The organism is Noviherbaspirillum pedocola, from assembly GCF_016632335.1.
GTDB lineage: Bacteria > Pseudomonadota > Gammaproteobacteria > Burkholderiales > Burkholderiaceae_D > Noviherbaspirillum_A > Noviherbaspirillum_A pedocola.
In genome coordinates this window covers 341,568-572,253 of sequence record NZ_JAEPBG010000003.1, presented here as the reverse complement: position 1 = coordinate 572,253, position 230,686 = coordinate 341,568, and the positions used below count along the sequence as shown (strand labels likewise).

Sequence of the window (230,686 nt, the reverse complement as noted above, 5' to 3'; positions counted from 1 at the left end):
CGGGAGAGTACGACGGTGCGGGCACGCGCCGCATACCAGTAATTCATCACTTATCCGTTCGGTTACAAGAAAAAAAGCCATGCCGGGTGCCGACATGGCCCTTTAATTGTAAGCAGGAAAGTTTCCTTGACGCAATGCTTGGCGTTCGTAGATCGTTCTCGAATTCACTTTTTTATTTTTCTGTCATCTCAAGAACGCAACGTTTCTCCCGCTTTCTTTTCAAAGGGAAAAGGCGCTTTTCTGTCAGCGGCCCGGTTCTCCGAACCTTCCACATCGCGGCAAGGTATTAACGACCCTGATCAGATCCGCATTACCTCTCGATTGGTCACGACCAGCGTTCCGATTTCTCCACTTCTCATTTCCCTCTTGGACAAACGGGCTTACACCTGCTTCGGTACGGTCCCAACCAGCCCCTCCGCTGGCTCGCCGAAGCCTAACGCCGCCCACACAGCCGGGTTTCCCGCAACGCGCAGCGCCCTCGATCTACCCCCGGGGAACGATTCCCAGCCAGCCAAACAGCAGCCCTTTCCGAGGCATGCTGAGCGGCGTCCTTCTCGGACTCGGGTCAGGTTCCATCCTCTCGTCGGGTCATGCTCAGCAGCCTGTGAGCCATGCAGCGGAAATACAGGAGGCAGTCAGGCAGGAGGTCGCCAGACAGGAAATGGAAAAGCAGGAATCACAGGCTCAGGCGGCAACAGGCGACGAAGCGGCAAGCAGGGAGGCCACCAATGACAGTGCGGGCGAAAGCGCTGTCGGAACCACCGCCTCCGGTTCCGGCAAGGCCGACGAGAACGCATTGCCGGCATCTAGCAACTAGTAAGGATGGATATGCTTCGCAGCCGAATCGGCAAACGTGCAGCCCTACCCGAAACTCGGGCCAGGATTAAAGCCGTCCTGAAAATGCATTGCAACGTGCAAGCCGCGCAATGCCGAATCTGCTCGGCGTTTTCCTATCGCCGCTGAATGCCGAAATCGTTCGCCGTTCTTTAATCCGCCATGCTCGCCTCAAGTCATGCAACAGGCATTTCTAATTTGAAGCCGGGATTAGGCCATGGGTATGCCCAACGCCCGCTCGAATTGTTTTCTCACAGCCGAGTAGCATTCGCAGGAAGCCTCTTCCATGCCCTCCCTGTCTGCAATGGTAATCACGCCTCGGGTATATTTTATGAGCCCTAATCGCTGAAAATCTCTCGCAATCAGGCTAACGGTGGGGCGATGTACGCCTAGCATCGTGGCCAGATATTCCTGGGTAATTCGAATTTCGTCGCCGGGGACGCGATCATGACTCATCAGCATCCATTTCGCGAATCGTTCTTCAGTGGTATGCAGCCGATTGCAGGCAACGGACTGGGAAACCTGCGCGAGGTATGCTCGAAGATAACAATACGCGAGGCGACCCAGCACCGTTTCCGTTTGCATCGCTTCCCTGAAGACCGAAAGCGGCAATCTCAGACTTGCTCCAGCGATTTGACAAACTACGGTTTCCAGGGACCGGTTACTCCCGGTAAGGACATCGATCGTGGAAAAGCCCTCACTGCCTATCGTACCCACCTCGACAGAAGAGCCATCTTCCATAACCGCGAGAACCGAATGCTCGCCGCTCAGCGGGAAATACACATAGTCGATTCGTTCGTCGCGCCTGTAAAAATTAAAATGAATTGGTGTAGGGATAAATTCCAGATGAGGCTTTAATGCGCGATATTCATTTTCCGGTAAATGAGCGAGTAGAAAGTTCGTGCAATCAACTGGGGACGCTGGAATTTGCATCACATATTCCTCGATAGGATTGCGGCTCTGTTATAGATGACAGGGAAATAAGAACGATATTCTCGCAATAGCGAATTGCGGTCCGTCATGCAATTTCGTCAGCGTAATCCGTATTATAAAAACAATAATGCATCTGCACCACCTTCCCTTATTAGAGGCGCATCAAGAACGTAACGTAATGAACTGTACGGACATGTATGCGTGCAGACACTACACTTTCGCCTCCTGAAAAATTGCGGCGCGCCACATGAAACAGGTCGGCTCACGCGTTAAAACGAGGAAGGCGCGGAGGATGTTGTGAGATTGTCAATTTATATTGAAGAAAACCTTGAACCGATCCTGCAGGCGTGGGAAGACTTCGCGCGCTCGATCCAGCCTCCGCACCGAACGATGGACGTCGCAGAGCTTCGGGACCATGCGGAAGAAATGCTTCGCGAAATCGCAGAAGATCTGGACCGCCCACGCTCCGACCGTGAGAGGTTGGCGAGATCGATGGGGGAGAGCCCTTCGCGCCACGGCGAATCGGCAGCCGAAGTGCATGCAGCCCTGCGTTTGAAATCGGGGTTCACCATCGAACAACTGGTGGCGGAATATCGTGCGCTTCGAACGAGCGTTCTTTACTCCTGGTCGAAGCGGAACAAAACCGCCACCGCATTCGAAGTGGAAGACATTACCCGGTTTAACGAGGCGCTCGATCAGGCTCTCGCCGAATCCGTGGTCCAGTATTCAAAGATGGAGCGGCAGGCGCAGGACATCTTCATAGGCATCCTTGGACACGATATCCGGACGCCGCTAAATGCCATCAGCATAGGCGCCGAGACGTTGATGCGGACAGAATCGCTGGACGGCAAGTACATTAAACTCGCCTCCCGGATATTCAACAGTAGTGCCCGGATCAACAGAATGGTCAGCGATCTGCTCGACTTCACCAAAGCCCGCTTCGGCATGCAGATCTCCGCGCACCCGATCAACATGGGGCACCTCACGGAGCAGCTGACCGAGGAGATCCGCTCGGGTTACCCGGACAGAACGATTGCTCTTGCCGTGTCCGGAGAGCTCGACGGCGCCTGGGATGGCGGGCGCATCAGTCAGGCCATCTGTAACGTCATCAATAACGCGCTGCAGCACGGCTCGCAGGAAGAACCGGTATCAGTTTCATTGAACGGCACATCCGATGAAGTGGTAATCGCTGTGCACAATTTCGGCATGCCGATTCCTGAAGACGAGATCGAGCATATTTTCGACCCGATGCTTCGCTATGCGCGAACGCCCAATGCCAGCCAGAACAAATACGCCAATCTGGGTTTGGGTTTGTACATTGCACGGGAGGTAGTCGCTGCCCACGGCGGCGCTATCCATGTCGTTTCCTCGAACTGCTCGGATGGAACAACGTTCGCCATCCATCTTCCAAAACGCAAACCATAGAACGACGCATGGGCAGGGTGTGCAGCGGCATGCGCGACGGATGAACCAGGCAGCGTTGATGCTCGATGTGGACAAGTCGCGGTAGCCCGGCCGGTTTGCCGCAGGCACGCCGAAAGCGCTGGCGCCACCGCCAGATCAGGACGAGGCGGCTGCCTTGCCATCGCTGGCGCTTCCATCCCGCGCCAGCGCCCGCTCGCGGGATTCCACGAAGTCCGGCGGCGTCGGATAGCGTCGATCCGACTTGCCGGCCTTGAGCACTTGGCCCGGCACATCGTGGCCAATCAGCTGCGGCAATTGCGCCGCGCAGGCCAGCAGCGCCTCGAGGTCCACGCCGGTATCGCAGCCCATCGCCGCAAGCATGTGTACCAGGTCTTCGGTGCAGACATTGCCGGTGGCGCCCGGCGCATAAGGGCAGCCGCCGAGGCCGCCGAGCGACGCGTCGTAGCGATTGATCCCCGCATTCAGGCCGGCAAGTGCATTGGCCAGCCCCATCCCGCGGGTGTTATGGAAATGCAGCGTCAACTCCAGCCCCTTCCACCGCTCGGCCAACCCATCGCACAGCGCCTCCACCTGCAGCGGATTGGCCATGCCGGTGGTGTCGCACAGCGTGATGCCGGTGGCTCCCTGCTGCGCGAACCAGTCGCCCAGCTCCAGCACTTCACGCGCGGCGACCGCGCCTTCCATCGGGCAGCCGAAGGCAGTCGAAATCGAGATGTTGATCGCCGCCGCGCCGCACGCGGCCTGGATGATGTCGGTCAGCATCCGGCGCGACTGCGCGCGGGTCATGCGCACGTTGGCCAGGTTATGCGTCTCGCTGGCCGACATCACCATGTTGATCTCGTCCACCCGGCATTCCAGCGCGCGCTCGGCGCCGCGCAGGTTCGGCACCAGCGCGACATAACTCACGCCCTCCATGCGGTCGATCTGCTTCATCACCGCTTCCGCGTCGCGCAGCGCGGGAATCGCCTTCGGCGACGTGAACGAGGTCACCTCGATCTTGGCCAGGCCGGTGCGCGACAGCGCATTCACCATGCGGATCTTGTCTTCGGTCGGCACGAATTCCGGCTCGATCTGCAGGCCGTCGCGCATCGCGACATCGTTGATATAGACCCGCCGTCCGACGAAGGCATGGAAGGGCAGCGTCGAGTTCGCCATCAGATCACTCCTTTTTCTTTCAATTCAGAGAGCCGCGCGGCATCGAGGCCCAGGCTCTTCAGCACGGCTTCGGTATGCTGACCGAGATCCGGCCCGCCGCCTTCGAAGCGGCCCGGCGTGGCCGACAGCTTCGGCACTACGCCCGGCACCTTCAGCTGGCTGCCGTCGTTCAGCGTCACCTCGCGCAGCATGTCGCGCGCCTGGTAGTGCGGGTCTTCGACGATGTCCTTCACCGTATAGATCTTCCCGGCCGGCACGCGCGCTTCGCCAAGTTGCGCCAGGCATTCCTCCAGCGAGCGCACCGAGCTCCAGGCCCCAATCGCCGCGTCGATGCGGCCCATCTGCGCGACCCGGCCCGGATTGCGCGCCAGCTCCGGGTCTTCGCCGAGGTCGTCGCGGCCGATGAGCTTCATCAGCCGGCGGAAGATGCCGTCGCCATTGCCGGCGATCAGCACATAGCGGCCGTCCGCGGTCGGATACGCATTGGTCGGCGCGATGCCCTGCAGGGCGCTGCCGGCCGGCTCCCGGATCACGCCGTGGCGGTCGTATTCCGGCACTGCGCCTTCCATCATGTTGAACACCGACTCATACAGCGCGACATCGATCATCTGGCCCTGGCCGCCATGGGCGTCACGATGGTACAGCGCCAGCAGGATGCCGATCACGCCATGCAGCGCCGACAGCGAATCGCCGATGCTGATGCCGGGCCGCACCGGGGCTTCGCCGGGCACGCCGGTAATGTGGCGCAAGCCGCCCATCGCCTCGGCCACCACGCCGAAGCCGGCCAGGTCGCGCAGCGGGCCGGTCTGGCCATAGCCCGATACCCGCAGCATGATCAGCTTGGGGTTTTCGCGCGACAGGGTGTCATAGTCCAGGCCCCATTGCTCCAGCGTGCCGGGCCGGAAGTTCTCGATCACCACGTCGGCTTCGGCCGCGAGCCTTCGCACCAGATCCTGGCCTTCCGGCTGGCGCAGATCGATCGCCACCGACTTCTTGTTGCGCGCCTGCACATGCCACCACACCGAGGTCACCCCTTCCTCGGTGCGCCAGCTGCGCAGCGGATCGCCGCTGCCCGGCGGCTCGATCTTGATGATTTCCGCGCCGAACTCGCCCAGCGTCTTGGCGGCGAACGGGCCGGCGATCAGGCTGCCCATCTCGATGACGCGCAGGCCAGCCAGCGGCAGCTGTGGTGTTGTGCTCATGGTTTTCCTCTGCATGCGAAGTCGGTCTTTCTGCCCGGGATGCGCCGGATTACAGGCTTTCCGGGTTGAAGTTGGTTTCCTTGTAGATCGATTGCAGAAGATCCTTCCCGACCAGGCCTTCCATCTGCTTGTGGGTCTTGATCATCGCCTTCTTCCACGCGTTGCGCTCGTCCTTCGTCAGCGTGATGATCTGGGTCTTGCCCGACTGGCGGATCTTCTCCAGCGCGTCATCGTTTTCTTTTTTCGCGATCTCGTCGAAGTAGGCGGTGGTGTCCTTGATCGCGCCGTCCAGCGTGGTCTTCACGTCAGGCGGCAGGCCATCGACGAAGCGCTTGTTCATGATGACGACGTAGCCGTGGTAGCCATGGTCCGACATCGTCAGGTACTTCTGCACCTCGTGCATCTTCTGCGTGTAGATGTTGGAAGTCGGGTTTTCCTGGCCGTCGACCACGCCGGTCTGCAGCCCCTGGTACAGCTCGGAGAAGGCCATCACCTGCGGATTGGCGCCGACCGAGCGCATCTGTGCATCGAGCACCTTGGAAGACTGGATGCGGAATTTCAGGCCGCGGAAGTCCTCGGGCTTCCGCAACGGCTTGTTCGCGGTCATTTCCTTGAAGCCGTTGTTCCAGAAGGCCATGCCGATGATGCCCTTGGAATCCAGCTTCTTCAGCATGCCCTGGCCGATCGGGCCATCGGTGACCTTGTGCGCTTCGGCGACGTTATCGAACAGGAAGGGCAGGTCCAGCACCTCGAATTCACGCACGCCCATCGGGCCAAACTTGCCCGGCGCGGGCGCCAGCATCTGTACCGCTCCCAGCTGCAGCGCCTCGATCTCTTCCTTGTCCTTGTACAGCGTGCTGTTCGGGTAGAGCTCCACCTTCACATTGCCATGGCTGCGCTCTTCCATGATCTTCTTGAAGTATTCGCCGGCCTTGCCCTTGGGCGAGTCGGTGGAAGTGACGTGGCTGAACTTGATGACGATGGGTTGCTGCGCCCAGGCGGCGCCCGCGGTGGCTGCGGCGAATGCGGCGATGATGAGGATGCGCGTCTTCATGTCTGGTCTCCTTGCTTGTTATGGTGGGACTGCGAGGAAGATCCTAGCGTCGCCGCCAGTTGCCGAAAACCAGTATTTGGCGAAGCCGCCTTCGCGAAATGCGAAGGCAAGATCGCTCAGCCGGTCTGGCGCAGGTGCTCCACCAGCAGCCGCGCCGCGACCGGCAAGGCCGACAGCGAGCGCACGCAGATCTTCAGCTGGCGCTTTGCCCATGGTTCCTGCAGGCTGACGACCGCAATGCCCAGCGTGCGCCGGTAGGGCTGCGCGACGGCGCGCGGCATGATGCCGATGCCCAGCCCGGTTTCGACCATGAAGCACAGCGCGTCATAGCTGGTGACATGGATGGTGGTGCGCACCGTCTTGCCGAGTTCGTTGGCGGCGCGGATCAGTTGCAGGTTGATCGCGCTGTCGGCATGCAGGCCGACATACGGGAATTCCAGCGTCTCGGCGAAGGACACGGCGCGCCGCTTCGCCAGCGCATGGCCGCGCGGCGTGATCAGCACCAGCTCATCGTCGCGATACGGAAAGACCTCCAGCGGATGGCCATGCGAAATCATCGTGAAGATGCCGATGTCGGCCGCGTTCTCCGCTACGGCGCGGGTGATGCCGGTGCTGATGTCTTCCTGCAGGCGTATCTGCACTTCCGGATGATCGGCCAGGAAGCTTTGCAGCGCATGCGGCAGAAATTGCGTGATGGCCGAGATATTGGCGCGGATGCGCACATGGCCGCGCACGCCGGCGGCGTATTCGCTCATTTGCGCCTCGATGTCGGCGAGCTCATGCAGCACGCTGCGCGCCATGTTGGCCAGCGCAATGCCGGCCGGCGTCGCTTCCACGCCCTTGTTGGTGCGTACCAGCAGCTGGGTCTTCAACGCGGTCTCGAGGTCGGTGATGCGCTTGGACACCGCGGATGCGGCGGTATGGGCGCTGTCGGCTGCGCCGGTGATGGAGCCTTTTTCGACGATGTCCACGAAGAGGCGAAGAGAGACGGGGTCGAGGTTCACTGGTGGATGGGAGTGGTGAGTGGTGCGGAATTATAAGGAGGAGGAAGCGCGCCTTGTCGCGGGCCGGGAAGGAAGCGTTCCACCGGGCCTGGCGTCCCCAATGAACGCATCGGGATTTGACGGTCATCCATGGATCGCGGCGGCATTCCGGCTCGAGCTTCCTGAGAGAAATGCGCACGGCAGCGATGGCCTTACCGATAAAAACCCGCTGCGATGTTTGCAATCAATGTCAGCCCCGAACTTTTGCGTCGGTACCTCATCCATCGAAAGCCGTGGCGACGCGTTGTCTCATTCTGCGGCGCGCAGGAACGACGCCACATGACGCTACCTACCCAACTTGCAAGGAGAATACCCATGAGTGCCACCCCGAACGCATCCTCGTCCAAACGCATCGCCATCCTGGTCACCGAAGGCTTCGAACAGGTCGAATTCACCGGCCCGAAAGAGGCGTTGGAAAAAGCCGGCTTCAAGACCGAGATCGTTTCCCAGCAGCGCGGCAAGGTGCAGGGCTTCAAGCATCACGACAAGGCCGACGAGTTCAACGTCGACCTCACTTTCGACGAAGCCGTCGCCGACAATTACGACGCCGTGCTGCTGCCCGGCGGCGTGATCAATGGCGACCAGATGCGGGTGATACCGAAGGCCCAGCAATTCGTGCGGCAGATCGACGGCGCCGGCAAGCCGCTGTTCGTGATCTGCCACGGCGGTTGGGTGCTGGTATCCGCAGGGCTGGTGAAGGGACGCACGATGACGTCCTGGCCGACGCTGCAGGACGATATCCGCAATGCCGGCGGCAACTGGCTCGACCAGGAAGCGGTCGTTGACGGCAACTGGGTCAGCAGCCGCAAGCCGGATGACATCCCGGCCTTCAACGCGAAGATGCTCGAGCTGCTGCAGCGGCGCGCGGTGCCGGCGTCGCAGGTCGGCGCGCAGCAGGGCATCGGGATCGCGGGTTAAGCACGAGATGCAGCGCGACCGCGTCCCCTCAGAACAGGGAGATCTGCGCGCCGCGCTGCAGAAAATCCAGCACCGACTGCCCGCCCGGCGCGTCGTCGCCCACCACATGCTGCCGCGCCAGAATGCCGACCGCGACGAATGCCGCCATTTCCATCGCCGTCAGCTTTTCGGCCACGCCTGACAGCGCCGATGCGTACATGTCTCCGATCGCGGTCCAGTCCTTGTCGGACTGCAGCATGGGCGCGTTCCTGATGTGCTCCAGTATTTGTTCTTTTTTCATTATGTTCGGTGACAGGAAAGCAAGGATTAAAGGTTATTACTGAGAAACATTGCTGTAAAGCCTTTAATTAATGCTTTGGCAGGGGTTTGCTAAATGTTGCAAATTTGTCACACATATGGGCGAACGGAAGAGGCTGACAATCGGGTTCTTCGCTTGCGGATAGATAGGTGCGCCCGGTTCACCATTTCGTGTCTCGTATACCCAAGCGGTAAGACAGTTGATTCACGGCGATGTCGCCGATGAAGCTGAAAGCCAGGATGCCGGCGATATCCCAGGCGCCGAGCCGCACCCAAGGCAAAAGCGCCAGCAAACCGCCGACGATGAAATCAAGCTGATCTGCAGGTATCCAGCGCTGGCCGGGCGCAATACGCAGGCGGCGCTTGACCAGGCTCTTGATGCTATCGCCGGCCATTGCGCCGAAGCCGGCGGCGAGTCCCGTGGCGAACCAGTCAGGGCCGCGGATCAGCGCGTCGCGCCAGTCGACGAGATGCTGCAGCCAGGCCACCAGCAGTGCCACGACAATGCCAGCGAGAAAACCGAGGACAGTCTTGTGGCTGCCCAGATAACGCAGGCTGATCGGCGGATTGGGGCCGCGCCAGTAACGGGTAAATGGCGGCGCCATGTTGGCCGCGTAGATCGGCAGCATCAGGTACAGCAGCTGCGCAGCGCGATGAATCATGGCATCGGCAAGCGGAGTCGGAAGGTCCATGGCTGCGGTTCGAGGGAGTGCGGCGGCCGCGGCTAAATGCGGCCCTTGACCAGGAGACTGTGCATGCAACGGCGGCGATGGTCATTGTCAGCGCCCAAGCTGGCGCACCGCATGGCCAATATATCGATGCCGCATGGCGCAGCTGGAGTTTGTGGAAATTCGTTACAACTATTACAAGCATTTCCGGAGTGCTCGCACGCCGCTTGCGCATGTCACCGTGCTCGGCTGGGAACGTGCGATGGCGCGGGACACCGGCAAGGCTTACGAGTCCGAATGGGTGCATGTCTTCACCGCGAAGGGTGGCAAGATCACTCGCTGGCGCGGCTTCATGGATACGGCGGCGCGCTTCGGTGTGTGAACGCTGAAGGCCTGTTTTCAACGCCATCATCGGCCACGATGCGGCACAGGCCAGATGTGTCGCTCAAATCCCATGCACGCTCAGTGCGCGCACTGCATTGCGCAGCTGCGCATGCAGCCAGTCACGCTCGTCCTCGGGCATGTCCGGAAACATCTGTTGTTCCACCTGCAGCACCACCGCATCGCAGCGCTGCAACAGCTCGAGTCCGGCCTCGGTCAGGCCGATCTGGATGATGCGGCCATGCGAAGGATCGGGCTGGCGCTCGATCCAGCCGCGCGCTTCCATCGCCTTCACCATTTCATTGGCCGACTGCGGCGAAACCATCGTGCGCTCGGCCAGCTGCGCATTCGACAGCGTGCCCAGCGCGCGAAACACTGACAACGCGGTGTAATGCGGCACCGTCATGCCCATCGGCGCCAGGCCATCGCGCAGGCGCTTGCTCAATACATGGTCGAGGCGGCCCACCAGGTAGGCGATGCCGGAAGGCCGGGTTTTATCGTTGGCAACGTCAGCTGAATTTTTTTTCGATGGCATGAAGAGGGGTCTTGTCAAAGCGCGGGGACGCGGCTAGTATAAGTCGCATATCAGGCTACCTGATACTACACTCACATTCGAGGAGACATTGTATGTCCAAATACGAAGGCCGCTGGGATACGGTCAAGGTTGATGTCGACGGCGGCATAGGCTGGATCACGCTGAACCGTCCCGAGAAGCGCAATGCGATGAGCCCGACGCTGAACCGCGAAATGATCGATGTGCTGGAAACCCTGGAGCTGGACGATGAGGCCGAGGTCATCGTGCTCACCGGCGCAGGCGACGCCTGGACCGCGGGCATGGACCTGAAGGAATACTTCCGCGAAACCGACGGCAAGCCCGAGATCATGCAGGAACGCATACGCCGCGACTGCTCGCAATGGCAATGGAAACTTCTGCGCATGTACAGCAAGGCGACGATTGCGATGGTCAATGGCTGGTGCTTCGGCGGCGCGTTCTCGCCGCTGGTGGCTTGCGATCTGGCGATCGCGGCGGACGACGCGGTGTTCGGCCTGTCCGAAGTGAACTGGGGCATCCCGCCGGGCAACCTGGTGTCCAAGGCCGTGGCCGACACCATGGGCCATCGCCAGGCGCTGTACTACATCATGACCGGCGAAACCTTCACCGGAAAGCAGGCAGCCGAGATGGGCCTGGTCAACCGCAGCGTCCCGAAGGAGCAGCTGCGCGAGGAAACGATCAGGCTGGCGCAGAACCTGCTGCAGAAGAACCCGGTGGTGCTGCGCTATGCGAAGCAGGGCTTCAAGCGCTGCCGCGAGCTGACCTGGGACCAGAACGAAGACTACCTGTACGCCAAGACCGACCAGTCGAATCAGCGCGATCCGGAGAAGGGCCGCAAGGAAGGCTTGAAGCAGTTCCTGGACGAGAAGAGCATCAAGCCCGGACTGCAGTCGTACAAGCGCGCATAAGACGCGTCGACGAGAATCATGGAAGCGGCGCGGCGCAAGCGGCCCGCTGCTTACCACCCATCAACGAGGAGACATTCGATGTTTCAGACCGACCTTCTGATCGGCGGGCAGAGCCTCGCCGCATCCAGCCTAGCCGTGTTCGAGCGGCGCAATCCGACCACCGGCGAAGTCGCGACCCGCGCCGCCGCGGCCACGAGCGAGGATGCAGACCGCGCCATCGCTGCGGCGCAGGCCGCGTTTCCGGAATGGGCTGCGATGGCGCCGGGCGCACGCCGCGCGCTGCTGCTCAGGGCCGCCGAGGCGATGGAGGCGCGCCGCAATCAGTTCATCGAATGCGGCGTGACTGAGGCCGGCGGCAGCCCGGTCTGGTATGGCTTCAATGTGATGCTCGCTGCGAACATGCTGCGCGAAGCGGCATCGATGACGACCCAGATTGCCGGCGAAGTCATTCCTTCCGACGTGCCCGGCTCGCTCGCGCTCGGCGTGCGCCAGCCCTGCGGCGTGGTGTTGGGCATTGCGCCATGGAATGCGCCGGTGATTCTCGGCACGCGCGCGGTCGCCATGCCGCTGGCCTGCGGCAATACCGTGGTGCTGAAGGCGTCCGAGATGTGCCCGGCGCTGCATCGGCTGATCGGCACGGTATTCGAAGACGCGGGCTTTCCGGCGGGCGTGGTCAACGTCATCACCAATGCGCCGCAGGATGCGCCGCAACTGGTCGAGCGCTTGATCGCGCACCCGGCGGTCAAGCGCGTCAACTTCACCGGTTCGACCCATGTCGGCCGCATCATCGCGCAACTCGCGGCCAGGCATCTCAAGCCGGTGCTGCTGGAGCTGGGCGGCAAGAACCCGATCGTGGTGCTGGACGATGCCGATCTCGATGCCGCCGTGGAAGGTTGCGCCTTCAGCGCCTTCTTCAACCAGGGCCAGATCTGCATGTCGGCCGACCGCATCATCGTCGATCGCAAGATCGCGCCGGCCTTCCTGGAAAAGTTCGCTGCGAAGACCGCGAGCCTGAAAGCCGCCGCAAGCGATGCGCCGCTGGCCGGCATGGTCGATCCTGCCGCCGCTGCACGCGTGGCGAAGATGGTTGACGATGCCATCGAAAAGGGCGCATCGGTGCTGCCTGCCAAGCCCGCGGTGGACGGCAACATCATGCAGCCGGCGCTGATCGACAACGTCACGCCCGAGATGCTGGCTTACCAGGAAGAGTCCTTCAGGCCCATCGTCTCCATCCTGCGCTTCGACACCGATGAGGAAGCGATACGCCTGGCCAACGACAGCGAATACGGCCTGTCGTCGGCGGTGTTCTCGCGCGACATCGGCCGCGCGATGGCGGTGGCGCAGCGTATTGAATCGGGCATCTGCCATATCAACGGGCCGACGGTGCACGATGAAGCGCAGATGCCGTTCGGCGGCGTCAAGGGCAGCGGCTATGGTCGCTTCGGCGGCCGCGCAGCGATCGCGGAATTCACCGACCTGCGCTGGATCACGATCCAGACCGGTCCGCGCCATTACCCGATCTGACACGGAGGCAGGGATGACAGATTCGCTGCGAGCATCAGGCCCGGCGCGGCAGCGCCCGGTCGCGCTCGGCAATCCCGAGATCGGCGCTCATCGTAGAAACGGCGTGTGGCATGTGGATGCGCTTACGCCGCTTGAGGATGCGCCGGCGCGCTTCACCGACCGGCTGGTCTCGGGCGCGCAGCGTCATCCCGAGCGCACCCTCGTGGCGCGACGCGGCGCCGATGGTGCATGGATACGCATCTCGTACAGGGAGATGTTCGAACGCGCACGGCGCATCGGCCAGGCTCTGCTGGATCGCGGACTCTCGGCCGAGCGGCCGCTGGCGATCCTGTCGGGCAACGATCTCGAGCATTTCCAGATGGCGCTGGGCGCGATGCATGCGGGCATTCCGTATGCGCCACTTTCAGCCGCGTATTCGCTGATCGCGACCGACTACGGCAAGCTGCGCGAACTCATCGAGCAGCTCACGCCAGGACTGGTGTATGCGTCGGATGGCCGTGCGTATGGCCGCGCGATCGAAGCGGCGCTTCCGAGGGATGCGGAACTGGTGCTGGGGCAGGGCGATATCGCCGGGCGCGATGCCACGCGCTTCGAAGCTCTGCTCGCCGCCGAGCCGGCGGGCATCGATGCCGCCAATCGCGACGTTGGTCCGGACACGATTGCGAAATTCCTGTTCACCTCGGGTTCGACGAAGAAGCCGAAAGCGGTGATCACCACGCACCGCATGCTGTGCAGCAATCAGCAGATGCTGCTGCAGACCTTTCCCTTTCTTGCCGAAGAACCGCCGGTGCTGGTGGACTGGCTGCCATGGAATCACTGCTTTGGCGGCAGCCACAATGTCGGCATCGTGCTCTACAACGGCGGCACGCTGTACATCGACGACGGCAAGCCGACCCCCAAGGATTTCACGACGACGCTGGCCAACCTGCGCGAGATCGCGCCGACGGTCTACTTCAACATCCCCAAGGGCTTCGAAATGCTGACCGAGGCCCTGGAGCAGGACGCTGCGCTGCGCGAGACCTTCTTCTCGCACGTCAAGCTGTTCTACTGCGCCGGAGCGGGCTTGTCGCAGGCCGCCTGGGACCGGCTCGACGCGGTGGCGATAGCCCATTGCGGCGAGAAGATCCGCATCATGACCGGCCTGGGCATGACCGAGACTTCGCCTTCCTGCACCTTCGGCACCGGCGACATCGTGCAGGCCGGCTATGTCGGCGTCCCTGCGCCGGGCTGCCGCGTGAAGCTGGTGCCGCATGGTGACAAACTCGAAGCCCGCTTCGCGGGCCCGCATGTGACGCCCGGCTACTGGCGCGCGCCGCATCTGACGCGTGAAGCCTTCGACGCGGAAGGCTATTACTGCACCGGCGACGCGCTGCGCTTCTACGACCCCGCGAGGCCCGAGCTCGGTTTCCTGTTCGACGGCCGCATCGCCGAAGACTTCAAGCTGTCTTCCGGCACCTTCGTCTCGGTCGGCCCGCTGCGCGCGCGCATCATCAGCGCCGGCGCGCCGTATGTGCTCGACGCGGTGGTGACCGGCCTCGATCGCGATGCGATCGGGCTGATGATCTTTCCGCGCATCGAGAACTGCCTGACCTTGTCCGGCCTCGCTGCCGACGCCAGCGCCGAAGCGATCCTTTCCAGCGCCCCAGTGCGTGATTTTTTCACGCGGCTGCTCAATGAAATCAACGCATCTGCCAGCGGCTCCTCGAACCGCGTCGAACGCCTGCTGCTGCTTGCCGAGCCGCCATCGATCGACCAGCGCGAATTGACCGACAAGGGCTCGATCAACCAGGCCGCGGTGCTGTCGCGCAGGGCCAGCTTGATTGAGGCGATGTACCGCGGCGAGGGCGGCACGATCGTCGCCGCATGACACCACAACGATAACAACCAGGAGACAACATGAAACGCATTACGATTGCGGCCCTCATCGCTGCATGCCTTCCGCTTGCCGCCGGCGCGGCTGACAGCGGCGACACCATCCGCATCGGCGTCATCGCCGCGCTGACCGGGCCTTTCGCCAACACCGGCAAGCCCTTCGAGGATGGCATCAAGACCTATCTGCAGCAGTACGGCGACAAGGTGGCAGGCAAGAAGCTGGAGATCATCTACCGCGATGACGGCGGCACCAATGCCGAGATGTCCAAGCGCGCCGCGCAGGAATTGATCTCGCGTGACAAGGTCAGCTTCCTGATCGGCTTCTCCTTGACGCCGAGCGCGCTCGCGGTCGCGCCGATCGCCACGCAGGGCAAGACGCCGATGATCGTGATGAACGCGGTCACCACCGGCATCACCGCGAAGTCACCGTACATGCTGCGCACCGGCATGACGATGCAGCAGATGACCGAGCCCTTCGGCACCTGGACCGCGCAGAACAAGGTCGGCAAGGTCTATACCCTGGTCAGCGATTACAGCACCGGCGTCGATGCCGAGGCGCGATTCATCAAGGGCTTCACGAGCGCTGGCGGCAAGGTGCTCGGTTCGGCGCGCGTGCCGCTGGCCAATCCGGATTATTCGCCTTTCGTGCAGCGGGTGAAGGATGAAAAACCCGACGCGGTGTTCTTCTTCGCGCCGGGCGCCGAAGACGGCATCGGCATCCTGAAGGCTTTTAGCGACAAGGGCCTGGACAAGGCCGGCGTGAAATTCCTCGGCGTGGGCGACATGACCAGCGAAGTGCCGACGCTGGAATCGCTCGGCGAGCGCGCGCTCGGCGCGGTCACGGTGCTGAACTATGCGATCACGCTGGACAACGATGAAAACCGCGCCTTCCTGAAGGCTTATGCCACGGCCAATCCGAATCGTCCGCCCGCCACCTTCGTCACCGTGGCAGCCTACGACACGATGGGCATGATCGCCGAGACGGTCAAGCGCCTCAACGGCGATGTCACCGGCGACAAGGCGGTGAAGACCCTGGCTGGCATGAAATGGAAGAGTCCTCGCGGCCCGATCAGCATCGATGCCGAGAGCCGCGACATCGTGCAGAACATGTACATCCGCGAAGTGAAGAAGGTCGACGGCAAGCTGGTCAATGCGCCGATCGGCGTGCTCAAGGATGTAAAGCCGCTCTGATGACCCGGTATTCAGGGTGTCTGCAGCGCCTGCGCATTCCGGCTCGCATGCAAGAGCCCACGTTCGCCCTGAGTAGCCGCATGGCGGCGTATCGAAGGGCAGCGCTGTACGGCGAGTTACCGTTGCCATATGTTTCAAGCTTTCTCGCGACAGGCTTCGATGCGCCGCATCAGGACGAAGCAATGGAAACCGTGGTGCAGCGCGCGGCATCACGCATATAAAGACAAACCAACAAGGAGACCTTCATGACCATGCAACTGTGCAGCCGGCAACGTACGCTGGCCCTGTCCATCATCGCCGCTGCAGTCCTGTCCGCATGCGGCGGCAGCGACGACAACTCTGCCTCCAACGCGAACAACACCAGCAATAGCGGCACGCTGCCGCAGCTCGCCGCGGCGACGGGCGCTGCGCTCACCTCCTGCACCGACCTCGTCAGCAGGATCAACTATCCGAACACCACGATCACTGCGGCCAATGCGATCGCCGCCGGCGGTCAGACCATCGCCGGCAAGGCAGTGCCGGCGCATTGCCAGATCACCGGCAAGATGCTCCAGCGCGTGAGCCCGGTCGATGGCCAGAGCTATGCGATCGGCTTCGAGATGCGCCTGCCGAATGCATGGAACGGCCGCTTCTTCTACCAGGCCAATGGCGGCACCGACGGCAGCGTCGTGCCCGCGACCGGCCCGGTCGGCGGCGGCGGGCCGCTGGACAATGCCTTGAACCAGGGTTTCGCCGTGATCAGCTCGGACGCCGGCCACGCCGGCCAAACTGCCGCCTTCGGCATCGATCCGCAGGCGCGGCTGGACTATGGCTACCAGGCGGTCGGCAAGTTGACCCCCATGGCCAAGGCAGTGATACAGACCGCCTATGGCAAGGGACCGGATCGTTCCTATATCGGCGGCTGCTCCAATGGCGGGCGCCACACGATGGTGGCTGCGTCGCGTTATGCCGATCAGTACGACGGCTACCTCGTCGGCGACCCGGGTTTCCGACTGCCGCTCGCGGCCACCGCAAACCTGGCCGGCGGCCGCACCTATGCCGCGCTTGCCACCAATGCCAGCGACATTTCCACCGGGTTCACGCAAGCCGAGCGCGCGCTGGTGTCGAACGCAGTGCTGGACAAATGCGATGCGCTCGACGGCGCGAAGGATGGACTGGTACAAAACATCGGCGCCTGCCAGACCGCGTTCGATCTGAACCGCGACGTGCCGACCTGCAGCGGCGCGCGAGACGGCACCTGCCTGTCATCGGCGCAGAAGAGCGCGATTGCGCAGCTCTTCGCCGGCGCCGTCACCGAAAGCGGCAAGAAGATCTACACCAGCTTTCCGTATGACGCGGGTTTGGCCACCTCCGGCTGGGCATCGTGGAAGTTCACCAGCCCGGCGCAGCGTGATGCCGGCGCAGTGGCGCTGATCTGGAAGGTGCCGCCGCTGTCGCCGAACTTCGATGCCAACAACTTCATGCTGACCTACAGCCTCGACAGCCTGCTGGCCGAGATCAATGCAACGAACCCGACCTATACCGAAAGCGCGATGTCGTTCATGACGCCGCCGAATCCGACCAACCTTTCCACGCTGAAGAACCGCGGCGCGAAGATGCTGGTCTACCACGGCACCAGCGACCCGATCTTCTCCAGCGACGACACCACCTCCTGGTACGACGGCCTGCGCAGCGCCAACGGCGGCGACGCATCGAACTTCGCGCGCTTCTATCGCGTGGCGGGCATGAACCATTGCAGCGGCGGACCGGCGACGGACCAGTTCGACATGCTCACGCCGCTGGTGAACTGGGTCGAGAAGGGCCAGGCGCCGGACAGCGTGCCGGCCAGCGCGCGCGGCGTGGGCAACGCGGGCGGCGCCAATGCCGATGTGCCTTCGGGCTGGGCGGCCAATCGCAGCCGGCCGCTGTGCGCGTATCCGAAGATCGCTGTGTACAAGGGCAGCGGCAGCATTGACGATGCCGCCAGCTTCTCCTGCCAGAATCCAGGCTGAAGCGGGTGTGGCCCGGTCAGGCAAGGACAGCCTTAACCGAGACAGGCGCATCTCGCGGTTTATCCGGTTTTCGAATAAAATCGTTTTACTCTTTTTTCGAATAAAACGGTTTTATTCGTTTTCAGGATAAATCATGGGACAGACCATTCTCACTGAAACGCAGCTCGGTCATCTGCTGCAGGGCTACCGCAAGACGCGCCGGCTGAACCAGACGCAGCTGGCGCAGCGCGCCGGCATGAGCCAGGCGCGCTTATCCACCCTGGAGCTGCACCCGGGCCGCATCACGGTGGCGCAGCTGTTGCGCATGACTGCGGCGCTCGGGCTGGAAATCACGATAGTCGAAAGGCCGGCAGACTATCCGCTAGCCCAAACTGAAAGCGACGCGCCGCGCGTAGCCGAGAATCCACCGCTGGAGTGGTAATGGGCCGCCCCAGCAAGACCCAGGCGCTGGCGGTCTGGCAGAACGGCGTGCGCGTCGGCGAATGGCGCCTGCCGCCGCAGGGCGAGCCGGTCTTCGCTTACGACGCCGATTGGTTTGCATCGAGCGCATGCCGCTCGCTGTCGCTGTCGCTGCCTGCCATCGAGGCCCACCCAATCGTGCGCAGCGAGGCGGTGAACTTCTTCTTCGACAATCTGCTGCCCGACAGCGAAGCGATACGGCGCCGGGTACAGCAGCGCTTTCGCGCCGACGACGCCAGCGCCTTTTCGCTGCTGGGGGCCATCGGCCGCGACTGCGCCGGCGCGATCCAGTTGCTGCCGCCAGATGAAGAACCACGCAACTGGCGATCGATCGAGGCGGAGCCGCTCGGTGAAGACGATGTCGAGCGCCTGCTGCGCAACACCGTCAATCCGGCGCATGCGCTCGCCCCGGGCGGCGAAGAGGATTTGCGGCTGTCGATTGCCGGCGCCCAGGAAAAGACCGCATTGCTCTGGAACGAAGGGAACTGGTGCCTGCCACGCAACAGCACGCCCACCACGCATATCTTCAAGCTGCCCCTTGGCCTGGTGGGCAATCGCCGCGCCGACATGTCGACCTCGGTGGAAAACGAGTGGCTGTGCGCACGCATCCTGGAAGCCTTCGGCTTGCCGGTGCCGCGCTCGGCGATCCTGGTGTTCGGCGCGACCCGGGCACTGGTCGTCGAGCGCTTCGACCGACGCCTGTCGCGCGATGGCTATTGGCTGCGCCTGCCGCAGGAAGACTTTTGCCAGGCGCACGGCGTGCCGGCCAGCCGACGCTATGAAGCCGATGGCGGCGTCGGCATGCACGCCATTGCGACGCTGCTTGCCAACTCGGCTGCGCGCGACGAGGACCTGAAGGTGTTCCTCAAGGCCCAGGTCGTGTTCTGGCTGCTGCGCGCCACTGACGGTCATGCAAAGAACTTCAGCCTCTTTCTCGAAGCGGGCGACCGCTATCGCCTCACGCCCTTGTACGACGTGATTTCAACCTGGCCCATCATCGGCACCGGGGCCAATCAGCTCGCGCCGCAGGAAGTGAAGATGGCCATGGCATGGATAGGCAGGAACCGGCATTACCGCGCCGCCGAGGTGCAGCGGCGGCACATGGTGGAAACCGCGCGTCGATGTGGCTACGGCGGAGCGCCCGATGCGCTGATCGACGAAGCGATCGACGCCGCGCCCGGCGTTGCGACCACCGTGTGGCAAGCGCTGCCACCGGGTTTTCCCGAAGCGCTGGCACAGCGCATACTCGACGGCATGCTTGCGGCCGCGGCGCAACTGCGCAGCTGATGCCGCTCTGCCGCGCGCGATATGCGGTATGAGGCCGGCGCGTATCGATGCTATCGTGCCGGCTTGCCCATTCCGCCATGCCATCATGCCGCATACGATTGCCGAGTCTTCCCAGGACGCGCCGCTGTTTCCGCCTATCGAGCCCTACCGCAGCGGCATGCTGGCTGTGGACGCCATCCATACGCTGTACTGGGAGGAATGCGGCAATCCGCAGGGCGAGCCGGTGCTGTTTCTGCATGGCGGGCCCGGCGGCGGCATCAGCCCGAAGCACCGGCGCTTCTTCGATCCCAGTCATTACCGTATCGTGCTGTTCGACCAGCGTGGCGCGGGCCGCTCCACGCCGCTGGGCGAAGTGCGTGACAACACCACGCCCTTGCTGGTGGAAGACATCGAGCGGCTGCGCGTCATGCTCGGCATCGAACGCTGGCTGATCTTCGGCGGCTCCTGGGGCTCGACGCTGGCGCTGGCCTACGGGCAGGCGCATCCGCAGCGTTGCAGCGGCTTTATCCTGCGCGGCATCTTCCTGTGCAGCGCCGCCGAGATCGATTGGTTCATGCACGGCATGGGCCTGTTCTTCCCCGAAGCGCACGCGGCCTTCATCGGCGCGGTGCCCGAAGAGGAACGCGACGACCTGCTCGGCGCTTATGCGCGCCGCCTGTTTTCCGAAGACATCGCGCAATCGCGCGCCGCCGCGCGGGCCTGGAGCATCTATGAAGGCAGTTGCGCGCGGCTGCTGCCGGATGCAGAAACCATCGCCGACTTCGGCTCGGATGCGGTTGCCATCGGCATCGGCCGGCTGGAAGCGCATTACTTTCTGCATGGGGGCTTTCTTGCGTCGGGCGCGCTGCTGCAGGGCGTGGACCGGATTCGCCACCTGCCGGCAATCATCGTGCAGGGCCGCTATGACGTCGTCTGCCCGCCGGCTACCGCTTACAAGTTGGCGCGCTCCTGGCCGCAGGCGCGTCTGCGCGTCATCGCCGACGCCGGCCATTCCGCCAGCGAGCCGGGCATCATGGCCGCGCTGGTTGAGGCGACCGAGGCGTTTCGGATGCGACGCGGCTTTGACTAATACCCTGTTTCAGGGAAATTAAGGGGTAGTGCCGACTCCATTGGCGGTAAATGCAGAGGCCTCTTCTGATAGGTCCCAGGGCTCATGACAGCCTCCATGAGCCCAAGCGCTAAAGGCGTCGCTGCCATCCTTTCTGCCGCGCAGCTTCCCGGGTCGGGTGACGCCTGACACGGCGCCACGCTCTTAGCAGCGTGAAATGGCATGCATCGGCTTTCACTGCGCAGCATTACCAATCCGGGATCTTTTGCGGCCCTGCAGGCTTGCATGGAGAAATTGGCCCTGGAGATCCGCGTACTGTCAATTGGTAAGTTTCCTACTACCATTAGTATTTAACTCGTTGTCGCTAGGAAACCGGCTTAAATTTCCACGTGGAAAAAGTGAAATGATAGCGCCCTATGAAACGGAGAAGTTGAACGTCCTTTGCCGCAGCAAATCGCTTCGTGGAGCGACGTTGCAATGCCTTCCGGATTCATCTGTTGGTCAGGACTTATGAACGCTTGCCTGGTCGCGCTTTTTCCATCCCCAGAAACGCCATGAATAACACCTACTACTTCGCGTGCGGAATCGGTCTCAAGATGTTCGTTGCTGCGTCCGAACTCAGACTCGTGTGGGACAAGGGCGGCCTGGATCGATCGGGCGCATAGCAGGAAAACAAAATACAACCTCTTTCGTCAGCGAATGCGACACGAATGTGCCGCCAGGGATGCTTTTGCCTTGCGCCGGTCATTCGCTAACTCCCGCGCTCGCCTGACGTGATTCTTGCGGTGCCGTTGACGTCGGGTACGGCCCTCCATCTGAAACTCTGGAAAGACTCCAAATTCATGAACCATACCTACCGACTCATCTGGAATGAGTGCAGCAAGATGTTCGTCGCCGTTTCGGAGCTTGCCCGCGCCCGCGGCAAATCGCGCTCGTCCAAGGCACTGATCGCGCCGGAAAGCAGCCCTAGCAAGCGATATTCTCATCGCGGCAATTTCGCATTGCGTGCGTTGCTTGGCGCTCTGGCACTGATGCAGATGAACTTCGCGGCAGCCCATACCGATTCCCTGGGTTGGATCATCACCCCGGATTCGAATGGCACGAGCACCGTCAACATCATCTACGGCAGCTGGCACTCGGGCAACGTCGGGCCGGAAGGCTCCATCGTCCTGACTGGCCCCAACGGCTACAGCGCCACCAGCGCTTTTGCCCTTGTTCCGAACTTTGTCAATGTCTCAAACGGCGTGCTGCCCGGTGGATTGACGCTCGGCCAGAACTATTTCTTTCCCAATACGGCCACATCGGCGGTTGACTTCACCAGCAGCAGCAGTGGCCACAACATCTATGCATTTCAGCAAACGACATTCGCCGGCCTCGGTTCGGGTCTCTACAACTTCGGTTATGCCGCAGGACCGCTGACCGCAGTCTGGACGCCGTCCGATGCGGCCATCAACGCCGGAACCTTCACCATCAACTCCGATGGTTCCATCACGGTCATCGGCGCTCCGAGCACGGCTCCCGTCAACCATTACATCGATACGACGAATGGCAACCTGGCGCCTACGCTGCATGACACGTCGAGCACCGCTTATTCCCAGACCACGCTTACCTTTGACGGCGGCACGTTGCAATACGGCGCCGACACGGTGACCAGCAAGAACGCGACGATCAACGCCACTGGCGGCACTGTCGACACCAATGGGCATGGGGTCGCAATGACGGGCACGATTTCTGGCAATGGCGGGCTGAGCAAAACCGGAACGGGCACCCTGGTGCTTTCCGGCGCCAATACCTTTCAGGGCGGCGTGACCATCGGAGCCGGCACTGTGCAAGTCAGCGCTGATGCAAACCTGGGCGATAGTGCCGGCGCAATCGCCATCAATGGCGCGACACTTCAAACCACGGCTTCCTTCGCCACCGCGCGCAACATCGCGCTGACCGGCACAGGCACGATCAGCACCGATTCCGGCACCACGCTGACCGACAGCGGCAATGTTTCCGGCAGCGGTGGGCTGGTCAAGGATGGCGCGGGCACCCTGGTACTCAATGGCGGGCTGTCACACGCGGGCGGCAACAGCGTCAACAACGGCACGCTGGTCCTGGGCGGCAACAACAGCTACACCGGCGGCAACGTCGTGAACGCTGGTGGCACGCTGCAGGTTGCAACGAACGCCGCACTGGGCAATGCAGCCAATGGTGTAGCGCTCAACGGCGGCACGCTGCATGCCACCGGCAGCTTCGATACTGCGCGCGGCCTTGGTCTCAGCGGCAATGCGCACGTGAACGTTGACGCGGACGATACCCTCGCATCGACCGGTACGGTTTCGGGCAGCGGCGCGTTGGTCAAGGATGGCGCGGGCACCCTGGTACTCAATGGCGGGCTGTCACACGCGGGCGGCAACACCGTCAACAACGGCACGCTGGTCCTGGGCGGCAACAACAGCTACACCGGCGGAAACGTCGTGAACGCTGGCGGCACGCTGCAGGTTGCAACGAACGCCGCATTGGGCAATGCAGCCAATGGCGTGGCGCTCAACGGCGGCACGCTGCATGCCACCGGCAGTTTCAATACCGCGCGCAGCCTTACGCTGGGCGGCAATGCGCACGTGAACGTCGACGCCAACGATACCCTCGCATCGACCGGTACGGTTTCCGGCAGCGGCGCGTTGGTCAAGGATGGCGCGGGCACCCTGGCGCTCAATGGCGTCGTGTCGCATGCGGGCGGCAACACCGTCAACAACGGCACGCTGGTCCTGGGCGGCAACAACAGCTACACCGGCGGCAACGTCGTCAATGCTGGCGGTACGCTGCAGGTTGCGACGGACGCCGCACTCGGCAATGCAGCCAATGGTGTGGCGCTCAACGGCGGCACGCTGCATGCCACCGGCAGCTTCGATACTGCGCGCGGCCTTGGTCTCAGCGGCAATGCGCACGTGAACGTTGACGCGGACGATACCCTCGCATCGACCGGTACGGTTTCGGGCAGCGGTGCGCTGGTCAAGGATGGCGCGGGCACCCTGGCGCTCAATGGCGTCGTGTCTCATGCGGGCGGCAATACCGTCAACAACGGCACGCTGGTGCTGGGCGGCACCAACAGCTACACCGGCGGCAACGTGGTGAACGCAGGCGCGACACTGCAGGTGGGCACGGACGCAGCACTGGGCGACGCATCGAATGGCGTAGCGCTCAATGGCGGCACGCTGCGTGCCACCGACAGCTTCAATACCGCGCGCAGCCTTGCGCTGGGCGGCAATGCGAGCGTGAACGTCGACGCGAGCAATACCGTCGCATCGACCGGTACGGTTTCCGGCAACGGCGGGCTGGTGAAGGATGGCGCGGGCACGCTCGTGCTCAACGGCGCGCTCTCGCATGGCGGCGGTAACACCGTCAACAACGGCACGCTGGTTTTGGGCGGCAACAACAGCTACACCGGCGGCAACGTCATCAATGCCGGCGGCACGCTGCAGGTTGCGACGGACGCAGCACTGGGCGACGCATCGAATGGCGTAGCGCTCAATGACGGCACGCTGCAAGCCACCGGCAGTTTCGATACCGCCCGCAACCTTACGCTCGGCGGCAATGCGAGCGTGAATGTCGACGCGAACAATACCGTCGGATCGACCGGCGCGGTTTCCGGCAATGGCGCGTTGATCAAGGATGGCGCAGGCACGCTCGTGCTCAATGGCGCGCTCTCTCATGGCGGCGGCAACACTGTCAACAATGGAACGCTGGTCCTGGGCGGCAACAACAGCTACACCGGCGGCAACGTTGTGAACGCAGGCGCGACGCTGCAGGTAGGCACGGACGCCGCACTGGGCGACGCATCGAATGGTGTAGCGCTCAACGGCGGCACGCTGCGTGCCACCGGCAGCTTCAATACTGCTCGCAGCCTTGCAATCGATAGCAATGCGCAGGTGAGCGTCGATGGCAACAACACCGTTGCATCGACTGGCGCAGTTTCCGGCAATGGCGCGTTGATCAAGGATGGCGCAGGCACGCTGAACATCGCGGGCAACGCTTCCCATGGTGGCGGCACCATCGTCAACAACGGCACGCTGGTCCTCGGCGGCAACAACAGCTACACCGGCGGCAACGTCGTCAATGCCGGCGGCACGCTGCAGGTGGCGAAGGATGCATCGCTGGGCGCCGCCTCGAACGTCGTCGTGCTCAACGGCGGCACGCTGGCCACTACCGCAACCTTCGACACTGCGCGTAATGTCACGCTGGCGTCGAACTCGAGCATCAATGTCGCGGACGGCACCACGCTGACCGAGAAGGGACAATTCTCGGGCAGCGGCCGTCTGTACAAGGATGGCTCGGGCACGCTGGTGCTGACCGGCGACAACATTGCCTGGACCGGCGGCACTACCATCGACGCAGGCCTGGTCAAGGTGACCTCGCCCACCGGCATCGGCACCGGCGACGTGATCCTCAATGGCGGCATCATCCAGACCACCGTGACGTTGACCACCGGCCAGAAGATCAATGTCGCGGCCAACACTACCATTTACACCGACGCCAACACGACGACCACGCTGACCGGCACGATGAGCAACACCGAACTCGGTGAATCGTCTGACGGCTGCTTCATCAAGTCCGGCGCGGGCACGCTGAACATGGCCGGCACCGCTACGCTGAAGAACGGCACCTGTGTGCAGCAGGGCATGCTGCGCGCCAACGGCGTGCTCAACAGCATCGTCACGGTAGACCAGGGCGCCTATCTGCGCGGCAGCGGCCTCGTCACTGGCCCGATCACGGTCAGTGGCACGCTGGCGCCGGGCAACTCGCCGGGCACGCTGACCGTGTCGTCCACGGTCACGATGAATCCGGGCAGCGCCTTCCAGGCCGACATCAACGGTCTGGGCACGGCCAGCGGTCCGGGCAACTACTCGCGTCTGTTGATCACCGGCGCCGGCAACCAGTACATCGCCAATGGCGCCACGCTGCTGCCGAACCTGGTGAACATTACCGGCGCCAACACTTACACGCCGTATGTGCCGCAAGTGGGTGACACCTTCCGCATCGTCACCGCCGAAGGCGGCATCAACGGTCGCTTCGCGCCGCTGACCCAGCCGCAAGGCATGGCCGACGGCACGCGCATGGCGGTGTTCTACAACGTCGCCAACAGCAACAGCATCGATTTGCGCGTGGTGCCGGTGTCGTATGCGTCCTATTTCGCTCCTGGCTTGAACACCAATGCGACTTCGGCGGCGCGTGCGCTGGACAAGGCGATGGCCTTGAACGACGCGGGTACGGCCACCGATACGCAGACCGTTCTGACGTATGGCATTGCCGGCGTGTCGGCCAGCCAGCTGCCGAACCTGGTCCGTACGCTCGCTGGCGAGGTGCATGGAGCGATCGCAGCGGTAGCGCCGCTGGCAGGGCAGTCGCTGCAGAACACCGTGGCGCGGCAACTATCCGGCGCGACGCCTTCGAACGTGTCGGCGCAGGAAGCCCTGTGGGCTGATCTGTCCGGCAATCATGGCCGCTGGACCAGCGACACGCAGTCTTCCGGCTTCACCGCGAACCGCACCCAGCTGACCGTGGGCGCGGACATGGTAAAGAACGGCGACACCCGCTTCGGCGCCGGCTTGTCGCATGCGCAATCCAACGTGTCGGCCTCGGCCGGCTCGGGCTCGGTCGAACAGAACCTGGCCTTCGTGTATGGCGAGCAGGCGGTGGGCGGCGTGAAGGTCGATGCGCTGGCCGGCATCGGCCGCAGCACCTGGGACAGCCGCCGCGGCGACCCGTTCCAGATCGCCGGTGTGCTGGAAAACAATGCGAAGGGCAGCGATGCGCTGGTCTCGCTGGGTGTGCGTGCGCCGTGGCAGTTGCATGGCTTCGCGCTGGAACCGTTCGCCCGCGTGATGTGGCAACGTTCACGCCGTGACGGCTTCCAGGAAAACACCGCAACCCCGGCGGCGCTGCAATTGTCCGACTACTCGGCCAATGGCACCCGCATGCTGGTCGGCGTGGCTGGTGGCTCGCAGGTGCGCGATCCGCTGGCGGCGAAAGCGACGGTGCGTTACAGCGTCGGCGTGGGCCGTGATAGCGGCAACCTGGCGCAGGCAGCGGTATCGGCATCGCTGGCAGGCATGGGGACGAGCATCGTGTCGCCGGACGTGGGCCGCAGCTTCGTGCAGGCCAGCGTGGAAGGCACCGCGAAACTGGGCAAGGGCGCCTATGCCTACTACGGCCTGAATGGCGAAGCGCGCAGCGGCAAGAACGATGTCGGCGTGACGGGTGGGGTGCGCATCAGCTTCTGACCGATGTTGGTGGGTCGGGCTGCTTGGTTGGGCTGCGTAGGTTGGGCTGACAAGCCCAACATGAAGCTCAATCCCGTGCGGACTCCCGTTGGGCTTCCTTCGTCAGCCCAACCTACGCGTCTGTACAAAAGACCGGCCGGTATTCCCGGCCGGTTTTTTATGAGCCCCGGCTCACGCGGCCTGCACCGCCTGATCCGCCGATCGGAACCGCTGACGGTATTCCTGCGGCGTGATGTTGAGCCGGCGCACGAAGATCCTGCGCAGCGCGTCGGCGCTTTCCATGCCGCAGCGCTGCGCAATTTCCCGATAGCTCAGATCGGTGGATTCAAGATAACGCCGCGCGACATCGATGCGCGCATCGTTGACATAGCTCATTGGCGACATGCCGCATTCCCTCTTGAACACCCGGGTAAGATTCCTCGGGCTCATGTCGAGCCGCTCGGCAAGCGACTCCAGGCTGTGCCTGGCTTCGAGATTGGCCATCACGTAATCCTGCAGCGTGGCTACCACCGAGTCTCCGGAAGCCTGGATTTCCAGCAGCGGGCTGAACTGGCTCTGTCCTCCAGTGCGCCGCAGATAGACCACCAGGTACTTCGCCACGTCCAGCGCCATCTTCTTGCCGAAATCCTCTTCGATGAATACCAGGGACAGGTCGATGCCGGCGGTGACGCCCGCGGTCGTGTAAATGTGGCCGTCCTTGACGAAGATGCGGTCCGGCTCGATGCTTGCCCGCTTGAACATGCTGCCCAGGCGCGGCACATCCATCCAGTGCGTGGTCACTGTTCTGCCGTTGATCATGCCGGCCGCGCCCAGCGCAAACACGCCGTTGCAGATGGCGCTGACGCGGCGGCATTCCTCGCCCTGTTTCGCGATCCAGTCGACGATGGTCGTGTCTTCCAGGATGTTGAAGACACCGAGGCCTCCCGGAATGATCAGCGTGTCGAAGTGCGGGCAGGGATCGAAGATGGTGCGGTCGGGCATCACGGTCAAACCGCTCGAGGACTGCACCGGGCCGCGCGTGGTGCCGACGATGAAGAGTTCATATTCGCATTCGCCGCGGCTCAGCACTTTGACTTCGCCGAAAGCGTCGCTGGGGCCGGCAATGTCCAGCAATTGAAAGCGCGGGAATACGAGCATGCCGATGGTGATCTTGCGCATGGTTCTACGGATATGAAACGGGTGATATCGGGCTGTCGTTCAGATGTTGTTATCGCTTTTGAAGCGATCGCTCCATCGCGAAACGATCCAGCTCAGCAGAAAAACGCCAATGATAATGTAGCCAAGCGTCAGCATGTTTTGCTGGGCCACATGCACGGCGTCCCATATTCCGCCTTCCAGCTGCCAATGCTCGCCGATGAGGCCGGTGATGCCGAGCGCCGCGATGACGAACGCGAGCAGCATCGAAAGAAAGGTCAGCGCCATGTTGTAGTACAGCTTGCGCGCGGGATGCGCCAGCGCCCAGCCATACAGCCGCAGCATCAGGATGCCGTCGGCCGCATCGAGGGTCAGCATGCCGACGGTGAACAATGCCGGAAACAGCAGGACCGTGGCAATGCTCGCTCCCTGCGCCGCATGCAGTGCCGAAGTGCTCAGCAGCGTCACCTCGGTCGCTGTTTCAAATCCCAGTCCGAACAGGAAGCCGAGCGGAATCATTTGCCAGCTGTGGCGGATGCGGGCGAACAATGGGATGCACAGGCGCGCCAGGAGATTGCCCCGGATAGCCGCCGGCTCTTCGTTCACCCGCATGCCGCGACGAATGCGCCGGTGCATGCGATACAGGCTGGCCAGGACGAAAACATTGAACAGTCCGATCAGCATCAGGAACGAGGTGGAGATGCAGGCGCTGAGCAGGCCGCCATATTCCTGCAGGCGCGGCAGCCAGGAACCGAAAGACCTGGCGGCATAAGCCACCAGGACCGCTGCGAGCACCACCACCATCGAATGCCCGAGCGCAAAGAAGAAGCCGACGGCGGCCGGGCGCTGGCCATCCTGCATCAGCTTCCGGGTGACGTTGTCGATCGCGGCGATATGGTCCGCATCCAGCGCATGACGCAGGCCGAAGCCGTAAGCCAGGGCCGCGGTGCCGAGCAGCGCGCCTTCTTCGCGCAGCGCGAACCATGCCCACGCCCATACCAGGATGTTGGCGGCGCCGAGGAACATCGCCATTCTTCTGAGCTTGGCGTCGATCCCCATGTCGGCGCGCAAGTGGGCCGATGCAGGCAGCCCGATTGCGCTCATGACGTGCCTGACGCGCCTGAAGCGAGCAGTTCGCCGGGCTTGATGACGCCGTACTGTTCTAGAACCTGGATCAGCGCCGTGGTGTAGCGCTCGTAATAATCCCAGGTGGTCTCGCCGCCGCAGGCATTCTTCTCCCATGCGGCAATGGCATCGATGAGTTTCTGGCGAAAGTCTTCCCATTCGAAATGGCCGTCCTTGGACAGCGCCATCGCCATGCCGAATACCGTGCGCTGCCAATCTTCGCTGAAGACCAGTCTTCCATCGCTGCGCGGCGGCGAATCGGGCTGCCCCAGCATCTGGGTCGCGGCATATTCTTCGAAGCTGGTGAACATGTCGGTCTCCTATGCGGGTGCGCACACCAGGGCCACGCCCATCATCGCTTCCGGCGTGACCAGCGCGGCCAGCTGTTCTTCGCTCAGGTGAGCGGTATTGGCGGGCCGTTCGGGAATGACGAACCAGCGGATCTGGGCGCTGCTGTCCCAGACCCTGACTTCCTTGTCGGCCGGCACGGCAACGCCGAACTCGCTCAGCACCGCGCGCGGCTCGCGCACGCCGCGGGAGCGGAACACCGGGTCCTTGTACCAATAGGGCGGCAAGCCCAGGACCGGCCAGGGATAACAGGAGCACAGCGTGCAGATCACCAGGTTATGGACTGTTTCGCTGTTTGCCACGGCCTTCATGTGCTCGCCTTCGGCGCCATCCATCCCGACCGGGAAGTTCAGTTCCCTGATGGCCTTCGGCGTGTCTTCCAGCAGCCTCTGCTTGTACTGCGCATCCATCCAGGCGCGGGCCACGATGCGGGCGCCGTTGAATGGCCCGGCGACGGTTTCGAAGTGGTTCAGCACCGCATCGACGGAATCGCTGCCCAGCACGCCTTTTTTGATCAGCAGCGCCTCGAGAGCGCGGACTTTTGCCGCGCGCTCTGTTTCGCGGTCGGGGTCGTATTGAAAGAGTTCGTTCATGTCCTGTTCCGATTATTCAGTTGTTCGTGGCTTGCGCAGCGGGCTCGATATAGGCGTCGAAAAGGTCCGCATAGATCACCGTGTTCGGTTCGCTTTTGCCTTCGCCCCAGATGTCGGCGGCCTGGAAGGCGACGCAATACACATGCTGCGGCCCATTGAGGCCGTCCGGCCCGGTGGAGACGAAATACTCGAAGGCGCCCGGATAGACCTCCCTGACCACGCCCTCGCGATTGCGCAGAAAGCCGGGCAGGCGCGTATGGTCGGCCGCGGCGGGATCGGCTACGCGCACCGTGTCGCCCACGCTGAAGCGCGGCGGCTTGTTCAGCGGCCGCAGGCCGGAATCCCCATGCTGCAGATAGCGCACCACCTGTTCCTTCAACTGAGGATTGGCCTTGTCGGGTAAGGGCTCCGCGGGATGGGCGCGGTAGTGCCGCGTCAGCTTGTCCAGTTCTTCGGCGGCGACATAACCGCGGTCGATGAAGAACTGGCTGATGCCCATCAGCCATTTCTCGTAATAGCGGTATTTGAAATACTCGAAGGGCTGCATGCCTTCCGCGCCGGTGCGCAAGGACGCCCAGGTCCAGTTGTCCCGGAAGGACGTCGGCAGATCATGGATGCGGTATCCCGGCAACGCGCCGTCCAGATGCGCGCTCTCGGCCATCATGACCGTGTGTATGCCGAAGATGCGCTTTTCCCAGTCGGCGAAAAACACGCGCTTGTCGAGGTTGACCGGCCCGAGGTTTTCCAGGCCGCCCAGGTAATGCTGTAGTTTCATGGTCGATTCCGTTGATGGGGTTCAGGCGATGGCGGGCGCGGCGACTTGCTGTGCGCAGGCGAGGAATCCCTGCTGCAGCGCCTGCGCATCGAGATGCCTGCCGATGAAGACGAAACGGCTCTTGCGAACGGTGTCGGCGGGCCAGCGCTTTCCCGGCCGGCTTTCCATCAGCATGTGCACGCTATGAAACTGGAATTGGCGCGCTTCCTTGCCGAACTGGAGAATGCCCTTCATGCGCAGCAGATCTTCTCCCTGGCGCTGCACCAGTTGATGGATCCAGCGGTTGAAGAGCGCGGCATCGAGGGGCTGCTCGGTTTCGACGGCGCACGAACTGACTGACTGATCATGCTCATGGTCATGCTCGTCCTCGAGCAGTCCCGGCTCGATCTCCAGCAGGCTGGCCAGCGAGAAGCGCGGCGTGCCGATCAACAGGTCGGCCGGGACGCGGGAATACGTCGAATGGACGGTGCGGGCGCCAGGGTTGATTCTGCGCAGATCGCGTTCGAGCGATGCGATGGCCGATGGATCGAGCAGGTCCATCTTGTTGATGACAAGCAGGTCGGCGAAGGCGATCTGCTCACGCGCGGTATCGTCGTCGATATGGCGCGCGAGATTGACGGCATCGGCCACGCAGATCACCGATTCGAGTTCGACCTGCGTCAGAAGCTCGGCATCGGCAAGAAAGGTTTGCAGCACCGGGGCGGGATCGGCAAGGCCCGAGGTCTCGATGAGCAGACGGTCGAGCGCGATATCCGTGCGGGCCAGCAGCGCCTTGACCCCGTGGATGAGGTCGGTGCGCACGGTGCAGCAGATGCAGCCATTTCGGATTTCGATGATGGCGTTCTCGTCGGCGACGATCAGTTCTCCATCGATGCCGACCTCGCCGTACTCGTTGACGATGACGCCGATGGCGCAATCACGCCGCTCGGATAACAGATGGTTGACTAGCGTGGTTTTCCCGGCGCCGAGGAAGCCGGTAATCACCGTGACGGGCAATCGTTTTCTCATCATGAATCGGCCTTTGAAAGCGTGATGCGTTTGCAAAATGAAACGGTCGGAGGATTCTGCAATGCGCCGGTGACTCGCGCCACAGCCGGGTTTCCGGTTGTCCTTTCATTGGCCATCGCCGGCATTTTCGTTATGAAATTTGTCCCGATTTGAAGATGTGGGCAGAAAAGGACGGGCAGCGTCGGGGACGCATGTGCTGCGGCGGAGAAGCGCGGCAGTAGCGCGCGCTTTCAGGGGAAGAGAAGGCATTGCGCGCAGCCGGCGCAAGGGGAAGGGTGAGCGTCTGTCGGTTCAGGCCTTTGTTGCGGCCGGGGCGGCATGATCGTCACCCGAAGCGCCATCATCAGACTGGCCGGCATCAACGAACCGGTACAGCGCATTCGGCGCATCGTTAAGCACGATGCGGCGCGCGGCGGCATCGGGCAGCAGCGTCTCGAGCAGCGCCAGGCTGGCGGCAACGCTTGTGTCGTCCTCGAAACGGGTATGCGGCCAGTCGCTGCCCCATAGCAGGCGCTCTGGGCCGAAGGCGCGGCGTAGCAACGGCATGGCGTCCCGCGCGATGCGCTCGCCCACACCGTTCGCGCCGTTGCGATAGACAGCGGACAACTTGACCCACACCCGCCGGCTCGCTCCCGCTTCCAGCAGCGCCCGAAAACCCGAATCGTCCACGCCCTTGGCCGGATCGGGCCGTCCGAAGTGGTCCACGACCACGTTCACTCCCGCCTCCAGTAAGGGCGCAAGCAGCAGTGGCAGATCGCGCGCTTCGCGGTGCACTTCGACATGCCAGCCCAGATCCACCGCCGAGCGCAGCAACGCGCGCCATGGCGGCGAACGCAGATCGGGCAGCGCCGCGCCGCCGACCAGGTTCAGGCGCAGGCCGACCACGCCGGCGGCGTCAAGCCGCACGAGCTCTCCCGCATCGACATCGGGTGCGACCACTGCGATGCCGCGCAGTCGCGCGGGCGCGGCGGCCAGGCCGGCAAGCAGGTAACTGTTGTCGATGCCGAGAAAGCTCGGCTGGACCAGCACGCCGCGCGCGATGCCATGGGCGTCGAGCATGCCGAGGTAATCGACGAGGAGGGCATCGTAGTCAGGCGCGTAGCGGCGCACGCTTGCGAGCGGCAGGCCGCGCTGGAAGATGTGGGCATGGGTATCGACGATCGCCACGTGGGATTCCTTCTTCAATGCCGCGCCGGGATGGCGTCGCGTTCGGACCTTTCCGAGCCGCCAGTCTGCGCGGCTGTTTCATCGAGATGCTTGCCGCGTGTCTCGGGCAGCGCCAGCACAGCGGCAACCACCAGCGCATAAGCCAGCGCCGCGTCGATACCGATGGCTGCGCCGAGCGACATCTTCGCGCTCATGTGGCCGACCAGCACCGGAAAGCCGGCCGAGACGATGCGACCAAAGTTGTAGCAGAAGCCCACGCCGGTGCCGCGCATGCCGCCCGGGTACAGCTCGTTGAACAGCGCGCCCAGGCTGGCCGGAATGCCGGCGGCAAAGAAGCCGAGCGGAAAGCCGAGCACCAGCATGGCGGCGTCGCTGAAGGGAATGAAGACATAGGCCAGCACGGTGACGACGCAGCAGGCGGCAAACAGCACCAGGTTCAGGCGCCGGCCGATGCGGTCGAGCAGCGCTGCGCTGGCGATGCAGCCGCACCAGAACGCGAAGATGATCACCGCGAGATAGCCGCTGGTGCCCAGCACCGACAGGTGGCGCTCGGTCTTGAGATAGGTCGGCAGCCAGGTCATCAGCGCGTAATAGCCGCCATGCGCGCCCACGCCGATCAAAGCGCCGATGACGGTCATGCGCAGCATGTCGGGCCGGAAGATGCCCATCAGCGTTGCCATGCCCGATCCCGGCACGGCCGCGGCGTGCGCGCCCGGACGCGGCTCGCGCAGGTTGCGACGCACGTAGACGATCAGGAATGCCGGCAGGATGCCGATGCCGAACATCACGCGCCAGGCCAGCTCGGGGCGCAGCAGCAGGAACAGCGCGGAATACAGCAGCACCGACGCGCCCCAGCCGACTGCCCACGCGCTTTGCACCGTGCCCATGGCCTTGCCGCGATGCTGGGGTCGGATGACTTCGGCCATGAGCACCGCGCCGACGGCCCACTCGCCGCCGAAGCCGAAGCCCTGCAGCGCCTTGCACACCAGCAGTTGCGTGAAGCTCTGCGCGAATGCGGACACGAGCGTGAACAGCGAGAACCAGATGATGGTCAGCTGCAGCGCGCGTACCCGGCCGAGGCGGTCCGACACGGCGCCCATGATCCAGCCGCCGAGCGCGGAGGCAACGAGCGTGACGCCGCCGATCAGGCCGGCTTCGGTTTTGTCCAGGCCGAAGGCGGCGATCAGCGCCGGGATGGCCAGGCTGAACATCTGCACATCGAGCGCGTCGAGCGCCCAGCCGGAAAAGCAGGCCCAGAAGGTTTTGCGCTCGGTGGCGCTGATGTCGCGATACCAGTGAAACATGATGGTCTCCGTTGTTCTATTAGTGAGTTGTGTGAATGTGCGCGCTTCAGCGCTTCTTCTGCACCAGCCACAGCGTCAGGCAGCCGGCCGCCGAGATCAGCGCGATCGGCAGCAGCGCCAGTGCAAAGCTGCCGGTGGCTTCACGGATCGCGCCGAGCATGGCCGAGCCGACGAAGCCGGCCAGGTTGCCGATGGCGTTGACTTGCGCCAGTCCGGCCGCGGCGGCAGCGCCGGGCATCCAGTCGGCGGCGAGCGCCCAGAACGGTCCCTTGAAGATGTAGGTGCAGGCCACGGCGATGACCAGCAGCGCGATCGTGAACGGCAGCGACAGCTGCGCCAGCGGCACCAGCGCCAGACTTGCGGCCACCAGGGCCAGTGGCATGCCGGTGTGCCAGACCCGCTCATTGCGCGCATCCGAGCGCTTGCCCCACCACAGCATGGCGATCGATGCGACACCGAACGGCACCGCATTCAAGAGGCCGGTCTGCGTGGTCGTCAGGCCGAAGGACTTGATGATCTGCGGCTGCCACAGCGACAGGCATTGGCTCGCGCCGGAAGCGCCGGCATACACCAGCGCAGCGGCCAGCACGCGGCGGTCGAGCAGCACGTCGGCAAGCTTGGCATGCGAAGCGCGCGGACCAGCCTGGCGGCGCTCGTTCTCCAGGCGACCGACCAGCCAGGCGCGTTCTTCAGTATCGAGCCAGCGTGCGTCCTGCGGCCGGTTCGTCAGCAGCCAGGGCGAAGCCAGGCCGAGCAGGATCGCCGGCGCGGCTTCGAGGATGAACATGGCCTGCCAGCCCTGCAAGCCGAACAGGCCGTCGAGCTGCAGCAAGGCAGCCGACAGCGGCGAGCCGATGAAACTCGACAGCGGCACCGCCACCATGAACACCGCGATGATGCGGCCGCGATAGGCGGCAGGAAACCACTGCGTGAGATACAGGATCACGCCGGGAAAGAAGCCGGCCTCGGCCGCGCCGAGCAAGAGGCGCATCGCATAAAAGGAGTTCGGGCCGACGATGAAGGCGGTTCCCGCCGACACCAGGCCCCAGCTGACCATGATGCGGGCGATCCACAGCCGCGTGCCGACGCGCTGCATCGCCAGGTTGCTCGGAATCTCGAACAGCACGTAGGTCAGGTAGAACAGGCCGCCGCCGAGGCCGAAGGCGGCGGCGTTCAGGCCGATCGCATGGTTCATCTGCAGCGCGGCGAAGCCGACGTTGACGCGGTCGACGAAGGCGATGAAGTAGCCGAGCATCAGCACCGGCAGCAGGCGCCAGGCGATCTTGCGCATCGTGCGGCGTTCCAGCGGCGTGATGGCCGGCGCCGCAGGTGCATTGGGCGCAGTGGGCGCCTTGGGCGCGGCGGGAGAGTGGGTGGTGGATGGCATGTTGTCTCCGGATGGGAAATGCGGGATGAGCGAAGCCGGCGCGCATGCCATGGGCATGCGGCGTGAGTCAGGGCGATGAATGCTTGTCTGGGGTTCTGTTCAGCGGATCTCGACGTGATAGCGGAACCGGTCCGCCGGCCCGCGCGAGCGCCGCCATTCCAGCGGCTGGCGGTCGTAGCCGAGTGCGGTGCGTTCCACCACGATCACCGGCGCGCCCTTCGGTATCTGCAGCAAGCGCGCATGGACATCGTCCACCGCTTCGGCCGTCAGATCTTCCTCGGCCGAGGCCACCACCTGGCCGCAGCGCTCTTCGTAGAGCGGATACAGCAGGTCGCCGAATTCTGAGGCGTCGATGTCGAGCAGGGCGGCGAAGCGTTCGCGCGGCAGCCAGATCGATTCGGCCAGCAGCGGCTTGCCGTCGAGCATGCGCAGGCGCGACAGGTGGATCACTTCGGCGTGTGCAGGCAGGCGCAGCGCGGAAGCCACCGCCGAGGGCGCGACCAGCGTTTCGCGCAGCAGGATGCGGCCTTCCGGCACCTGGCGCTCGCCGCTTTCCTTTTGCAGGCGGAAGAAGCGGAACAGCGAGGAATCGAAACGGGCGCGGCGCACGAAGGTGCCACGACCCTGGAAGCGTTCCAGCACGCCTTCGGCGACCAGCATGTCGATGGCCTTGCGCACCGTGCCGACCGAGGCCGAGAACTGCTTGACCAGTTCGGCTTCGGTGGGAATCGCTTCGCCGGGGCGCCATTGCTGCGCGGCGATGCGCTCGCTGATTTCGTCGTGCAGCCGCTGGTATAGCGGCAGCCTGTCATCGTGTCTCCGGGTGTAATTCATTTGTTTATCTAGTCATATAGATGAATTTCGGGGCACTGTACACGCGCTGTTTTGTGCTGTCAACGATGCAAAGTGCTAATATCGCCCGCCATGTTTTACTCCGGAAACGGGGTGCCGACATGTTTCGCTCCGCCGGCGCTGTGCACTGATGCGATTCGGAGCCCGGTCTGCCGCTGCGATAAGTGGAGTCTGACTGCACAGGATTTGCTCATGCACATGCCCAGCGTATTTACAAAGAACTAACACTGGTCGGTTTGGTCTGCTCAGGAAGGCCCGCGTAACCGGGGCCGTCTTCCGCGCGTTTGGCGCGGTCGGCGCCGGGCACCGGCATTTCCATCCATACCGATCGCAGTCCGATGAAAGCTTTACGCCTCCTGTTTTTCTGCGCCGTCTCGCTGCTTGCGGCCTGCACTTCCAAGCCTCCTTCCTGTAACGATCATTTTCTTGAAGGACAGGCGCCGCAGATCACCAGTCCGAACCTGGCCAAGGACACGCGCATGCTGTGCTATTCGGCCTACGCGGTGGAGTTCAGCGGCGTATCGCGAACCCCGCTGTGGTCGGCCGAGCATTTGACGGCGAAGGAAGTGGAACAGGCCAAGGGTTTGCAGCGCAAGAACACCTTTCATGCCGAAGAGCGCCTGCCGGCTGGCATGCGTTCCGAGCTGGCCGACTATGCCCGGTCCGGCTACGACCGCGGCCACATGAGCCCGTCCGGCGATATGCCGAACGAGACCGCGCAGAACGAGAGCTTCTCGCTGGCGAACATGATTCCGCAGAGCCCGAAGAACAACCAGATCCTGTGGGAAGGCATCGAGGAAGCCACGCGCAGCCTGGCGCGGCGCGACGGCGAAATCTACATCGTCACCGGGCCGCTGTTCGAGGGCGACAATCTCGAGCGCCTCAATGGCCGCGTGCTGGTGCCGACCTCGGTGTTCAAGGCAATCTATGATCCCGCAACGAAGAGCGCCGCGGCCTATGTGACCCCGAACGCGCCGGGCATGAACTACCAGACACTGTCGATCGCCGAGCTCGAGGGCAGGGCGCGCATCAATGTCTTTCCAAAGCTCGCGCCGGAAATCAAGGCGTCGAAAATGGCGCTGCCCGTGCCCACGCCGCATGGCGGTCGCGGCAATGCGCGGCCGGTGGAAGTTACCTCCAATGAAGGAACCCGATAAATGGCATCGATCTCACCGTATCAAAACGAAGCGGAGTCGCTCACGCTGGGCGAGCTGACCGTGGAAAACCGCGTCGACCGCGTCTCGCTCTACGGCGCGCTGGAGCTGCCACGCGACAAGGCGGGCCTGGCGCAGGCGCGGGCATTGAAGGACATCGTCGATGCAGTCGTGGCCGCGCTGGAAAAGGAGCGCGATCTGCCTGACCGGGTGCAGCAACAGCCCACGCAAAAGGTGAAGAACCCGTTCGGCTGATGGCATTGGATCTCATGGCCACCGCCGCATGCTGAACTCGATTGCCAAGTACCTGCGCCAGCTCGGCCCCGGCTTCATCACCGGCGTCTCCGACGATGACCCGAGCGGCATTGCCACCTATTCGCAGGCCGGCGCGCAGTTCGGCACTTCGATGCTGTGGGTGGCGATGTTTTCCTTTCCGCTGATGGCGGCGGTGCAGGAAATCAGCGCGCGCATTGGCCGCGTCACCGGGCGCGGACTGGCCGGCAATCTGCGCCGGCACTATCCGCCCTGGGTGCTGTATGCGGTGGTTTTCCTGATGGCCGTCTCCAACATCATCAACATCGGCGCCGACATCGGCGCGATGGCCGCGGCGCTGGAACTGGTGGTCGGCCGCGACCGCTGGCATCTGTTCCCGGTGGCCATCGGCGCCGGCTCGGCCGCGGCGCTGATCCTGCTGCCTTATGGGACGTATGCGTCGCTGCTGAAATGGCTGGGCATCAGCGTGTTTTCCTATTTCGGCATCGCGCTGTTCGTGCAGGTGCCGTGGGCGCAGGTCGGGCATGATTTGTTCATTCCGAAGCTCAGCTTCAGCGATGACTACCTGACGATGCTGGTGGCGGTGCTGGGCACGACGATCAGCCCGTATCTGTTCATCTGGCAGTCGTCGGTGGAAGTGGAGGAGCAGCGCGCCGACCCGGAGGAAGAGCCGGTGCGCCGTGCGCCGGAACAGGCGCGCAGCCAGTTCATCAAGATCCGCGTCGATACCTACAGCGGCATGGCGATTTCCAACCTGGTGATGTTCTTCATCATCCTGACTACTGCGGTGACCTTGCATGCGCATGGCGTGACCCAGATCGATTCGGCCGAGCAGGCGGCCAAGGCGCTGGAGCCGATCGCGGGCCGCTTCGCCTTCCTGCTGTTTGCCACCGGCATCATCGGCACCGGCCTGCTCGCCGTGCCCTCATTGGCCGGCTCGCTGGGTTATGCGATGGGCGAAACCTTCAAATGGCCGACCGGCCTGGACCACAAGCCGTATCAAGCCACGCGCTTTTATGCGGTGATTGCCGCTGCCACGCTGATCGGCACGGTGCTCAACTTCATCGGCGTGGATCCGATCAAGGCCCTGATCATTTCGGCCATCATCAATGGCATCGTCAGCGTGCCGCTGTTATGGATACTGCTGCTGATCGCGCGCAACCACGACATCATGGGCAAGTTCGTGATACCGCGCGGACTGCGCATCGCGGGGTGGGTGACTTTCGCGGTGATGACGCTGGCGGCGCTGGTGACAGTGTGGAATCTGGCGCTGGCGCGGTGAGGGCGCTCCGATGGTTCAGTGGCTGTGCCTGGCTTCGCGCTGGGAACGTAATCCGAGGACGGCAACCAAGTCTGCTTCCTCGAAATATCGATACAAGGCGACGTAGCCATTGCCACTAGCTCCAATGATGAGCTCGCGCTTGCCGCCAGGGACCGGGCGCCCGATGCGGGGATTGTGTGCGAGAACGTCCAGGGCTTCCATGATCATTGCAAGTTCTTCCAAGCCCCGAGGGCTTTGGTGAGAGCGAAGATGATCCAGTATGCGGTCGAAGTCGTTTGCCACTCCCGCAGCCAATTCGATGCGAGCCATCAGTCGCGCAGCTTCCGTGGCTTTGGCGCAATGGCTGCTTGCCCGTCCATGCGTTTTTGCAGATAGGCGCGCATTTCGCTCCAGGGGATCGATTCTCCGGTGGCGAGCATGTTCGCAAGTCGTACATCCGCCTGCTCCATGAACGCCTGTCGGGATTCCTCGAACTCGGTCTTTTCGGCAATGGCCTCGAGCATGAAGGTATGCGGACTCTTGCCTGCCTTTTCGGCTACCTTGGCAATGCGGCTCTTGAGTTCTTCCGGGATGCGCAGCGTGGTAGTGGGGGACATGAGGGCTCCTTTTGAAAACGTCGCGCGAGTGTAGCACGCTTGTGCCACATGATCTTTTCGAGAGGATGGGCGGATGGATCCGGCATGCATACCCTTGAGAAAACTTGTACCCGCCCCGCGTTGTCCAAGCCATGCGGCGCCGCGAACCGGCAAGGGCGCCAGGCGGAATCCATGCGGCACTACATCTCTTTCTTCATGAACGGCAGCAAGTCGATACAGGCCCGCTGCGCTGCCGGGGTCGCATGATGCGCATCCCCGGCCTGCGCGGCATCGGCCCCGGCGAAATCGCGCGGCGCTGCATCCAGCAATGCGTGCTGCACGACACGCTGACTCATGCCAGGGCGATCAGCTACCAGGTCCTGTTCTCCTTCTTTCCCTTCCTGATCTTTTTCTTCGCACTGCTCGGCTTTCTCGACCTTGCCAATCTGTTCGACTGGCTGCGGCGCCACTCCGAAGTCTTTTTCCTGCGTCAGACCGCGCCGCAGATCAATGCCTTGATCGACCAGCTCGAACAGCGCCACCACGGCATGCTGTCGCTTGGCGTGGCGGTGGCGCTATGGGCAGCGTCCTCGGCGATGCGCGCGATGATGCGCGCGATGAACGCGGTATATGAGGTGCGCGAAACGCGGGCCTTGTGGAAGCGCTATGCCTGGTCGATCGCGGCCACGCTGGCCATCGGTCCGATGCTGGCGCTGGCCTTGACTCTGCTGCTGGTGCGTCCGGATGCGATGGAGGCACTGGTGCGCGTTTTCGGCGTCGATGTGTCGCTGGCAGTGCTATGGGCCTGGTGGCTGCGCTGGCCGGTGATCCTGCTGCTGCTGACGGCGACGGTCACCGTAATCTACTGGGTCGGGCCCGACGTGCAGCAGCGCTTCGTTTTCGTCACGCCAGGCGCCTTCCTCGCCGTGCTCGCCTGGTTCTTTGCGTCGCTGGGCTTTGATGTGTATGTGCGCGACATCGCCACCATCGGCGATGTCTACGGCAGTATCGGCACGATCGTGGTGCTGTTGCTGTACTGCCTGTTTTCGTCCCTGATCCTGCTCTTCGGCGCGGAACTCAATGCGGCGGTGGAATACTGCTCGCCGCTGGGCAAGAATCCCGGCGAGCGTGCGCCGGGCCTGCATGAAACCGCATCGGAACATCACCCCGCCTGAACCATGACGCGGCGTGGCTTCAGACGTCGCGATCGCGCGTGACGGCAAAGGTGCCGCGCTCCAGCGTCACGGTTGCATTGCCGGTAACGCCATCCTGGCGGCTGTAGAGCCATAGCGCATATTCCTTCAGCGCCGCGGCCTGCTCATCCACATTCATCTCCGCCCAGGGCTTGCCCGCACGCGGATGGGCCATCGCTTCCTCGAGCGAAAACTCCACCGAACCCTTGATGCCATCGCCTTCGATGCGCGCCTTGATGCCTTCCATTTCCGCTCCTTGTATTTGCGTTGGATCCGGCTCTGTAGCGAAAGGTGTGCCTGCGCCTAGAGCAGGGTGCGTCGGCGCAGCAAGAGCGCGCTGTGTAAAAGATGCCGGCGTCGCATGGCGGATCGGCATGCCGGGACAAGGCCAACTATTTTTTTCGCTGATGGAACTTTTCTGCGTGCAACTTTACTTAGCTCCCGGTCAACTTTTTGAACCAATGTTCTTTCATAGAACAACACCGAACAAGAAGCATGGTGTTCTGCCCCTGCGGTGACGCGCAGCGCAAAGGGCAGGAACAACGGAGCAAGCATGGGAGCGACATGAATCACTTCTTCTGCCTCATCTGGAGCGAAGCGCAGCAGTCCTGGATAGCGGTTGATGAACATGCGAGAACACGTGGCAAAGCCGCGGCACGTCGGCGGCGAATTGGCGGCACGGCATTGGTTGCGGCGCTCCTCGCGTCAGTTGGCCATGCGGGTCCGACAGGCGGCGTCATCGCCGGCGGCACGGGCGCGATCAATCAGGCCGGCTCGGTCACCACGATCAACCAGAGCAGTTCGCGCATGGCGATCAACTGGAACAGCTTTTCCACCGCGGCAGGCGAATCGATCGTCTTCCGGCAGCCGGACGCGAACGCGATCGCGCTGAACCGCATTGTTGGCGCCGAGCCGAGCAGGCTCTTCGGCAGCCTGAGCGCCAACGGGCAGGTATTCATCGTCAACCCGAACGGCGTGCTGTTCGGCCCTGGCGCGCAGGTGAATGTGCAGGGGCTGCTCGCATCGTCGCTGGACCTGGCGCCGGACCGGTTCATGGCCGGCCTGCTGCAGCTCGAAGGCGGCGGCGTTGGCGGTGTGTTGAACCAGGGCGCGCTCAATGCTGCCAGCGGCGGCTACGTCGCGCTGCTCGGGCCCAACGTCAGGAATGAAGGCACGATATCGGCCCCGCGCGGTGCGGCGGTCATGGCAGCCGGCGATCGCATCACCGTCAATATCGACAAGGGCAGCCTGCTTGGCTACAGCGTCGATGCCGGCTCGCTCAATGCGCTGGCCGACAACAGCGGCCGCATCAGCGCCGACGGCGGTCGGGTCATGCTCGAAGCGAAGGCCGCCGGAGGCATAGGCCGCGCGGTGGTGAACCACAGCGGCATCATCGAGGCGAAAACGCTGGAAGGGCAGGCCGGCGAGGTGCGGCTGATCGGCGACATGCAGGCCGGCCAGCTCGTCATGAGCGGCAGCATCGATGCCTCCGCGCCCGCAGGCGGCGATGGCGGCCACGTCGAGACCAGTGCAGCCAAGGTGCGCATCGATGATAGCGCGCGGGTAACGACGCTGGCGCCGAACGGCAGGACGGGGAGCTGGCTGATTGATCCAGGCGATGTCGTCATTGACGCTAACCAGACCGATCCGAATCGCGGCTTCCTGAGCACAGCGTCCCTGACCGAGTCGCTCAAAGGCACCACTGTTACGGTGGATACGCAAATCCTTGGCAATGGTGGCAACGGCGACATCTTCGTCAATGCCGGGGTGTCCTGGACCAGCGGAAATACGCTCGTACTCACCGCTGCGCGGGATATCCAAATCAATGCACCGATTGCATGGAGCGGTTCGCCTAACATCGTCTTGTCACTCATCGCCGGGCGCAACATTCAGATCGGCGCCAATCTCTCCGGGGCGAATGGCAAGCTGGCGCTGACTACCGGCACGAATTCCGCTGGGTCAGACTATGTTCTGACCAACGGCGCGAAGATCACTCTGTCGGCCGGGCCTAATCTGCTGATCAGCAAGGACAAGGTTTCCGACTCCACCTATGAGGTCATCACCGACTTGGCGGGTTTGCAGAGCATGCCCGGGTCCGGCGGCAAGGGGTATGCCCTCGGCCAGGATATCGATGCCGGCGCAACGGCGTTCACACCCATCACCAGTCTTGGCGGCATATTTGACGGCTTGGGGCATGTGATCAGCAATCTCACGATCAACGATCCGGTCCCGGGCGAAGTCGGCCTTTTCCGCGCCACGCTGGGCAGGTCGGTCATCCAGAATCTCCGTCTCGAGGCCGGCAGCGTCACTGGCATAGGCCGCGTCGGCGCCCTCGCCGGGCGCCTGGACGGCAAGGTCAACAACGTGGTCTCGACCGTCGATGTCGATGGAGCCAGCAGCAATGTTGGCGGCCTGGTGGGCCTGGTGACGGATACCGGCGCGATCGTCAACAGCCACGCCAGCGGCGCCGTGCGCGGCCAGGGCTTGACGGGCGGATTGGTCGGCATCAACTTCGGCACCATTTCCGGCAGCGACGCGACAGGCAATGTGCAGGGCGGCAGCCGGGTCGGCGGCCTGGTCGGAGCCAATGTCAACAATGGCCGGATCACGGGAAGCTATGCCGGCGGCAGCGTGGACGGCACGTCTTCGGTTGGCGGCCTCGCGGGCAGCAACGAGAATGCGGCAAGAATCACGGACAGCTATGCCAATGCGGGCGTGACTGGCCAGAACCTCGTCGGCGGGCTGGTGGGTAGCCTTAGCGGCGGCGCGGTGACGAATGCCTATGCCACCGGCGCCGTCCGCGGCACCGACGCCGCGACCACCGGCGGACTCGTCGGAAACATGAACCGCGGTGTGGTGAGCGCCAGCTACTGGAATAAGGATGCGCCCGACCAGGGCGGCACCGGGCAAAGTGCCAGCGCCGCGGGCATAGGCGTCACCGGCGATCAGATGAAATCACTGGCGCTGTTCAGGAACGCCGGGTGGTCCATCGACGACCAGGGAGGCACTAACTCGACCTGGCGCATCTACGACGGCTATTCGATGCCGCTACTGCGCAGCATGCTCAAGCCGATTACGCTCAAGAACACCAGCGTTGTCTACAACGCCGCTACGCGGACCGGCGATAACGGCGGCATCACCGATGCCACCCTGCTGCAGGCGGCTTCCGGCCGCAATGCCGGCACCTACAGCGCCCGTTCCACCAGCCAGACCGGCTATGACATCAGCGGCGGCGGGTTGACGATTACGCCAGCCGCTCTGAACATCAGCGGCCTCAACGGGCAGAACAAGGTCTATGACGGCACGACGGCTGCGACGGTGAATTTCCAATACACGCCGCTGGGCGCGGACCAGGTCGGGATTTCCTATACGGCGAACTTCGCTGACAAAAACGTCGGCACGCATGACATCACGGTCGGGAACCTCGGCCTGACCGGCAGCGACGCCGGCAATTATCGCATCGCCAATGCCGCATCCCTGGGCGGGACCTCGGCCGCCATCACGCCGCTGCCGCTGTCTGTCATCGTGAATCGCCAGGACAAGGTGTATGACGGCACTACCGCCGCCCAACTGGCGTTTCAATACGCTCCCGGCGAAGCGCCTGTTGGCAATGAACAGGTGACCTACAGCTACAACGCGGTGTTCGTCGACAAGAATGCCGGCACGGACAAGCCGGTCATCGTGCAATCCCTCGCGCTGGACAGTGCCTCTGCCGTGAACCGGAATTACGTGCTTGCGGGTTTCGCCCAACCGAAGCTGACCGCCACCATCAGGCCGTTGGCCCTCAGCCCGGATCAGTTGCAGCTGACGGCGAACAGCAAGACCTACGATGGAAACGCCAACGCCGTGGGGGCAACGGCAAGTGTCAGCGGCATCCTCAGCGGCGACCTTGCCATCGCCGTGTTCGACGCCGCCAGCTTCAGCGACAGGAATGCCGGCAACAACAAGACCGTGAATTTCTCCGGCCTGCGGCTTTTCGGCAGCGACGCCGGCAACTACCTGTTGCCGAACAAGACCACGGCCAGCGCCGACATCCTGCCAAGGCTGCTTGCAGTCAGTGCGCAAGGTGTCAACAAGGTCTATGACGGCACGGTTGCCGCGAGCGTGACCTTACTGGACGATCGCATCGCCGGCGACCAGCTCGCCACCGGCTATGACGCGAGCCGCACCGCGTTCGTCGACAAGAATGTCGGCACGGGCAAACGCATCGACGTCAACGGCATTGCCATTACCGGCGGCGCCGATGCCGGCAATTACCGCGTGGGGCAGAACGCCGGCAGCGCCACGGCCGATATCACGCCCGCGTCGCTGCAGTTTTCAGCCGTCGCGAAGAACAAGGTCTACGACGGCACCAATGCCGCCAGCGCCGAGGCGAGCTTCAAGGCTATCGGCGACGACCGCGTAGTGGCCATCTATGGCAATGCCAGCTTCGGCGACAAGAACGTCGGCACTGGGAAGGAAGTCGCCATTCCCGTCCTTTCTCTGTCCGGTCCGGACGCCGGCAACTATGTGATCAACGGACCGGCCAAGGGCGCGGCCGACATCACGCCGCGCACACTGAACGTCAACGCCACGGGCGTGAACAAGGTCTATGACGGCATGCTTGCCGCCAGCGTGATCCTCGGCGACGACCGCATCGCGGGCGACGACGTGAAGACGCTCTACGGCACGGCCGGTTTCGCCGACAGGAACGCCGGTTCCGGCAAGGCCGTGAGCGTGGCCAACATCGCGCTCGGCGTAGGCACAGATGCGCGCAACTACGTCCTTGGCAATCGCAGCGCAACGACGGTTGCCGACATCACGCCGCGCGCCTTGAATGTGACAGCCAGCATCAACAGCAAGACCTATGACGGCAGCGTTGCCGCAAGCGCCGTGCTCGCGGATGACCGCATCGCCGGCGACGATGTGAAGCTGGGCTATTCCGCGGCCGCCTTCGCCGACGCCAACGCCGGAGCCGGCAAGGCGGCCAGCGTGGCCGGCATCGCGCTGGCCGGTGGCGCGGATGCGGCGAACTACCGCGTGGCCAATAGCGTCGCGGCCGGCGCGGGCACGATACTGAAGAAGCCGCTCGCCATCGTCGCCAATGCGGATGGCAAGGACTTCGATGGCAAACCCTACGCCGGCGGCAATGGCGTGGCCATCAGCGGCCTGGTGGCCGGCGACGATGCCTCGGTGCTGGCCGGCACGCTGCGCTATGGCGGCGATGCGCAGGGCGCCATCGCGCCCGGCGCTTACCGCATCACGCCATCGGGCCTGGACGCGGCGAACTATGCGCCGAATTTTGGCGATGGCCTGCTGACGATCCGCTATGCATCGGTGCCTACGGTAGCGCTGGGCAGGAGCGGCCAGGATGACATCTATACCGCGCTCCAGCAGCAGATGCCGAACCTGTTGGCGGATGCCGATCGGGAAGAGCGGCGCCTGGCGCTGTCGCCTGTCGGGGGCGACGGTCGACTGACGGTCGCCGGCTGCGGCCTGCGCATGCCGGAAGCGGAGCTGATGTCTTCCTCCTGTGCTCCAGCCCTCGATACCAGCCGCCGCGCGGTGCAGCCGTGAGTCGCCTTGTCCGCAATGGCGCGCTGGCTGCCTGCGCGCTGGCGCTGACCGAAAGCGCCTGGGCACAAGTAGCTGCGCCGAATCTGCAGAATTTCCCGAATGCCGGGCAAATATTGCGCGAGCTGCAGCAGAGTCCGCCGGAAAGCCAGACGCCGACGCTGCCCCAGCAGCCGCCGGAGACCGCCGCGCCACCGGTACGCCGGACCCGCGACATTCAGATCGTCATCACCGAGTTCAGAATCAGCGGCAATGCGGTGATTCCGACCGATGAACTTCAGGCGCTGCTGTTTGATCTGCGCGGCAAGCGCGTCGGCATCGGGGAACTGAACGAAGCTGCCGAGCGTGTGACCCGCTACTACCATGAGCGCGGCTATACCGTGGCGCAGGCTTATCTGCCGGCTCAGGATGTGAAGGAAGGCAAGATCACGCTGATCGTGCTGGAAGGGAAGATCGGCAAGCGCGAGATCCGCAACAGCTCGCGCCTGTCGGATGAGCGCGCCGCGGCCTACATCGCGTCGCGCGCGCCGGCCGGCGAAGTCATCCGCGGCCGCGAAGTGGACCGTGGCCTCCTGCTGCTGCAGGACACGCCGGGTGTGGGCGCAGCACGGGCTACCCTGGCGCCAGGCGCTGACGTTGGCAGCTCGGATCTGCTGGTCGAAGTCGAGCCCGGCGCGGCCTATGCCGGCAGTGCCAGCGTCGACAATTTCGGCAACCGCTATACCGGCCAATATCGCGCCACCGGTGCGTTGCAGATCAACAGCCCGCTGCGCCTGGGCGATGCGCTTGCGGCCACGGTGCTGACGAGCGGCCGCGATCTCGGTTACGGGCGCTTGTCCTATCAGGCGCCGATCGGCGCGGACGGCTTGCGCGTGGGCGCGGCCTATGCTGCTACCCGTTACCGTCTCGGGCGCGAATATGCGCCGCTGGATGCGCATGGCACTGCCAACAGCGTCAGCGTCTTCGGCTCGTATCCGCTCATCAGAAGCCAGGCTGCGAATCTGTATGCCTCGGCCGGGCTGGAGCAGCGTCGGCTGGAAGATGTGGTCGACGCGACATCGACCTCCACGCGCAAGCGGCTGCGCGTCACAACGCTAGGCTTGGCAGGGAGTGCCCAGGACAGCCTGGGCGGCGGCGGCATCAGTAACGTCGATGCCTCGCTCGCCTCGGGCCAGCTGGACATCGAGTCGCCGGTGGCCCTGGCCATCGATGCGGTATCGACACGCGCGCAAGGCACCTATGCGCGACTCAGCTTCAACGCGTCCCGGGTGCAGCGTCTGGCCGATCGCGACTTTCTATGGCTGACGTTTGCCAGTCAGTGGGCCAGCAAGAACCTGGATTCCTCGGAAAAATTCACCCTCGGTGGCCCGACCGGCGTGCGCGCCTATCCGGTGGGTGAAGGCATCGGCGACACCGGTTATCTGGCCTCGATCGAGTGGCGGCGCAGGCTGAACGATACGCTGCAAAGCGCGTTGTTCTATGACCTCGGCTCAGTGCGCATCAACCGCGAACCCTTCGATGCCAATGCCAACAACAGCCGTAAGCTCGGCGGCATCGGCTTCGGCTTTTACGGAATGGCAGCCACCGCGGACTGGCGCGCTTCGCTGGCCTGGCGTACCAGCGGCGGCGCGCCGACTTCGGTGCCGGCGTCAGGCGGACGCACGCCCCAGCTGTGGCTGCGGGCCAACCTGCCGTTCTGACCCTGAACGCGGTGCGCCGAATGAAAGCGGCGCGGATGCAAAAAGAGCCGGGGAACCGGCTCTCTTCGCAATCACCTCAGCGGGATACGCTTACGCAAACATCATCCGCACCGTATCCCACATGCGGGCGAAGAAGCCCGCCTGCGGCACATCTTCCAGCGCCACCACCGGCACCTCGGTCAGCGGCTTGCCGTCGAAGCTGATCTTGGCCACACCGATCTTCGCGCCCTTGGCAATCGGCGCCACCAGCTTGTTCTGCAGCACGACCTCGGTCTTGACCTTGTCGGCGCTGCCCTTGGTGACAGTCTCATAGCGGTCCTGCAGATAGCCGGCCTTGACCGTGTTCTGCATGCCTTTCCACACCGCCGGCGTGGCCACGACCTGGTTCTTCGACGCCAGCTTCGCATCTTCAAAGTTGGCATAGCCCCAGCTCAGCAGCTTCTGGGCCGCGTCGGCGCGGTCGCGCGCGCTTGCCGCGCCATCCACCACCGCGATCAGGCGGTACTCGCCGCTGCTGCTTGGGCGCTTGGCCGAAGCGATCAGGTTGTAGCCGGAGGCGCTGACGTGGCCGGTCTTCATGCCGTCGACGGTCGGGTCCGAGTACAGCAGCAGATTGCGGTTGCCTTGCTTGATGTGGTTGTAGGTGTAATCCCGGATCGAATAGATCTTGTATTCCTCCGGGTAATCATTGATCACGCGCGTGGCCAAAAGGGCCAGGTCCGCCGCGGTGGAGTAGTGCTGCGGGCCGGGCAGGCCGGAGGCGTTTTCGAAGTGGGTGTTCTTCATGCCGATTTCGGCGGCCTTCTTGTTCATCAGTCCGGCGAAGGCTTCCTCGGTGCCGGACACCGCTTCGGCCAGCTGCACCGCCGCGTCGTTGCCGCTCTGGATAATCAGGCCGTACAGCAGATCCTTGATGGATACCGGCACCTTCGGGTCGATGAACATCTTCGACGAGGACTTGTCGACGCGATACGCATTCAACGACACGTTGACCATCTGGTCCGGAGACAGCCGCTTGTCATGCAGCGCCTCGCACACCAGGTAGGCGGTCATGATCTTGGTCAGCGAAGCCGGCGCGATGCGCTCGTCCGGGCCGCTTGCGCCCAGCATGCGATTCGTGGCGGGGTCGTACAGCGCCCAGGACTTGGCCTGGATCGTCGGCGCCGGTAGCGTCTGCGCCGCGGCCGGCAGGGAGGCGAGAAGAGTAGCGCCGGAAAACAGTGCGCCAAGGAGCGAAGCGCCCAATTTTTGGGAAATGCGGTGAATGTGCATGATGAACTGGGTGAACTGAATGGACTGAATGAACTGAAGCGGAGTGCTGAGGCAGCGATGGCGTGATTGCCGGAAAAAAATGGATTCTAGCAAGCGATGTGAGGCATAGCACAGTTTCATGCCAGATTTATCGCTCTTCGTACCACGATGATGCAGAGGGGAAATTCAGTAACAGAGGATTGCGCGATTACCGGTCAAAGGTTTATTCTGCCTGACAAGGCAGTTAATTAATATTGCTGCCAATAAGAATTTACCGGGATTGGATTCATGTCGCAGTTACGCTTGCAATTGGCGATGGTCATCGGGACCGTGCTGATTTTTCTTACCGCCAATGGCATCAACGAGTGGTTGTTTTCCCGGCTGGAATTCGCCAACGGCATGAATTGGGTGTTTCTGCCGGCCGGCATCCGGCTGCTGTCCACGCTGGTTTGCGGCAGCGCCGGCGCACTTGGCTTGCTGATTTCCGGATTTCTGCTGAATTTCTTTCACTTTCATTTCAGCGACCCGCTGCGCTCGATCGCCGGTGCCTTCAGCGGCTCGGCCGGGCCGTACCTGGTGTATCTGTTCGCAGCGCGCCGCTACGGATTTGCCTCCTCGCTTGCCAAGCTGACGCCGAAGCGACTGCTTGTGCTGATCCTGCTGTGCTCGGCCGCAAGCCCGGCTTTCCACAACCTGTTCTTCGCCCTTCACGGCGGCAGCGACAACATCCTGCGCAGCTATGCCGTGATGTTCATCGGCGACCTGACCGGCACGCTGATCATCATCTACACCATCAAGGCGGCGCTGGCCATGCTGCCCGATCCGCGCAATCAACCGGGCAGGCCGAGAAACACGATGTTCCGAATCTGGCAGCGCCTGGTGTTTCACGGTCCGGCGCGGGACGGCGCCGCGCTCAGAAACGATATGTCGCCTTGATGCCGAAGCCGGAGCGCACATGTTCCGGCTGCGCCACTGAACCGGCGACTACGCCGTTTCTGCGCAGCGGTGCGTCGTCGCTGCGCGCAACACGCAGCCATTCATAGTTCGCTTCCACATCCAGCCCGGATCCGGCAATGCGCGACAGGCCCAGTGCCAGGCGCGCGCCGACGCCGTTCGATGTGTCGAGCGTGGCCGTGTCAAAGACATCCTGCTCGAAGCGCACCTGCATGCGTTCGGGCGCCGACAACACCAGCAACCCGCGCAAGCTGGCGCTGCCCAAGGGCCACTGCCCGAGCCGCACCTGCGCGCCGCCCAGCAGCCGCCATGCGTCGTATCGCTCCCGCAGTCCCAGGACTGCGCCGCGTCCTTCGATGTCCCGGCGCCAGTGGTCCCATTCAAGCGCGCCGACCAGTGAAAGCGCATCGCTCAGCCGACGCGCGACTTCGATGCTGATGCGCGATTGCGTGGTGCCGGTGTCGGTGGCGAATGCGGCGCCGGCCTGGGTGCGGCCGTCATAGTCGAGCCTGCCGCCATAGATTTCACCGGAGGCGCCAAGCTTCCAGTCGCCAAACACCCGGGCTGCGCCGACTTCGATGCCGGGCAGGCTGCCGCGCTCGTGTACGAGACGGTCGCCGTTGCGATTCAATTCACGCGTTTCGGCTTGCCGCATGCCGGCGGCGGCGTGGAATTCCCATTGCGCATGGGCTGGCGCGCAGACCAGCGCGCCGCCGAGCGCGAGGGCGGAAAGAACGAGAGATTTCATGAGGAAGACAAAAGGGCGGCTTTGATGAAGAAAAGGGCGCATGCGCCCTTTTCGTTCCGATGACTCGGGTTGCCGGGTTCAGATACGGCTGCGGAAGGTGGCCCAAGTGCTGTTGGTGGTGCTGTCGATCACGCCATCGCCATTGCTGTCGACATCGATGCGCACATTGCTGCTGTCAAGAGCGGTGTAGCTGGTGCTGCTGCCATCGGCCGCGGTAACGGTTGCCGACCCGGTGTACGGGTTCATCGCGCCTGCCGCCGTCTTGAACGGGGCAGTCGTTTTGACGGTGAACCCGACATTGCCGAGCGTAGGCGAATTGCCGCTCAGGCCAAAATCGCCGCTGAAGGACGTTGCGCCATTCTGTGCCGAGGCAACGAGCCGGTAGTTCGTCAGCGTGCGCTGGATTTGCGTGGAATCGCTCTTGGTCAGATTGGCGGCGAACGAGGTGCCGGACATCTGCGCGTTGAAGGTGTTGGCATTGGTCTGGGAATAGCTGACGGTCATGTCGCCATTGGCGCTGATCGACGCGCCGCCCGTCAGCACCGAAAAACTGCTGTAGGTCATGGTCATGCTGGCCGACCATGCGCCCATATCGGAAATCGTGCCGCTGACGTTGCTGAAGACAATGCTCACGCCGCCATTGACCAGGCCGCTGCTTTCGACGCAGTTGTGGGCTGACATCGACACGCTGTCGCCGCTCTGCACCTGGTTCGGGTTGGCGACATTGATGGACAAAGTCATCGATCCGCCGCCGGAGCAGGCCACGGTGTTGGTGGTGCTTACGCCGCTTGCGAGCTGGGTATTCGCGCTGGCGCCAAGGCCGAGATACAACTGCTGCAGCGCACGCTGCAGCACGCCCGTGGACATGGTATCGACCGACACGCCGGTAGCGAAGGCTGCGGAAGAACCATATCCGCTCGCGGAATTGACATCTTCCATCGCCGCATAGGAATACGCGCTGACATCCGTGGCGTTGCTGGAATTGATCTTGATGCTGGTTGACGCGGCAGCCGTCGAAGTGCTGCCCGAACTGGTGTTCGCCGCAGCGCCCGAGCTGCTGCCCGAGTCACCGCCACCACCGCAGGCCGACAGGAATGCCACTGCAAAAATCGGTACAAATTTTATTGCTTTCATTCGCGCTCCCTATGTTCTTAAGCTTATATACGAGGCATTGATGTAATGCTCCCGTGTTTTCGTTATAAAAAACGGAACGGAATATACCGGCATGATTGCAGTATGGCAATGACTTTTTGCTTGCTGTGTATCCTGCCAGGTTGCCCGCTCAAAGCAGGCGCACCAGGCGCGCCAGCAAGGGCAAAAGTACCGAGGCGATCAGCACCTGCAAGCCGAGCGCAATGCCGGCATAGGCGCCGGCATCGGGATGCACCTGTATCGCGCGTGCGGCGCCGATGCCATGCGATGCGGTGCCCAGCGCGAAGCCGCGCACCGACAGGTCAGTGATGCCAAGTAGATCGAACAGGTACTTTCCCGACAGCGCGCCGATCATTCCGGTCAGCACGGCGAAGACCGCCGACAGCGCCGGAATGCCGCCGATGCGCTCGGCAATGCCCATGGCCACCGGCGTGGTGGTGGACTTTGGCGCCAGCGACGCCAGCATGTCGGCCGGCAGCTTCAGCATCCAGCCGAGCGCCACCGCGCTGCCTGCAGCGGCCAGGCCGCCGATGGTGGCCGCGATCACCAGCGCGACACCGCGCGTGCGCAGCTCATGCCGCCGCTGCCACAGCGGCCAGCCGAGCGCCACCACTGCGGGCCCGAGCAACACATGAACGAATTGCGCGCCGGCGAAATAGCTGGGATACGGCGTGCCGGTCGCCACCAGAATCGCGCCCAACGCCAGCACGCTCCACAGCACCGGATTGGCCCAGGGCGCGTGGTCCAGCCTCGCGTAGACGGCTTGCGCGATGACATAGGTGACGATGGTCGCGGTGAGCCCGAACAGCGGCGCGGACGACAGGTAGACCCATAGATGGACGAACTCAGCCATGGCGCTGCCCGCCATCCCGGCCGCGCGCAAGAAGCGCATTGAGCAGCAGCGCCGTGGTCGCCAGGCCGATCCAGGTCGACAGCAGTACGACGGCGAGCAGGCGCAGGCCATAGGTCGACATCACGCCGAGGTAAGAAATGACGCCGACGCCAGCCGGCACGAAGAACAGCGACAGATTCGCCAGCAGCACATTGGCGGCGGTGGCCACGCTGTTGCGCAACGGCAGCCAGTGCACCAGCGGCAGCAGCAGGATCAAGCCGAGCACCGGGCCTGGCACCGGTATGCGCAACAGGTGCGCCAAACCTTCGCCGCAAGCCTGCAGCAACAGCAGCAGCGCGAATCCTCGCAACGCTTCCATGACGATGCCTTTCCGTGGTCTATGGCATCGGAAATCCTAGAGCGATTTGGAGATGGGCGGCTTGACGATACCGATCGTATCGCGCGGCCGGGCGAAGGGATGCGATGCAATTGCGTCGCGCAATGGCGGCAGGCAGATCGGGTCCAGACTTTTGAGGAAGGACGCTGGTGGGTAGGGCCCGCTATCTGATCGGTCTAGCCCATCGACCTATTCATCTCCTCGAACCAGCGGTCAAGTTCATCGCGCGATGCGCGGCTGCGTTGCGCTGCGGTGCCGAAGCTGGCTTCCTGCGCGCCCGCTTCGAGCTGAGCCATGATCGCGTCGGTGAATTCCTCGAGTTCTGCGCCGAAGTCATGCGCGCCGCCGAGCATGGTCTTCACCGCCGGCGGAATGATTTCCGACACGCGCACGCTGGTGTCGCGCAGTTGATAACGCAGCGACAGCGTGAACGAATGCATTGCCGCCTTGGTCGCGCAGTACACCGGCGCATAGGCCAGCGGCGTGAAGGCCAGGCCCGAGCTCACATTGATGATTTGCGCATCAGGCTGTCGCAGCAGGTGCGGCAACAGCAGCATGGTCAGATGGATCGGTCCGCCGAGGTTGATGTCGATTTCCGACGCGGTCGCAGACCAGGGTTCGGGGTCGAGAAGATTCAGCCGGCGCTGAATGCCGGCATTGTTAATGAGCACATTGAGCGCCGGGAAATGCGCGCTCACCCAGCGCGCCAGCGCTTCACGCTCCTGCGGCTTGCCGATATCGCTGACGATGCATTGCAAGCCGGGAAGGCGTGCTTCGACCGTCTTCAGCGCTTCGCCGCTGCGGCCGCAGACGATCACGGTGTTGCCGCGCGTCAGAAAGCGCTCGGCCAGCGCCATGCCTATGCCGGACGAGCCTCCGGTAATGAGGATGGTGTTGCCGCTCATGCGCATGGCGCTTGTGCCGCTGGGGCGAACCGGTTACGCAGCGTTTGCCGTGTTGGCAGCCGCGCCGGTGGTCGATTTGCTTTCCTTGTCCGCGGCGCGGGTCGTCGTCGTAGCGGTCTTGCCGGGCGAGACGCGCTTGGTATTGCGGAATTCCGAATACTTGGTGCCGGCCTTGTCCGCCGGGTACTTGTTTTTCGTGTTGCCTGCCATGTTTCTCTCCAGTCAATGTCAGCGTTATAAGGGCCCGGTTAGGCAGCGTTGAGTGCGCTAAGTTTCCATGCCGTTTGCCGAGCAGCGCAAATGTACGAATAACTCTGTGGAATGGCTGTGCATCGTGCGAACGAATTAGCTGTGTATCGCCTGTGGGAAATCCCTGTGCAAGACCCGGCGATGGTGAAATTTGAGCAGAGGAAAATCTTTCTTCAAAAACAAGGTTCTAGTTCACTATTTCGGATCTTGTCCACAGGTTTGCCCACGGATTTTGTGCGTAACTTTTGCCTCTTTTGAAAGCAGCTGGTTGGCCGCCCTCAACGAATAGGCTCGATACAGCCTTAGTGCTCCCTGCGGTCTGACACCCGGCTTGGGGCGATATCGAAGCAGCGGTGCAAGCGCGCTTGCCGCCAGAAACTAAACCGGTATGGCGCGATGCCACACTGCCCTGTGTTCGCGGCAGAGGTATCGAGCAAAAGCGGCTTGCAGCTATGTATGCGCAAGCCGCTTCGTGTTGATGCACCGCTGCCATTAAGAACATTGCTCATGCCCCCATCCAACGATGTATTTGCTTACATCAAGTTAAAACCTTTGATAAAAAGCAAACATTCGGGTTACGATCCGGCATCACAATGACGAAAAGAAACGGTATGTGACTACCCGCATGCCGACAATCACATTCCAGGGGGCAGCAATGGAATTCGCGCGACTGGCGCCAGGCCGCTCGTTCAAGCCTGTTCACAGCCTGCTGTATTACGCCCAACGGATGGTCACGCCGCAACGCCTGCGGCATGCACTGGCCGATGGACTTTCCCGTTATATCGATGCCCGTCACGGCATGTTGCCGGCGCAGGCGCATGCGCTGCATCGGCGCGGTATCGGCCGCTTGCGGCGTGATGGCTACGCGCCGCTCGGCAGGATGCTCGATAACGGCCAGATCGGGCAAATCCTGGACTACCTGCGCGACAAGCCGCTCCTTGCGCGCGGCAAGTCTCTGCCGCCGTTTTCCATCGACCGCGCCGCGCCGGGCGTGAGGATGGCGGAATATGCGCTGGCCGATGTCATCGGCTGCCCGCACCTGCTCGAATTCGCGAATCATCCCGGCCTGCTGCGGCTGGCCGCGGATTACATCGGTTGCAAGCCGACGATTTCCGCGATCGGCCTGCGCTGGTCGTTTCCCGATGCGGGTACCGGCACCGGCCTGCAAGCGTTCCATCGCGATGCCGACGACTGGCGTTTCATCAAGGTCTTCGTGTACCTGACCGATGTGGATGAAGAATGCGGTCCGCATGTCTACGTGCGCGGCACCCATCTCGAAGTCTGCGGCATGCGGCTGAAGGATTACAGCGATGAAGAGATCCTGAAGACCTACGGCAGGGAGCGCATCGTCAGTGTGACCGGCCCGGCCGGCACTGCCTTCACCGTCAACACCCATGGCATCCACAAAGGGATGCTTCCCAGCGGCCGGCCACGGCTGCTGCTGCAAGTGCAGTATTCATTGCTGCCGGTGTATCTGTATCGGTATCGGCCGGTGGCGAGCGCGCGGGGCGAAGGAGTGGATCCGTATATCAACCGGCTGTTTGTAAAGGGGCGGTAGGCCTCGGCACCGTTTTTTCGCGACGCCGGTCGCATCGTGATGTGCAACCAGCGGTCGCGGTAACGAGCGCGGCTTCGCCGCGCCTTTTTTACCTTCTTTCTTCCCCTTACTTGTGCGCCATGCTCCACGCGCCGCGGCCGCCATTCGCGCTCCATTCGACGCTACCGTCCACGGGCGTCAATTTCCCAGAGATGGTGACGCCGTCCGACGAGCTGGCCTTGAGTACGCCATCTGCGTCTACCGCGCCTTCGACTGCGACGTACCAGCCATCCACGAATCGACATGTTCCGGTCAACTCGCCTTTGGTATCGATGGTCAGCGATGAGCAGTTCTCCGTGTTTGCCTCTGTGAGGCCTGCGTTCCAGCCGCCGGCAAATCGTGCCGGGTTCCTGATGCTGCCTGGGAAGCGCGAAGCGTCATAGGCGATGAGTTCAATGGTCGCGCTGCCGCTTTTACTTTTCAGGCTCGTATCGCGTGGCGTTGCGACCGCAGTTTGCGTGCATTTAACAGCTACACCCATGACTGTGTCGATCCAGCACTGTTCGACCTGTTCCAGTTTCGCCGTGCTGCGGCTCGCGTCCAGAATTTCTGTCCAGGTGTTTTCCTCCTTGATGGTTTGGAAGGTGCCGGCTGCGACGGTGATGGTCTCCAATGCGGTCGCGGAACCGGTGTTGCGCACCATGTCCACGGTCTTGCCAGTTCCGGTGGTGCAGGTACGTGTCCAGGAGTTGTCCCATCGCTGCCCAGGCGTCAGGGTGCTTGGAACTGCCGCGACAGACGGCTCCGAAACACAACTTGGCTGTTCGCTGGCATCCGCATCCTTGGTGATGCCATCCGCTGTGAAGTAATAGCGGCGCCGGATAAACATCGGATCGGAATTGGTTTGGACGAACAGGCCCGAGTGATCGGCGTTCACTGTCTGGTAATAGTTGGTGAAGTAAGACGTCAAGGGTTTGGAATTCGAGTCGGAGAAGGAGTACGTCTCCTTCCGCGTGAATGAGTCTCCCTGCACAGCCTTTTCATTTGTGTACCGCTGCACAACGGTCGCATTCCCCTCCTGCTGACCCGCCGGCGTCGCGGCCGCCAATCCATCACCGTTGCTGCTCCCGCCTCCGCATGCACCCAGCGCCACTACCATGCATATGCTTGCCCAGCTTGCCTTGCCCATGCTGCTCTCCCTTGTAGCGATCCTGCGTTGATGCTTTTTTCTCCAGGTGGCTCTGGCGGCGGGAACTATAGGCAGCGCGGCAGCAGGACGGCATGAAAATTAGTATGGGCGACGTTAGCCAAACAGGGTGGGCTTGTACCGCGCAGGGGGAATCCTCGATTCGCTTCATGTTCGCCGACGCGCTCACCGGCACTGGTCCGCAAACCTTTCATGTAAATGCAAAAAAGCCTGTTGCGGCACCAACTGCGCCGCAACAGGCTTTTCCGGGATTACTTGTGCCATCCCGAATCAACAACAGTGATTCATTCACGCGGAACGAGCAAATCCGATTTACCGCGCGTAACCCCTTTCCGCCGCATCGTTTTCAATGCCGATCAATGCCGATCCGGTGCTGAAACCCGCGTTGCCGGCGAAAAGCAGGCGTCCCTGGCCCTTGTAATACAGGTAGGTCTCGTACTTGCCCGAACCGAAATAGAACGGTATCCACGCCTTGCCCGTTACATGCGCCTGCTGATCATTCGGCGTGCCGACGAGATCCATGACTTCCTTCTGTCCCATGCCGATCTGCAGCTTGCCGAATTTGCTGCCGGGAGCCGGCGTGCCTTCGATATAGCCGGACCAATCGTTGACGCCCTTGACTTCACGGCGGGCAGCGCCTGCCTGTGCGGCTGCGGCCGTCGCCTTGTCCGCGGGGGCTGCCGCCGGCTTCTCTGCAACCGTTGCCGCCTTGTCCTGACCCGGCGCCACGGCGCTCGCGCCCGATGGGCAGCCGGCGTCAGCTTGATCCTTGGGCGTGGTTTTGGCCTTGCCATTCTTGCCCTTGGCCGGGACTTTGCCCATGGGCATCTTGGTGGCATCGGTGTGGCAGGGTGCGCCACCGTTCACCTGTTGAGCAGAGGCAACTGGGGCGGGCGAAGGTGTGGCGGGTGTCTCGGCAACTTTCGGCGTCTCGCTGCTCGCTTGGGGTGCGTCATCCTTTTTCGCCAGGTCGGTGGTGAGGCAGCCAGTCAGTATCAGTGCGGCGCTCAATGCGGTGAATGCAGTCTTCATTGAATTTCCTCTCTTTTCTTTTTCATTTGGCAGTCGCGTAAATGCTGATTGCCCGGGCCTGAATCTTTTTGCCCAATTCCCAAGCGTGTGGCGATGGATTTCTCATGCCGGATTTAGTCGCCGGATTTATGATTTCGAGCGTCTTTTCTCAAAGGAAAAAATGGCGTAAAGCATGCCATTTCAGATTCTATTAAGAAAGTGGCAATGTTATCGATTTTGTATATTCATGTCGATAATTTTGGGAAATATTGGAATCCGATGCAAAAGCCTTAGCGAAATCCAAAGCCGTAGCGTCTGAGAAATGCAATCATCGCCACAACAACAAAGGAGACACGCATGACCACATCCAAGCCGCAAGACACCGACCCGCCATCCGCATCCGGCCTGAAAAAAGGCGTTACCAGCTACGGCGACAGCGAGTTCTCGCTGTTTCTGCGCCGCGCCTTCATCAAGGGCGCGGGTTATTCCGACGATGCGCTCGACCGGCCCATCGTCGGCATCGTCGACACCGGCAGCGATTACAACGCCTGCCATGGCAACGCGCCGCAGCTCATCGAAGCGGTCAAGCGCGGCATCCTGCTCGAGGGCGCGCTGCCCATGGTGTTTCCGACGATTTCGCTGCATGAGAGCTTCGTCAATCCAACCGCGATGTACCTGCGCAACCTGATGGCCATCGATACCGAGGAAGCGATACGCGCGCAGCCCATGGATGCGGTTGTGCTCATCGGCGGCTGCGACAAGACCGTGCCGGCGCAATTGATGGGCGCAGCCTCGGCCGATGTACCGGCGATCCAGCTCGTCACCGGGCCCATGCTCGTGGGCGCGTATGAAGGCGAGCGTGTCGGCGCCTGCACCGACTGCCGCCGCTACTGGGCGCGCTTTCGCGCCGGCGACATCGGCGCTGAGGCCATCAATGAAGTCAACAGCCGCCTGGTGCCCAGCGTGGGCACCTGCTCGGTGATGGGCACCGCCAGCACCATGGCCTGCGTGGTCGAGGCACTGGGCATGATGGCGCCGGGCGGCGCGACGCCGCCGGCGGTCAGCGCAGACCGCGTGCGCATCGCCGAAACCAGCGGCCGCCTCGCGGTGGCGCTGGCGAAGAACGGGGTCAAGCCGAGCGCGATCATGACCGGCCCGGCTTTCGAGAATGCGTTGCGGGTGCTGCTGGCCATCGGCGGCTCGACCAACGCGATCATCCATCTCACCGCAATGGCCGGCCGGCTCGGCATCGACATCGATCTCGATGCGCTCGATGCGATGGGCCGCGAAACCCCGGTGCTGGTGGACCTGAAGCCGTCAGGCCGGCATTACATGGAAGACTTCCATCGCGCCGGCGGCATGCCGGTACTGCTGCGCGAGCTGGCGCCGCTGCTGCACCTGGATGTGATGACAGTGACCGGCCGCAGCCTCGGTGAAGAGCTCGAGCGCGCGGCGCGGCCCTTCGCGCAGGACATCGTGCGGCCGCTGGGCGATCCGATCTATGCCAGCGGCGGCCTGGCGGTAGTGCGCGGCAATCTCGCGCCGGGCGGCGCGATCGTCAAGCAATCCGCGGCGAGCCCGGCGCTGCTGGAATTCGAAGGCCGCGCGGTGGTGTTCGAGAATCTGGAAGACCTGGCGGCGCGCATCGACGATCCGGCGCTTGATGTCGAGGCTGACGATGCGCTGGTGCTGAAGAACATCGGCCCGAAGAGCGGGGCCGGCATGCCCGAGGCCGGCTATCTGCCGATACCGAGGAAGCTGGCGCAGGCCGGCGTGAAGGACATGGTGCGCATCTCCGACGGCCGCATGAGCGGCACCGCCTTCGGCACCATCGTGCTGCATGTGACGCCGGAAGCGGCGGTCGGCGGGCCGCTGGCGCAGGTGAGGAATGGCGACCGCATCCGCCTGTCCGCGAGCCGGCGCGAGCTGACGCTATTGATATCAGACGAGGAGCTCGCACGGCGCATGCGCGAGAACCCGGCCGCGCCACCGAGCGCTGAGCGCGGTTATCAGAAGCTGTTCCTCGATACGGTGACGCAGGCCGATCGCGGCGTGGATTTCGATTTTCTGCGCGCGACCCAGATGCGGGAGAAGGTGCCGAAGCGAGGGTAATTGGTGTGCGATCGCGCAAGAGAAGGATCGCGTAGGGTGGGCGCAGCCCACGCGGTTGTTCGATCAACGCGTGGGCTGCGCCCACCCTACGAACTGCTGCATTTCCTTCCCCCGCTCAGCGCCCGGCCAGCGTCATCGCCGCGGTGGCCAGCAGCACCGCGCAGAACAGCAGCCGCAGGCTGTGCGGGCGAAATCGGTGCGCCAGTTTCACGCCGCGCGACACGCTGACGACGCCGCCAGCGGCCAGCGCAATGCCGGTGGACCAGTCGACATGGCCGGCATGCGCATAGGTCGCCAGCGCGATCAACGCGCCCGGCACCACCAGCGCCAGCGCCATGCCCTGCGCGCGGGTCTGCGGCATGCGAAACAGCGCCACTAGCGCCGGCACCACCACCAGCCCGCCGCCGACGGTGAAGATGCCGGACATCGCGCCGCTGGCAATGCCGATCAGCGGCAGCGCGCGCGCAGACGTCGGTCGCGCTGCGGCCACCCCATCCGCGCCCGCGGTGACTTCATGCGCCGACTCGGCCTTCAGGCGCCATGCGAACCAGAGCGCCAGCACCGTAAGAAAAGCCGCGAAAGCCAGTTGCAGATGCGCCGATGCCATGCCGGTGGCGAAGCGCGCGGCAATCCAGGTCGACAGCATCGAAAACAGGCTCATTACCGCCACCGAGCGCAAATCGATGCGGTGCTTCTGGTGATAGCGCCAGAAGCCGATCAGCACGTTGGGCACGATCATTACCAGCGCCGTGCCCTGGGCCAGGTGCTGATCCATGCCGTACAGCCAGGAAATGATGGGAATGGCGATCAGGCCGCCGCCGATGCCGAGCAGGCCGCCGGCAACGCCGAGACCGGCGCCGAGCGCGAAATTGGCAAGGAAGGCGAGGGGAGCGAGAAGCGGAGAAGACATTCAGAGGAAGCGGGGGCGAGGCGCGGCCGTGGAGCAAAGCCGCGCATTCTCCCGGAAAAGCGGCGCGCGTGCCAGCCGCATGCAGCGCGGCACACGACCGGACCGCACGATGGCATCGTTTCAGCGCCGATGCCGCGTCAATGCAGACTTACTTGAGGAAAGGATCTTCAGCGTCGGAAGCGCTGGAGACACCCGATCCGCCCGCACCGGCGCTGGAAGCGCCGCTGACCGCGCCGACCCGGTCATGCGCGGCGACGACCATGCGGCCATTCGCCGTCTTCACGCCATTGCGGAATTCCCCTTCCCAGACATCGCCATTGGCCCAGGTATAACGGCCCTGGCCATCGCTCTGGCCCATGCGCCAGGTGCCGGTATAGGTGTCGCCATTGGCGAAGCGGTTGGTGCCGCGCCCGTTCGGCAAGCCATCGCGCACTTCGCCGGTATAGCGGTTGCCATTGGCGAAATGGATGCTGCCGACGCCGTTCGGCGCGCCGTTGCGCATGTCGCCTTCATAGCGGTTGCCATTCGGGAACTGGACGCTGCCGCGGCCGTTCGGCAACCCGCCGGCAAAGTCGCCGCGATAGCGCTGGCCGTTGGCCCAGACGAATTCGCCGCGGCCTTCCTTGACGCCGCGAACCAGCGTGCCTTCGAAGCGGTCGCCGTTGTCCCAGACGATGCGGCCGCGGCCGGACACGGCGCCGGTGGCCGGGTCCGGCGTGAAGTCGCCGGTCATGGTCTGGCCGCGCAGCCGTATCGTTTTCCCATCCACCGTCGCGGTTTCAGCCGGCTGCTGCGCCGGCGCTACCGTCACTGGCGCAGCTTCGGGCGGCCGGGCCAGTGCGATCCGGTCCGGGACCCGCGAGGCCTGCGCGGAGCGGGTCGGCGCGGCTTCGCGCACCGGTGGGGCCTCGCGTGACTCGCGTGTCTCCGCGGCCTGCGTCTGCGGCGCGCGCGTCGCGCTTTCTGACCGGGGCGCTCCCTGCGCGGTTCGGGCGGCTTCGGCCTGGCGCTGCTCCCAGCGCAGCCGCGCCAGAATCACGCGCGCGGTCGGCGCATGGCTGCTGTCGGGATAGGCGGCGAGGAAGGAGTCATAGGCGCCGGGCGTGTCGATGCTCTGCGCCGACAGCCAGGCGGTTTCTTCGCGTTGCTGCTCGGCGCGCTGCGCGGCGTTTGCGGCGGCTGATGCGCGCGTTTGCGGCGCTGCGGCCGGCTGTGTCCGGATTTCGGCCGGCAGACCAAGCGCCAGCCGCGGCGTGCCAGACTCGGACGGTGCGGTCGCGGTGCTCGCTGTACTCGGCGCACCGGATGCACTTTGTGCACTTTGTGCACTTGGTGCACTTGGTGCACCAAGTGCGGTTGCGGATGCGGTCGCAGTGGCGGACGGCGCGACGGGGGCGGAAGCCGTAGCTGCTGCAGAAGGTGTCGCTGGTGAAGAAGGCGCTGCTGCAGAAGAGGGTGCGGCTGCGGAAGCCGCCGGTGCCGTGCTGGCGCTGGCGCCGCCAGCAGCGTTCGCGTTCTGCGCGCTCTGCCCGGCGGAGGGCGTGTCCGCATGACTGACGACGACTGCCGGGGTGGACCTGGTGGCGCCACCGTCGCCGGACGGCAGGCTGCGGAAGCCCGCATACAGCGCCGCGGCGATCAGCACCACGAATGCCGTCTCGGGTATGCGCCGCCTCGATTTGCGCGACGCCACAGCGCGCCCGCTCGGTGCGCGCGCCTCGCCGATGACAGTGGCGCCGCCGGCACTGTGGGCCAGCGGCGTATCGGCTGCAATCGTGGTGCTCGCTTGACCGGCGAACATGCCGCCCGCAGCTGCGGCGGCCGTGACGGGTGCTTCCGGCATTTGCGGCGCCTGCAGCGTTTGCGGGCCGAAGGCTGTCGTTGCATCGACGCGGCGCTCGGTGTGCGGCGCGGTCGGCGCGGTCGGCGTGTGAGGCATCGGCGCATGCCCGACAGCGCGCGCTGTGACGCCGATAATGCCGAAAGCGCTGCGCAGCGCACCCGCCGTTGCGGTGCGTTCCTGCGGCATCAGCGCCAGCGCTGCGTCCAGCGCAGCAAGAAAAGGCTCGCTGTAGCGGCCAGCGCCGATCTCGCGCAAGGGCAGCATCGCATCGCGCTCGCTGCGGGTTTCGGCGTCCGGCGGCGGCATGCCGTAGATCAGGTTGTAGGCGACGGCAGCCGTGGCGTACACATCGGTCCAGGGCCCCGGCTTCAAACCGGGAATGACTTCGTATTGCTCCAGCGCCGCGAAGCCGGGTTGCAGCATCGCCGTCGGCGTGAGCGCCAGGTCGGCCAGGGTTTTGCTCGCCGCACCGAGATCGAGCAGCACGCCGCGTCCGTCGGGACGCAGCAGGATCGTCGCCGGCGCGACGCCTCCATGCACGCGGCCTTCGCTGTGCAGCAGCTCCAGCGCGTCGAGTGGATCGGCCAGCAGTCGCGTGATGTCCGCTTCCTCCCGGCCGACGCGTCCCATGTCCAGCGCCGCGCGCAGCGTCGAGCCCTCATGAAACGGCATGGCCATGTACGCGGTGCCATTCGCTTCCCAGAAGCGGTACACCTTCATCAGGGCCGGATGCTCCAGGCGCGCAAGCAGGCGCGCTTCATCGATGAAGCCGCGCAGGCCGATGGCAAACAATTCCTCGTCGCGCTCGGAGGCGAGCGACACGCTGCCATCGGCATCGCGCAACGCGAAGCTGGCGGGAAAGTATTCCCGCAACATGACGTCGCGGTCGAGGATATGGTCGCGCGAGCGGTACAGGATGCCGAAGTCGCCTTCGGCGAGGATGTCGAGGATTTCAAATTCCGCCAGCCGCGCGCGCGTCGGCAGCGGTTCCAGCTTGGCTTGCCGCATGGGCTTCTCTTGGGGTCAGGGCCGGGCGGATCGGAAAGCGTGGCGCTGATGCGCGGATGGGCCCGGCGTTTCCATGTTGTCGAATAGATGGCGCGAGGATACCGCGCGCTGTGTCGCCATGCAGGAAAAACAAAACAAAGCTTGCGCCGAGCCTAATTCGGCGACGAAAAAGCTTCCACAGGGAAATCACCAGGCCCGGTGCATACCCGACAAGCAAGCCGTTTAACAAGGCGCGCATGGGGGCGAATGCGGCATGCAGCGCGCCGCACCGGGCCGTGGTTTTACATTTGCAGGCGCGTGATCTTCGTGCCTTCCAGCGACAGATCGGCCATCAGGCCGGTATTGGTCATCACGAAGGCAGCGACCGGGCCCCTGGCGGTGGTGGCATCGATCATGCCGTTGGCGCCGACTTTGATCACCGCCACCGAGGCATCCGCACCCACCGACCAGCCATTCGAAGCGCGGAATTTTTCCAGCGAGTCCGGCGTGAGGAACAGGAAAATGATGGCTTTCGACTGCGCGCCGACCTGCAGGCCCACCGAGATCGAGGCGATGTTGTAATAGCCGCTCGAGGCGCCGCGCACCCGCAGCGCGCCTTCGCCGTACTGGCCGCCGACTACCAGCCCGGCGTTGATCACCGACGGGAACACCAGGATGCCGTTGGCCTTGGCCGCGACTTCGCGCGCGCCCGGCACTTCGCGATACAGCCGTTCGAGCGTATCCGAGACCCGGTTATCGAGCTCGCGCCGACGGCGCTGCGGATCACTGTTTTTGTCGGTGTTGGTCGTGGTCGTGCTGGCGGTGGTCGAGCAGGCGCCAACCAGCAGCGAGGCAGCTGCCACGCCAACGGTTTGCAGGATGAAATCGCGTCTTTGCATAGTGTTCCTCCGCAAAGTGAAAGAAGAGGGCCAGCGCATGGCCGCGCCGGTACGTTCCCATACACACTTTGGACAGCACTAAATTTTTTAGCTCCGCATTTCGCGCTGCAAATCCGTCGCGCCTTTGATCATGCGCATCGATTGCTCATCCATGCAGATGCCGGGCTTCATTCGAGCGGCGCGCCGCGCCAGCGGCCGGCATCGTCGGGCGTGACGATGCCGCCATGATTGCCCCAGCTATTGCGGATGTAGCTGACCACTGCGGCCACGTCTTCGTCGCTGAACGCGGCGGAAAAAGGCGGCATGCCGTAGGGGCGCGGATTGCCGGCGGTCGATGGCGCGAAGCCGCCATTCAATACCATGCGAATCGCATTTACCGGCGAACCCGGCGCCAGCGAGAGGCTGCCGGCCAGCGGCGGATAGGCAAACGCCGCGCCGCGGCCATCGGCGCCGTGGCAGGCCACGCAATGGTTTTCATACAGTTTCGCGCCGGCCTTGAGCACCGTATCGGCGCCTGCAGGCAGCGAACCGGGCGTCGGCGCCGCATCGGCGTCGCCGGGCAGCGACTTCAGGTACACCACCATCGCTTCGATATCGTTCTGCGGCAAATGCTGCAGGCTCGATGCCACCACTTCGGCCATCGGCCCGAATACCGCGCCGCGCGCGGACACACCGGTTTTCAGCTGCGCGGTCAAATCCTGCGTGGACCAGTTGCCCAGGCCAGTTGCATCGCCGGTCAGCGCGGGCGCATACCAGTTCAGCATCGGAATCATGCCGCCGGCCAGGTCGCCGTGTTCGGCCGTGCCGCCGAGGAAGCTGCGCCCGGTATGGCAGGCGCCGCAATGGCCGATGCCCTGCACCAGATAGGCGCCGCGGTTCCATTGCGCATCCCTGCCGGGCTGCTGCTGATAGACGCCGGGCCGGAAGTACAGCGCGCGCCAGTAGGCGAGCAGCCAGCGCTGGCTGTACGGAAAACGCAGCGCATGCTCGCGGTTGGCCTGATGCGCCGCCGGTACGCTCTTCAGATAGGCATACAGCGCATCGGCGTCCTCACGGCTGAGCTTGGTGAAGTTCGGATAGGGAAATGCCGGATACAGGAAGCTGCCATCCTTCGATTTGCCGTTGTGCAGCGCCCGCCAGAAATCTTCCGCGCTCCAGCGGCCGATGCCGGTGGCTTCGTCCGGCGTGATGTTGGATGCATAGATGTCACCGAAGGGCGTCGGTATCGCCCTGCCGCCGGCATAGGCAGCGCCGCCGCGCGCGGTGTGGCAGGCCGCGCAATTGCCAGCGCGCGCGAGCCGGGCGCCACGCGCGAGCTGCGTGTCACGGTCCATCGGCGCGGCGGCGCGTGCGTCGCGCCCAGGTTCATGCCAGCTCTGCAAGGCGAGTACCGCCGCAAGGAACAGGACGAGGAGCAGGAGGGCTGCGAGAACGACGCGGAACGAGCGCTTCATCGCTTCACCGCTCTGCAAGGGCTGCGCTACCGCAGCGCAGTGGCAGCGGCGTAGCGGACGGCGGCTCCGGGCGCATGTCCTGCGGAACCGGCTGCACCGCAAGCCAGGCCGACACCGCGGCCACATCGCGCGCATCCAGACGCTGGCTGATCTGCGCCATGCAGTCCGGCGCGGCGGCATGGCGCGCGCCATTGCGCCAGGCGCCGAACTGCGCGTTCAGGTAGTCGCGCGGCAATCCGACCAGGCTGGGTATCGCCGGCAACCTGCCGGTGAGCGACTGGCCATGGCAGGCAACGCAGGCCGGGATATCGCGCGCGGCATCGCCGTTCACCACCAGCGAGCGGCCGCGCGCCAGCGCTTCAGGCGTGGCATCCGCGGCGGCGGCGGGAGGATACGGCAAATGCAGGCCGGCGAAGTATTCGGCCAGTTCGCGCAGATAGGCATCCGACAGGTGGGCGACCATGTAAGTCATCATCGGATACTGCCTGCGGCCTTCGCGGAAGTTGACGAGCTGGTTGTACAGATAGCCGGCGGGCTTGCCGGCGATACGCGGAAAGAAGCCTTCGCGGGTCGCGCGCCCCTCCTTGCCATGGCAGGCGGCGCAGGCCAGCGCGCGCTGGGCGATGGTGTCGGGCACCTCGCCGGCGTGCGCGGCCGGCAAGGCGCCCGCAAGCGCGGCGAGCGCCACGAACCCTGGCGCCAGCCAGGCAAGGACATCGCGAGAGCGCTTCATGGTCATGGATGCTCGACAGAATCGTTATGAAAAATGGAAGGTTACCGGCAGAGCACCGCGACGGCAACCGAGGCGCATGACGCGCCCTTCGATAACGGTTCTACCATAAGACATGAGGCCATAAGGCGCTGGTGCATGCCTGCATCATGCTCATGAGGCCGGGTGGTGATAGCGATATTCCTGGGTATATCCGCCGTAGCCATAGGACGCGGCCCGCACGTCCTGGACATGGATATAGCTTTCCTCGTGCAGGTTGCCGAGGATGCGGCCGAAGCCGTCAAAGGCTTCCCTGATATAGCGGGCCTTCTCATCCTTGGTATTGGTTTCGTCCGTGATCTTGATATCGAAGTAGAAGCTGCTCTTCTGCTGTTCGCTGAGAGACAGGCCGCCGACGATCCAATCGTCCGGGTCGACGTAATCGATGGCAATCGACGTCACCTCCCGCTTCTTCTTCAGTATCCGCGTGGTCAGATCGAGCAACAGCTCGGCGATTTGCGACGTCAGCTCGGCGGACTTGTTCGCGCTTACCTTCACGTTCAGGATGGGCATTTCGGACTCCTTTTAGTTAGTGATGCAACTACTTGTGTAAAAAAATTCACTCCAGCGAGGATCGAATATTTTTCATTCGGGAGACAGCGTCGTCGAACTGGGCCTGTCCCAGTTCTTTCTTCAGGCGTTTCGTGACCGCCGCGCTGGCGGCATTGAGACTGTCTTTCATGTTCTGCGCCGATGCGGTCGGATGGATCGCGTATTCCCTGCCATCGGATTCGGTGGAACGGCGCTCGACCAATCCCAGTCTCTGCAAGCCATCCAGCGTGCGCGTGGCGGTCGGGCGCGAAATGGTGAGTTCCCGCGCCAGTTCGTTTTGCAGCAGCGCGGGCTTCGCGAGCACGACGCGCAGCATGAAAGCCTGGGAAGGCGTCAGGCCGAGCGGCTTGAATGCCCTGGTCCATTCGCGTTCAACCAGGCGGGCAAGGGCAGTGGTGTTGAAGTAAAGGCAGTGATCAAACATGCGCTCACCTTAGCTGAATCCAGTTAGCAATGCAACTATATTGGGAGTGCTCCCATGGCGCGAGCGTGCGTTCGACGTCTCGCCTGACAACATTTTGCCTGTTTCCGCCCACCGGAGCGCCATAAAAAAAGCCCGCCATGCTCGGCGGGCTTAATCCATCCTCATGGGAGGTTGAGGAGGAGGAGACGGTTCTGATGCTAAACGCGATCCGGCCTGCAGCCTATCGGCGTAACTCCGAAAACCGCGTCGGTGCATGTCTGGCACGGTGTCGGAATCCGAGCGACGCAGGCGACTCCGCTCGGCAGCGAATCAGCCGAAGTAGAGGCTGTTGACCGGCGACTGGCTGCGCTGCTGCTTGGTAGCCTTGGCCTGCTCGATCTTCACGTCGCCGCGTGCTTTCTCGCTCTTCGCATAGACCGCGTCCTGGCCATCATGCTGGCGCATCGCCGTCACGCCTTCGCGCTGTGCCTGCACCAGATCCTGGCGCACTTCGGCGCGGGTCAGGTTGGAATGAAAGCCGGCGTCCGGAGCGACGAACTCGGTTTGCTGGGCAAAAGCGCCGGTCGAAGCGGCAAGCATGGCGGCGGCGGCAAGAATGGTTTTGATGTTCATGGTGTTCTCCAAGTTGGGTATCAGTGTGTTTTCGGGCTCGGCGGTCTGACTTGTCCGTCGGGTCCTGCCTCGCTGAATCGCACTGCGTTCTTGTGTGTTCATCGATGAAGCACAGTCTACTCACCGCCACCATGACAATAAACGGCGTCAGAGCGAATGGTCCGTTGCGTCGTCAGGAACAATCTTCGGACGCGTCGTCCATGCCTTTGTACAGAGGCCGTAGTCGGGATGACCTCGCATGCTCGCCGGGTCATGTGCTGCATGCCTGGACGTTTGTTCGCGGCGACGAGCGCAGTCGGCGTCAGCATTACTGAGGGCCGTGCGTTTGCTCGACGAGACAGAGCCATCCGCAACGATCCGCCAAATTTTCAGGAGATGGCCGTAATGCATTGATGATTGCCGCTGCTCAAGGCCACGTGACTGCAGTGCGCAAGTCCCGAAGCTGCTCCACCCTACAGCAGCTGGCCGAGATGCGAGGGTATGGGTTCAGGCCAAAAAGATGCGCGAAGCCAGCGGCGCGACCATCCCGGCTCCCCGCCGCCGTTGCAACCGTCCCGCATCAATATTTTCCTCGTAGAAATTACTTGCGCACGGGAAATTATTTCCCTACACTAACTTCGCAACACTGAAACAGGGCAAATCCCGCGAAAGCGGGAGACGCAAAGTCATCGGTCTACCGGGTCAGGCAATGCCTGACCCCACGACGGCAGGACTGCCAGATGTCGCATCGCCGCGTATGCCGTACGCGCGGAAAGGGAAAGAAGGTCCGCCGAAAACAGAGTGCGGCGGTCCGCTTCCTGCGCGTCTTGAAGCAGTTCTGTTTAAAACCACTTTTAAACAGAACCCAAAATGAAAAAGCAAAATCGTTCCTTCGCCGCCAAGGCTTCGCTGCTGAACAAGCTTGCCATCCCCGCCATGATCGGCATGCTGGGTGGCGTTTATCTGGCGCCTGCTCAAGCCGCGCAGCCGTCCTCCAATGACTTTGCCCGTGGTCGCATCCTGGTGATGCCGCGCGCCGGCCTGCCGGCACAGGCGCTGGCCAACATCCTGTCCGGCGTGCACGGCAAGGGCCGCAAGGTCGGTCAGAGCGACCTGCATGTGGTCGATCTCCCGGCAGGCCTGTCCGAAGCCGACGCCGTGGCGCAGCTGAAGCAGAACCCGCATATCCAGTTCGCCGAACTCGATCGCAAGATCCGGGTGAACTTCACGCCGAACGACCCGTATCTGGGCAGCGAATGGCATCTGGCCAAGGTCAATGCCGCTGCCGCATGGGATGGCAGCAAGGGCGCGGGCGTGACCATCGCGATTCTCGATTCCGGCGTTGACGGCAGCCATCCGGACCTGGTGCCGAACCTGGTCGCCGGCTACAACAGCTACGACAACAACACCAATACCGCCGACGCCTGCGGCCACGGCACCGCCGTGGCAGGCACGGCAGCCGCAGCGATGAACAATGGCGCGGGCGTGGCTGGCATTGCCGGCGCGGCCAAGATCATGCCGGTGCGCGTGGCGTATTTCGATACCAGTTACAACGAGTGCTATGCGTACTACAGCACCGTGGCCAATGGCCTGACCTGGGCTGCCGACCATGGCGCGAAGATTGCCAACATCAGCTATGGCGGCGTGGCCAGCAGCTCGGCGATCACCAGCGCCGCGCAATACATGAAGAGCAAGGGCGGCCTGGTGTTCGTCTCGGCCGGCAACAATGGCACCCAGGACAGCACGGCGCCGAATGCGTCGATGATCGTGGTTTCCGCCAGCGACCAGAACGACAACCTGTACAGCTGGTCGACCTACGGCAGCTTCGTCACGCTGGCAGCGCCCGGCGACGTGTGGACCACTTCCAACGGCGGCGGCTACCAGGAATGGATGGGCACTTCCTTCTCCAGCCCGCTGGCGGCAGGCGTTGGCGCGCTGGTGATGGCGGCCAATCCGTCGCTGACCCCGGACTCGATCCAGAACATCCTGCAGTCGACCGCACTTGACCTCGGCGCAGCGGGCAAGGACATCTACTTCGGCTATGGCCGCGTCGATGCCGCCGGCGCGGTGCAGGCAGCGCTGTCGTCGAAGACGACCGTGGACAGCACTGCGCCGACCGCATCGATCACGGCGCCGACCGCAGGCAGCACCGTTTCCGGCGTTGCGCCGGTGAGCGTGAGCGCGCTGGACAACGTCGGCGTGGCCAGCGTGCAGCTGTCGGTGAACGGCACTGTGGTAGCGACGTCGACGACCGCGCCGTTCTCGTTCAGCTGGGACACGACCGGTGTGACCAACGGCTCGGCCACGCTGGTGGCAACCGCGTATGACGCAGCGGGCAATGCCGGCGCATCGGCCGCGGTGACGGTGAACGTGGCCAATGCCAGCACGCTGGTGGTCAAGGACACCACGCCGCCGGCGGTCGCGATCGTCAACCCGGTGCCGGGACAGGTCAGCGGTACGGTGTCCATCAACACCAATGCCAGCGACAACAATGGCTCGGCCGGCATCACGCAGCAGATCTATGTCGATGGCGCGCTGAAGGCCAAGGGCACTGGCGCCACGCTGTCCTACAGCCTGAACACGCGCAAGCTGGCCATCGGTACGCATACGATCCAGGCAGTGGCGAAGGACGCAGCAGGCAATACGTCGTCGAATACGATCCAGATCACGCGCTGATCCGGGAGGGTTGACAGGCGACGGCCCGCGCAATGCGCGGGCCGTTTTCGTTTGCGTGATGGCGCGGGCTGAAAGTCGTCGCGCATCAGTGAAAGACGTCTGTTCCAGCACCGGAACCGGACGACGGCTGTGCGTGAAGACTGGCGGCGATCGCCATCGGAGATAGGTTTGCGGCGGCTTGCGACAGCTTCAGAACAGGGCTTGGTCCACTTTTGAAATGAGCGGAGCTACCCGCATGGCTTCCGCCGCCTGACGCGCGACGACGTCCTGAACGCGCAACAACATGCCGCGTTCCGCGCCCTCGCTCTCAAGCTCCCGCACCAGCCCGGGGAGCGCATCCAGACAAGCTTTTCCCATCCGACGTAGTTCGCTGGCCACCAGTCGCGGCACAAGAGCGTTTTCGTGCGCCATCTGGGCCCAGTCGTAGGCGCTGATCTTGAGTGGATCAAAATTGTCACCAACTGCCATGGCCAGCGTGGTCTGGAGCTGATCGCCGGCATGGGCCAACGCGCAAACCAGATCGTAGGCTGGCGCGATGCTCAGCCCGCCGCCCTCGCAAAAAAAGCTCATGTTCTTGGCGTGCGCATCGGTGTTGCCGATCAGTATCTGGAAGATGGTCCAACGCAGGAACTGCAGCTTCGAAACACCGGGCGCCAGCGTTATCGTCTTGTCGTCAAGCAGGGTGAGGAATCGCTTGAGCGACGCCCCGTCGCGTACATTCTGCACCTCGACGCCGTCACCATACGGACGTTCATATTTGAAGTCGACCGGCAAGCCCAGGGCCTGGCAGCCATCGATGCAGTGGATCCGCCGGACGAAGATGGCGCCGTCCGCCGTCGGCATCAACTTGCGGTCGAACCGCTCGATAAGCAACACCGGCTCCGGAACCTGCTTGAGGTAGACCTTCGCAACAGGCAGCCTGAGCGACGCAGCCAGGCGCATGCACAGGAATTCATTCGTGGTCATGCCAGCCATGAAATCTGCAATGGGCTCGGGTTTGAGGATCAGGGTGGACGCCAGGCGAGGGTCTTCGACCAGGAACCACTGGCCATCTTTCTCATAGACTGCCAGTTTGTCCTGGTAGCCGGCAATGGACAGGCGAACCTTGCCATCCCAGACAGAAAACGGCATCTGCGGCCGCGCTCGAATCCGCTGGGAGAGCTCGCCATCGGTGAGTGGGCGTGACGGCTGTCCCAACTGGTGAGGATCTTCGTCGGGCAGCGTAAACATCAATGCGCCGGCAGTCTCCCGACCCAGCACATGCAAAAGGCCCATCACGCTGGTCCTGGAGACCTTGTTGGCGCCGGCCGCATCGTCCAGCGCCTTCCCCTCCGGTAGAAGGTTCTGGAAAAACTGCCGCACTACCGCACTATGCTGGTCGGCGTTTTGATTCGGGTCGGACGTGAGCGGCAGTGTCGGCCCCAGCGCAAAGGCGCCGCGTCGGCCGATCCAGTCCGGTTCGTAATCGAACGCGAACCGACTCAGGGCACCGTCGTACGACAGCAAGCCTACACGCTGTCCTTGAACCCACACGACGAGTTTCATTCCCCGCTCCCGCTGGAGGTGGCACCCCGGATCTGACTGCGCACGACCTCACGCTGGGCTGCCGGCGCGACAAACAGGCTGACACCGAGCGCATCGGCGATTTGCAGGATCTTGCCGATGCTGACGCCGGGGCGGCCAGCTTCGACGTCGACCAGGGTTTGTATTGACACATGGGCCACCAGGGCCGCGTCCGACACGGTTACCCGCGCTTGGGTACGCGCGGCGCGTACCGCCTTTGCAATGACTTCGACTGAGCTTACGAAGGGATCTGCAGGGAAAGCAGTAGGTTGAACCGTTTTCATGCGGCACTCATAGATTCTGCAATAGCAGAATCATGCTCTGGTATATCAACTAATGCAAATAAAATTCTGCTATAGAAGAATGATATGCCTGAGGGACTTTGAAGCAGCTAAAAATTCTACCTTGGTAGAAGTTTTCCGACATGTCCAGCGTCTCACCGCCGGCAAGTTTTACCGTTATCGAGGGCATGCATACCAAGCGCGCCGGAAGTCGTTACGAAAGTGCGAGTGACATTAGCGGGCGATCCCGACCATTGCATGCACTCCATGGGCCCTTGGCCAGGTAAGCCGGGCCCGACAGCACGCTTGCTTATGCCACCAGATATCCGCCATCGACAGGAACGACCGCGCCGGTCATGAATGACGCAGCCGGTGTGCACAGGAATGCCGCCACCTGCGCGACATCTTCCGGCTGCCCCCATCGTCCCAGGGGCGTGCGCTCGAGCAGGCTGCGGGAACGCTGCTCATCATCCTGCAGCGCCTGCGTCAGGGGCGTGGCGATCCAGCCCGGAGCGACGGCGTTGACCCGTATGCCTTCCGCCGCATAGGCGAGCGCGAGTGACTTCGTCAATTGCGCAATGCCTCCTTTGCTGGCGCTATAGCCGGGCACTAACCCGCCGCCGAAGAAGCTCAGCATGGACGCAAGATTGACGATGCAGCCGCCGCGCTGCGCCAGCAATGGCCGCGCCGCGGCGCAAACGCGCATCGTGCCGGTCAGGTTCACGGCAAGCACCTGCTCGAACACCTCCACCTCGTGCTCGGCGCCGCGCCGGATGATGCCTGCCGCATTGATGACGATATCCAGGGTCTCGATATCTCCGAACAGCGTCTCCACGCTGTCCGGCCGGCTGACGTCAAGCTGCTTCATCACCACCTTGCCGTCATCGGTGGCTTCCGGCATGCCCGACTCGCCTGCCGGCAACAGGCCGGCGGCGATCACGCTTGCTCCCATGGCGGCAAGCTGGCGCGCGATCGCGGCGCCTATGCCTTGCGTTCCTCCTGTAACGAGCGCCGATTTTCCATCAAGGATATTTGCTGCGAATGTCATGGCGGATTCTCAAGTGACTACACGAATCGGTGTGTGATGCCGCGCCGGCGCGGCCGGCACGGCTTTCCCTGGGTGCACAGGCATCAGGCGATGGCCGCCGAGCCGACGGTCGACGGCTTGCTCTCGACCGGAGCCTTGACCACGAACATGTAGACCAGCGCCGCGACAAAGGCCACGCCCGCGCTGATCAGCAAGGCATTCACGAAGGAATGCGTCTGGTCGACCACGACACCGGTGATCACCGGCGCGAGCGAGCCGCCGAGATAGCCGCCGAAGTTCTGCATGCTGCCAAGAGAGGCAACCATGTGCCGGGGTATCGCCACGCTGACCAGCGCCCAGGCGCCGCCGCTGGCCATGTTCACGAATGCCATCGCGGCCGAGATATAGACCACCGCCATCACGGTGCTCGGGGTGTACGCGGCCGGGATGGTAAATGCTGCGGCGCCGAGCAGGCCGACGCAGATCGGCCACTTGCGGCTCTTCATCGGTTCCATGCCGCGCCGCATCAGCCAGTCCGCGATATAGCCGCTGCTGAGCATGCCGAGCGTGCCGAAGATGTAGGGAATCGATACCACCCAGCCGGTGCGGGCGATGCTCAGGTGCCGCTCATGCTCGAGGTAGGCAGGCAGCCAGGTGAGATAGAGCCACACCATGTAGATCACGCCCATGAAGCCGAACAGCATGCCCCAGGTGGTACGGTGCCGGAACAGGCCTTTCCATTCATTGAAGCTCATCTTCGATGCGCCGGCCTCGGCATTGTCGCCATCCGCAAGATAGAGCAGTTCGGAAGGCGTGAGCTCGACTTCATTGCGGTTGCGGTAGAACGCATACCAGCCGAGCGCCACGGCGATGCCGCACACACCCATGATGATGAACATCATGCGCCATCCAAAGGACAGCATCAGCACCGTCAGGATCGGCGGGGCGAGGGCAGGGCCGATGGTGGAAGAGGCGACGAAGATGCCGGTGGGCCCGCCGCGTTCGCGCAGCGCAAACCATTCGCTGACCACCTTGGCCCCCGCGGGAAACTGCGGCGCTTCGCCCAGGCCGAGGAACACCCGCGCCACCAGGAACTGCTGCAGCGAGTTCACCAGGCCCCCTGCGAGCTGCGCGACCGACCAGGCCAGCATGCCCAGCCCCAGCATGGCGCGCGCGCCGAACTTGTCGAGCAAGGCGCCGATCGGCAACTGGGAAAACGCGTAGGCGAGCGAGAACGCCGAGAGCAGCATGCCCATCTGCGCCGCATTCAGGCCAAGCTCCTGGCTGATGGAATGGTTGGCGATGGAAAGCGTGCTGCGATCGAGATAGTTGATGATCCCGGCGAGCATCAGAAACACCAATGCCAACCACTGTATCTTCCTGAGCTTTGCGCTCTTCTGCTGTGTCATTCCTGTCTCCTGATTATCGTGTGCTGTCATGCAACTGTCTGGCTGTGAGCCGCAGCCAGACAGTTGCAACAGGGGGCGCGCCTGGCGCATGGTCCTGCACGGGTGCGGGTGCCGCATGTGCGGGAACCGGGGCGCAGCCACATGCGGATTTCGCGACGTCATCGGCTTGACCAAGCCTTCTCATGAGGCTCTTGCGCAAGGCCTTGTGTGCGCGACGTGATGCCAGCCATGCTGACATCAGCGCATAGCCAGCTGCCGTGTCTTGCTACCGGATGAACTGTGTGATGAAGTCCGCACCGAGTCCGACCTGCTCGTAGTGCTTGCGGCACATCTCGATCTTGGTGAACACATCTTCATATCCCTGCCCGTTGCCGTAAGGGTCGACGTAGTACATCACGCCGGTGACGGTGAAGTAGGTGATCATTTCCTCGACGTCTTCGGGGACATACAGCGTATGGGTCTCGCCCGGCGGCTCGTAGACGTAGCTGCCCTCCTGCGCGGTCCAATCGTGTTCGAGATAGCGCCAGCGTCCCTTCAGCACGAAGCCATGCACCGGGGCGGGATGGCGATGGCGGCTCAGCACGCCGGCCTTGCGCACGCGCAGCAAATTGGTCCAGTAGCCCTGGGACGCATTCAGGCACAGTGGCCGGAACCACACGTTCTCGGCCTGCGGCACCCACAGACGCTCGTCGGTGGGGATCGCTGATTCGACGACGATTTCCTTCTGCGCTTCAGCGGGGAAGGGCAGCTGATAAGGCATCATCCTCGGGTCCGCGGTTTTTTCAGATGACATGCTTGTCTCCGTTTCGGGTGTCGTTCGCGACGCTTTGCAAAGCCTGGGCCGCGCTCACTTCCAGAGCGCGCACTTCGACTCGGCCTTGGTCATGTAGGCCTGCTCGCCGGGAATGGTCTCCACCAGCTTGTAATAGTCCCAGGGACGCTTCGACTCGGAAGGGGACTTCACCTGCATCAGATACATGTCATGCACCATGCGGCCATCCGGACGCACGACGCCGTTCTTGGTGAAGAAGTCGTTGATCCTGTTGGACCGCAGATGGCTCATGATCTTGTCGCTATCGGTACCGCCGGTTGCCTTCACCGCATTCAGATACTGCGTGGTCGCCGAGGCATCCGCCGCCTGGAACATGGACGGCATCTTCTTCATCTTTTCGAAATACCGGTTTGCCCACTTGCGCGAATCATCGTTCAGGTCCCAGTACCAACCATCGGTCAGGTACATGCCCTGGGTCATCGGCAGGCCGAGTGAATGGATGTCGTTGATGAACACCAGCAGGGCGGCGAGCTTCATCGATTTGTCGATGCCGAACTCATGCGCGGCCTTGATCGCGTTGACGACATCGCTGCCTGCATCTGCCAGTCCCAGAACCTGCGCCTTGGAAGCCTGGGCCTGCAGCAGGAAGGACGAGAAGTCGGAAGCCGACAGCGGGTGCTTGACGCTGCCCAGCACCTTGCCGCCGTTCGCGATGACGACATCGGTCGTGTCCTTTTCCAGCGAAGTGCCGAAGGCGTAATCAACGGTAAGGAAATACCAGGTCTTGCCGCCGCTCTTGGTCAGGGCCGCGCCGGTGCCGCGTGCAAGCGCGGCCGTGTCATAGGCGTACTGGACGGTATAGGGATTGCACTCTTCGTTGGTCAGGCGCGTGGTGCCGGAGCCGGTGGAGATGAATACCTTCTTCTTGTCGGCTGCCACCTTGGCCATGGCCAGGTTCGCCGCGGAATTCGAGCCGCCGATCAGCATGTCGACGCCTTCCTTGTCGAACCACTCACGCGCCCGGCTGGCGGCGATATCGGCCTTGTTCTGATGGTCCACCGTGACGAGCTCGATGCGCTTGCCGTTGACCGTGCCGCCAAAATCCGCGATCGCCATCCTGATCGCTTCGACGCCGCCGGGGCCGTCGAAGTCCGCATACGGGCCGGACATGTCGGTGATGAATCCTATCTTTACGACATCTCCGGCTGCGCTGGCAGGACCGCAAGCCAGCATTGCGGCAGCAAATGCGCCGGCCAGCGCAGTGGATCGTGCAATGGTTTTCAAAATCTTGTCTCCTTTGGCAAAGCCAATATTGTTGTTGTCCCGGCTGCGCAGCATGCGTGGCCGGGCAGATCATGGGCGACGTGGGTCTTCCCGCATCAGGATGAAGGGATCACATCGACTGCTCGAGCATGCGCAGGTAATCCTGCTCGGAGGCGATGCGCGGATTGGTCTGATGGCTGTGGTCGGCCAGCGCGCCCTGGATGATCTTCGGGAACATGTCGGCAGTCACGCCTATCTCTCCGAGCCCGGTTGGCAGGCCCAGGCGCTGCGTCATGTCCCTGATCGCCGGTCCGATTTGCGCCGGATCGTTCAAACCCATGACCTGGGCGATGCGCGGCAGCTTTCCTTCGTTCCGCATCGTTTCGGCATCCGTGTTGAACGCGATCACTGCCGGCAGGAAGATGGCATTCAGCGTGCCGTGATGCAGGCGCGGGTTATAACCGCCCAGGGAATGGCTGAGGCTGTGGACGCATCCGAGGCCCTTCTGGAAAGCCAGGGCGCCCTGCATGGAAGCGCTCATCATGTTCAGCCTGGCTTCGCGGTTGCCGGGCTCCGTGGTGGCTCTCTCGATCCATGACCATGCCCGCCACAGGCCGTCCAGCGCGATGCCGTCAGCCGGCGGATTGAAGGCTGGAGACATGAAGGTTTCCAGGCAGTGGGCAATCGCGTCCATGCCGGTGGCCGCCGTCATCAGCGCGGGCAGGCCCATGGTCAGTTCAGGGTCGCATATGGCTGCCTTGGGCACGACATGCGGCGACAGGATGCCGACCTTGCGGCCGTCATCGAGGATCAGTATCGCCCCGCGTCCGACTTCGCTGCCGGTCCCGGCGGTGGTCGGGACCGCGATCACCGGCGCGGTGGCCGAAGTGATGCGGGCGACGCCGCCCTCGATCGCAGCAAAGGTCTTCAGCGCTCCGGTGTGCGTGGCATATACCGCAACGCCTTTGGCCAGGTCGATTGACGAGCCGCCGCCCACGGCGATGATGCCGTCGTAGGCGCCTTCGCGGTACATGTCCGCTGCCGCGCGCACTGCGGCTTCATTCGGGTTGGAGGGTGTGCGGTCAAATACGGCAACGGCCGAAGCGTCATTCAGGCATGCCGTGATGCGGTCGATGATGCCGGCAGCGCGCACCCCCGCATCGGTCACGATCATGGGCCGGCGTATGCCGACGCGATCGCATTCCTGCTGCAACTGCTGGATGACGCCGAAGCCGAACTGGATTTGGGTAATGTAATTAATGATGGCCATGGGGATGACTGACAGTTATAGATGCCCCCACCGGTCTCCACGACATGCCGATTCCGATAGGCTTACACCCGTTATTCATCGATGCTGTTTGTAGTCTCGTGCGACAGGGGCACTTTAATTCAAAGCGCTATGCATTAAACTGACAACATTTCATACGGCTATAACTGCCTTTCATACCCATGCTTCCACCGCTGAGTTCCATGCTTTCCCGCCTGCGCCTGAAGCAGCTGCGGCTCCTGGTGGCGCTCGCCGACCACGGCTCGCTGCTGAGGGCTGCGGAACATGTCGGCCTGACGCAGCCGGGCGCCAGCAAATCCCTGCAGGAGATCGAATCGGCGCTTGGCACCGAACTGTTCCTGCGCACCAACCGCGGCCTGGAGCCGAACGACATCGGCCACTGCGTCATCCGCTATGCCCGCCTGATCGAAACCGATCTTGCGCATCTGCGCGAAGACATGCTGGGCATCCTGCAGGGCCATGGAGGTCGGCTGTCGGTGGGCGTCATCATGGGCGCTGTGCCCTTGCTCACGGAGGCGCTGTCACGGCTGCTGGAGAAGCGGCCGGCGCTGTCGGTGGAGATTGTCGAAGATACGAGCGGCCACTTGCTGACTCTGCTCGATGAAGGTCGGCTGGACCTGGCGATCTGCCGCACCAGCATCAGCCAGCGTCCCCATCTTTACGACAGCATCGATATCCATGACGAGCAGCTCGCCGTGGTCGCCAACGTCAAGCATCCGCTCGCTGGCAGGAAGCGGATCGCCTTGCCGGATCTGGCGAATTTTCGATGGGTGGTGTACTCGGCCAACATGCCGATGCGGCTGCTGCTGGAGCGTGAATTCCACGAGTCCGGCCTGCGCTTTCCGCTCTACCTGTTGGAGACGACGTCTGCCTTTACGACCTTGTCGCTGCTGCAGCGAAATCCTTCGATGGTGGCCTTGCTGTCGGTCGATGTCGCCCGCTTCTGCACCCGCTTCGGCATGACGACCATTCTTCCGCTGCAGCTGCAATCACGCAGCGAGCCTTACCAGCTGGTCAGCCGCAGCAACAGCGTGCTGTCGCCGGTGGCCAAGCTGTTTGTCGAGGAATTCCGGGCAGCGCCGGATGCGCGCTGATGATGGGGTGTGACCAGTAAACTCCATGCTTCTTCGATCACCACAGATGGACAACTGAAGGCCGCGCGGGTGACCGCCGTTCCACCACCGTAGTTCACGTCGTCGCTCGACGAAAAAAAGCCGGGACGAATCCCGGCAGAACTGGAAGCATGAAAGGAGGGCAGGCTGGCGCAACGCGAGCGCTGCGCGAGCCGGAATTACGCAGCCTGCAGCATCGGCGCCGATGCGCGGATCAGGTAATCGAAGGCTGACAGCGCCGCCTTCGAGCCTTCGCCCATGGCGATGATGATCTGCTTGTATGGCACGGTGGTGCAGTCGCCGGCGGCGAACACACCGGGCACCGACGTCGCGCCATGCGCATCCACGATGATTTCGCCGAAGCGGTTGCGCTCCACGCCGGAGCCGGCCAGCCAGTCGGTATTGGGCAACAGGCCGATCTGCACGAACACGCCTTCGAGCGGCACGCTCACGTCACGGCCGGCAGCCATGTCTTCATATACCAGGCCACTAACCTTGCCATCGGCGCCGGTGATTTCTTTCGTCTTTGCCCCGGTGACGACCGTGACATTGGGCAGTGAACGCAGCTTGGCCTGCAGCACCGCGTCGGCCTTGAGCTCGCGGCCGAACTCGATGAGGGTCACATGCGCCACGATGCCGGCCAGATCGATCGCCGCTTCCACGCCGGAATTGCCGCCGCCAACCACCGCCACGCGCTTGCCCTTGAACAGCGGACCATCGCAGTGCGGGCAATAGGCCACGCCCTTGTTCTTGTATTCCTGCTCGCCCGGCACATTCAATTCCCTCCAGCGCGCGCCGGTGGACAGGATCACGGTCCTGGCGCGCAGCGTGGCGCCGGATTCGAGCTCGATCTCGTGCAGCGGCTGCACGGCGGACGCGGGCGTGAGGCGCTTCGCGCGCTGCAGCTTCATCACGTCGACCGGGTAATCGGCGATATGGTTTTCCAGCGCAGCGGCAAGCTTCGGCCCTTCGGTTTCCTTCACCGAGATGAAGTTCTCGATGCCGAGCGTATCCATCACCTGGCCGCCAATGCGCTCGGCGACGATGCCGGTCGGAATACCCTTGCGCGCGGCATAGATCGATGCCGCCGAACCGGCCGGGCCGGCGCCGACGACCAGCACGTCGAAGGCATCCTTGGCCGAAATGGCCGCGGCATCGCGCTCGGCGGCGCCGGTGTCGACCTTGGCCAGGATTTCTTCCAGCGTCATGCGGCCGGAGCCGAAGAATTCGCCGTTCAGGAACACTTGCGGCACCGCCATGATTTGGCGCGTCGTCACTTCCTCCTGGAACATCGCGCCTTCGATCATCACGTGCTTCACCGCCGGATTGGTCGCGGCGATCAGGTTCAGCGCCTGCACCACGTCCGGGCAGTTGTGGCAGGACAGCGAGACAAAGGACTCGAACACCAGCGGACCGGTGAGGCCGCGGATCTGCTCGATGACCGCGGCTTCGACCTTGGCCGGGTAGCCGGAAGTCTGCAGCAGCGCCAGCACCAGCGAGGTGAATTCATGGCCCAGCGGCAGGCCGGCGAAGCGGATGCCGGTGTCGGCGCCGACCTGGCTGATCTGGAACGAGGGCACGCGCTCGCCGGCGGCGGGACCGGCATTGACGATGCGGATCTTCCCGCTCACCGAGGCAATGTCCTCGAGCAGCGAGCGCATCTTCCGGGCGTTCTCGGAATCGTCCAGGAACGCGCGCAGCTCGATCGGCTGCACCAGGCGTTCCATGTAGGTTTTCAGTTGGGCTTTGATGGCGGCTTCCAGCATGGTGTTCGCTCCTTGTTTGCGTTCGGTCTTCCGTGGCTTCATCGCCGAGGCCTGCGGAAGGCAGAGTAGGCTTGGCGCATCCCTGCATTTTCACTTAGTAAAAACGAATCACTTGGTGAATTTGCATTGACGTTCGCTATGGATTGCAGAATACCGATAGAAATTTACGAAGGCAATGCGTTTAGCCATCGTATTTTTCTATGATCTTCTTAGGAAGCGTACCTATTGCAATAAGGCACATTCAGCAGCAGGCCTTGATGCGTCACCGTGCGGCGGGCCGAGCCGCGCACGAGTTGCCGCCACTCGCAGACGGCGCAGCTCAGCCGACGACGCACAGCGGCGTGCGAACGGCCTTGGCCGCGGCGTCCTGCATCATGAGCGCAGCACAGTCGGCGGCTTCCATCGGCCGCGCGATCAGGTAGCCCTGGATCGCGTCGCAGTCCCATTGCGTGAGCACGTCGCGCTGTTCCTGCGTTTCCACGCCTTCGGCCACGACTGCCATGCCCAGGCTGTGGGCCAGCGCGATGATGGAGGAGGCGATCGCGGCGCTGTCATGGTCGGCCGGGATATCGCGTACGAAAGACTGGTCGATCTTGAGCACATCGACATCGAAACGCTTCAGATAACCGAGGCTTGAATAGCCGGTGCCAAAGTCGTCGATGCTGACCGATATGCCGAGCCGCTTGAGTTCACGCAGCTGCTCCACCACGTCTTCGGCGTCGCGCATGATGTCGGTCTCCGTGATTTCGATGCTGATCCACTCGGGCCGGCAGCGGGTCTGATCGAGGACGTCGGCGATGGTGTGCGCAAGGCGTTTCTCATGGAACTGCCGCGCCGACAGATTGACCGCGATATTCACCCCTTCGATGCCGGCATCGAACCATGCCCGCGCTTGCTGGCAAGCCTGGCGCAACACCCATTCGCTGATGGGAATGATCAGGCCGGTGGCTTCGGCGACCGGAATGAAGCGCGCCGGCGAAATGTCGCCATGTACCGGATGCTTCCAGCGCAGCAGCGCTTCCACGCCATGGATGCGGCTTGCGCGCAAATCGAGTTTGGGCTGGTACACCAGCCGCAGCTCCTCGTGCGCGACCGCGGTGCGCAGCCCATGCTCGAGCACCAGGCGGTCCTGCGTGAGCGCATTGAGTTCGCGGGTGAAGAAGCGATAGCCGCCAGCGGCTTTCTGTTCCTTTGCCTGGTACATCGCCGCATCGGCGGCGCGCAACAGATCATCCGGAGTGACGGCGTCGTCCGGATACATCGCAATGCCGATCGCCCCTGAAAGATAGAACTCTTTCTCCAGCATGCGGAACGGCGCCTTCAGCGCGGCCTGAATCTTTTCCGCTACTGCCGCCGCGGTGCCGGCGTTTTCGGCGTTTTCGATCAGCAGAATGTATTCATCGCCGCCCTGGCGCGACAGCAGATCCTTTTTGCGCAGGCAGGCGCTGATGCGCTCGGCCACGGCCTTGAGCAGTTCGTCGCCGACGTGATGGCCGAGACTATCGTTGATCACCTTGAAGCGGTTCAGATCGATGAACATCAGCGCCAGCTTTTCCCTGTGCCTGGAGGCGCGTTCGATGGCGCGTGCCAGCCTGTCGCTCATCATTGCCCGGTTTGGCAAGCCGGTCAGCACGTCGTGATGCGCGAGAAAGGCAAGGTCGTTTTCGCCCTGAACCCGGTCCAGCGCCGCGGCAAGGATGTTCGCCATGCCTTGCAGGAAGGATTCCTCGCCCGGGCCGAACTGCCGCGCCGTTCGGGAAAATGCCGCCAGGCTACCGTGACGGCAGCCGTTACTGCGCATGACCGCGCCCAGCGCCGAGCGCAAGCCCCGGCCCTCGAGCAGCGTTTCGAGTTCCAGTGCGGCATGCTCATTCAGATCGCCGATGTTCAGCGGCTGCGCCGTGTCGAACATCAGGCGCACGCAGGAAAGCCGTTCAGCCGCGATGACCTTCTCGTGCGGTGCAAGCAGGGTCCAGCCGCGCTGGGCCGCGACATGAAAAGCCCGCTCGCCATTGACCGCTTTATAGATCAGCGCATGCTCGATGCCCAGCGTATCGACAACGCAGCGCAGCGCTTCTTCGTAGATTTCGACCACGCTTCTGCCGGAAAGCGCATACAGTCCGAAGCCGGCCAGCGTGGTCTGCTGCCGCGCTTGCGCCGCTACGCTTTGCTCGGCCAGCACCAGCGAAGTGATGTCCTGCTGAATGCCAACGTAATGCGAAATGCCTTCCCTCTGATCGAAGACGGGCGCAATCTGCAAGCGGTTCCAGAAGGCGCTGCCGTCCTTGCGGTAGTTGCGCATCGTCACCTGGGTTGCGCGCCGCGACCGGATTGCCGCGCGCAACTCCGCCATGGTTGCCGGATCGGTATCCGGGCCCTGCAGCATCCGGCAGTTTCTGCCGATGATCTCGGCTTCGGCATAGCCGGTCATGCGCTCGAATTCCGGGTTCGCATAAATCACCGGATGATTTTTGTCCGATGCATCGGTGATGACGACGCCGGCGTTCACCGATTCGATGGCGCGCTTGTACAGTGCAAGCTGGCGCGTGGCGTGTACGGTCGCGGTGACTTCACGTACAAAGCCGGCCATGTAGGCCGGCTTGCCCCCTTCGTTCAAATGACATTGCCCCTGCGCATGCAGCCAGTGCGTCGAGCCATCGGGCCAGATTGCGCGGAATTGCAGATCATAAGTACTTCCGCGCTGTTTCGCGCGGTCGAGCTGCGTTGCCACGCGGCTGCGGTCGCGCGGATGCACATGATTGAGAAACAGCGCATAGGTCCAGTCGGACCTGCCATTCGGGTATCCAAAACAGCGGTCATGCCACAGCGAATGCTGTTGCACGCCGCTTGTGAAATCGAGGTGCCATTCGCCCATTTGCGCCGAGTCCAGCGCGGCGCGCAGGCGTTCGCGGTTGTTGCGCGCGACTTCCTCGGCTGCCTGCTTGCCGCGCAGCGCCTTTTCCCGTTCGGTTACGTCCACGGCCACCACCAGCCTGGCACTGGCATTGTTCAAGGCAATTGGCTTGACATCGATTTCCACGACGATGGGCGTCCCGTCCTTGCGCAGCAGTACCCGGTTGACGAAATGCTGGTGTGCGTCGACGGCATTCGCGTGCCGTGTGCGCTCCGCGACTTCTTCCGCCGGCCACAACTGGTGCAGCCTCATTTCCAGCAATTCCGCCCGGCTGTAGCCCAGGGCCCGGATCGCCGCAGCATTGGCTTCGAGTATGCGCAGCGATTGATGTTCGAATGCCCATATCGGCTCGGGATGCTCATCAAACAGTGAGCGATAGCGCGCTTCGCTGGCCGCGAGCGTCGCGGCCAGATCGCGCTTTTCGGCGGCGATGCGTTCCAGTTCCGCCTTGCGCATGCGCTGCCGCAACAGGTTGGCGGCCTGGCGCGCCAGCATGCGCAGCCCTTCCATCTGGCGCGGCGTGACGTCGCGCGGCTGCCGGTCAATGACGCAGACCGAGCCCATGACCATGCCGTTTTCGGCAATGAGCGGCGTGCCCGCATAGAAGCGCAGCCCATCGGCGCCGGCTACCAGCGGATTGCTCGCCAATACCGGATGCAGGCGGGTGTCGGGGACGATCACGTCGCCGCCGGAGCGCAGCACCAGGTCGCAAAAGGCCAGTTCGCGCGGCACTTCTCGCACCGCCATTCCGATCACTGCCTTGAACCACAGGCGGTCGCGATCGATCAGTGAGATCGCGCCGATCGGCGTGGCGCATGTCATGGCCGCCAGCTCGGCCAGATCATTGAATATCGCTTCCGAGGCGGAATCGAGGATGCCGTATCGGTGCAGCGTCGCAATTCGTGCGTCTTCGTCGGCCGGCGTGGCACTTGATGCAGCTGTAGCGATGGTCGTTGTCATGGCATGGGTAGTAGAGGATGCGCCGGCTGGGCGTGGGGCCGTCGCTATCCCGCGGCTGCCCTGTTACGCGCCGCGGTGAGCGCGTGGCGCTCCCGGTTTTAGTCGGACGATCGATATTTCGCATGCTACGCAAGATGCAATGATTGACTTACAGAAATTTACCCATTGACAGTCACCGGCAGATCTGCATCGTGCGGCGTTTCTGCATTCACCAATATATGTTGCTATATGACAAAGGTCGGCATGGCTGCAGTTTCCCTCTCGCCGAATGTCTTTGGCCCTGCGGCGCCACGCCTGCGATGCCTCTAGGAAAAACACCTATACGCCGTTGACGCACCGCTTCGTAAAATGGCGTCCACGCCGATTCCTCGCGTAGTGAGGGCAGTCTCAAGCAAAGGCATCTGCTGCGGCCCCGGCGTGCCGGCATCGATGGCCCTCTTTCCACCAACCAGACATGTCCAATATCGACTTCAAACCTGACGCGCTTGCGGCTACGGCCGAGACTGGCGACGCCATCTCGGCGCTGCAGCGGCTTGCCGAGCGCATGGCAAACACGAAGGGCGAGACGTCCTTGTTCGGGCAAAGACTCACGCAAGCGCTCAGGCGTGAGGACTGGGCGTTGGCCGAACGTACGCTGCTGGCCTACGTCGAAAGCGCCGAGGAAGTTGCAAACACGCGCATGGCGCCCCGCGCTGGCCCGGTAGAAGTCTTGTCCAAGGAAGAAAACGCATGGCGAAGCGTAGCGACGCGCCTGCTCGATGCCGGCGTTCCCGCGCTTCTGCCCGAAACGGATCCGCTGGCTGCAGCGCCTCGCCATGCCTTGCAGCAGGCGCGGCGTGCGCTTGGCCAGGGGAATACGGAAACGACGGCGAGCATCGATACGCTGGTTGCCCGCTGCGGCGCCTACGGCGTCTCCCAGTCGCGGCGACAATCGCTGATGGCCGAATTCCTGACCCATCTGCTCGGCAATGTCGCAGCGCTGACCGAGCATGAGTCCTGGGTGCAGGGACAGCTGGCGAGTGCGGAACTGCTGCTCAAAGGGGCATTGGCGGAAGAAGCGCTGGAATCGGCGATCGCCAATCTGAAAGACGTTGCCGCCAGGCAGGCCGAATTGAAAGCCGGCCGCGATGATGCGCGAGAAGCGTCGGAGCGCATGCTTGGGCGCTTCCTGTCCGATCTGGACGGCGCAGCCGCTTCGGCTCAGCAATACGACAACAGGATCGCGGGCTACGCCAGCCGGCTGAACGGCGCGATCACGCCGCAGCAGCTCGATACGCTGCTCGCCGAGCTACGCGGCGATACCGCTGCCTATGGCGAAACCACGCGGCATACGCGCGCGCAGATGGCCGAGGCGCAGGAGGCACTGCTGGAAGCCAAGCGCCGCATCAGCGCGCTCGAATCGAAGCTGGAGGAGATGAGCGAGCTGGCGCGCGAGGATCCGCTGACGCACAGCATGAACCGGCGCGGCATGATGGAAGCGCTGTGCCGGGAAATGGGCCGCGCGCGACGACATGAGACGCCGCTGTCGATTGCAATGATCGACATCGACAATTTCAAGCAGCTCAATGACAGCTTGGGCCACCGGGCCGGCGACGGCGCGCTGGTGCACTTGGTGGCCATCATCAAGAGCACGTTGCGCCAGATGGATGTGATCGCGCGTTTCGGCGGCGAGGAATTCCTGCTGCTGCTGCCGAATACGCGCCTCGAGGATGCGGTGAGCGCAGTCGCGCGCATCCAGCGCGAGCTCACGAAGTCCATCTTCATGTATGAACATCAGCGGGTGCTGGTGACCTTCAGCGCCGGCGCGGCGCTGGCGCAGGCCGGCGAGGGCGAGGAGAGCCTGATCCGCCGTGCCGATGCGGCGCTGTATGAAGCCAAGCGCCAGGGCAAGAATCGCGTGGTGGCGGCGGAATAAGCGTTCAGCCAAGGCGCCGAATGGGCGCGGCCCACTCAGCGCTGCAACAGGCTCTTAATGCGCGGCGCGCGTCGCCAGATACTTTCTGCGCATCGGCTTGAGCACCACGAAGGCCAGGGTCGCGGTCAGGATATCCATCGCGATGACGGCGCCGAACACCGGAATCCAGCTGCCGGTGGCTTCATGCAGCAGCGCGGCGAGCGGGCCGCCAAGCACCGAGCCCACGCCTTGTGCCATGTACAGGATGCCGTAGTTGGTGGTTGCGTGTTCGGTGCCAAAAGTGTCGGTCAGCGTGGACGGGAACAGAGAAAAGATTTCGCCCCAGCCGAAGAACACCACGCCGGACAGCAGCACGAACAGCACCGCGTTGTCGCGGGTCATCAGCCACAGCAGCATCGCGATGCCTTCCAGGCCGAAGGCGATGAACATCGTGTTCTCGCGCCCGATGCGGTCCGACACCCAGCCAAAGAACGGTCGGGTCAGGCCATTGGTGAAGCGGTCAATCGACAGCGCCAGCGGCAGCGCGGCCATGCCGAGCACCACGACGCCGGCAACGCCGAAGTCCTTGGCGAAGCTGCCCATCTGGGAAATCACCATCAGGCCCGAGGTCGACATCATCGTCATCATGGCGAACATCAGCCAGAACACCGGTGTCTTGAGCATGCGGCCAGGCGCCACGCCGCTGCCGGCGTCAACCGTGGTGCGCGCATGCGCCATCCAGCCAACCGGCGGGCGCTTCGTGAACTGCGCGGCGCAAACGCCGACGATGGCCATGATCACGCCGAAGGTCTGCAGCGTGGCATGGTAGCCATTGCTGGCGATGCTCGAGGAAATCGGGAAGGTCGTGATGATGGCGCCCATGCCATAGCCGGCGGCTACCATGCCGACCGCGAAGCCGCGCTTGTCCGGAAACCATTGCACCATCAGGCCAACGATGCCGACATAGATGATGCCGGTGCCGATGCCACCCAGCAGGCCGTAAGTCAGATAGATCATGGTGAGCGAATGCGCATGCGCGGCCAGCACCCAGCTCGCGCCGGTCAGCGCCGCGCCGACGGACAGCAACAGGCGCGGTCCGAAACGGTCGATCACGAAACCCTGAAACGGCGACAGAAAGGTCTGCACCACGATCAAGAGCGAAAACGTGATCTGCAATTGCGACAGCGTGCCGCCGAGTTCGCCGAGCATGGGCTTGGTAAACAGCGTCCATACATACTGCGGGCTTGAGACAGCCATCATGCAGACCAGGCCGGCAAGCAGCTGCACCCAGCGGTTGGCGACGGAACCGGAGCCGACTTCATCAATCGACAGCGGCAGGGAAGCGTTCTTCATCATCAATCTCCAGGAAAACCGCGCCGGGATCGGCGCTGACTTTCCTTTGGCAAGGAGCATGCCAAGATTTTTGTCGCGCAATACCGGCATGGCAGCGAATCGCGCACTGAAATGGATCAAGCTGCCCCAAATGAATTCATTTTAGAAATTGCATCGTTTCAGATTGGCGCTTCGGCCACCTGATTGATGCTTACAGGCTGCAGCGGAAGGGGATGAGAAGAGCGGAAGGAAAAGGAGCCAGTCGGAACATCGATATGACTTCGAGAACATTCTGCCAGCCAGGCAAAGCTGGCTCGGCAAACAAAAAAGCCCGGCATGCCGGGCTTCATTCCGATAACGCAGGGCGCATCGGGGCGCCTGTCATGTCACGGTTGGGATTCGGTACATCGTGCAGTCATGGGCCGGGTGGCCCTGTCGCCGCTGCTTATTGCTCCGGCCGGATGTTCGCCGCCTGCGCGCCCTTCGGCCCCTGCACCTTTTCAAAGGTGACCTTCTGGCCTTCCTTCAGCGACTTGAAGCCATTGCTCTGGATTGCCGAGAAATGCGCGAACAAATCTTCGCCGCCGCCATCCGGTGTAATGAAGCCGAAACCTTTAGCGTCGTTAAACCACTTTACGGTACCACTGCTCATCGTTGTCTCCTATTGATGTTGTGACGCCGGATGCGCTCCGACGTTGGCAGCATTTTAATGCCTCTTTTGCACCGCAGCGCAATGGATTTGAAGTTATTTTTTGTAGCGAACAGCGGTTTTGATATTGCGGCTGTCCTGCAGTTATCGAGCGATACAGATACGTCGCGACACACCGTAATCGCTGGATTATTCCAAATTCTGAAACACGGCATTGACCGTTGTCCCGTTTATTGCCGCGGCCTGCGTAAGTAGACTGTGCTTCATCGATGAACACACAAGAACGCAGTGCGATTCAGCGAGGCAGGACCCGACGGCGTAGTCAGACCGCCGAGCCCGAAAACCACTGATACCCAACTTGGAGAACACCATGAACATCAAAACCATTCTTGCCGCCGCCGCCATGCTTGCCGCTTCGACCGGCGCTTTTGCCCAGCAAACCGAATTCGTCGCTCCGGACGCCGGCTTTCATTCGAACCTGACCCGCGCAGAAGTGCGCCAGGATCTGGTGCAGGCACAGCGTGAAGGCGAGACGGCGATGCGCCAGCACGACGGCCAGGACGCCGTGTATGCGAAGAGCGAGAAGGCACGCGGCGACGCGAAGATCGAGCAGGCCAAGGCTACCAAGCAGCAGCGCAGCCAGTCCCCGGTCAACAGCCTTTACTTCGGCTGATCCGGCACAGGCATCTTCCCCTCGGGCCGGCGTAATGCCGGCTCAGCAGTATCTTCGGCAAGACTGGCCAACCGGGCCTTGCCAGCGGAAGCAGACAAGCTTCCAACAGTTCCATCCTCTCCAAGGTTGGCTTCCCGCTCGCAATGAGCGGGTTTTTTGCGTCACGGCCAACGAATCATCGCTGCTGATGCAGCGCTTCACAGCGTGGCCGCAAGCGGGCGCGCTCAGCCAATTCCCATCTTTCACGCACACGCTCGCGCAATCCGCCGCGCAACAATAAGGGCCTTGCGGGCAGCGTCAATGGCGGCATGTCGGAATAAGGCTCCTTGCCTGCTTTTCTGTGCATCGCCGGTTCCTCCTGTATCGATCCCGTACTGCATCCACATCCGATTCTGGCCGGCGCCGCTGAATATTCGCTGACGCGAAATCCGCTATGGCGCCCGCGCGGATCACAGTACAATACGCAGACATTTTGTTTCCTTGTGGAAACAACAACATTCTTCCATCATCCCTCGATACCTGCCGCCATGCGCCGTCATTTCCTTGCCTTTGGTTTTGCCGTGTTCACCGCGCTGCCTGTGTTCGCGGTCAATCTCGATGCCGCGCAGGCTGCCTATGACCGCGCCGATTTTCCCAGGGCGATGCTGCTGTTCCGGGGCGAGGCCGAGCGTGGCGATGCGCGGGCGCAGTATCTGCTCGGCGCGCTTTTCGAAAGCGGCAAGGCCATGCCGCGCAATGATGAGCAAGCCGCGTTCTGGTACGAGCGCTCAGCCGATCAGGATCAGCCCGAGGCCATGCTTGCCCTAGCGCGCATGCATGCGAGCGGCAGCGGCGTGCCGCGTGACGCTTCCCAGGCAGTGAGCTGGCTGAAGCAGGCCGCCGCGCTTGGCGATGCGAAAGGCGCCTATGAATTGAGCCGCTGCTACGCGGAAGGGCGCGGCGTGCCCCGGGACGATACCGAAGCATTCCGCTGGCTGCTGCAGGCCGCGCTCGCCGGCCTGGAAGAAGCGCAGCTAGGCGTGGGTCGCCTGCTCGAAGCCGGCATCGGCACGACGCGTGACGATGCTCAGGCCATGGCCTGGTACCGCAAGGCTTCACTGCAGGGCAGCGTACAGGCCCGCGCACGGATCGGCATGCTTTACCAGTACGGCCGCGGCGTGGAACAGGACAGCGAGCGCGCAATACGCTGGTATCGCCGCGCCGCGGCCGATGGCGACCTCATCGCGGCGCAGCAACTCGCCGGGCTGCTGCTGACTGGCTCGACCGAAGTGGGCGCGCGCCGCGAAGCGCTGGCCTGGTACCGCTTCGCCGCCGAGGCGGGCAGCGCCGCGGCAATGCGCGAACTTGGATTGGCGTACGAAAACGGCGCCACCGGCAAACCGGATCCGCTTGCCGCGCGCGCCTGGTATGAAAGCGCCGCAGCAGTGGGCGATCCGATTGCCTGCATCCGTCTCGCCGGCGTTTATCTCGAAGGCCGGGGCGTGGCCAGGAGTTATCACCGCGCCTTGCAGCTCTACCGGCAGGCCGCGCTGCAGGAAAACAGCGATGCCCTCAACGAGCTCGGTCGCATGTATGCGCAGGGGCAGGGCGTGACGCGCGATTATGCCAACGCCTATGTGCTCGCCGACATCGCCGCCACCCTGGGCAGCGCCGCTGCCGCTGCAGACCGCGACGGCTATGCCGAAAAACTGAGCGAAGAGCAGCTACGCCTGGCGCGCATGGCTGCCGGCGCCTGGAAACCGGGCGCACCGCTACCGGTGCTCGCGCCCGTCTGAATGCGAAAGCGGCCTGGCTTGCAAGCCAGGCCGTGGCAATTGAATTTCCGGCGGCAGCGCGGCCGGATCCTGATCCAGCCAGCACGGCATCCCCTGCCGTACGCCCGGCCTGCCTGCGCTGACGGCATGCGCTTGTTTCACCGCAACGGCGCGCGCCGAATTTACCACTGCAGCGAAACTCCGGCCGGATACTTCTGCTCCAAATGCAATCCCTTGCCCGCCGGCCCACCAACCGCGGGCGCATCGTCTGCCGTGCGCTGAATACGCATTGCCCCAGCTTTCAACGCAATGATCTCAACGCATGCCAGGCAACGCCATGGAGCCGCGATGACAAGCAACGAGCGCAAGCGAGGCCTGTATTCCTTTCCGCCCTGGACACGGCCGCACATCTCGCCCGCGGCGACATGCATGTGCGGCGCATTCGTGTCATGAAAGAAAACATTAACTCTCTTATAATTCGCGCCGCCGTGCATTTGCCCGGTGAATTTCAAGCTTTCAAACAGTGACAAACGGGGACCATCGTGTGGTTATTACTTCTTCTTCCCTTCATCGGCCTGCTCTGGGTGCCGTTCTACAACCATGAGCTGCCCAGCCTTTTCGGATTTCCCTTCTTCTACTGGTATCAATTCCTCTGGGTGCCGATTACCTCGCTCCTGGTGTGGATCGTCTACCGCCATGAAATGAAGAAGGGAGAGGAATGATGGACGGACACATCAACTGGACCGCGCTTGCGGTTTTCATCTTCTTCTTCGTGCTGGTGACGGTGATGGGCTTTGCCGCATCGCGCTGGCAGAGCGGTGGCGCCGAACACAAGGGCGCGCACCTCGATGAATGGGGCCTTGGCGGCCGCAACTTCGGCGCCTGGATCACCTGGTTCCTGGTTGGCGGCGACTTCTATACCGCCTACACCGTGATCGCGGTGCCGGCGCTGGTCTATGCGGTCGGCGCCTACGGCTTCTTCGCGCTGCCGTACACCATCATCGTGTATCCGATCGTGTTCGTGATCATGCCGCGCCTGTGGAAGGCGGCGCATCGCGCCGGCCATGTGACCGCGGCCGACGTGGTCTATGGCCGTTACCGCTCGCGCGGGCTGGAATTCGCCATCGCGCTGACCGGCGTGGTCGCGACCATGCCTTACATCGCGCTGCAGCTGGTCGGTATGGAAGTGGTGATCAAGGCGCTGGGCCTGACCGGCGAATTGCCGCTGGCCGCCGCCTTCGTCATCCTGGCGCTGTACACCTACTCGGCCGGCCTGCGCGCGCCGGCGCTGATTGCCTTCGTCAAGGACCTGATGATCTACATCGTGGTGCTGGTGGCGGTGGTGCTGGTGCCGATGAAGCTCGGCGGCTATGGCGCGGTGTTCTCGGCTGCCGGCGACGCCTTCGCGGCCAAGGGCGGCGCCACCGGCCTGACCCTGAAACCGGCGCAGATGCTGCCGTTCGCTTCGCTGGCCCTCGGCTCGGCGCTGGCGGCCTTCATGTATCCGCACACGCTGACCGGCATCTTCGCGGCCAAGAGCGCCAACACCATTCGCACCAACGCGGTGTTTCTGCCGGCCTACACCATCCTGCTCGGCCTGATTGCGCTGCTCGGCTTCATGGCCTATGCCGCGCACCTGAAGGTCGCCAGCAACAATGACGTGGTGCCGGCGCTGTTCAATGCGCTGTTCCCGTCATGGTTCACCGGTTTCGCGTTCTCGGCGATCGCCATCGGCGCGCTGGTGCCGGCGGCTGTGATGTCGATCGGCGCAGCGAACCTGTTCACCCGCAACTTCTGGAAAGCCTATGTGAATCCAAACGTCACCCATGCCGGCGAAGAGAAGGTCGCCAAGATGGTGTCGCTGGTGGTGAAGGTGGGCGCCCTGGCTTTCATCCTGTTCGCGCCGACCAAGTTCGCGCTCGATTTGCAGCTGCTCGGCGGCGTGTGGATCCTGCAGACCTTCCCTTCGGTGGTCTTCGGCGTGTTCAGCCGCTGGTTCCGCGCGCCGGCGCTGCTGCTGGGCTGGGCGGTCGGCATGATCATGGGCAGCTACCTGGCCTTCTCGGATGGCATCAAGCCGGTGCATACCTTCACCATCGGCGGCGACAGCTTCACGATGTACACGGGTCTCGCGGCGTTGATCGTCAACGTGGTCGTCGTGGTAGTGGCGAACCTGGTGCTGGGCGGCCGTGGTGAATTCCACGACGAAATGGCGCAGACCAAGGCGGCGACGCATCCGTCGACGCACTGAGCAAGGCATCACGCATCGCGCCATCCCGGCGCGATGCCGCAAAAAAAAGGCGCGGCCGGAAACGATTTCCGGCCGCGCCTTTTTGACAGGATCAGCGGCTCGCCTCGACGCTACGATCATTCAACGGCTGCACCGGACGCGCATTCATCGGGTACAGCTTTTTGAACGCCGCCAGCTGCGCACTTGACACCTCGACCGGCGTCTTCAGCACGCGCCAGGTCACTTCCTCGCTGCACGGCGGCGTAGTCAGCGAGCCGGTGTAGGCGTAATAGCCATGATTCACCGGCAGCAGCGCGGCAGCATCGAAGCCATTGCCCAGCGCTGCCTTCTCTCCTTCGGCGGTCGGCATGGCGGCAAACACCGGCTTCAGCGCCCGGTTCTCGCTGCCTTGCTTGAACAGCACGGCAACTACAGCCAGTTTGCCTTCCGCATTCTTGTGCACCATGTGGGCCACCAGCGGATAAGCCTTGCCATTGATCTTTTCTTCGCTAGGCGTATGGAAATGAAACTGCAGCAGCTGGTATGGCTGGCCATCGATGCCGACCTTGCCGCCTTCAGGCAGGTTCACCTGGATCGTATGGCCGTTATTGACGACTTCGGCAGCGCTCTGCGCGTAGGCAAAGTCGATCGGCTGCAGATCGGCGCGGCGTGCGCGCCGGGTCTCGATGTTGATCGGCGACTGGTGCTTGCCCAGTTTGCAGGTGGCATAGCCTTCATCCAGCTCTGACCAGTGAGCAGCGTCGGTCTTTCCCTGGTAAGACCAGTGCGCATGGGTTTCGGCGAGCGCGGCATGCGAGGCGAGTGCGGCGGACAGCGAGACGAGCAACAGCTTGAATTTCATTTGCGGCTTCCGTGATGTATTGGAGGAATAGTCTTTCGGATACGTCATGTCGGAACTGAAAGTTACCGATGGCCGAAGCGTTGCACACGGCTACCTCGCGGCGCCATAGGAAAAAGCCTCATGACACCGCGAAATTTCTTAGTCCCCTGGCATGGGAACCAAGTTCAGCGCTTCGGCGAAGCGCGACGATCGCAAGAATGCCTCCGCACCGTGTTGATTCGCACCAAAGGCGGGCGCGCATTTGCGTTGCCGCACCGTGACGGAATCTATTTCCCTGACCATCGTTGTCGCTTGGCGACAATGCCGCGCCTATTCCATCGCCGTGAGTGAAAACGCGGCAAAAGCGGCAAATCGTGGTCTGGCTGTTCAGGCTGCCTTCTGCAGCATCAGCCCCTTCAGGTACTCGCCTTCGGGAAAGTTGACCATCAGTGGATGATCCTGCCCCGCGCCCAGCCGTTGCAGCAGGCGGCATTCGGCGCCCGCATCGCTGGCCGCGCCGGCGATGATCTTGTGAAAGAGTTCCGGCGTGATGGCGCCGGAACAGGAATAGGTGAACAGCAGTCCGCCCTCGCGCAACAGCTGCAGCCCGAGCAGATTGATGTCCTTGTAGGCGCGCGCGGCGCGTTCGACCTGGTCCGGCGCGGCGGCGAATTTCGGCGGATCGAGAATGATCAGATCGAAGCTGCGCCCCGCAGTGCGCAGTGCACGCAAGGTCTTGAAGACATCGGCGTCGAGCCATTCGGCGCGCTCGGCATCGAAACCGTTGGCTTCCATATTGCGTCGCGCCGCTTCCAGCGCCGGTCCCGAGGAATCGATGGACAGCACGCTCTTGGCGCCGCCTTTCAGCGCCGCAAGTGAAAAGCCGCCGGTGTAGCAGAAGCAATTCAGCACCTCGCGCTCGGCGGCATGCGCCATCACCAGCGCGCGGTTGTCACGCTGGTCGATATAGAAGCCGGTCTTGTGGCCGTGCTTCGCATCGACGAGATAGCGCACGCCGTTCTCCGTTACCGGTATGCCTTCCGGCGGTTCGGCCCCGGCCAGCACGCCGGTCGTCTCGGGCAAGCCTTCGAGCTTGCGTACCGATGCATCCGAGCGCTCGTAGACGTTGGGGCAACCGGTTTCCGCGATCAGCGCCGCCACGATCGCGTCCTTCCAGGCTTCGACGCCGGCCGACATGAACTGGCATACCAGCCAGCCCGCGCGGCCTGCATACCAATCGACCACCAGCCCCGGGAAGCCGTCGGCTTCGCCGAAGATCAGCCGCAGCGCGTCGGTGTGCTTCACGGCGGCGGCGCGCCAGGCGAGCGCCTTGCGGATGCGGCGCTTGATCAATGCATGGTCGACCGCCTCGGCTTCATCAAGGCTCCACACCCGCGCGCGGATCTTCGAGCTCGGGCTGTGCGCGGCGCGCGCCACAAAGCTGCCGTCGGCGGCGCGCACGATCGCGGTGGCGCCGGGCTTGGCGCGCTCGTCGGCGCGTCCCTCGATGCGGTCTATCGATTGCGCGAAGATCCAGGGATGGCGGCGGCGCAAGCTCGCTTCGCGGCCCGGTTTCAGATGGATGGTGAGCATGTCGGTATCGTGTCGGTGGGGTGAATGACGCTGCTCGTGCGCGGCTTTGGCGGCACGGACAGCGTCATGAAGGTCCGGGATTCTGACAGAAAACAATTGCACCCGGCCGCGGCCCGGCGCAAACGGCACGGGCATGACGCAAGCCCGAGACCGATGACGGGGAAGGCCAGCGCTTTGCGCTGATCTTCAATCCCTACCGCATAAACGAAGTGCTGCGGCTGCTGGGTAAGCCAAATGAACACGTAGCCGCGGCCGCGCTTCGGTTGCTCTCTGCACGCCGCCTAGCGCCGCGCCTCCCGACCCAGGTCCGGCAAAAACACCGCCAGCAGGCCGAGCAGCGGCAGGAACGAGCACAGCCGGTACACCGTGGCGATGCCATGGCTGTCGGCAAGCTGGCCCAGCACCGCGGCGCCGATGCCGGCCAGCCCGAAGGCCAGGCCGAAAAACAGACCCGAGACGGCGCCGACCTTGCCCGGCAACAGTTCCTGCGCATAGACCACCATGGCCGGGAAGGCCGAGGCCAGCAGGAAGCCGATGATGGCCAGGAGCACCACCGACATCCCCAGGCTCGCATAAGGCAGCGCCAGCGCGAACGGCGCGATGCCGAGGATGGAGGCCCAAATCACCCGGCGCCGGCCGATGCGGTCGCCGATAGGCCCGCCCAGCAGCGTTCCGGCCGCGACCGCGAACAGGAAGTAGAACAGATGGTATTGCGCAGTCGCCTCGGACACGCCGTATTCATGCATCAGATAGAACATCAGATAGTTGTTGATGCCGGCCAGGTAGAAGTACTTGGAGAAGATCAGCGCGACCAGCACCGCGAGCGCGGCCATGACCTGGCGCTTCGGCAGCGCCGTCTCGCGCCGCGGCGCGGCGGCCTTCGGCTTGCGCTGCTGCCGTCGATACCAGGCGCCGACCGCCGCAAGCAGCAGCATGGCCGCCAGCGCCAGGCTGGAAAACGCCGCGATGCTGCGCTGGCCGTAGGGCAGCACGATCCAGGCGGCCAGAAGCGGGCCCGTGGCCGAGCCGGCATTGCCGCCGACCTGGAAGATCGACTGGGCCAGGCCATGGCGTCCGCCCGAAGCCATGCGCGCCACCCGCGAGGATTCGGGATGAAAGATCGACGAGCCGGTGCCGACCATGGCCGCGGCGACGAGCAGCATCGAGAAGCTGTGCGCGACTGAAAGCATCAAGAGACCCATCAGGGTGCAGCCCATGCCGGCGGCCAGCGAATAGGGCTGCGGACGGCGGTCGGTGACATGGCCGATCAGGGGCTGCAGCAGCGAAGCGGTGAATTGATAGGTCAAGGTCACCAGCCCGATCTGGCCGAAACTCAGATGGAACTGCGCCTTGAACAAGGGATAGACCGCCAGCAGCAGTGACTGCATCGTGTCGTTGAGGAAGTGGCAGAAGCTGATGGCGCCGAGCACGCGAAAGGCGGTGCGGTCGGATGCCGCGGACGCGGCAGGAACGGGTGTGACAGCCTGGTTCATGAAGGATGACGAAAAAATGTGGCAGCAGACGCTGCGCATTGAATGAAGCATGCAGGTGCGCAGCATAAACCATGCGGCGCGATCGAGGCCGCCACAGGGGAATTCGGGCATGGCAATTGAGCGATGTCGTACAATTGGCGCTCTTCACGGCTTGCCGCCGCAGTCCCGGCGCGCCGAGCGCATTCATCAAGGCTGATCCCATCATGCAAACCACACCACGGCGCCGCTCGCAGAGTCTTGCGCAGGAAGTCAGCGCTTTCCTGGCCGATCAGATACGCCAGGGCGCCATATCGCCGGGTTCCAAGCTGCCAACTGAATTTGAAATCATGTCGTCGCAAGGCGTGAGCCGCACCGTGGTGCGCGAGGCCATTTCCAGCCTGCAGGCCGCCGGCCTGGTCGAAACGCGGCATGGCATCGGCACCTTTGTGCTGAACAAACCCAGGCGACTGGGCATACAGCTCGACGCCAGCACCATCACCACGATGCGCGACCTGATGGCGCTGCTGGAATTGCGCATCAGCCTGGAAACCGAAGCCGCGGGCCTGGCAGCGGTGCGCCGCAGCGAGGAACAGCTGCAGGCCTTGCGTGAAGCGCTCGATGCGCTGCAGGCAAACCTGAAGAGCGGCGAGAACGCCATCGGCGCGGATTTCCACTTCCATCTGCAGATCGCCAGCGCCACCGGCAACCACTACTTCATCGACATCATGACCCACCTCGGCGAGCAGGTGATTCCGCGCAGCCGCCTCAACACCGCACAGATCGAGGGTGACGATCGCTCGATCTATCTCGACCGGGTGCAGCGCGAGCATGAAGCGATCTATGAGGCCATCGCCAATCGCGACACCGAGGCCGCGCGCGCCGCGATGCGCTATCACCTGACCAACAGCCGCGAGCGGCTGCGCAAGGCGCACGAGGCGGCGCAGACGCTGGCGAATGCGAAAGCGGCGGTGTAATAGCCCGTTAGCCCGTTTGGAAATCGCGTTTCGTCGTACAGGCGTTTTTACCCACCCGGATCAACGCCGTCCAGTAACTTCTCACACGGGCTTTCAGGATGCATGCAAGCGGCTGCCGCGGTTCTGCGCTGAAGAATCAGGCTGATTTCTATCCGGGCATGCTGAACACGACCTATCAGGGTTGTCGCTTATTACGCATGCGTAGCCAAGGCAGTATGCCGATGAGCATGAGCGACAGAACCGCCGGTTCAGGAACCTCTCTGACCGGCATGAGCAGGAAGCCGTGCAATGGCTCTCCGTGGATCTGTCCAATGCCAACGATATTTCCGTTATCGCTAATGGCATTGGCCTGCTGGAGAAAGTCCCAGCCGGCAGCTTCGACTGCAGGCAGCGTGTTCAGATCGGTATAGATTCCATCGCCATAGAGGAATGCGTGATTGTCACTGATTCCAACCACTTGCCCAGCGTTGTTGATGTCGGTCGCTCTGCTGCCGATCGTTGAACCGGCTATCAAGCCCAGGTCCGTCATGAGGCCATTGCTGTACAGGAAGGCATGTGAAGCACTGTTATTGCTGGTAAGGGAACTGCCGACAACCTGTCCGGCGTTGTTGAGCCCTTCCGCGGAACTCGACGTGCCACCAAGTGTGCCGAGATCCTGCAGAGCGCCACCGCTGTAAAGCAGGGCATGGTTGCTGCTGATGGCCACTTGCCCGAAATCGTTGATGTCCGCCCCGTACCCTGATATGCCAAGCGAACGGATTACACCATCGCTATACACATACGGCCCGCCAGCATCACCGGTTACCTGACCGAGATTATTGATTCCATAAGCCCAGCCGATTGCAATGCTGGTCCTGACGCCATTGTTGTAGAGAAAACTGCTCGTAGGACCGCCATTGGGTGTTGAGCCATAGCCGACGACTACACCCGCACTGTTGATGTCCGTTCCCGTGCTATACGGGCCACCGGGCGTTCCAAGGTCCTGAAACACACCGTTGTTATAGAGGAATGCATGCACCTCGCCAGAGGAAACGGTTCTGCCGCCTGTTACCTGTCCCGCATTGTTCACACCCAATGGCTGAGCCTCGCCGTGCGCACCCAAGGCCCCAAGGTCAGTGACGGTATAGGCGGGCAGCGCATGCGAAGCAGTGTAGGTGCCTGTCAATATCACCGTCTGCAATACCCGCAGGATTCCTTTCTTCGACGTTTTCATCTCTGCTTCCTCTGCCAGTTATTCGAATAGGTGGCGACTGAGTGCTTGAAAGAGGAAACAGTTTGTCAGGATGTCTGATACGGATTTTGAGCTAGGCCAGTCTACGGAAAACGCAGGGAAGGTTCGTGAAAGGTTTTTTGCCGCTTGCCACAGTTTCCGGAAAAATCCGGTTGCATTCCAGCGGACCTGCAAACTATACTGCGCACCAGACAAGTTGTACGACAACTGATGTGAACGCATGGCGGCCGTTGCGCCGCCAATGACAGACAGGAGACGCAGGAATGTCAGCCATAGAAGCAAGCCGCGCACAGGGCGCGCCCACCGTGACCGAAATGCGTGTCGTGCCGGTCGCCGGCCGCGACAGCATGCTGCTCAACCTGAGCGGCGCGCATGGGCCATATTTCACCCGCAACATCGTCATCCTCAAGGATTCCGCCGGCAATGTCGGCCTCGGCGAAGTACCGGGCGGCGAAGCGATAAGAAAAACGCTGGAAGATGCGCGCTCGCTCGTGGTGGGGCAGTCCACCGGCAACTACCGCAAGGTCTTGAACGATGTGCGCGCCGCCTTTGCCGACCGCGATGCCGGCGGACGCGGCCTGCAGACCTTCGATCTGCGCATCACGATTCACGCGGTCACCGCGCTGGAAGCGGCCATGCTGGATTTGCTTGGCAAGTTCCTCGAGCTGCCGGTGTGCGCCTTGCTCGGCGAAGGGCAGCAGCGCGACCGGGTCGAGATGCTGGGTTACCTGTTCTACGTCGGCGACCGCAAGGCCACCGATCTGCCGTATGCGAGCGAACCGGACGCCGAGGACGACTGGCTGCGCCTGCGCCATGAACAGGCAATGACGCCGGAAGCGATCGTGCGTCTGGCCGAAGCCGCGTATGCCCGTTACGGCTTCCGCGACTTCAAGCTCAAGGGCGGCGTGCTGCGCGGCGAGGAAGAAATTGCCGCCGTGACCGCGCTGGCCGAGCGCTTCCCCGAAGCGCGCATCACGCTCGATCCGAACGGCGCCTGGACTCTTACGGAAGCCATCCGCCTGTGCCGCGACCAGCATCATGTGCTGGCCTATGCGGAAGATCCGTGCGGCGCCGAGGATGGCTATTCCGGCCGCGAAGTGATGGCCGAATTCCGCCGCGCCACCGGCCTGCCGACGGCCACCAACATGATCGCCACCGACTGGCGCCAGATGGGGCATGCGATCGCCCTGCAATCGGTGGACATCCCGCTGGCCGATCCTCACTTCTGGACGATGCAGGGCTCGGTGCGCGTGGCGCAGATGTGCCACGAGTGGGGCCTGACCTGGGGTTCGCATTCGAACAACCACTTCGACATTTCGCTGGCGATGTTCACCCAGGTCGGCGCCGCCGCGCCGGGCAAGATCACCGCGCTCGATACCCACTGGATCTGGCAGGACGGCCAGCGCCTGACGAAGGAGCCGCTGAAGATCGTCGACGGCGCCATCGCGGTGCCAAACAAGCCGGGCCTGGGCGTGGACATCGACATGGAAGCGGTGGAAGCGGCGCATCAGGTGTACCTGGGCATGGGCCTGGGCGCGCGCGACGATGCGGTGGCGATGCAGTATTTTTTCCCGGGCTGGAAATTCGACAACAAGCGCCCGAGCTTCGTGCGCCCGTAGGTTGGGCTGACGAAGGAAGCGCAACATGTTCGCGGTCCGCGGGAGCCCGATTTCGGCTCGTAGGTTGGGCTGCAAGCCCAACATGCTCGCGCCCCGCGGGAGCCCGATGTTGGGCTTCACAGCCCAACCTACGAAGCTGGCACGCCGTTCGAAATGCCGCGACACCGTAGGGTGGGTGCAACCCACGCGTCTCGGCGATCAAGCGCAGACCACGTGGGTTGCACCCACCCTACGAGAAGCACAGGCCGAAGCGATGAGGCCGCCTAGAAAGTATTCACCCACGGCGACGCGATGCTTGTGACGCGTGCCGATGCAGGCTACACTGCATCACAAGTTGTCATACATCTGACGACTTGCAAAACAAGCCGAGCGCCGCGCAAGACCAGCATCGCCGAAAGGCATGCCAGCAGATGCAGCGCCAACCAAGACCTCAAGGAGACAGCATGAGCAAGCAGGGCAATCCATCGAACAGCGACGCGCGCGCCAGCCGTGTGCGCTGGGGCATACTCGCCATCCTCTTCATCATCACCACGATCAACTACGCCGACCGCGCCACGATCTCGATCGCCGGCCCCGAGCTGAAGAAGATCCTCAATCTGTCGCCGGTGCAGATGGGCTACATCTTCTCCGCCTTCGCCTGGTCCTACGTGGTCGCGCAGATTCCCGGCGGCTGGCTGCTCGACCGTTTCGGCTCGAAGATCACCTACTTCTTCTCGATCTTCTTCTGGTCGCTGTTCACGCTGATGATGGGCTGGGTCGGCTTTCTCACCGGCGCGACCGCGGTCACGGTGCTGTTCCTGCTGCGCCTGTTGATCGGCGCGGCCGAAGCGCCGTCCTTCCCCGGCAACAGCCGCATCACCTCGGCCTGGTTCCCGACCAATGAACGCGGCACCGCGGCGGCGATCTTCAATTCCGCCCAGTATTTCGCCACGGTGCTGTTCGCGCCGCTGATGGGCTGGCTGGTGCATTCCTTCGGCTGGCAGAGCGTGTTCTATGTGATGGGCGCGCTGGGCATCGTGATGGCCTTCGTCTGGCAGAAGACCATCTATGGCCCGCGCAACCATCCGCGCATTACCAGCGCCGAGTTCGCGCTCCTGCAGCAGGGTGGCGCGCTGGTCGACCTCGACAGCGGCGCCCAGGCTGCCGCGCCGAAGAAGGTCGCTACCGGCTCGGCCATCCGGCAACTGCTGGGCAATCGCATGCTGCTGGGCGTGTACATCGGCCAGTACTGCATCACCACGCTGACCTATTTCTTCCTGACCTGGTTCCCGGTGTATCTGGTGCAGGAGCGCCACATGACGATCCTGAAAGCCGGCTTCGTCGCCGCGCTGCCGGCAATCGCGGGTTTCCTGGGTGGCATCCTCGGCGGTTATGTGTCCGACGCGATGATCAAGCGCGGCTACTCGCTGTCGGCGGCGCGCAAGACGCCTATCGTGGCCGGCATGCTGATGTCGATGTCCATGATCGCCTGCAATTACATCAGCGCCGACATGCTGGTGGTCGCGGTGATGTCGCTGGCCTTCTTCGGCAAGGGCGTCGGCGCGCTCGGCTGGGCGGTGGTGTCCGACACGTCGCCGAAGGAAGCGGGCGGCCTCTCCGGCGGCCTGTTCAACACCTTCGGCAATACCGCCGGCATCACCACGCCGATCGCCATCGGCTACATCCTGCAGGCCACCGGCTCCTTTTCCGGTGCGCTGGTCTTCGTCGCGGCGAACGCGGCGCTGGCCATCGCCTGCTATCTGTTCATCGTTGGCGATATCAAGCGTTTCGAGTTCGCCAAGCCGGTGACGCTCAAGAGCGAAGAAGAAGCCGCACTGGCCGCGCCCGGCGCGCCGGCTGGCGGCAATTAAGCTCAACTGAGCCCGATCAAGAACCTTATGCACAACACGCCGGCGCAAGCCGTCCGGCGCATGTGAAACCTGAACAGCACTACCTCATCAACGCTTACTCCAACGAGACATCATCATGCGCATCGATCCTCAAGAACTGAAGCAAATCCTGTCCTCGGGCCTGTTGTCCTTTCCGCTGACCGACTTCGACGAGCAGGGCAATTTCCGCCGCAATACCTATGTCGAACGCCTCGAATGGCTCGCCCCTTACGGCGCCTCGGCGCTGTTCGCCGCCGGCGGCACCGGTGAATTCTTTTCGCTCGATGGCGAAGAGTATGCGGACATCATCAAGACCGCGGTCGACACCTGCCGCGGGAAGGTGCCCATCATCGCCGGCGCTGGCGGCTCGACCCGCGCATCGATCGCCTATGCGCAGCAAGCAGAGCGCCTCGGCGCGCACGGCATCCTCTTGATGCCGCATTACCTGACCGAAGCCAGCCAGGACGGCCTGGCCGCGCACGTGGAAGCGGTGTGCCGCTCGGTGAACTTCGGCGTGATCGTGTATAACCGCGGCATTTCGCGCTTTGCGCCGGAGACGCTGGCGCAGCTGGCTGACCGCTGCCCGAACCTGATCGGTTTCAAGGATGGCGTGGGCGAGATCGAATCGATGGTCGCCATCCGTCGCCGCATGGGCGATCGCTTCACCTACCTCGGCGGCCTGCCGACCGCGGAAGTCTATGCCGCGGCCTACAAGGCGCTGGGCGTGCCGGTGTATTCGTCGGCGGTGTTCAACTTCATCCCGAAGACCGCCATCGAGTTCTACAACGCGATTGCTGCCGACGACAATGCCACGGTGAACCGCCTGATCGATGAATTCTTCCTGCCCTACCTGGCGATCCGCAACCGCAAGGCCGGCTATGCGGTCAGCATCGTCAAGGCCGGCGCGCGCCTGGTCGGCCACGACGCCGGCCCGGTGCGCAGCCCGCTGGTGGACTGCACCGAAGCCGAGCATGAAGAGCTGCGCGTGCTGATCGAGCGCCTGGGCAAGCAGTAAGTTGCGTAGGTTGGGCTGTTAAGCCCAACATTACAGGCTCGCGGGCCGCGAACATGTTGGGCTTGTCAGCCCAACCTACGAGGACTGATCGAGCTGAGCGGTTCCTTAGGGCCTGCTCCGCCCACGCGGTGCATCGCATACCGCAGCGAGCAGCGGACAGCCGCGTGGGTTGCACCCACCCTGCGAGACATTGACGCCCGACCACCGGAGACCAACTGACATGACCAGCAACACCGCCACCACGCCGCGCTACATCACGATGCACGACAGCGACAACGTCGCCATCGTGGTCAACGACCGCGGCCTGCCGGCCGGCGCCGTCTTTCCCTGCGGCCTGACGCTGATCGAAGCCGTGCCGCAAGGCCACAAGGTCGCGCTGCGCGACATCGCCGAAGGCGAGCCCATCCTGCGTTACAACGTCATGATCGGCCGCGCGCGGCGCGACATTGCCCGCGGCGCCTGGGTCGAGGAGTCGCTGGTGGCGATGCCGCCGGCGCGCGAGCTGGAGAACCTGCCGATCGCCAACCGCGTGCCTGCGCCGCAGCCGGCGCTGGAAGGCTATACCTTCGAGGGTTATCGCAATGCCGACGGCTCGGTCGGCACCCGCAACATCCTGGCCATCAGCACCACGGTGCAATGCGTGTCCGGCGTGGTCGATTTCGCGGTGACGCGCATCAAGGCCGAGCTGCTGCCGAAGTATCCGCACGTCGATGACGTGGTCAGCCTCGAACACACCTATGGCTGTGGCGTGGCCATCGATGCGCCGAATGCCGACATCCCGATCCGCACGCTGCGCAATATTGCCAGCAACCCGAACTTCGGCGGCCGCGCGATGCTGGTCAGCCTGGGCTGTGAAAAGCTGCAGCCCACGCGCATGTTCCCCGCCGATACGATCCCGATCCGGCAGCATGGACAGGAGGGCGAGGGCATAGCCCTGGTCTGCCTGCAGGATGCCGAGCATGTCGGCTTCGAATCGATGATTGCGTCCATCATGGCCACCGCCGAGCGCCATCTGGAGGCATTGAACCAGCGCCGCCGCGAAACCTGCCCGGCCTCGGACCTCGTGGTCGGCGTGCAGTGCGGCGGCAGCGACGCCTTCTCCGGCGTGACCGCCAATCCGGCTGTCGGCTTTGCCTCCGACCTGCTGGTGCGCGCCGGCGCGACCGTGATGTTCTCGGAAAACACCGAAGTGCGCGACGGCATCGACCAGCTCACCGCGCGCGCCGCCAGCGAAGAGGTGGCGCAGGCGATGATCCGCGAGATGGCCTGGTACGACGATTACCTGAAGCAGGGCGGCGTCGATCGCAGCGCCAACACCACGCCGGGCAACAAGCGCGGCGGGCTGGCCAACATCGTCGAAAAGGCGATGGGCTCGATCATCAAGTCCGGCACCAGTCCGATCTCGGGCGTGGTGCGTCCGGGCGAGAAGGCGAAGGGCCGCGGCCTGCTGTACGCGGCCACGCCGGCTTCGGACTTCATCTGCGGCACGCTGCAGCTGGCCGCCGGCATGAACCTGCATGTCTTCACCACCGGCCGCGGCACACCGTACGGCCTGGCCGAAGTGCCGGTGATCAAGGTCGCCACGCGCGACGACCTGGCGCGGCGCTGGCATGACCTGATGGACATCAACGCCGGCAAGATCGCCACCGGCGAGGCCACCATCGAAGATACCGGCTGGGAATTGTTCCGCTTCATGCTTGATGTCGCCAGCGGCCGCAAGAAAACTTGGGCCGAGCGCTGGAAGCTGCACAACGCGCTGACGCTGTTCAATCCGGCGCCGGTGACCTGACAGTGTTGGTAGGTTGGGCTGACGAAGGATGCCCAACTTGCTGGCGGTCCGCGAGCGTTTGATATTGGGCTTGCAGCCCAACCCGCGAAGGATGCCCGCATGTTCGCGCTCCGCAAGCGCCTGATGTTGGGCTTGCCAGCCCAACCTACATACGTTCTCCAAGCTTTCTCACAACTTCATCCCCACGGAGCAAACCATGTTGACTGGTGAAATGTTCATCGGTGCCACCGCCGTTCGCGGCGAGCACGGCAGCGTGCACGGCATCAATCCCGCCACCGGCGAAACCCTGCAGCCCGCGTTCGGACTGGCCGGCGCCAATGAGGTCGAACGCGCCTGCGCGCTGGCCTGGGCCGCATTCGATGCCTATCGCGATACCGGGCTCGACGCGCGCGCCGCTTTCCTGGAGCGCATCGCGCAGCGCATCCTCGACCTAGGCGACGCGCTCATCGAGCGCGCGGTCGCCGAATCCGGCCTGCCACGCGCGCGCATCGAAGGCGAACGCGGCCGCACCGTCGGCCAGCTGCGCCTGTTCGCCGACGTGGTGCGCGAAGGCGGCTGGCTCGAAGCGCGCATCGACCCGGCGCTGCCCGAGCGCAAGCCGCTGCCGCGCGCGGACCTGCGCCAGCGCCATATCGGCGTCGGCCCGGTCGCGGTCTTCGGCGCGAGCAACTTCCCGCTGGCATTCTCGGTGGCCGGCGGCGATACCGCCTCGGCCCTGGGCGCCGGCTGCCCGGTGATCGTGAAAGCCCATTCCGCGCATCCGGGCACGTCCGAGCTCGTGGGCCGGGCCATACGCGATGCGGTCGCCGATTGCAGCCTGCCCGAAGGCGTGTTCTCGCTGCTATTCACCGAGCGCGAAGCGGCGGTGGCGCTGGTCACCGATGCGCGCATCAAGGCCGTCGGCTTCACCGGTTCGCGCGCCGGCGGCATGGCTCTGGTGCGTGCTGCCAACAACCGTCCCGAACCGATTCCGGTCTATGCCGAGATGAGCAGCATCAACCCGGTGTTCCTGATGCCGGGCGCTTTGGCCTTGCGCGCAGCCACCATCGGCGCCAGCTTCGTTGCTTCGCTGACGATGGGCGCCGGCCAGTTCTGCACCAATCCCGGACTGGTGCTGGCGCTGGAAGGCCCGGATCTGGATGGCTTCATTGCCGCCGCCAGCGAAGCGCTGGGGGCCAATGTCGGCGCAACCATGCTGACCCCCGGCATACACGCGGCCTATGAACGCGGCGTGGACCGGATCGCCGGCAATGCGCAGGTGCAAGCGCTGGCGCGCGGCAAGCGCGGCGTAGGCATGCATTCCTGCCAGGCCGGCCTGTTCGCCACCACGGCCGATGCCTTCCTGAAGGACACGGAGATGCAGGAAGAAATCTTTGGCGCGTCTTCGCTGGTGATCCGCTGCAAGAGTCTCGACGACATGCGCGCTGTGGCCGAGCGCCTCGAAGGCCAGTTGACCGCGACGATCCAGATGGAAGACGGCGACGCCGAGGCGGTGCGCGCGCTGCTGCCAACTTTGGAACGCCGTGCGGGCCGCATCCTGGTCAACGGGTATCCGACCGGCGTAGAGGTTTGTCATGCGATGGTGCACGGCGGCCCGTTCCCGGCGACTTCGGATCCGCGCAGCACCTCGGTGGGCAGCCTGGCGATCCGCCGTTTCCTCCGTCCGGTGTGCTACCAGGATCTGCCGGCGAACCTGCTGCCGCAGGCGCTGCGGGATGACAATCCGCTCGGCATCTGGCGCCGTGTGGATGGCAGTCTGGTGCCGGCGGCGCGCTGAATCGCGCCACGGCATTGCGCGGTGCCGGCGACCCCGGCTTTCAGCCGGGCTCGTCGTCGATGCCCAGGCCGCGCAAGCGGCGGTACAGCGTGCGTTCGCTCAGGCCGAGGTGGCGCGCCAGCTCGCGCCGCGTGCCCGCAAAGGCCCGCGCCTGCGTCGCCAGATCCGCGTCCGTCCATGTCCTCCTCGGAAACGTGGCCGGCGACAGCGGTGTGTGGTGCGCTACGCCGCAGAGCAACGGCGGCAACTGCGCCGTATCGATCACGCCATCGTCGGCAAACAGGCTGGCGCGTTCGAGCGCATTGCGCAGTTCGCGGATATTGCCCGGCCAGGCATAGGCGGCGAGCGCGGCCATCGCTTGCGGCGTGATGCGCAGCGGCCCGGAGGCGCCGGCCATGCGCTGCAGGAAGGAATCGACCAGGATGGGCAGGTCCTCGATGCGCTCGCGCAGCGCCGGCAGCTCGATTGGAAACGCGCTGATCCGGTAGAACAGGTCCTGGCGGAAGCTGCCGTCGGCGGCCATGTCGCGCAGCGGCTTGTGGGTTGCGGCCACCAGCCGGAAATCCGCATGCAGGGTTTCCACGCCACCGACGCGGCGAAACGCGCCGGTTTCGATCAACCGCAGCAGCTTGACCTGCATGCCGAGCGGCACGTCGCCTATCTCATCGAGAAACAGCGTGCCGCCGCGCGCGGTTTCCACCAGGCCGTGCTTGCGCGTGGCCGCGCCGGTGAAGGCGCCGCGCTCATAGCCGAAGAGTTCGCTCTCGAACAGGGTCTCGGTCAGTCCCGAACAGTCGACCACGACGAAAGGGCCGCGCGCGCGGTCGCTGGCTTCATGCAGGGCGCGGGCGAACAATTCCTTGCCGGTGCCCGATTCACCCAGCAGCAGCACCGGCAGCCGTGAAGGCGCGACCCGCTGCAGCGCTTCCAGTGCCGCCATGAAGCGTGGCGAGCGTCCGACCAGACCTTCGCTGCTCGCCCTTGCCGACGCCTGGCGCACCGTGACCAGGTGCTCGACATAAGCCACCACATTGCGTTCGTCGTCCAGGATCGGCCGCAGCTCCACGTTCACATGCTCGGGCCCGCGCGGCGTGTGATGAATATGCAGCACCCGGTCCGGTCCGCGCTTTTCCAGCGCCTTTTTCATCGGACAATGTTCGCCGGCCAGATCGCACGGCAATTCGTAGTGATGCGAGACGCGGAAGCACTTGTGCCCGACGACCGATGCGCCGGCCGTGCCGAATTGCCGCTGGTAGGCGGTGTTGGAAGCGAGAATGTTGTACTCGGTGTCGAGCACGATCGCGGGTTGCGCTTCCTGGTCTAGGTAAGAGATGAGCGCCTGCACTTGGGCGCCGAGCTTGTCGCTGTTCATGGCGGATCCGCGAAGTCCGACGATCACCGTTGCCGCGCAGCGCTCCCGGATGCTGCAGAAGACGGGGGCGAACGGCAGGGGATGGTCGTAGTTTGGAGCTAGATTGTATTCGCTGGCCACGAGACTCCGGGGCGATTCTTTTCCTGCTCAGGAAACTTGCGATGCCCTCACACCCGCCCGCTTTCTGCAACGCGCAATTCGGTACAGCACACGATGAATGGAAATGTAAGCGTCCAATAAATCGGCGATTTTGCGCATTTCGAGATTCGTAATTTCGCTCATCGTCGCCGCCGAAATGTGGAAGCGAGATTGGGAACGAAAAATATTGCGTGCTTTCCCAGTTTCGAGACAAGAAAGAAATAACAGGATTTGCATCGATTTGCCGTCTTGCCAGACCTGCCATTCAACAGCTTTTCCGCATTTCGATAGGTTCGGTAATCCTCGAACTGCATGAAGCGTGATATCCGGTCAAAATCCTCAAGCGAGGAAAGAAGCGTGGTAGGGGACCAGAACATATTGTTTTGTTGCAGCGATGATTTCCCGAATCTGGCGGCATAGTGATCACGAAGCCGGAGAGGAAGCCAATGACAAAACGGCAGTGCAGTATCGTGGTTGATAATTGGAAATAATTTATTGGGGGTGGTGATCACCAGGATGTCATTGGTTACACGGGCCAATTCCCTGATGTAATTCCGATTGACCCCGGTGTGTTCAATAACCTCGATGCAATAGACCGCATCGAATGCACGGTCCTCCAGCGGAAGTTCCGCGATGGATCCCTGCGTCCATTGAATTCTGTCTTCCACGCCAAGCACGGTGGCAATTTTTCTGGCTGCGCGCAATCTTGCGTTGTCCTGTTCCACTGCGACGACTCGGGCATTCGTTCTCAATGCGAAAGCGATAGCCAGCCAGCCGTATCCCGTTCCAATGTCGGCGACATGGGGAGCTTCATGCATCATCGCCATCAGCGGATCGACGAAATTGAGCACATAAAAATCAAGGAGTGCATTCACGTCTGCCGAGCGATATTCACTGTCCCTGAAATGCTCGATTTCGGCAATCTCTCTGGCTGCAGTCTGCGATATCCAGCGTCGCTCCTCCGCTGCCTCGTCCAGCTTAAGGAACGCGTCCTGATGCATCGCCTCCTTTCGACTGTTCTTTACATTTCCCGCATTTGCAGAGAACTGCTCATTCTGAAATTTTCTCATCAATTATCTGCGAGGATAGTTACCTGAATGAATTTCAGTTTCAGTTGAATATGCAATCTTTACAAACCGGTGCACGACAATATTGACGTACTACAAAGGATGCACATTATTGTTTTTCCGGCGTTCCATTTATCGAAAAATTGGGATGGCGTAGGTCGACGTTGCCGGGGCGGGAATGATGTTTCGTGTTTCCCATGTAATCTCCATCATCCTGCATGCATCGTTTCTGGCGGCTGCCCCTTTCCCCAATTTGCTTGCATCCACCATGACTTGCAGGATGGACGTTCACAGCGGCGCGGGCGAAACTGCCGAAAATTTGAAGTATTGCAATCGCTATTTTCCAGCGCGATCCGGCATTTCCAACGCGGTGGAAAATTCCCCGAGCAGTTTTATTCTGTCGAATAGCGGCAGGTTCATAGACCTCGCGGGCTCTCAGAGCGGATCAAGCCGGGGCGAGGTTTACTTTCGACCAATTCGATTTCGGCACCTTTCCGTCCGAATTCTTATTCCGATCGATGGCATCAGAATTTCAGTCCAAATTTTTATCTCAGGACCGGTTGCCGCAGGAAACGATAATCCGAGTTTCGCTTTCTGCGAAGATTCGCCGAAACCCGTGCCGGAAGCATCCGCGATCTCACTTCTGGCAATCGTGCTACTCGCAATGCTGACGGGCGCATGGAGCCGCTGATTCCGTCGGAATGAGAATGTCTGTCCTCCGTGGCCTTGTTCTCAACCAGGCATGGGTAAATTGCTGTCCGCTACAGATATCGACCTGGCCTGCGCTGATGTGACATTCCGTTCTGGCACTGCCATTTCCGGTGCCAATGACTGCCAAATACTGCCATGGCATGCCGGCGAAACGATGAGCAGTACGCTTCTAGCGCGGCTAACCAATTAAATTTGGTCGTTGAATCAACCACTTGCATTGAATTTCCGCTTGCTGCATCGCGATGGCACGCCGCTTGCCATAGCGATGACATCACCACATCGCCCAAGGGTGGAGCAACGATCATGAAGGCAAGACACAGTCTGCAAGTGGAGGGATTCTTCGATCCTCATACCTGGACCATCAGCTACCTCGTCCTCGATACCGAGACAAAGCGCTGCGCGCTCGTCGACAGCGTGCTCGACTACGATCCGAAATCCGGCCGCACTGGCACGGCGAGCGCCGACCGCCTGATCGCGCGGGTAAACGAACTTGGCGCGAAGGTGCAGTGGCTGCTTGAAACCCATGTCCATGCCGACCACCTGTCGGCAGCGCCGTATCTGAAGGAAAGGCTGGGCGGCCAGGTTGCCATCGGCAGCCATATCCGGACGGTGCAGCAGGCCTTCGGGGAACTGTTCAATGCTGGCCCCGGCTTTGCCCGCGACGGCAGCCAGTTCGACCGCCTGTTCGAGGACGGAGAGGAATTCTCCATCGGCAGCCTGCGCGCGCGGGCGATGCACACACCCGGGCATACACCGGCCTGCATGACCTACGTGATCACCGACGGCGATGACACCGCGGCCTTTGTCGGCGACACGCTGTTCATGCCGGACTATGGCACCGCCCGCTGCGACTTCCCCGGCGGCGATGCGCGCACGCTGTATCGCTCGATCAATCGCGTGCTCAGCCTGCCGCCCGACACCCGGCTCTACATGTGCCATGACTATCAGCCGAACGGCCGCGCGCTGCGCTTCATCAGCACCGTGGCCGAGGAGCGCGAGCAGAACATCCATGTGCGCGACGGCATCAGCGAGGAAGAGTTCGTCGCCATGCGCACGAAGCGCGATGCGACGCTGGAGATGCCGGTGCTGATCCTGCCGTCGGTGCAGGTCAACATGCGCGCCGGCCATCTTCCCGAGCCCGAGGCCAATGGCCGGCGCTATCTGAAGATCCCGCTCAACGCGCTCTGACGCATAGGCAAGACACCGACGTGGAGACGACCATGGATGCACACAAACTGACTGCCGAGCTATTCGTTGCCCCGCAGATCCTGCCGGCGGACATGTCGGCGCTGCGCGCTGCGGGCATACGCGCGCTGATCTGCAACCGGCCCGATGGCGAAGGCAATGACCAGCCGGTGTTCGCCGAGATCGAGGCCACGGCCCGCGTGGCAGGCATCGAGGCGCGCTACCTGCCGGCCGAACCGGGCAAGGTCAGCGATGACCAGGGCGCGCAATTCGCCGTGCTGATGGCGGAGTTGCCCAAGCCGGTGCTGGCGTATTGCCGTACCGGCATGCGCTCAACCACGATGTGGGCCCTGTCGCAGACCGGCAAGCTGCCGCTGCATGAGATCCTCGATACCGCGCAAAGCGCCGGCTATGACTTGAAGGGCGTGGTGCGCCGCATCGCCAACGGTGGGCGGCTCCCGGTGGACGCGGGTGAACTGACGCACGAGGTGGTCATCGTCGGCGGCGGCGCGGCTGGCATCGCGGTGGCGGCCAGCCTGCTTGCGCGCAGTCCGGGCCTGGATGTAGCCATCATCGATCCGGCCGATGTGCATTACTACCAACCTGGCTGGACCCTGGTCGGCGGCGGCGTCTTCGATGTGCGCGACACCGTGCGCGCGATGGGCTCGTTGATTCCGCGCGGCGCGCACTGGATCAAGGCAGCCGTCGCCGCTTTCGAACCGGAGCGCGATGCGCTGATCCTCGACGGCTGCCGCGTCGTGCGCTATCAGCAGTTGATCGTCTGCCCGGGCCTGAAGCTGGACTGGCATGCGATCGATGGCCTGGCCGAATCCCTGGGCCGCAATGGCGTGACCTCGAATTACCTGTATCAGCTCGCGCCCTACACCTGGGAGCTGGTGAAGAACCTGCGCGGCGGCCGGGCGCTGTTCACCCAGCCGCCCATGCCGATCAAGTGCGCCGGCGCGCCGCAGAAGGCGATGTATCTGGCCGCTGACCACTGGCGCCGCGCCGGCGTGCTGGACAAGACCGAAATCGGTTTCTTCAATGCCGGCGCCGCGCTGTTCGGCGTGCCGGAGTATGTGCCGGCGCTGATGGAATATGTGCGGGCCTATGGCATACACCTGAACTTCCAGCATGCGCTGAGCGCCATCGACGGCCACAGGCGCATCGCCACCTTCGCCCGTACCAACCCCGACGGCACGAAAGACTTCGTGCAGCGCGAATTCGACATGATCCACGTGGTGCCGCCACAGAAGGCGCCGGACTTCATCCGCGTCAGTCCGCTGGCGGATGCGGCCGGCTGGGTCGACGTCGACCCGGCGACGCTGCGGCACAAGCGCTATGCCAACGTGCATGCCTTGGGCGACGCCGGCAACACGCCGAACGCCAAGACCGCAGCGGCCGCGCGGGCGCAGGCGCCCGTGGTGGCGCACAACGTGCTGGCCGCCTGCGGCCGCGGCAAGGAAGCGCGGAGCGAGGCCCATTACAACGGCTACGGCTCCTGCCCGCTGACGGTCGAGCGCGGCAAGATCGTACTGGCTGAATTCCTGTACGGCGGCAAGCTGGCGCCGAGCTTTCCGAAGTGGCTCATCGACGGCACGCGGCCGTCGCGCCTGGCCTGGCTGCTGAAGGAGCGCATCCTGCCGCCGCTGTACTGGGAAGGCATGTTGAAGGGCCGCGAATGGATGGTGCAGCCCGAGCTGGTGGATGCGGTGGCGACGAAGGAAGTCGTTTCGTGAAGGGCCGGCGCATCGGCGGACGACAGGGCGGCATGGGTGCATGCCGCGGTCGCAATGCGTAGTGCCGGCAGTGTCGTGCTGAAGTGCCTGTGTATCGTCTTCTCATGCAAAAAGGAGCTAGCCATGCAAGCAAATGTTGGAAACACCGATCGCGCGCTGCGCATCGTTGCCGGCCTCATCATCCTGTCGCTTTACTTCGTCCTCGGCGACGGCCTGCGCTGGGCCGCGCTCATCGGCCTGGTGCCGCTCGTTACCGGTCTGGCGGGCTGGTGTCCGCTGTACACGCTGCTGGGCATACGCACCTGCTCGCGACGCACGCAGGCATGATGAGGGCCGGATCGATGGCGCGGCTGCACCGGAGGCGATGATGACGCTTTATCTGCTGCTGGGCCTGGCCACCGGCGCCATCCTGGCCTTGACCGGCGCCGGCGGCGGCATTCTGGCCGTGCCGCTGCTGGTATTCGGTGCCGGCATGAGCATGGCCCAGGCCGGACCGATCGGTTTGCTCGCCGTAGGCATGGCCGCCGGCCTGGGCGCCGTGATCGGATTGAAGAAGCGCGTCGTGCGCTATCGCGCGGCGCTGCTCATCGCCGGGGCCGGCATGCTGCTGTCGCCATTGGGGCTGTGGCTTGCGGCGCGCGTGGACAATCGCGGACTCACGCTGCTGTTCGCGATGGTGCTGGCGATCGTGGCTTACCGCGGTTTCCGCAAGGCCGGCGGCAGCGCATCACAGACCGACGCCGGCGCGCGCCCGCCGCCATGCGTGCGCGATACCGCCAGCGGCCGCTTCATCTGGACCAGACCGTGCGCGCGGGCACTTACCATCGCCGGCGGCATCGCTGGCCTGTTGTCGGGCCTGCTCGGCGTGGGCGGTGGTTTCGTCATGGTGCCGGCGCTGCGCCGCTATACCGATCTGTCCATGGACGCGACGATTGCCACTTCGCTCGCGGTGATCGCGCTGGTGTCGGCAAGCGGCGTGGCGTCGAGCATCGCGGCGCAACGCCTGGAATGGGCCGCGGCCCTGCCGTTTTGCGCCGGCGCGCTGGCCGGCATGACGGGTGGGCGTTTCGTGGCCGAGCGCATGGCCAGCGCGCATACGCAGCGCGCCTTCGCTGCCGTGGCGGCAATGGTCGCGCTTGGCATGGTGCTGAAGACAGTATTGCCGCTGCTGCGCTGACATGCCGATTCGGCAGAGTCAACTGACGCAGCCATCATGGCAATACCTTGCCGGCCTCACTCCTGCTTCAGCGCTTCCAGCAACGCATACTTCTCGCGGTCGATCTCGCCGCGGGTACGCACGCCCATGCGCCGCAGCAGCGGCAGCGGCGGACACCAGCCCTGCAGGCCATGCTGCAGCAGGAAGGGCAGCACGACGGCGGGCAGCGCGAACCACTTGCGGTTCACCGTCAGGCCCAGCACCAGGCCGGACAGCGCCAGCGACGAGGCATTCACCTGTAGCATGCGTTCGACATCCCATTCCTCATCGAGCTCCGCGATGCGCCGGCGCATTGATTGCGGGCCTTCGCTGATGTAGCGGCCGATACGCATTTCGGTGCGCCGGTCGATCTCGCTGTTGGCGGTTTCTGAACTGACGCGGCGCACGCGGTCGGAATCGAAGTCGCTTGGTTCTGCTGCCTGGGAAAGATTCATGCGGTTCTCCATCGGATCAATCAATCAATGTTGTCATCGCGGCGTGGCGCCGGCCTTCATGTCGACCACGCCGGGAATGTCCTTGGTTGCGCGGCCAAATTTGCCCTTCAGGTCGTCCACGCCGGCCTGCGGTTTGGCCAGCGGCTGCAGGGAAGCGCGGGCACTGCGCGCGGCTTCGGTATCGATGCCGAAGGCGCGATCGCGTTTTTCCAGCATGCCGGGCAGGAGTTCGCCGTCGCGGTTGAAGGACCATGCCAGCATCGGCTCGCCCATGGGCAGCTTGTCGCCGGCCTGTCCTTCCATGCCGCTGTTCCAGAAATGCCAGGTCTTGCCATAGCTGTTCATCTTCTGCTTCATCAGCGACTTTTCCGCTGATTTGGGTATGCCTGGCGCCACCAGCTGTCCGGAAAGGATTTCGCCGTTATGCGGATGCCAGTACTGGCGCTCGCCCTCGGGCAAGGTATTGAACAGCTTTTCCGAGATGATGTACTCCACGCCGTTCATGTTCGCCTTTGCCGTATTGCCGTCGAACAGCACGCATTGCGCGAAGTCCTCGTTGACCTGATGGCAGTAATGATGCGCCTCCATCTGTATCTCGGGATGGTCCTTCATCGGATGAAAGCCGACCAGATAGACGTCGAAGCCGCGCATGGGCGCCTTGCGCTGCAGCAGCTTTGCGCCGGCCTCGAGCGCGCCGGTCCTGGCTGTCTTGGCTTCGCCACTGACGGCGGTCTTCGGCTCGCCGCTGTCCTGCGCCTGTGCGGCGGGCAGCGCAATCAGTGTCGCGGCGATGGCCGTCGATGCGCAGTGTATGCGTCTGCGGAATGTCGTCATGGCATCTCGTTCCCGGTTTTCTGAAGGCGGCAGCTACGATATACAAAATCATAGAATGTATCGGGCTCGGCCGATGGCATGCACGCAACGCATCCATGACGAAGGACAAAGCGGGATGGGGAAAACAGCGGAAAACAACGATATCGAGCGGTGGCGCAAGTCGTGCCGATGCCCAGGCCCGGCCATGGCTACGCTGCTTGTGGGCGGCAGCAAACCGGCCGATCTTTGTGTGGGGTGATGCTGGCCGGCTGGGCCGAATGCGATGGGGAGGAAGGAGTGGGAAGTCGTGCCGCCCCCCATGCAATGGATCAGGCCGCGCTCTCGTCCCGCAGGCCCGCAAGCTCATCTTCCAGCGCTTGCTTGACTTCCTTCACCCGTACGTAGCGGTAACGCTCGTCGACCGGATACAGCCGCACCGCGCCAGAACGGATCAAACGATTGACCCGGCCCGGAGCCACCTTCAGCGTGCGCGCGGCGGCGGTGGGGTCGTTCAGGCCGAGAGCGGCGGCACGATGTGTTTGCCAGCGCGTCGAGTCGGAGGATCGATCCAGCTGCTCCCGCCGCTCCAGCAGGCGGTCCAGCAATGAAGCCGGCTGCTTATGCCCAAGCTCCGGCATGCGGAGTTTTCCTGCCCGTATCTGGTTCGCCGCCAAGGCCATGCTCCCAAAATTTGGCGCGGCATTCTCTCAAATAAGTTGTCGTATGCAAAGTTGCAGCGGTGCACAGTCGGATTCCCGTGTGCATGCGACGTGAAAGTTTTTTCATCGCATAGTCGAGGGCGCGGTCTGGATGCAAAAACATTCATGTATTTAATGGCATCGTGCTGAGATGTCCGAGCGATAATCCCGGCCTTGCTGCATCACCAACTGCCAGCCTGGCCTGCAAGCATCCACTTCGGTTTCCTTTCACCGCGACTGCGTTGAAAACGGCGATCTGCCTGGGCCGAAGCCACCGATTGCTGCATGGGAAAAGCCTCGCTGCGCTGCCTTTCCTTTCCCGAACCATCCGTGTGAGACATGAGTACGACGACTTCCCACCTCAAATCGGCCGCGCGCGCAGACACTGCGGCCGAGGCCGCGCTGTATGCCAAGGTCACCTGGCGCCTGCTGCCCTTCCTGTTCCTGTGCTACGTGGCCGCTTATCTCGACCGCGTCAATGTCGGCTTCGCCAAGCTGCAGATGCTCAATGATCTGAAATTCAGCGAGACGGTCTATGGCCTTGGCGCCGGCATCTTCTTCATCGGCTATTTCTTCTTCGAAGTGCCGAGCAACATCATCATGCATCGCGTCGGCGCACGCGTATGGATAGGCCGCATCATGATCACCTGGGCCGTGATTTCCGCCGCATCGTTGTATGTGTCCAGCCCGGCGATGTTCTATGCAATGCGCTTTCTGCTTGGCGTGGCCGAGGCCGGCTTTTTCCCCGGCATCGTGCTCTATCTCACCTATTGGTATCCGGCCGCGCGCCGCAGCCGCATGAATGCGCTGTTCATGATCGGCATTCCCATTGCCGGCGTGGTCGGCGGTCCGCTGTCCGGCTGGATCCTGAATGCCTTTGCCGGTGTGCATGGCATGGCCGGCTGGCAATGGCTGTTCCTGATCGAATCCGTTCCTTCGCTGGTGCTCGGCGTGATGACGCTGTTCTACCTGCCGAATTCGATCCGCGCCGCGGGCTGGCTGTCGGATGCGGAAAAGCGCATCCTCGAAGACAACATCGCCGCCGAGACCCATGCCCATGCCGACCATTCACTGTCGCGCGTTTTCGGCAATGCCCGGGTATGGCTGATGGCCGCGATCTACTTCTGCTGCATGATGGGCCTGTATGGCATCAGCTTCTATCTGCCGACCCTGATCAAGGCCGCCGGCGTGAAGGATGCGCTCGACGTTGGCCTGCTAACCGCGATTCCTTATGGCTGCGCGGTGGTGTCCATGCTGCTGGTGGCCCGCAGCGCCGATCGCATGCGTGAACGCCGCTGGCACTTCGCCATCGTCAGCGCGCTTGGCGGCCTTGGCCTGTTCCTGTCCACGGTGTATGGCGCGAACGTGGCGCTGGCAATGGTGGCGCTGTCGCTCGGCACCGCCGGCATGCTGGCCACGATGCCGGTGTTCTGGACGTATCCGAGCTCGCTGCTGTCGGGAACAGCCGCCGCGGCCGGCATCGCGATGATCAACTCCATCGGCAACCTGGCCGGCTTCGTCAGCCCGTCCATCATCGGCTGGCTCAAGGACATGACACACAGCACCAATGCCGGCATGTACCTGGTCTCGGCGGCGCTCGTGGCCGGCGCGCTGATGGCACTGTTGCAGCCGCGCGAACTGGTCAATCGCTGACGCGCGGTTCGCGCAGGGTTCGATCATGACAAGGCCCGCACCGGAATACGGTGCGGGCCTTGTCGTTCATGCGCATGCTTGCGGTCTGGCGATCAATAGGCCGCGCCATCCTTGTGCAGAAAGCGCCATTTGCCATCCGCGGCGAGCACGGCCTGCAGATCGTCGTCAGGATAAGTCGCAGCATCCCCGGACGAACGGTCGCCGATTTCGAGGTAGAGCACATCCTCATCGCCCGGGTTGATGAGCTGATGAGCATTGCCGCTGCCGGCGCGAAAGCCCGCGCACATGCCGGGTTCCAGCGGCGTGTCGCCCTGATCGGTGCGCAGCACCGGCCGACCGGCGAGGATGTAGATGAATTCATCCTGCTTCGTATGCGCATGACGCAGCGCCGAAATCGCGCCCGGCGGCAGGCGCGTCAGGTTGACGCCGAAATTCATCAGCCCAAACAGATCGCCCAGCGGCCGCTTCTCGCGGCCGGCCATGCGCGACGCGAAGGGTTCGGGATAATTCGATGGCTTGGTGCGCGACGGCGCTTGCGCCGCAACGATGGCGACCGGATGCCTGTTGTCGTTCATGGCTTCCCTTTCATGGATGCTGCGGCCGCGCACAGGCGGCCGGCGTGTCAAAGACCTTCCTGTTGCATCGCCCGCACGACTGCGGGGCGATGGAGCATGCGCACGGCATGCGCATGCCAGTGCGGATACTCGCCCTCAAGATCAGCGCCGAGCAGCCGTGCCCATCCATGAAACACGAACAGCAATGGATCGACAATGCCGTAGGCCTCGCCCAGCGCCCAGCTTCGACCGCGCAACTGTTCCTCGATGCGGGCGAAACCTTCCTGCAGATGTTTCTCGGCGCGCGCCTTGATCTCGCCATAGCTGGCCGGATTATCAGTGAAGCGCTGCGGACGCCAGCGCCCGCTGAAGCCCACGCTGTGCAGCGTGCCGGAAAGCCAGTTGAACCATTCGAGCGCTCGCGCCGCTTCCAGCGCCGTGCGCGGCATCAGCGCCTGCGGGTCGGTGGCGCTGCAGCCGATGTACCAGCAGATCGCCGGCACTTCGGTGAGGATCTCGTCGCCGCTGCGCAGCACCGGCACCCGGCCCTTGGGATTGATGTCGAGAAAGGCGGGATCGCGCGTCTTGCCCTTCTGCACATTGATTTCGATCAGCTCGTAACTGATGCCGGTTTCCTCGAGCAGGATATGCGGCGCCAGCGAGCAGGCGCCGGGCGAGTAATACAGCACGGTGTTCATGATTTCCTTTCGGTGGCGCACATGTCGGCAGCGGCATTGCGCATGGGACGAAGCCGCAGCCTAACATCCCGCAGCCACGGTCTATCGCGCCCGGGAGAAGGTAGGTCAAAGCGCTACGTTGCCGCCCCGGTTCAGGAAGCCTTAAGCTTGCCGGGTTAGCATCGCCGGCGATGCCGCTCCACCACGACACGCATGCGCTGCATATCGACGCCCGCCGGCCCGATCCCAACAAGAAAACACCGCTTCATGAACTCCAGACAATCTCTGTCAGTCCTGCTGTGCCTGGCCTGCCTCTGCGACTATGCCCTGGCGCAGGCCGGCGCGCTGGCGCTTTCCGCTGAACAGGCGCGCGACGCCGGTATCGCCTATGCCCGCGTGAGCGCCGCGACCACGCCCGGCGACGGTATGCGCCTGGCGGGCAATGCAGCGTTCTCCATCAAGGGCATCGAGATCGTCAGCGCGCCGGCCGCCGGCGTAGTGCAGGAAGTGCTGGCCGCGCCCATGGACCGCATCGAAGCCGGCGCGCCGCTGGCGCGCCTTTACAGCCCGCAATTGCTGGAGTGGGAACGGGAATATGTGCAGCTGTCGGCGCAGGAGCGGCTGGCGCTGGAGAAACGCGAGCGCGACGAGGCGCTGTACCGCGAAGGCATCATCGCGCTCGGCCGGCTGCAGGAAAGCCGCAGCGCCCATGCGCAGGCGCGCGTGGCCGTGCGCGAGCGCGCGCAGCTGCTGAAGCTGGCCGGCGTGGGGAGCGCCAACCTGAACGCGCTGGCGCAGCGCATGGAGATCTCGCCGCTGATGACGGTTGGCGGCAGGCATGCCGGCACCGTGCTTGAATTGCTGGCGCTGCCGGGACAGCGCGTCGAAGCGGGCGCGGCGATCGCCAGGCTCGGCCGCGCCGGCGCGCTCGCGCTGGAGCTGCAGGCCAGCCGCGCGCAGGCCGACCGCATCCGGCCCGGCGATGAAGTCCGGGTGGCCGGCTGCGCGAAGGCGGGCAGGGTGACGGCATTGAGCCCGCAGATGCAGGCGGCGAGCCAGTCGGTGCTGGTGCGTGCCGAATTGCCGGGCGCGGAGGGCTGCCTGCGGCCGAACCAGTATGTCGATGCCACGGTGCGGCCGAACGCCGGCACGGCCACGCCGGCCGGTGCGGTCACGGTGCCGAGCGCGGCGCTGGTGCGGCAGGACGAGCGCGACGCGGTCTGGAAGCGCGATGCGCAAGGCCTGCAGCCGGTGCCGGTCGAGATTCTTGCGCGCGGCGCAGAGAGCAGCGTGGTGCGCGGCGAACTGGCCGCAGGCGACGAGGTCGCAGTGCGCGGACTGGCGGCGTTGAAGGGACGCGCCAGCGGCATGGGCGCGCCGGAAGCGGGTCGCTGATGCTCGGCCGTCTGATCGCGTTCTCGCTGTCGCAGCGCCTCCTGGTGCTGGTGCTCACCGTCATGCTGGTGGCCGCCGGCACGCTCGCCTTCCGCGCGCTGCCGGTGGATGCCTATCCGGATGTGTCGTCCACGCAGGTCAAGATCGTGATGAAGGCGCCGGGCATGACGCCCGAGGAAGTCGAGACGCGCATCACCGCGCCCATCGAGCAGGAACTGCTCGGCATACCGCATCAGCGCATGCTGCGATCGCAATCGAAATACGCAATCGCCGACATCACCCTCGATTTCGAGGACGGCACCGACATCTACTGGGCGCGGCAGCAGGTGGCCGAGCGTCTGGGCAATGTAACGCGCGACCTGCCGGCCAGCGCCTCGGGCGGGCTGGCGCCGATCACCACGCCGCTGGGCGAGATGTTCATGTTCACCGTCGATGGCGAGCTTTCCGCCGCCGACAAGCGCAGCCTGCTGGACTGGGTGATCCGGCCGCAGCTGCGCGCCATTCCCGGCGTAGCCGATGTGAATGCGCTGGGCGGCATGGTCAAGAGCTTCGAAGTCGTACCCGACGTGGCCGCGTTGGCGGCGCGCCGGATGTCGCTGTCGCAGCTGCAGACCGCGCTGGAGAGCAACAACCGCAACGATGGCGCCGGCCGCCTGTCGGCGCAGGAAGAAGCGCTGCTGGTGCGATCAAGCGGCAGCCTGCGCACGCTGGACGATGTGCGCGCGCTTGCGGTGGCCGAGCGCGACGGCGTGGTGGTGCGCGTGGCCGATGTCGCCGAGGTGCGCATCGGCAACCTGACCCGCTACGGCGCGGTCACCGAGAACGGCCGGCAGGAAACCGTTGAAGGACTGGTGCTGGGCCTGCGCGGCGCCAATGCGCGTGAAGTCGTCGCGGCAGTGCGCGCCAAGCTCGAAGGCCTGCAGAAAATCTTGCCGCAGGGCGTGAGTATCAAGCCCTTCTACGACCGCGGCGCGCTGGTCGAGCGCGCGGTGGGCACGGTGTCGCGCGCGCTGGCCGAAGCGGTGGTGCTGGTCATGGTGCTGCTGTTCCTGTTCCTCGGCAATCTGCGCGCGGCGCTGGTGGTGGCGGTGGTGCTGCCGCTGTCGGCGCTGGGCTGCCTGCTGCTGATGCATCTGTACGGTCTGTCGGCCAACCTGATGTCGCTCGGCGGCCTGGCGATCGCCATCGGCATGCTGGTCGACGCCGCCGTGGTGGTGGTCGAAAACCTGGAAGCGCATATCGCGCATCCGGCTCCCGGCGCGCCGCGCCCGCGACTGCATGTGATCTACCGCGCGGTAGCCGAGGTCGCAGCCCCCGTTGCTGCCGGCATCCTGATCATCGTGCTGGTGTTTTTGCCGCTGCTGACGCTGCAGGGACTGGAAGGCAAGCTGTTCGCGCCGGTTGCGCTGACCATCGTGTTCGCGCTCGGCGCGTCGCTGCTGCTGTCGCTGACCGTGATCCCGGTGCTGGCCTCGTTCTTCCTCGGCAGCGGCGCGCATAAGACGCCGCCGCTTGTGCGCTGGCTGGAGCGCGCCTATGCGCCTGCGCTGGAATGGGCGCGCAAGAGAAGGCGCGTGGTGTATGCGATCGCGCTCGGCACCCTGGCGCTTGCGGCCGTGGTGTTCCCTTTCATCGGCAAGTCCTTCATACCGACGCTGGATGAAGGCGACATCATCCTGCAGGTGGAAAAGACGCCGTCGATCAATCTGCAGACCTCGGTGGCGACCGACCTTGCCATACAGCGCCGACTGCTGCAGGACGTGCCCGAAGTCGCGGGCATCGTCGCCCGCGTCGGCTCGGACGAGCTCGGACTGGACCCGATGGGCCCGAACGAAACCGACACCTTCCTCGTGCTCAAGCCGCATGCGCAATGGCGCGATCCCGACCGCGAGCACCTGATCGACCGGCTGCGTGCAGCGCTCGGCGGCTTCATCGGCATGAATTTCAGCTTTACCCAGCCGATCGAAATGCGGACTTCGGAAATGCTGTCCGGCGTGCGCGGTGATCTCGCGGTAAAGATCTACGGCCCTGATCTCGCGCAGCTCGGGCAGATGGCAGAGCAGGTAGTGAAGACGCTCGAAGCGCTGCCCGGCAGCGAAGACGTGCAGACCGTGAAGAACAGCGGCCTGCAATACCTGCAGGTGGAAATCGATCGCCAGGCCGCGGGCCGTCATGGCTTCACCGTCGAAGCGCTGCAGAACGACTTGCGCGCGCTGGTGGAAGGACGCCAGGTCGGCATCGTGATCGAGGAGGGCAGGCGCCTGCCCTTGCTGCTGCGCGGCGGACAGGCGTTGCAGATGTCGCCGGCGCTGTTCGAGTCGCTGCGTCTGCCGGTCGCCGACGGGCAGGCGATACCGCTGTCGCAGCTGGCGCGGCTGATGACGGTGGACGGCCCGGTCAAGGTCGATCGCGAAAACGGCTACCGCATGGCAGTGGTGCGCGCCAATGTGCGCGGCCGCGACCTGGTCGGCTATGTCGATGAAGCGCGCGCCGCGGTGGCGAAGAATCTCGTGCTGCCCGCAGGCTACCGTATCGAATGGGGCGGCCAGTTCGAGAACCAGCAGCGCGCGGCGGCGCGCCTGATGCTGGTGGTGCCGGTGGCGCTCGGGCTGATCTTCCTGCTGCTGTTCGCCACTTTCGGCTCGCTGCGCCAGGCGTCGCTGGTGCTGGTCAACATCCCCTTCGCGCTGGTCGGCGGCGTGCTGGCGCTGGCAGTCACCGGCACCTACCTGTCGGTGCCCGCATCGGTCGGCTTCATCGCCCTGATGGGCATCGCGGTATTGAACGGCCTGGTGATGATCAGCCATTTCAACACGCTGCATGCGCGCGGCATGCATATTGACGCGGTGATCAGCGAAGGCGCGCTTCGCCGGCTGCGCCCGGTACTGATGACCGCCAGCATCACTGGCTTCGGCCTGATCCCGCTGCTGCTGGCCACCGGGCCGGGCTCGGAGATCCAGCGGCCGCTGGCCATCGTCGTCATCGGCGGCCTGGTCAGCTCGACCGCGCTGACGCTGGTGCTGCTGCCCATCCTGTATCAGCAATTCGGCACCGGGAAGAAGGCATGAACCGACATTACGACTGCGTGCTCACCGTGGCTTTGCCCGCGCGGCTGGAGGACGACTTCATCGACCTGGCATTGGCGCATCCCGAATGGGTCGATGGCTTTTCGCTGGCGCACCAGGAAGGCTTCGGCAGCGGCGCGAGCCTGGTCAGCCCGATGGAGCGGGTGCGCGGCCGCGCCCGGCGCGCGGTGCTTACGGTGCTGATGGAGTCGCAGCATGTCGAGCTCTTGTTGCAGGAGTTGCGCACGGCATTCCCGACCCCGGAGATCCTGTGGTGGACCATGCCCGTGACCGCTTTCGGAAGATTCGCATGAAGAGATTTCGCAGTCGCATCGCGCTCGCCGTCCTGCTGCTGCCCTGCCTGGCGCGGGCGACTGAAGCGGACATGCCGTATCCGCAGGCGCTGCCGCCGGTGGAACAGGCGCGCCGCGCGCTGGCGCGCCAGCCGCTGGTGGCCGCGGCGCGCGCCGGCGTGGCGCAGGAAGAGGCTGGCAGAACCGCGCTGCTCGCTGGCAGCAACGAATGGACGGTGCGGGCCACCAGCCAGCGGCGCAATGTGATCAACGACAGGAATTACCAGGAAAACGGCATCGCGCTGGAGCGGCCGCTTCGGCTTCCGTCCAAGGCTGGCAAGGATGCGCAGCTCGGCGATGGCGGCGTGCGCCTGGCCGAACTGCGCCTGGCCGATGCCTGGCATGAAGCCGCGCGCGCATTGATGAAGTCCTGGTTCGACTGGCTGCGCGAAGCGCGCGCCGCGACGCGGCTAGAGCAGAATGCGCAGCTGCTCGATCGGCAGCTGCAGATCGTCAATCAGCGGGTGCGGGCCGGGGATGCGCCGCGCATGGAGATCGCGCTGGCGCAGACGGAGCGCGATCGTGCGCAGGCCGCTGCCATGGCTGCGGCGCAGCGGCGCGCGCTGCTGGAGGCCGCCATCGCGGGCAGATATCCGGAGCTCGCGGCCACGCCGCCGGAAGCGCTGCCCGAGCCGGCTTCGCTGGCGGCCAGCCCGCAGGCATGGCGCGAGCGCATCCTTGCCGACAATCATGAACTCGAGGTCGCGCAGGCCGAGGCGGCGCAGGCAAGGCTGGCGGCCGAGCGCACCGCGCTGGACGGGAAGCCGGATCCGACGCTAGGGGTGCATTACATCGAAGAGCGCGGCCGGCAGGAGCGCATCCTCGGCATGTCGCTATCCTTCGCCATTCCCGGCGCGGCGCGCGGCGCGCAGGCGCGTGCCGGCTGGAGCCGCGCCGCGCAAGCCGAGGAGCGCGCGCAGGAGGCGCGCATGAAGGTCGAGACCGAGGCGATGGCAGGCGCATTGCGCGCGGCATCGACGCAGGCGCTGTGGCAGCAACTGGCTGCGATCGCCTGCCAGGCCGAGGACTATGCCGGGCTGGCTGCGCGCGCCTATGCGCTGGGGGAATTGCCGCTGAACGATACGCTGCTGGCGCGGCGCCAGGCGCTGGATGCCTTGACGAACGCGGAGCAGGCGCAGATTGATGCGCTGGAAGCGCAGGCGCGGCTGTTGCTGGATGCGCATCGCATCTGGAGTCTGGAAGACATGGAGGACGCGAAGGAGGTGAAGCCGCAGGCCGTGCCGGGAGCGCAGTAGCCTCTGCTGCATCCGTAGGGTGGGCGCCAGCCCACGCGGGCGTTCATGCACCGCGTGGGCTGGCGCCCACCCTACCAATGCTTGCGCCCGGACTGCCTTTCCCCTGCATCCCAGCCCTTTCAAGGTCGCCGCACGGTAACTGCTGCATTGGTTGTAGCAGCACTACGCTGCAGGGGGGGCGCTACGTCCAGGGCGTGGGACGTTTAGGCCTGCCTTTGCAGTTGCAGTTGCCGTTGCTGTTGCCTTTAATCCCGTTGATCGCGCCGTGGCGCCGGGCCCTGAAGCGGATAAGGTGCGGCGTCTGTTTGAGCGAAGCGCAGCGTAGCGAGTTTAGCCGCGCCCCGCTTCAGGGTTCGGCGACACGGGGCCCCCCGAAGGGGGCGCGATCTCCGGGTCGCCTTTTCTTGGTTACTTCTTTTGGCGAGCAAAAGAAGTGACCCGGCTGCCGGGCCGGGACCCGGCTTGGTCGCCAAGTGTGATGGCGGTTTCGGGTCATCGGGCTTCAAACTTCGACCGGGCGAGCCTTACGATCCAAGCCTCGATCAACGCGACGACGACCAAGGCAAGAGCCCGCCCCATCAACGACATCACTCCGGTGATGCAATACGTTCAGCTCCCCCTCGACCTAGCCGGGTCCCGGCCCGGCAGCCGGCCTACTTCTTTTGCGCGCCAAAAGAAGTAGGCAAGAAAAGGCGCCCCGGAGATTGCGCCCCGCTGCGCGGGGTTCCCGTGCCGTCGATGCCCGGAGCGGGGCGCGGCTAAACTCGCTACGCTGCGCTTCGCTCAAACAGACGCCGCACCTTCTCCCGCTCCGGGCATCGCCGGCACGGCGCAATCAACGGGGGTAAAAGCAACTGCAACGGCAACTGCAACGGCAAAGGCACTGCACCTGCACCTTTATCTCGCCCTTCCAACCTTATGCAGACTACCGACGGCCTGAAAGACAATTTGACGTCACCTTGAAACGGCTGCCCTGCATCCCCAAGCTTCACCATGCAAGCCGGACAAGGCAAGCGCGTCATCCACCACGCTCACGGCGTGATCGCCACCTTCAGCACGCCGCCTCGCTGGTTGGCGAACAGCTCGTAGGCTTCCTCGATCTGGTCCAGGCGGAAGCGATGCGTCACCATCGGCTTCAGGTCCACGCGCCCGGACGCGACGATGCTCATCAGGCGGCGCATGCGCTCCTTGCCGCCGGGGCACAGTGTGGTGACGATGCGGTGGTCGCCGAGGCCGGCGGCGAAGGCTTCCAGCGGCAGCGACAGCTTGCCCGAATACACGCCCAGGCTGGACAGCGTGCCGCCCGGCTTCAACGCGCGCAGGCAGCTCTCGAAGGTCGCCTGCGTGCCCAGCGCCTCGATCGCCACGTCGGCGCCGGCGCCATCGGTGAGCCGCATGATCTCGGCCACCGGATCGACCTGCCGATAGTTCAGCACGATATCGGCGCCAAGCCGCTTGGCCATCTCCAGTCGCTCCGGCACCGCGTCGACCGCGATGATGCGGCTGGCGCCCTTCAGGCGCGCGCCGGCGGTGGCGCACAGGCCGATCGGGCCCTGCGCAAAGATGGCCACGGTGTCGCCGATGCGGATGCCGCCGCTTTCCGCGCCGCCGAAGCCGGTGCTCATGATGTCCGGACACATCAGCACCTGTTCATCGGTCAGGCCGTCGGGCACCGGCGTCAGATTGGCCATGGCGAACGGCACCCTGAGGTACTCGGCCTGGCAGCCGTCGATGGTATTGCCGAAGCGCCAGCCGCCGATCGCATGGCCGCCGCATTGCGAATGATGGCCATCGAGGCAGGAATTGCATTGGCCGCAGGGCGTGATGGCGCCGACGATGACGCGCTGGCCGACCGCATAACCGGTGACGCCAGGACCGAGTTCGGCGATGGTGCCCACCGGCTCATGGCCGATGATGCGACCCGGCTCGACCGGATATTCGCCTTTGAGAATATGGACATCGGTGCCGCAGATGGTCGTGGTGGTGATCTTCACCAGCGCTTCGCCCGGGCCGATCGCTGGAATCGGTTTTTCATCGAGGATGATGCGGCCGGGGCCGGTGAATACGGCTGCCTTCATGGTGCGCATGGATGGCTCTCCTGAACGAAGGCCGCCGGCGGGCCCCAGGATGGGGCCGTGCCGGGGCGCTTTGGTTGACGCGAAAGGACCGCGCTCCCTGGTGATTCAAAACGCAGACTAGGCCGGCGCTTCGCCTGGCGCTTGATGCAGCTCAACCGCATGCAAGGCGTGCGCCGCGCAGCGCGCGCTGCCGCGTTCCCACGCGCAAGGGCGACTGGGCCGCCTTTGATCCATGTCATTTTTTTCGGGGAACCGCTGCAATAAGGTAAAACTTTCTCCCGCCCGCCAGGCTGCCCACGATGCATAGCTTCCGTCTTCCCGCGTGGTTCCGTGACGAAGCCAGCCGCCGGCTGCGCCAGCCATGAACGCGACGCTGCAGGCCGCCAGCGCCGAACGCGAGCCGCCGGGAGAGACGCTTTATCAACTGATTCAGGTCAGCAAGACCTATGTGATGGGCGAACTCGAAGTGCCGGCCTTGAAGCCGACCGACCTCGCGCTGTACCGCGGCGAATTCATGGTGCTGCTCGGCGCCTCGGGCAGCGGCAAGTCGACACTGCTCAACATCATCGGCGGGCTCGATCTACCCAGCGGCGGCACGCTGCGCTACCTGGACTTCGACCTCACCGATGCCGACGATGCGACGCTCACGCGCTTTCGCCGGCGGCATGTCGGCTTCGTATTCCAGTTCTACAACCTGATACCCAGCCTTACTGCGTTGGAAAATGTGCAGCTCGTCACCGAGATCAGCGACGATCCGATGGATGCGGCCGAAGCGCTGGCCCTGGTCGGCCTGCAGGAGCGGCTGCATCACTTCCCGGCGCAGTTGTCCGGCGGTGAGCAGCAGCGGGTAGCGATTGCCCGCGCCATCGCGAAGCGACCGCATCTGCTGCTGTGCGACGAGCCCACCGGCGCGCTCGACTACCAGACCGGCAAGCTGGTGCTGACCGTGCTCGAGCGCATCAACCGCGAGCTCGGCACCACTACGGTGGTGATCACGCACAATGCCGCAATCGCGGCCATGGCGGATCGGGTGGTGCGCATCGGCAGCGGCCGCATCACCGGCATCGAATGCCATGCGACGCGGGCTTCCCCCGAGGACATCGCATGGTGAGCTGGAGCCGCATCGCCGCGCTGGACCGCAAGCTGCTGCGCGATCTGTGGCGCATGCGCGGCCAGGTAGTAGCCATTGCGATGGTGGCCATGTGCGGTGTCGCGACCCTGGTAACGATGCGCGGCGCGCATGAGTCGCTGTTGCATGCGCAGGCCGCGTATTACGAGCGCTATCGTTTCGCTGATGTGTTCTGCATCGTCAAGGGCGCGCCGATCGGCATTATCGAGCGGGTGCGCTCGCTACCTGGCGTGGCGCAGGCCGACGCCCGCGTGGTACACGATGCTTCACTCGATGTGCCGGGCCTGGAAGAGCCGGCCAGCGGCAGGCTGGTATCGCTGCCGCGGCATGGCGGCGGCCTGAACCGGGTGCATCTGCGTTCCGGCCGCATGCCGCTGACAACCGATGCCCACGGCGTGCTGGTGAGCGAAGCCTTCTCCGCCGCGAATGGCCTGAAACCCGGTGACAGCATCGGCGCGATCATCAATGGCCGCAAGGAACGGTTGCTCATCACCGGCATTGCCATCTCGCCGGAATACGTCAACGAGATCAAGGGCAACAGCTTTCCGGACAACCGCCGCTTCGGCGTGCTGTGGATGAACGATGAAGCGCTCGCGGCGGCGCTGGGCATGCGCGACGCCATCAACGACATCACGCTTACGCTCGCGCCGGGAGCCAGCGAAAAGCGCGTCATCGAACTGCTGGACCGGCTGCTCGCGCCCTATGGCTCGCTCGGCGCCTATGGCCGCGACGAGCAGATCTCCCACAACTTCCTGGCCAATGAACTGGCGCAGAGCCGGGTGTCGGCGATCGTGATACCGACCATCTTTCTCGGCGTATCGGCTTTCCTGATCCACAACGTGCTGCAGCGCCTGACCGCGCTGCAGCGCGCGCAGATCGGGCTGATGCGCAGCTTCGGCTATGGCCGCGCCGCAATTGGCGCGCATGTGCTCAAGTTCGCGCTGTTCACCGTGATAGCGGGCGCGGTGCCCGGCATCGGTGTCGGCGCCTGGCTCGGCGGCGGGCTGGCGCGGCTGTATGCGCGCTTCTACCATTTCCCGTCGCTGGCGTTCCGGCTATCCGCCTTTACCGTGGCGCTGGCTCTGCTCAGCGCCGTCGCCTCGGCCGCGATCGGCGCCTGGCTGGCGGCGCGCGCGGCAATGGCGCTGGCGCCGGCCGAGGCGATGCGCCCGGAAGCGCCGGCGCGCTTTCGGCCCGGGCCGATGGAACGTCTCGGCCTGCAGCGCTTCATGCCGCTGTCGCTGCGCATGGTGCTGCGCAACCTCGAGCGCAATGCGATGAAGAGCCTGATGTCCATCGTCGGCCTTGCCTGCGCGCTGGCGCTGGTGATTGCAGGCCAGTTCACTTTCGATGCGCTGAACGAGATCATCCGCATCCAGTTCCAGCTGGCGCAGCGTGACGACGTGACAGTGTCCTTCAACGAAGCGCGCGACATCTCGGTCGCGCACGACCTGGCCGCGCTTCCCGGCGTGCTGCGCGTCGAGCCCTTCCGCAATGCCGCGGTGCGCATGCGTTATCGCCATCACAGCAAGAAGACGGTCGTGTTCGGTCTGCCGCAGCAACGGCAGTTGCGTACCGTGCTGGACGAACAGGAACGCCCGATCGCGCTGCCGGCCAAGGGCATCGTGATGACGCGCAAGCTGGCCGAGACCCTGGGCATCGGGACGGGCGAAGCGCTGACGCTGGAATTCCTGCAGGGCCAGCGCCGCATCGTTGCGGTGCCGGTTGCGCGCATCGTCGACGAGCCCATCGGCATGTTCTCCTACATGGACGCTGCCGCGCTGGCCGAGCTGGCGTCCGAGCCGGTGACGGCCGACGGCGCCTACCTTGCGATCGATGCGCGCGAAGCCGGCAGGCTCTATCGCGCGCTCAAGGGCGTGCCGGCGGCGGCCGCGGTCAATCTGCGTGTAGCCACGCTGCAGAGCTTTCTGTCGACGGTGGCGCAGAACATGCGCATGAACACGATGGTGCTGGTCGTCTTCGCCTGCGTGATTGCGCTCGGCGTGGTCTACAACGCGATGCGCATTGCCTTGTCTGAGGGCGCGATCGAGCTGGCGAGCCTGCGCATACTCGGCTTTACCACGGCCGAGGTGGCGACCATGCTGCTCGGCCAGCAGGCCGTGCTGGTGCTGGCCGCGCTGCCGCTGGGCTGCCTGCTCGGCTATGGCCTGGCGGCCTTGCTGTCGCTCCTGCTGAGCCAGGACCTGTTTCGCATTCCGCTGGTGATCAGCAGCCGCACCTTCGGCCTGTCGATCGGCGCGGTGCTGCTGTCCGCGCTGATTGCCGGCGCAATGGCATGGCGGCGGCTGCGCCGGCTGGATCTGATCGCCGTATTGAAGACCCGTGAATGAGCCCGAGCATGGACGTGCGCACGAAACCGGAAGCGACGATGGAGAAGACCGGGCCGCGGGACGCGAAGCCGGCCCATGCGCGACGCCGGCGCCTGCCGCTGGGCCTGATCCTGGCCGCGTTGGCGCTGCTCGCTGCGGCCTGGTACCTGTTCCGGCCGCAGCCGTTGCGCACCGAGCTGGCGACGGCGACGATCGGGCCGATGCAGGTGACGGTGGACAACCAAGGCCGGGTGCGCATCCGCGACAGCTATGTGCTTGCGGCCCCGGTGACGGCCAGGATGGCGCGTGTGGCATTGCGCGATGGCGATGCGGTGCAACGCGGACAGGTGCTGGCGACCCTGTATCCGCTGCCGCTGGATCCGCGCGCGCATGAAGGCGCGCAGGCCAGGCTGGAAGCGGCGCAGGCGCTGCTGCGCGAGGCCGGCCTGCGCGCGGCGCGTGCCGATGCCGATCTGCGACTGGCCGTGTCGGAGCGCGAGCGCGCCAAGCGCCTGGCCGGCGAGAATTTTCTGTCGGCGCAGGCCGCCGACAAGGCCATTGCCGCGGAAGCGGCCAGCCGCGCCGAATGGGAAGCGGCGCGCTCGCGGCAAGCGGCCGCCGCGGCTGATGTGCGCGCCGCCGAGGCGGCGCTGATTGCCGCAGACGGCGGCGCCAAGGGCGATGCGCGCGCCGCCGAGGCGGCGCTGATTGCCGCAGACGGCGGCGCCAAGGGCGATGCGCGCGCGCTGCCCTTGTTGTCGCCGGTCGATGGCTATGTGCTGAAGGTGCATGAAAAGAGCGAGCGCATCGTGGCGGCAGGCACGCCGCTGGTGTCGGTGGCGGATGCATCGCGCTATGAGATCGTGGTCGATGTGCTGTCCAGCGATGCGGTGAAGGTCCGGCCGGGCCAGACGATGTTGCTGGAAGGATGGGGCGGCGCGCGCACGCTGCGCGCCACGGTGCGCCTGGTCGAGCCGGCGGCGTTCACCAAGATTTCCGCGCTCGGCGTGGAAGAGCAGCGGGTCAATGTGATTGCCGACCCCGTCGATGCGCTCGGCCCGCTGGGCGATGCTTACCGCGTCGAAGCGCGCATCGTGGTGTGGGAGACCCAGCGCGCGCTGAGGCTGCCGGGCAGCAGCGTGTTTCGCGTCGGTGATGCCTGGCATGTGTTCATCGTCGAAGGCGGAAGGGCGCATGAGCGCGAGGTGCGCATCGGCCAGCGCAATCAGGATGAAGCGCAGGTGCTCGCGGGCGTGTCGGCGGGCTCGGTCGTGGTGCGTTACCCGGGGAACGCGCTGAAGGATGGCGCGCGGATTGAGCCTGCGCAATGATGGCCCGCGCACGATACATCCGGTAACGTCGCTTACGCTTTGCCTCTGGTTTCGGCCAACAGCGGGCGGTGTAATGAAAGCCTCATTCATCTGGAGGCTGATATGAAACATCGAAACGCAATCGCAGCAAGCCTGATCGCCGGCGCTACCTTGCTGCTCTCCGCTTCGGCCGCCATGGCGCAGGGCGGCCATGAATACCATCCGTATCGCGATGCGCGGCCGCACCATGTCGTGCCGGTGCGCCCGCACTTCCGCCACGATTACCGCCATCATCATGTCGTGCCGGTGCGCAGCCGGCATGACCGCGACGGCGACGGCGTGCCGAACCGCTTCGATGCCCGGCCCAACAATCCCTACCGTCATTGATGCCTGATCCAGTCTGACGCCCCCGTAGGGCCTGCTGCGCCCACGCGGCTAGCGACTGCACGCGTGGGCTCACGCCCACCCTACGGTACCTCGGGCGCCTGGCCTCAGTTCTGCCCCGAAGACTTCCAGTACACGATCTTGCGCTTGCCATTGATCGCCGGGCGCACCTGCTGCGACCCGATCGGCGAGCTTGCGCCACCCGCGCGCTGAGCCGCGCCGATGATTACCGTAACGGGCTTGCCATTGATCGCCACCGTGCCCACCACCGGCGATGGCGGCAGGCCGCCGCCGGCGAAGATGGCCGAGCGGTTGCCGCCGCAGCTGCCCGCCACGCCTATGCTTCCCGAGCCATTGAGCAGGCTGACCCAGTAGCCGCGCGCTTCGCCCAGGCCCGAAGAGCAGCTGTTGGCAGACGGCGGGATAGGCCGGTTGGTGCTGAAGGTAATCATGCCGCCGGCAATGACCGCCGAGGTCACCACTTGCTCGCCGACGCCGTTCTCGTTCAGGTTGAGGAACCAGCCCTTCGTCGAGCCATTGGGCAGGGCGGTCGCGGCATTGCAGGCATTGATGCTGGTGTTGTCCAGCATGGTCGTGGTGTCGTCGAGATTGGTCGACGTGGTGCCGGCAAGATCGTCGAGATAGACATAGAAGCGGTTCGTCACCGGCGCGGTCGTCGGATACTGGCTTTGCAGCGGATGCTCGCGATCGCCCGAACCCAGCGCCACATAGACCTTGGTGCCGGCTTGCAGCAGGGCCGGCGCGAACAGGAACTTGCGGCCGCCGCCGTTGGTATAGGCAACCTTGGTCATGGTCCAGGCAGTGGAAGCCAGCGCAGTCCGGTTGGTGACGCCATCGATGAAGCTGATGCGATAGACATTGCCGCCGGTGTCAGCCACATAGGCGTAGTCGACCATGCCGTCATTGTCGATATCGATCAGCGACACATCGGCGGCGACGCTGCGCGTGGTCGCGAAGGAAGCGATGACGGCGCCGGTGTCGGCATTCAGGATATAGACGGCGCGACCCTTGGCCGAGCCGCACGTGGGCGCGGAAGAATTCGCGTCTTCGCAGGCGTCGTAGCCGCCGCCAGTAATGATCACCGGCGTGCTGGTGGAAAAGCCCTTGATGAAGGCCGGGCTCGGCGTCGACCAGGTCTGGCCGATGCCCGAGGCATTGGCGGTGCAGCCGGTGTCGTCGCCGAGGTTCGGGCAGCCGAACTTCCACTTCACCGCCGGCGTCCACTGCGGGGGTGTCGATGTCGACGTCGAAGTCGCCGGCGGTGAGACATCGAGTGCATACAGCATGCGGCCGCCGCGGCGCATGCTTGGATAGATCCAGACTTTCGAGCTGTCCGCGTTCTGATACAGCCCGATCGGGCCGTCGAAGAAGTAATCCTTGGACGTAGGCGTGGGCGTGATGCCCGAGGTCAGCATGCCGGGATAGGCAATCAGCGGGCTGTTGGTCTGCAGGCGCTGCAGCTTGCCGAAGAACTCCGGGGCGATGAATGCCCAGCGCTCGGCGCCGTTTGACGCATCGATCGCGCGCAGCGTGCCATCGTTCGCGCCGTAGTACACGGTCACGCCGTTGGTGCTGCCATAGTTCACCGGCAGCGGGCGCGAATGCACCACGTCGCCGTGTATCGATGGCCGCGTTTCCGTCGTGTTGCTGTTGCCGTTTTCATCGTTCACGTCCTGGCCCAGCGTGTAGTTCACCACGCTGGAAGACAGGCCGGTATTGGTGGTGTTGAAGTTGACCAGCGTCGTGCCCGAGCTGGTGTAGACCTTGCGGTTCACCGCCCAGGTCGGCGTGGTATTGGTGGTCGGCGGATTGTTGCCCTTGCGGACCACTTCGGCGACCGATCCCTTTTCCACGATGGGTCCGTCCGGGGCGTCCGAGAACTTGTTGTAGCTCGTGCTCGAGGCCGGGCAGGCGCCGGCTGGCGACGGGTTTTCCGGGACGTTGGACCAGTAGCTGCCGGAATCGGTGGTCCAGAAGCTGGTGGCGCAGTTGGCGAGGAAGCCGGTCAGCGGGTTTACCGCGAGCGCGCCGCTGGCGTCACCAAGGTCGATCGAGCTGCCGCTGTTGACCAGCTGGTATTGCTTCATGTTGCCCATCCAGCGCGGCGCGGCGCTGGCGTCGGGCCGGAACATGCCGATGAAGACCTGGTTCGCCTGCTGCGTGCGGTTGGTCGCCGAGATCGGCAGCGAGGCCGAGGCGAAGGTGGTGTTGACGCTCTGTATCTCGGCAAAGACCTGTTCCAGCGCGCTGAGAATATCGGCCGCGCTTTGCGCCGTGAAGTATTTGCCGCCGCCGGCGCGCGCCATGTTGGACAGGTAGTTCGCCTGCGTCGGATGGTTGCTGGACGGCTTGCTGCCGAAGACATCCAGGGTGTAGGTGACGACGTTCTGCTGTCCCGAGATCGCGGCCACGTCGGTCTGGAACAGGTAGCGCGCCCATTCGTCTGCGAGATAGACCTTGTTGCCGCCGTCCATGCCGTTCGGCTGCACCGGCGTGGCGTCGCCGTTCACATTGGCCAGCAGCGTGGGATCGTCCTGGTTCGGGAAGCCGTTGCCGATGAAGATCACATAGTTCTTCGCGCAGGGATTGGTGACCGGCGACACATAGTTCGCATAGTTGGCGCTGTAGGCGGTGGCGTCGACTTGCGCCGTCGGTATGCTGGAATAGCGCGCCAGGCCGAAATGCGTGCTGTCGGTTGGCGTGCCGGCGACATCGTCGTTCGCATGCGCCGGGCTGGTGTAGCCGCCGAAATACTTGAAGACGTCGAACATTACGCCGCCATAGGTGGCATTCGAAGACGCTTTCCAGGTCGGATCAGTGATGTTGTTGTAGCGCGCGGTGAGCCAGGACTGCCAGCTGCTGATGTTGGCGCTGGTCATCGAATTGACGCCGAACACCACCATGCCGCCCTGGTTGCCCGAGACCGTGGTCAGCGTCATCAGGCCGACATTGATGCTGGCCGGCAGATTGCCGATCACCTGCGACAAGGCGTTGACCTCGGCCTGGCCCTGCGTAATGCCGCCGGGCCATTGCTGGTTGTTCGCCGACCAGTTCGAGGTGTTGTCGAGCACGATCAGCACATTGGCCGTGGCGCCGGAAGCGCTGCCTGGCGTGGTGAAGATGTCGATATCGTCGGCGAGCGACGGCGTCGTCATGCCGCACAGGCCGGTCAATGCGGCCGCGCCGGCGAAACGGGAAATCCTCATCGCTATCCTCAATTGCAGTTGTAGGTGGAGTTGGCGTCGTCGCTGGAGGTACGCACGCGCACGCCGGCAGCCACGGTCGCGCTTGCGCCCTGGCTGGTATCGGTTGCCACCGCTTCAACGTCCCAGAGCATTTCATTGCACATCGAATTGCCGGAGGCCGATCCGGCCACGCCAAAGGTCTGGCCGACGCCGATGGCGCAGCTCGCGTCTTCGGTGCGCGACAAGTCGAGATTGGCATTGGTGACCGGCTTGACCTGCTGCACGCAGGGCGCGGTCTGCCACTGGCCGTTGGACCGGGTGCTGCCCACGGCCACGGTGACGTCGGTGCTGCCATCGTCGTTGACATCGATGCAGGCGGTGTTGGCCTGCTTCTGTCCGGCGGCGTCGGTGCAGGGCGCGGGCACGGCATTGGTCGGCGTGGCGCTGAAGTTCGGGTTCGACACCACCTGCTCGATCGCGCTCTGGGCCGCCGACAGCGTCTGGCCGCGCTGCTGCATGTTGCCGACGATTTGCAGATTGCCGCTGCCGAGGCGGAACGAGCTGATGGCCAGCATCGTGATCAGCATCAGCATGATCATGCTGACGATCAGCGTGATGCCGCGCTGGCGGGAAAGAGGCGTTGGCCGCATCACATGTTCCTCTGAGCGGTGTTGTTGACGCGCGCCGTAGTCTCGTACACATGGCGCTTGTAGTTGGCTGCCGCGCCGGTCGGTGTGTAGCTGACGCCTGCGCCGAGGGTATAGGTCTTGGCATCGGTGTAGCCGGCGCTGGCCGTGGCGGCACGCGCCAGCACATGGATCTTCACCGCCACGACATTGCGCCAGGCGGCGTCGCTGCCCGCATCCGCGGCCCAGGACGCGGGCATGCCGGTGGCGGCGGTGAGGCTGTCGATGCCGTATTCGAACTGCAGATTCTCGATGCCATCGACCAGCGGCACGATGGAAAAGCCGCTGGGACCGAGTTCGGCGCGCTTCAGCGTCGGCACGCCGTCGCCGGAGACATTGTTGTTGGCGACAAAGTAGATGTGCACGCGGTAGCGATGCAGCGGCGCGGTCGTTACGCAATCCACCCGTTTCTTCGTCAGGCTGGTGGCGCTGCTGCTGAGCGCATAGTAGGTATTCACATTGCCCGAGCCGAGTTCGGTGGCGCTGTTGCATCCGGAAGCCTGCAGATAGACCGCGCCGCTGACTGCGGCTTCGCATCCGGTTTCGCCGACGGCGCAGGTGCTGGCGCGCCGGACCACGACGATATCGGTACCGGTCTTCACATCGGACAGGCAGGTCGGCGCGGTGGCGACATCGTTGATTCCCTGCACCGGCATGGCCATGGCTGCGGCCAGACTGGCGACATCGGTGGCGCAGGGATCGGGAGACACCGGCGTGGCCATGGACGACGGATCGAATTCCGCCAGGTAGCCGGCGTTGCGCAAATCGTCGGCCAGCAGCGAGGCGGCGTAGCGGCCGTTTTCAATCTGCTCGTTGGCGCGGCGGATTTCATCATGGGCGCGGCTGTTGCGCACGAACAGGCTGGAGACGCCGGCGAGAATCAGCAGGCCGATCGTGATGGCGATCATGATCTCGATCAGCGAAGCGCCTTGCTGGCGGCGAAATGGCGTGATGGCGGGCATGGCGATGGCCTCAGCAGGAAGGGACGCTGACGGCGATGCGGTTCGACACCGCACGGCGATAGCCGTCCGTCGCGCCGAACGCACCGCTGCCGCAGCTCTGGGCAGGCGCAACCGCATTGGTCAGCCCCTGCCAGATCACGGTGACTTCATAAACGCCGGGCCGGCAGGACGGGGCGGTGGTGATCGGCGCCTGGACCTGCACGATGCAGCCGCGCAGGCCAAAGCCATTGGCCACGCTTTCCGACGCGCCCTTCAGGACATTGCTCCATTCGCACACGTCGCGCGCGGGACCGGCGGCGACGGTCGCGCAGGACGCGGGCTGCGTGTCGCCGGCACCTATCGTTCCGGTCGACACATAGCTCGCGGCCGCGTTGCGGTTGGCGTTGATGCGTTCGCTCATGTCGCCGAGCGCGAGCAGGGCCTGCGAGCGCTGGTAGGCTTCCACCTCCGCGGTATGCACCTTGCTCTGCAGGCTGGCCATGCCGAGCAGGCCGAAGCCGAGGATCACGACCGATACCAGGACTTCTATCATCGACAAGCCTTGCTGAAGGCGGCGCGGGTGATGACGTGTCTTCAGCATGATGACCCCCGGTTCAGCAGCGGCTGTCCTGACAGGCTCACCGACACGCAGCTCGCGTTGCCGCCGCCGCTGCTGACGGCAACGGCGAAGGATGCCGCGGCGCTGGCGGTGCTGCGGCCAGCGGGTCCATAGGTGACGCTGGTCGGACCGGTAATGCTCACGCCCCGGGTGGCGGCATGCGCATCGATCGCATTGCCGCTGGCGGGATCGGTGATGCTCCAGCCATTGGTCCATGCGCCGGAGACCGGGCTCAGCGTAACGCTGGCATTGCGCTTGATCGCCTCGCTGCGCGCGCGCAGCAGCGCGGCATACAGGTCGGTGCCAACGGTTTTTGCGCGCATGGTGCCGATCAGCCCGGAGAAGGAGGGATAAGCCATGCCGGCAATGACGACGCCGATGCTGAGGGTGACGAGCAGTTCGATGAGCGTGAATCCGCCGCGCCGCGTTTGCGATGGACGATGGCGCATCGCGATCACCAGGCGCTTGTCGGCAGCTTGTTGCCGACGTTGTCGATGGACAGGGTGACATCGCCGGCCTGGGCGCTGGTGGTGATCGGCGTGGCGGTGAAGGTGAAGCTCATCAATGCGGTGCCGGCTGTCGGAGCGGTCGGCGGCGTGATCGTGTAATAGGTGGAAACGTTGCTTGGCACCGTCATGTTCAGCGTCGCGATGTCCGGCGCATACGAGCGGTTGTCAAGCAGGTATTCCTGTTCCTTCTGCGCGACGTCCATCAGGAAGGCCTGCGCCGTCGCACGGCGGCCACGCTTCAGATAGTTCTGGTAGGACGGCAGGGCGATCGCCGCCAGGATGCCGATGATGACCACCGTCACCATCATCTCAACCAGGGTAAAGCCGCGCGCGGCGCGCGGAAGAGCATACGTCCGTGTGTTCGACATCATGGCAAGGGTTTTCCATACTTACTCCACGGCAATACCATAGTTTCTTATGGGAAATAATGCCACCGTACCTGACGAACGGTGCGCGAACGGGGATGAAAGGCATGTGATGGCTGGTCGTGACGTGCCGATGTCAAGAATGCATCGGACACGATCCATTCTTGTATCGCCCCCATCGGGAACGAATGAAATAAATGCAAATAGGACTTAAATTTCCCTGTGGAACGAAATATGGAAAAACAATGCGATGATTTTTCATGCAATTGCAATACTTAATCTCCATGCAAATCGTCGCCAATCCAAAAACATTCTTTTAGGAAATTATTCCGGCAATATTTTTTCTTGTCAGCACACATTCATGATGTAACAATCGCGGGCGATCCGGAGACTGCCCTGCACGGCATGTGGACATCAAATGCATGGATACATTGCGTTTTATGCCACGCATGCGGCACAAAAAATATGAATCTGATTTTCTCGCCTTGCCGCAGTAATGACAAAACCGCTCCATGCATGGAGCAATTGCTGAGAATCGAAAAGAACGCAGTATGGGCAACGAACGTTAATGAGAAATGCCTTTATCTGAATTCCAGGGAATACGAAATTCGGGCGGAAAACTGGATATCGCCAGTGCATGCCGAAGAAGAATGCATTTATCCCGAGGACAGGTTTAAAGTCGCGGCGGTTTTCAAGAGGGCGCGCCTTTCGCGAAATGCCTATGATGTTGAATTCCGTATTGTCGAAGCCGATAAAAAAATACGGTGGCTAAGAATTTTCGGTCGGCCCCGATTCACCGAACAAGGCGGTTTTTGCGGTTATGAAGGTGCGATCATCGACATAACCGAACAAAAAGTCATAACCGAACGCTTGCTGAAACGCGAGGCGACCTATCGCAGCATGGCCGACAACAGCGTTGAAGCATTGAACAGGTCGCAAAAAAGCGAAGAGCGTTTCGTCCATCTCACCACGCATTCCTCGGACTGGTATTGGGAAACCGATGAATCGGATCGCTTTACCTTTCTTCCGAATGGCAAACAAAGGCCTTCCGGCCTGCCGCCGGCGCAGCTCATCGGCAAAAGGCGCATCGATCTTGCCGTCGATCCGAACGCACCGGCGCTGCGCGAATATCTGCGCAAGGTGGAACGGCGCGAGGCCTTTGAAAACCTGCGCTACAGGACGCAGGGCAGCACGCCGGGCACCACGCGGGTAGTGAACATTTCCGGCGCACCGTTCTTCGAGCATGGCGTATTTCGCGGTTATCGCGGCACCGGGCGCGATGTCACCGATGAAGTCGAACGCACGAATGAACTGGCGCGCCTGGCGCGGGAAAATACGGCCATCATCGAAAATTCGCCGGATATCATGGCTGTGCTCGATGAAGACGGTAATTATTTACGCATCAGCGAAGCCGCCTTTGAAATTCTCGGCTACGGCGCACGTGAATTCCTGGGTCGCCATTTTCTGGAATTCATCCATCCGGATGACGCCGCAATAGGGAGTGAGGCGCTTTCCGGATGCAAACGCCACAAACGTTTTGCCAGCGAATTCGAGGCGCGATGGAATCAGAGACGTGGCGGCATCGTGCATTTATCCACTTTCCTGCGTTGGTCCGCCGCGGAAAACCTGCTTTATCTGACTTCACGGGACATTACCGAGCGCTGCAATGCGCAAGCGGCGCTGAAACAATCACGCGATGAAATCGCGTCGATGCTGGAAAGCATAGGTGATGCGTTTTTTGCGATCGATAAACATTGGCGCATTAAATATGTGAATAGCAAGGCAGCCAATTTGGCGGGCGCCGATCGGGAAGACGCGCTTGGAAAAACATTGTGGGAAGTCGTACCGCAAATCCGCAATTCACCGACGGCCGATTTCTATCGGCGCGCGATGGAAAACCGTCAGCCCGTCTTTTTTGAAGCCTATTCGCCCGTGGTGAAGGCCTGGATCGAGGTGCGCGCGTATCCGAATGCCGACGGCCTGCTGGTGTCTTTCTATGACATCTCGGCCCGGCGCGTGGCCGAGCTTGCCGTGCGCCAGAGCGAGTCCAGGCTGCGCGATGTGATCCAGCTCACGCCCGCCGGCTACCTGCGGTGCGCCGCCGATTCCTGCATCGTCGACGTCAATATCGCCCTGTGCCAGATTGCCGGTTATGCGCGGGAAGACCTGGTCGGCCAGCCGCTGGACCAATTGTTCCCGGGTTGTCCATGGCAGGAAGCGCTGTTCGGCAGGCACAGCGACGATGTCGCGCATGCGCTCGAGGTGGCGATCCATCACCAGGACGGCCATGAAGTGCCGGTGCTGTTCAACGGGCGCATCGAACGCGATGGCGACGGCCGCGCGCTCTCCTTCACCGCCTTCCTGACCGATATCACCAACCGCAAGCAGTCCGAAATGCATATGCAGCATCTGGCCACGCACGATTCGCTGACCGGCTTGCCGAATCGCGCCTACCTGCATGCGCATGTGGAAGGGATGCTGGGTCGCGACGGGGCCAGCGTGCCGTTCGCAGTGATGTTCATCGACCTGGACCGCTTCAAGGAAGTCAACGACTCCTTCGGGCACGAGGCTGGCGATCTGCTGCTGCGCGAAGTTGCGCGGCGGCTGCGCACGCCCTTGCGCGAGGAAGACCTGATGGTGCGGCTGGGCGGCGATGAATTCGTGATCGTCGTTCCCTGCGAGGCGCCACGGGAAGCGGGCGCGGCTGTCGCCCGGGCGCTGCTGGACTCGCTTGCGGAGCCAGTCAATATCGCCGGGCATGAACTTCACGTGACCGCATCGATAGGCATCAGCGTCTTCCCCGACGACGGTCACGGCAAGGAACTGCTGTTCCAGAATGCGGACACCGCGATGTACCGCGCCAAGGCGGCCAGGCGCAATGCGTACCGCTTCTTCGAGCCTGACATGAGCGTGCAGGTCAAGACGCGCATGACGCTGGATGTCGCGCTGCGCCACGCGCTGCGGCGCAATGAATTCGCGCTGCATTTCCAGCCACGCATCAATCTGCAAACGCTGGAGATCAGCGGCATGGAAGCGCTGCTGCGCTGGAAGCATCCGGAATTCGGCACCGTGCCGCCGGCCGAATTCATCGGCATCGCCGAAGAATCCGGACTGATCGAAACGATAGGCATGTGGGCGTTGGAAGAAGCGTGCATGCAGGGTGCGGCGCTGATGCGCAGGCTGGGCAGGCCGCTGCGCATCTCGGTCAATGTGTCGGCGCGGCAGTTGCAGGCGCCGGATTTCGCCGACAGGGTCAGCGCGGCTTTGCGCGCAGGCGCAATGGATGCGCAGCTGCTGGAGCTCGAGCTCACGGAAAGCACCCTGATCGAAGATCTCGATCGCTCCGCCAGTCTGCTGAAGGAGCTCAAAGCCCTGGGCGTGGCGATTGCGGTCGACGACTTCGGCACCGGTTACTCGAACCTTGCCTACCTTCGACGCTTCCCGCTGGATGTGCTCAAGCTCGATCGCTCCTTCCTGGTGCAGCAGGACGAAGGCATCAGCAATGTGGCATTCATCAAGGCCTTCGTCGATATGGCGCATGCGCTGGGGCTGGCGGTGGTCGCGGAGGGCGTGGAGTCGCCGGAAGTCCTCGAGTTCCTGTGCCGTACCGCCTGCGACGAAGGGCAGGGCTATCTGTTCGCGGAGCCGATGCCGGTGGATGCGGTGGAAGCCTATCTGTCGGCGTGGCTGGCCGGCGCCTTGCCGGCGCCGGCGGCCTTGCTGTAGGGATTGCTCGGCTTCAGGAAGCCGTGTTCTGCGCCGGCATATCCCGCGGTGGCAGCAGGAAACCCAACGGCCGCGTGCGCAGCAGGCGCAACAGGCTGAGCATCAGTTTCCCGCCCTGACGAAAGCGCACCTGTCGCGCGCGCAGGGCGACGAACAGCGCCAGGCCAAAGCTGACCACCAGATTGGTAATGCCGATGGCGCCGATGCCGGCCACACATCGCCACAGCGCGGACGGATCGATGCCGCCCAGTGTTGAAACCGCAAAGGCGAAATAGCTTGCTGACAGCGTCACATGACGCACATCGAGCGGCAGGCCGAGCAGCATGCCCGCCATCCCCACGGACACCAGCAGAAATCCGAAGAAGAAGTTGCCCATCAGGCCGCCGAGGTTGGCTTCCACATAGCGGGCAATGCGCTCGCGTCGGCGCTCGCCGAACAGCCTGCGCAGCCAGCGCAGACGCTCGATACGGGCCGCCATGCGGGTGTAGGAAGCCTTGTTGTCGTAATAGCCGGAAATCACGCCGGACAGGAACAGGCAGATGCCGGCCAGCGCCGCGTGCGGCACCGCCAGGCTCGCCAGCGGATCGATGTCGTGCAGCAGATGCTGCGCCTTTTCCACGGAAATCAGTTCGGTGCCGAAGACTCTGTGCCACGCGCGGGATAGCAGGAATGCGACCGGAATCACGGTCAGCAAATTGCCGATCACCGCAACCAGCTGCGTGCGTATCACGCTCTGGATCATCGCGGCCAGGCCGTCGGTATCAATGCTGCCGCCGTCCTGGCTATGCAATCCGGTGGCGATGCGCGAAGCCGTCATCGCCGGCTGCTTGGTCGCCACCGTGAAATGCAGCACATGGATCAGCATGAAGCCGAACGCGTAATTCAGGCCGAAGAGCAGCGACTCCACCAGCGGCGCGGCGCGCAGCGTGCCGAGCAGTATCTTGAACAGCGCCATGAAGGCGATGATCACGCCGGCGCCGGCCGAGCTCGACAGCATTTCCCGGTATTCGCCGCGGTTCTCGGCGATGTAGTGGCCGCCCGTGCGGCTGGCGTTTTCGGTGACGTTCTTCGCCAGCAGATCGACGTTCGAGGCGACCAATGGCCGCATCGCATACCGCTGGCAGTGCCCGCGCACGAGCTGCAGTCCCAGGTCCAGCACCGCGTCGGGCGCTGGCTCTGCGCGGATATCCGACAGCTCCAGCAGACGCGCCAGCCGCTCGATGCTCTGCGACATGCGCACCAGCAGATAGGTGAGCGCAACGCTGATGCCTTCCCTGGCTGCCTTGCGCCGGATCTTTGCGATCACGTCTTCGCACTGGTCCAGCATCACCAGCGCCTGGCTGGCGTCGTCCTGCGGCTGCACTCCGCCGTCCAGCCACTGCCGCATGCCTTCCAGGTAGCGATGCATCTCCACGTTCAGCATCAGGAAAGGCGATCCGAATTCCTCCAGCTCCGGATGCGCGCGGATCAGCTCCGGCTCCAGTCCCATCGCCGTGATGCGCTGTGCGAGCGTCTGCATCGCTTCGATCAATTCCAGGCCGTTATCTCGCGCCGCATGTTCGAGCGGCGGCACGCCGGCCGGCGGCGGCGCGGCGGCGAGCGCCTGATGTAGGTCCAGCCAGTCCTGCGCGGGCACCGCGGCGATCCAGATGTGGTCGTCATGACGCGGCAGGATGCGCTGCAGGCAGTCCTGCAGGTAGACATCGTCCAGCGCCGGCGGCAGCAGGCGGTAGAAGATGCGCCGGGAAAGCTCGGTGAAGAAGCCATCGCTGGGCAAGATGCCGGTGTCGGTGTAGACGCTGGTCTGACGGCGCGATGACACCAGCAGCAGCAGGTAATGCCTGAGGCTGGCGGCATGGCTGCCATGGGCGCGCAGCAGCGCCGTCAACTGGCGCACCGGCGAGCCGGGATCGCGCGGCGTGGCCTGCGCACGCAGAGCCGAGACCAGACGCACCAGCGCATCGATGGACGGATCATTCGGATGAAGAGAAATCTCTTCGAGGATGTGCAGCATGGGCGAGTACTCGGAACGGATTCAGCGTTGCAGGGCGATGCATAACGCTGCGGGTGACATGGCGTGTCCGATTCGCGGAAATCGGGTCACACGTGGCAACGCCAGTGTCAGGTCCGGCGCCATGCGCACGCGGCGAAACATCACGGCCCGACTCAACTATGCGTAGCTCGGCGCTATGGTCGTCGGCATGGGAGGCGCAAGTCTGTGCGCTGGGGCACCGAGTGCCGGATTCCATTGCAGCGCCATTGGCCGAGGTTTGCGCCGCTCTGCACGCCGCCGAGCGATTCCGTTCCGGCCGCAGGGCGGGCGGCCGAAGCCTGCGCCGCCCATGAACGACTCCGTCCCGGCTCAGCCTTCGCTGGCCGGATTAGCAATACGCTCGAGTCTTTCGATAGCCTCTTGCGGCAGGACCAGTTCTGCGGCTGCGATGTTCTGCCGCAGATGCGCGATGGACGAGGTGCCTGGAATCAGCAGGATGTTCTTCGAACGCTGCAGCAGCCATGCGATTGCCACCTGCATCGGCGTTGACCCCAGGTCGTTGGCAACCGCGGACAAGGCGTCCGACTGCAGCGGCGAGAAGCCGCCCAGCGGGAAGAAGGGCACGTACGGAATGCCGTCGCGGGCCAGCGCATCGATCATGGCGTCATCGTGGCGATGGACCAGGTTGTACATGTTCTGCACGCAGGCGATGGGCACGATGCGCCGCGCTTCTTCCACCTGCCGCATCGTCACATTGCTCAGGCCGATGTGCCGGATGAGTCCCTGCTGCCTCAGTTCGGCCAGCGCCGCCAGCGGCGCTTCCAGCGAACCTTCCGCCGGGCCATGCACATCGAGCATGCTGCGCAGATTGACCACGTCGACCACGTCCAGCCCGAGATTGCGCAGATTGTCGTGGACCGCCTGGCGCAGTTCTTCCGCTGAGCATGCCGGCAGCCAGGCGCCTTCAGCGTCGCGGCGGGCGCCCACCTTGGTGACCAGCACAAGATCGTCGGCATAGGGATGCAGCGCGGCGCGGATGAGTTGATTCGTGATGTGCGGACCATAGAAATCCGAGGTGTCGATATGGTTGACGCCGAGCGCCACGGCCTCGCGCAGCACGGCGCGGGCCGCTTCGGGGTCGCGCGGCGGGCCGAATACGCCGGGGCCGGCGAGCTGCATGGCGCCATAGCCGAGGCGTCGAACGTTGCGATGACCAAGCGGATGGCTGCCTGCGTGATCGATGGTGGGCATGGAATTCTCCGGTGCGTTAATAATGCAATCACAATAAGTCCGGTTCGATTACAGGACAATCCGGTATAGTTTTGACAGGTTGTGCGGGAAAACGAACAATGGGCATTTCGCCAAGGGAGGCAGCAATGAAAGTTGAACTGGGTGATTTATCCGCCTTCGTCGCCGTTGCCCGCGCCAGGGGTTTTCGTGACGCTGCCCGGGTGGCGGGCACCAGTGCGTCGGGCCTGAGCGAAGCGGTGCGACGCCTCGAAGCCAGGCTCGGCGTGCGCTTGCTCAACCGCACCACGCGTAGCGTCGTACCGACGGAAGCCGGCGCCAGCCTGCTTGCGCGCCTGGACCCGGTACTCGATGAAATCGACAGCGCGCTCGACGTGGTCAATGGCTTCCGCGATACCCCCACCGGAACGCTGCGCCTGAACGTGCCGGTCAGCGCGGCCCGGCTCGTGCTGCCCGCCATCGTGCCGCGTTTTCTGGCCGCCTATCCGGAGATCCGCCTCGAAGTGATTGCCGACGAAAGCTTCGTCGACGTGCTGGCGGCCGGTTGCGATGCCGGCATTCGTTATGAAGAAAGACTGGAGCAGGACATGGTCGCCGTGCCGATCGGGCCGCGCATGCAGCGCATGGCGGCCGCCGCGGCGCCGGGCTATCTGGAACGCCGCGGCCGACCGACGCATCCGCGCGAACTGCTCGACCACACCTGCATGCGCGCACGCTTCGCCAGCGGCGCGATGATCCGCTGGAGCTTCGAACGCGATGGCGAAACGGTGACGATCGATCCGTCCGGCCCGCTGTTGGTACAAGTGGGCGGCGCCATCGACCTGACGGTGGACGTCGCCCTGGCCGGCACCGGCATCGTCTACCTGTTCGAGGACTGGCTGCGACCCTATATCGACCAGGGCCTGCTCGAACCGGTGCTGGAGTCGTGGTGGCCGCGTTTTTCCGGTCCGTTTCTCTACTATCCCGGACGGCGCCTGCTGCCGGCGCCATTGCGCGCCTTCGTCGATTTCATACGCACTGAGGCGGCGACTGCGACTGACATTACACGCGCACCGGCGATATAGGCCGCCAGTTCATCCGGCATTCGCTGCGGGAACGCGGCCTTCAGATGTTCAAGGAAGGCGGATACGTCGAGTTCAAAGGACGCGTTGCTCGGGTATCAAGAACTGATCGGTAGTGCGGTCTTGTATTTGACCTGCTTTAACGCAAAGCTGGATCGTATGTTCTTTATGCCTGGAATTTTTGTCAGATGGTTCAGGATAAAACTTTCCAGTGCCTGGATATCGGGCACGACGATCCTGAGAAGGTAATCTGCATCTCCCGTCATCAGATAGACCTCCATCACTTCATCGAAGTGACTCACTGCCTTTTCAAACAGGGCGAGTGCGCCTGATTCCTGCTTCTCCAGACTTACCTGAATAAATACATTGACCTTGAGTCCGAGCATGGGCGGGTCGACCAAAGCCACATATCGTGCAATGACTTTGCTGGCTTCGAGATGTTTCACTCTCGCCAGCGTCGGTGAAGCGGACAGGTTGACTTTCCTGGCGAGCTCAACATTGCTGAGGCTGGAGTCCTCCTGCAAGGCTTGCAGAATGCGCAGATCTACGGGGTCTAATCGGATCATGGTTTAAAAGTCTGTCTTCGGCCTTGGTGGCAGCATTTTATGCTGTTTGCCCTTGCCCAAGGACCCGAATTCGGTCGCTCATTCTGCAGGTTTGTCCCTACAGTATGTCCACTCAACGAGCCGGGAATGACGACCATGGAAATGCCATCTGCTACGCATCTTTACCAGGAGCATGACGACGACATCACCGAAACCAATGAGTGGATCGAGTCCCTTCAATCCGTCATTCAGCATGCTGGACCTGAGCGTGCCCGCTTCCTGCTCTCGCGACTAAGTGCGACTGCACGGCAAATGGGCGTCAAATGGCGGGACGCGCGCAACACGCCCTATATCAACACGATACGTTCCGAAGACGAGCCGCCTTTCCCAGGAGGAATCGATGCGCTTGCTATGGAGCAGCATCTCGCCAGCCTGATGCGATGGAATGCGCTTGCCATGGTGGTGCGAGCGAATCGTGCCTACGGTGAACTCGGCGGCCATATTGCCAGCTATGCCTCCGCGGCGGACTTGTTTGAGGTTGGCTTCAACCATTTCTTTCGCGCTCGTACCGATGAATTCGGCGGTGACCTTGTCTATTTCCAGGCGCATTCCGCTCCAGGTATCTATGCACGCGCCTTCCTTGAAGGCACGCTGACAGAAACCGAACTCGGGTTCTATCGACAGGAAATCGAAGCCAGGAAGCATGGCGCCTGCGGTCTTTCGTCTTACCCGCATCCCTGGCTGATGGAAAACTTCTGGCAGTTCCCCACCGGGTCCATGGGGCTGGGGCCGATCAGCTCGATCTACCAGGCGCGATTCATGCGCTATCTCGAGCAGCGCGGACTGATCGCTGCCCAGGATCGGAAAGTGTGGGGCGTGTTTGGCGACGGCGAGATGGACGAACCCGAGTCTTTGGCCGCGCTGAGCCTGGCCGCACGAGAGGGTCTCGATAATCTCGTGTTCGTCGTGAATTGCAATCTTCAGCGCCTCGATGGTCCGGTGCGCGGCAACAGCCATATCGTGGATGAGCTTGAAACCCTGTTCGAAGGAGCGGGGTGGAACGTCATCAAGCTGCTGTGGGGCGCGGACTGGGATCCGTTGTTTGCGCGCGATAAGACAGGAGAACTCGTTGCCGCGCTCAACCGCACGGTGGATGGTCAGCTGCAGACCTTCGCGGCCAACAATGGCGCGTTCAATCGCGAGCATTTCTTTGGGCAGACGCCGGCGCTGACGGAGCTCGGAGAGAGCTTGACCGACGAAGAGATCGATGGCCTGCGGCGAGGCGGTCATGACATGAAGAAAATCCATGCCGCTTACCATGCCGCAGCGAGCCACCGCGGTCAGCCGACCGTCATTCTCGCGCAGACGAAAAAGGGATACGGCATGGGCACCGCGGGTCAAGGGAAGATGACCACGCACCAGCAGAAGAAGCTTGACACGGATACGCTGCTCCAATTCCGTGACCGTTTTCGCCTGCCGATTTCGGATGCGCAATGCGAAGCCCTGGCCTTCTACAAGCCTGCGGAAGACAGTGCCGAAATGCGGCACCTTCATCAACGTCGCGCGGCTTTGGGCGGGTTCATGCCGCGCCGTACCGTGTCACGGGTAAAGCTGGACGTTCCTGACATGGCGTCCTATGCCAGGTTCGCACTCGAAGCGGACGGCAAGGAGATGTCGACCACCATGGCACTCGTGCGCATGATGGGCGCCTTGCTGAAGGATGGCGGTATTGGAAGACATATCGTGCCCATCGTCGCAGATGAAGCCAGGACCTTCGGCATGGCGAATCTATTCCGGCAGGTTGGCATCTACTCTTCTCAAGGCCAGCTGTACCAGCCGGAAGACATCGGATCCATCCTGTATTACCGTGAGGCCCGAGATGGACAGATTCTTGAGGAAGGGATCTCGGAGGCGGGCGCCATCTCTTCATGGACAGCAGCAGCAACCAGCTACTCTGTGCACGGTCTGCCGATGCTGCCGTTCTATATTTATTACTCGATGTTTGGCTTCCAGCGTATCGGTGACCTTATCTGGGCCGCGGCTGATCAGCGTGCGCGAGGATTCCTGATAGGCGCAACATCAGGGCGTACCACGCTGGCCGGCGAGGGCCTGCAACACCAGGACGGGTCCAGCCATTTGATTGCGGCGACCGTGCCAAACTGCATTGCCTACGATCCGGCCTATGCGTATGAATTGGCTGTGATTGTCCAGGATGGCATGGAGCGCATGCTGGACAAGCAGAAGGATGTTTTTTACTACGTCACCGTCACCAACGAAAACGAAGCCCAGCCCGGAATGCCGGTCGGCGTTGAAGACGGGATACGGCGCGGCATGTACTGTCTGCAGGCTGATGACCAAGCCGATGTAAGACTGCTGGCGTCAGGTCCGATCCTCAAGGAAGCCATCGCAGCCGCGGCCTTGCTCAGGGATCACTTCGGGGTCCGCGCTGAAGTATGGAGCGTGACAAGTTACTCGGAGCTGGCTCGTGACGGCATCGCCGCCGAACGCAGACAGCGCATCACCTCTTCATCCGAAGCTCCCTATGTCACCCGGCAGCTGGCCGGCAGCACCGCGCCCGTCGTCGCTGCCAGCGACTATGTACGCAACCTGCCGGAAGGCATCCGTGCCTATGTCCCGGCGCGATACGTGACCTTGGGCACCGATGGGTTTGGTCGTAGCGATACACGAGCCAATCTGCGGGACTTCTTCGAAGTGGATGCGAAGTGGATCGCTTTTGCCGCCCTGAGCGAGCTGCCGATGGCCAAAGAAGCGGAACACTTGAAACGCTGTGCTGAAACACTGGGCCTTGATATCACCAAGCCCATATCGACTGCGGTGTAGGAGCGGGCGCAAAAAGGATGGGACACATTGCAGTCAAGGTGCCGGATAGTGGCGACTTCAAAGAGGATGCAGTCATTGAGGTGTTGGTGAAGCCTGGCGATACGATACGGATCAATCAATCTGGAGCACCCCCTGAAAGGTGCCTTGGGTCTGAAGAGACGTAGATAGTGTGGCTCTGTCGCATGACGTGAAGTAGTCGCGCGGTCCGGTGAACTGCTGCCGTTGATGCACGACGCAAGGGCTTAGGTGAAACGATATTGCGCCCTGGCGGTCGCGCGGCTCAGCATGCTGCGCTTCGATGTTGAGTCCCCGGGCTCGGTCATAGAGCGTATTCAGGATTTCATCGAACGAAAAGCAGGCGACAGGCTCGCTTCTTTTCGACCCGGCAATCGCATACTGCAGCGCAAGCGAGGACTTGCCCACGCCGGTTTGCCCCTGCAGCACTTCCCTTGTGCCCAGCGTGGGTCCGCCACGCACAACGGTCTGTTGTCGTTTGGGATGGGCAGCAAAGTCGCCCCATACCGGAATTGCATCAGGAGAAGATAAGCGCTTGCAGCGAAAACGGAAGCAGCCATCGCAACCTTAAAGGTGGCGCGGCGTCCTGTGGGTCAGCGAGGCATGGCATGCGGCGTGCACGCCGGGCAGCGTCCTGCGGCACCGGACAGGCGTTTTGCGTGGCGCTGTGCCGCCTGCAACATGCCTTGCTGATATGCGGTTGCCTTGTCCGGGTCCTGAGCTATGGGATCGTGGTCGTAGTTGTCGTCGCCCTGAATCCCTTCTTCCTCCAGGCGCGCTATACGGTGCTCCAGAGAGGAAAGGTATTGTCGCTGCGTGGCATCGGCATGGAGATGCGCCTCGGCCGCAATCCTGGCCAGTTCGCCAGCGCGTTGGACTTGATACCCGGCAAAGCCCAGGCTCGCTATGGCAACCACGATGGCTGTGATGGTGCCAGCCGGCGGTTCTGATGACATCTGCTTGTTCCCTCAGGTATGGCGTCCGTCAATTCAATCAAAGCACATCGCATCTGACCCATGCCTTCGCTCGGCTCTTCAATACCTTCCGATCGGCTCCAATGACCAACCACGCGCGTTTCCTGCGTCGACCGGGACTCGGAGATCCTCGCCTTCGATGTCGATGAACGCGATCCGCGCGCAACCGGGATCCCTTGCCAGGCCAGCGCGGGCGCAAGGCTCACTGATTGAGCCTGGTGACTTTCGTACCCTGCAGGCCTATGCCGGCCATGAGCCCCTTCTGGCTGAAAATGAAGGCGTAGATATCGTTGCGCAGCGTCTTGTTGGTCAGCGACTTCGCCGCACCGGCGTCCACGATGACAATGCTCGGGCCGGTTCCGAGCTCGAAGCCGGCGCTGGACTTCAGATTATCCAGCGCGGACTGGCTGATGAAGAACAGCGCATAGCCATACTTCTGCGCCCCTGCCTGCAGACCGTAGGACAAGCCCGAGGTGTTGTAGTGTCCGGTTACCTTGCCGTCTTCAAACAGCACGCCGTTACCCCCCTGCGCGCCGACGACGAAGCCGGCCTTGTAGATGCTCGGGAACACCAGGATGCCTTTGGCCTGCTTCGCGACCGTCCGGGCCGCGGGAGTCGTGCTGTACAGGGTTTCCAGTGCGGCCCGGCTGTTCTGCACCACCGCTTCATCCGACTTCGCGATAGCCTGGCTTGTGCCGGCCATGGAGGCGAGCATAACGATGAACACCAGGAACAGTTTCGGGCAGGGGAATGGCCGCATCATGATGGACGCTCCATGAGAAGGTGCCGGCCTCATCGGCTCGGCACAAGGGCTATCGTCGCGCTTCATCTTGCCAGACCGGTGGTCGCGCGGCCATTGGCCCTTGGTCGCATGTCTTTGGCGCGCGCATTGCCCTCCTGAAAGGGCGGCTGCACGAACATGGATAGTCTTGTGAAGACGCTATTCCGGCGCAACCGTTGCCTGGCGCATGCCTGTATCGAGCCGCAGATGAAAACAGCTTGCCGTCTTCAGCCGTATTCCCCACCAGCGCAGGTACCGCATCATGGCTGGTGCGCTTCGTGACGATGATGTACCTTCGCGTTTCCCCCAACAAAACAACAACGGAGACACATGCTTTCCCTGCGCTTACTCGGCGGCCTTGCCGCTGCCGCACTCCTGAGCAGCTGTTCCACATTTCCTTCGGGCGACCCGGGCTATGCAGACGCGCTTCCCATCGTCTTCGTGCACGGCAATGGCGACAATGCCGGCCTGTGGCAAACCACGATCTGGCGCTTTGAAAGCAATGGGTGGCCGCGCAACAGGCTGCATGCAATCAACCTTCCATATCCGCTGGCGCGTGATGACGATGGCAAGCCGCAGGCGGGCCGCACTTCTTCCGCCGAGTACCGCGATTACCTGGCCAGGGAAATCGACAGCGTGATGCGCGACAGCGGCGCAGGCAAGGTCATCCTGATCGGCAATTCCCGCGGCGGCTATGCGATACGCAGCTATGTGCAGAGCATGACCGATGCGCGCGGCGCCGCGCCGGTATCGGCCGCCGTACTGGGCGGCACGCCGAACCACGGCGTATGGTCCACGCCGGGCGTGAGGGAAGCGAGCGAGTTCGCCGGCACCGGCCCCTTTCTGCGCATGCTGAATGCGCCGAAGAACGCGGCGGGGGATGAAGTGGTCGGGCCCACGCGCTGGATGACGATACGCTCGGACAGCAATGACAAGTATGCGCAGCCGGATGGCGCCTGGCCGGCAGGTGGCGGCAAGCCGACCGGCGTGACTGTCGCCGGCCCCGAATTGCGGGGTGCGGAAAATATCGTCATCCCCGGCATCGATCACCGTGAAACCTCGTACAGCGCGCCCGCTTTCGAGGCCACATGGCGCTTCCTGACAGGCAAGGCGCCAGCCACAGCCGCGATCACCAGCGAAAAGGCGGTACAGCTTTCCGGCATGGTCACCGGCCTGGGCGCCGATCCGCTCGATCCGGCATCGGGCAATTACGCCGACAACCTGCCGCTGCGCGGCGCCCGGCTGGAGATCTACCAGGTACGTCCGGCGCATGCTGCCGATGCCGGCGCGCGCACCGGGCCGGCGATGCATGGCCAGACGATAGGTGCCGATGGCCGTTGGGGGCCTTTCGCGGCGCAGCCCGGCACGCCGTATGAGTTTGTGATCACAGCGCCTGGCTATGCCACCACGCATGTCTACCGCTCGGGTTTTCCGCGCAGCAGCAACGTCGTCATGCTCAGGCCCGAGCGCATTGCCGAAAGTGATCGCCAGGCGCGGCAGATCGTGCTGCTGACGCGACCGCGCGGCTATCTCGATGCTGGCCGCGACCGCATGCTGTTCGACGGACGTCAGCCGCCGGGTCTGCCGCCGCACGGCGCGATGCTTGCCACCAGCAAGCTGCTGCTGCAGGAAAGCGCGCCGCGTTCCATCGAAGCGGAGTTCAACGGTGAACCCATCGCCGGCCGTACCTGGAACGCCGGGGAAGGGCATGTCACGGTGCTGGAGATCATGCGCTAGCGCGGCATTGCGGCGGCGATCAGGCCATGTCCCGGCGCATCCTCCTGCGCCGACATGCGCCTGATGCCGCAGACTGCATCCTGGTCCTGGGACTGCGCTTGCGTACGAGGTGTCGCTGCGATCACGGGATCAATCGTGCAGCCCGCAGTCGCGCAAACAAATCGAAGAACGATTCGTCAGTGGCCTGGTACGAGAGAAAGCCAAGCTTGCGGCTCTTTGCCATGTCGGTCATGACTTCAATCGGCCGGCCGAGATCAAGGTCGGTATGCCAGGGCGACGCCAGGCGATCGAGATCGGCTTCAACCAGTCCGTGACGCTGTGCAATCTCACGCCACAGCGCATGATCGTTCTGCATGCTCGTTTCCAGTGGCTGCATCGTGCCGCTGAAGCCGGCGGCCTGAACGCCGAACCATGCGGCCAGCTTGTACCACAGCCAATTCCAGCGGAACACGTCGCCATTCACGATATTGAAAGCCTCGTTGCGCGCCGCATCGGTGTCGGCCGCCCATACCAGTTGCCTTGCCAGCATGCGCGCATCGGTGACGTCGGACAGCCCGTTCCATTGGGCTTCCGAGCCGGGGAACTGAAAGACGCGGCCAGTCTCCCTGCAGATCGATGCATACACGGCCAGGGTCGTGCCGAGATTCATTGCATTGCCGACCGCCATGCCGATGACGGTATGTGGCCGATGTATCGTCCAGGTGTAGCGGTCGCGTTCCGCGGCGGCATATACCTCGTCCTCCTGCGCATAGTAGAAATTTTCGACGGGAAGGCGCGGCTGGCTTTCCCGCAACGGCGTTTCCGGCAAGGTGCCGGATTGCGCATAGGCCTCGAAAGGGCCGAGGTAGTGCTTCAATCCCGTGACCAGTGCGACGTGACGCACGGTTTTCTTCGACGACAAGGCATCAAGCAGGTTGCGAACCATGGCGGCATTGACGCGAATATTCTCGGCCTCGGTGGCATTGCGCATCCAGGTGGTGATGAACACATGCGTCGGGGATACATCGGCCAGTGCGTTCTTCAGGCTTTCCGTATCCAGCAGATCGGCGGCCACGGGCTTCACGGCGCCCAGATCGGCTTGCGGACGTCGCGCCAACCCGTAAACATCCCATCCATCGGCAACGAGTTGACGTGCGACATGGCTTCCGGCGATGCCGCTGACACCGACGACCAAAGCGGTTCTTTGCATGACTTTTCTCCGGTTTGCATTCGAACAGGCGTGCGTTCGATTCGATGTCGGACATCATGGCTGCAGAAAAATGCCCTTGATATCCGCAAAGCGCGCAGTTGTTGTCCCGGATCGAACAGATGGGGCCGAAGCAATGCGCATGCGAAGCAGGCGGTGACAGCGATTCAGCATCACCACCCGCTCCGCACACGGCGCAGTCGCGCTCGTTGATCAGGAGACGACGTCGATGACGATCTTGCCAAGCGCCTTGCCCGCTGCCTGCGCGTCATGCGCAGCGTGCGCATCGGACAGGGCATAGCGTTGCTGGTCCACCAGGGGCTTGAGCTTGCCGGCTTCCGCGAGGCGCGTGGCTTCGCGCAGGATCTCGCCATGATGGGCACGGCCTTCACCGCTCAGCATCGGCAGCAGCACGAAGATGCCGGACAGGGTTACGCAGCGCAACGCACCGGGCGCCAGGTTATGCGTGCGGAACGCGGCGCAGCTGAGAACGTGGCCATAGGGCTTGGTGGCCACCAGCGAATCATCCAGGGTTGGTCCGCCGACCGTGTCGTAGACGATATCGAAGCCGATGCCATCGGCGTACTTGCCCACATAGTCCGCGACCCTGGCTGCGTGGTAATCGATGGGCGTCGCGCCATAAGCTTCAATGACGCCATGCTTGGCTGCGGATGCGGTGGCGTACACATCGGCGCCGAATGCGCGTGCGATCTGTACCGCCACATGACCGACGCCGCCAGCGCCGCCCTGGACCAATACCCGCTGTCCGCCATGCACACCCGCGCGGTCGACCAGGCCTTCCCATGCAGTCAGGAAAACAAGCGGCAATGCCGCTGCCTCGCGCATGCTGAGGTTCGCGGGCTTGGGAGCAAGCAGGCGCGCGTCGACAGCGGCATATTCGGCCAGCGTTCCCGGGAGGCCGCGCACGCCGCCGGTCAGCCCATACACCTCATCGCCGGGCTTGAAGTCGGTCACGCCATCGCCAACATCGACGACCACGCCTGCCAGGTCCGTGCCGATGATTGCGGGCAGTTCAGGCATCGCGTAGGGAGCCACGCCCGTACGGATCTTGTGGTCGATCGGATTGACGCCGCTGGCGAAGATCCTGACCAGGACTTCGCCAGCCTTTGGCGTCGGCCGGGGAACCTGGGTGTCGATGAATCTGCCTTCGGCATAGTCGTTGAGAACGAGTGCGCGCATGCTTGCTTGGGTGTTCACGGTGATTTTCCTTTGTAGCCGCCCCTTGGAACTGGCGTTGATGTGTTGATGGCGGGTGATGTTCGTCCATTAGGTCTTTCCTGTAAATTAGGCACCTTTTTGGAACATAGACACCTGAAGGTAACCATGAACGCTTCCGCCGCCCGGCATCCCGTCAACCCGCTGGTCGTCAGCGAAACCTGCCCGCCGCGTCGCATCCACATGCTGCTCACGCCGAAGTGGACATCGATGGTGATTTACGTTCTCAGCTTCGGTCCGCTGCGAACCGGACAGTTACAGCGCAGCATGCCTGGCATCTCGAAGAAAATGCTGACGCAGACCCTGCGCGAACTGGAAGGGGACCAGTTGATTTCGAGGACGGTGCATCAGGTCGTGCCGCCCGCGGTCGAATACGCGCTTACCGATCTGGGGCGGCGCTTTGTCGAGCCATTGCTGGCGCTATATGACTGGGCCGATGCGAATGGCGAACTGCTTGATATCGTGGAACGCAACCGCGCAGCCTCGGGTGGAACGGATGCCACCGGCGCGGAAAGCGTTCCCTCGTCATCGTCGCAAGCCGCATAGCCATGGCACGAGCCGGCCTCGATCGCCGTGGTCCGGTGGCCCGGGGCGGCCACGAGAGGACCGAATCGGCGCAGGCATGGACGGCTTGCTCAGGCAAGCTTGAAGATCGACACCGCATGAGTCAGCGCATCGGCCTGGCCACGCATGGCGTCGGCCGCCGCCGCGGATTCTTCCACCAGTGCGGCATTCTGTTGCGTGACCTGATCCATGTCGATGATTGCCCGGTTCACCTGTTCGATGCCCGTAGCCTGTTCCTGGTTCGCCGCGAGTATCTCGGCCATCATCTCTCTTACGCTCTGCACCTGGGCAACGATGTCTTTCATCGTGTCGCCCGCCTCATGCACCAGCGAGCTTCCCGAGGCGACCTTGCTGACAGACTCCTCGATGAGCGTCTTGATTTCCTTGGCAGCGGAAGCGGAACGATGCGCCAGGGTGCGCACCTCGGCCGCGACAACGGCGAAACCGCGGCCTTGTTCTCCGGCCCGGGCCGCTTCCACGGCAGCGTTCAATGCCAGGATGTTGGTCTGGAAGGCGATGCCGTCGATCGTGCCGATGATGTCCGCAATCCTTTGCGCCGAACCGTTGATGTCTTCCATGGTTTGAACCACCTCGGCCATGGTCGCGCCGCCGCGGGTGGCAATTTCCGAGGCCGACGTTGCCATCTGGTTGGCTTTTTGCGCATTGCCGGCGTTATGCTGGACCGCCGAAGTCAGTTCCTCGATCGATGAAGCGGTTTCTTCCAGGGATGATGCCTGCTGCTCCGTGCGCGCGGAAAGATCCATGTTGCCGCGAGCGATCTGAGTGGATGCCGCGCTGACGCTTTGCGCTCCATCGCGCACATTCGCAACGATGTGGGTGAGGCTGGCATTCATCGCATTGAGCGCGGCGAGCATCTGACTTGCTTCATCCTTTCCAGCCACCGCGACGTTCTGGGTCAGATCGCCTGCAGCCACCGCCGTCGCTATGCGCATCGATGCATTGATCGGATCGATGATGCTTTTCGAAATCGCGCGGCCGATCAGCAGCAGCAGCAGCGCCAGCGCCGTGGCTTCACCAATACCGAGCAAGGCATGTCTGCGAAACACCGCATCGATGTTGTCGATGTATTCTCCCGATCCAATGACCCAGTTCCAGGGCGCGTACGCCTTGGCGTAAGAGATCTTGGGCACCGGCTGCGACTCTCCGGGTTTGGGCCAGGTATAGGTGACATGGCCTGCTCCGCTGCCGCGAGTGGCATTGACGATATTGACGAATACAGGGCGACCCTGGGTATCCAGGATCTTGCTGGCATCCTTGCCTTCGAGCTCGGGCTTGATCGGGTGAAGAACAATATAGGGACGCTCGTCAGTGATGAAGAAGTATTCGCCACCGGCAAAGCGCAGCGATCGGAGCTGTTCGATGGCGGTTTGCTTCGCGACCGCTTCCGATATCTTTCCATCCCGGGCCAGCTGGTGCTGCTGCCGGACTATGCCGTAAGCGATCTCCACTGACTGGCGCACGGCGGCTTTGCGCTCCTCGATCATTTGCGCGCGTTCCGATTGCAATGCGAGTGCCGAAATCACGATGACGCCGAGAATGGCGCTACCGATGAGAATGCGGAATTTCGTGACCAGGCGCAGCCTGGTCAACAGCCTGAACATCATTGGTATCTCCATTTTCTAACCGCATGAGGCGAAGGCAATCGACAGGCGAATGGATTTCCACTGTCTTTGGATCTACCGCTGCAAGCGCGAATTGCGGGATTGGTCTGTGCGTCGGCACGACTGGACACTTTGGAAGTCAGTGTCCCGAAACGGACGACAACACGGCGTGGTCAACAGACGAAACGCTTGAGATTATATCAATATATTTCTATTGTGCAACAATGATCGTCAATTTCGTCATTTCCGGCGGGGAATTATGCGAGCCCTTGCCCGGAATCAGGCTATGATGCGCCACCCCGGCGCAACATCCGTACCAAGACAGAAGATGCAAGAACCCGAAAGCAATGACGACCCGATACTGACCACCCGTGGCGCAGCCGAACTGCTCGGCGTGGCGGTCAGCACTGCTCAGCAGTGGATGGAAAGCGGAATGATTCCATCGTGGAAAACGCCAGGGGGACATCGACGGGTCAGGCAGAGTGCGGTCATGGCACTCATGCGCATGTCCGGCGCGGGGAATGCGTCTTTGCTCGACAGCGACGAATTCCGTCTGCCGACGACACCGGAGTATCCGGTGTCGGCCGATGAAGCCGGGCGGCTCAAGGCGCTGGCGGAAACCGGCCTGATCGACTCCGCGCCGGAACGGACATTCGACCGACTGACCTGGTTGGCAAGCCACATCGTCGGCACGCCAATGGCGATGGTTTCCCTGCTTACCGCACGACGGCAGTGGTTCAAATCGCGCGTTGGCTTGCAAGCGACCGAGACGCCGCGCGCATGGGCATTCTGCAGCCACGCCATCCTGAGCCCCAGTCCTTTCGTCGTCACCGATGCGATGGCCGACCGGCGCTTCGCGAATAATCCGTTGGTGACCGGCGCTCCCTGCATACGCTTTTACGCGGGCGTTTCGCTGATGGACAGGCGTGGCTATCGGCTAGGCACACTCTGCGTGCTGGACCGGCAGCCCAGGACGCTCGACGATGAACAGCTGCGTGCGCTAACGGAACTGGCAGCGATCGCGGGTGAAGAAATACGTCGACGCGCCAAGCCCTGAGTGCATCGGGAGCATGCCCACCGTTTTTCGCAAGCAGGTGGATCATGCCGCGACCGCCGTTCTCCATGCAGCTGCTCGCAATCTTGATCGTGCTCGCCATCCTGTGCGGCCTGCTCATGGCAGCAGTCTGACTGATGCTATCGTCGGCGCTCGGCGAGCGGGACCTCGACCAGATCGCCGACGCGCTCAATCGCTATGCCGATCGCGGCGAACGCCGGCACCGCCGAGGCAATGCCGAGCTTTACCGAGAAAATCCATCGCGCGAGCCGCAATTGCTCGGCATTAGCGAAGCCCTGCGCGATGTGCAAAAGCGCCTGGCGCGAGCAGGAGCGAACGTGGCTGCGCAAGGTTATGGCACGCGCAATCAATACGGCACGGCATTGCATGTCACGGCATTCGGACCGCCAGGGAACGTGAAACACATCGACGAGCGCACCCCGTCGCATCCCTGACAGCGCACGCCGCATACCCCCGACCAACCTTCAACAAGGAGTAGCAATATGCATTGGATCGATCCCGAGAGTCTTCCCGAAACGCGCGGCATCGTCACCCGCTTTCTGCTCAATCCGCACGGCGAACTGGATGGCATCGTGCTCCGCTCGCGTCGGCGGCAGCAGGTACATTTCCCGCCGCACCTGTCCAAGCAGGTCGCGCGCCACGTGGCCTTGGGCGATGAAGTCCGCGTGCGGGGCGTCAAGCCGCGTGGCGCGGACATGATCGCCGCGGTTGCGATCGTAGCCAAAAGCGGCAAAGTCATTCTCGATGAAGGTCCGAAGCACGACGGCGAAAAGCCGCGCCGACCGCACACCGAGCGCCGTGCCATGGAAGCAAGCGGCGAAGTGCTGCTATCGCTGTTCGGACCGAAGGGTGAGCTGCGCGGCGCATTGCTCGACAACGGCACGTCACTGCGCATGCCGCCTCATGCCGCGGCCGAACTGGTGACCTATCTCACACCGGGCGCGCATGTGCAGGCGTGGGGGCATGGCACCAGGAACCGGCACGGTTGCGCGATCGAGGTCGACGAGATCGCCGAGCTGGTCGACGTATCGTCATGATGGGCAGGCCGAGCGCGCCGAGCCAGGCACGCGGCCTGAAGTCCACGCAAGCCGATGCGCATGGTGACTGATGTGTCTTCGATACGCACTCGCAGCATTGATCTTCTTCATGGCTGACGTGCAGGCGGCCCTGAGACCCGCGCCAGGTGGCGCGCTCGCGCAAACAGCCCAGTAGGCGTCACCGTGGCAAGCATTGTAGTGCTCAACATGGCCCCGTTATGCCGGCCGGTTAAAGGCCGCATTCGTGATGCACGAACAGTCTGCGCTGCCCGGTTTCATGCATCGTTCCCGTGCTTCCCCACCAGGCCCGGAAGCGCTTCGATCAGCATTGCGGTGAACGCCGCGGCAGCCGGGGTTTCGGCACCGCCGCGGCGCGCAATGCGGTAGAAATTCAGCGACACCGACGGCGACTTCAGCGCACGGGTATGCACCGGCTGGCGCCGGCAGGCAACCATTGCGAAGGACGGCATGATGGCCGCGCCCATTCCGGCGGCAACCATGGCCACCAGGGTGTCGACATGGTTGAAGGTGAGCCGTTCCTCATTGGCGCGGCTGATCTGCGCAAGATGGGTCTCGATGACGTCCTGTATCGGATTCTCCGGCGGCAGCCCGATCAGGGGCAGCGGCTTGACCGCCTTCCATGTCACCGCCGCGCCCGCGCCGGCAATGCCATGCTGCGCTTCCCATTCATCCACTGCAGGCGTTACCAGCATCAGGGGAAAGGCATACAGCGGCACCCGCTCCACTCCGCGCTGCGCCTTGAAGAAGAATCCCATGCCGAAGTCGACTTCACCGCTTTGCACCAGGGCCGCCACCCCGTCCAGCGCCGTATCGGTCACCCGTATCGTCACTTCAGGATGACGCAGGCGGAATGCGCGACATACCGTCGGCAGCAGGTTCGATGACACCAGCGGCGTGGCGGCGATGCGCAGCGTCTGGCGCGCCTTCTCGGTCATTTCGCCCAGTTGCGCTGCTGCCGCCTCCAGCTCGGCCAGCGTGCGCTGCGCCACGGGCAGGAAGCGTTCGCCGGCGGCGGTCAGCACCAGCGCGCGGGTAGTGCGGTCGAACAGGCGACAGTCGAGCTGGGTTTCGAGCTCGCGAATCATGATGCTCAAGCCGGCTTGTGTGATGTGCAGTTGCTCGGCGGCACGCGTGAAGCTGCCCAGGCGCGCGGTCTGGGTGAAGGCCTTCAACTGACGCAGCGAGATATTCATAAGAATTAATTGTGAATCGATATGAAACTTAAATTTTAATAATGCGAAGCGCTGGTGTCTAATGACGCCATGTCCGAGAGACGGATCACAACAGGCCACAGCACAGCGGAATTCGAGGAGACACGGAATGATCAAGCAGCACGACGTAGCCATCATCGGCGCCGGCATCGGCGGCCTGACGCTGGCGCTATCCCTGCATGCGCAGGGCATCTCCTGCAAGGTGTACGAGGCGGTGGCGGAGATCCGACCGCTGGGCGCGGGCGTGAACCTGCTGCCGCATGCGGTGCGCGTCATGGACGAGCTGAAGATGCTGGACCGCCTGGCCGCGGTGGCCGTCACTACGAAGGAATCGATTTTCTTCAACCGCTTCGGCCAGTTCGTCTACAGCGAGCCGGCCGGCCGCGACGCAGGCTACGCCTGGCCGCAGTTCTCCATTCATCGCGGCGATCTGCAGGAAGCGCTGCTGGAGGCAGTGCGCGAGCGCCTCGGCGCGGACGCGGTTGCGCTGGGTCATCGCTGCAGCGGCATCGAGCAGGATGACGATGGCGTGCTGCTGCGCTTTGACGATGGCACGGGACACGAGCGCGAGCCGGTGCGCGCCGCGCTGGCGGTGGGCTGCGACGGCATCCACTCGGTACTGCGCAAGGCCTTATATCCGGACGAAGGCGCGCCGCGCTATTCCGGCGTGAACATGTGGCGCGGCACCACGGTGATGAAGCCCTTCCTGTCGGGCGCATCGATGGTGCGCGCCGGATGGCTGTCGGTGGGCAAGATGGTGATCTACCCGGTGCGCAACAATGTCGACGGTCAGGGTAGCCAGCTGATCAACTGGGTCGCCGAGATCGAAGCGCCGCAACCGGCGCGGCGCGACTGGAACGGCCGCGGCCGTCTGGAGGATTTCTTTCCGGCCTTTGCCGACTGGCATTTCGACTGGCTCGATGTCGCCGGCATGATCGAAGGCACCGGGAACATCCTCGAATATCCGATGGTCGATCAGGACCCGTTGCCGCGCTGGACTTTCGGCCGCGTGACCCTCCTGGGCGATGCCGCGCACCCGATGGTGCCGCGCGGATCGAACGGCGCGGGCCAGGCGATACTCGACGGCCCTTGCCTGGCTGCCGCGATCCGCGATGCCGGCGCGACGCCGGCGGCGCTGGCCGAATACGAGCGCATCCGCGCCAAGGCCACCGGCGAGGTGGTCCTGATGAACCGCGTCGCGCCGCCGGATGCGATCCTGCAAACGGTGCATGAACGAACCGGCGGCAAGCCCTTCGACAATATCGATGCCGTGATCAGCCGCGAAGAGCTGCAAGCGATTTCGAATCGGTACAAGCAGGTCGCGGGCTTTACCGTGGCTGGCCTGTCGGGCCGCAAGGCGGCGTAAGGCCTGCGCGGCGCGAGCCGCATGCCGCTCATGCACCAAGACGCATCCGCGCAAACCGCGCATGCGTCCCCATACAAAAGATAACAATGCGAGGAGACACCGCAATGACCAAACTGGACACCTTGAATGTCCGCGAATTCATCGACACGCGCCGCTTCGGTCGCTACCAGCTGCTGGTAACGGCCATGTGCGCGCTGGTGGTATTTCTCGATGGCTTCGATACCCAGGCGATCGGCTATGTCGCGCCGGCCATCGTGAAGACCATGGGCATCGCGCGTAGCACGCTTGCGCCGGTATTCGCTGCCAGCCTGGTCGGCCTGATGCTGGGCGCCCTGATCGGCGGGCCGCTGTCGGACCGTTTCGGCCGCCGGCCGGTGCTGTTGTGCGGCATGGTCGCCTTCGGTCTGCTGTCCCTGGCAACCGCCGGAGCCGGCTCGGTGCAATCGCTGCTCATGCTGCGCCTGTTGACTGGCTTGGGCCTGGGCTGCGTGATGCCGAACGCGATCGCGCTGACCAGCGAGTTCGCGCCGGAACGGGTGCGCGCCACCGCGGTGATGGTGATGTTCTGCGGCTTCTCGCTCGGCGCCGCGCTGGGCGGGCTGGCTGCGGCCGGTCTCATTCGCGAATACGGCTGGCAATCGGTATTCATCGTCGGCGGCGTGCTGCCCATCCTCGCTGCCCTGTATCTGGCGAAGGCCTTGCCGGAATCGGTACGCTTCCTGGTGGCGAAGGGTGGACGTGAAGAGAAGGTGCGCCACACTCTCGCGCGCATCGACCCCGGTTTCGTCGCTGGACCCAAGACCCGCTTCATCGCCGATGGCGAAAGCCACAAAAAATTTCCCGTGGCGCAGCTGTTCGCCGGCAAGCGCGCGCTGCTGACCTGTCTGCTGTGGGTCGTGTTCTTCATGAGCCTGATGGACCTGTACTTCCTGTCGAACTGGCTGCCGACCGTGATCAACGACGCCGGCATCTCGGTCAGCCAGGCGGCGGTGATCACCGCGATGCTGCAGGTCGGCGGCACCGTGGGCACGCTGGTGCTCGGCCGCGTGTTCGACAAGGTGTCGCCATTCAAGGCGCTTGCCGCGATCTACTTCCTCGCCGCGGCCTTCGTGGTGGCGGTCGGCATGAGCACGCATTCGACCCTGCTGCTGGTGACGTCCATCTTCGGCGCCGGCTTTTGCGTGGTCGGCGGGCAGATCGGCGCGAATGCGCTGGCGGCGAAAAGTTATCCGACCGAGATCCGCGCCACTGGCGTGGGCTGGGCGCTGGGCGTGGGTCGCATCGGCTCCATCCTGGGCCCCGTGGTCGGCGGTTTCCTGATCAACCTGCAATGGGATATGCGCCATGTGTTCCTGATCGGCGCGGCGCCTGTCTTCATCGCGGGTCTCGCCGCGGTGGTGATTGCAGCGGCAGGTGGCAAGGGCCGGGAACAATGAAGACGATGAAGGAAGCCTAGAGACATGGACCAACACAGACCGAACCCGGCGCGTGAGGCGCTGTATGAAGCGATGCGCCCGCTGCATCTGACGCCGCTGTGGGAAGTGCTGCATGCGCTGGTGCCGAAGAGCCCGACCACGGCTTGCGTGCCGGCGCTGTGGCGTTATCGCGAGGTGAAGCCTTTCCTGATGCAGTCCGGCGAATTGATCACCGCGGAGGAGGCGGTGCGGCGCGTGCTGATCCTGGAGAACCCGGGATTGCCTGGTCAGTCGGCGATTACCCAGTCGCTGTATGCCGGCCTGCAATTGATACTGCCGGGCGAGGTCGCGCCTTCGCATCGTCATGTGCAATCGGCGCTGCGCTTCGTCGTCGATGGCCGCGGCGCCTACACCACGGTCGAAGGCGAGCGCACCACGATGCATCCCGGCGACTTCATCATCACGCCGTCGTGGCGCTGGCATGACCATGGCAACGAAGGCGTCGACGATGTCACGGAACCCGTCGTCTGGCTCGATGGCCTCGACATTCCGACGCTGCGCTTCTTCGACGCCGGCTTCGCCGAAAACGACGACAGCAAGTCGCAGACCGTGCGCCATCCCGAGGGCAGCAGCTATGCGCGCTTCGGCGCCAACATGGCGCCGGTGCGCCATCAGCGCTCGGGCCTGACCTCGCCGATCTTCAGCTATCCGTACAGCCGCACCCGCGAGGCGCTGTACACGCTGGAGCGCAACGGCGAGATCGACGCCTGGCACGGCGTGAAGATGAAATACATCAACCCGACCACTGGCGGCTGGGCCATGCCCACCATCGGCACCTGCATGCAATTGCTGCCGAAGGGCTTCCGCGGCAAGCCGCATCGTTCCACGGATGGCACTGTGTACTGCGTCACCGAAGGCCGCGGCAACGTGCAGATCAATGATCAGCGCTACACCTTCGAGCCGCAGGATGTGTTCGTCGCGCCATCCTGGTCGAAGGTCTCGTTTGATACCGAGCAGGAAGCCGTGCTGTTCAGCTTTTCCGACCGGCCTATCCACGAGGCGCTCGGCATACTGCGCGAAGAGTTTCTGGACTGAGGTCCTGCGCGGACCCATCGCGTCCGCGCCCTTTGCGCCTTTTCTTTCCACAACCAGGCATCACTCATCATGTCGAATTACGTTATCCAGCCACAAGCCATCGTCGGCCTTCCCGTTATCGGCGAAGCGGCGCTTTTCCCGGTGCGCCGCGTGTATTGCGTCGGCCGCAACTATGCAGCCCATGCGCGCGAAATGGGCTTCGACCCGGACCGCGAGCCGCCTTTCTTCTTCTGCAAGCCGAATGACGACAAGTCCGTGGTCGTGGTGCCGGAAGGCGAAACCGTGACGATTCCGTATCCGGACCTGACCGGCAACTACCATTACGAACTCGAGCTGGTGGTATGCATAGGAAAGGGCGGCAAGAATATCTCGGTCGAAGACGCGAGCGCGCATATCTACGGCTACGCAGTCGGCCTGGACATGACCCGGCGTGATCTGCAGATCAAGATGCGCGAAGCCGGACGTCCATGGGAAATCGGCAAGGCCTTCGACTATTCCGCACCGATCGGCCCGGTGTATCCGGTCTCGCGCGTCGGTCATGTGAATGACGGCGAAATTCGTCTCGAGGTCGATGGACAGGTAAAGCAGAAGAGCGATATCACCCACCTGATCTGGTCGGTGCCGGAAGTCATCGCCAACCTGTCGACGCTGTTCGAGCTGCAGCCAGGCGATCTGATCCTTTCCGGCACGCCCGAAGGCGTGGGCCCGGTGCAGCGGGGGCAGGCGATGGTCGGCGAAATCGCCAAGCTTGGCGGCATCCGCGTCAACGTCGCGTAATATCCGGCGATGACAGCCGGCGATACGCGCCGGCGATAACAAGCGCATGCGAGGCGGGAGGAGACAGGATGAACAGAACGTTGTTGGCGGCCGCGGCTGCATTGGCCATAGCCGCGCCGTCATGGGCGCAGGAAACCATCAAGGTCGGCCTGATCCTGCCGCTGAGCGGTCCCTTCGCCGATTACGGCATGCAGATCGGCAATGGCGCCAGGCTGTACATGGCCACGCATGGCGATACGGTCGCGGGAAAGCGGATCGAGCTGATCGTCAAGGACGACACCGGCACCGCGCCCGAGCTCACCAAGCGGCTGGCCCAGGAGCTGGTCACCAACAGCCATGCCGATGTGCTGGCCGGCTTCGGCATGTCGCCGGGCGCGCTCGCCACGGCTGCCGTAGCGACCCAGGCGAAGAAGCCGATGGTCGTGATGAATGCGGCCGCGTCGGTTCTCACTTCGAAGTCCCCCTATGTCGTGCGCGTCTCGCATACCTTGCCGCAGCTGTCGCAGCCGATGGCGAAGTGGGCGCTGGCCAACCGGATCGATAAGGTCTATACCCTGGTCGCGGATTTCGCGCCTGGCCTGGACGCGGGCGCCGCCTTCAAGCACGCATATGAGGCCGGCGGGCAGAAGCTGCTCGGCGAAGTCCGGGTGCCGGTCTCGAATGTCGATTTCGGTTCCTACATTCAACGTATCAAGGATGCGAAGCCGAATGCAGTCTTCGTGTTCCTGCCGCCGGGCGAGGGCACGATCGCTTTCATGAAGACTTGGGCCGAGCGCGGCATGGACAAGGCGGGCGTGAAGCTGCTCGGCACGGTGGACCTGGTCGACGACAGCATCGTCGAAGCCATCGGCAAGCCGGCGGTGGGCGCGATCACTGCCGGCCATTACTCCACCGCGCATGAGTCGCCGTTGAACCGCGAGTATGTCGCCGCGTATGCGAAAGCGTATGGCACGAAAATGCGCCCGAATTACATGTCGGTGGCAGGCTACGACGGCATGGCGGCGATCTACACCGCGCTGAACAAGACAGGCGGCGATACGGATGGCGGCAAGTTCGTCGGCGCGCTGAAAGGCGCGAAGTGGGATAGTCCGCGCGGCACTGTCGCGATCGACCCCGACACCCGTGATGTGACCCAGACGGTCTACATACGCCGCACCGAGCAGCGCGAAGGCGGCATTTACAGCATCGAGTTCGACAAGTTCGCCGATCAGAAGGCCTTTTGATTTCGGCATGAAAGGAACGCCGGGCACGTATGTGCGCCCGGCCGCCTGATGGCACGACTTGCGGCTATCCTTGCCATGGTTTCGACATCGATGCCTTGCAAACGAGGGCGCTCCAGCATCAATTCACAGACATGAACAGCACCATGAAACTCCACAGCTTCTTCAACAGCTCCACGTCCTTCCGCGTGCGCATCGCGCTGGCGCTGAAGGGCCTTTCGTACGAATACGCCGCCGTGAATCTGCGCAGCGGTGAGCAGGGCAGGGAGGATTACCGATCGCTCAGCCCGGCCGGCATCGTGCCGACGCTGGTCGATGGCGATGTGAAGCTGACCCAGTCGATGGCCATCATCGATTATCTCGACCAGAAGTACCCCGAGCCGCGGCTGATACCCGATGCCGGCATCGAGCGCGCCCGGGTGCTGGAAATCGCGCAGACCATTGCCTGCGAAATCCACCCGATCAATAACCTGCGCGTGCTGAAATACCTGACCGGCACGCTGGGCGTGGACGAGGCGGCGAAATCGGCCTGGTACAGGCACTGGGTCGCTGAAGGCTTGTCCGCGGTGGAGGCCCTGCTGACGGCGCTGCCGCCAGGTGCCTTCTGTGTGGGCGACGAGCCGACACTGGCCGACTGCTGCCTGGTACCGCAGGTAGCCAATGCGATGCGCATGAGCTGCGACCTGTCCGGGTTTCCGCGCGTTGAAGCGGTGTATGCGCGTTGCATGGCGCATCCAGCTTTTATCGCGGCTGCGCCGCAGAATCAGCCAGACTTCGTGTCCTGATCCTTCGATAGGGTGCTGACGCAACCGGATCGGCGTCGCATTCAGCAGGCGACGCCGGTTACTGTCGCGCTTATTGTGCGAAGGCCTTCACCATCCGGAACATGAATTCGCGGCCGTCATACAGCCGGGGAATCGCGACCCGTTCATTGAGTCCATGAGCGCTGGCATCGCTGAGCTCGCTGCCAGTGCAGCGCTCTTCAATGCTGCATTCATCTGCTGATGTTTCCAATGTGCTTGTGACTAATGGTGTTTCGTCGCTGGCCTTGCCGGCGCGCAAAGTGCCATGAGGATGGTCGGGGCGAATACGCTCTAACGGTTTGACGGCGAAGCCTCAATTCAAGACAATCCCCTCTCTTTGAATCCAAGCCATGCCGGTCTCGGCGCTGCATGCGGCACGGTCCGAGTGAACTGGCAGTCGTGCTGTCGGGTTCGGCAAGTCAATCAGAAATCGGTATGACCAACATCAACAGCATTCATCCCGCGCCCCCGCCTTCAAGCGCCGCCGAAGCCGCAGCCTATCTAAGCCAGATTGAGAGCCTGTCCCGGCGTCATGTTTCAGCATGCGAAGGCGGCCGCATGGCATGGCGCAGCTTCGGCGAGGGCAAGCCCGTGGTGCTGCTGCATGGCGGCCATGGCAGCTGGCTGCACTGGGTCCGCAACATCGCCGCGCTCTCCGAGCGACATTCGGTCTGGCTGCCCGACATGCCGGGATATGGCGATTCGGACGCCGCTACTTCAGCGGATCTGGGAGCCGTGGTGGCGCCGACCATCGCCGGTCTCGACAGCTTCTTTGGCGTTGATGGCGTCATCGACCTGGTTGGCTTTTCCTTCGGCGGTCTGGTCGCCGCGCAGATCGCGGCAACTCGCGGCAAAGTGCGCAGGCTGGCCCTGCTCGGGCCGGCAGGGCATGGCAGTCTGCGCCGGCCACGCGGCAAACTGCTGCAGTGGCGCGGCGCCGCGGAAGCGCATGACGAGGCGGCGCTCGGCGAGATCATGCGCCATAACCTGGCGATGCACATGCTGCATGACCCTGCGCGCATCGATGCGCTGGCATTGCAGGTGCATATCGATTCCTGCATCCGAACGCGCTTTCGCAGCAAGGGGCTGGCGCGCTCCGGCGGCCTGTACGCCGCGCTCGGACAGACCGATGCCGAAGCGCTTGTCGTCTGGGGTGAGCATGATGTGACAGCGGACCCCGAAGCGGTCCTTCGCGTGCTGAAGGATGCCTGTCCCCGCGTTCGGACACATATCGTGCCGGGCGCCGGCCACTGGGTGCAATACGACGGCGCGGATGAGATCAATCGCCTGCTGGTGCCCTGGCTGGCGTGAAAAGGCGGCTCGCCGAATGCACGCCAGCCCGGCGGCCCGGTGATATGCCGGGTGTCTAAAAGTATGCCGACATCAGCACCCATGACGTCCATCAGTTCGATCGCGTGATCCGAGTGATCGATACGGTCCTGGTGCTGGAGCGACCGTAATCGTTTGAAATCGCGGGAAAGCCTGCGTCGAACCATCCCTTCTTCCTGACCTAGACATGCCGCGTTTTCCGGCCGCTTTCCGCGCCGGTGTGTTCATTTCTGACGCAAAGCATGCGCGCAAACAAGGATTGCCATCGCAACCGAAAGTACTTGAATCCGTTCGTCCAGTCGCTTCGTAGAATCACTGCCGCCTGTTGGTTACATCCGGTCACACCTATCGAACCAAACCATGCAAGGAGATGAACATGCGACGTCCGGGCTTCAGTTCCATCGTAAAAACCACGTTGTTGGCTGCCTCTGTGGCCAGCATTGCGAGCATGCCAGCAATGGCTTCCAGCCACCGTGAAGGCCCTTTCATTACCGGCGCGCCGAAAGTCGACGGCACCGACTTCTACATGTTCCGAAGCTATGAATCGGGACGCCAGGATTATGTGACACTGATTGCCAACTACATTCCTTTCCAGGATCCGCAGGGCGGACCGAACTTCTACCAGTTCGATCCGAATGCCCTGTATGAAATCCATGTCGACAACAATGGCGACGCCAAGGAAGACCTCACCTTCCAGTTCCATTTCAAGAGCACGTCGAAGCGCACAGCACTGCCGATCGGGGACAAGCAGGTAGCGATTCCGCTGATCAATTCGAACACGATCGGCGCCGTCAATCCCGCATCGCTGAATGTACGGGAAACCTATACGGTGGACATCGTCCGCGGCGACCGGCGCAGCGGCACCCGGGCAAGCATTACCGGACCCAGCGGCGCCGAATTCGACAAGCCTGTCGACAACATCGGCGACAAGACCTTTCCCGGCGGCTACGAAGCCTATGCCAGCCAGCATATCTATAACGTTTCCATCCCGGGCTGCGGCAATGGCCGCGTCTTCGTCGGCCAGCGCAAGGAGCCGTTCTATATCGCCGTCGGCAAAATCTTCGACCTGTTCAACCTGAACCCGCTCGGCCCGGAAAACGCTGGCAACAAGAACGATCTGGAGAACAAGAACATCAGCACGATCGCGGTGGAAGTGCCGATCTCCTGCCTGACGGCCGGCGGCGATCCGGTCATCGGCGCCTGGACCACGGCGAGCCTGCGCCAGGGCAGGCTCATCAATCCGGCGCCGGCTTCGGGCCTGGGGAACGCGACCAAGGAAGGCGGTGCATGGGCGCAGGTATCGCGGCTAGGCATGCCGCTCGTCAACGAGGTGATCATAGGACTGGAAGACAAGGACCGCTTCAATGCTTCCAAGCCGAAGGATGATGCCCAGTTCCTCACCTACGTGACCAACCCGACGCTGCCAGCGCTGGTGCAGACGCTCTTCCCATCGGCCAAGGCGCCGACGAACCTGCCGCGCACGGATCTGGTGACGGCGTTTCTGAAGGGTATCAAGGGGGTGAACCAGCCTGCCAACGTCACGCCTTCGGAAATGCTGCGCCTGAACACGTCGATCGCGCCGACGCCCGCCGCATCGCAAAACGCTCTCGGCGTAGCCGGCGGCGACAAGGCCGGCTTCCCGAATGGCCGCCGTCCCGCGGATGACATCGTCGACGTTTCGCTGCGCGTGGCCATGGGGGCATTGTGCGTGCTGACTGGCGACACCGATGCCTTGCAGGTGGGCTGCAAGCCCGCTGATGCGCCGGCTGGCGGACTGGCGCTGACCGACGGGGTGCGCAAGACTGCAGCCGACTACGGCACGGCATTCCCGTATCTGGGCACGCCGCTGTCCGGGTCCTTCAACCAGTGAACGGAGCGATGCCATGACTATGCATAAGCGAATCCTTGCGGCAGGCGCGTTATTGCTGGCCGCAGCTGCCCTAGGCGGCTGTGGCGGCGGCTCCGATGATGGCAGCGGCGGCAGCCAGGCTTCCAACCCGGGCGCATCGGATGCGTTCTTTGCGCGCGTGCTGGCCCTGATCAGCACCAGTGCGGACAACGCCGAGCCGATCGCGATCGACGATATCGCCGTGACGACGCCGAACGATATCGAGCCTGCGCCTTTGTAGGCCGGCGCTGCGAAGGCGGGGAACAGCGGCAGTCTCGCCGCTGTTCCCCGCGGCACAGATCACCAGAAAAGAAGGGGAAGCAATGCAAGGTTTCGCGCTTGCGCTGATCGCCGCGATCGCCGCCATCACCAGTAGCGTCGCCTGCGCAGCGCCTTATGTGCCGGAGAACGGCAGCAAGGTGCTGGAAGTCCTGCCCAGCAGGAACGATCCGCTGCAACAGGCCTTCGCCAGGATGCGCGCGCGACTGAAGCAGGACCCGGAAAACGTCGATCTGGCAAGCCGGCTTGCCCAGATGTACATCAGCGCATCGCGCACCGACGGCGATCCGCGTTACCTCGGCTATGCGCAGGCCGCGTTGAAACCGTGGTGGGATGCGCCTCGTCCGCCGAACGCCGTGCTGCTCGAAAAAGCCATCATCCTGCAGAGCGTGCACCGGTTTGACGAATCGCTGGCAGCACTGGAAAGCGTGCTGGCCGCCGACCCGCACAATGGCCAGGCCTGGCTCACACGCGCCACCGTGCTGGCCGTCGTCGGCAGGCATGACGAAGCCAGGAATGCCTGCAGCAGGCTGCATGGCCTCGCGTACGACATCGTGCTGCGCGCCTGCACGGCCAACGTCGGCGCGCTCGACGGCCATGCGCAGGCGAGCTATGACGACCTGTCTGCGACGCTGGCGCAATACCCGAATGCCGATCCCGGCGTGCGTATCTGGGTCGCCACCCTGCTGGGCGAAATGGCGGCACGGCTGGACCGACCCGCGCAAGCGGAAGCGCATTTCCGCGAGGCGATGGCAATCGACAAGCCGGATGGCTATCTGCTTGGCGCCTACGCCGATTTCCTGCTGGACCGCAAGCGCTATGCGGATGCCGCGGCACTGGTAAAAGCGCGCACGCGCAATGACGCCCTGCTGCTGCGCCATGCGCTGGCAATGAACATGCAGCAGGCGCCACAAGCCCGGGACGATATCGAAGCGCTGCGACAGCGCTTCGCGGCGGCCGCGATGCGCGGCGACGTTGTGCATCGGCGCGAACAGGCGCGCTTTGAACTGCATCTGCTCGGCCAACCGCGCCAGGCGTTGCGCACCGCGCTACTGAACTGGGACGTGCAGAAGGAGCCGGCCGATCTGCGCATTCTGCTGGAAGCTGCCATCGCTGCCGGAGACAGCCATGCCATGGCGCTTGCGGTCGACTGGATAGACCGGACGCATTTCGAAGACCAGACACTGGTCGCAATGGTCCATGTCGCAAGGGGCAAGGCATGAGATGCCCGCGATTGATCCAGTGCCTGCTCGCGCTGCTGCTGTGCGTGTTTTCAGCCGTGCCTGCGCACGCGCACAAGCCGAGCGACAGTTATCTCACCCTCGAGATCGATGGCGAAACGATTGCCGGGCAATGGGATATCGCGCTGCGCGACCTCGACTTCGCCATTGGTCTGGATGCCGACGGCAATGGCGCGCTCACCTGGGATGAGGTGCGCAGCAAGCATGCGGAAATCGCCGCGTATGCGCTTTCGCGGCTCAGCCTGACGGCAGACGGCAAGCCCTGCGCCAGCCGGGTAGTGCAGCATCAGATCGATACGCATACCGATGGCGCCTATGAGGTGCTGCGCTTCAGCGCGCGCTGCGGCGGTCGGGTGACGCGGCTCGGAATCGCGTATGCCCTGTTCTTCGACATCGACCCGCAGCATCATGGCCTGGTCAACATCGTCAGCGGCGGCCATTCCACAACCGGCATCTTCAGCCCGGAGCGCGCGACCCAGGAATTTTCCGTGGCAAGTGAGGGCAGGCTGCGCGAATTCCTTGCCTATGTGCGCGACGGCGTCTGGCATATCTGGGTCGGCTTCGATCACATTCTCTTTCTCATTTCTCTCCTTTTGCCCGCGGTGCTGCAACGGAAGGATGGAAAGTGGCGTCCGGCGGCGGGATTCCGGACCTCGTTTGCCGACGTGTTGAAGATCGTCACGGCTTTCACCGTGGCCCATTCGATCACGCTGACCCTTGCCACGCTAGGCGTGGTGTCGCTGCCCTCGCGCTGGGTGGAATCCGCGATTGCGCTTTCCGTCATCGTCGCCGCGCTGAACAACCTGTATCCGATGGTGCGCGGCCGGCGCTGGATCGCCGCGTTCGCTTTCGGCCTGATTCACGGATTCGGCTTTGCCAGCGTGCTGATGGACTTGCGCCTGCCGCAAAGCGTGCTGGCATTGGCGCTCTTCGGTTTCAATGCCGGCGTCGAGGTCGGGCAGATGGCGATCGTCGCCATCTTCCTGCCGGTGGCTTATCTGCTGCGCGCGTCATGGTTTTACCGGCGCGTTGCCTTCGTCGGCGGTTCAGCGCTGATCGTATTGCTTGCATCGGTGTGGCTGGTGGAACGGGCGTTTGATCTGCGCCTGATTTCGGCATAGGCGCCTTGCAAACACGTAAGGGAAGAGAAGCCGGGTTTTCAGACACAACAGGCTTTGGAAGATACGGCCGATCACATGACGCCTCTACGATACCGTGCCCCGTACCGGAAGCAGAAACGCCGTTTGACGCCGGCTTCAACGCTCGCTGCATTGACCGTGGCCGCTGTGCTGGCGCTTCACGCAGGCGGCGCATCGGCCGCAGAACAGACGCTTGCCACCGTCGTCGTCGAAGCAAGCGCTGCCCAGGAAATCGGTATCGCGGAATCGGCCACCGAGGGCGCCGTCACCGCGAAGGATTTGGAAAACCGGCCGCTGTCACGCACCGGCGAACTGCTGGAAGCGGTGCCGGGCGTCATCGTCACGCAGCATTCCGGCGATGGCAAGGCGAACCAGTATTTCGCGCGCGGCTTCAACCTGGATCACGGCACGGATTTCCGCACCACCGTGCTCGGCATGCCGGTCAACATGCCCACCCATGCACACGGGCAGGGTTATACCGACCTGGGCTTCGTCATTCCCGAACTGATCGGCACGATCCGCTACCGCAAGGGTCCCTACTATGCCGACGTGGGCGACTTCGCGGCGGTGGGTTCGGCAGCCATAGACTATGTGCCCTCCCTGGACCGTGGATTGCTGAAGATCGAGGCAGGGCAACACGGCTACAAGCGCACGCTGCTTGCGAACTCTGCCGCAATCGGCAGCGGCAGCCTGCTGTATGCCATCGACGCCACCGGCCAGGATGGCCCCTGGGACAACCCCGAGCGTTTCAGGCGTTTCAACGGCGTGCTCAGCTACAGCGTTCGCTCAGGCATGGACAGCGTGCGGACGGTAGCAATGGCATCGCAGTCCTCGTGGAATGCGACCGACCAGGTGCCCTTGCGCGCGCTGCAGGCCGGACTCGTCGGCCGCTACGGCGCCATCGACCCGAGCGATGGCGGCAATACCGCGCGCTTCAGCGTTTCGACACAGTGGGAAAGGCGCTACCGGGACGGCGCGCTGAAGGTCAATGCCTATCTGGTCCAGTCGCGGTTCGAGTTGTTCAGCAACTTCACTTACGCACTGGATGATCCGGTCAATGGCGATCAGTTCAGCCAGTCGGAACGGCGTGTCGTCGCCGGTGTCGACACGCAGCGCACCTGGCAGCATCGCCTTGCGGGGCTCGACATGGAAACGACCATCGGACTGCAGACGCGGCAAGACAAGTTGTCGCCGGTGGCGCTCTATGCAACGGTGGATCGCCGCAGGCTGGCGACCATACGCGAAGACCATGTCACCGAACGCTCGATGGGCTTCTTTCTCACAAACACGACACAGTGGACTCCGCGCTTGCGCACCATCGCGGGCGTGCGCACCGATACGTATCAGTTCGATGTCGCAAGCGCGATTCCGGCGAATTCGGGACGCGTGAATTCCTCCATCACCAGCCCGAAGTTCTCGGCAGTTTTCGCCGCGCGGCCGGACACCGAGCTTTACCTGAACTGGGGTCGCGGTTTCCACAGCAACGATGCGCGCGGCGTGACAGGGACCGTGGACCCGCGCACCGGCGCAGGCATCGACAGTCATGGCGATCCCATCCAGCCCGCGACCCCGTTGGTCAAGGCGCTCGGCACGGAACTCGGGGTGCGCCATGCCGGGCTGATTCCCGGGCTCGACACCTCGCTGTCGATATGGCGGCTCGACCTTGCGTCGGAGCTTGTCTTCTCAGGAGACGCCGGCACGACGGAAGCAAGCCGGCCGAGTCATCGCCAGGGCATTGAAGTGGCAAGCCGCTATGCGACCCATGCGGGCTGGATCGTGGACGCCAGTCTCGCCTGGTCGCATGCCCGGTTCGCGAATAATGACTCCGCAGGCCAGTACATACCGGGTGCTCTGGAGCGCACTGCGTCCATCGGCATTGGAGGCGAAAGCGGCAGATGGTCCGGCGGTCTGCGCGTACGCTACTTCGGTGGCCGCGCATTAACCGAAGACAATGCCGTGCGCTCCTCTCCTTCGACGCTGGTCAACGCGAAAGTCGGCTATGCACTGACCCGGACCGTGAAACTGACCGCGGAAGTATTGAACCTGCTTGGAAGCGATGCGAGCGATATCGACTATTACTATGCGTCGCGCCTGCGCTCGGAGCAGAGCGCCGTGACGGATATCCACACGCATCCTGCAGAACCGCGCAGCCTGCGCCTGGGCATGGTGGTTCGCATGTGAGCATGCTGCGCTCCTGGCAATCGGTGAAGAACAACGAAATACCGGATAATCGCGCCTTTCCGACTCCCGCAAGCAAACGGCGTCTTCACCTTGCACCCGAAGCCCGGCCGTTTCCGAATCCATGCTCCACGACGACATCGGCCCGGCGCCTGGCCCTGCACGGGATCTTCCCGATTGGTTTTTCGAAGGCAGCTCGGACTGCATCGAGATCATCGACCTCCAAGGCAATATCGCCCGGATGAACGGCTCCGGCCTTCACGCAATGGAAGTCGAAAGCGTCGAGCAGATCCGCAATGCGCCGTGGATGGGGTTCTGGCCGGTGGAGAGCCAGCCAACCGTGCGCGCGGCGCTCCATGCGGCGCTCGGAGGGAAGACAGCGCACTGCCGCGCGTTTCGCCCGACCCTGAAGGGCTCGCCGAAATGGTGGGACGTGAACATCCATCCGGTCGGGGACGAGAGCGGCAAGACGATGCATCTGGTCGCGGTGTCACGCGACATGACCGATCTGCACAATGCCGAGCTTGCTCTCAGCGAGGAAAAGGAACGGATCGGCCTCGCCACGGAAGCCGCGGAACTGGGCTTGTGGCGATATACGCCGCATCTCCACCTGTTCACTTTCCAGAATGGCCGGGCCCGCGCTATTTTCGGCCTGGCTGCAGGCAGCATGGATCGCACCGAAGAGCAGATCGTCAGGGAAGCGATCGTTCCGGAAGACCGCGACCGATTCCAGCGCGCAATTCAGGCAGCCTGCGAGCAGGGCGAGCGACTGACCTTCCATGGCCGCATCCGGCGTGCAGACGGGGAAGTGCGATGGGTAGACATGTTCGGCCATGCACATCGTGCGGAAGATGGCTCAGCGATGTATTTGCTCGGCACGGTTCTGGACATCACGGATCGGAAATCGACGGAACAGGCTTTGCATGACGCGCAGCTGCGTCTGGCAGCAACGCTGAACGCCGGTGAGGTTGCCACCTGGACCTGGGATATCAGGAAAAACCTCGTCTATGGCGATCGCAACATCGCGTATCTGTTCTCGCTTCCCGAGGAAGAAGCCCACGAGACGCCGCTGGAAAGCTTCATGGGCGCGATTCATCCGGACGATGTGGATCGCGTGTCGTCCAGCATTCTGAAGGCGCTGCAGGACGGGACGTTTTACCAGGAGACGTACCGGGTGCGTGCCCGCGACGGCAAGTTCCACTGGATCGTTGCCCGTGGCCGCGTCGAATACGATGCCGAAGGGCTGCCGATGCAATTGCCCGGTGTCGTTCTTGATGTCACGTTGCAAAAGGAAATCGAGGACAAGCTGCACGCCAGCGAAGATCGATACCGCGCGCTGTTCGAATCCATCGACGAAGGATTTTGCATCTTCGAGATCCTGCGTGACGCGCAAGGTGAGCCCATCGACTATCGATTCAAGGAGAGTAACTCGGCATTCCGCACGCAGGCCGGATACGAAGCCACACCGGGCAAGACGATACTGGAAATCTTCCCCGATCTCGACCGGCGCTGGATCAGGCTCTATGCGGATGTCGCCAAGACCGGGCAGCCCGTAAGGATCCAGGATCATGTCGACATGCTGAACCGCTGGTTCGACATACATGCGGTACGGGTCGGGGGGCAGGGCAGCGAGCATGTCGCCGTGCTCTTCACCGACATTACCAACCGCAGGGAGACCGAGGACGATCTGCGGCGGCTTGCGTTCAGTCTTGCCGAAACCGACCAGCGCAAAACGGAGTTCCTCGCAACGCTGGCGCATGAACTGCGCAATCCATTGGCGCCGATCCGCAATGGCCTGCAACTGATCCGGCTGGCAGGCAATAACGCGGATACGGTCGCGCGCGTGCGCGACATGATGGAGCGCCAGGTCACGCACATGATTCACCTGGTGAACGACCTGCTCGACATCGCGCGCATCAGCAGCGGCAAGGTCGAGTTGAAGAAACGCGAAGTGGACCTGAAGGAGATCGTGGCAACGGCGATCGAGGCAAATCTTCCATCGATCCAGAACAAGCAGCATGAATTGAATGTCGACGTTCCGGAAGAGGCCTTCCCGCTGGAAGCGGATGCCACCCGGATTGCCCAGGTCCTGGGCAATCTGCTGAACAACGCGGCGAAATACACGCCGGATGGCGGGCAAATCGATTTGAGCATGCGTCGGGAAGGCAACGACGCGATTCTGCGGGTCACCGATAGCGGCATCGGTATTCCCGTAGAAGCGCAGGGGAGCATCTTCGACATGTTCGCGCAGGTGAAGGACAACATGGGCTTTTCCCACGGCGGGCTTGGTATCGGCTTGTCTCTGGTCCAGAGCCTGGTGCAACTGCATGGGGGCGATGTTTCGGTATCGAGTCCGGGCAGCGGGCAGGGCAGCAGCTTTACGGTACGTCTGCCGCTGCTCGACAGCAGAAGAGATTCGGCGCTCGATGCGCGCAGTCCGACGGGCAAGGCAAAGGCGGATGGCGCCGGCCTGCGGGTGCTCCTGATCGATGACAACGTCGATGCGGCGCAAACGCTTGCGGAGCTCATACAGATCGGCGGCCATGAGGTATCTCTTGCGCACACGGGCCGCCAGGGCATCGATGCGGTGGAAGGTTTTAAGCCCGATATCGTATTCCTCGACATCGGCTTGCCCGATATGGACGGTTACGCCGTCCTGAGGAAGATCCGGCAGGGGCCGATAGGCCGGACGGTCCCGGTGGCGGCGCTGACAGGCTGGGGCGCCGATGGTGACCGCAGGAAGACAGCCGATGCCGGTTTCGATCATCACCTGGTCAAGCCGGCGCCTCTGCCCCTGATCGAGAGCCTGCTTGCGGAAGTGGCGCAAACATTGCGCGCGCGGAAAAGTTGACCGGTTGCGCGGCTTCTGATGTTCATCGCTGCGCGCCAACAGCTCAATCCGAAAACAGATCGAGCACCGCCTTCCTTAGCCATAAGCTGCCTGGCTCCCTGTTGAACTTCGCATGCCAGAACAGGCTCACGCCGAATTCAGGCAGCGGAACCGGATGCGGCAGGTATTTCAGCCCGAACGGCTGCATGCTCTCGCGCGCATAGCGTTCCGGCACCGAGGCGATCATGTCGGTGCTCGCCAGGATATGGCCGAGCGCGACGAAGTGTGGAACGGTCAGCATCACCTTGCGCGTGATACCGCGACGCTCGATGGTCTGATCCAACATCGCGTGCCCGGTGCCTCCGGCAATGACGACGGCATGCTGCGCGCTCTCGAAGTCCTTTACGGTGATCTTCTTCCTGTCAAGCGCATGGCCGCTGCGGAACATGCAGACATAGCGCTGCTTGAACAGGCGACGCTGGAAGAAGCCTGACTTCAATTGCGGCAGAAGGCCGATGGCGAAGTCGACACGGCCCGCCTCCATGTCTTCGCCGAGGTCGGATGCCGTATTGCGTACCGTGCTGATCGTAACCCCGGGCGCCATCAACGCGAGCGTGCTCATCAGCCGGGGAAGCAGGTGAATTACACCGAGATCGGTCATTGCGATGGTGAACCGGCGCGTGCTGTGGGCCGGGTCGAACTCGACCCGGCGCTCCAGCGTTTCCCGAATCGTGGCCAGCGCATAAGCGATCGGCTCGGCCAACTGACTGGCATAGGGTGTCGGCTCCATGCCGCGACCGGTGCGCAGGAACAGTTCGTCGTCCATCATCTTGCGCAAGCGGCTCAAGGCATTGCTGACCGCGGGCTGTGTCAATCCCAGCTTTTCGGCAACGACGGACACCCGCCTTTCCATGTACAGCTGTTGAAAGACGACAAGCAGATTGAGGTCGATGTCCTTGAGATCCATGGCCAGGTTATTCACCAAATCTATGTTTCGAATTCATGGGATTTTCTATTTTTATTTTAAGTGCCTTTCTATAATTTGCTCATACAAGCAATAACAAGCAATAAGACGCATTCTTGGAGACAGAGTATGGACGTGACGATCCAGCCGCTCGACAGAGTCATCCGCGCCCCGCACGGCGCGAATCTGCTGGCGGCGCTGCGCGAAAACGGCATTCCGATTTCCTACAGCTGCACTGCAGGACGATGCGGCACCTGCCGCTGCAAGCTGCTGAAGGGCGAAGTCGCTGACACCGGACGCGAAGCCAAAATCACCCATCCCGCCGACGACGGCTACGTGCTTGCCTGCACCAGCGTGCTGACCGAGGATTGCACCATCGAGATCCCGGAGCCGGACGAAATCGTCACGCACCCGGCGCGCATCCTCAAGGCCACGGTGGCGGCGATCGATGCGATGACGCATGACATCGTGCGTCTGCGCTTGAAGTCCGCGAAGTCGCTGGCGTTTTCGCCGGGCCAGTACGCGATGCTGCAGTTCACGCCGCAGCACATTCGTCCTTATTCGATGGCGGGACTCTCCAGTGATGGCGACCTCGAATTCCATGTGCGTATCCTTGCGGACGGACGGGTCAGCCGGTACATCGCGCAGGAATTGAACATTGGCGATACGGTCCGCGTCAGTGGCCCGCTGGGCACTGCCTATCTGCGCAGGAAACACCAGGGACCGATGCTGTGCGTGGCCGGCGGCACCGGCTTGGCGCCAGCGCTGTCCATCGTGCGCGGCGCGCTCGAGGCCGGCATGAGGAACGATATCCATCTGTACTTCGGCGTACGCAGTCCACGCGACATCTACTGCGCTGACCGCCTGGCGCAATTGGCCGAAGCCCATGGCAATCTGCATGTGCACATCGTGGTCGCATCCGGCAATGACAGGCCCGGTCTGCGCAGTGGCCTGGTGACCGATGCAGTTGCGCGGGATTTCAGCTCGCTGGCCGGCTGGCGCGCGTATTTCTGCGGCGCGCCCCCGATGGTGGATGCGGCATCCCTGATGGCGAGGCAAAGGGGAATCGCAATGGAACACGTGCATGCCGATGCCTTTTACACGAACGTGGCCTGATACCTTCAATGGAGAAAATCATGGATATGCAGACAGCCGCGAGACTTGTGCATGCGCCGCAGGCGTCGCAACAGGCGTTGCGCCCGGAAGGCGATGCGCTGGCGCGCTATGGCCGCAATATGGTGCCGGTGGACTTTCATCAGTCGAGCGCCGGACCCACGAAGGTATTCGTCTATCCGTTTGCACAGACCAAAGAGGCGCTCGAGGGTATAGCCCGCACCGACCCCGACCCGCATTTCGGCCACAAGCTGCGCTATGTGAATCCGGCCACCGGCGCCTCGCCGATGCCCACGATCGGCGCCTTCGCCCAGTTGTTGCCGGCCGGCTTTGTCAGCGCGCCGTATCGCTGCACCGACGGCACCGTGTACGTCTGCCTGGAAGGCGAGGGCAGCGCCGAAATCGATGGCCAGACCCATGCGTTCGGTCCGAATGATGTGTTCGTGGCGCCGTCGTGGCATGCGCTGCGGCTGCATGCGAAGTCCAGAACGATGCTGTTCAGCTTCTCGGACCGGCCGATGCAGCAGGCGATTGGGCTGTGGCGCGAAGAAAAAATACAATGACCGACAAGGAGAGCACCATGGAATACGCAGTACAAGTACAGCCAATGCCCATCGGCGAAATCGTCGTGCGCGTAGCCGGCTGAAGTGGCCGCGCAGCCGCTGTCCTACGGCGCAAAACAGAGGAGACAACAATGAGCACACCCCCTGTCGTATTTCCCATCCGTCCGGAATGGGAATCGAAAGAAAGCAGCAGCCGGATTCCGTTCTCGGTCTATACCGACGACGCGATTCACAAGCGTGAGCTCGAGCGGCTGTTCTATCACGGCCACTGGTGCTATGTCGGCCTGGAAGCCGAGATTCCGAATCCCGGCGACTTCAAGCGCACCGTGATCGGCGAACGCTCGGTGATCATGGTCAGGGCCAATGATGGCGAAGTGCATGTGGTGGAAAACGTCTGCGCACACCGCGGCATGCAGTTCTGCCGCGAGCGCCATGGCAACCGCAAGGAGTTCGTCTGCCCGTATCACCAGTGGAACTACAAGCTCAACGGCGATTTGCAGGGCGTGCCGTTCCGGCGCGGTGTGAAGCAGGATGGTCGCGTCAACGGCGGCATGCCGAAGGAGTTCAAGACCGAGGAGCATGGTCTGACCAAGTTGAAGGTGGCCACGCGCGGTGGCGTGGTGTTCGCGTCCTTCGACCATGCGGTCGAGTCGCTCGAGGACTATCTCGGGCCGCAGATCCTGCATTACTTCGACCGCCTGTTCAACGGCCGCAAGCTGACCATCCTCGGCTACAACCGCCAGCGCATCCCGGGCAACTGGAAGCTGATGCAGGAGAACATCAAGGATCCTTACCATCCGGGCCTGCTGCATACCTGGTTCATCACCTACGGCCTCTGGCGCGCGGACAACAAGTCGCAGCTGGTGATGGACGATCATCACCGGCATGCGGCGATGATCTCGACCCGCGGCAGCGGCGGCGCGAAGGCGGAGGTGACATCGGGTTTCTCCAGCTTCAAGGAAACGATGGAGATCAATGACAAGCGGCTGCTCGACATCGTGCAGGAAGACTGGTGGCATGGCCCGACCGCGGTGATGATGACCATCTTCCCCAGCGTGATCTTTCAGCAGCAGGTCAACAGCGTATCGACGCGGCATATCCAGCCCGACGGCCACGGTTCCTTCGACTTTGTCTGGACGCATTTCGGTTTCGAAGACGATACCGCCGAGATGACGCAGCGCCGCCTGATACAGGCCAACCTGTTCGGCCCGGCCGGCTTCGTGTCGGCGGACGACGGCGAAGTGATCGAGCTGTCGCAAGCCGGCTTCGAGCAGAAGCCTTTCCATCGCGCGCTGGCGGAGCTTGGCGGCTACGGTGCGGAGAACACCGACCACATGGTGACCGAGACGCTGATTCGTGGCATGTATGACTACTGGCGCAAGGTGATGGAGGCGGGATCATGAGTGGAACCAGGACGGAGTTTCAAACCTATCTGGAGCTTACGCAGTTGTACGCCGACTATGCGGCAGCGGTGGATGAGCAGGACTGGGACCGGTGGGCTGCGTTCTTCACCGAGCAATGCGAGTACAAGGTGCAGCCGCGTGAAAACTATGAACGTGGCTTCCCGCTGGCTACGCTGGCCCTGCTCAGCAAGGGCATGCTGAGGGATCGCGCCTACGGCATACGCGAGACGCTGTTCCACGACCCGTATTACCAGCGGCATGTCGTCGGCTTGCCGCGCATCCTGAAGCATGAGGGCGACCTGATCGAATCCGAGGCGAACTACTCGGTGTTCCGCACCAAGCTGAGCCAGGAAACCACGGTATTCAATGTCGGCCGCTATCTCGACCGGGTGCGCATCACGCCCGAAGGCATGCGTCTCGAGTCGCGGCTATGCATCTACGACACCGAGATGATTCCGAATTCCCTGATTTACCCGATTTGAGGCAGACATGGCAAACAACTGGATTGATGTCAGCGCGTTGCAGGACGTGCCCGAGGAAGACGTGACAGGCGTGGAAGCCGATGGCAGGGATATCGCGCTGTACAGCGTCGAGGGCCAGGTCTATGCAACCGCCAACATCTGCACGCATGGCCATGCCCGGCTGTGCGACGGCTTCCTTGACGGCTTTGAGATCGAGTGCCCGCTGCACCAGGGCAAATTCGACATCCGCGATGGCAGGCCGACCTGCGAGCCGGTTACGGAGCCGGTGCGCAGCTACCCGGTGAAGATCGAAGGCGGCAGGGTGTTCGTCGATCTGGGTGCATAGCGCTTCGTCAGCACGATCTTCTCGAATGCCAGCGATTCACGAAGTCAGGCACCCCGAGCCAGACAAGGTAGCGCAAGACCGCGGCCGACCTGACAGGGCGTTGAAGAATCGTTGCGCGTGCCGATCGCCCTGCCTGCAGGCAGCGCCGGCTAACCCTGCAGGCTTGCTGTCATTTGCCGGCAATACTTTTCCAGCTTCTCGGGAAGGTCGGCCGGACACACGCCGCATTGGCGGTTTCCTGGCACGGCGTGGTCGATGAAGGCCGGGTAGGGCAGGTTCAGCTTGTCCATGATGTCGCGAAATTCCTCCAGACTGCGCCCGCCGCCAAGGCGCGGATTGCGCGCCTTCTCCTGCGCGATCGATGACACATGCCGCTGTTGATAGTCATGCGCCGGGTACACCAGCATGTCGTCCGGCAGGGTGAACAGCTTTTCATGCACGCTGCGGTACAGCGCATCTGCATCGCCGTTCTGAAAGTCGGTGCGGCCGCAGCCATCGATCAGCAACGCATCGCCCGTGAAGACCCGGTCCCCCAGCACATAGGAAAAATGGCCGTCGGTGTGGCCCGGCGTATGCAAGGCGATGATGGTCAGGCTGCCGATCTGCAACGGTTTTCCTTCCTCGATGCCTATGTCCGTGCAGGGCAGATGATCGAAGGCGGGCGCGGCGATACGGCTTCCCGCACGTTTCTTCAGTTCCAGCGCAGCGGTGATGTGGTCAGCATGGATATGCGTGTCCACGGTGTACGCAAGTTGCAGGCCGAGCTTGCCCAGCTCTGCAAGATATCTGTCCATCGCGGTGATGACCGGGTCGATCAGCAGGGCCTGGCCGGACTCTTCGCAGCCAAGCAGATAGGTATAGGTGCTCGAGACCGGCTCGAACAGCTGGCGGAATATCATCCTCATCTCCTCGATGCCGTTCAAAAAACCCGAAACATTCTCTGGAAATACGATATATGAGAACATATAATATCAAGCAGATAGTTATGGCTTGGCAGACCAGAGAACATGACGAAGAACAAAGGGAGTAGTGAAAATGAAGGAAGCGATTGATATCGAGCAGCTGCGCAAGTCGGCCGGCGATGCCTGCGGCCTGCTGAGAGTGCTTGCCAATCCGGACCGGCTGCTGTTGCTCTGCCAGATGACGCAAGGTGAGTTCTGCGTCAGCGAGCTCGAGGAAATGACCGGCATCAGGCAGCCGACGCTGTCGCAGCAGCTCACGGTGCTGCGCGATGAACAGATGGTCAACACCCGGCGCGAGGGCAAGCAGATCTACTACAGCATCGCCAGCAAGGAAGCGATGGCGGTGATGACAGTGTTGTACGAGCTTTACTGCAAGACGGGAAGGGTCAAGAAATCATGAACATGGACTGGACGCATTTCACGCCGTGGACGTCGCTGGCGGGCGGCATTCTGATCGGCATCTCGGCGGCGCTATTCATTCTGTTGAATGGCCGCATCGCCGGCATCAGCGGCATCCTCGGCGGGCTGCTGCATCCGGTGAAACATGACGTGTTGTGGCGCGCGGCCTTTCTGGGAGGCCTGATCATCGCGCCGCTGCTGTACCGGCTGCTGGTGCCCTTGCCGCAGGTGACGGTTGACGCCGATGCCGCCACGCTGATCACGGCAGGACTGCTGGTCGGCATCGGCACCCGCTATGGCGCGGGCTGCACCAGCGGTCACGGCGTATGCGGCATCTCGCGGCTGTCGCCGCGTTCCCTGGTGGCGACAGCCTGCTTCATGGCGGCGGGCTTCGTCACCGTGTTCATCGTTCGGCACTTGCTTGCCTGAGGAGCGCACCATGCAGATCTTCATAGCATTGATCGTGGGCCTGGTCTTCGGCCTTGGCCTGATCCTTTCCGGTATGACCAACCCGGCCAAGGTCATCGGCTTTCTGGATGTGGCCGGCAACTGGGATCCTTCGCTGGCGCTGGTGATGGGCGGCGCCATCGTCGCGGCCTTCGTGCCGTTCCGGCTGGCGAAGGGCAGGACGAGCGCGCTGCTCGGTGGTCCGATGCGATTGCCCGCGGCGACCGACATCGATCGCCGCCTGGTGCTCGGCAGCCTGGCGTTCGGCGCAGGCTGGGGGCTGGCCGGCTACTGCCCCGGCCCGGCGCTGACCTCGCTGCTGTCGGGCGGCATCAAGCCGCTGCTGTTCGTGGTAGCGATGCTGGCCGGCATGGCTGTCTTCGAACTGCTGCAGAGCAGGTCCCGCCCTCGCGTGAGCAAGCCTGCCTGATGGCGGCCCCGGCAGGATGAATTCATGTTGACGAACCTTGGACTGGGTCTGGCGATTGGGGTCATCCTCGCGCTTACTGGCGCGGGTGGCGGCATTCTCGCCGTTCCCGCGCTCGTGTTCGGCGCCGGCCAGAGCGTGGCGCAGGCCGGGCCGGTCGGCCTGCTTGCGGTCGGGATGGCGGCCGCGCTGGGCGCTGTGCTAGGCCTGCGCAGCGGCACGGTGCGCTACCGGGCATCCATGGTGATCTCGGTGGCCGGCATGATCCTGTCCCCGGTGGGGCTCTGGCTGGCTCACCGTATCGACAACCGCTGGCTCAGCCTGGCGTTTGCGCTGGTGCTGCTGTATGTCGGCTTGCGCACCTGGCGAAAGACCGGTCGCGCCGCGGGCAAAGCGGAAAGCCGCGCAAGCGTGCCGCTCTGCATCCGCAGCGCTGGCGACGGAAGGTTCATCTGGACTTCGCGCTGCGCCCGCGCTTTGGCGCTGTCGGGCGGCGTTGCCGGCCTGCTGTCCGGCCTGCTCGGCGTCGGCGGTGGTTTCGTGATGGTTCCCGCGCTTCAACGCTATACCGACCTGGATATCAAATCGACGGTGGCGACCTCGCTGGCCGTGATCGCGTTGGTATCGGCCACGGGCGTTGCGTCCAGCGCCATCGCGGGAAGCCTGAACTGGCCGGTCGCACTTCCGTTCTCCGCCGGCGCGCTGGCCGGAATGGTGGGCGGACGCATCGTTTCCGCTCGTCTGGCGGCCCCGCATCTGCAAAAGGGGTTTGCGCTGGTGTCCTCGCTGGTTGCGCTCGGCATGATCGCCAAGGTAATCATGTGATTGCTGCAAGAGCCGATCGGCAACTGCTGAAGGATCTGGAAATGCTTGAGCTCGATTGCGAAGCCGAGCCTGCGCTCCTTGAGTGAAATGTTCGTCTGCTATTTCGAGCCGAGCACATGGCCGTTCACGGTCATTCCGTACATCGATGTGGGATCGTCGTGATACTTCTTGCGGGTCTCCTGCACCGACCCGGTGAAGCGGGGATCCTGCGGCCGCTCATGGCTATCCATGAAGGTGGCAACGTCCCAGGCTTCCTGGTCCGTCAGCGTGCCGCCCATCCCGAGCGGCATGTTGGCCTTGATGAAGCCGGCGGCGTTCTTGATGTCGTGCATGCCTGCGCCCCAGTTGAAGGATTTCGGACCCCACAGCGGCGGAAACACGGTGGCGCTGCCGCTTGCCTGCCCTTGCCCATCCGCGCCATGGCAGAGCGCGCAGTGCTGTGCATATACCTTCTCGCCGCGTGCATAGTCTGCAGGTAGCGGCGGCTTCGGCACCGCCGGATAGCCGCGGCCTGCCAGCTTCGTCCCCACCGGCGCGCCGGTGGCCATCCAGTAGGCATAGCTCTCCAGCGCTACGAGCGTCGTATCGCCGAGTGGCGGCGCCTTGCCGTTCATGCTGAAGCGGAAGCATCCCTGCAGCCGCTCGGCGAAGGTGTTGACGTGCTTGTTCTTGCTGCGGTAAGCCGGGTAGGAAATGTATGCCGCCCACATCGGACTGGCATCGGCCTTGCGGCCGGCATCGAGATGGCAGTTTGCGCAGTTCAGGCTGTTGCCGACATACTGGCGCGCGTTCTGCTGAGTATTGACGAAGATCTGCTCACCCTGTTTCACCATCTTCCCGAACTCGTCATTCGGGATGCTGTCGGCGGACGGGGGCGTGAAGGCGGCCGGCTTTCCTCCCGAGGCGGGTTTCGAAGGCGCCGGTTCTGCAGCCTTACTCGCCGGCTGGGCATGACCCGGCGTTTCGGCGCAATGGACGGAGCCGGCGGTGAAGGCCAGCACTGCGGGCGCGCCCAGCAGGCATGCAGATAGCGTCGTCTTCATTTCTTTTCCCTTGCCGACGATGTGGCGGCTTCGGATTGAGCCACAGGTTTGGCCGCGGCAAAGTAGTCGGCGACCGCCGCCATATCGGCGTCCGACATGCGCTTGGCTACCACGCCCATCAGATTCAGCGGTCCGCCTGGTCGGGTGCCGTCCTTGAACGCGTGAAGCTGGGACGCGATGTAGCCTGCCGACTGCCCGGCAATCGGCGGAAAGGCAGTGCCCACGCCTGCGCCTGCGGGGCCGTGGCATTGCACGCAGGCGGGCAGATCCTGGTCCCAGCGTCCACGCGTGGCCAACCATTGCCCGACATCCTTCGTCGTCGCATCAGGCTTGTTGAGAGGCATGCCGCCCGCAGCGGGCAACGAGGCGTAATACGCGGCCACCGCGTTACGTTCCCTTGCGCTCAAGGCTTTCGCCTGCGGCGCCATGACCGGATTCTGGCGAGTGCCTTCGGCAAAGTTCTGCAGCTGCGCAGCAATGTAGGTTGCTGGCAGGCCGGCCAGGCGAGGAAAGTTCGCGGCGGCATTGCCTTCGCCCTTGGCCCCGTGGCAGCTTGCACAGGCAGCCGCGCCACTAGGCGTTCCCTTCGCGGCAATCTCCGGGCCGGGCAAATCGCCTTGCGCATGCGAAACGACAGGCCAGAGCGCAAGCCAGAATGGCATGGCGGCCAGGCACAGCCTGGGATAGGACGTTCTCAAGCGATTCATACAGCCCGCCGCGACGCCAGTACTCTTCCTGACATTGCTGGTCTCCTTTTGCCATGGCACGAGTCCTGCCACAGTCTTCACTGCGCAGGCTTTTCGCCCGCCTCCTTGTAGCGCATGAACCCGTACTGCCTGAAGATGCCAAATGCTTCGTCGGAGCGAATGAACTCCAGCCATTGACGCGCAGCCTGCGGATGCGCCGCTCCCTTGGCCATCGCGCCGGCATAGGTCGCTGTCGTGTTGAGGTGCTCGGGAATATCGATGTGAGAAATCGGATTTCCGATCTGCTCCTGAAAGAGGGCTTCCGATTTCCAGGTGATGCCGGCGTCGCCGCGTCCCTGCATCAGAAACAGCGGTGTCTGCCGATGATGGACCTGCGTCAACACCGTCGCGCCGCTCTTCACCTTCGCCTGGTACACCGCGTCGGCAAGCTCGTCGCCGCCAGCCTTGCGCAGGGTAGCCTTGATCTGGCGTGCCACGCCCTCGAATTCCGGGTTCGGCATCACGAGACGGACATCCGGCCTGCCCAGATCCTGCAGACTTTCGATGCGGCCGGGATTGCCTTTCGGGACCATGATGGCAAGCTGATTGGTCACATAGGGCACGGCCGGCCCTTGCAGCAATCCCTCGGCGATCAGTTCTCTGACCTTGTTCAGCCCGCCGAAATAGGCATCCGCCTGCACCGTCCAGGTCATGTTGCCTACGGTGATCTTGCCGCCGGCGCGCATCTGCTTCGCAAGCAGGCCGGGCGGGATCGTTTCCCAGAAAATCCTGCCTTGGTAATCCGGATGCCGCATCTCGAAGGCCTTGACCAGCGGAGCCATCGCGAAGAAATAGTTTCCGCCGACATACAGCACCAGCTTCGGTGGAGAAGACAGGTCGCCATGAAAGTCCGCCAGCACATCGACTTGCGGCACGGTGAACTCCAGTCCCCGCTGCAGGGCATCGTTGTTTTCGCCATGCTGCCATGGCGGAAAGTTCGTCTCCCCGCTCGACGTCATCGGCTCCGCCTGCGCGCTGGCGCTCAGTGCCAGGCAGAGCATGCACAGTGTCAGACTGGCGCGCTGGAATTTACGGCTAAGGGAGAGATGTCGATGCGCTCGCATGATGCCGCTCACTTTGCGTAATGAAAGCCTGCCTGCTGCAGTTCGGGCAGGGTGCCGACCGCTCCGGGGGTGAGGACGACACCGGGAATCAGATGATTCGTCAGCTCAGCCGCCAATGCCTCATGCGAAAGCTTGTCCGGGTTCATGCTGGCAGCGAGCAGCTTTTCCGCCGTCTCCCATATCGCGTTATGACAGGAGAGGAACACTACGCCGCGTCGCTGCAGCGTCACGATGCTGTTGTCATGCGGCGAAAAGACGCCGTCGCTGCGTTCATAGTCCTTGGGATCCATCGCTGCGGCCGGCGGCTCGACGATCAGCGAGTTCGACTTGAACTTGTCGCCGGCCATCTTCGCGAGTTGATACTTGTCCCACGTGGCCTGGTCGAACAGGGCGAGATGCGCGAGCCCATGGGTGGCCGACACCACCAGGAAATCCGGGTGCCGGAATGACCAGACCTGCGCATTGAGCGAATTGCGCATCAGGTTAAGCCATGGACCGCCGAGATCAGTGTTGTCCCAGACCTGGCGCGGCGCGCCGCGGTAGGCGATCAGTTCGCTCAGGGCTTCATGGTCCCATTGGTCGCGGCTGTTGAGGATCATCGGCACCGTCTTGAAGTCCCTGCGGCGCGGTGCCTTGGCAAGCCGTTCCTTCAAGTTGCCGAGCGTCGCCGCGCCTTCGGGCAGCAGGGATGCGGCAGCACCTGGCGCCGCGGCGGCGGTGCCGGCTGCCAGCGCAGCGCCCACCGCCACTCCCATCGATTTCAAAGCCGTCCTGCGCGTGTTTCTCCCGACCATGGCACCTCCTGTGAGACTTTCCCGTGAATGAAGCGACGCCTGCAGCCGCGTTTCCCCGCTTCCAACAAGCCAAAACGCCGATGCCTGTCCGTAGAGCAATTCCGATCAAGACAGTGCAGGCTCGCATCGGCACAAAATATAATATAACTTTGTATATTATATGGATGCACAAATCAAGCTTGCGGCGCAAGAGGCAGCGTCAGGCGGGCGGAGGTGCCTCCAACCGGTCGCGCATGAAGCTCGAAGGAGCCGCCATACCGTTCCGCGATAGCAGACACAATCGACAGGCCGAGACCGCTACCATATCCATTTCCCTTTCGCCAGAAGCGTTGCAGTGCATGCGAGCGTTCCGTCTCCGACATTCCCCCACCCGCGTCGCTGACGTCAAAGCAGAGTCCGTTGCCGGTTCTTGTCGTCGACACCAGCACGACGGCATTGGCAGGGGAATAGCGCAGCGCATTGTCGAGCAGGTTGCGCAGCGCAGTCGCCACCAGTATGGACGGCACGGCCAGCCTGGCGCTGGCCACCTCGGGATCGATGCGGATGCGTTCCCGGTCCTCTTGCGCAAGATGTTGCACGGCGTTCCGAATCGCCGCGCGGGCATCCGTGTCCTGTCGGGTATCGAAATGGAACGGCCCTTCCACGCGCGCCAGAGTCAGCAGCTGGTCGAGCGTGTGTTGCAGGCGCATTGCGCCTTCTTCTGCCTGCGCCAGCGACGCGGTGGCGTCGTCGCCATGACATTGCATGCGTGCCACCTGGATATGTGTTTTTACTGCAGTCAGCGGCGTTCGCAGTTCATGGGCGGCATTGCCGGTAAAGCTGCGCTCGCGCTCGATCGCGCCTTCCATGCGTTCCAGCAGCGCATTCATCGTCGCAACCAGCGGGACAAGTTCGGCCGGCACGCGCGCTTGCGGAAGCGGATGCTGCATGCCGGGCTGGCGCCGCGCGAGCGCCTTGCGTATCGATTCCAGCGGCGCCAGTCCGCGCCGCACGCCATACCACAATGCCAGCAGGCTTCCAGCCGCTGCGATCAGAAAGGGCAGTGCAGCCGCGAGCAGGATGTCGCGCAATAGCGCCTGGCGCCGCTCTACCCGATCAGCCGTCGTGATGCGCATGCCACTTTCCTGCAGGGTATAGGTGCGCCATTTCTCGCCCTGAATCGTGCGGGTGCTGTAGCCGGTCCGTTCTTCGCCGAGTCCAACCGGACCATCCCCGGTGCGGGCAACGAGGTCGCCACGAAGCAGGCGGATCTCGCAGGCAACATCCTGGCGGATGGTGAGCTTCAAACCCTGCTTGTCACCCGGTTCACTGGAGGCGCGATCTTCTGGAAGCTGACTCACCAATCCGGCTACCATGCGCGCAGACGCAGCGAGTCGTTCGTCCAGCGTGGCTCGGAACTCGCCGCGCAGATCCACGAACAGCCATACCGATGCCGCCGTCCACAAGACCAGCATCGATATGCCGATGCTCAGCAGCAGGCGCAGTCGCAGGCTCATGCGCCGGGTTCTCCCAGCCGAAACCCGAGCCCGCGCACGGTTTCCACGATACGGGGCCCGAGCTTGCGCCGCAGATGGTGGATATGCACGTTGACCGCGTTGCTCTCGACATTGTCTTCGAATCCATAGAGGCTTTGACGCAGCTGCTCCAGGCTCAGGATATGGTTGGGACGGTGCAGCAGCGCCTGCAGCAGCAACAGTTCGCGGCGGGATAGTTCCACCGGTTCGCCGTGCAGCGTCACTTGGCGGCTCGCCGGATCGAAGCACAGCGCGCCGTGCCGCATCAGGTCCGCGCTGCGCCCTGAGGCGCGCCGCTGCAGCGCGTGCAGGCGCGCGACGAGTTCGGAAAGATCGAATGGCTTGATCAGGTAATCGTCGGCGCCGCTGCGCAGGCCGGCGACGCGGTCTTCTACCGCATCGCGGGCGGTAAGCACGAGAACGGGAAGGCCATAACCGGCATTACGCCAGCGCGCCAGCAGTGTCATGCCGTCCTCATCCGGCAACCCCAGATCCAGAACCGCCAGGTCGAAATGGCTGCTGCCCAGCGCACTGTGCGCCGCGCCTGCGGTGGCGACATGGTCGACTGTCATCGCATGCAGGCGCAAGCCGGTGACGATGCCGCTTGCGACCAGGGCGTCATCTTCTATGAGTAAAACGTGCATCGATTGCGTCAATCGCCTGGCTCGAAAGCGTCAAGTATAGGAGTGGAAGATTAAGGGCGCGTTAACGTCCGGTTGCCTCTGCGACTCACGCTGCGGTCCTGCACTTTGATATGGCATTTAATGTTCAGTTAATTTCGGCGCTGTAGCATCGCCTGAAAGCACATCGGCGGTCTGTCCATGCAGATACGCCATCAGATAGGAAGCTCATTGGATACATTCAATATCGGGCGCTTCGCGATTCCGATTGCCCCGCTGTTGTTGCTCGGCGCAATGACGGTCGGCACGACGGTCGCAAAGTGGCATGGCCGGCGCGGTGCCTGCAATGTCGAACCGCTGCTGCTGGCAGTGCTCGCGACAGGACTGGCCGTGGGAAGGGCAGCATTCATCCTCGAATATTTGCCTCAGTACCTGGAGCAGCCATGGCGCATGCTCGATATACGGGATCAGGGATTCTCACGCGGCGCGGCAATCCTGGCAGCCATCGCGATGACCGGCTGGCTATTGTGGCGCAGGACACAGGCGCGCAAGCCAATGCTGTATTCCACGGCGGCGACCGCATGCTTCTGGGGAATGGGCGTCCTCGCGGCATCGGCGATGGATGGCGACGCCCGGTACGCCCCGATGCCCGATCTTGTGCTGCCGGGCCTGGACGGCAACTCGATGTCGATTTCCGCGCTCAAGGGCAAGCCGGTTGTCATCAACCTGTGGGCAACATGGTGCCCGCCATGCCGGCGCGAGTTGCCGGTTCTTCGGGACGCACAGATGCAGTGTCCCGATGTCGCCTTCGTCCTTGTGGACCAGGGTGAATCTGCGAGCCAGGTCCGCGCCTATCTCGCTTCGCAAGGCCTGGCGCTGAACAACGTGCTGCTCGATTCGGCATTTGCGATGAGTCGGCAGGCGAATGCGAAAGCCTTTCCGACCACGCTTTTTCTTGATGAGCAGGGGCGCCTCATCGACCGCCATACGGGAGAGCTGTCCCCGGCAACGCTGGCTCGACATCTGGAGAACCTCGCGGCCTGTACCGCGCAGAAATCGGCGGCGAGGGCAAGAAGCGAGTTCTGACGGAAGTCTCATGTTTTCGACATGGAAAACGGCAAGTCGATGTGGTTGCGGCTTTTCGCCAAGCCCGATGCGGGAAAGCAATTCAGAAAAGGAAGTCAGGAATGGAACCAAACCTGGAACAGAATTTGCAGCGCATTCGCGTTGTGATTCATGCGCCTAACACCGAAGCGGTTGCGCGCGCCAGAAACAACGCGCGCAATTTGCTGAAGGCGGCACCGGATGCCGATGTGCGCATCCTTGCCAATGCCGGCGGCGTGGCCGCGGTGCTCGATGCGCCGCAAGCCGATACCGACCATCTCACGCTGCTGTGTGAAAACACATTGGGAAGAATAGGGCGCTCGGCGCAAAGTCCCTTGCAAACCGTTCCGTCGTCGATTCTTGCCCTCGTGATGATGCAGCGGGAGGGATGGATCTATGTCCGCGCCTAACCTGCTTCCTGGCGCAAGGCGCATCGTCCTGGCATTTCTCCTGATGCTCGCGTGGCTGGTCGCTCCGTTGACGCAAGCCGCCGACGGCTTCCTGGATCCGCAGGATGCATTCAAGGTGTCGGCCGCCATGGTAGATGCAAGCACGCTCGAAGTTCGCTATGTCGCTGCTGAAGGCTACTACCTGTATCGGGAGCGCTTCGGCATCAGGGCCGAAGACGCCAGCCTCGGCGCGCCCGTCATTCCGCCCGGGCAGATCAAGTTCGATGAGACCTTCCAGAAGGACGAGGAAACCTATCGCAACACCGTGGCGATCCGCATACCGGTCCAGGCCACGGGCCCGTTCACGCTGAAGGCGACTTACCAGGGATGCGCGGACGCGGGACTGTGTTATCCGCCGATGGACTATGTGGTGCGGCTCGAGCCGTTTGCAGACTCCAGCGCCGAGAGGACGGCGTTTGCGGCAGGCCCCGCACGGACTGTGGCGGGAAACATCGAAGCCACGCTGAACAGCGGCAGACTGCTTGCCATCGCGCCACTGTTCCTGCTCGTCGGCCTCGGGCTCGCCTTCACGCCCTGCATGCTGCCGATGGTGCCGATCCTGTCGGCGATTATCGTTGGCGATAAGGCCGCTGCCAGCCGGGGCAGGGCGCTAGCGCTATCGCTGGTCTATGCGCTGGGCATGGCGATCGTCTACACGCTCTTCGGTGTCGCTGCCGGCCTGGCCGGAGCGGGCTTGGCCGCGGCATTGCAGAATGCCTGGGTGCTCGGCGCCTTTGCGCTGCTGATGGGCGTGTTGTCGCTGTCAATGTTTGGCGTCTTTCCATTGCAGATCCCGGCAGCCATCCAGGCGCGTTTGATGCACGCATCCGACAGGCAGCGCGCCGGCAGGCTGGCCGGCGTGTTCATCATGGGCGCGCTGTCGGCATTGATTGTCGGTCCTTGCGTGGCGGCCCCGCTGGCCGGCGTGCTGCTTTACATCAGCCAGACGCGCGACGTGCTCATCGGCGCCGGCGCGTTGTTTGCGATGGCCGTCGGCATGAGCATGCCGCTGATCCTCATGGGTGCGTCGGCCGGCGCGCTGTTGCCGCGTGCGGGCGCCTGGATGGAATCGGTCAAGCGGTTCTTCGGCGTGCTGATGCTGGCGACAGCGCTGTGGATGGTATCGCCGGTGCTTCCGGCGCGCTGGCAGATGATCGGCTGGGCCGCGCTTGCGATCGGCTATGCGGGATGGCTGCTGTCGCAACGGGGGCACTGGCTCGCGAAAGCAGCGGGTATCGGGTTCGCGGTCGTCGGTCTGGTTCAGGTGGTCGGTGCAGCCTCCGGAGGGCGGGATGTGCTGGCGCCGCTTGCGCATCTCTCGGGTATTCCTGAATCGGAAACAGCGTTTAAGAAAATCAAGTCGGTTTCGCAACTCGATGCGCTGCTTGCTTCGCATCCGGGCAGACCGGTGATGCTGGACTTCTATGCCGACTGGTGCGTGTCCTGCAAGGAAATGGAGAAGCTGACCTTCAGCGATGCCCGGGTCAAGCGCCGCTTCGACGGCATGCTGCTGCTGCAAGCGGATGTGACGGCGAACGATGCCGACGACAAAGCTCTGCTCAAGCGCTTCAGCTTGTTCGGCCCGCCGGGCATCCTCTTTTTCGACAAGTCTGGCAAGGAGCAGAAGTCGCGTCGGGTCATCGGGTACCAGGATGCGGACCGCTTCCTCGAATCCCTTCCACCCGGTAGCGCCTGATGCTTCAGGCTGCCCATTGACCACATCACCATCAAGGAACACATGACTGTTTTTTCGAAGCTTCCCATGACGAAGGGCCGCCTGGCGGCCATTTCGATGGCGACCTTTCTCTGCGTTGGCCCTGTCCATGCCCAAGCGGCCGAAGCCTATCCCAAACCCCTGCAGCAAGCGGTGGACGCGGGAGTCAAGGTAGTGAAGAGCTTTCCGGCGGCATCGGGGCTCACCGGCTGGGTGGTCTCCCAGGGCGGCCGCTACACCATCGTCTACAGCACGGCCGACCGCAAGACGCTGCTCGCAGGCGCGCTGATTGGCGAGGATGGCGCTAGCCTGTCCTCACAGTACGAGGAGCGCTATGTGCCCAAGCCGGACTTGGCCTCGCTGTATGCGCAACTGGAGAAGTCCTTCCATGTGGTTGAGGGCGCCGCGAAGCCGGCCGGGAACGTGTTGTATGTCTTCGTCGACCCGAACTGCCCCTACTGCCATTTCACCTGGATGGCCCTGCAGGCGTATGAAAAGGCAGGGCTGCAGGTGCGCTGGATCCCGGTGGCTACTCTGGGACCGACCAGCATGCCGAAGGCCATTGAAGTGATGGCGGCATCGGACAGGACCGCGGCTTTTCGCAGGATGGAAGAGAACCATGGCAAGCCATGGACAGCCTCGGCCGCGTCGAGCGAAGCGTCGCACCAGGACATCGCCGCGAAGATCCGCGCAAACAATGAGCTGATGGAGGGCTTCGGCATCGCCGGTACGCCAGGCGTGATCTGGAAGGACAAGCAAGGGAAAGTCCAGATCAAGGGTGGCATGCCAAGGTTGTCCGAGCTGCCCGCCATAACCGGACTGCCTGAACAGAAGATCGACGATCCGGCTCTGGCGAAATTCCGGTGACGTCGAAGCGCTTGTGCATGATGCATCTTCCCGGCTGGTGAGACGCGGCGATGGGAACAATTTCGGTCTTTGGCCATATCGTTGCCATTGATCTTTTCCTCTTTCTGGTTTCGACGCCGCTGTGGGCTGGCATTGCGATTCGCATGGCAGGCGGGAAGGCGAGCGGAATTCGTGCAGTGCTCGTCACGATTCTTGCATTCGGCGTGCTAAGCGCAAGGGCAGTGCATATCCTCGTTCATCGCGATGGCTACCGCGCTGCGCCGTGGCGGGCGCTTGCCCTTGGCGATGGCGGCTTCATCGTGTTCGCCGGCTTTCTCGCTGCCGCGTTGACCACGCTCTGGTTTGGCTGGCGCCGCCGGCCTTTGCTGCGGCCACTGGTCACTGCCTTGGTCGGCGGCCTGTTCGCATGGAGCATCGGCTTGCAGCTGCTCTGGTTGGTGCGCTCCGACAAACCAGGTCTGCCCGAGGTCTCACTATCGACGCTCGATGGGCATCCCATTGCCATACGTGACTTCTCCGGGCGGCCGCTCGTCGTCAACCTCTGGGCGACATGGTGTGCGCCGTGCCGCCGCGAGTTGCCGGTGCTGCGCGATGCGCAGCTTGCCGAGAAGGACGTGATCTTTGTGTTCGCCGATCAGGTCGAGGCAGCCGACACCATCAGGGCATACCTCGACCATCAGCATCTGTCGCTCAGGAATGTGTTGATGGATCCGCTCGCAAGTCTCGCAGTGCATGCAGGAACGTCGGCTGTGCCGACGACCTTGTTTTTCGATGAGAAGGGCATGCTGGTGAAGAAGCATGCGGGCGCGCTTTCCGCGATGGAGTTGCGGCGCTACCTCGACGTGCTGCATTCGTCGGCGAAGGCAGATATTGCTCCTTAATGAGCCGCCTCGTCTCGCGCGGAATGCATTCCAGCGGAGAATTGGCCAGGTTCAAGTCTTGAGCCGCTTCCGACGTTCACGGTTCAGGTGCGCGAACGGCCCTGTTATTTGTTAGCCGCGCCGGGACTGGGACCCATGCCACCGCCGGGACCCATGCCACCGCCAGGGCCCATCCCTGCGCCCGGGCCCATGCCGCTTCCACGCCCCATCCGATGTGGTGGTTCATCGGGAAGAGTGATTCCGCGCTCCTTTGCACGGGCTTGCATCTCGCGATGATGTTGCAAACGCAAGCGCTCCTGTTCGTCGCTGGTCTTCGCCGCGCGCATCCTGTTTCGATAGTCGGTCCTTTCCTGGGGCGTCATCAACTGGCTGCCATAGATGGTTTGCGTTGCGGTGCCCGGCTCACGTGTCGCCGACCCGGGAGAAGGCGGGACGCCGCCACCCGTAGTCTGCGCTGACGCGTATAACGGCAGACCCAAGCATGTCGCAAGGAGCATGATGAAGACACGATGTGTGCGCATGGTTCCTCCGGTGGGACGGTACAGACTGTCTGTCTTTTCAGGATGCCGCCCTCCGCAAGGAAGCCGGTTGATGTGGGTCAAAAGCCTTTTCCGCTTGGAAGATCCGAGCCGACGCACGCCTCCTGCTCCCCGATAGTCATCCATGCGCCGCTGCCCGGCGCCATATCGAACCGCGCATCAGGAGCGCCGGCGTGGATGCCTTGCCCGGCAGCCATGATTCGACGGACTTGCAGTCATCATCAACACTGCTTTGCAAAGCCCCATGACCATCACGCGCCGACGCTGCCGTAGCGTGCTAGCAATAGCACTGTCCCGCCGGCCGTGTCACCTGCGGGCTGCGATCCCACGGCGGCTCGGTCGATACCTCGACACGCACTTCGCCTACCCGCAGCACCTGGCCCTGTGGCGCATTTTCCCCGCTGACCCGCACAAAGGAGACCGACACCTCCTGCAGCCCCGATGCCGCCAATCCTGCCAGGACCTCGGTTGCGGGGAATTCGAGCATGGCGCCGCCATGGTGCGCGGCGATGCTCGCTTCGAATGGGCCGAAGGTGCCGAGGAAGTAGCGCTGGCGTTCGCCGGTCACGTCACCTGCCGGCGGCAGATTGATGTAGACGTTGTAGAAGAACCCGGCGTTGGCTGCATTGCCGAGCACCTGTACATTGTCCAACACGACCTTGACCGACTGCGGCCCGCCGGCGGGATTGTTGTTGGCCGCGGCCGCAAGCGTCGCCTGCAATGTCTGCATCGCCGCAGCATCCAGCGGCATCGATGCGCTGACCGAGGCTTCGGTCAGGACCAGGTTCGCCCTGCCGCCCAGCGATCGCGCAGTATTCGAGACGGTGCGCGGAGCCGTTGCGGCGATATTGGCGACCGTCGGGCGCACCAGCTGATTTCCCATCTGTGCCTGTACCAGCTTGAACGGGCTCGATGCCTTGGCAGACGGCGGCAGCGAAGTCGGCTTGTTGTCGTTGGCGTAGTCATATCCAAGCCAGCCGGGATAGTAGGTCATGTACCTCGACATCGTCAGGCCCGACGCATAAGTAAACGATCCGGCCCAGTACGAACTGCTGGTGGACGAGTTGTAGGGGTTGGTGGTGTAGGGAATGCCTTTTCCGTCAGGCAGCGCCCAGGCGTGCCACAGCCGGTCGATGTTGCAGTGGTGCAGGTAGAAGATCGGGTCCATGGGCGAGGTATTGATGTTGGCCATATAGCCACCGATCAGGTTGTGCACAGGATTGTGCGGCGCCGACTCGAGCTGCGGCTCGAAAGCGTTCGTGGTGCCGCGCTGAAAGTTCCACACCGACGAGCCGAAGGGCGTCAGCGTCAGGGCATTGTAGACATTGCTGCCGGTGCGTTGCGACACATACAGCGGATTGCCGGTGGACGAATCCAGGAACTCGGCTGGCATGCGCGGGTAAGAGTAGTAGTCCCAGTAAGGCAGATTCAGCGAATTGTCGCCCGACACGGTGCGCAGCTGGCGTTCGAGGTAGTAAAGGTAGCCGCGATGCCAGGCCAGGAAGTAAGGTGCGGTATGCGGGCAGTAGTTCGTGTGCACATTCACCCAGTACGACCACGAAGACATGCTGCCCGAATTGGTGTTGGCGCGCATGGTGCGTAACGCATTGAGAAAGGATGTGTATTGCGGCGTCGTCTTGAACTGCTGCCACTCCAAGCGCACTCGAGTGGTCTGACCCTGTGCGAACCGTGGCAGCGATGCGAGTGCGATCGCGGAAGCCGAGCCCTTGAGAAAGGTGCGGCGGCTGATGATTGAGGAAGTCATGGACGTCTCCTTGCGACAGTGCTGTTTCTCGCGGCCTGAGACGATGAGGAGCGCCGGTCAGTGGCGGGTGGAAAACTGCGCATGTCCGGCCATCTCAGCGCCGATATCAAACGCTAGCGCGCCGTCCTCTTCACGACTAATACAATTTTTAGAACATTTTTCCTGGCTCGTATCCGTTTGCACAACGCGCTCGATACGCGCCCTGTAGCGCCTGTTCGCATGCAGGCTGTATGCGCATGATCCGCGTTCTGAGAGATGTCGTGCTTCTCATTCCGCCATGCCCCGAGCGCGGTGCCGGGACAATAGACCGAGCCCGGGCGCTGGGTGCATGTCGATGTTCAGCTTCGCTATCGCTTACTGAATGCGGCAAATCTGCTGCGACGTCTATATTGGTCCGCTGTTCACTCGGGACGGATGACGTCAAGCTCGGCAAGCCTTTCCAGGGCATGGTCGAGAGAGGCACGCGTTTGGGGCGCGATGTGACGCGCGCCATTGGCGACCGGATGCGCAAGCCATGCGGGTGGCTCATGTCCCGATAGCACTCTCGTCAGTGGCTTGACGTCACATCGGAAATCTCGAGGTCGCGGCCGGCATGGCATTGACTGCGGTCGGTAGCAATATGATCAAAGTCCTGATAGGACTGCGCTGAAGGCGAACAGTCACTTGCGCGCGTGGCCGATTCATCGTACAGGCAGAAGCTCGATGCCGGCCCATGCATCGCAGATCGGCCGATTCCCTTCATTCAATGGCGGGGCAGCATGCGACGCAGCACATTGTCATGCCGGATGAAGTGGTGGTACAGCGCTGCGGCTACATGCAGGCCAATCAGAACAAGCAAGGCCCACATCATCCAGGCATGCACATCGCCGGCCTGCAGGGCCCAGCGTGCGCGTGGCGCGGCAAAAGCGGGCAGGGGAATGATGCCGAACAGGGAAACGGGCAGTCGGTGTGCCGACGCTGACGCCCATCCAAGAAACGGGCCCACCAGCAGGATGAAATAGAAAATGCGATGCGTGACGCGAGCGACGGTGTTTTCCCATGGCGGTGTGCCGGCGGCTTCCAGCGGGACCGGATGGCGCAGACGATGGATGAAGCGAATCGCCATCACGATCAGGATCAGCAGGCCAAAGGAAAGGTGCAGGTTGATCAGCGTTCCGGGAACGACGTTCGGCCCGATGTCCGGCATCGTGAAGGCAGTGATGAACTGAATGAAGACCAGCGATACGATGAGCCAGTGCAAGCGCCTGGCTGTCCGGGTGTATGGAGAGGCGACGCGGTCCATCTATTTGCCGGTCTTGCCGTGCAGATCCTCAACCATCTTGTAGTGCTCCGTGACCGTGGAGTGCGCGGCGGTCGCGAATGTCTTCAGGTCGGCATCGGAGGTGTCCTTCATTTCCTTGGCCTGGTCCTTGATGTCTTCCTGATGGTCTTTCGTTTCGTATCGCACATATTCGCTGTCGAAATCCTTGCCCGTAAGCTTCGATAGCTTGTCGGCTTCCGATTTCTGCTTATGGCTGGGCGAATCGGGCAGCTTTACGTTTTTCTGCGCAGCGATCTGTTTCAGTTGCTCCAGGTCCTTGCCGTGATCGTCAACCATGCGCTTGCCGAAGGCCTTCACGCCAGGATCTTGCGCTTGCTTCTGCGCCATGCGTCCCATCTCCACTTCCGCCATCAGGCCTTCAGCGGTCTTGTCGAGGTAGCGCTTGTCGTGATGGCTGAGATCTGCGGCATATACGGCGCATGTTGTCGAGGTGAGCAGGGCAAACAGTGCTGAGCAACGGGTTAGGGATGGCATCTGCATTCTCCAATATCAGGTGATTTTACAGTAGCAATCCAGTGAAGATATGGCTTATGCGCACGCAAGTGATGCGTACTGCTCGTCCTGTCTGCGACAAAGAATGGCGAAGGAGGCGGCATGATCATGGAGTCAACAATGCGCCCCGTTGGCGCAGGCAGATGAATATTTCTCTGGGTCATAGCCAACTTCGTCGAAGAGCTTCACTAACCTGCTGCGACCATGCGTAGCCGCAAGCCGTTTCAATGAACTTTGGTCAAGAGCGTGAACTCTACGTTGCGCTTCCCCTATTTCCTTTCCGTGACGAAAAGCCTGCAGCCTTGCTGTTGCGGCATACGTTGCGCATTCCACACTCGGCCATCGGCCGCTCTACTTTGAAGAAGAATGCCATGAGCAAGAAAAATGCAGACAAGGGCGCAAGCCAAGGCCACGCGCCAACCAATGCCTCTGACACTGAAGTCGGCGCCGCCGGTGAACTGCACCAGCAGGCGGGCGGAAGCCATCCACAGCTGACCACCAACCAGGGTCTGCCGATTGCCGACAATCAGAATTCGCTGCGTGCCAATCCGCGTGGACCGACGCTGCTTGAAGACTTCATCCTGCGCGAAAAGATTTTCCACTTCGATCATGAGCGCATCCCCGAGCGCGTGGTACACGCCCGTGGCAGTGCAGCCCACGGTTATTTCGAGCTGACCGAATCACTTGGGCAATACACCACGGCAAAGATACTGAATGAGGTTGGCGTGAAAACGCCGGTATTCACGCGCTTTTCCACGGTGGCAGGCGGCGCGGGTTCGGTCGACACTCCGCGCGACGTGCGCGGCTTCGCTGTGAAGTTCTACACAAAGGAAGGCAACTGGGATCTGGTGGGCAACAACATTCCCGTGTTCTTCATTCAGGATGCGATCAAGTTTCCGGACCTGGTGCACGCGGTGAAAATGGAGCCGGACCGCGGCTTTCCGCAGGCAGCCACGGCGCACGACACCTTCTGGGATTACATGTCCGTGACACCCGAAGCGATGCATATGGTGATGTGGGCCATGTCGGACCGCACGCTTCCGCGATCCCTGCGGATGATGGAGGGCTTCGGCATCCATACCTTCCGCCTGCTGGACAAGGATGGCAAGTCGACCTTCGTCAAGTTTCACTGGCGGCCGAAGCTTGGACTGCAATCCACCGTGTGGGACGAAGCGCTGAAGATTGCTGGCGCGGACCCGGACTTTCATCGGCGCGACCTGTTCGATGCAATCCAGAACGGAGACTTCCCGGAATGGGAACTCGCGGTGCAGCTGTTCTCACAGGAAGAGGCAGACAAATTCCCGTTCGATCATCTCGACGCGACCAAGGTCATCCCGGAGGAAACGGTGCCGCTCAAAGTGATCGGGCGCATGGTGCTGGATCGCTGGCCCGACAATTTCTTTGCCGAGACCGAGCAGGTCGCATTCTGTCCTTCGCATGTCGTGCCCGGCATCGATTTCAGCAATGATCCCCTGTTGCAGGGAAGGCTGTTCTCCTACCTCGACACTCAGCTTTCACGGCTCGGCTCGCCGAACTTTCACCAGATTCCCATCAACGCGCCGAAATGCCCGTTCGCAAATCATCAGCGCGATGGCCACATGCAGATGACGCAGCCCAAGGGCAGAGTTGCGTACGAGCCCAATACCCTGGCTGCGGATTCTCCGCGCGAGACCCGTGCAAATGGCTTTCACAGTGCCGCGGTGCCGGAGAACGGCGAACGTGGCCGCATCCGGGCCGAAAGTTTTGCCGATCACTACAGCCAGGCGCGCATGTTCTATCGCAGCCAGACATCCCATGAGCAGGCGCACATGGCGTCGGCGCTGGTGTTTGAATTATCGAAAGTGGAAACACCGCGGGTGCGTACCGCGATGGTGGGGCACATGCGCAACATCGATGAAGACCTGGCGCGCCGCGTGGCCGATGGACTGGCGCTGGATGCGATGCCGGATGCGCCGCCGTCCCCGGTCCCGGTGCAGGACATGCCGCCATCGCCAGCCTTGCAGATCATCGGCAAGATGGTGCCGACCCTGAAGGGACGTGCCATTGGCATACTGGTCGCAGATGGCTCGGACGGCGAGCAGGTGCAGGCATTGAAGCGGGCGGCAATGGATGCCGGTGCGACCGTAAAAATCGTCGCGCCGAAAATTGGCGGCGCCAAGCTTGCGGATGGATCGAAGCTGGAAGCCGATGGGCAGTTGCAAGGTACGCCGTCGGTCATCTTTGATGCGGTGGCCATCGTACTGTCCGAAGAAGGCGCGCAGATGCTGTTGAAGGAATCGGCGGCCATCGACTTTGCCAGCGACGCTTATGTGCATCTGAAGGCAATTGCGGCCAGCAGCGGTGCGCAGGCGCTGCTGGACAAGGCCGGGGTGATTCCGGATGCAGGCGTAGTCGCAGCGGACGATATGAAGGACTTCATCAAGGCTGCAAGCACCCGGCAGTGGGATCGCGAGGTGTCGGTACGGATACTGGCTTAGTCCGCTGCATGGGCGATCTTTCTTTATTCGTTGACGGATCGGATCGTATCGTCCATGCGAGGCACTCAGGTTCGCCGATGCTGGCGGCGTTATGGCGTCAGAGCATCGGCATGCTGCCTGCTGCTTGCTGTTTTATAGCGAATCATCGCGTTCCAGGGATATTTTCCAGAAAGTTCGTAATTATCGTTATGTAAAATTGAAACGCCCTTCCACGAATTGCCTGCGGCGGATCTGATCGGTATCGGCCGGGGCTTGGGCCTGTACCCACCCAAAGCCTTCCTCGCGTCATTTCATGCCAAAGCGCTCTTGCATTGCTTGAACTCGTCCCTTGGGATTCACGCCTATTCATTACGACGCGAGAAAGCGCGCTTCTGTCGGCCACATTCGGCATGCTCACGGTACTTCATTGCTTCTTGAAAGCTTGCGTTCTGCTTCCTCTATCGACAAAACGCTGAGCATTGGCTGCCTGCGCGCCGGCTACCTCGAACTTTCCCCGCCCGGACCGCGAATGCGGCTCAGGTGGCCGCAAGCGCAGCCGAGCCGATGTGGTCGCAGACCGCATTGGTGACATCAGCGGTGGTAGCCCGTCCGCCGAGATCGGGCGTATGCACGCCACTCGCGGTGGCCGCTTCGATGGCTGACATCAGACGCCTTGCCGCATCGAATTCGCCGAGATGTTCCAGCATCATCGATGCTGTCCAGAAAGTGCCGATCGGGTTGGCAATGCCCTTGCCCGTGATATCGAAGGCCGAGCCGTGGATGGGCTCGAACATCGAAGGAAACTGCCGCTCGGGATTCAGGTTCGCTGTCGGCGCGATGCCCAGGCTGCCGGACAGTGCCGCCGCAAGGTCCGAGAGTATGTCCGCATGCAGGTTGGTGGCCACCAGCACATCCAGCGTCTTCGGCTTCAACACCATGCGCGTGGTGACCGCATCAACCAGTTCGCGATCGGTCTTCACGTCCGGGTAATCCTTCGCCACTTCGTAAAAGATTTCATCCCACATCACCATGCCGAAGCGCTGCGCATTGGACTTGGTGACCAGGGTCAGATGCCTGGCCGTTCGCTTGCGCGCCAGTTCGAACGCAAAGCGGTGGATACGCTCTACACCGGTGCGGGTGAACACCGCGGTCTCGGTGGCGGCTTCGATCGGCAGGCCGCGATGCACCCGGCCGCCATTGCCCGCGTACTCGCCTTCGGAGTTCTCACGGATGATGACCCAGTCGATGTCCTGGCCATTCTTCAGCGGGCTCGATACGCCGGGCAGCACCCGTGCCGGACGCACATTGGCGTACTGGTCGAAACCCTGCGCAATCGGCAGGCGCAGCCCCCAAAGCGAAACATGGTCGGGCACCTGCTGGCTGCCCACGGCGCCGAAGAAAATGGCGTCGAAGGCCTTCAGCCTTTCCAGGCCGCCTTCGGGAATGTAGTGGCCGTGCTTCTGGTAGTAGTCGGAGCCCCATGGAAAATGCTCGACTTCCAGCCTGAAACCGCCATCGCGCGCGGCGAGCGCTTCCAGAACCTGCAAGCCCGCGGCAATGACTTCGGTGCCGATACCATCGCCCGGCATGGCGGCAATCGTGTGTACTCGCATGACGTTTCTCTCCTCCTCTATCGGTGACACTGCGCATTGCATGCGCGGCTGCACGGCTTTTCTGACACGCAGTGTATTGGCTATTCCACTCGATTGAATGCTCTAGAATTCAAGCTACCTTGTCGCCGGAGTTAAAAGTGATTCATTCAACGGACCTCGCGTTCTTTCGGGAAATCGTGAAGCAAGGCAGTCTCTCTGGCGCGGCCAGGGAACTGGGCGTGACGCCTGCATCGATCAGCAAGAGGCTCGCCAGGCTTGAAGAGGCGCTGGGCGTACCACTAGTGCTGCGCACTACGCGACGGCTGAATCTCACCGACGAGGGTGAACTGTTCCATGCCCATGCGCTGCGGCTTCTGGGTGAACTGGAAGACATGGAGCGGCTGGTTTCACGCAGCAGTGTCACGCCCAAGGGATTGCTGCGGGTGAATGCGCCGCTAGGCTTTGGACGTACCTATATCACGCCGCTGGTGTCGCGCTTCGTCAAGCGTTATCCGGAGGTCGAAGTGCAGCTGCAGCTCTCGGATCACCCATTGAGCCTGGTTGATGAGGCTTTCGAGGTAGCCATCCGTTTCGGCGAGCTGCCGGACGCGCGCCTCATTGCCCGACGCATCGCATCAAACCGCCGCCTGGTGTGCGCGGCGCCTTCCTATCTTCGGGATCGGGGCGAGCCGAAAGTGCCGCACGACCTGATACAGCACAATTGCATCGTGCTGCGACAGAACGATGCGGCTTACGGCGTCTGGCGTTTCGCGAAAGGCAAGCACACGGAAACGGTGAAGGTGCGCGGCACGCTCAGCAGCAATGATGGCGAGGTATGCATGAACTGGGTGTTGAGCGGCTTGGGCCTGATGCTGCGCGCGGAATGGGATATCGCTAAATATGTGCGTAGTGGGCGGCTGAAAATTTTGCTTGAGGACTATGCCACGCCGCAGGCGGATATCTTCGCGGTCTACACGGAAAGGCAGGCGCAGTCGCCGCGTGTGCGGGCCTTTATCGATTTTCTGGCGGAAAGCTTTCGCGACGCTGCCGAACAGACGTCGCGTCAGAAAGCGCGGTGGTAGAGCTGCAAGGGTTTCGGCATGGGAAGCCTTAGCAGCGTTGATCCGCTACGCTGCTGGCGCATCCATGGCCGTGCGCCGCTGGATTCGGATGCAGGTACGATGCGCTCACGAACGGAAGCCTCGGTCTTGCGGTAGCAGGATCAATCGTCGTGATGGCCATGTCTTCCATGGCCGCCATGGCGGCCATGATCATGATCCTCATGCCATTCCCGATCCCGTCCATGCCCATGGCCGCGATCGTCACGGGGCGCAGGCGCGATGTACACCGGCGCCGGTTGCACGACAACGGCACGCCTTGGTTCGACATAGACAGGCGCGGGCGCGACGAAGCCGGGCAAGCCGATATTCACGTTCACATCGACGTTGGCCGTCATGCCTGGCGCAGCCGCAAGCATCAGCGCCATTCCGGCCAGCGCAGTAAATATGTTCTTCATTGTGTTTTCCTGCGGCCATGCCGCATTGGTTGTTGTGGATAGCCATGCACCGCGCATGGCCATGCCGGCGCAAAGCGAAGGCTGACAGACGGAGTTCGAAGCCCGTCGTTTCAGAACTCTTCCCAGTCCGGCCCGTTATGCTGTTGCGCGCCGGGCAGGCGGGCGAGTGCCGTCGATGCCGATGCCGGTGTCGGGTTGCGACGCGGCGTAACGTCCGGTACGGATTTCATCAGCGGTGCCGGTGTGCCAGTCGTGGTCGGTGCATGGCTGCCTGCTTGCACGTCGATCTTGAACACCGCCACCGCCTGCACCAGTTCAGCGGCCTCGCGCTGCATCGCTTCGGCTGCGGCCGCTGCTTCCTCGACCAGCGCCGCGTTCTGCTGCGTGGCCGCATCCATCTGCACGACCGCGCCATTGACTTGTTCGATGCCGGCGCTTTGCTCGTTACTGGCCGCCGTGATCTCGGCGATGATGTCCGTCACCTTCTGCACACTGGCGACGACTTCGTGCATCGTTGCCCCGGCTTCATGCGCCAGCCGCGAACCGGTGTCGACCTTGCCCACCGAATCTTCAATCAGCGACTTGATTTCCTTTGCGGCCGCTGCCGAACGCTGTGCCAGGCTGCGCACTTCGGCCGCAACCACCGCGAATCCCCTGCCCTGCTCGCCCGCGCGCGCGGCTTCCACGGCGGCATTCAAGGCCAGGATATTGGTCTGAAACGCGATGCCATCGATGACGCTGGTGATGTCGGCGATACGGCGCGAGGCGACATCGATGGATTCCATCGTCTCAACGACCCGATCGACCACGGCGCCGCTCTTCACAGCAATTTCCGAAGCCGATGCGGCCAGCCCATTTGCCTGGCGGGCATTGTCGGCATTCTGCTTTACGGTCGATGTCAGTTCTTCCAGCGAGGAAGCGGTTTCCTCCAGCGACGATGCCTGTTGCTCGGTGCGCGAGGACAGGTCCTGGCTGCCGGAAGCCACCTGGCTGGAGGCGCTGGCGATCACATCGCTGCCCTTTCTGACCTTGCCGACGATATGCGCGAGATTGTCATTCATGTGCTTGAGCGCGCCCATCAGATGCCCGGTCTCGTCGCGCGAGCGCACCGAGATGACTCGGGTAAGATCGCCGGCCGCGACGCTGTCGGCCACCTTCACCGCGGCCTGTATCGGCTGCACGATGCCGCGCACGATCCAGGCGCCGAACAGCAGCGCCAGCACGATGCCCGCGCTCATGCCGGCGATGCAGACATTGCGCACCCAGATATAGGTCTGCTGCGAACGCCGGTACTGCTCGGCGGCGACATCCATCTGCAGCTTCACCAATTGTTCCAGGCTTTCGCGCATCGGCTTGAGCAACGTGGTCATCGGCCCGCGCAGCGCTTCCGTAGCCGTGCGGGCATCTCCGGCGTGCAGCGCCGTCACCGCCGCCGAGAGACCTTGCGTCACGAATGCCTTGCGGCGCTCGGCAAAGGCGTCGGCAAGGCGCTTTTCTTCTGCCGTCAACCTGGTCGCGGCATAAGCGGACCACTGCTTGCTGATGGTTTCGATGTTGCCGTCGATTTCCGTGGCCGCCTTGGCCATGTCCTGGGCGGTGCCCAAGACCGCGACGCCCACCGCGGTCTCGTTGCGGTCGACCATCCGCACGATGGTGTCGAGCTGACCCAGGGTGACAATCCTGCTGTTGTACATCGCGCGCATTTCATCATTGGCATTGCCAAGGCTGACGATGCCGATCACGGCGCCGGCAATGAGCTGCACCGAGAGAAAAGCGACGAGCGCGTAAAGACGTGTCTTGATGCTGAGGTTCTGGAACATGAGTCGACCTGCGCAAAAAATGGAAGCGCGGGCAAGACTCGTTCCGGGCGCGAATGTTTGCGCAAGAAGGCGGTTGCCATGCCCGCCTTTCATTTACGGCAGGCGCGTGGGGAAACTTGAGGGCCTCCGGACGGAGGCCCCGGATCAGACAACGTCCTGGTAACTGATCACGATGCGCCGGTAACGCACCATGCCATTGATATCGAGCAGGCCAAGCCAGCGCGCCACATCCTCTTCACTCTTGCCCTTGCGCAGCTGGCGCAGCGCGAAGGTATGGCGCAGCTTGTACAGGCCGCCGGCATCCTTGCCGAGCTTGGCGTTCTCCAGCACTTCGCGGCTCGATTCGAAACAGCGGCTGTGCGACCACTGGTTGCCCTTCATCGTCGCCGGAAAAACATAGGTGCCGGGAATGCCCTGTTCGGCGCGCACTCGCAGCCAGAAGGCGAGCTGGCGTCCGGCCCAGTCGGCGATCGGCGTTTCACGCGCGGGAGAATTGCCATTGCCTTCGACCGCAAGCTTCCATGGCACGCCCGCCTTGCGTCCGCCTTCCGTGATCACGCCATCGAGTTTCAGGCTGCGCACATCGCCCGGCGACAGGCCTGCGCCGAGCATCAGCGACACGGCGGTGCGATCACGCGCGGTTTTCCAGGTGAACTTTTCGCCGGCATCAGCCTGCGGCGCGCGCGTCAGATAAGCGATCAGCACCCGCGCCTGCAACTCGTTCAGATAATCCGGCGGCGGATCCTTGTCCGCGGCTTCGGCGAAGCGATATTCAGGCCGCTCGCGCAGCAATAACGCTGCCCGGTTCGGTTCGATGCCTTCGCGCTTGGCGATGAACTGGGTGATTTTGTTGATCAGCACCAGGTAGCGATTCGCATAACGTGCGGTCAGATCAGGGCCGCGCGTGGTCTGACGCGGTCGCCATGCATCCGGTCCGCTGCCGCGAATGGTCAGGAAGGTTTCGAGGTCGGTGACGGTAACATCCGGCAGCGTCAGCTGGCGCTCGGCGCAGAAGGCAGCGAATGCCTGCCACATCTCGCGATACACATGGATCGACTCGTCCAGCAGCGGCCGCTCGTGACGTGCCCGCGATGTCGACGCCTGGCGAAAGGCGACCCAGTCCTCGAAATGCCGGTTCAGCAGTTCCTGGATGTCCTCAGTATCAATATCGAAAAGAGTCAGGTTCTTCGTCATGGAATCTCCGGCCGGCGCTGGGCCGGCACGCACAAGGTCTTCTCAACAGGAAGTCGACATTGTAACGATTGCACTGCTGCGGGCGCCACGCCAGGGCGCCCTGCTCTTGTGCGCGGACAGACGAGAATCAGACGGTGAAGCGGGCAGACGTTGCGCCGCCTACTCCACGGACTTGTGATTGGTGCCACCTGCCACGCCCGGCGCCCAAGGCCGCGGCGCAATTTGCACCGGCGCGCAGAACTGCCGCTGCACGCCCCAGCGCTGGCGAGCAAGCTGGCGGTTTTCCATGAAGGCTGACGCATCGGCCAATAGCGGCGCGGCCTTGTCCTTTGGCGAAAGCATCGGCGTGCCGATCGCGGGCCATTCAATGCCGATGCTCGGATCGTCCCAGCGCACCCGGCATTCATGCTCCGGATACAGATAGTCCGTGGACTTGATATGGATTTCCGCCGTGCCGGAAAGCACGGCAAAGCCATGCGCAAAGCCTTGCGGTATCCACAGCTGTTGCTGGTTGCTGGCTGACAGCATCATGCCGACCCAGCGCCCGAAGCTCGGCGAGTAGCGTCGCATGTCGACCACCACATGGAACACTTCGCCCACGCCGACGCGAACGAGCTTGCCCTGCTGGTGATGCACTTGGTAGTGCGGGCTGCGGACCACGCCATAGCGGTACTTCAACAGGCATTCCTGCACGAATTCGTTCTTAAAGCCTGTGGCCTGCACAAAATCGCGGGCGTTAAAGCATTCATGAAGAATCGCGCCGTCTTCGATACGCAGTTGCGGTTCGAGCAGCAGGACTTCAGGGAGAGACGTCGGCGTGTAGGAGTAACTCATGGCTTGCGGGTCGTTACCTGTTCGAAGGGACGGCGTTGCATGGTTTGCGGTGTCGTTTCAGACGACATGCATGACACATATGTTACAAGCTCATTTCTGTAAGGTAATACCGTTTATCGGATTTCTGCGCGTTTGTCGTCTAAATGAAACGTCATGCTTCGGATAACCGTTTGTGCATTTCGCCTATCCAGACTGCTTCAGTGGGCTGCTCATGAAGCCGGACGAAGAGGCGAGAGCCGCTTATCGTACTAACGCCCATAGCAGTTTTTCCCGCGCTCGAAAATGCCGCTGCAATCGTCACCTTCATTATTAGCCCACCATCTCTGGACTTTATTCACATCATTCCGACAAACCAACCATACACAGACCCGGAAAAACGCTATTGCTGTTAGTACGATTCCTCGGGTGCGATCAAGGTGAGTCTTTTGGCTGGCTGTGAAAATGCGGCCGCAAGCGCAATGCCCGCTTGAACATGCTTGCGCCAACACGATAGTTGCCGCGCCGTACCAGAAAAATGAAATGTGAAGTTATGCGCGCTGCTTGCGGATCAAATGGAACTATTGCGTCGCCAGCAGGAAAACCTGCGCTGAAGTCTGTTGTCTTGTGCAAGCAGCGCTTGATGCAGCTGCAGCCAGGCTCGACGCCCTGCCCTCTCAAGATTGGCTATCTGTCGGATGCGATGATGCGTCGAATAGGGAACAGCGAAGCTGTATGCCACCGCAGAACATCCAGGCATGTATGTATGTTTGCGAGCAGCGCTGCGCAACCGATACCCAAGCCAACAATCCGTGCGCAGCACTGATCGTGCGGCTTCATGACGGGGTCGGAATGACGAGCGGCTTGGCTGATCGTTGAGGGGATGGGCCGTGGTACGCCTCGGGCTTGCGCTAGCGCTTTCGCCACTTCGCACCGCAGGAGATGCGGCTGACGCCGCTGCGCCCGGCTTTACCGGCCTGCCCGGTGCACTTGGCAGTGCCTGTCTATTGAAGGGCCGCGCTGGCAGCGGTGCAGGCGGCCCGCCGTATTAAAACCCTTCGTACACCGTGCTCACATGCTGCACTTTCGGCGGCTCCGCGAAGTGCGGGCCGGCGAGCCGACGCCATTCCTGAAAATCATCGCTATTGCGAAAGTGCACCATATGGTCCTCAACACTGTCCCAGCCTACGACCAGGGTGAACATGTCCGGCTGCTCGATCGAGCGCTGCACCCGCATTGATCGGCAGCCCCGCGCACGTTGAAACAGCGGGGCCGCTTCGGCCACGGCAACGAGAAACTGTTGCTCGGATCCAGCCTTCACCCGAATTTCCGCCAGCTCGAAAATCATCACAACTCCTTTTCATTTTTCGGCCAAAGCGGCCAGGCCGACAGTATCGCCATGCGCGGCTTGGCAGTAAAGCTGTTGGCACTTCGAGCGTGAGCACGCCGGTATGACAATGCGGGTCGCGGCACATCGAGCGAGCGGCTTCGTTAGCATGTGCCGCGATGCCGCGGTCACGGGCAAGCCGGAGCACAGCGGTTGTGAATGGCTTGCGTTGCAGCCGCGCTGGTGCGCCTAATCGAAGCGCGCATCCTCGCGAACCTTGGTTGGCGCGATTTCCGGGACGAGCGCGTTATTTGCAAACCCTGATGTTCCGATGAAATGAAACAGTTCGCCTCCATCGAAGCATGGGCGGGCTTCTGTCCACCATCACGGCGCGGCTACGGTTAGTCCAAAGCCGCATGCTCTCGATACGCAGCGGCATACGGATCCAGCATGCTATTGCGCATACGAACCCTCCGTAGGTCATGGCATAGAGGTGCGCTGGCCCAGTCATCGACATGAACTCTTTTCGAAGCAATGCCACTATGTGTTGTCCCGTTTATTGAACAGTGCGGAAGGGAAAGACGGAGCAATTGTGCTGCCCCACCAGTTCTTGCGAGTTCCTTGGCAGCCTCATGACTCGATAGCGACTACACGGTATCGGGCGCCCATCTGGCAAGGTCCAAGCAGGGCAGCCTTTGCGCGCTGCAGACGCGATGCGCCGCGATAACCATTGCTATCGCGGGCACTCGCAACCCTGCAGATGGCTTGTCAAGGCAGTACCCAGACCCTTTCGATAGTTGATAAAGCCCCTGGCTTCCGCGGAAGGAGGAAGGAGGCGCCCGAGAGGGAAAATCGAGGAGACGCGACATGTTCACCAAAGATCACCACAGCAGCCGCATTCGCGCGGCCGTGGAAAGTCTCGCGGCTGCACCTCCGCAAATCCCTGGCCATATCATCGATTCCTGGCTGCGCTGCATGCGCGATTACGATCTTGATCCCGATGCCTTGCCGGAAGCATGCATCGTGCCCCGCATCGATCTGGAAAGCCGACAGTACAAGCTTGCGCAGGTGCTGAACGAGGCCAAAGCCGAAATGACGAACCTGGTTCAACAGATTGCCGGCTCCAGCTACGCCATCATGCTTGCCGACGCCGACGGTGTGGTGATGAATTGTCTCGGCGATCCTGGTTTTACCCATGCCGCATCGAAGGCCGGCATGATGTCCGGCGCGGTCTGGTCCGAGCGCCATCAGGGCACCAACGGCATGGGCACTGCCCTGCTGGAAAAGCGGCCGACCGTGGTGCAGCGATATGAGCATTTCCTGTTCCGCAATACTGGCCTGACCTGTGCCGCCGCGCCCATCTTCGATACCGACGGCAAAGTACTCGCGGTGCTCGACGTCTCAGGCGAAACCCATCTCGCGCCCAGGCATGTGCTTGATCTCGTCAGCATGTCGGTACACGCCATCGAAAACCGCATCTTCGTGAAATGCTTCCAGGGTAAGCGCTTCATGCACTTCCATAGCCGGCCGGAATTCGTCGGCACGCTCAGCGCAGGCATTCTGGCGCTGGACGAGGATGACTGTATCCTTGGCGCGACGCGCCATGCGCAGCTGCAGCTCGACGTAGAGGCCCGCGCTCTGATTGGCCAGCCGTTGGAAAGGTTCTTCAATGTTTCCTTTGAGTCCCTGAGCCGTGAAGTCGTCAGGCCCAACCGGCAGATCACCCCCGTGTTTGATGCCCGCTTGGGACGCCGTTTCTTCGCCTTCGGCGCCGAGCCCGGCGCTCGCATCATCGTGCCCGCCGGCGCCGTGGTGCGGGTAAGCCCTTCGTTCGCGCAGCCAAATCAAAACTACATGGAAGGCGCTAACCCGCGCTCGCCGCTGCAGCAGCTGCAATACGGCCCGGATGCGGCCATGACGCGCATCATCGCGGCGGCGACACGGGTTCTCGAGCGCGATGTGCCTATCCTCCTGCGCGGCGAGACCGGCACCGGCAAGGAAATGTTCGCGAAAGCCCTGCACCGATCGAGCCGCCGCGCCGACTGCCCTTTCGTTGCGATCAACTGCGCATCGATACCCGAAGCGCTGATTGAAGCCGAGCTGTTTGGCTACAAGTCCGGCGCCTTCACCGGCGCCAGCAAGGAGGGCCAGCGCGGCAAGATTTTCCAGGCCAACGGCGGCACGCTGTTTCTCGACGAGATCGGCGACATGCCCTTCGCACTGCAGGCGCGGCTATTGCGCGTGCTGGAAGAGCGCGAAGTGACGCCGCTGGGCAGCGAGACGCCGGTAGGCATCGATATCCGCCTTGTCAGTGCCACCCATTGCGATTTGCTGGCCAAGATCGAGAGCCGCGAATTCCGCGAAGACTTGTACTACCGGCTACAGGGCTTGACGCTCATGCTGCCGCCGCTGCGCGAGCGCGGCGATAGGCGAGAGCTGATCGCGCACCTGCTACGACGCGAGCAGAGCGATGGCGTGGCCCTGTCGATGACACCCGAGCTGCTCGATGCGCTCGACAGCTATCGCTGGCCGGGCAATGTCCGCCAGCTGCGCAATGTGCTGCGCACGATGGTGGCACTGCGCAGCGCGGACCTGCTTACGCTTGAAGACCTTCCGCCCGAGATCGCGCAGTGCCTTGTACCGCGCTCTGCAATGCAAGACTGCGTGCAGAACGCGGATCTCGAACTCAATCCATTGAAGTCGGCCGAACGCGAGGCGCTTCTGCAAGTCCTGCATGCGGCACGCTGGAACATCAGCACTGTTGCGCGCCAGCTTGATGTGGGACGCAACACGCTGTACCGCAAGCTGGAGCGGCTCCATATCGATCTGTCCAACGCCAAGAAACCGTTAAAGCCCTGAAGCCTCATCCCATGCTGCCCGCAACCTGGCCTGGATTGGCCGTCACAGTTCCGGCGGCGCATGCGCGGCGAAAGCATCCGCAATAAGGTGGCTCGACGGCGACGCTTGGGCTCGACTGGCACGCAGCGACCTTCGCGCAACGCGGCGACCGGCAGCTGCGCATACACACCCTAGCGCTTCATGCCATCAAACTGCATCGTCTCCTCTATCCATGCGAGGCCGGCCCGTTCGCCATGCGCTGCGCTTGATGGCGGCACGGTGGAACGTATCTGGCAGACCGTCCCGGGTATCGCATCGGATAGCACGAATTCGTATTGCTTCGTCTCGAACTTCGGCATCTTCTCGCGCATCGGGTCGTTCCGATAAGGCTGAATCGCGATCCTGGTGCCCTTGACCTTGCAGCCGGCGCAGGAGACCGGTACGTTCGTGACGCTCGCTTCCTGCGCGAGAGCCATGCGTATGCGCTTGCGAAAATAACTGTTAGAGCCGCCTGTGAGGCGCTTCATTTCCTCAATATCGCGCTCGAGAAAACCAAGCAGCGCCGGATTGCCCCGCGCCGCGGCCATCGACGGCAACGCCTGCGCATGCTTGTCATGCAGGAACTGCGTGAGCACCATCGCGCTGCCGTCCGCATTCCTTGCCGTCATCTTGACCGTCACTGTGTCCCGGAAGTCTTGTCCGTCGCGCTCGCGGTGCACGAAACGGTAGCGCAGCGTGTTCGCAGGAGCGACGTTGCGCAGATGGTCGCTTGTAAACAACAGCTTCTCCGCCGTGGAGATCTCCTGTGCATGCGCTGCGCAACTCATCGATACGGCAAGCATCAGCAGGCGCCTACGCCAGCTTGCTCGGCACGGCGACGACTGCCTCGAGCGTTCAACCAAGAACTTGCTTTTCATCTGGCATCCCTGTCGGGCTTAGGCACCCTTCTCGTCTGGCGCACGCCGGGTCAGTCGGGCTGCATCGGCACGGAAGGAACGCCATATTCACGCAGCAATGCCGCGATCTCCGGCTGGCTGCTTCCAATCAAGCTGTCGATGCGGTCGCGTAGCGCCTTGTCGCCATGGCGCACCGCCATCGCAATCTCGAAGTCGTAGCGCAAGCCGGATGCATCGGGAGGAAACGGCACGACGACCATCGGCGTTTCCGGCTTCGCATGCTGGGCGAAATAAGCAACGATCGGGCCCCAGGCGATGACGACATCGAGCTTGCCATCGGCCAGGTCATGGTCCACCACTTCTCCGGTGTATTGCTCCGGATCGCCACTCTGGTGCTGATAAGGCACCATCTGGTCGATCAAGCCGTGTTGCAGCAGCCAGTCCACCGCCGGCGTCCTGATGAAAGCGCCGATGCGCAAGGCCTTCCGCCTGGCGACGTCCAGCTTGAGCAGGTCTTCTGGCGTGTGCACATCATCCAGGCCATGTCCCTTCACATACGCCATCGCATAGGTCGAACGGTAATAGGGCCTGGTCGTCAGTCCCATGTCGAAGCCGACGGGCACGCCGGTGACGAGATCGCATTTGTAGCGATCACTATCCGGCAGCTTGGCGCGCAGCGTATTGCGTATGAAACCCATGCGTTGCGGATACCAGGTGTGTTCCAGCTTCCAGCCAAGCTTGTCGGCAAAGAGCTGTGCGATACGGTTTTCCAGTCCGCTGCCATCCCGGTTCGACAGCGGCAGGTTGTTCGGGTCCTGGCACACGCGCAATACCCGGTCCTGCGCATCGTCATCCTGTGCCCACGAAGGAGACGCGACAGCGCATAGCACGCAGAACGCGCCCATGCAGCCGATACGCGCGAGCGCGGTAATGCGCATGCTTGCGATCGTCCAATCCATGTTCATTTCTCCATAGCCTGCAACTTGCCCGGCCTGATCGCGCCATCCGAACGTCCCTTCAGATACGCATACAGGTTCTCGATGTTTTCCCTGACTTGCTGCGAGCCGCTGAAATTCGGCATGCCCTTGTCCACTCGCCCGTTCAATACCGTGGCTTCGAACTGGTCCTTGGAAAGCGTCTTCAAGCTGTTTACCAGCGATGGCCCCACCATGCCCTGCTGTTCCGCGCCATGGCAGCGCTCGCAGGCCATGGCGCGCCAGGTCTGCCAGCCCTTGTAGGTCTTTGCATCCACCTTGCTGCCCTCGCTAACGGAATAGAGAGGGGCATCGTCCGCTGCTGCAGACGTCGCCAGAATCGCCAGCAGTGCCGCACCCACCGTCATACTCAACTTCATCCATGTCTCCCTGGTATGAGGGCCGGCGCCGCGCCTGCGGCGCGGCCCTCTTTCATTAGCCTGTACGGGCAGGCTTGCCGCATCTTCGATGCTGGTTTCAGCTCCTGTCGGGAAGCGTGAATACCGTCAGGGTGCCGCCCAACTCGGTGTACCGCGACAGTTCACGATAACCACCGACCGCGCCCAGACCATCGTTGTCCTTCTCCAGACCCGCTGCCATGCCGATGCCAGCCCAGCCGCCGATCCCTGAAAGCACGCCGATATACTGCTTGCCCTTGTATTGCCAGGTCATGACGTTGCCGATGATTCCGGAAGGGGTTTTGAACTTCCATAGCTCGCGGCCGTTGTTGTCCACCGCCTTCAGATAGCCTTCCAGCGTGCCGTAGAAGGTGACATCGCCAGCAGTTGCGAGCGCGCCGCTCCATACCGAGAATTTCTCGGGCTTGGACCAGACGATCTTGCCGGTGCCGGCGTCATACGCAATGAAGTTGCCCATGCCGCCATGGCTGTTCGGCGCCGGATACATCGACAGCGTCGCGCCCACATAAGGCTGGCCGGCGGTGTAGTCCACCTGGAACGGCTCGTAGTCCATGCACACATGGTTGGTCGGCACATAGAACAGCCCGGTCTTCGGCGAATACGAAGCGGGCTGCTGGTCCTTGCTGCCGAGCGCCGCGGGGCATACTCCCTTGGTATTGACGTCGGGGCCATTCTGAGCGGTGCTGTATTTGGCTTGCACCATAGGCCGGCCAGACTTCATGTCGACATGGCTTGCCCAGTTCACCGCCGGATCATATTTCTGGGCCACCAGCAGTTCGCCGGAGACGCGGTCCAGCGTATAGGCAAAGCCATTCCGATCGAAATGCACCACGGCCTTGCGCGGCTTGCCCTGCACCTTGATGTCGGCGAGGATCATTTCATTGACGCCGTCATAGTCCCATTCGTCGTGCGGCGTCATCTGATACACCCATTTCGCCATGCCGGTGTCGAGGTCGCGCGCGAAAATGCTCATGGACCATTTGTTGTCGCCCGGTCGCTGCGCCGGATTCCAGGTGCTCGGATTGCCGGTGCCGTAATACAGCAGGTTGGTTTGCGGGTCGTAGCTGTACCAGCCCCAGGTGGTGCCGCCGCCGATCTTCCATTGGTCGCCCTTCCAGGTCTTCAGCGAAGAGTCCTGGCCTACCGGCGCCATCTTGCCGTCGGTCCAGGTCATGGTTTTCTGCGGATCGATCAGCATTTCGCTGTCCGGGCCGGTGCTGTATGCCTTCCAGACTTCCTTGCCCGTCTTGATGTCGTAGGCGGTCATGCGGCCGCGCACGCCAAACTCGCCGCCCGAGATGCCGGTCAGGACATAGTTCTTGAAGACATGCGGCGCATTGGTGTTGGTCTCGCCGATCTTGGCGTCGCCGTTCTTCGCCTTCCAGACTTCCTTGCCGGTCCTGGCATCCAGGGCGACCAGCGTCGTGTCGGCCTGCTGCACGAAGATCTTGCCGTCGCCGTAGGCCACGCCGCGGCTGACGGTATCGCAGCACATCACCGGGATCACGGCCGCGTCCTGCTTCGGCTCGTATTTCCACTTGATGCTTTGGTCATCAAGGCTCAGCGCGAAGATCTTGTTGGGGAAAGGGCTATGCAGGTACATGGTGTCGCCCACGACCAGCGGCGCGCCTTCATGCCCGCGCAGCACGCCGGTGGAGAAGCTCCACGCAACCTGCAGGTTCTTCACGTTGCTCTTGTTGATCTGCGTGAGGTCGCTGTAGCGTTGATTCGCCGCGTCGCCCGCCTGCATGGTCCAATCCCGCGAGTTCTTGTCGGCCGCATGCGCGCTGCCGATGGCGGATAGCATTCCCGCCACCAGCAGTGCCTGCGCGGCTCTTGTCACTGTGAACATCGTCAACCTCCTGTTGTATGTGCCCTTCACAAGTAGCGAAGACGGTCCTCATCGATTGAGGACCGCCAACTGCCCGGCTTGAAGTCATCTGCGTTCCGGCATTCGCGATTTAGCAGTTAGCGTGCCAATGCCGCCTGGAACCGCGCTGGCCGTGCCAGGCGGCGTGCAATCGCGCGTGCAAGGCACGCAGGCGCCCTCGCGCTGTATCCGGAAGGGAACAGTCGTCTCTATTGGTGTTCCACTTCTGTATCCTGCGGCGCAGCATGACGACGCGCTCTTCCATGGACAGTCGTCTGCGCGATTGGCACGCGGCTTGCAGTGCATGCACGACTCCGTCACTCTCTTCTTCACCTGGCGCTGCCCATACGTTCGGGAGCTGCGGCACGCCACCAGGAGGACTTCGCGCCGATGACAACCGACCGCCTGCCCTTACGCCGATTGCGCTTGTCTTTGACTTGTCTGCTGCTGTTGTGCGCGGCGCCTGCGTCGCATGCGGTGGCGCGGGCGCTGCCGATGCGCGAGATCGCGCAAGGTGTTTATCTGCACCAGGGCTTGCATGAGGAAAGCTCCCGCGCCAACGCCGGCGATATCGCCAATGTCGGCTTCATCGTCGGCTCGCGCTGCGTCGCTGTCATCGATACCGGCGGCAGCTTCGAGGTCGGCAGGCAGCTGCTGCACGCGATCCGCCTGCGCAGCGCAAAGCCGATCTGCTATGTAATCCATACCCATGCCCATCCCGATCATGTGTTCGGCGATGCCGCCTTCCTGTCGCGCAGGCCGGTGTACGTTGCCCATGCGCGTTACGCCTCCACCTTTGGATCGCGCTGGTCTCACTACCGCCGCGCGCTGGTACGCGAACTCGGCCAGCAGCGCGCGGGCCCCGGTGAAATGATTGCGCCTGGCCTTACGGTAACGGGACAAATGTCACTCGACCTCGGCGCGCGCACGCTGTTGCTGCGCGCCTGGCCGACAGCGCACAGCAATGCCGATCTGACGATATGGGACAGCCGCACTGGGACGCTATGGCTGGGCGATCTGCTCTTCGAAAGGCGCGTGCCGGCGCTGGACGGCAGCATCAACGGTTGGCTCGACGTGCTGGATGAAATGCGACGCCTGCCGGTGCGCCTGGCGGTGCCGGGACATGGAGCGCCATCGCGCCTGTGGCCGGGCGCGCTGGAAGCGCAAACCACCTATCTACGCGAGCTGCGGCAGGAAGTCCGCGCGGCGCTGCGGCAGGGAAAAACGCTCGCGCAAGCCGCTGAAGCGGCATCGCATGATGACGCGGGACAGTGGCTGCTGTTCTCGGAATATCAGCCGCGCAATGTGACAGCTGCCTATGCTGAACTCGAATGGGAGAAAAGATGAACACGGTCTGTCACGCATTGCGCGCCGGGCATGTACTGCGCCTGTGCCGGCTCGCTGCATGGGCGCTGTTATTGCACGCGGCCGGAACGGCACAGGCCGCCGACAATTGGGCCAAGCTGCGTCCGGGCCTCTTCGGCCAGCGCGTCATTGCCGGGGATGGCGACACCCTGGTCGAACTGGAGGCGCCGCAACGCGCTGCCGATGCGGCGGTGGTGCCGGTGGCGATACGGGCGCGGCAGCCGCAGACTGCGCAGCGCTTTCTCAAAACGATCTATCTGATCATCGATAAGAATCCGGCGCCGCTTGCTGCAACCTTCCACTTCACGCCGGCCGTCGGGCAGGCCGACATCGAGACCCGCATCCGTATCGAGGAATACAGCAATGTGCGCGTGGTCATCGAAATGCATGACGGCAGCCTGCATATGGCCAGTCGCCCGGTGAAGGCTGCCGGCGGCTGCTCGGCGCCGGCCGGCAAGGACGCGGGTGCGGCGAGCGCCGACCTGGGCCGGATGCGGCTGGCGGTGGAGTCCTCGGCGCCGCCAGGTCAGCCCCGGCTGGCGCAGCTGATGATCAGGCATCCGAATGACTCCGGCATGGCGATGGACCAGGTCACGCGCCTGTATGCGCCGCCGTATTTCGTCAAGCACATCGAGGTGGCCTATGACGGCAAGCCGCTGCTGAGCGCGGATACCGATATCTCGATCAGCGAGAACCCGAATTTCCGCTTCCGCTTCGTCGCTGAAAAGGCTGGCACGCTGACCGCGCGCGTGGTGGATTCAAAGGATCTGAGTTACAGCGCCAGCGTGTCGGTGGCGGAACGCTGAGCTTCGCTTCGCCACACTGGAACCGGGCCGACGCTTGTCGCATGCCTACGGGGCAGATGCGCTCAGCGATTCCCCTGCCCCTTGTCCGCCATGCTTTGCGTCAGGTGGCGAATACCGCGTTCCCAACTGCGGTCGGTGTTGCCGCGTATGTCGACCGACTTCATCAGCACGGTGCGGCCCGAGCGCACATCCTTTACCTGAATGTTGATGTTCAGGATCAGGTTGCTTACCTTCTGCACCCAGCCTGTCAGCACCCGGTCCACGCCGAGCGCCCGGCCGAGTTCGACGTCGCAGCCATTGCAGTCATGCAGCGCGACATGGGAACGCATGTCGTCCACCAATGCCGCTTTCCGATGCCAGTCGATCACCTGATAAAAACCGCGTTCGATGAATTCGCGACGCAACTGTTCCGAAATCCGCTGCAGCCGCTCGCGCTGTGCCGCCTCCGCGGCGTGGTCCAGCGTTTCGTCGATCAATGCGAAGTCGAACATCGCGATGCGCTTCAACGGCGCATCGGCGGCCATGCCGGGCGCATGCAACAGGAACAGGCACAACACCAACGCGCGCGACGACTTCATTTGATGAGGCAGGCTGCATTGGCCTGCTGCCTGACGAATTGATGGCTCTTGGCCATCTTGCGCACTGCGGGTGGATCGCGGAATGCGCCGCCGCGCTCGCCGCCTAGCCCCTGATAGCGCAGCGCGGTCTCGGCTTCAAGAAAATCCTCGTAGTTCAGCTTTTCGGCCATCCGGTCGACTGCGCACGAGCATTTGTACAGATATTCCTGCTTGCCGCCATGGTCCTTCATGCATTCGAGCACGTATTCCACGCGTGCCGAGGTAGGAAAATCGTTGGCGCAAGCCAGCGCGGGCACGAGGATTGCAGCGCACAGGACAGCGCCGAAAACGTGGCGTTTCATCGGGTCTCCTTTATCAAGATGCTTTCCATCGCCATGTGCTTACGCAAAGCAAGATTGTTGCCACGACTGGCACTGCCGTCACGAGCCCACCCGGCGCAAAGCCGCGGTGCAAGACACGTGGAACAAGCTTGCCTGGACTTGGCGGCAAGGTCAGGGGCGCCCACCGCAAGCCGGTCCCGGGCCCAGGATGAAGCGGCTTCTCGCGGCTTGCAATCGCCGTCCCTTGTACCGCGCAGGTTGCTCGCCGCGCTCTGCCTGCGGGCGGCTGCGTTCACTGTTCCGGAACCGGAACAGATTGCGCCGGGCGTGTACCTGCTCGAAGCCGTGATGGCTCCGGCAGCGCCGGACAATCGCGGCTTCGTTGGCAATATCGGCATCGTGGTCGGTTCCTCAGGCGTGGTGCTGGTCGACACCGGTACCAGCGCGAAAGCGATGCAGGAACTGCTGATGCGGCTGCGCGGCATCACCGCCCTGCCTGTCGTGCTGGCGATCAATACCCATCAGCACCCTGCGCACGTTTTCGGCAACAGCACCCTGCGCGACATGGGCGTGCCTGTCCTTGCCCACCGTGATGCCGCCGCACTGATCGATGCGCGCTGCGAACGCTGTCTGAAGGGGCTGGTGCAGACCCTCGGTCAGGAAGCCATGGCGGGCACCGCAGTCGTGAAACCGACGCAGCTCATCGACGGCGCGACATCGATCAACACCGGCGGCCGTGACATCGACCTGCTCTACTACGGCAACAGTTCGTCCCCGGGCGCGATCGCTGTCTATGACCGCGCCAGCGGCGTGCTGTTTGGCGGCGGCATGGTCAGCGTTGGCGCCATACCGGATGCAAAGGATGCCGACATCGTGAAATGGCGCGAGGCCCTGCAGGCAATGGCGACGCTCGAACCGAAGCGCATCGTGCCGCGTGCCGGGCCGCCGGTCCCGGCATCACGCCTGAGCGAACTCGATGCCTACCTGGCCGACTTGCAACTGGCGGTGCGAGATGCGTTTGATCGGCACGTGGGCCTGGCCGAAGCGGCGAGCGCCGCGGCCTTGCCGGCCTATCGTGGCAGGGCCATGTATGACAGCCTGCATCGCAGGAATGTGGAGGCGCTGTATCTGCGACGGGAGCAAATGGAAATGGATGCAGGGCGTTGACCATCGTTGTGGCGCATCACGGGCTCTTCGAAGCCGCTGTGGCCATGCCGAGCGTGGAGGAACACGCGCTTCGCCTGGATGCCATGACAGGTTCGCGCCGCGATGCGGCCTCTTCATCCCGGCAAACCTTGATATGGCTGGTGCCGCGTCATCGATGCGCGGACGCGATGTGCACTGTCGACATACATTAGTGCATTGCGTAAGGAGGCCGCCATGGACATCGTCTCGCCAATGATGAGCACGCTGCTGGCTGCTGCCGTGCAACTCTCGGGCCTGCCCGGCATGCCGGCCGGCGAGCTGCCGCCCGTATTGATGCTGCCTCGTAGTGAACTCAACAATACCGTGTGCCCGTCAGCGCCGGTGCGCTGCGCCGGACTGACGGCTGCATTCGATACCCAGCGCTACCGCATCGTGATGGACGACAGGCTGAACCTCAACGATGCCTACGATGCCTCCTTTCTTGTGCATGAGATGGTGCATGTGCTGCAGTTTCGTAGCACGGGCAGCATTGGCTTCACCTCGTGCGAGGCCGTCATCGAGAGCGAACGCCAAGCGTATGCAGTGCAGAATGCCTATCTGCGCGAACATGACCAGGTCGCCAACGAAGGCGCGATGCTGAAGTTTTCCCATTGCCCGGCGAAGCAGGAAGACAGGTAGGCCGTCGGCATCCGCGCCTGACCGAGTTACACCGGTTCGCCGTGCTTGTGCCGTTTTGCCATGCAAACGGTGAGAAACGCTGATCAAGTTGGCAATTCATTACAAATCGACATGCATCCTTTATTGCGTTCACGCAAGAATTTCTACCGTTCGTCGGACAAAGGGCTGTTAATCGGATAAGTTTCACTGAAGAAAGGAACATTTCCCTCAAGAATGTTGTCTGTAGGAAGCAATTTCCACAGATAAATATTTTTAAGGGGGTCTCGTGTTTCGTTCGTCTTCAGCGCATCCGATGGGGCGCTTGCTTATCTCAGCCGCGGCAGTGTCGCTCGCTTTCGCGTCCGCAGGCGCTTGCGCCGCCACCTTGTCGGTTGGCCCGGGCAAGACCTATTCCACGCCTTGCCGCGCCTTTGCTGCAGCAGCCAATGGCGACACCATTGAGATCGATGCGGCCGGCTCCTATGGCGGCGACGTTTGCGGCATCTATCCGAGCAACCTCGTCATCCGCGGCGTCAATGGCCGCCCGAAGATCACTGCCAACGGCATGAACTCCATGGGCAAGGGCATCTGGGTCGTCGAAGGCAACAACACCACCGTCCAGAACATCGAATTCTCCGGCGCCACCGTCGCTGACGGCAATGGCGCCGGCATCCGCCTCGACGGCCAGCATCTCACCGTCACCGGCAGCTACTTCCATGACAACCAGGACGGCATCCTGACCAACAACGACGGCGTGTCCAACATCGTCATCGAGAATACCGAGTTCGCCTTCAACGGCGCCGGCGATGGCTATACCCACAACGTCTACGTCGGCCATGTCAACAGCCTCGTCTTCCGCGGCAACTACTCGCATGACGCCAAGGTCGGCCACCTGCTGAAGTCGCGCGCCAACACCAACACCATCCTGTACAACCGCTTCTCCAGCACCATGGGCGGCGCGCCGAGCTATGAGATCGATCTGCCCAATGCAGGCACCTCGTACGTGGTGGGCAACATCATTCACCAGCCGGCCAACAACTCGAACCCGAACATCCTGGCCTATGGCGAAGAAGGCGCAAGCAACAGCGGCCAGGATCTGTACGTGGTCAACAACACCTTCCTCAATGACGACAGCTCGCGCGGCACCTTCGTCATGGTCGGCAGCGGCGTGTCCACGCCGGTGCTGATGCAAAACAACGTGTTTGCCGGCACCGGCACCGGCACTACCCAGGGCAATGCGATCGACAAGAACAACTACCGCAGCCTGACGCCGGCCTTTGTCGACCGCGCCAACTGGGATCTGCGTCCGGCCGCGGGCTCGCCGATGATCGATGCCGGCGCAGCACCCGGCAATGCGGCATCGGGCTTTGCGCTGAACCCGACGCTGCAGTATCTGGCCACTGCGCAGACGCAGTCGCGCCCGGTCAATGGCACGATCGACATCGGCGCCTTTGAAGCCGCGGCGACGACTTCGACGACCACGACCACGTCTCCAACCACGCAGACCAGCACCTCGACAACCACCAACACGTCGCCCACCGTCTCCACGACGCCGACGGTAAGCTGGACCACCTGCGCTTCGGAATACAGCACCTGCAATTTCAGCGGCACGCGCCAGGTGCGTTACGGCGCCAACGGCAGCTATGTGTACAAGACGCTGACCGGTCCAGTCGACTGCAATAACACGACTTTCGGCGACCCGGCCTATGGCTATGCAAAGACCTGCGCCTATGCCGATTCAACCACTTCCAGCACCAGCCCGAGCACGACGTCGAGCACCACTTCCGGAAATGGCACCTGGACCAATTGCGCCAGCGAATGGGGCACCTGCAACTTCTCGGGAACCGCGCTGGTCCGTTATGGCGCCAACGGCAGCTATTACTACCAGACCGCGACCGGCACGATCGCCTGCAACAACGCCACCTTCGGCGATCCGGCGGTCGGCGCCACGAAGAGCTGCGACTATTCGCCGACCACCAACACGTCGACCAATACGTCCACCAACACCTCGACCAACACCACCAGCTCGACCACCTCGCCCTCGTGGACCACTTGCGCGAATGAAGGCGGCGTCTGCAGCTTCTCGGGAGCGATGCAGGTGCGCTATGGCGCCAACGGCAGCTATGTCTACCAGGTCGCCACCGGCTCGATCGGCTGCAACAACGCCATCTTCGGTGATCCGGCCTACGGCGTTGCCAAGAGCTGCGCCTACGCGCCGCTGACCTCGACGTCGAGCACGAGCTCCACCAGCGACACGACCACGCTGTCGGCGATCACGGTCACGCCGACCGCGACCTGGGTCAGCTGCGCCGCCGAGAACGGCTATTGCAGCTTCTCCGGCACGCATCAAGTGCGTTACGGCGCCAACGGCAGCTACTTCTATCAAACGCTGAGCAACGGCGCTTCCTGCAGCAACGCCACCTTCGGCGATCCGGCAGTGGGCGCTTACAAGAGCTGCGATTACGCCATGTGATCCGGCCTACCGACGCTGCAACGGCCCGCAAGCTGTCATGGCTTGCGGGCCGTTGTGCTTGGGGCATCCGCAGTAATGACTGATGTGGCGAAATTTGTTTTGATGATGCGCGGACCGTCGTTTGCTTACCGGTTTGCGTAGGTTGGGCTGCCAAGCCCAACATCGGGCACCCGCGGAGCCGCGAGCATGTTGGGCTTGCAGCCCAACCTACGAGCTTTACCGGTTTTGCGTAGGGTGGGCGCAGCCCACGCGGTTCTCGGCATGCGGTCGGACGCGTGGGCTGCGCCCACCCTACGCGCCATTCTGCGACCCGGATGGCGCCAAAAAGCGAACTCCGCTCAGCAGATGCTCGGCACGGCGTCGACGCGCAATACCGTCACCGGATTCCAGCCAACGGTTGCGATCACCCGGTTCGCATCAACCGGCTTGCGGCCCAGCGCGCGTTCGAGCGAGAGCGTGATGTGATAGGTGCCGCCGTCCGGCCGCCGCATGTTGCCGTCCACCGTCACCACCAGCGCTTCGAGCGAGGCATCGCAGGCATACCCGACGATGAGGATTTCCGCCGGTGGAGGCAGCTGTCTGTCGCCGGCGGACAAGCCGAAACGCTCGGTCACATGGTGGCAGATCACATCGCCGAACTTCGGCGGGAAGCTGTCAAGAATCGCCATGCGCGACGCGTCTGCAATCACATAAGCGCTGTAAGCCATCGGTTGTCGTTGCGCGACCGAATGCGGACGCGATGCCCCAGAGAAAGACTGCGGATACAATTGCGCGCCGGACACCGCTTCCCCGTCGTAACGCGGCAGGTGTCGACCGGACATGCCACAAAGCCTCGCGCCGTACGCAAGCTTCACAAGAACGCCGCGGCGCAAGAACGAAGAGGACCATACCATGTTCACCCGCATCAGCCTTTGCCTTGCCCTGGCCACCGCATGCAGTCTGCCGGCCCTGGCCCAGGAATCCACCGATGGCTACCTGTGCTGCAACCTGCGCAGCGACGGCAGCTGGATCAGCGACATCAACTATGCCGAAGACGGCAAGCACATCATCCCGGCCGGCACGCCGCTCAAGGTCCTCAACCAGGGACGCTATCGCGTGTATGTGCAGATCGAGGGCAAGAAGCAGGCGCTGGGGAATGATTACAGCCGCGAGCTCGACCTGAACGCCTTTACCGCGCGCTATGTCGCGAAGACCGATCCGACCGCGGCGCTGGCAGCGGCACCGGAAAAGATCCGCACCGCGGTCAGGGAAGCGCGCGTGGTGCCCGGCATGACGCGCGAGCAGGTATTCATGTCGGTCGGCTATCCGGTCACCAGCGAGAATCCGCGCCTCGACGCCCGCGTGCTGCGCTACTGGCTCAGCAGCTTCGCCGAATTCCAGGTGGTGTTCGACGACAGCGGTCTGGTGAAGGAGATCGTTGCGGATCCGGCTACCCGCAATCTCATCGCTCAGTAGTCATACGCTGCGGGCCGGGTCCAGAGCAGCCAGGGCCGGCGGCACGCGCGTTCCGGATAACGCGCCTGCAGCACGCG

The 230,686-nt window shown here is 63.0% G+C and carries 198 protein-coding genes, 3 pseudogenes and 1 riboswitch (1 of these 202 running past the window's edge); of the genes and pseudogenes, 96 read left to right on the top strand and 105 right to left on the bottom strand.

Features of this window, described 5'->3' with window-relative positions; translation table 11 throughout:
- On the bottom strand, positions 1-47 hold the start of the coding sequence (locus tag JJB74_RS10995; RefSeq protein WP_200591888.1) for a S8 family serine peptidase. 2,113 nt of this gene lie to the left of the window's left edge; the window shows 47 of its 2,160 coding nt (coding positions 1-47); the start codon lies at positions 45-47; its stop codon lies off the left edge, out of view.
- Positions 48-661: 614 nt separating this feature from the next.
- Here JJB74_RS10995 and JJB74_RS10990 point away from each other — a divergent pair.
- Positions 662-817 carry a hypothetical protein gene (locus JJB74_RS10990; protein WP_200591887.1) on the top strand — a complete coding sequence of 52 codons (156 nt, stop codon included), beginning with the start codon at positions 662-664 and terminating at the stop codon, positions 815-817.
- Between the two features lie 227 nt (positions 818-1,044).
- On the opposite strand, the gene JJB74_RS10985 is transcribed toward JJB74_RS10990, so the two are convergent.
- Positions 1,045-1,767, bottom strand: coding sequence for a Crp/Fnr family transcriptional regulator (locus JJB74_RS10985; protein ID WP_200591886.1), 723 nt, complete (start codon positions 1,765-1,767; stop codon positions 1,045-1,047).
- A 297-nt stretch (positions 1,768-2,064) separates the two neighbouring features.
- Here JJB74_RS10985 and JJB74_RS10980 point away from each other — a divergent pair, with 297 nt between their 5' ends.
- Positions 2,065-3,192 (top strand): ATP-binding protein, encoded by a 1,128-nt coding sequence (locus tag JJB74_RS10980; RefSeq protein ID WP_200591885.1) that lies wholly within the window; start codon positions 2,065-2,067, stop codon positions 3,190-3,192.
- Between the two features lie 135 nt (positions 3,193-3,327).
- On the opposite strand, the gene JJB74_RS10975 is transcribed toward JJB74_RS10980, so the two are convergent.
- The 4 genes from JJB74_RS10975 to JJB74_RS10960 all read right to left on the bottom strand — a co-directional run bounded on the left by JJB74_RS10975 (position 3,328) and on the right by JJB74_RS10960 (position 7,607).
- Positions 3,328-4,347, bottom strand: a complete 1,020-nt coding sequence (locus JJB74_RS10975) for a hydroxymethylglutaryl-CoA lyase (RefSeq protein WP_200591884.1) — start codon at positions 4,345-4,347, stop codon at positions 3,328-3,330.
- A complete protein-coding gene (locus JJB74_RS10970; protein WP_200591883.1) occupies positions 4,347-5,549 on the bottom strand; it encodes a CaiB/BaiF CoA transferase family protein in 1,203 nt (400 codons plus the stop codon). The genes JJB74_RS10975 and JJB74_RS10970 overlap by 1 nt, the downstream gene beginning before the upstream one ends.
- Positions 5,550-5,598: 49 nt before the next feature.
- Entirely contained in the window at positions 5,599-6,603 is a 1,005-nt protein-coding gene (locus JJB74_RS10965; RefSeq protein WP_200591882.1) for a TRAP transporter substrate-binding protein, read from the bottom strand.
- 116 nt (positions 6,604-6,719) lie between these two features.
- On the bottom strand, positions 6,720-7,607 hold the full coding sequence (locus tag JJB74_RS10960) for a LysR family transcriptional regulator (protein WP_200591881.1): 888 nt from the start codon (positions 7,605-7,607) through the stop codon (positions 6,720-6,722).
- Between the two features lie 354 nt (positions 7,608-7,961).
- Here JJB74_RS10960 and JJB74_RS10955 point away from each other — a divergent pair, with 354 nt between their 5' ends.
- Positions 7,962-8,564: a type 1 glutamine amidotransferase domain-containing protein gene (locus JJB74_RS10955; protein WP_200591880.1), complete on the top strand. Its 603-nt coding sequence runs from the start codon at positions 7,962-7,964 to the stop codon at positions 8,562-8,564.
- A gap of 28 nt (positions 8,565-8,592) precedes the next feature.
- Here JJB74_RS10955 and JJB74_RS10950 read toward each other — a convergent pair whose 3' ends face one another.
- Positions 8,593-8,802 (bottom strand): hypothetical protein, encoded by a 210-nt coding sequence (locus tag JJB74_RS10950; protein WP_200591879.1) that lies wholly within the window; start codon positions 8,800-8,802, stop codon positions 8,593-8,595.
- A gap of 220 nt (positions 8,803-9,022) precedes the next feature.
- Positions 9,023-9,553, bottom strand: coding sequence for a CDP-archaeol synthase (locus JJB74_RS10945; protein WP_200591878.1), 531 nt, complete (start codon positions 9,551-9,553; stop codon positions 9,023-9,025).
- A 133-nt stretch (positions 9,554-9,686) separates the two neighbouring features.
- Between JJB74_RS10945 and JJB74_RS10940 the strand changes: the two genes are divergently transcribed.
- The gene (locus JJB74_RS10940; RefSeq protein WP_200591924.1) at positions 9,687-9,911 is read left to right on the top strand and encodes a nuclear transport factor 2 family protein; all 225 of its coding nucleotides are present in this window, start codon (positions 9,687-9,689) and stop codon (positions 9,909-9,911) included.
- Between the two features lie 63 nt (positions 9,912-9,974).
- Here JJB74_RS10940 and JJB74_RS10935 read toward each other — a convergent pair whose 3' ends face one another.
- The gene (locus tag JJB74_RS10935; protein WP_200591877.1) at positions 9,975-10,445 is read right to left on the bottom strand and encodes a MarR family winged helix-turn-helix transcriptional regulator; all 471 of its coding nucleotides are present in this window, start codon (positions 10,443-10,445) and stop codon (positions 9,975-9,977) included.
- Positions 10,446-10,537: 92 nt separating this feature from the next.
- Here JJB74_RS10935 and JJB74_RS10930 point away from each other — a divergent pair, with 92 nt between their 5' ends.
- The 9 genes from JJB74_RS10930 to JJB74_RS10890 all read left to right on the top strand — a co-directional run bounded on the left by JJB74_RS10930 (position 10,538) and on the right by JJB74_RS10890 (position 27,009).
- On the top strand, positions 10,538-11,371 hold the full coding sequence (locus tag JJB74_RS10930; RefSeq protein WP_200591876.1) for a p-hydroxycinnamoyl CoA hydratase/lyase: 834 nt from the start codon (positions 10,538-10,540) through the stop codon (positions 11,369-11,371).
- A 78-nt stretch (positions 11,372-11,449) separates the two neighbouring features.
- Positions 11,450-12,895: an aldehyde dehydrogenase gene (locus tag JJB74_RS10925; protein WP_200591875.1), complete on the top strand. Its 1,446-nt coding sequence runs from the start codon at positions 11,450-11,452 to the stop codon at positions 12,893-12,895.
- 13 nt (positions 12,896-12,908) lie between these two features.
- A complete protein-coding gene (locus JJB74_RS10920; RefSeq protein WP_200591874.1) occupies positions 12,909-14,762 on the top strand; it encodes a feruloyl-CoA synthase in 1,854 nt (617 codons plus the stop codon).
- Between the two features lie 29 nt (positions 14,763-14,791).
- Positions 14,792-15,958, top strand: coding sequence for an ABC transporter substrate-binding protein (locus JJB74_RS10915; RefSeq protein WP_200591873.1), 1,167 nt, complete (start codon positions 14,792-14,794; stop codon positions 15,956-15,958).
- 251 nt (positions 15,959-16,209) lie between these two features.
- Complete coding sequence (locus JJB74_RS10910) at positions 16,210-17,949, top strand: tannase/feruloyl esterase family alpha/beta hydrolase (protein ID WP_407672322.1); 1,740 nt, start codon at positions 16,210-16,212, stop codon at positions 17,947-17,949.
- 133 nt (positions 17,950-18,082) lie between these two features.
- Positions 18,083-18,370, top strand: a complete 288-nt coding sequence (locus tag JJB74_RS10905) for a helix-turn-helix domain-containing protein (protein WP_200591871.1) — start codon at positions 18,083-18,085, stop codon at positions 18,368-18,370.
- Positions 18,370-19,695: a type II toxin-antitoxin system HipA family toxin gene (locus JJB74_RS10900; protein ID WP_200591870.1), complete on the top strand. Its 1,326-nt coding sequence runs from the start codon at positions 18,370-18,372 to the stop codon at positions 19,693-19,695. Before JJB74_RS10905 ends, JJB74_RS10900 begins: the two co-directional genes overlap by 1 nt.
- An 85-nt stretch (positions 19,696-19,780) precedes the next feature.
- Complete coding sequence (gene pip / locus JJB74_RS10895; RefSeq protein ID WP_200591869.1) at positions 19,781-20,764, top strand: prolyl aminopeptidase; 984 nt, start codon at positions 19,781-19,783, stop codon at positions 20,762-20,764.
- Positions 20,765-21,585: 821 nt separating this feature from the next.
- Positions 21,586-27,009, top strand: a complete 5,424-nt coding sequence (locus JJB74_RS10890) for an autotransporter-associated beta strand repeat-containing protein (protein WP_200591868.1) — start codon at positions 21,586-21,588, stop codon at positions 27,007-27,009.
- 171 nt (positions 27,010-27,180) lie between these two features.
- Here JJB74_RS10890 and JJB74_RS10885 read toward each other — a convergent pair whose 3' ends face one another.
- The 10 genes from JJB74_RS10885 to JJB74_RS10840 form a co-directional block, all read right to left on the bottom strand.
- The gene (locus tag JJB74_RS10885) at positions 27,181-28,167 is read right to left on the bottom strand and encodes a GlxA family transcriptional regulator (RefSeq protein WP_200591867.1); all 987 of its coding nucleotides are present in this window, start codon (positions 28,165-28,167) and stop codon (positions 27,181-27,183) included.
- Positions 28,168-28,206: 39 nt separating this feature from the next.
- The gene (locus tag JJB74_RS10880) at positions 28,207-29,247 is read right to left on the bottom strand and encodes a HoxN/HupN/NixA family nickel/cobalt transporter (protein WP_200591866.1); all 1,041 of its coding nucleotides are present in this window, start codon (positions 29,245-29,247) and stop codon (positions 28,207-28,209) included.
- Complete coding sequence (locus tag JJB74_RS10875) at positions 29,244-29,579, bottom strand: nitrile hydratase accessory protein (RefSeq protein ID WP_200591865.1); 336 nt, start codon at positions 29,577-29,579, stop codon at positions 29,244-29,246. Before JJB74_RS10875 ends, JJB74_RS10880 begins: the two co-directional genes overlap by 4 nt.
- Positions 29,580-29,588: 9 nt before the next feature.
- The gene (nthA, locus tag JJB74_RS10870; protein WP_200591864.1) at positions 29,589-30,209 is read right to left on the bottom strand and encodes a nitrile hydratase subunit alpha; all 621 of its coding nucleotides are present in this window, start codon (positions 30,207-30,209) and stop codon (positions 29,589-29,591) included.
- 16 nt (positions 30,210-30,225) lie between these two features.
- Positions 30,226-30,984: a nitrile hydratase subunit beta gene (gene nthB / locus JJB74_RS10865; RefSeq protein ID WP_200591863.1), complete on the bottom strand. Its 759-nt coding sequence runs from the start codon at positions 30,982-30,984 to the stop codon at positions 30,226-30,228.
- Between the two features lie 21 nt (positions 30,985-31,005).
- The gene (locus JJB74_RS10860; RefSeq protein ID WP_200591862.1) at positions 31,006-31,995 is read right to left on the bottom strand and encodes a CobW family GTP-binding protein; all 990 of its coding nucleotides are present in this window, start codon (positions 31,993-31,995) and stop codon (positions 31,006-31,008) included.
- A gap of 288 nt (positions 31,996-32,283) precedes the next feature.
- Positions 32,284-33,177: an amidohydrolase family protein gene (locus JJB74_RS10855; protein ID WP_200591861.1), complete on the bottom strand. Its 894-nt coding sequence runs from the start codon at positions 33,175-33,177 to the stop codon at positions 32,284-32,286.
- Entirely contained in the window at positions 33,174-34,463 is a 1,290-nt protein-coding gene (locus JJB74_RS10850) for an MFS transporter (RefSeq protein WP_200591860.1), read from the bottom strand. The genes JJB74_RS10855 and JJB74_RS10850 overlap by 4 nt, the downstream gene beginning before the upstream one ends.
- 46 nt (positions 34,464-34,509) lie before the next feature.
- Positions 34,510-35,754 (bottom strand): MFS transporter, encoded by a 1,245-nt coding sequence (locus JJB74_RS10845; protein ID WP_407672321.1) that lies wholly within the window; start codon positions 35,752-35,754, stop codon positions 34,510-34,512.
- A 195-nt stretch (positions 35,755-35,949) separates the two neighbouring features.
- The gene (locus JJB74_RS10840; protein WP_200591858.1) at positions 35,950-36,684 is read right to left on the bottom strand and encodes a GntR family transcriptional regulator; all 735 of its coding nucleotides are present in this window, start codon (positions 36,682-36,684) and stop codon (positions 35,950-35,952) included.
- Positions 36,685-37,040: 356 nt separating this feature from the next.
- Between JJB74_RS10840 and JJB74_RS10835 the strand changes: the two genes are divergently transcribed.
- Genes JJB74_RS10835 through JJB74_RS10825 form a run of 3 tightly spaced genes read left to right on the top strand, consistent with a single transcriptional unit; the run spans position 37,041 to position 39,411 of the window.
- Positions 37,041-37,859, top strand: coding sequence for a DNA/RNA non-specific endonuclease (locus JJB74_RS10835; protein ID WP_200591857.1), 819 nt, complete (start codon positions 37,041-37,043; stop codon positions 37,857-37,859).
- A complete protein-coding gene (locus tag JJB74_RS10830) occupies positions 37,860-38,111 on the top strand; it encodes a hypothetical protein (protein ID WP_200591856.1) in 252 nt (83 codons plus the stop codon).
- Positions 38,112-38,139: 28 nt separating this feature from the next.
- The gene (locus tag JJB74_RS10825) at positions 38,140-39,411 is read left to right on the top strand and encodes an Nramp family divalent metal transporter (RefSeq protein WP_200591855.1); all 1,272 of its coding nucleotides are present in this window, start codon (positions 38,140-38,142) and stop codon (positions 39,409-39,411) included.
- A gap of 15 nt (positions 39,412-39,426) precedes the next feature.
- Here JJB74_RS10825 and JJB74_RS10820 read toward each other — a convergent pair whose 3' ends face one another.
- Entirely contained in the window at positions 39,427-39,720 is a 294-nt protein-coding gene (locus JJB74_RS10820) for a type II toxin-antitoxin system RelE/ParE family toxin (RefSeq protein WP_200591854.1), read from the bottom strand.
- Positions 39,720-40,007 (bottom strand): CopG family ribbon-helix-helix protein, encoded by a 288-nt coding sequence (locus JJB74_RS10815; protein ID WP_200591853.1) that lies wholly within the window; start codon positions 40,005-40,007, stop codon positions 39,720-39,722. The genes JJB74_RS10820 and JJB74_RS10815 overlap by 1 nt, the downstream gene beginning before the upstream one ends.
- A 242-nt stretch (positions 40,008-40,249) precedes the next feature.
- On the opposite strand from JJB74_RS10815, the gene JJB74_RS10810 reads away from it, so the two are divergent.
- Complete coding sequence (locus JJB74_RS10810; RefSeq protein WP_200591852.1) at positions 40,250-41,161, top strand: YihY/virulence factor BrkB family protein; 912 nt, start codon at positions 40,250-40,252, stop codon at positions 41,159-41,161.
- A gap of 19 nt (positions 41,162-41,180) precedes the next feature.
- Here JJB74_RS10810 and JJB74_RS10805 read toward each other — a convergent pair whose 3' ends face one another.
- A complete protein-coding gene (locus tag JJB74_RS10805; RefSeq protein ID WP_200591851.1) occupies positions 41,181-41,426 on the bottom strand; it encodes a hypothetical protein in 246 nt (81 codons plus the stop codon).
- A gap of 56 nt (positions 41,427-41,482) precedes the next feature.
- A complete protein-coding gene (locus tag JJB74_RS10800) occupies positions 41,483-41,809 on the bottom strand; it encodes a hypothetical protein (protein ID WP_200591923.1) in 327 nt (108 codons plus the stop codon).
- On the opposite strand from JJB74_RS10800, the pseudogene JJB74_RS10795 reads away from it, so the two are divergent.
- From JJB74_RS10795 to JJB74_RS10790, 3 genes and pseudogenes are all read left to right on the top strand, one after another.
- Positions 41,744-46,195: pseudogene (locus JJB74_RS10795) on the top strand (beta strand repeat-containing protein); the annotation flags it as partial. The gene JJB74_RS10800 and the pseudogene JJB74_RS10795 overlap by 66 nt on opposite strands.
- Before the next feature lie 135 nt (positions 46,196-46,330).
- The gene (locus tag JJB74_RS34165; RefSeq protein ID WP_407672320.1) at positions 46,331-46,735 is read left to right on the top strand and encodes a hypothetical protein; all 405 of its coding nucleotides are present in this window, start codon (positions 46,331-46,333) and stop codon (positions 46,733-46,735) included.
- Positions 46,732-48,432 (top strand): ShlB/FhaC/HecB family hemolysin secretion/activation protein, encoded by a 1,701-nt coding sequence (locus JJB74_RS10790; RefSeq protein WP_200591849.1) that lies wholly within the window; start codon positions 46,732-46,734, stop codon positions 48,430-48,432. The genes JJB74_RS34165 and JJB74_RS10790 overlap by 4 nt, the downstream gene beginning before the upstream one ends.
- Before the next feature lie 90 nt (positions 48,433-48,522).
- Here the strand turns inward: JJB74_RS10790 and JJB74_RS10785 are convergent, their stop codons facing one another.
- The gene (locus tag JJB74_RS10785; protein ID WP_200591848.1) at positions 48,523-49,704 is read right to left on the bottom strand and encodes a D-alanyl-D-alanine carboxypeptidase family protein; all 1,182 of its coding nucleotides are present in this window, start codon (positions 49,702-49,704) and stop codon (positions 48,523-48,525) included.
- Positions 49,705-49,971: 267 nt separating this feature from the next.
- On the opposite strand from JJB74_RS10785, the gene JJB74_RS10780 reads away from it, so the two are divergent.
- Positions 49,972-50,619 carry a hypothetical protein gene (locus tag JJB74_RS10780; protein WP_200591847.1) on the top strand — a complete coding sequence of 216 codons (648 nt, stop codon included), beginning with the start codon at positions 49,972-49,974 and terminating at the stop codon, positions 50,617-50,619.
- Here JJB74_RS10780 and JJB74_RS10775 read toward each other — a convergent pair.
- The 6 genes from JJB74_RS10775 to JJB74_RS10750 all read right to left on the bottom strand — a co-directional run bounded on the left by JJB74_RS10775 (position 50,597) and on the right by JJB74_RS10750 (position 54,881).
- Entirely contained in the window at positions 50,597-51,385 is a 789-nt protein-coding gene (locus JJB74_RS10775) for a hypothetical protein (RefSeq protein WP_200591846.1), read from the bottom strand. The two genes, JJB74_RS10780 and JJB74_RS10775, sit on opposite strands and share 23 nt — an antisense overlap.
- Positions 51,386-51,463: 78 nt before the next feature.
- Positions 51,464-52,519 (bottom strand): hypothetical protein, encoded by a 1,056-nt coding sequence (locus JJB74_RS10770; RefSeq protein WP_200591845.1) that lies wholly within the window; start codon positions 52,517-52,519, stop codon positions 51,464-51,466.
- 148 nt (positions 52,520-52,667) lie between these two features.
- Positions 52,668-53,390, bottom strand: coding sequence for an LrgB family protein (locus JJB74_RS10765; protein ID WP_200591844.1), 723 nt, complete (start codon positions 53,388-53,390; stop codon positions 52,668-52,670).
- On the bottom strand, positions 53,383-53,748 hold the full coding sequence (locus JJB74_RS10760; protein ID WP_200591843.1) for a CidA/LrgA family protein: 366 nt from the start codon (positions 53,746-53,748) through the stop codon (positions 53,383-53,385). Before JJB74_RS10760 ends, JJB74_RS10765 begins: the two co-directional genes overlap by 8 nt.
- A gap of 194 nt (positions 53,749-53,942) precedes the next feature.
- A complete protein-coding gene (locus tag JJB74_RS10755) occupies positions 53,943-54,671 on the bottom strand; it encodes an SDR family oxidoreductase (protein ID WP_200591842.1) in 729 nt (242 codons plus the stop codon).
- Positions 54,672-54,704: 33 nt separating this feature from the next.
- Positions 54,705-54,881 carry a hypothetical protein gene (locus JJB74_RS10750; RefSeq protein ID WP_200591841.1) on the bottom strand — a complete coding sequence of 59 codons (177 nt, stop codon included), beginning with the start codon at positions 54,879-54,881 and terminating at the stop codon, positions 54,705-54,707.
- Positions 54,882-55,575: 694 nt separating this feature from the next.
- Here JJB74_RS10750 and JJB74_RS10745 point away from each other — a divergent pair.
- Positions 55,576-56,478, top strand: coding sequence for a phytanoyl-CoA dioxygenase family protein (locus tag JJB74_RS10745; RefSeq protein WP_200591840.1), 903 nt, complete (start codon positions 55,576-55,578; stop codon positions 56,476-56,478).
- A 106-nt stretch (positions 56,479-56,584) separates the two neighbouring features.
- On the opposite strand, the gene JJB74_RS10740 is transcribed toward JJB74_RS10745, so the two are convergent.
- Both JJB74_RS10740 and JJB74_RS10735 read right to left on the bottom strand, forming a co-directional pair.
- On the bottom strand, positions 56,585-57,646 hold the full coding sequence (locus JJB74_RS10740) for a hypothetical protein (RefSeq protein ID WP_200591839.1): 1,062 nt from the start codon (positions 57,644-57,646) through the stop codon (positions 56,585-56,587).
- 330 nt (positions 57,647-57,976) lie between these two features.
- Positions 57,977-58,696, bottom strand: coding sequence for a hypothetical protein (locus tag JJB74_RS10735; RefSeq protein ID WP_200591838.1), 720 nt, complete (start codon positions 58,694-58,696; stop codon positions 57,977-57,979).
- Between the two features lie 336 nt (positions 58,697-59,032).
- Between JJB74_RS10735 and JJB74_RS10730 the strand changes: the two genes are divergently transcribed.
- Complete coding sequence (locus JJB74_RS10730; RefSeq protein ID WP_200591837.1) at positions 59,033-60,787, top strand: IlvD/Edd family dehydratase; 1,755 nt, start codon at positions 59,033-59,035, stop codon at positions 60,785-60,787.
- Between the two features lie 115 nt (positions 60,788-60,902).
- Here JJB74_RS10730 and JJB74_RS10725 read toward each other — a convergent pair whose 3' ends face one another.
- The 8 genes from JJB74_RS10725 to JJB74_RS10690 form a co-directional block, all read right to left on the bottom strand.
- On the bottom strand, positions 60,903-61,697 hold the full coding sequence (locus JJB74_RS10725) for a sulfite exporter TauE/SafE family protein (RefSeq protein ID WP_200591836.1): 795 nt from the start codon (positions 61,695-61,697) through the stop codon (positions 60,903-60,905).
- Positions 61,698-61,845: 148 nt separating this feature from the next.
- Positions 61,846-64,548, bottom strand: a complete 2,703-nt coding sequence (locus tag JJB74_RS10720) for a protein kinase domain-containing protein (RefSeq protein WP_200591835.1) — start codon at positions 64,546-64,548, stop codon at positions 61,846-61,848.
- Between the two features lie 281 nt (positions 64,549-64,829).
- Positions 64,830-65,426 carry a BPSL1445 family SYLF domain-containing lipoprotein gene (locus JJB74_RS10715; protein ID WP_200591834.1) on the bottom strand — a complete coding sequence of 199 codons (597 nt, stop codon included), beginning with the start codon at positions 65,424-65,426 and terminating at the stop codon, positions 64,830-64,832.
- Positions 65,427-65,593: 167 nt separating this feature from the next.
- Positions 65,594-66,880 carry a cytochrome c gene (locus tag JJB74_RS10710; RefSeq protein ID WP_200591833.1) on the bottom strand — a complete coding sequence of 429 codons (1,287 nt, stop codon included), beginning with the start codon at positions 66,878-66,880 and terminating at the stop codon, positions 65,594-65,596.
- A gap of 4 nt (positions 66,881-66,884) precedes the next feature.
- Positions 66,885-67,619 (bottom strand): c-type cytochrome, encoded by a 735-nt coding sequence (locus JJB74_RS10705; protein WP_407672314.1) that lies wholly within the window; start codon positions 67,617-67,619, stop codon positions 66,885-66,887.
- Between the two features lie 144 nt (positions 67,620-67,763).
- Positions 67,764-68,162 (bottom strand): tautomerase family protein, encoded by a 399-nt coding sequence (locus JJB74_RS10700; protein ID WP_200591832.1) that lies wholly within the window; start codon positions 68,160-68,162, stop codon positions 67,764-67,766.
- A 46-nt stretch (positions 68,163-68,208) separates the two neighbouring features.
- Entirely contained in the window at positions 68,209-68,625 is a 417-nt protein-coding gene (locus JJB74_RS10695; protein WP_200591831.1) for a MarR family winged helix-turn-helix transcriptional regulator, read from the bottom strand.
- Positions 68,626-68,934: 309 nt separating this feature from the next.
- A complete protein-coding gene (locus JJB74_RS10690; protein ID WP_200591830.1) occupies positions 68,935-69,237 on the bottom strand; it encodes a DUF4148 domain-containing protein in 303 nt (100 codons plus the stop codon).
- Between the two features lie 624 nt (positions 69,238-69,861).
- Positions 69,862-69,957, top strand: a riboswitch (cyclic di-GMP riboswitch).
- Between the two features lie 129 nt (positions 69,958-70,086).
- Here JJB74_RS10690 and JJB74_RS10685 point away from each other — a divergent pair.
- Positions 70,087-71,892 (top strand): S8 family serine peptidase, encoded by a 1,806-nt coding sequence (locus JJB74_RS10685; protein ID WP_234484086.1) that lies wholly within the window; start codon positions 70,087-70,089, stop codon positions 71,890-71,892.
- 189 nt (positions 71,893-72,081) lie between these two features.
- On the opposite strand, the gene JJB74_RS10680 is transcribed toward JJB74_RS10685, so the two are convergent.
- The 7 genes from JJB74_RS10680 to JJB74_RS10650 form a co-directional block, all read right to left on the bottom strand.
- The gene (locus tag JJB74_RS10680; RefSeq protein WP_200591829.1) at positions 72,082-73,437 is read right to left on the bottom strand and encodes a HipA domain-containing protein; all 1,356 of its coding nucleotides are present in this window, start codon (positions 73,435-73,437) and stop codon (positions 72,082-72,084) included.
- Positions 73,434-73,739, bottom strand: coding sequence for a helix-turn-helix domain-containing protein (locus JJB74_RS10675; RefSeq protein WP_200591828.1), 306 nt, complete (start codon positions 73,737-73,739; stop codon positions 73,434-73,436). Before JJB74_RS10675 ends, JJB74_RS10680 begins: the two co-directional genes overlap by 4 nt.
- 307 nt (positions 73,740-74,046) lie before the next feature.
- A complete protein-coding gene (locus tag JJB74_RS10670) occupies positions 74,047-74,784 on the bottom strand; it encodes an SDR family NAD(P)-dependent oxidoreductase (protein ID WP_200591827.1) in 738 nt (245 codons plus the stop codon).
- A gap of 83 nt (positions 74,785-74,867) precedes the next feature.
- On the bottom strand, positions 74,868-76,172 hold the full coding sequence (locus JJB74_RS10665) for an MFS transporter (RefSeq protein WP_200591826.1): 1,305 nt from the start codon (positions 76,170-76,172) through the stop codon (positions 74,868-74,870).
- A 265-nt stretch (positions 76,173-76,437) separates the two neighbouring features.
- Complete coding sequence (locus JJB74_RS10660; RefSeq protein ID WP_200591825.1) at positions 76,438-76,965, bottom strand: 2,4'-dihydroxyacetophenone dioxygenase family protein; 528 nt, start codon at positions 76,963-76,965, stop codon at positions 76,438-76,440.
- Between the two features lie 54 nt (positions 76,966-77,019).
- Positions 77,020-78,177, bottom strand: coding sequence for an ABC transporter substrate-binding protein (locus tag JJB74_RS10655; RefSeq protein WP_200591918.1), 1,158 nt, complete (start codon positions 78,175-78,177; stop codon positions 77,020-77,022).
- A 160-nt stretch (positions 78,178-78,337) separates the two neighbouring features.
- Positions 78,338-79,477, bottom strand: coding sequence for an iron-containing alcohol dehydrogenase (locus JJB74_RS10650; RefSeq protein ID WP_200591824.1), 1,140 nt, complete (start codon positions 79,475-79,477; stop codon positions 78,338-78,340).
- 179 nt (positions 79,478-79,656) lie between these two features.
- On the opposite strand from JJB74_RS10650, the gene JJB74_RS10645 reads away from it, so the two are divergent.
- Complete coding sequence (locus tag JJB74_RS10645) at positions 79,657-80,589, top strand: LysR family transcriptional regulator (protein ID WP_200591823.1); 933 nt, start codon at positions 79,657-79,659, stop codon at positions 80,587-80,589.
- Positions 80,590-80,786: 197 nt separating this feature from the next.
- On the opposite strand, the gene ahpF is transcribed toward JJB74_RS10645, so the two are convergent.
- Together ahpF and JJB74_RS10635 are read right to left on the bottom strand one after the other, a co-directional pair.
- Positions 80,787-82,373, bottom strand: a complete 1,587-nt coding sequence (gene ahpF / locus JJB74_RS10640) for an alkyl hydroperoxide reductase subunit F (protein WP_200591822.1) — start codon at positions 82,371-82,373, stop codon at positions 80,787-80,789.
- Between the two features lie 319 nt (positions 82,374-82,692).
- A complete protein-coding gene (locus JJB74_RS10635) occupies positions 82,693-86,247 on the bottom strand; it encodes an EAL domain-containing protein (RefSeq protein WP_200591821.1) in 3,555 nt (1,184 codons plus the stop codon).
- Positions 86,248-86,701: 454 nt separating this feature from the next.
- Between JJB74_RS10635 and JJB74_RS10630 the strand changes: the two genes are divergently transcribed.
- A complete protein-coding gene (locus JJB74_RS10630) occupies positions 86,702-88,162 on the top strand; it encodes a GGDEF domain-containing protein (protein WP_200591820.1) in 1,461 nt (486 codons plus the stop codon).
- Between the two features lie 54 nt (positions 88,163-88,216).
- Here the strand turns inward: JJB74_RS10630 and oxlT are convergent, their stop codons facing one another.
- Together oxlT and JJB74_RS10620 are read right to left on the bottom strand one after the other, a co-directional pair.
- Entirely contained in the window at positions 88,217-89,494 is a 1,278-nt protein-coding gene (oxlT, locus tag JJB74_RS10625) for an oxalate/formate MFS antiporter (RefSeq protein ID WP_200591819.1), read from the bottom strand.
- 424 nt (positions 89,495-89,918) lie between these two features.
- The gene (locus JJB74_RS10620; protein ID WP_200591818.1) at positions 89,919-90,125 is read right to left on the bottom strand and encodes a cold-shock protein; all 207 of its coding nucleotides are present in this window, start codon (positions 90,123-90,125) and stop codon (positions 89,919-89,921) included.
- Between the two features lie 367 nt (positions 90,126-90,492).
- Here JJB74_RS10620 and JJB74_RS10615 point away from each other — a divergent pair, with 367 nt between their 5' ends.
- The 5 genes from JJB74_RS10615 to mctP all read left to right on the top strand — a co-directional run bounded on the left by JJB74_RS10615 (position 90,493) and on the right by mctP (position 94,800).
- Entirely contained in the window at positions 90,493-90,795 is a 303-nt protein-coding gene (locus JJB74_RS10615) for a DUF4148 domain-containing protein (RefSeq protein ID WP_200591817.1), read from the top strand.
- A gap of 527 nt (positions 90,796-91,322) precedes the next feature.
- Entirely contained in the window at positions 91,323-92,570 is a 1,248-nt protein-coding gene (locus JJB74_RS10610) for a tetratricopeptide repeat protein (RefSeq protein WP_200591816.1), read from the top strand.
- 203 nt (positions 92,571-92,773) lie between these two features.
- On the top strand, positions 92,774-93,076 hold the full coding sequence (locus JJB74_RS10605; protein ID WP_200591815.1) for a hypothetical protein: 303 nt from the start codon (positions 92,774-92,776) through the stop codon (positions 93,074-93,076).
- A gap of 15 nt (positions 93,077-93,091) precedes the next feature.
- On the top strand, positions 93,092-93,271 hold the full coding sequence (locus JJB74_RS10600; protein WP_200591814.1) for a DUF3311 domain-containing protein: 180 nt from the start codon (positions 93,092-93,094) through the stop codon (positions 93,269-93,271).
- A complete protein-coding gene (mctP, locus tag JJB74_RS10595; RefSeq protein ID WP_200591917.1) occupies positions 93,271-94,800 on the top strand; it encodes a monocarboxylate uptake permease MctP in 1,530 nt (509 codons plus the stop codon). The genes JJB74_RS10600 and mctP overlap by 1 nt, the downstream gene beginning before the upstream one ends.
- 91 nt (positions 94,801-94,891) lie before the next feature.
- Here mctP and JJB74_RS10590 read toward each other — a convergent pair whose 3' ends face one another.
- The 3 genes from JJB74_RS10590 to JJB74_RS10580 form a co-directional block, all read right to left on the bottom strand.
- Positions 94,892-95,641, bottom strand: a complete 750-nt coding sequence (locus tag JJB74_RS10590; RefSeq protein ID WP_200591813.1) for a carbonic anhydrase — start codon at positions 95,639-95,641, stop codon at positions 94,892-94,894.
- Positions 95,642-96,007: 366 nt separating this feature from the next.
- Positions 96,008-97,213, bottom strand: a complete 1,206-nt coding sequence (locus tag JJB74_RS10585) for a class I SAM-dependent rRNA methyltransferase (RefSeq protein ID WP_200591812.1) — start codon at positions 97,211-97,213, stop codon at positions 96,008-96,010.
- Positions 97,214-97,494: 281 nt separating this feature from the next.
- On the bottom strand, positions 97,495-98,706 hold the full coding sequence (locus JJB74_RS10580; RefSeq protein WP_200591811.1) for an MFS transporter: 1,212 nt from the start codon (positions 98,704-98,706) through the stop codon (positions 97,495-97,497).
- A gap of 203 nt (positions 98,707-98,909) precedes the next feature.
- Between JJB74_RS10580 and JJB74_RS10575 the strand changes: the two genes are divergently transcribed.
- Complete coding sequence (locus JJB74_RS10575; protein ID WP_200591810.1) at positions 98,910-99,659, top strand: FadR/GntR family transcriptional regulator; 750 nt, start codon at positions 98,910-98,912, stop codon at positions 99,657-99,659.
- Between the two features lie 175 nt (positions 99,660-99,834).
- Here JJB74_RS10575 and JJB74_RS10570 read toward each other — a convergent pair whose 3' ends face one another.
- The gene (locus JJB74_RS10570; protein WP_200591809.1) at positions 99,835-100,872 is read right to left on the bottom strand and encodes a hypothetical protein; all 1,038 of its coding nucleotides are present in this window, start codon (positions 100,870-100,872) and stop codon (positions 99,835-99,837) included.
- Between the two features lie 281 nt (positions 100,873-101,153).
- Here JJB74_RS10570 and gudD point away from each other — a divergent pair, with 281 nt between their 5' ends.
- From gudD to JJB74_RS10545, 5 genes are all read left to right on the top strand, one after another.
- Positions 101,154-102,509: a glucarate dehydratase gene (gudD, locus tag JJB74_RS10565; protein WP_200591808.1), complete on the top strand. Its 1,356-nt coding sequence runs from the start codon at positions 101,154-101,156 to the stop codon at positions 102,507-102,509.
- 443 nt (positions 102,510-102,952) lie between these two features.
- Positions 102,953-104,359, top strand: a complete 1,407-nt coding sequence (locus JJB74_RS10560) for an MFS transporter (RefSeq protein ID WP_200591807.1) — start codon at positions 102,953-102,955, stop codon at positions 104,357-104,359.
- A gap of 115 nt (positions 104,360-104,474) precedes the next feature.
- A complete protein-coding gene (gene kdgD / locus JJB74_RS10555; protein WP_200591806.1) occupies positions 104,475-105,392 on the top strand; it encodes a 5-dehydro-4-deoxyglucarate dehydratase in 918 nt (305 codons plus the stop codon).
- A gap of 220 nt (positions 105,393-105,612) precedes the next feature.
- On the top strand, positions 105,613-107,181 hold the full coding sequence (garD, locus tag JJB74_RS10550; RefSeq protein ID WP_200591805.1) for a galactarate dehydratase: 1,569 nt from the start codon (positions 105,613-105,615) through the stop codon (positions 107,179-107,181).
- A 196-nt stretch (positions 107,182-107,377) separates the two neighbouring features.
- The gene (locus JJB74_RS10545) at positions 107,378-108,958 is read left to right on the top strand and encodes an aldehyde dehydrogenase (NADP(+)) (protein ID WP_200591804.1); all 1,581 of its coding nucleotides are present in this window, start codon (positions 107,378-107,380) and stop codon (positions 108,956-108,958) included.
- A gap of 40 nt (positions 108,959-108,998) precedes the next feature.
- Here the strand turns inward: JJB74_RS10545 and JJB74_RS10540 are convergent, their stop codons facing one another.
- Positions 108,999-110,330 (bottom strand): sigma-54 interaction domain-containing protein, encoded by a 1,332-nt coding sequence (locus JJB74_RS10540; RefSeq protein WP_200591803.1) that lies wholly within the window; start codon positions 110,328-110,330, stop codon positions 108,999-109,001.
- Positions 110,331-110,608: 278 nt separating this feature from the next.
- The gene (locus JJB74_RS10535; protein WP_200591802.1) at positions 110,609-111,538 is read right to left on the bottom strand and encodes a class I SAM-dependent methyltransferase; all 930 of its coding nucleotides are present in this window, start codon (positions 111,536-111,538) and stop codon (positions 110,609-110,611) included.
- A 175-nt stretch (positions 111,539-111,713) separates the two neighbouring features.
- On the opposite strand from JJB74_RS10535, the gene JJB74_RS10530 reads away from it, so the two are divergent.
- The 5 genes from JJB74_RS10530 (at position 111,714) to JJB74_RS10510 (ending at position 116,347) form a co-directional block, all read left to right on the top strand.
- Positions 111,714-112,226 (top strand): hypothetical protein, encoded by a 513-nt coding sequence (locus tag JJB74_RS10530; RefSeq protein WP_200591801.1) that lies wholly within the window; start codon positions 111,714-111,716, stop codon positions 112,224-112,226.
- A gap of 323 nt (positions 112,227-112,549) precedes the next feature.
- The gene (locus tag JJB74_RS10525; RefSeq protein ID WP_200591800.1) at positions 112,550-113,434 is read left to right on the top strand and encodes an MBL fold metallo-hydrolase; all 885 of its coding nucleotides are present in this window, start codon (positions 112,550-112,552) and stop codon (positions 113,432-113,434) included.
- A 32-nt stretch (positions 113,435-113,466) separates the two neighbouring features.
- On the top strand, positions 113,467-115,170 hold the full coding sequence (locus JJB74_RS10520) for a bifunctional protein tyrosine phosphatase family protein/NAD(P)/FAD-dependent oxidoreductase (protein WP_200591799.1): 1,704 nt from the start codon (positions 113,467-113,469) through the stop codon (positions 115,168-115,170).
- 123 nt (positions 115,171-115,293) lie between these two features.
- Complete coding sequence (locus JJB74_RS10515; protein WP_200591798.1) at positions 115,294-115,497, top strand: YgaP family membrane protein; 204 nt, start codon at positions 115,294-115,296, stop codon at positions 115,495-115,497.
- Between the two features lie 40 nt (positions 115,498-115,537).
- Positions 115,538-116,347, top strand: a complete 810-nt coding sequence (locus JJB74_RS10510) for a sulfite exporter TauE/SafE family protein (protein ID WP_200591916.1) — start codon at positions 115,538-115,540, stop codon at positions 116,345-116,347.
- A 56-nt stretch (positions 116,348-116,403) separates the two neighbouring features.
- On the opposite strand, the gene JJB74_RS10505 is transcribed toward JJB74_RS10510, so the two are convergent.
- From JJB74_RS10505 to JJB74_RS10495, 3 genes are all read right to left on the bottom strand, one after another.
- The gene (locus tag JJB74_RS10505) at positions 116,404-116,820 is read right to left on the bottom strand and encodes a hypothetical protein (protein WP_234484085.1); all 417 of its coding nucleotides are present in this window, start codon (positions 116,818-116,820) and stop codon (positions 116,404-116,406) included.
- Positions 116,821-116,853: 33 nt separating this feature from the next.
- Positions 116,854-117,654 carry an OBAP family protein gene (locus tag JJB74_RS10500; protein WP_200591797.1) on the bottom strand — a complete coding sequence of 267 codons (801 nt, stop codon included), beginning with the start codon at positions 117,652-117,654 and terminating at the stop codon, positions 116,854-116,856.
- Positions 117,655-117,962: 308 nt separating this feature from the next.
- Positions 117,963-118,307 (bottom strand): hypothetical protein, encoded by a 345-nt coding sequence (locus JJB74_RS10495; protein WP_200591796.1) that lies wholly within the window; start codon positions 118,305-118,307, stop codon positions 117,963-117,965.
- A 363-nt stretch (positions 118,308-118,670) separates the two neighbouring features.
- Between JJB74_RS10495 and JJB74_RS10490 the strand changes: the two genes are divergently transcribed.
- Positions 118,671-119,984, top strand: coding sequence for an MFS transporter (locus JJB74_RS10490; RefSeq protein ID WP_200591795.1), 1,314 nt, complete (start codon positions 118,671-118,673; stop codon positions 119,982-119,984).
- 92 nt (positions 119,985-120,076) lie between these two features.
- Here the strand turns inward: JJB74_RS10490 and JJB74_RS10485 are convergent, their stop codons facing one another.
- Positions 120,077-120,559: a cupin domain-containing protein gene (locus JJB74_RS10485; protein WP_200591794.1), complete on the bottom strand. Its 483-nt coding sequence runs from the start codon at positions 120,557-120,559 to the stop codon at positions 120,077-120,079.
- Between the two features lie 47 nt (positions 120,560-120,606).
- On the bottom strand, positions 120,607-121,236 hold the full coding sequence (locus tag JJB74_RS10480) for a glutathione S-transferase family protein (RefSeq protein WP_200591793.1): 630 nt from the start codon (positions 121,234-121,236) through the stop codon (positions 120,607-120,609).
- A 246-nt stretch (positions 121,237-121,482) separates the two neighbouring features.
- Here JJB74_RS10480 and JJB74_RS10475 point away from each other — a divergent pair, with 246 nt between their 5' ends.
- Genes JJB74_RS10475 through JJB74_RS10460 form a run of 4 tightly spaced genes read left to right on the top strand, consistent with a single transcriptional unit; the run spans position 121,483 to position 127,284 of the window.
- Positions 121,483-122,610, top strand: a complete 1,128-nt coding sequence (locus tag JJB74_RS10475; protein ID WP_200591792.1) for an efflux RND transporter periplasmic adaptor subunit — start codon at positions 121,483-121,485, stop codon at positions 122,608-122,610.
- Positions 122,610-125,678: an efflux RND transporter permease subunit gene (locus tag JJB74_RS10470; RefSeq protein WP_200591791.1), complete on the top strand. Its 3,069-nt coding sequence runs from the start codon at positions 122,610-122,612 to the stop codon at positions 125,676-125,678. The genes JJB74_RS10475 and JJB74_RS10470 overlap by 1 nt, the downstream gene beginning before the upstream one ends.
- A complete protein-coding gene (locus JJB74_RS10465) occupies positions 125,675-125,989 on the top strand; it encodes a DUF3240 family protein (protein ID WP_200591790.1) in 315 nt (104 codons plus the stop codon). Before JJB74_RS10470 ends, JJB74_RS10465 begins: the two co-directional genes overlap by 4 nt.
- Positions 125,986-127,284 (top strand): TolC family protein, encoded by a 1,299-nt coding sequence (locus JJB74_RS10460; RefSeq protein ID WP_200591789.1) that lies wholly within the window; start codon positions 125,986-125,988, stop codon positions 127,282-127,284. The genes JJB74_RS10465 and JJB74_RS10460 overlap by 4 nt, the downstream gene beginning before the upstream one ends.
- Before the next feature lie 1,031 nt (positions 127,285-128,315).
- Here JJB74_RS10460 and JJB74_RS10455 read toward each other — a convergent pair.
- On the bottom strand, positions 128,316-129,371 hold the full coding sequence (locus JJB74_RS10455; protein WP_200591788.1) for an NAD(P)-dependent alcohol dehydrogenase: 1,056 nt from the start codon (positions 129,369-129,371) through the stop codon (positions 128,316-128,318).
- Positions 129,372-129,723: 352 nt separating this feature from the next.
- Between JJB74_RS10455 and JJB74_RS10450 the strand changes: the two genes are divergently transcribed.
- The 4 genes from JJB74_RS10450 (at position 129,724) to JJB74_RS10435 (ending at position 134,518) form a co-directional block, all read left to right on the top strand.
- Positions 129,724-130,473 (top strand): ABC transporter ATP-binding protein, encoded by a 750-nt coding sequence (locus JJB74_RS10450; RefSeq protein WP_200591787.1) that lies wholly within the window; start codon positions 129,724-129,726, stop codon positions 130,471-130,473.
- Positions 130,467-132,842, top strand: coding sequence for an ABC transporter permease (locus JJB74_RS10445; protein ID WP_200591786.1), 2,376 nt, complete (start codon positions 130,467-130,469; stop codon positions 132,840-132,842). Before JJB74_RS10450 ends, JJB74_RS10445 begins: the two co-directional genes overlap by 7 nt.
- Positions 132,839-134,152, top strand: a complete 1,314-nt coding sequence (locus JJB74_RS10440; protein ID WP_200591785.1) for an efflux RND transporter periplasmic adaptor subunit — start codon at positions 132,839-132,841, stop codon at positions 134,150-134,152. Before JJB74_RS10445 ends, JJB74_RS10440 begins: the two co-directional genes overlap by 4 nt.
- A gap of 102 nt (positions 134,153-134,254) precedes the next feature.
- Positions 134,255-134,518, top strand: coding sequence for a hypothetical protein (locus JJB74_RS10435; RefSeq protein WP_200591784.1), 264 nt, complete (start codon positions 134,255-134,257; stop codon positions 134,516-134,518).
- Between the two features lie 104 nt (positions 134,519-134,622).
- On the opposite strand, the gene JJB74_RS10430 is transcribed toward JJB74_RS10435, so the two are convergent.
- From JJB74_RS10430 to JJB74_RS33195, 6 genes are read right to left on the bottom strand one after another with little or no spacing between them, the layout of a single operon-like run.
- Positions 134,623-137,742, bottom strand: a complete 3,120-nt coding sequence (locus JJB74_RS10430) for a pilus assembly protein (RefSeq protein ID WP_200591783.1) — start codon at positions 137,740-137,742, stop codon at positions 134,623-134,625.
- A gap of 8 nt (positions 137,743-137,750) precedes the next feature.
- The gene (locus JJB74_RS10425; RefSeq protein ID WP_200591782.1) at positions 137,751-138,371 is read right to left on the bottom strand and encodes a pilus assembly PilX family protein; all 621 of its coding nucleotides are present in this window, start codon (positions 138,369-138,371) and stop codon (positions 137,751-137,753) included.
- Positions 138,371-139,369, bottom strand: coding sequence for a PilW family protein (locus JJB74_RS10420; protein ID WP_200591781.1), 999 nt, complete (start codon positions 139,367-139,369; stop codon positions 138,371-138,373). The genes JJB74_RS10425 and JJB74_RS10420 overlap by 1 nt, the downstream gene beginning before the upstream one ends.
- Positions 139,370-139,379: 10 nt before the next feature.
- On the bottom strand, positions 139,380-139,949 hold the full coding sequence (pilV, locus tag JJB74_RS10415; RefSeq protein WP_200591780.1) for a type IV pilus modification protein PilV: 570 nt from the start codon (positions 139,947-139,949) through the stop codon (positions 139,380-139,382).
- Positions 139,943-140,416: a GspH/FimT family pseudopilin gene (locus JJB74_RS10410; protein ID WP_200591779.1), complete on the bottom strand. Its 474-nt coding sequence runs from the start codon at positions 140,414-140,416 to the stop codon at positions 139,943-139,945. The genes pilV and JJB74_RS10410 overlap by 7 nt, the downstream gene beginning before the upstream one ends.
- A gap of 5 nt (positions 140,417-140,421) precedes the next feature.
- The gene (locus JJB74_RS33195) at positions 140,422-140,847 is read right to left on the bottom strand and encodes a type IV pilin protein (protein ID WP_325170119.1); all 426 of its coding nucleotides are present in this window, start codon (positions 140,845-140,847) and stop codon (positions 140,422-140,424) included.
- 399 nt (positions 140,848-141,246) lie between these two features.
- Here JJB74_RS33195 and JJB74_RS34160 point away from each other — a divergent pair.
- Both JJB74_RS34160 and JJB74_RS10400 read left to right on the top strand, forming a co-directional pair.
- A pseudogene (locus tag JJB74_RS34160) lies at positions 141,247-141,702 on the top strand (PAS domain-containing protein); the annotation flags it as partial.
- A 9-nt stretch (positions 141,703-141,711) separates the two neighbouring features.
- Positions 141,712-144,567, top strand: coding sequence for an EAL domain-containing protein (locus JJB74_RS10400; protein WP_234484084.1), 2,856 nt, complete (start codon positions 141,712-141,714; stop codon positions 144,565-144,567).
- Between the two features lie 13 nt (positions 144,568-144,580).
- Here JJB74_RS10400 and JJB74_RS10395 read toward each other — a convergent pair whose 3' ends face one another.
- Positions 144,581-146,581: a site-specific recombinase gene (locus tag JJB74_RS10395; protein WP_200591777.1), complete on the bottom strand. Its 2,001-nt coding sequence runs from the start codon at positions 146,579-146,581 to the stop codon at positions 144,581-144,583.
- 348 nt (positions 146,582-146,929) lie between these two features.
- Positions 146,930-147,811 (bottom strand): aldo/keto reductase family oxidoreductase, encoded by an 882-nt coding sequence (locus JJB74_RS10390; RefSeq protein WP_200591776.1) that lies wholly within the window; start codon positions 147,809-147,811, stop codon positions 146,930-146,932.
- 125 nt (positions 147,812-147,936) lie between these two features.
- Here JJB74_RS10390 and JJB74_RS10385 point away from each other — a divergent pair, with 125 nt between their 5' ends.
- The gene (locus tag JJB74_RS10385; protein WP_200591775.1) at positions 147,937-148,872 is read left to right on the top strand and encodes a LysR family transcriptional regulator; all 936 of its coding nucleotides are present in this window, start codon (positions 147,937-147,939) and stop codon (positions 148,870-148,872) included.
- A 95-nt stretch (positions 148,873-148,967) separates the two neighbouring features.
- On the opposite strand, the gene JJB74_RS10380 is transcribed toward JJB74_RS10385, so the two are convergent.
- Positions 148,968-149,432: an Lrp/AsnC family transcriptional regulator gene (locus tag JJB74_RS10380; protein ID WP_325170120.1), complete on the bottom strand. Its 465-nt coding sequence runs from the start codon at positions 149,430-149,432 to the stop codon at positions 148,968-148,970.
- A 138-nt stretch (positions 149,433-149,570) separates the two neighbouring features.
- Between JJB74_RS10380 and mdeB the strand changes: the two genes are divergently transcribed.
- Positions 149,571-152,255 (top strand): alpha-ketoglutarate dehydrogenase, encoded by a 2,685-nt coding sequence (gene mdeB, locus JJB74_RS10375; RefSeq protein WP_200591913.1) that lies wholly within the window; start codon positions 149,571-149,573, stop codon positions 152,253-152,255.
- Between the two features lie 111 nt (positions 152,256-152,366).
- Here the strand turns inward: mdeB and JJB74_RS10370 are convergent, their stop codons facing one another.
- From JJB74_RS10370 to JJB74_RS10360, 3 genes are all read right to left on the bottom strand, one after another.
- On the bottom strand, positions 152,367-152,678 hold the full coding sequence (locus tag JJB74_RS10370) for a P-loop NTPase family protein (RefSeq protein ID WP_200591773.1): 312 nt from the start codon (positions 152,676-152,678) through the stop codon (positions 152,367-152,369).
- A 185-nt stretch (positions 152,679-152,863) separates the two neighbouring features.
- Positions 152,864-153,226, bottom strand: coding sequence for a hypothetical protein (locus JJB74_RS10365; protein WP_200591772.1), 363 nt, complete (start codon positions 153,224-153,226; stop codon positions 152,864-152,866).
- A gap of 220 nt (positions 153,227-153,446) precedes the next feature.
- Positions 153,447-154,007, bottom strand: coding sequence for a lipid-binding SYLF domain-containing protein (locus JJB74_RS10360; RefSeq protein ID WP_200591771.1), 561 nt, complete (start codon positions 154,005-154,007; stop codon positions 153,447-153,449).
- 348 nt (positions 154,008-154,355) lie between these two features.
- On the opposite strand from JJB74_RS10360, the gene JJB74_RS10355 reads away from it, so the two are divergent.
- Positions 154,356-155,762 (top strand): twin-arginine translocation pathway signal, encoded by a 1,407-nt coding sequence (locus JJB74_RS10355; protein ID WP_200591770.1) that lies wholly within the window; start codon positions 154,356-154,358, stop codon positions 155,760-155,762.
- Here JJB74_RS10355 and JJB74_RS33665 read toward each other — a convergent pair.
- From JJB74_RS33665 to JJB74_RS10345, 3 genes are all read right to left on the bottom strand, one after another.
- On the bottom strand, positions 155,759-155,887 hold the full coding sequence (locus JJB74_RS33665) for a hypothetical protein (RefSeq protein WP_267913150.1): 129 nt from the start codon (positions 155,885-155,887) through the stop codon (positions 155,759-155,761). The two genes, JJB74_RS10355 and JJB74_RS33665, sit on opposite strands and share 4 nt — an antisense overlap.
- On the bottom strand, positions 155,884-156,951 hold the full coding sequence (locus JJB74_RS10350) for an SDR family oxidoreductase (protein ID WP_200591769.1): 1,068 nt from the start codon (positions 156,949-156,951) through the stop codon (positions 155,884-155,886). The genes JJB74_RS33665 and JJB74_RS10350 overlap by 4 nt, the downstream gene beginning before the upstream one ends.
- 210 nt (positions 156,952-157,161) lie before the next feature.
- Complete coding sequence (locus tag JJB74_RS10345; RefSeq protein ID WP_200591912.1) at positions 157,162-158,148, bottom strand: zinc-dependent alcohol dehydrogenase family protein; 987 nt, start codon at positions 158,146-158,148, stop codon at positions 157,162-157,164.
- A gap of 144 nt (positions 158,149-158,292) precedes the next feature.
- On the opposite strand from JJB74_RS10345, the gene JJB74_RS10340 reads away from it, so the two are divergent.
- On the top strand, positions 158,293-158,730 hold the full coding sequence (locus tag JJB74_RS10340; RefSeq protein WP_200591768.1) for a winged helix-turn-helix transcriptional regulator: 438 nt from the start codon (positions 158,293-158,295) through the stop codon (positions 158,728-158,730).
- 89 nt (positions 158,731-158,819) lie between these two features.
- On the opposite strand, the gene JJB74_RS33915 is transcribed toward JJB74_RS10340, so the two are convergent.
- Positions 158,820-160,373, bottom strand: coding sequence for a methyl-accepting chemotaxis protein (locus tag JJB74_RS33915; RefSeq protein ID WP_200591767.1), 1,554 nt, complete (start codon positions 160,371-160,373; stop codon positions 158,820-158,822).
- Between the two features lie 325 nt (positions 160,374-160,698).
- On the opposite strand from JJB74_RS33915, the gene JJB74_RS10330 reads away from it, so the two are divergent.
- The 3 genes from JJB74_RS10330 (at position 160,699) to JJB74_RS10320 (ending at position 162,482) form a co-directional block, all read left to right on the top strand.
- Positions 160,699-161,427: a GAF domain-containing protein gene (locus JJB74_RS10330; RefSeq protein ID WP_200591766.1), complete on the top strand. Its 729-nt coding sequence runs from the start codon at positions 160,699-160,701 to the stop codon at positions 161,425-161,427.
- Positions 161,428-161,561: 134 nt separating this feature from the next.
- Positions 161,562-161,879 carry a hypothetical protein gene (locus tag JJB74_RS10325; protein ID WP_200591922.1) on the top strand — a complete coding sequence of 106 codons (318 nt, stop codon included), beginning with the start codon at positions 161,562-161,564 and terminating at the stop codon, positions 161,877-161,879.
- A gap of 48 nt (positions 161,880-161,927) precedes the next feature.
- The gene (locus JJB74_RS10320) at positions 161,928-162,482 is read left to right on the top strand and encodes a hypothetical protein (RefSeq protein WP_200591765.1); all 555 of its coding nucleotides are present in this window, start codon (positions 161,928-161,930) and stop codon (positions 162,480-162,482) included.
- 275 nt (positions 162,483-162,757) lie between these two features.
- Here JJB74_RS10320 and JJB74_RS10315 read toward each other — a convergent pair whose 3' ends face one another.
- Positions 162,758-163,696, bottom strand: coding sequence for a LysR family transcriptional regulator (locus JJB74_RS10315; protein WP_200591764.1), 939 nt, complete (start codon positions 163,694-163,696; stop codon positions 162,758-162,760).
- Between the two features lie 127 nt (positions 163,697-163,823).
- Here JJB74_RS10315 and JJB74_RS10310 point away from each other — a divergent pair, with 127 nt between their 5' ends.
- From JJB74_RS10310 to maiA, 6 genes are all read left to right on the top strand, one after another.
- Positions 163,824-165,080 carry a flavin-dependent oxidoreductase gene (locus tag JJB74_RS10310; protein ID WP_200591763.1) on the top strand — a complete coding sequence of 419 codons (1,257 nt, stop codon included), beginning with the start codon at positions 163,824-163,826 and terminating at the stop codon, positions 165,078-165,080.
- Positions 165,081-165,184: 104 nt separating this feature from the next.
- On the top strand, positions 165,185-166,516 hold the full coding sequence (locus JJB74_RS10305; RefSeq protein WP_200591762.1) for an MFS transporter: 1,332 nt from the start codon (positions 165,185-165,187) through the stop codon (positions 166,514-166,516).
- 24 nt (positions 166,517-166,540) lie between these two features.
- On the top strand, positions 166,541-167,590 hold the full coding sequence (gene gtdA, locus JJB74_RS10300; RefSeq protein WP_200591761.1) for a gentisate 1,2-dioxygenase: 1,050 nt from the start codon (positions 166,541-166,543) through the stop codon (positions 167,588-167,590).
- A gap of 69 nt (positions 167,591-167,659) precedes the next feature.
- Positions 167,660-168,367 (top strand): fumarylacetoacetate hydrolase family protein, encoded by a 708-nt coding sequence (locus JJB74_RS10295; protein ID WP_200591760.1) that lies wholly within the window; start codon positions 167,660-167,662, stop codon positions 168,365-168,367.
- A 68-nt stretch (positions 168,368-168,435) separates the two neighbouring features.
- Complete coding sequence (locus JJB74_RS10290; protein ID WP_200591759.1) at positions 168,436-169,590, top strand: ABC transporter substrate-binding protein; 1,155 nt, start codon at positions 168,436-168,438, stop codon at positions 169,588-169,590.
- A gap of 143 nt (positions 169,591-169,733) precedes the next feature.
- On the top strand, positions 169,734-170,372 hold the full coding sequence (gene maiA, locus JJB74_RS10285; RefSeq protein ID WP_200591758.1) for a maleylacetoacetate isomerase: 639 nt from the start codon (positions 169,734-169,736) through the stop codon (positions 170,370-170,372).
- 70 nt (positions 170,373-170,442) lie between these two features.
- Here maiA and JJB74_RS10280 read toward each other — a convergent pair whose 3' ends face one another.
- Positions 170,443-170,649: a hypothetical protein gene (locus JJB74_RS10280; RefSeq protein WP_200591757.1), complete on the bottom strand. Its 207-nt coding sequence runs from the start codon at positions 170,647-170,649 to the stop codon at positions 170,443-170,445.
- 176 nt (positions 170,650-170,825) lie between these two features.
- Here JJB74_RS10280 and JJB74_RS10275 point away from each other — a divergent pair, with 176 nt between their 5' ends.
- From JJB74_RS10275 to JJB74_RS10245, 7 genes are all read left to right on the top strand, one after another.
- The gene (locus JJB74_RS10275; protein ID WP_234484083.1) at positions 170,826-171,701 is read left to right on the top strand and encodes an alpha/beta fold hydrolase; all 876 of its coding nucleotides are present in this window, start codon (positions 170,826-170,828) and stop codon (positions 171,699-171,701) included.
- Between the two features lie 394 nt (positions 171,702-172,095).
- Positions 172,096-173,589, top strand: coding sequence for a DUF4331 domain-containing protein (locus tag JJB74_RS10270; protein ID WP_200591756.1), 1,494 nt, complete (start codon positions 172,096-172,098; stop codon positions 173,587-173,589).
- 13 nt (positions 173,590-173,602) lie between these two features.
- On the top strand, positions 173,603-173,848 hold the full coding sequence (locus JJB74_RS10265; protein WP_200591755.1) for a hypothetical protein: 246 nt from the start codon (positions 173,603-173,605) through the stop codon (positions 173,846-173,848).
- Positions 173,849-173,930: 82 nt separating this feature from the next.
- Positions 173,931-175,109 carry a tetratricopeptide repeat protein gene (locus JJB74_RS10260; RefSeq protein ID WP_200591754.1) on the top strand — a complete coding sequence of 393 codons (1,179 nt, stop codon included), beginning with the start codon at positions 173,931-173,933 and terminating at the stop codon, positions 175,107-175,109.
- The gene (locus JJB74_RS10255) at positions 175,106-176,248 is read left to right on the top strand and encodes a HupE/UreJ family protein (RefSeq protein WP_200591753.1); all 1,143 of its coding nucleotides are present in this window, start codon (positions 175,106-175,108) and stop codon (positions 176,246-176,248) included. The genes JJB74_RS10260 and JJB74_RS10255 overlap by 4 nt, the downstream gene beginning before the upstream one ends.
- Before the next feature lie 123 nt (positions 176,249-176,371).
- Entirely contained in the window at positions 176,372-178,447 is a 2,076-nt protein-coding gene (locus tag JJB74_RS10250) for a TonB-dependent receptor (RefSeq protein WP_234484082.1), read from the top strand.
- 121 nt (positions 178,448-178,568) lie between these two features.
- Positions 178,569-181,295, top strand: coding sequence for a PAS domain-containing hybrid sensor histidine kinase/response regulator (locus tag JJB74_RS10245; protein ID WP_200591751.1), 2,727 nt, complete (start codon positions 178,569-178,571; stop codon positions 181,293-181,295).
- A gap of 43 nt (positions 181,296-181,338) precedes the next feature.
- Here JJB74_RS10245 and JJB74_RS10240 read toward each other — a convergent pair whose 3' ends face one another.
- Complete coding sequence (locus JJB74_RS10240; RefSeq protein ID WP_200591750.1) at positions 181,339-182,241, bottom strand: LysR family transcriptional regulator; 903 nt, start codon at positions 182,239-182,241, stop codon at positions 181,339-181,341.
- Between the two features lie 126 nt (positions 182,242-182,367).
- Between JJB74_RS10240 and JJB74_RS10235 the strand changes: the two genes are divergently transcribed.
- The 5 genes from JJB74_RS10235 to JJB74_RS10215 all read left to right on the top strand — a co-directional run bounded on the left by JJB74_RS10235 (position 182,368) and on the right by JJB74_RS10215 (position 186,124).
- Complete coding sequence (locus JJB74_RS10235; protein ID WP_200591749.1) at positions 182,368-183,354, top strand: 2Fe-2S iron-sulfur cluster-binding protein; 987 nt, start codon at positions 182,368-182,370, stop codon at positions 183,352-183,354.
- A 20-nt stretch (positions 183,355-183,374) separates the two neighbouring features.
- Positions 183,375-183,914, top strand: a complete 540-nt coding sequence (locus JJB74_RS10230) for a cupin domain-containing protein (RefSeq protein ID WP_200591748.1) — start codon at positions 183,375-183,377, stop codon at positions 183,912-183,914.
- 131 nt (positions 183,915-184,045) lie between these two features.
- Positions 184,046-185,317: an aromatic ring-hydroxylating dioxygenase subunit alpha gene (locus JJB74_RS10225; RefSeq protein ID WP_200591747.1), complete on the top strand. Its 1,272-nt coding sequence runs from the start codon at positions 184,046-184,048 to the stop codon at positions 185,315-185,317.
- Complete coding sequence (locus tag JJB74_RS10220) at positions 185,314-185,799, top strand: aromatic-ring-hydroxylating dioxygenase subunit beta (protein WP_200591746.1); 486 nt, start codon at positions 185,314-185,316, stop codon at positions 185,797-185,799. Before JJB74_RS10225 ends, JJB74_RS10220 begins: the two co-directional genes overlap by 4 nt.
- Positions 185,800-185,806: 7 nt before the next feature.
- Positions 185,807-186,124, top strand: coding sequence for a non-heme iron oxygenase ferredoxin subunit (locus JJB74_RS10215; protein WP_200591745.1), 318 nt, complete (start codon positions 185,807-185,809; stop codon positions 186,122-186,124).
- Between the two features lie 149 nt (positions 186,125-186,273).
- Here JJB74_RS10215 and JJB74_RS10210 read toward each other — a convergent pair whose 3' ends face one another.
- A complete protein-coding gene (locus JJB74_RS10210; protein WP_200591744.1) occupies positions 186,274-187,023 on the bottom strand; it encodes an MBL fold metallo-hydrolase in 750 nt (249 codons plus the stop codon).
- 136 nt (positions 187,024-187,159) lie between these two features.
- Here JJB74_RS10210 and JJB74_RS10205 point away from each other — a divergent pair, with 136 nt between their 5' ends.
- The 4 genes from JJB74_RS10205 to JJB74_RS10190 are packed head-to-tail and all read left to right on the top strand — an operon-like array spanning position 187,160 to position 189,184.
- Positions 187,160-187,486 carry an ArsR/SmtB family transcription factor gene (locus JJB74_RS10205; protein ID WP_200591743.1) on the top strand — a complete coding sequence of 109 codons (327 nt, stop codon included), beginning with the start codon at positions 187,160-187,162 and terminating at the stop codon, positions 187,484-187,486.
- Entirely contained in the window at positions 187,483-187,914 is a 432-nt protein-coding gene (locus tag JJB74_RS10200) for a YeeE/YedE family protein (protein WP_200591742.1), read from the top strand. Before JJB74_RS10205 ends, JJB74_RS10200 begins: the two co-directional genes overlap by 4 nt.
- A gap of 10 nt (positions 187,915-187,924) precedes the next feature.
- Complete coding sequence (locus tag JJB74_RS10195; RefSeq protein WP_200591741.1) at positions 187,925-188,362, top strand: YeeE/YedE family protein; 438 nt, start codon at positions 187,925-187,927, stop codon at positions 188,360-188,362.
- A 24-nt stretch (positions 188,363-188,386) separates the two neighbouring features.
- Positions 188,387-189,184 carry a sulfite exporter TauE/SafE family protein gene (locus JJB74_RS10190; protein ID WP_200591740.1) on the top strand — a complete coding sequence of 266 codons (798 nt, stop codon included), beginning with the start codon at positions 188,387-188,389 and terminating at the stop codon, positions 189,182-189,184.
- Positions 189,185-189,282: 98 nt separating this feature from the next.
- Here the strand turns inward: JJB74_RS10190 and JJB74_RS10185 are convergent, their stop codons facing one another.
- The 6 genes from JJB74_RS10185 to JJB74_RS10160 all read right to left on the bottom strand — a co-directional run bounded on the left by JJB74_RS10185 (position 189,283) and on the right by JJB74_RS10160 (position 194,989).
- Positions 189,283-190,227 (bottom strand): c-type cytochrome, encoded by a 945-nt coding sequence (locus tag JJB74_RS10185; RefSeq protein ID WP_200591739.1) that lies wholly within the window; start codon positions 190,225-190,227, stop codon positions 189,283-189,285.
- Positions 190,224-190,934, bottom strand: a complete 711-nt coding sequence (locus JJB74_RS10180) for a c-type cytochrome (RefSeq protein WP_200591738.1) — start codon at positions 190,932-190,934, stop codon at positions 190,224-190,226. The genes JJB74_RS10185 and JJB74_RS10180 overlap by 4 nt, the downstream gene beginning before the upstream one ends.
- Positions 190,935-191,011: 77 nt before the next feature.
- A complete protein-coding gene (locus JJB74_RS10175; protein ID WP_407672306.1) occupies positions 191,012-191,974 on the bottom strand; it encodes a substrate-binding domain-containing protein in 963 nt (320 codons plus the stop codon).
- 71 nt (positions 191,975-192,045) lie between these two features.
- Positions 192,046-192,831, bottom strand: coding sequence for a thiosulfate dehydrogenase (tetH, locus tag JJB74_RS10170; protein ID WP_200591736.1), 786 nt, complete (start codon positions 192,829-192,831; stop codon positions 192,046-192,048).
- A gap of 173 nt (positions 192,832-193,004) precedes the next feature.
- A complete protein-coding gene (locus JJB74_RS10165; RefSeq protein WP_200591735.1) occupies positions 193,005-194,327 on the bottom strand; it encodes an ATP-binding protein in 1,323 nt (440 codons plus the stop codon).
- Positions 194,324-194,989, bottom strand: a complete 666-nt coding sequence (locus JJB74_RS10160; RefSeq protein ID WP_200591734.1) for a response regulator — start codon at positions 194,987-194,989, stop codon at positions 194,324-194,326. Before JJB74_RS10160 ends, JJB74_RS10165 begins: the two co-directional genes overlap by 4 nt.
- Positions 194,990-195,196: 207 nt before the next feature.
- On the opposite strand from JJB74_RS10160, the gene JJB74_RS10155 reads away from it, so the two are divergent.
- The 5 genes from JJB74_RS10155 to JJB74_RS10135 all read left to right on the top strand — a co-directional run bounded on the left by JJB74_RS10155 (position 195,197) and on the right by JJB74_RS10135 (position 199,980).
- Positions 195,197-196,051, top strand: a complete 855-nt coding sequence (locus JJB74_RS10155; RefSeq protein WP_200591733.1) for a TlpA family protein disulfide reductase — start codon at positions 195,197-195,199, stop codon at positions 196,049-196,051.
- Positions 196,052-196,152: 101 nt separating this feature from the next.
- Positions 196,153-196,479 (top strand): DsrE family protein, encoded by a 327-nt coding sequence (locus JJB74_RS10150; RefSeq protein WP_200591732.1) that lies wholly within the window; start codon positions 196,153-196,155, stop codon positions 196,477-196,479.
- Positions 196,466-198,214 carry a protein-disulfide reductase DsbD gene (gene dsbD / locus JJB74_RS10145; protein WP_200591731.1) on the top strand — a complete coding sequence of 583 codons (1,749 nt, stop codon included), beginning with the start codon at positions 196,466-196,468 and terminating at the stop codon, positions 198,212-198,214. Before JJB74_RS10150 ends, dsbD begins: the two co-directional genes overlap by 14 nt.
- Before the next feature lie 66 nt (positions 198,215-198,280).
- Positions 198,281-199,099, top strand: coding sequence for a thiol:disulfide interchange protein DsbG (gene dsbG / locus JJB74_RS10140; RefSeq protein WP_234484081.1), 819 nt, complete (start codon positions 198,281-198,283; stop codon positions 199,097-199,099).
- Positions 199,100-199,149: 50 nt separating this feature from the next.
- Positions 199,150-199,980, top strand: a complete 831-nt coding sequence (locus JJB74_RS10135) for a TlpA disulfide reductase family protein (protein ID WP_200591729.1) — start codon at positions 199,150-199,152, stop codon at positions 199,978-199,980.
- 816 nt (positions 199,981-200,796) lie between these two features.
- Here the strand turns inward: JJB74_RS10135 and JJB74_RS10130 are convergent.
- The 3 genes from JJB74_RS10130 to JJB74_RS10120 all read right to left on the bottom strand — a co-directional run bounded on the left by JJB74_RS10130 (position 200,797) and on the right by JJB74_RS10120 (position 204,085).
- A complete protein-coding gene (locus JJB74_RS10130) occupies positions 200,797-202,284 on the bottom strand; it encodes a tyrosinase family protein (protein WP_200591728.1) in 1,488 nt (495 codons plus the stop codon).
- Positions 202,285-203,026: 742 nt separating this feature from the next.
- Entirely contained in the window at positions 203,027-203,566 is a 540-nt protein-coding gene (locus JJB74_RS10125) for a cytochrome b (RefSeq protein ID WP_200591727.1), read from the bottom strand.
- Complete coding sequence (locus JJB74_RS10120; protein WP_200591726.1) at positions 203,567-204,085, bottom strand: DUF4142 domain-containing protein; 519 nt, start codon at positions 204,083-204,085, stop codon at positions 203,567-203,569. It abuts the gene before it with no gap.
- 383 nt (positions 204,086-204,468) lie between these two features.
- Between JJB74_RS10120 and JJB74_RS10115 the strand changes: the two genes are divergently transcribed.
- Positions 204,469-206,574: a catalase gene (locus JJB74_RS10115; protein ID WP_200591725.1), complete on the top strand. Its 2,106-nt coding sequence runs from the start codon at positions 204,469-204,471 to the stop codon at positions 206,572-206,574.
- 515 nt (positions 206,575-207,089) lie between these two features.
- On the opposite strand, the gene JJB74_RS10110 is transcribed toward JJB74_RS10115, so the two are convergent.
- The gene (locus tag JJB74_RS10110; protein WP_200591724.1) at positions 207,090-208,166 is read right to left on the bottom strand and encodes a tartrate dehydrogenase; all 1,077 of its coding nucleotides are present in this window, start codon (positions 208,164-208,166) and stop codon (positions 207,090-207,092) included.
- 137 nt (positions 208,167-208,303) lie between these two features.
- Here JJB74_RS10110 and JJB74_RS10105 point away from each other — a divergent pair, with 137 nt between their 5' ends.
- Positions 208,304-209,227, top strand: a complete 924-nt coding sequence (locus JJB74_RS10105; RefSeq protein WP_200591723.1) for a LysR family transcriptional regulator — start codon at positions 208,304-208,306, stop codon at positions 209,225-209,227.
- 140 nt (positions 209,228-209,367) lie between these two features.
- On the opposite strand, the gene JJB74_RS10100 is transcribed toward JJB74_RS10105, so the two are convergent.
- The 5 genes and pseudogenes from JJB74_RS10100 to JJB74_RS10080 all read right to left on the bottom strand — a co-directional run bounded on the left by JJB74_RS10100 (position 209,368) and on the right by JJB74_RS10080 (position 214,833).
- Positions 209,368-209,661 (bottom strand): hypothetical protein, encoded by a 294-nt coding sequence (locus JJB74_RS10100; protein ID WP_200591722.1) that lies wholly within the window; start codon positions 209,659-209,661, stop codon positions 209,368-209,370.
- 110 nt (positions 209,662-209,771) lie between these two features.
- A complete protein-coding gene (locus JJB74_RS33910) occupies positions 209,772-211,481 on the bottom strand; it encodes a methyl-accepting chemotaxis protein (RefSeq protein WP_200591721.1) in 1,710 nt (569 codons plus the stop codon).
- A 144-nt stretch (positions 211,482-211,625) separates the two neighbouring features.
- Positions 211,626-212,675, bottom strand: coding sequence for a tyrosine-type recombinase/integrase (locus JJB74_RS10090; protein WP_200591720.1), 1,050 nt, complete (start codon positions 212,673-212,675; stop codon positions 211,626-211,628).
- Between the two features lie 288 nt (positions 212,676-212,963).
- A pseudogene (gene rfbC, locus JJB74_RS10085) lies at positions 212,964-213,509 on the bottom strand (dTDP-4-dehydrorhamnose 3,5-epimerase); the annotation flags it as partial.
- Positions 213,510-214,533: 1,024 nt separating this feature from the next.
- Positions 214,534-214,833, bottom strand: a complete 300-nt coding sequence (locus tag JJB74_RS10080) for an antibiotic biosynthesis monooxygenase family protein (RefSeq protein WP_200591718.1) — start codon at positions 214,831-214,833, stop codon at positions 214,534-214,536.
- 846 nt (positions 214,834-215,679) lie between these two features.
- On the opposite strand from JJB74_RS10080, the gene JJB74_RS10075 reads away from it, so the two are divergent.
- Entirely contained in the window at positions 215,680-217,671 is a 1,992-nt protein-coding gene (locus JJB74_RS10075) for a sigma-54-dependent Fis family transcriptional regulator (RefSeq protein ID WP_200591717.1), read from the top strand.
- A 170-nt stretch (positions 217,672-217,841) separates the two neighbouring features.
- Here the strand turns inward: JJB74_RS10075 and JJB74_RS10070 are convergent, their stop codons facing one another.
- The 4 genes from JJB74_RS10070 to JJB74_RS10055 all read right to left on the bottom strand — a co-directional run bounded on the left by JJB74_RS10070 (position 217,842) and on the right by JJB74_RS10055 (position 221,746).
- Positions 217,842-218,492, bottom strand: coding sequence for a hypothetical protein (locus JJB74_RS10070; protein ID WP_200591716.1), 651 nt, complete (start codon positions 218,490-218,492; stop codon positions 217,842-217,844).
- Positions 218,493-218,617: 125 nt separating this feature from the next.
- Positions 218,618-219,505 (bottom strand): quinoprotein dehydrogenase-associated putative ABC transporter substrate-binding protein, encoded by an 888-nt coding sequence (locus JJB74_RS10065; protein ID WP_234484080.1) that lies wholly within the window; start codon positions 219,503-219,505, stop codon positions 218,618-218,620.
- A 2-nt stretch (positions 219,506-219,507) separates the two neighbouring features.
- Positions 219,508-219,900, bottom strand: coding sequence for a c-type cytochrome (locus JJB74_RS10060; RefSeq protein WP_200591715.1), 393 nt, complete (start codon positions 219,898-219,900; stop codon positions 219,508-219,510).
- 97 nt (positions 219,901-219,997) lie between these two features.
- A complete protein-coding gene (locus JJB74_RS10055; RefSeq protein WP_407672319.1) occupies positions 219,998-221,746 on the bottom strand; it encodes a methanol/ethanol family PQQ-dependent dehydrogenase in 1,749 nt (582 codons plus the stop codon).
- Between the two features lie 453 nt (positions 221,747-222,199).
- On the opposite strand from JJB74_RS10055, the gene JJB74_RS10050 reads away from it, so the two are divergent.
- Both JJB74_RS10050 and JJB74_RS10045 read left to right on the top strand, forming a co-directional pair.
- Positions 222,200-223,156 (top strand): quinoprotein relay system zinc metallohydrolase 2, encoded by a 957-nt coding sequence (locus JJB74_RS10050; protein WP_200591713.1) that lies wholly within the window; start codon positions 222,200-222,202, stop codon positions 223,154-223,156.
- A complete protein-coding gene (locus JJB74_RS10045; protein ID WP_200591712.1) occupies positions 223,153-223,980 on the top strand; it encodes a quinoprotein dehydrogenase-associated SoxYZ-like carrier in 828 nt (275 codons plus the stop codon). The genes JJB74_RS10050 and JJB74_RS10045 overlap by 4 nt, the downstream gene beginning before the upstream one ends.
- 62 nt (positions 223,981-224,042) lie before the next feature.
- Here the strand turns inward: JJB74_RS10045 and JJB74_RS10040 are convergent, their stop codons facing one another.
- Both JJB74_RS10040 and JJB74_RS10035 read right to left on the bottom strand, forming a co-directional pair.
- Entirely contained in the window at positions 224,043-224,558 is a 516-nt protein-coding gene (locus tag JJB74_RS10040; RefSeq protein ID WP_200591711.1) for a DUF3280 domain-containing protein, read from the bottom strand.
- On the bottom strand, positions 224,555-224,899 hold the full coding sequence (locus JJB74_RS10035) for a hypothetical protein (RefSeq protein ID WP_200591710.1): 345 nt from the start codon (positions 224,897-224,899) through the stop codon (positions 224,555-224,557). Before JJB74_RS10035 ends, JJB74_RS10040 begins: the two co-directional genes overlap by 4 nt.
- A gap of 207 nt (positions 224,900-225,106) precedes the next feature.
- Between JJB74_RS10035 and JJB74_RS10030 the strand changes: the two genes are divergently transcribed.
- The 3 genes from JJB74_RS10030 to JJB74_RS10020 all read left to right on the top strand — a co-directional run bounded on the left by JJB74_RS10030 (position 225,107) and on the right by JJB74_RS10020 (position 229,154).
- Positions 225,107-226,045, top strand: a complete 939-nt coding sequence (locus tag JJB74_RS10030; RefSeq protein WP_200591709.1) for an MBL fold metallo-hydrolase — start codon at positions 225,107-225,109, stop codon at positions 226,043-226,045.
- A 213-nt stretch (positions 226,046-226,258) separates the two neighbouring features.
- The gene (locus JJB74_RS10025; RefSeq protein WP_200591708.1) at positions 226,259-226,702 is read left to right on the top strand and encodes a hypothetical protein; all 444 of its coding nucleotides are present in this window, start codon (positions 226,259-226,261) and stop codon (positions 226,700-226,702) included.
- A gap of 301 nt (positions 226,703-227,003) precedes the next feature.
- Positions 227,004-229,154, top strand: coding sequence for a right-handed parallel beta-helix repeat-containing protein (locus tag JJB74_RS10020; protein WP_200591707.1), 2,151 nt, complete (start codon positions 227,004-227,006; stop codon positions 229,152-229,154).
- 338 nt (positions 229,155-229,492) lie between these two features.
- Here JJB74_RS10020 and JJB74_RS10015 read toward each other — a convergent pair whose 3' ends face one another.
- On the bottom strand, positions 229,493-229,975 hold the full coding sequence (locus tag JJB74_RS10015; RefSeq protein ID WP_200591706.1) for a hypothetical protein: 483 nt from the start codon (positions 229,973-229,975) through the stop codon (positions 229,493-229,495).
- A gap of 70 nt (positions 229,976-230,045) precedes the next feature.
- On the opposite strand from JJB74_RS10015, the gene JJB74_RS10010 reads away from it, so the two are divergent.
- Positions 230,046-230,609: a hypothetical protein gene (locus tag JJB74_RS10010; protein ID WP_200591705.1), complete on the top strand. Its 564-nt coding sequence runs from the start codon at positions 230,046-230,048 to the stop codon at positions 230,607-230,609.
- Positions 230,610-230,686 lie beyond the last annotated feature (77 nt).

Coding starts and splice junctions, on each gene's coding strand:
- JJB74_RS10450 (WP_200591787.1), top strand. CDS start 129,724: ATGAACGCGACGCTGCAGGCCGCCAGCGCCGAACGCGAGCCGCCGGGA.
- garD (WP_200591805.1), top strand. CDS start 105,613: ATGACCAGCAACACCGCCACCACGCCGCGCTACATCACGATGCACGAC.
- JJB74_RS10465 (WP_200591790.1), top strand. CDS start 125,675: ATGAACCGACATTACGACTGCGTGCTCACCGTGGCTTTGCCCGCGCGG.
- JJB74_RS10395 (WP_200591777.1), bottom strand. CDS start 146,581: ATGCTGCACATCCTCGAAGAGATTTCTCTTCATCCGAATGATCCGTCC.
- JJB74_RS10800 (WP_200591923.1), bottom strand. CDS start 41,809: ATGTTCATCAACCGCTATCCAGGACTGCTGCGCTTCGCTCCAGATGAG.
- JJB74_RS10930 (WP_200591876.1), top strand. CDS start 10,538: ATGTCCAAATACGAAGGCCGCTGGGATACGGTCAAGGTTGATGTCGAC.
- JJB74_RS10740 (WP_200591839.1), bottom strand. CDS start 57,646: ATGGGCAAGGCAAGCTGGGCAAGCATATGCATGGTAGTGGCGCTGGGT.
- JJB74_RS10045 (WP_200591712.1), top strand. CDS start 223,153: ATGAACACGGTCTGTCACGCATTGCGCGCCGGGCATGTACTGCGCCTG.
- JJB74_RS10715 (WP_200591834.1), bottom strand. CDS start 65,426: ATGCAAAGACGCGATTTCATCCTGCAAACCGTTGGCGTGGCAGCTGCC.
- JJB74_RS10475 (WP_200591792.1), top strand. CDS start 121,483: ATGAACTCCAGACAATCTCTGTCAGTCCTGCTGTGCCTGGCCTGCCTC.
- JJB74_RS10700 (WP_200591832.1), bottom strand. CDS start 68,162: ATGCCCATCCTGAACGTGAAGGTAAGCGCGAACAAGTCCGCCGAGCTG.
- maiA (WP_200591758.1), top strand. CDS start 169,734: ATGAAACTCCACAGCTTCTTCAACAGCTCCACGTCCTTCCGCGTGCGC.
- JJB74_RS10210 (WP_200591744.1), bottom strand. CDS start 187,023: ATGATATTCCGCCAGCTGTTCGAGCCGGTCTCGAGCACCTATACCTAT.
- JJB74_RS10265 (WP_200591755.1), top strand. CDS start 173,603: ATGACTATGCATAAGCGAATCCTTGCGGCAGGCGCGTTATTGCTGGCC.
- JJB74_RS10510 (WP_200591916.1), top strand. CDS start 115,538: ATGACGCTTTATCTGCTGCTGGGCCTGGCCACCGGCGCCATCCTGGCC.
- JJB74_RS33195 (WP_325170119.1), bottom strand. CDS start 140,847: ATGATGTCGAACACACGGACGTATGCTCTTCCGCGCGCCGCGCGCGGC.
- JJB74_RS10235 (WP_200591749.1), top strand. CDS start 182,368: ATGGACGTGACGATCCAGCCGCTCGACAGAGTCATCCGCGCCCCGCAC.
- JJB74_RS10485 (WP_200591794.1), bottom strand. CDS start 120,559: ATGAACGACAACAGGCATCCGGTCGCCATCGTTGCGGCGCAAGCGCCG.
- JJB74_RS10290 (WP_200591759.1), top strand. CDS start 168,436: ATGAACAGAACGTTGTTGGCGGCCGCGGCTGCATTGGCCATAGCCGCG.
- JJB74_RS10665 (WP_200591826.1), bottom strand. CDS start 76,172: ATGACACAGCAGAAGAGCGCAAAGCTCAGGAAGATACAGTGGTTGGCA.
- JJB74_RS10545 (WP_200591804.1), top strand. CDS start 107,378: ATGTTGACTGGTGAAATGTTCATCGGTGCCACCGCCGTTCGCGGCGAG.
- JJB74_RS10340 (WP_200591768.1), top strand. CDS start 158,293: ATGAACGCTTCCGCCGCCCGGCATCCCGTCAACCCGCTGGTCGTCAGC.
- JJB74_RS10185 (WP_200591739.1), bottom strand. CDS start 190,227: ATGAAGACGACGCTATCTGCATGCCTGCTGGGCGCGCCCGCAGTGCTG.
- JJB74_RS10780 (WP_200591847.1), top strand. CDS start 49,972: ATGTCGCAGTTACGCTTGCAATTGGCGATGGTCATCGGGACCGTGCTG.
- JJB74_RS10765 (WP_200591844.1), bottom strand. CDS start 53,390: ATGGCTGAGTTCGTCCATCTATGGGTCTACCTGTCGTCCGCGCCGCTG.
- JJB74_RS10175 (WP_407672306.1), bottom strand. CDS start 191,974: ATGCTCTGCCTGGCACTGAGCGCCAGCGCGCAGGCGGAGCCGATGACG.
- JJB74_RS10815 (WP_200591853.1), bottom strand. CDS start 40,007: ATGTCCCCCACTACCACGCTGCGCATCCCGGAAGAACTCAAGAGCCGC.
- JJB74_RS10115 (WP_200591725.1), top strand. CDS start 204,469: ATGAGCAAGAAAAATGCAGACAAGGGCGCAAGCCAAGGCCACGCGCCA.
- JJB74_RS10955 (WP_200591880.1), top strand. CDS start 7,962: ATGAGTGCCACCCCGAACGCATCCTCGTCCAAACGCATCGCCATCCTG.
- JJB74_RS10350 (WP_200591769.1), bottom strand. CDS start 156,951: ATGCAAAGAACCGCTTTGGTCGTCGGTGTCAGCGGCATCGCCGGAAGC.
- JJB74_RS10655 (WP_200591918.1), bottom strand. CDS start 78,177: ATGCTGGCTTGCGGTCCTGCCAGCGCAGCCGGAGATGTCGTAAAGATA.
- JJB74_RS10500 (WP_200591797.1), bottom strand. CDS start 117,654: ATGACGACATTCCGCAGACGCATACACTGCGCATCGACGGCCATCGCC.
- JJB74_RS10825 (WP_200591855.1), top strand. CDS start 38,140: ATGCTGAACTCGATTGCCAAGTACCTGCGCCAGCTCGGCCCCGGCTTC.
- JJB74_RS10860 (WP_200591862.1), bottom strand. CDS start 31,995: ATGATGAGAAAACGATTGCCCGTCACGGTGATTACCGGCTTCCTCGGC.
- JJB74_RS10620 (WP_200591818.1), bottom strand. CDS start 90,125: ATGAGCAGTGGTACCGTAAAGTGGTTTAACGACGCTAAAGGTTTCGGC.
- JJB74_RS10875 (WP_200591865.1), bottom strand. CDS start 29,579: ATGTTCACCAGCTTCGAAGAATATGCCGCGACCCAGATGCTGGGGCAG.
- JJB74_RS10070 (WP_200591716.1), bottom strand. CDS start 218,492: ATGCTTGCCGTATCGATGAGTTGCGCAGCGCATGCACAGGAGATCTCC.
- JJB74_RS10925 (WP_200591875.1), top strand. CDS start 11,450: ATGTTTCAGACCGACCTTCTGATCGGCGGGCAGAGCCTCGCCGCATCC.
- JJB74_RS10190 (WP_200591740.1), top strand. CDS start 188,387: ATGTTGACGAACCTTGGACTGGGTCTGGCGATTGGGGTCATCCTCGCG.
- JJB74_RS10180 (WP_200591738.1), bottom strand. CDS start 190,934: ATGAATCGCTTGAGAACGTCCTATCCCAGGCTGTGCCTGGCCGCCATG.
- oxlT (WP_200591819.1), bottom strand. CDS start 89,494: ATGAAGAACGCTTCCCTGCCGCTGTCGATTGATGAAGTCGGCTCCGGT.
- ahpF (WP_200591822.1), bottom strand. CDS start 82,373: ATGCTGGAAGCCGCCATCAAAGCCCAACTGAAAACCTACATGGAACGC.
- JJB74_RS10360 (WP_200591771.1), bottom strand. CDS start 154,007: ATGATGCGGCCATTCCCCTGCCCGAAACTGTTCCTGGTGTTCATCGTT.
- JJB74_RS10810 (WP_200591852.1), top strand. CDS start 40,250: ATGATGCGCATCCCCGGCCTGCGCGGCATCGGCCCCGGCGAAATCGCG.
- JJB74_RS10905 (WP_200591871.1), top strand. CDS start 18,083: ATGGGACAGACCATTCTCACTGAAACGCAGCTCGGTCATCTGCTGCAG.
- JJB74_RS10515 (WP_200591798.1), top strand. CDS start 115,294: ATGCAAGCAAATGTTGGAAACACCGATCGCGCGCTGCGCATCGTTGCC.
- nthA (WP_200591864.1), bottom strand. CDS start 30,209: ATGAACGAACTCTTTCAATACGACCCCGACCGCGAAACAGAGCGCGCG.
- JJB74_RS10660 (WP_200591825.1), bottom strand. CDS start 76,965: ATGTCATCTGAAAAAACCGCGGACCCGAGGATGATGCCTTATCAGCTG.
- mdeB (WP_200591913.1), top strand. CDS start 149,571: ATGGAAATGCCATCTGCTACGCATCTTTACCAGGAGCATGACGACGAC.
- JJB74_RS10880 (WP_200591866.1), bottom strand. CDS start 29,247: ATGAGCGCAATCGGGCTGCCTGCATCGGCCCACTTGCGCGCCGACATG.
- JJB74_RS10750 (WP_200591841.1), bottom strand. CDS start 54,881: ATGGCAGGCAACACGAAAAACAAGTACCCGGCGGACAAGGCCGGCACC.
- JJB74_RS10205 (WP_200591743.1), top strand. CDS start 187,160: ATGAAGGAAGCGATTGATATCGAGCAGCTGCGCAAGTCGGCCGGCGAT.
- JJB74_RS10225 (WP_200591747.1), top strand. CDS start 184,046: ATGAGCACACCCCCTGTCGTATTTCCCATCCGTCCGGAATGGGAATCG.
- gtdA (WP_200591761.1), top strand. CDS start 166,541: ATGGACCAACACAGACCGAACCCGGCGCGTGAGGCGCTGTATGAAGCG.
- JJB74_RS10560 (WP_200591807.1), top strand. CDS start 102,953: ATGAGCAAGCAGGGCAATCCATCGAACAGCGACGCGCGCGCCAGCCGT.
- gudD (WP_200591808.1), top strand. CDS start 101,154: ATGTCAGCCATAGAAGCAAGCCGCGCACAGGGCGCGCCCACCGTGACC.
- nthB (WP_200591863.1), bottom strand. CDS start 30,984: ATGAAACTACAGCATTACCTGGGCGGCCTGGAAAACCTCGGGCCGGTC.
- JJB74_RS10320 (WP_200591765.1), top strand. CDS start 161,928: ATGCATTGGATCGATCCCGAGAGTCTTCCCGAAACGCGCGGCATCGTC.
- JJB74_RS10720 (WP_200591835.1), bottom strand. CDS start 64,548: ATGCGGCAAGCCAAGCTGGAACCGCTGCCGACGCGCGCGCGGCTGGCG.
- JJB74_RS10735 (WP_200591838.1), bottom strand. CDS start 58,696: ATGAAGACTGCATTCACCGCATTGAGCGCCGCACTGATACTGACTGGC.
- JJB74_RS10255 (WP_200591753.1), top strand. CDS start 175,106: ATGAGATGCCCGCGATTGATCCAGTGCCTGCTCGCGCTGCTGCTGTGC.
- JJB74_RS10725 (WP_200591836.1), bottom strand. CDS start 61,697: ATGTCTTCTCCGCTTCTCGCTCCCCTCGCCTTCCTTGCCAATTTCGCG.
- JJB74_RS10920 (WP_200591874.1), top strand. CDS start 12,909: ATGACAGATTCGCTGCGAGCATCAGGCCCGGCGCGGCAGCGCCCGGTC.
- JJB74_RS10890 (WP_200591868.1), top strand. CDS start 21,586: ATGAACCATACCTACCGACTCATCTGGAATGAGTGCAGCAAGATGTTC.
- JJB74_RS10935 (WP_200591877.1), bottom strand. CDS start 10,445: ATGCCATCGAAAAAAAATTCAGCTGACGTTGCCAACGATAAAACCCGG.
- JJB74_RS10570 (WP_200591809.1), bottom strand. CDS start 100,872: ATGAAAACGTCGAAGAAAGGAATCCTGCGGGTATTGCAGACGGTGATA.
- JJB74_RS10480 (WP_200591793.1), bottom strand. CDS start 121,236: ATGAACACCGTGCTGTATTACTCGCCCGGCGCCTGCTCGCTGGCGCCG.
- JJB74_RS10240 (WP_200591750.1), bottom strand. CDS start 182,241: ATGGATCTCAAGGACATCGACCTCAATCTGCTTGTCGTCTTTCAACAG.
- JJB74_RS10950 (WP_200591879.1), bottom strand. CDS start 8,802: ATGCTGCAGTCCGACAAGGACTGGACCGCGATCGGAGACATGTACGCA.
- JJB74_RS10970 (WP_200591883.1), bottom strand. CDS start 5,549: ATGAGCACAACACCACAGCTGCCGCTGGCTGGCCTGCGCGTCATCGAG.
- JJB74_RS10940 (WP_200591924.1), top strand. CDS start 9,687: ATGGCGCAGCTGGAGTTTGTGGAAATTCGTTACAACTATTACAAGCAT.
- JJB74_RS10770 (WP_200591845.1), bottom strand. CDS start 52,519: ATGAAAGCAATAAAATTTGTACCGATTTTTGCAGTGGCATTCCTGTCG.
- JJB74_RS10160 (WP_200591734.1), bottom strand. CDS start 194,989: ATGCACGTTTTACTCATAGAAGATGACGCCCTGGTCGCAAGCGGCATC.
- JJB74_RS10470 (WP_200591791.1), top strand. CDS start 122,610: ATGCTCGGCCGTCTGATCGCGTTCTCGCTGTCGCAGCGCCTCCTGGTG.
- JJB74_RS10430 (WP_200591783.1), bottom strand. CDS start 137,742: ATGAGGATTTCCCGTTTCGCCGGCGCGGCCGCATTGACCGGCCTGTGC.
- JJB74_RS10675 (WP_200591828.1), bottom strand. CDS start 73,739: ATGAAAACGGTTCAACCTACTGCTTTCCCTGCAGATCCCTTCGTAAGC.
- JJB74_RS10695 (WP_200591831.1), bottom strand. CDS start 68,625: ATGTTTGATCACTGCCTTTACTTCAACACCACTGCCCTTGCCCGCCTG.
- JJB74_RS10200 (WP_200591742.1), top strand. CDS start 187,483: ATGAACATGGACTGGACGCATTTCACGCCGTGGACGTCGCTGGCGGGC.
- JJB74_RS10060 (WP_200591715.1), bottom strand. CDS start 219,900: ATGAAGTTGAGTATGACGGTGGGTGCGGCACTGCTGGCGATTCTGGCG.
- JJB74_RS10165 (WP_200591735.1), bottom strand. CDS start 194,327: ATGAGCCTGCGACTGCGCCTGCTGCTGAGCATCGGCATATCGATGCTG.
- JJB74_RS10650 (WP_200591824.1), bottom strand. CDS start 79,477: ATGGCCATCATTAATTACATTACCCAAATCCAGTTCGGCTTCGGCGTC.
- JJB74_RS10630 (WP_200591820.1), top strand. CDS start 86,702: ATGTCCAATATCGACTTCAAACCTGACGCGCTTGCGGCTACGGCCGAG.
- JJB74_RS10785 (WP_200591848.1), bottom strand. CDS start 49,704: ATGCACATTCACCGCATTTCCCAAAAATTGGGCGCTTCGCTCCTTGGC.
- JJB74_RS10635 (WP_200591821.1), bottom strand. CDS start 86,247: ATGACAACGACCATCGCTACAGCTGCATCAAGTGCCACGCCGGCCGAC.
- JJB74_RS10690 (WP_200591830.1), bottom strand. CDS start 69,237: ATGAACATCAAAACCATTCTTGCCGCCGCCGCCATGCTTGCCGCTTCG.
- dsbD (WP_200591731.1), top strand. CDS start 196,466: ATGTCCGCGCCTAACCTGCTTCCTGGCGCAAGGCGCATCGTCCTGGCA.
- JJB74_RS10615 (WP_200591817.1), top strand. CDS start 90,493: ATGAACATCAAAACCATTCTTGCCGCCGCCGCCATGCTTGCCGCTTCG.
- JJB74_RS10490 (WP_200591795.1), top strand. CDS start 118,671: ATGAGTACGACGACTTCCCACCTCAAATCGGCCGCGCGCGCAGACACT.
- JJB74_RS10730 (WP_200591837.1), top strand. CDS start 59,033: ATGACCACATCCAAGCCGCAAGACACCGACCCGCCATCCGCATCCGGC.
- JJB74_RS10685 (WP_234484086.1), top strand. CDS start 70,087: ATGAAAAAGCAAAATCGTTCCTTCGCCGCCAAGGCTTCGCTGCTGAAC.
- JJB74_RS10520 (WP_200591799.1), top strand. CDS start 113,467: ATGGATGCACACAAACTGACTGCCGAGCTATTCGTTGCCCCGCAGATC.
- JJB74_RS10775 (WP_200591846.1), bottom strand. CDS start 51,385: ATGAAATCTCTCGTTCTTTCCGCCCTCGCGCTCGGCGGCGCGCTGGTC.
- JJB74_RS10245 (WP_200591751.1), top strand. CDS start 178,569: ATGCTCCACGACGACATCGGCCCGGCGCCTGGCCCTGCACGGGATCTT.
- JJB74_RS33910 (WP_200591721.1), bottom strand. CDS start 211,481: ATGTTCCAGAACCTCAGCATCAAGACACGTCTTTACGCGCTCGTCGCT.
- JJB74_RS10590 (WP_200591813.1), bottom strand. CDS start 95,641: ATGAAATTCAAGCTGTTGCTCGTCTCGCTGTCCGCCGCACTCGCCTCG.
- JJB74_RS10110 (WP_200591724.1), bottom strand. CDS start 208,166: ATGCGAGTACACACGATTGCCGCCATGCCGGGCGATGGTATCGGCACC.
- JJB74_RS10820 (WP_200591854.1), bottom strand. CDS start 39,720: ATGGCTCGCATCGAATTGGCTGCGGGAGTGGCAAACGACTTCGACCGC.
- JJB74_RS10605 (WP_200591815.1), top strand. CDS start 92,774: ATGCAATCCCTTGCCCGCCGGCCCACCAACCGCGGGCGCATCGTCTGC.
- JJB74_RS10385 (WP_200591775.1), top strand. CDS start 147,937: ATGAAAGTTGAACTGGGTGATTTATCCGCCTTCGTCGCCGTTGCCCGC.
- JJB74_RS10055 (WP_407672319.1), bottom strand. CDS start 221,746: ATGCTATCCGCCATCGGCAGCGCGCATGCGGCCGACAAGAACTCGCGG.
- dsbG (WP_234484081.1), top strand. CDS start 198,281: ATGACGAAGGGCCGCCTGGCGGCCATTTCGATGGCGACCTTTCTCTGC.
- JJB74_RS10120 (WP_200591726.1), bottom strand. CDS start 204,085: ATGCAGATGCCATCCCTAACCCGTTGCTCAGCACTGTTTGCCCTGCTC.
- JJB74_RS10305 (WP_200591762.1), top strand. CDS start 165,185: ATGACCAAACTGGACACCTTGAATGTCCGCGAATTCATCGACACGCGC.
- JJB74_RS10460 (WP_200591789.1), top strand. CDS start 125,986: ATGAAGAGATTTCGCAGTCGCATCGCGCTCGCCGTCCTGCTGCTGCCC.
- kdgD (WP_200591806.1), top strand. CDS start 104,475: ATGCGCATCGATCCTCAAGAACTGAAGCAAATCCTGTCCTCGGGCCTG.
- JJB74_RS10125 (WP_200591727.1), bottom strand. CDS start 203,566: ATGGACCGCGTCGCCTCTCCATACACCCGGACAGCCAGGCGCTTGCAC.
- JJB74_RS10525 (WP_200591800.1), top strand. CDS start 112,550: ATGAAGGCAAGACACAGTCTGCAAGTGGAGGGATTCTTCGATCCTCAT.
- JJB74_RS10915 (WP_200591873.1), top strand. CDS start 14,792: ATGAAACGCATTACGATTGCGGCCCTCATCGCTGCATGCCTTCCGCTT.
- JJB74_RS10835 (WP_200591857.1), top strand. CDS start 37,041: ATGAAAGCTTTACGCCTCCTGTTTTTCTGCGCCGTCTCGCTGCTTGCG.
- JJB74_RS10845 (WP_407672321.1), bottom strand. CDS start 35,754: ATGCGCAAGATCGCCTGGCGCCTGCTGCCGGTGCTGATGCTCGGCTAC.
- JJB74_RS10050 (WP_200591713.1), top strand. CDS start 222,200: ATGACAACCGACCGCCTGCCCTTACGCCGATTGCGCTTGTCTTTGACT.
- JJB74_RS10075 (WP_200591717.1), top strand. CDS start 215,680: ATGTTCACCAAAGATCACCACAGCAGCCGCATTCGCGCGGCCGTGGAA.
- JJB74_RS10435 (WP_200591784.1), top strand. CDS start 134,255: ATGAAACATCGAAACGCAATCGCAGCAAGCCTGATCGCCGGCGCTACC.
- JJB74_RS10040 (WP_200591711.1), bottom strand. CDS start 224,558: ATGAAGTCGTCGCGCGCGTTGGTGTTGTGCCTGTTCCTGTTGCATGCG.
- JJB74_RS10295 (WP_200591760.1), top strand. CDS start 167,660: ATGTCGAATTACGTTATCCAGCCACAAGCCATCGTCGGCCTTCCCGTT.
- JJB74_RS10610 (WP_200591816.1), top strand. CDS start 91,323: ATGCGCCGTCATTTCCTTGCCTTTGGTTTTGCCGTGTTCACCGCGCTG.
- pilV (WP_200591780.1), bottom strand. CDS start 139,949: ATGCTGAAGACACGTCATCACCCGCGCCGCCTTCAGCAAGGCTTGTCG.
- JJB74_RS10805 (WP_200591851.1), bottom strand. CDS start 41,426: ATGGAAGGCATCAAGGCGCGCATCGAAGGCGATGGCATCAAGGGTTCG.
- JJB74_RS10440 (WP_200591785.1), top strand. CDS start 132,839: ATGAGCCCGAGCATGGACGTGCGCACGAAACCGGAAGCGACGATGGAG.
- JJB74_RS10910 (WP_407672322.1), top strand. CDS start 16,210: ATGCAACTGTGCAGCCGGCAACGTACGCTGGCCCTGTCCATCATCGCC.
- JJB74_RS10645 (WP_200591823.1), top strand. CDS start 79,657: ATGCTTCCACCGCTGAGTTCCATGCTTTCCCGCCTGCGCCTGAAGCAG.
- JJB74_RS10315 (WP_200591764.1), bottom strand. CDS start 163,696: ATGAATATCTCGCTGCGTCAGTTGAAGGCCTTCACCCAGACCGCGCGC.
- JJB74_RS10065 (WP_234484080.1), bottom strand. CDS start 219,505: ATGGATTGGACGATCGCAAGCATGCGCATTACCGCGCTCGCGCGTATC.
- JJB74_RS10345 (WP_200591912.1), bottom strand. CDS start 158,148: ATGCGCGCACTCGTTCTCAACGACTATGCCGAAGGCAGATTCATCGAC.
- JJB74_RS10090 (WP_200591720.1), bottom strand. CDS start 212,675: ATGACGAAGAACCTGACTCTTTTCGATATTGATACTGAGGACATCCAG.
- JJB74_RS10025 (WP_200591708.1), top strand. CDS start 226,259: ATGGACATCGTCTCGCCAATGATGAGCACGCTGCTGGCTGCTGCCGTG.
- JJB74_RS10965 (WP_200591882.1), bottom strand. CDS start 6,603: ATGAAGACGCGCATCCTCATCATCGCCGCATTCGCCGCAGCCACCGCG.
- JJB74_RS10705 (WP_407672314.1), bottom strand. CDS start 67,619: ATGACCATGAAGCGCTCTCGCGATGTCCTTGCCTGGCTGGCGCCAGGG.
- JJB74_RS10195 (WP_200591741.1), top strand. CDS start 187,925: ATGCAGATCTTCATAGCATTGATCGTGGGCCTGGTCTTCGGCCTTGGC.
- JJB74_RS10670 (WP_200591827.1), bottom strand. CDS start 74,784: ATGACATTCGCAGCAAATATCCTTGATGGAAAATCGGCGCTCGTTACA.
- JJB74_RS10355 (WP_200591770.1), top strand. CDS start 154,356: ATGCTTTCCCTGCGCTTACTCGGCGGCCTTGCCGCTGCCGCACTCCTG.
- JJB74_RS10900 (WP_200591870.1), top strand. CDS start 18,370: ATGGGCCGCCCCAGCAAGACCCAGGCGCTGGCGGTCTGGCAGAACGGC.
- JJB74_RS10365 (WP_200591772.1), bottom strand. CDS start 153,226: ATGTCATCAGAACCGCCGGCTGGCACCATCACAGCCATCGTGGTTGCC.
- JJB74_RS10760 (WP_200591843.1), bottom strand. CDS start 53,748: ATGGAAGCGTTGCGAGGATTCGCGCTGCTGCTGTTGCTGCAGGCTTGC.
- JJB74_RS10585 (WP_200591812.1), bottom strand. CDS start 97,213: ATGCTCACCATCCATCTGAAACCGGGCCGCGAAGCGAGCTTGCGCCGC.
- JJB74_RS10755 (WP_200591842.1), bottom strand. CDS start 54,671: ATGAGCGGCAACACCATCCTCATTACCGGAGGCTCGTCCGGCATAGGC.
- JJB74_RS10530 (WP_200591801.1), top strand. CDS start 111,714: ATGATGTTTCGTGTTTCCCATGTAATCTCCATCATCCTGCATGCATCG.
- JJB74_RS33915 (WP_200591767.1), bottom strand. CDS start 160,373: ATGATGTTCAGGCTGTTGACCAGGCTGCGCCTGGTCACGAAATTCCGC.
- JJB74_RS10885 (WP_200591867.1), bottom strand. CDS start 28,167: ATGCGCAAGATCACCATCGGCATGCTCGTATTCCCGCGCTTTCAATTG.
- JJB74_RS10840 (WP_200591858.1), bottom strand. CDS start 36,684: ATGAATTACACCCGGAGACACGATGACAGGCTGCCGCTATACCAGCGG.
- JJB74_RS10310 (WP_200591763.1), top strand. CDS start 163,824: ATGATCAAGCAGCACGACGTAGCCATCATCGGCGCCGGCATCGGCGGC.
- JJB74_RS10130 (WP_200591728.1), bottom strand. CDS start 202,284: ATGACTTCCTCAATCATCAGCCGCCGCACCTTTCTCAAGGGCTCGGCT.
- JJB74_RS10135 (WP_200591729.1), top strand. CDS start 199,150: ATGGGAACAATTTCGGTCTTTGGCCATATCGTTGCCATTGATCTTTTC.
- JJB74_RS10420 (WP_200591781.1), bottom strand. CDS start 139,369: ATGCCCGCCATCACGCCATTTCGCCGCCAGCAAGGCGCTTCGCTGATC.
- JJB74_RS10535 (WP_200591802.1), bottom strand. CDS start 111,538: ATGAGAAAATTTCAGAATGAGCAGTTCTCTGCAAATGCGGGAAATGTA.
- JJB74_RS10325 (WP_200591922.1), top strand. CDS start 161,562: ATGCTATCGTCGGCGCTCGGCGAGCGGGACCTCGACCAGATCGCCGAC.
- pip (WP_200591869.1), top strand. CDS start 19,781: ATGCCGCATACGATTGCCGAGTCTTCCCAGGACGCGCCGCTGTTTCCG.
- JJB74_RS10680 (WP_200591829.1), bottom strand. CDS start 73,437: ATGAAACTCGTCGTGTGGGTTCAAGGACAGCGTGTAGGCTTGCTGTCG.
- JJB74_RS10455 (WP_200591788.1), bottom strand. CDS start 129,371: ATGCGCACCATGAAGGCAGCCGTATTCACCGGCCCCGGCCGCATCATC.
- JJB74_RS10580 (WP_200591811.1), bottom strand. CDS start 98,706: ATGAACCAGGCTGTCACACCCGTTCCTGCCGCGTCCGCGGCATCCGAC.
- JJB74_RS10215 (WP_200591745.1), top strand. CDS start 185,807: ATGGCAAACAACTGGATTGATGTCAGCGCGTTGCAGGACGTGCCCGAG.
- JJB74_RS10575 (WP_200591810.1), top strand. CDS start 98,910: ATGCAAACCACACCACGGCGCCGCTCGCAGAGTCTTGCGCAGGAAGTC.
- JJB74_RS10230 (WP_200591748.1), top strand. CDS start 183,375: ATGGATATGCAGACAGCCGCGAGACTTGTGCATGCGCCGCAGGCGTCG.
- JJB74_RS10745 (WP_200591840.1), top strand. CDS start 55,576: ATGGAATTCGCGCGACTGGCGCCAGGCCGCTCGTTCAAGCCTGTTCAC.
- JJB74_RS10080 (WP_200591718.1), bottom strand. CDS start 214,833: ATGATTTTCGAGCTGGCGGAAATTCGGGTGAAGGCTGGATCCGAGCAA.
- tetH (WP_200591736.1), bottom strand. CDS start 192,831: ATGGTCGGGAGAAACACGCGCAGGACGGCTTTGAAATCGATGGGAGTG.
- mctP (WP_200591917.1), top strand. CDS start 93,271: ATGGACGGACACATCAACTGGACCGCGCTTGCGGTTTTCATCTTCTTC.
- JJB74_RS10975 (WP_200591884.1), bottom strand. CDS start 4,347: ATGGCGAACTCGACGCTGCCCTTCCATGCCTTCGTCGGACGGCGGGTC.
- JJB74_RS10275 (WP_234484083.1), top strand. CDS start 170,826: ATGACCAACATCAACAGCATTCATCCCGCGCCCCCGCCTTCAAGCGCC.
- JJB74_RS10850 (WP_200591860.1), bottom strand. CDS start 34,463: ATGTTTCACTGGTATCGCGACATCAGCGCCACCGAGCGCAAAACCTTC.
- JJB74_RS10445 (WP_200591786.1), top strand. CDS start 130,467: ATGGTGAGCTGGAGCCGCATCGCCGCGCTGGACCGCAAGCTGCTGCGC.
- JJB74_RS10390 (WP_200591776.1), bottom strand. CDS start 147,811: ATGCCCACCATCGATCACGCAGGCAGCCATCCGCTTGGTCATCGCAAC.
- JJB74_RS10150 (WP_200591732.1), top strand. CDS start 196,153: ATGGAACCAAACCTGGAACAGAATTTGCAGCGCATTCGCGTTGTGATT.
- JJB74_RS10270 (WP_200591756.1), top strand. CDS start 172,096: ATGCGACGTCCGGGCTTCAGTTCCATCGTAAAAACCACGTTGTTGGCT.
- JJB74_RS10330 (WP_200591766.1), top strand. CDS start 160,699: ATGCAAGAACCCGAAAGCAATGACGACCCGATACTGACCACCCGTGGC.
- JJB74_RS10410 (WP_200591779.1), bottom strand. CDS start 140,416: ATGCGCCATCGTCCATCGCAAACGCGGCGCGGCGGATTCACGCTCATC.
- JJB74_RS10710 (WP_200591833.1), bottom strand. CDS start 66,880: ATGAAGCGCTCGTTCCGCGTCGTTCTCGCAGCCCTCCTGCTCCTCGTC.
- JJB74_RS10035 (WP_200591710.1), bottom strand. CDS start 224,899: ATGAAACGCCACGTTTTCGGCGCTGTCCTGTGCGCTGCAATCCTCGTG.
- JJB74_RS10220 (WP_200591746.1), top strand. CDS start 185,314: ATGAGTGGAACCAGGACGGAGTTTCAAACCTATCTGGAGCTTACGCAG.
- JJB74_RS10015 (WP_200591706.1), bottom strand. CDS start 229,975: ATGTCCGGTCGACACCTGCCGCGTTACGACGGGGAAGCGGTGTCCGGC.
- JJB74_RS10505 (WP_234484085.1), bottom strand. CDS start 116,820: ATGAATCTTTCCCAGGCAGCAGAACCAAGCGACTTCGATTCCGACCGC.
- JJB74_RS10990 (WP_200591887.1), top strand. CDS start 662: ATGGAAAAGCAGGAATCACAGGCTCAGGCGGCAACAGGCGACGAAGCG.
- JJB74_RS10985 (WP_200591886.1), bottom strand. CDS start 1,767: ATGCAAATTCCAGCGTCCCCAGTTGATTGCACGAACTTTCTACTCGCT.
- JJB74_RS10830 (WP_200591856.1), top strand. CDS start 37,860: ATGGCATCGATCTCACCGTATCAAAACGAAGCGGAGTCGCTCACGCTG.
- JJB74_RS10540 (WP_200591803.1), bottom strand. CDS start 110,330: ATGAACAGCGACAAGCTCGGCGCCCAAGTGCAGGCGCTCATCTCTTAC.
- JJB74_RS10945 (WP_200591878.1), bottom strand. CDS start 9,553: ATGGACCTTCCGACTCCGCTTGCCGATGCCATGATTCATCGCGCTGCG.
- JJB74_RS10100 (WP_200591722.1), bottom strand. CDS start 209,661: ATGAAGAACATATTTACTGCGCTGGCCGGAATGGCGCTGATGCTTGCG.
- JJB74_RS10010 (WP_200591705.1), top strand. CDS start 230,046: ATGTTCACCCGCATCAGCCTTTGCCTTGCCCTGGCCACCGCATGCAGT.
- JJB74_RS10425 (WP_200591782.1), bottom strand. CDS start 138,371: ATGCGGCCAACGCCTCTTTCCCGCCAGCGCGGCATCACGCTGATCGTC.
- JJB74_RS10260 (WP_200591754.1), top strand. CDS start 173,931: ATGCAAGGTTTCGCGCTTGCGCTGATCGCCGCGATCGCCGCCATCACC.